Genomic DNA, 189387 nt, shown 5'->3' with positions numbered 1-189387 from the left:
CCCTCTATCCACCTGGCGGAAAGCCGGCATGAGGAGGAGTCTGTCTAAAATCGGCCTAAAATCGGCGGATCGGCCGGTCATGCCGTTCGATGCCATGCCAAGCCGTCGAAAACTGCTTTCCCGGCTTTCAAAAAAGCCCCATTAACTCACCAACCAGGATTTCGCTTCCCCGTGCAAAGGTCTCCTTGTGGGAGAAGGTGGATTGGCGCGCAGCGCCAAGACGGATGAGGGGTGTTGGACGGAGTGCGGAGGGAGCCAAGCTGGAACACCCCTCATCCGACCTCGCTTCGCGAGGCCACCTTCTCCCACAAGGGGAGAAGGCAGAGCAGCGCCAATCCCCTAGATGAACTGCACCTGGACGATCTCGTAGCCCCTGGCGCCGCCTGGCGCATTGACCTCAATGGCGTCGCCGACTTCCTTGCCGATCAGGGCGCGCGCGATCGGCGAGGAGATCGAGATGCGGCCGGACTTCACGTCGGCTTCCTGGTCACCGACGATCTGGTAGGTCTTTTTCTCCTCGGTATCCTCGTCGACCAGCACCACGGTGGCGCCGAACTTGACCTTGTCGCCGCTGAGCTTGGTGACGTCGATCACCTCGGCCCGCGCGATCAGGTCCTCGAGTTCGTTGACCCGGCCCTCATTGAGGCTCTGTGCCTCTTTTGCCGCGTGATATTCGGCATTTTCGGATAGGTCGCCATGCGAGCGCGCTTCGGAAATCGCCTCGATGATACGCGGCCGCTCCTGTTGCTGGCGCCAGCGCAGTTCTTCCTTCAATGACGCGAACCCCTCGCCTGTCATCGGGACCTTGTTCATAATGCCTGACCTTTCCTGCCGCCGCCCCCGCAATCGGGAGCGACCTTGTCGATGGTACAAAAAGAAAACGGTCCGGCAGCCTCGGGCTAACGGAACCGTCTCACCACAATTTCGCAAGATATAGCAATCTTCGCGGGTTTTTCACGTCCAAAAAGTCGGTTTTTGAAAAATCATCCACCGATTGCACGGCTGACCCCACGTCAAGCGGGGGTTTCCAAGATCGTATCGTGTACCGTGATGCCAAATCTCGGTTGTGGCCAACATGTGCAGCACAGCAAAAAACCGGCTGCGATCGCTCACAGCCGGTTATGAGGAGCGTTCCGGAGGATCAGCTCCTCATGAAATGATCGATCTGCTCCGACAGCATGCCGTATTCGCGAGACCCCTTGCCCGTGCGCTTCTCGATCTCGCGAAGCTGTTCCTGGGCGCCCGCAAGATCGCCGATCTGCAAGTGCGCCTCGCCGAGATATTCGCGCACCAGCGTGTAGTTCGGGTCGATGCGCAGCGCTTCCTCGTAATAGCCGAGGCCGACGGTGACGCGGCCGGAATGGCGGTGCGAATAGCCGAGATAGTTGAGGATGCGCGGATCCTGCTTGTTGGCGGCGAGGCTGAGCACGGCGATCGCCTCGTCGTAGCGTCCATCCATCGCCAGCGCGCGACCGGCATCGTAGATGCTGTCGTCGTCCAGCATGCCTTGCTTCGGGGAGACGCATTTCTTCTGTTTCTTGTCCCACGCCTCCCCCTTCTTGCACTGGGACTGGCCGCCGCCATTGCCGCCGCCACCGCCACCGCCACCTCCCCCGCCTTCACCAGCCGAAAACGCCGGAGCCGCAATCAGCGGCAGGGCGGCGATGGCCATGGCGTAAATCAGCAATCGTCTGCGCATCGAATTCTCCTTTGAACCTGACAATGCAACACTAACGCCGGCCCAACGCCGTTTCGTCCCGGAAAATGTCATCCTATCTCAAAACCGCGATCTCTCCCAGCAAGGCCATCTTATCCGGGAAGAGAGGGCATCGGAAATCATGCTTCACGATCAACGCCGCCGCGCAAGATAATGTGACGAGCGCTGCAAATCCGCTATCATCGGGCCGACCGAGCACGAAGCAGGGAGACGGCCGGTGCAGCAACGCGTTGAACGAGACTGGGAGCTTTCGATCGGTCCCGACACCGTGCGCCTGTTCATCCTGAAGGCGAAGGCGCTCAGCGCCGCCGTCAACGAAGACTATGCCGACGGCGCCGAGCACGAGGTAGAGCTCGACGGCAACGCGCACGACAACCACCATCATGACGGCCTTGCCGAGGAAAGCTCCGAAGATCTCACCGAAGAAGAACTGCGCGAGCTGATCGACGATCTCAATGTCGACGAAGCGGCCGAACTGATTGCGTTGGCCTGGGTCGGCCGCGGCGACTATGACGCGACGGAATGGACGGACGCGCTGTCCGCCGCCCGCGAGCGCGCCAACAAGCGCACGGCAAAATATCTGCTCGGCATGCCGCTGCTGGCGGACTGGCTCGAGGAAGGCTTGGAAGCGATCGGCGCGTGACGGCGCGGTTACCGATTGTGATCGGCCGCCCCCCTCGCTCAAGGCAACTTCCCTGCATTCTGGCCGTTGCGACGTAATGGCGGCGTTTGGCTTTTTCAGATTGGGCAGATTGCTGCTGGCCGTTGCGGCTACGCCGCTGGCGGGACCCGTTTTAGCCAAGGCACCCGACCTACCGCAAACTGCACCAGTTCCGCAGCTCAACCAGCAAGTCACTCCGCCGCCACCAACCGAGATCCCGGTCCCCGAACCGCGCCCGGAGGATGCTCCGGAGCCGCCGGCGATTGCACCGCAGCCGCCCGAAAAGCCGGCACGGGCTGAGCCGCCGGCAACCCCACCAGGCGCGCCACCAAACCCGGCCGAGGCAGACGAGAAGGCGGAGCAAAAAATCCTTCCTGATCCTCGATCGGCCGCCATTGCCGGGAGAGAAATGCCGGCCGAGGAATTGGCCTGCCGCAGGCGGCTGAAGTCGATGGGCGTCGATTTCGAGGAGCGCAAGCCCGAGCATGATACGGCAGTCGGTTGCTCGATCCCCTACCCGATCGCGCTGAAGACGCTCGGCAAATCCATCGCCATCGGCCCGGAGCCCGAGCTGAATTGCCAGATGGCGGAAGCGGCCGCCCGCTTTGCTGCGTCCGTCATCCAGCCTGCCGCAAAGGCCGAGTTCGGCGCGGATATTAAATCGATCGGCCAGGCCTCCGCCTTTGTCTGCCGGTCGCGCAATGGCGGCGGCAAATTGTCGGAGCACGCCTTCGGCAACGCGCTCGACATCGCCAGCTTCAAGCTTTCGGACGGGAAGGAGATCGATGTCGGCCCGGCGCCGCCGGAAAAGGACGCGAAATTCCTGAACGCAGTGCGCAAGGCAGCCTGCGGACCGTTCAAGACCGTGCTTGGCCCCGGCAGCGACGCCGATCATTCGCAGCATCTCCACTTCGACCTCGAACCGCGCCGCAACGGTGGTACGTTTTGCCAGTGACCTTAGCCTATGGGGGCGCCGCAATTTGGCCGCAGGCGTGAACGGCGCCGCTGATTTTTCCTTTACCCTTGGCGATTAAACTCTGTGCCATCTGGGGACAGGATACCTGCCGATGGCCGGAACATTTCGCGCTGCGCTTGCCGCCGCGCGGCAAACAAGGCGCGCGCGTATGGCCGGCAGGCTTGCCGCCATGCTTGCCGTTGCGGGGGTCTCCGCCTGCAATACCGGCAGCGTGCTGTCGCTGCAGCCGGCCGTCGATGTCGGCAGCCAGACCGCTGCCGTCCCGCCCAATTCCGGCGCGCCCAATTCCGACCCACAAAGTTCCGGCCCGGAATATTCCGGCATGCAGCGCCTCGTCCCGTCCAACCCCTATATGACCGCCGCCTATCCGCGCATGGACAATCCGATGTCGCCGGCCGAACAGATGCCGGCCACCGAGATCGATTGCCGAAAGGAGCTGAAACGCCTCGGTGTCGTCTACACCGACGTGGCGCCGATCCATGAAGGCCAGTGCGGCATCGACTATCCTGTCAAGGTCTCGGCCATCGGCAGCGTCGAGATGAAGCCGGCCGCGACGCTGACCTGCGACATGGCCGCCACCTTTGCCGGCTGGACCAGGAACGAACTCGTCCCGTCGGCCCGTTGGCGCTATTTCTCGGGCGTCAAGACCATCCACCAGGGCTCGAGCTATTCCTGCCGCAGGATCGCCGGCGAAGGTGTTTTGTCCGAACACGGCAAGGGCAATGCGCTCGACGTGATGAGCATCGAGCTCAACAATGGCGACGACATCGACGTCCGCAAGCCCGGCCTGTTCGCCTTCCGCACCCGCGGCTTCCTCAACAATGTGCGCGCCGACGGCTGCCAGTATTTCACCACCGTGCTCGGCCCCGGCTACAATTACGATCACCGCAATCATTTCCATTTCGACATCAAGAACCGCAAGAACGGCTATCGCGCCTGCCGCTGATTGCGGCCCCTGCCCAAGACTTGCTGCGCCGGTTAAGATGTTGCGCAGACGCTTGGGTGGTGCCTCTTGAGCCAACGGAGCCTTCGACGACGTGCAACGACCTGGTTGGTGGCATGCTGTGCCGCTTATCTTTCGCTCGCCTATTTCGCCGCGCCTGAGTTCTGGACGTTGCGGGACCGCAATTTTCGCAATCAGCAATTCGAGATGGTGACGCACACGCCGCAAGGCATTCCGGGCGATCCGATCAATGTCGGCCTTGTCGGCACCAAGAAGGAGCTTGTCCATGCTTTTGCCGTCGCCGGCTGGGATACGGCAGACGCCATCACGCTGAAGACTGCCATCGAGATCGGCGAAAGCGTGCTGTTTAACCGCCCCTATCCCGACGCGCCGGTCAGCCGGCTTTTGTTCGAAGGCCGCGTCCAGGACCTCGCCTTCGAAAAACCGGTCGGCGACAGTGCCGACCGGCGCCATCACGTCCGCTTCTGGCAGACCAATGCGACCGGAGACGACGGCCGGCCGCTTTGGCTTGGCTCGGCAAGCTTTGACCGCGGCGTCGGCCTCAGCCATGACACCGGCGCGATCACTCATCACATCGGCCCCGACATCGACGCCGAGCGCGATGGGCTGATGCGCGACCTCTCCGCCGCCGGCATGCTGATCTCGACCAGCGAGATACCAGGCGTCGGCGCCACGAAGACCGGGCGCAACGGCGAAGGCGATCCCTATTTCACCGACGGCAAGGCCATCATCGGCGTCCTGCTGCAACTGCCGTAGGCGCGCGATCAGCCTTCCCGTCTGACCCATTTCCGACCGGCTCAGGGCACGGTGATCACGATCTTGCCGAACGGTCCCGTCTCCAGACGCTCAAATGCCTGCGGCACCTCGTCGAAGCCAAACACCTTGTCGATTACCGGCTTGATGGCAAGCGTCTCGATCGCCTGGTTCATCCGTTCGAAAGCACGACGGTGACCGATCGATATGCCCTGGACGACGATCCGGTTGCGCATGAACGGCAAGATCGGAAAATTGAGCTCCATGCTGCCCAGCAAGCCGATAACCGACAGCCGGCCGTCGGCGCCCAGCGCATTGAGCGAGCGCCGCGCATTGTCGCCGCCGACCATTTCCAGCACATGGCTGACGCCGGCGCCGTTTGTCAGGTCGCGCGCGGCCTCGTCCCACGCCGGCCGGCTGCGATAGTTTATCCCTTGCCAGGCGCCGAGCGCCTTCGCCCGTTCGAGCTTCTCGTCGCTGCTCGAGGTGACGATGGCGCGCAGGCCGAAGGCGGCGGCGAACTGCAGCGCAAACAGCGACACACCGCCAGTGCCCTGGATGAGAACGGTCTCGCCCGGGATTGGCTTTGCCGCCTCGACCAGCGCGAACCACGCCGTGAGTGCCGCAATCGGCAGCGTCGATGCCTCGACATCGCTGAGCGATAGCGGCGCGGCCACGGCGGCATCCTCGTGAAAAAGCACATGCTCGGACAAAGTGCCGGGCAGCGACGATCCCAACGTGTGCTTGTGCAGCACCGGCGGGGCGTCGCCGTCCGGCCAGTCGGCGATCACCTGGCCGAGCACACGCTGCCCGATGCCGAAGCGGCTGACTTCGCTGCCGGTGGCGACTACTTCGCCTACCGCGTCCGATGTCGGCACGAACGGAAAGCTGAGGTCCGGTATCAGCACGCCATCGACGATCATCCTGTCCTTGTAATTCAGCGATACCGCTGTGACGCGTACCAGAAGATCATGCGGCCCGGGTTGGGGCAGCTTTCCATCAGCCGGCTTCAACCTGGACAGGCCGAAACCGTTCATCTGCCAGGATCTGTTTTCGGTGCTCATTTGGTTCGCGCTCCGTGGTTGATGATTGCGCGAGACATTTACGCCGTTTCACTATGGAGAAAAGTGCTTCCATGTGGCATGTTCTGCAACAGATTAAGGAGCAAAACTCTACAATAGGAGCGCTTCATTGGAATCGGCCAATTTGCAAGGCATCGTCGCATTCGTTCACGCGGTGGAGGCCGGCAGCTTCACCGGCGCTGGCGCACGGCTGCATGTCACCAAATCGGCGGTCGGCAAGTCGATCGCGCAGCTGGAACAGCGATTGGGCGTCCGCCTGCTCAACCGCACCACCCGCAGCCTCAGCCCGACCAGCGAGGGCCTGAGCTATTACGAAGCCTGCGTCAGGGCACTGGCCGAGATCGAAGCCGCCCGGTCGCTGTTGGCATCGCGCAAGCAGGTGCCTTCCGGGCGGCTGCGCGTCGACCTGCCTTTGGCCTTCGGCCGGCGGTGCGTCGCCCCGCTGCTGTTCGACATTTCCAAAAAATTCCCGGACCTGACGATGGAAATCTCGTTCAACGACCGGCGCGTCGACCTGATCGAGGAAGGCATCGACCTGGCGGTGCGTATGGGCGACCTCGACGACAGCTTGTCGATCGCCGCGCGCCGCATCTATGCCCAACGTTCGGCCATCTGCGCCGCCCCCGCCTATCTCGACGCCCATGGCAGGCCGCTATCGATCGAGGACCTGGCCAGGCACAGCCTCATCGGCTACGGCCGCGACGGCACGGTCCATCCCTGGACAGTCAGGCATGTCGACGGCCGTCTCGAAAAATTCGCGCCCAAGGCGCGGCTGGTGCTCGGCCACGGCGAACCGATGCTCGATGCGGTACTGGCCGGCTGCGGCATCGTCTATCTGCCGACATGGCTGACGGCCGACAGCATCAGGCGCGGCGAGCTCGAAATGGTTCTGTCGGACTGTCTTGTCGAAAACACCGTGGTGCATGCCATCTGGCCGGTAACACGCAATCTCGCGCCAAAGGTGCGCGTCGTCGTCGACGCCCTGATCGAGCATTTTTCCGCGCCGCCCTGGGATGCGGCATGGGTGCCGCCTGATTGCCCGGCTCGCTAAATTTAAAAAGCGCGACCGTCCTATTTTCGAAAACCGCGCGGCAATGCTATGGACCCGGCATGCTTTATGCTGAAATTGCCATCGTGGTCGTCCTCATCTGCGTGAACGGCCTTCTGTCGATGTCCGAACTCGCCATCGTCTCGTCGCGGCCGGCGCGCCTCAAGACGATGATCGACCGCAACGTCAAGGGCGCCGGCCGGGCCCTGGCGCTCGGCGCCAATCCGGGAAAATTCCTGTCCTCGGTGCAGATCGGCATCACTTTGGTCGGCGTCTTGTCCGGTGCCTTTTCCGGCGCCACGCTCGGCGAGCGGCTGGCCACCTCCCTGGCGTCGGCCGGCATCCGCGAAAGCCTCGCCGATCCGCTCGGCGTCGGCATCGTCGTCGCCCTCATCACCTATGGCTCGCTGATCATCGGCGAACTGGTGCCCAAGCAGATCGCATTGCGCGACCCCGAACGGGTAGCCGTCAGGGTCGCCCCGGCAATGACCATCCTCGCCAGCGTCTCGGCGCCGCTGGTCTTCCTGCTCGATTTTTCCGGCCGCGCCCTCCTGTGGCTGCTTGGCCAGCGCGGTCAGAGCGAGGATAAGGTCACCGACGAGGAGATCAAGATGCTGGTCGCCGAAGCCGAGCACCACGGCACCATCGAATCCGACGAACGGCGGATGATCGCCGGCGTCATGCGGCTCGGCGACCGTGCCGTGCGCGCGGTGATGACGCCGCGCACCGAGGTCGACTGGATCAATCTGCAATCCGACGAGGCGGCCATCAGGAAGCTGCTGATGGACACCCAGCATTCGCGCCTGCCGGCCGGCGACGGCGGCGTCGACGCCATGATCGGCGTCGTCCAGACCCGCGACGTGCTGGCCGCAATGCTCGGCGGCCGCGCTCTCGACCCGCGCCGGCACGTGCGGGCCGCGCCGATCGTGCATGACCAGGCCGACGCGCTGGACGTGCTTGCGACGCTGAAGGAATCCGACGTGCCGATGGCGCTGGTGCATGACGAATACGGCCATTTCGAAGGCATCGTCACCCCGGCCGACATTCTGGAAGCGATCACCGGCGTCTTCCGTTCGGATCTCGACGCCGGCGAAGAGGAAAACGCCGTCAAGCGCGAGGACGGCTCATGGCTGCTCGCCGGCTACATGCAGGCCGACGAGATGGCAGAGGTCCTCGGCATCGACCTGCCTGAGAGCCGCGATTACGAAACCGTCGCCGGCTATGTGCTGTCGCATTTGCACCATCTGCCGGCGACCGGCGAATGTGTCGACGCGCAAGGCTGGCGCTTCGAGGTCGTCGACCTCGACGGCCGCCGCATCGACAAGCTCATCGCCACCCGCCTGCCCGGCCGCCACCGCGAGGTCGTGCGGTAACGATCGACGCGACTTATGGGCTATATGCTCGCGGCGACGCCGCTCGCACAGTCAAAGTTGATTGGGAATACCGCCTATGGTCGACCCCCTTTTCGCCGACCCATATCTCGCTGCCGTCTACGACGCCTGGCACCCGAGATCTGCGCGCGACGACTATGATTTCTACCTGCCCCGCATTCTAACAGCAGACGCGGTGCTTGATGTCGGATGTGGAACGGGCACCCTCCTTCACGAGGCACGCCTGGCCGGACATTCAGGGCGGCTCTGCGGCATCGACCCAGCACCCGGCGTGTTGAATCGCGCACGAACGCGCGCGGATATCGAATGGGTTCTCGGCGATCTCCAATCGGCCGGCTGGACAGCCGAGTTTGATCTCATTGTGATGACGGGGCACGCATTCCAGGCCCTTGTCAGCGACGAAGACCTGAGGGATTTCATGGCGGCTGTCCGACACGCCCTTGTGCCAGGCGGATGCTTCGCGTTCGAAACGCGGAACCCTTCGGTGCGGGCGTGGGAGCACTGGACACCCGAAAATGCGGTCGTCGTTGAGCTGCCTGACGGGTCGCTGGTGCAGATCACAACAGAGGTGATCATGCGGTTCGATGGACAGACGGTGACATTCACCCACAGGTTCGGCGGAAAGCATCCGAGCTTTCCGCAAGTTAGTCGCAGCACCTTGCGATTCCTCGAGACGGACGCCTTATCGAGCCTGCTGGGGAACGCGGGGCTACGGATCGAACAGCAATTCGGCGGCTTTGACGGCAGCCCACTTGGCCCTTCGAGCCCAGAGATCATCACGTTCGCGACGAGATGAAAAGGAGCATCCGCTCTCCAGCCCTGCAAGCAACGACAACTCGCGGACCCATTGCGGACGTGGAGCCGTATTTCGCGGGGACTGCCGCCGACCGTAGGTCAGAGCCAAGCTTGGCAATCGCAGAACTCAGCGATCAATCGATTGCCTCGATACCTTGTGCCTTCAGCCGTTCGAGATGGTCCTTCATCTCTTTCAGCCGCTCGGGGGAGTGGCCCTGCCACTCGGTGACCTCGCCCGTGATCCTGAGCGGCTCGCGGCAGCGATAGGACTGCGTCGGATTGCCGGGAAATTTCTTGTCCGTAAGATTGGGGTCGTCCATGACCGGGCCGGTTGGTTCCACGATGTAGATCCTTTCGCGTCCGTCACCGGCGGCCAGTTCTGCACCCCAGATAGCCGCATCCAGAGTGCCGGTTAGATAGACCCAGGCTGCCTGCTTTCGCGCCCCGTAATTGGAGCTGTAACCGGCTTCGATCAGGTCTCCCGGCTTAAGATCGGCCCGGGTGCCGTGGTAGAATTGGCGCGGCTTGTCGGAGGCTGTCATCGGCTCATCCTCGCTGTCTCAGGCGTCATGGTGTCGTGGCGCGCACTATTTCATGCACGTCATCGAATCAACCGTCTGGCCGTTCGGTTATCGGACGTCCGCCCATTCCGGTCATCCCGCCCAAAGCACGCTTTCGGTCGGCTGCCGGTGCGGGTATTATTGGCGCTCTGCATCTTACCGAGGTGGAAAAATGGATCTGCAAGCCTTCAGGGATTCGATTGCGAAACCACAGCCGCCAGCCGGCTTGAGCCCTGCCCTGCAGGCGCTGTGGTGGGATGCAAAGGGCGATTGGGCTAAGGCGCACGAGTGCGCGCAGCAGCGCGACGATACGGCGGGCATGCACGTGCATGCCTATCTCCACCGCAAGGAAGGCGACCAGTCGAATGCGGAATATTGGTATCGCCGCAGCAAGGCGGCGCCGTCGACCTTAACGCTTGACGAGGAATGGCAAGAGTTGGCACGTACACTTTTGCAGCAAAGCTGACGCTTGCTCAGTCATTGTAAAATAGCCGGTCCTGCATCCACTCTCCGGGGTTTCAGCTGGCGCCCTGTGGCTTGTCCCTGCGGTTCCATTCCGCATTGCGCGCCTGCGCCTCTTCGGCGATCAGCTTGAACTCCCGCATCTTCGCAGCTTCGATGGCGAATGCGCGGCTTGGCAGGACGCCAGGGTCCTCCTGACTGTTCTGAAACTGAAAACGGGCCTCCAGTTCGGCCCATATTCGCTCGGGTGCCGTATCCTTGCTGGCAAGCAGCGCAACGACCAGCGCCAGAGTCTCGCGCTGGGCGTTCAGCCGCCCTTCGATCTCTTCATTCGGCAATTCGGACATGCGGGTCGCTTCCAGTTTCTGGCTCAACGGCAAAATCGCACCCTTGTTCCGGAACTCGGGGCTGGCGCGGTCCGGCTGGGCAGCAGATGCTCGCAATCGCAATCGAGATGATCTCTCCTCCTCGATCCTGTTGACTCGGGCCGATGGCACTTCTCGCGCCGCTTGCGTCCAGCCTCTTCGAATGCAGCATGCGGACAAATCTTGAGAGCCTGAAGCGAATTCTCGAGACCGCAGCAGGTGATGCTTTGTTGCAGACTGACCCGCAGCCGACGCTCGGCGGTCTGCCCCGCAACGATCAAAGCCTGTCATCGAGAACGACCATAGGCTGCTGCGAGCACCGGAACAGCTGAGAAGCCTTGGCGTTGTTGGCATCTGGGATCTCGAGCGGACGCTATGAAACCTTCTGATTTTTAAGCCGTTATCGCCGGATGCCCGAGGCTAAATTTAAGCTGAAATCGGTTGACGGCGCCCAATCGCGCGATGCCGAGAAGTCGCGCCGCGAGAAACAGTCGACTGTCGAAGTCGCGTCCGAGGTCGTCGGCGAGCCCGCGCCGCCGCCGGATGTCACCGAACCCGATCCTGAGCTGACACCTGAAGAGGCCGAGCGGGCGCGCAAGAGATACCTGCTTAAGCGCTTCTGGATCAGCGCGCGCGGTTACTGGAGCGGCAGTGGCGACAGGGTCGCCTGGCCGTTGACGATCGGGCTGTTGGTCCTGATCGTCGCCAATGTCGGCTTCCAGTATGGGATCAATGTCTGGAATCGCGCAATTTTCGACGCCATTGAGCAACGCAATGCCCACACCGTATATTGGCTGAGCGCCGTATTCCTGCCACTCGTGATCGGAAGCGCCAGCCTTGTGGTGGCACAAGTCTTCTTTCGCATGAGGATACAGCGCCGCTGGCGGTCCTGGCTCACCACCGCGGTCATCGCGCGCTGGCTCGCAAGCGGCCGCTACTATCAGCTGAACCTCGTCGGCGGCGATCATAGCAACCCCGAAGCCCGCATCGCCGAGGATTTGCGGATTGCCACCGAATCGCCCGTCGATTTCATCGCCGGTGTCATCGTCGCATTTCTGTCGGCCTCGACCTTCATCGTGGTGCTGTGGACGATCGGCGGCGCCCTGACCCTGACGATTGCAGGTTCGACGGTCACCATTCCCGGCTTCCTGGTCATCACCGCAGTGCTCTATTCCGCGATCACGTCCACTTCGATGGCGGTCATTGGCCGCCATTTCGTCCACCTCTCCGAGGGAAAAAATCAGGCGGAAGCCGAGTTCCGCTACACGCTGACGCGCGTGCGGGAAAACGGCGAGAGCATCGCATTGCTCGGCGGCGAGGAGGAGGAGCGCAGCGGCATGGACAAGACATTTGCCCATGTGCTCAGGCAATGGGCGCTCCTTGCAGGCCAGCACATGCGCACGGCGCTGGTGTCTCAGGGGTCGAGCCTGTTTGCGCCTGTCGTGCCGGTCTTGCTTTGCGCTCCAAAGTTCCTCGAAGGCAGCATGACACTTGGACAGGTCATGCAGGCTGCCTCGGCCTTTGCCATCGTGCAGGGCGCGTTCGGATGGCTGGTCGACAACTATCCCCGTCTCGCCGATTGGAACGCCTGTGCACGGCGCATCGCCTCGCTGATGATGTCGCTCGACGGGCTCGAGCGCGCGGAACAGAGCAACACGCTGGGACGCATAAAGCGCGGCGAGACCGGCGGCGATGCGATGCTCAGCCTGAACAATCTCTCCGTGTCGCTCGACGACGGCACCGCCGTGGTCAAGGAAACCGAGGTCGTGATCGAACCAGGCGAGCGGGTGCTCGTCGCCGGCGAATCCGGCTCGGGCAAGAGTACGTTGGTGCGGGCCGTCGCGGGTCTGTGGCCATGGGGTAGCGGCAGCGTCAACATCCGCGCCGACAGACGGTTGTTCATGTTGCCGCAACGGCCCTACATCCCGACCGGGACGCTTCGCCGCGCTGTCGCCTATCCAGGCGCCGCCGACAACTGGACGCTGGATAAGATCAAGGCTGCCCTCGACAAGGTGGGACTCGACTACCTCAACGACCGGATCGAGGAGGACGCGCCATGGGACCAGACCTTGTCGGGTGGCGAAAAGCAGCGCCTCGCCTTCGCGCGTCTTCTGCTGCACCGCCCCGATATCATCGTGCTGGACGAGGCAACGTCGGCACTCGACGAGAAGAGCCAGGACAAGATGATGGAGATGATTATTCGCGAATTGCCGAAGGTCACCATCATAAGCGTAGCGCACCGCGCCGAGCTGGAGGCCTTCCACAGCCGCAAGATCACATTGGAGCGGCACAAGGGCGGCGCAAAACTTGTCAGCGATATCGAACTCGTCCCGCGCAAGGACAGACGGAACTTGCTCATGCGCCTTCTGAGGCAACGGCGCGCCAACGGAAAGCCAGCGCGACCTTGAGCAAAGCGGCGCTGCCCTACGCAAAGAGTGAGGCCGCCGGTCGGAGCAGGCGGACCATCGCCGATTCGAGTCACTGCCCGCATCTGGTCCTGAAAGCACCAGCCGTGGTACCTTGATTCCGGGCAGCTGCTGCTGCCGGAACGTCGATGGCACGAGCGCATTTCCATGTCCGGTGCAACGCCGAGGCCAGCTGTGAAAAACCCGGGTTGATTTCAAAAGCCCCGATTGATTTCGAAAGCAAAGGGACCAGCAATGACAATCGCCAAGAACACGATCTGCCTTTGGTACGACAAGGACGCCGAGGCTGCGGCCCGCTTCTATTCCGAGATTTTTCCCGACAGTTCGGTGAAATCCGTCCACCGCGCTCCCAGCGACTACCCGTCCGGCAAGGCAGGCGACGTGCTGACGGTCGAGTTCACGGTCGCCGGCATCCCCTGTCTCGGCCTCAATGGCGGGCCCGCGTTTAAACACAACGAAGCCTTCTCCTTCCAGATCGCCACCGACGATCAGCAGGAGACCGACCGCTATTGGAACGCCATCGTCGGCAATGGCGGCCAGGAAAGTGCCTGCGGCTGGTGCAAGGACAAATGGGGCATCTCCTGGCAAATCACGCCGCGCGTGCTGACCGAAGCGATGGCCGCCGGCGGCGATGAAGCAAAGCGCGCATTCGAGGCGATGATGGAGATGAAGAAAATCGACGTTGCAGCGATCGAGGCGGCGCGGCGCGGCTGACAGTTCGGGGGTGGCCCGACGCGAAAAGATCAGGGCAGAGCGGCCGGAAATGCTGCCGGCCCATCATCTCCAGGCAGGCGTGCGATGGTGCTGAACTGCGCTGCGTTTTACGACGCCGAACTGCGACGGCACAACGAGGTCTTCAGGGCTGCGGTCAAGGTGGGAACGCGCGATCGCGTGCTCGATATCGGATGCGGTTCGGGACAATCCTCTCGTGATGCTGCCCGTGTCGCGGTGGAAGGCAGCGTGCTCGGCGTGGACGTATCGGCCGAGATGCTCGAGATCGCCCGGAAGTGTAGCGCGAAAGAGGGATTGCGAAACGTCGCCTTTGAGCGCGGCGATGCGCAATTGCTGGTATTTCCGCCTGCCGGCTTCGATCTGTGCATTAGTCGATTTGGAGTGATGTTCTTTGCCGATCCGGCGGCGGCGTTCGCCAATATCGCCCGGGCGATGCGACCAGGGGCACGTCTTGTGTGGATGGTATGGCGATGCCAGGACCGTAACGAGTGGGCAACTGCCATTCAGCGGGCAATTGCGCCGGGGACCGCCATATCGGGGGGCGCCGCCACCCCGTTTTCGCTTGGCGACCCCGCCATCACCGCGGAGATCTTGCGTGCATCCGGTTTTGTTTCGGTCGACTTTGCCGAAGTGCATGAGCCGGTCTTCTACGGCCAGGACGTCGATGTGGCCTATGACGCTTTGCTTGGCCTGCAACTGGTCAAGGATCCGCTCGCCCGCGCAGATGTGGATGTCGACGCGCCGCTGCGGCGGTTGCGCGATCTGCTCGACGCGCATTTGACCGCGGACGGTGTGCTTTTCGACTCGCGTGCCTGGATCGTCACCGCGTTTCGGGCGAGCCGATGGTGACTGCGCGATGTAGACGATCCTGTTCTCTCGGCCTTCCCGTCAGTCCATTTGCGGCGCGACTTCTGAGAGCAGCCAATCCCGAAAAGCCTTGACTTTGCGCTGACGGATCGCCTCTGGCGGGTAGACGAAATAGAAGCTGGAGGGGGATTTCAGGGCGTGGCCGAAGGGGCGGACGAGCCGCCCGGCGGCAAGGTCGGCCGCAACGAGCATGGTCCGGCCGAGCACCACCCCCTCGCCTTGTGCGGCCGACTCCATGGCAAAGGTGGCAGAGTCAAAGGTAATCCCGCTCTGCGGGTCAACGCCCTCGACCCCGGCGCTTGCTAGCCAGGTCGCCCAGTCGATCGGAAAGCTGTCACGGATCAGCGTGTGGTGTTTGAGGTCCTGAGGCGTGCGGAGCGGATGTGCACCCTCAAGAAGCTTTGGGCTGCACACTGGAAACACCTCCTCGCCGGTGAGGAACTCCGACGTTAGCCCCGGATAGTTTCCGTTGCCATAACGGACGGCAACATCGATGCCGTCGCCGAGGAAGTTGGTCAGCTTCCCGCTCGTCGAAACCCGCACATCGAGGTCGCCATGCGCACGGTGAAAGCGATAGAGGCGCGGCACCAGCCATCTCCCCGCAAAGCCATCGGAGGTGCTGACGTTCAATGTCGAGCTCGAATAGCGGGCTGTTGCTGCAGCGGTGGCGGTGGCCAACTGGGCGAGCGCCTCGCGCACCGCCCGCGCATAGGGTTCGCCGACGGCTGTCAGGCTCACCGAACGCGTACCGCGCTCGAACAGCTGCACACCGAGCTGATCCTCAAGATTCTTGATCGCCCGGCTGATCGCACCGTGGGTGACATGAAGTTCCTCTGCCGCCTTGGAGAAACTCAACAGGCGCGCCGCGGCCTCGAAACTTGGCAAGGTGGTGAGGGGAGGCAGCTTCCGGGGCATGGATCGATACCTGTACGTGTGAGTGATGCTCACACATTGTCGCCGATAAGTCGTTTGTCGTCCAGGCCAGAAGCCGGCATGTTTGCTCGCGTAATCAGTCATTCACCGCCGCTGCAAAAGGCGAGTTTGATGTGACTGATACTCTCGCTGACGAAAGTCGCGGGGCAACTGCTGAAACCAAAACTGCCGCCACTCTGGGAGAGCACCATGAACGCCAAACGAGTTGAACCCATCGTCGACGTCCTGACCGGCATGGCCGGCCGCATCCTCGCCTCGAGCAGCCGGCGCCGGACCGGGCGGCAGATTGCACGCTTCTCGACCCGCCGGCTCGAAGACCTCGGATTTGCCCGCGGCTGGGACGGCTCGGTCCATCGGCCGTCGGACTACCGCTAGCCTAAACGAAAGCAACAGCGGACAGGCTCTTCGCCAAAGATCGCTGTCGCAAGGAATTAACGGAGAACGGACATGGCCACCATCCACCCATTCCTCTGGTTCAACACCGATGCGGAGCAAGCCCGCGATTTCTATCTCTCGGTCTTCAAGAACAGCAAAGCGCTCCAGACCATCGAATACACCGACTGGGTGTCCGGAACCAACAAGACGGTCCCGCATGCCACCTTCGATTTCGAGCTCGAAGGACTGCACCTTACTGCGCTCAATGCCGGGCCGCAGCCGCCCTTCAACGAGCGGCTCTCGCTCTACATCGAGACCAAGGACCAGGCCGAGACCGACTACTACTATGAGGCGCTCACCGCCGGCGGCGGCAGGGCACAACCCTGCGGCTGGCTCACCGACAGATACGGCGTCTACTGGCAGGTCATCCCGGAAATCCTGCCGCGGCTCAGTGCCGATCCGGACCGCGAAAAGGCCAACCGCGTCCGGCAGGCGATGTATGGGATGCGCAAGATCATCATCGCCGAGCTCGAAGCCGCCTACGCCGGCAAGGCCTGACTCTCCCACCGCAATCGCAACGAACGGAGAACCCTCATGACATCGCTCGTGGACAGGAAAGTCATCGTCGTCGGCGGTAGTTCCGGCATCGGTCTCGGCGTCGCGGAAGCTGCTCTCAACGGCGGAGCGAAGGTCGTGATCGTCGGACGCTCGCCCGAGAAACTGCTGGCTGCCGAACGGACGCTCAATGCGGGCCGCGTGACAAGCGTGGTCGCCGACATGACCGACGAAGCGGACGTCGCTCGCCTGTTCGACGAGGTCGGTCCCTTCGATCACCTCGTATCGACCGCCGGAACACTGCCGCCCGGCGATCCCATCGGCAGTACCGACATGGAGGCTGTGCGAGGCTTCGTCGATAACAAGCTGATTGGCGCCGTCTTGCTCTCCAAGCACGCTGTGCGCACCCTGAAAGCCGGCGGCTCGATGACCTTCACCTCGGGAATAAATAAGGATCGGCCGCCGGTGCCAGGAGGCTCGGTCGTCTCCGCGATTGCCGGTTCATTCAGCTACTTCGCCCGCGCCCTGGCGCTCGAACTGGCCCCGACGCGCGTCAATGTCGTGTCGCCCGGATGGGTCGACACACCGATGTGGGACATTGTTGGAGCAGCCAAATCCAGCTTCTTTGCCGACATGGCTGCCCGGTTGCCATCGAGAAAAATTCCGACCGCTGCGGACGTCGCCGCCGCCTACCTCTACCTCATGGAAAGCGACTTCACCACCGGCGAGACGATCCGCATCGATGGCGGCCATAACCTGATCTAGCCGCCATTTGCACGCCGCCTGAATGGGTTGAGCCGGCATGACCGCTAGTCCGGTGCACTGCTGCCGAAGGCGACGAACGCCGGCGGGTCATGCCGGCGTCGCTCAATCGGGGTTTACATCGGCAGCCAGGTCCCTAGTTTTAGCGTTTCGCGCCGCGCACCTAAGTGTGTGGATGATCGAGGACGGGACCGTGAGCTCTGGCCGGCCCCTCGAAACTTTCAAAGGATGGCTATCATGACACAGGCCAAGAATGGCGACACCGTGCGCATCAATTACAATGGCCGCCTGGCTGACGGCACTCAGTTCGATTCTTCCGGCAACGAACCGCTGCAATTCACGTTGGGTGAGGGACAAGTGATCGCCGGTCTCGAAACCCATGTCGAAGGTATGGAGGTGGGCGCGAAAAGCACCGTCACCATTCCCGCCGAGGCCGCCTATGGCCCCCACCGCCCCGAAGCGGTCATGACCGTCGAACGCGCCCGCGTACCAGACAACATCAATGTCGATATCGGCGCTCGATTGCAGGTCAGAACCCCGGAAGGGCGCCCGATGCCGGTAACAGTCGTCGGCGTGGACGACACCAGCGTCAAGCTCGACGGCAATCATCCGTTGGCCGGACGCGATCTCGTGTTCGACGTTGAACTGGTCGAGATCGTTCAGGCGGCGTAGGGCACGGCAAAGCGCGTAACGGCCATGATTTTCGGGTGACGCATTTCGACCGGCGGTTCCGGCGGTGCGTCACCTGTCGGAGGCAAAGACCGCGACGGCGGAAATCGTGTAGCGTGCAGCAACCCATAGAGACATTCGGCATCTGGAATGTCCAATTCAGCGTCGCGGTCTCGAGGACCTGTGGAAGACCTCGCTTGACAGCCGACTTCTCGTGACAGCAAAGTCTCGTGATGCGGGCGATTGGTTGGAATAGAATTGCGCGTGCCGGTGCAATCGTGCTGATGATCGGCACAAATGTTCCTGGGCCGGCGCGTTCCGACTCGCTCCTTCTCACAAGCCCGTCCCAGCCAGCCAATGTCGGCGATGCGATGCTGGCGGCTGCCAATTATCATGATTCCGGCGACTATGACCGCGACTTGGCCACTGTGGCGAAGCAGGCAGGCGACTGGGTCATCAAGCGCGCAATGGAGGTGCCTCGCCCCGCACTGGTGCTCGATATCGACGAGACGGCTTTGGCCAACTGGGAAGTGATCACACGTGACAATTTCGGCCGCCCGATTGGCGGCGCCTGCGACATCGCAATCGATGGTCCCTGTGGCTGGGCCGCCTGGGATCAGCTTGCGAAGGATCCGGCCATCGACGCCGTGCTGGAGGTCTTCCGGCAGGCACGAGCGGCGAAAGTCGCGGTGTTCTTCATCACCGGACGTCCGGAGGACCAGCGTCAGGCAACCGAACAGAACCTGCAGTCGGCCGGCTATGCCGGCTACGAGCACCTTTACATGGTCCAACCTGGGGCCAAATACGGCTCCGCCGCAGATTTCAAGTCACCCATAAGGGCCGAAATCGAAAAGGCCGGCTACACGATAATTGCCAATGTCGGTGACCAGCCATCCGACCTGTTCGGCGGGCATGCCGAGAAGCTGTTCCTGCTGCCAAATCCGTTCTACCGGGTTCGCTGACGGCCGGAACGGCACAACCCCGGATCCTCGGCTCCTTGCCGAGCACCTACTAAGGTATCAGGACAACTTTGCCGGTCGCGCCGCGCTCCTCCAGCAGGCGATGTGCGTGGCTGGCCTGGTCGAGCGGGAAGCGGCCACCTTTGGTCACCACAAGCTGACCACCAGCGGCCAGATCGAAAAGCTCCAAAAGGCCGTCACGGAGCCCGTCCCTAGACAGCAACGGCAGCAGGGCAAAACCCTTCAGCGACTGGTTGCGGCCGATCATCGCCTCCATCTCCGGGGCGCCGAGCGCGTATCTGCCGAGTGCTGCAAACACCAACTCTCCGCGAGGTGCCAGAGCCTCCAGCGCAACCGCCGTCAGCCGGCCGCCGACAATGTCGTAGATGATGTCGACGCCGGCGCCGTCTGTGGCTGCCCGGACGTGCACCGGCCAATCCGTGTTGCTGTAGTCGACGGCAGCATCGGCTCCCAGCGACAAAGTAAGGTCAAGCTTGGCCTTGCTGCCGGCTGCCGCGATGACACGGCTTGCGCCGGCGCGCTTGGCAAGCTGGACGAGCAACGAACCGACGCCGCCCGCGGCAGCGGCGACCAGCACCGATCTGCCGGCCGGCGGGCTTTGCCGCGATAGATACAATGCCGTCAGTCCTTGCACCATCAATGCCGTCGCGTTTTCGAACGAGAGCGAATCCGGCAAGGGCACGGCCAGGCTTGCGTCGATCGTCACATACTCGGCATAGCCGCCAAACGGGCGGCTCGAGGCGAACAACGGCGCGGCGACGCGCGTGCCGAGCAAGGAAGCGTCCACCCCCTGCCCAAGCGCCTCCACGATCCCGGCGGCCTCGACGCCAGGGATCATCGGCAGTTGCGGCGTCACCGCATAGCGATCCGCGCGCATCAGCACTTCGAAGAAATTCACCCCGGCCGCATGAACGCGGACCAAGACCTCGCCGGCTTGCGGCTCAGGCTTCGGCACCGCGACTATGTCGAGAACGTCGGGCCCGCCGAAGCGGCTCAGTTGAATGGCTCTCATCGCATGCACCGATCGCTGTTGGCATCGGCCGCTGTTTGCCACTATCTGCCTGGCTTCGACTACACACCGATTTGTCCGCTGCTGACCGGGAGGTGACCATGGCCAAGCTGATCAAGAGACTGCCGACGCTGCCGGCGGAGCGCGCGCTGAAAGTGATTTCGGGCCGCTGGAAGGCGGTCATCCTGTACCATCTCTTCGACGGGCCGCGGCGGCTGTCGGCGCTGCAGGTGCTGATGCCCGGCATCACCCAGAAAGTGCTGATCCAGCAGCTTCGCGAAATGGAAGAGCACGGCCTCGTCCGCCGCGAGATCTTTGCCGAGATCCCCTCGCGCGTCGAATATTCGGCGACGCGGCTCGGCCTCAGCCTCGAGCCGATCCTGCTGGCACTTTGCCAGTGGGGCCAGCATCATGCCGACGAGCTGAATGAGATGGACCGCCTTGCCGATTGCATCATCAGACCACGGCAAGCGCAGGACGCCCATGCCGTGTGAACAAAAAGGGCGGCGCATGCGCCGCCCCAATGCTTGGGAGAATTAATCCTTGGGAGGACTGCTCGAACCTGTGCTCAGGCCGCCTTGACTTCCTCGGCGACGGCATCGGCCTGACGCGCCGTCTTCAGCACCCTGGCCCACCATGCAATGTCGTTGACCAGCGCGGTTGCCGCCTGGTTGAGGTGCTCGAACTCATCGAGCTTCTTGTCGCCTTGCTTGACGGCAAGGAAATCGGCCCAGGCGATGTGTACGGCGGACTTCACCGGCGCCATCTGCAACTCGACCGCATGCAGCCTCAGCTGCTCGACCGCGCGCGCGCCACCGACGCTGCCATAGCCGACGAAGCCGGCCGGCTTCTTGTTCCACTCGTTGGCGGCGTAGTCGATGGCGTTCTTCAGCACGGCCGTCGGGCCATGATTGTATTCCGCGGCGGTGAAGATGAAGCCGTCGAATCCGGCGACCTTCTTTTGCCAGCGCTGCGCCACTTCGTTCTGCGACGGCACCCAGGCGGAGGATGCGACCTCATCGAAGAACGGCAGCGGGAAATCGCGCAGGTCGACGACTTCAACGTCGATGTCGGCGTGCGACTTGGCTATCTTGGCAATCCATTGGGTCGGGACGTCGGCAAAGCGGGCTGCGCGGGTTGAACCAATGATGATGGCGATTTTGGGTTTTGACATAGAGGGGGCTCTCCTTACGGGAATACTGGTATCGTTTAGATACCTGAGCTATATGAGTAACTGGCCGCTCAATGTGCAAGGAGGCACTTTTTTGTTACCAAGGCACCCGCACCGCACCGAGGACTGCCGCGCCATCTCGGAAATCCTGCAGCGCGTCGGCGACAAATGGACGGTGCTCGTGGTCGGCAAGCTTGGCAACGGGCCGCTGCGTTTCAACGAGTTGCGCAGCGCGGTCGGCGGCATTTCGCAAAAGATGCTGACCACGACCTTGCGCGGGCTCGAGCGCGACGGCTTCGTTACGCGCACCGTGTTCCCGACCATCCCGCCGCGGGTCGACTACGAATTGACCGATCTTGGCTACGAACTGCTGGTGCCGGTCGATGCGCTCGGCGAATGGGCACGCAAGAACACCGAGCGCGTCAAGGCGGCGCGCGAGAAGTTCGACGCCATGCACAGCTGAACCCTTGTGCTGCAAGGGTTTGAACCTGTCGCGATCCTCCGGACGAGCCCTACTGCTGTAACTGCATCTTGCTCTTCGGCAGCTTCTCGATCCGATTCCATTTCGGGTTGGGACTGACCACCTTGCCGCCAATCGTGCAGGTCGTGGTCGTCTCCTTGCGGCAATTGCTCACCGTCGTGCCGCTGGTGTCGCATTTCGTCGCCGAGCAGATCTCGCACTTGGCCGCTTGCCCGTTGATGGTGCGGTTTTCCGACGTGCAGGTGGCGCCTGGATCGCCTTTTTTGACCTCGGCCAAAGCGCTTGCGGACGACAGGCAGAGCAAGGCTGCAAAGGCACCCGCCAGGGCAGCGTTCAGCATGTGTTGACGCATTGTCTTTCCTCCCAAGATCCCGTCGGTCGCGCTGCAGGCGCGCATGCGGGAACCCGTTAGCCAAAGACCACGCGGGATCGCTGTCCGCATCCCCCGCGCGGGAGAGACGGCTGTTTAAATCCGTCTTCTGGAATCAGGCCGGGTCAGCCTTCGGCCGGAACCGCCTTCGGCTTGCCTTCGCCGTCCAGCGCCACCATGACGAAGTCGGCATGGGTGACCTTCTCCATCAGGTCGGAGAGATAGCGCTGCGCCCAGGCCTCGACCTTGAGCGTCATCGAGGTGCGGCCGACGCGTTCGACATGCGTATAGATGCACAGCGTGTCGCCGATCTTCATCGGCTTGGCGAAGGACATTTCCTTCACCGCCGCCGTCACCACGCGGCCCTTGGCGCGCTCGGCGGCGCGGATGCCGCAGGCGAGATCCATCTGCGCCATCACCCAGCCGCCAAAAATGTCGCCTGCCGCATTGGCGTCGGAAGGCATGGCCAGCGTCCTGAGCGTCAGATCGCCGATCGGCCGCCCGTCTGCGTAATGCACCATTTGGCCAATCCTCTCGAAGCCGATTGTCCCGATCCCGTATCGTCATGGCACGGACAGGTCAACGCGCCACTGAACAGGTCGCGGCCTGAGGTTCGGCTATCGGTCGACAGTGTTGAAAAGATGCTGTGCGGAGCTAGACGAGCGCACCAGCAGGATTGCATTCCATGGTCGAGGTAAGAAAGCTTACCAATAGGCGTGCTTCACAAAGCGGGCCAGGGCGTCGGGACGTAGCCATAGGCGTTGCCCTCGCGAATAACATGACCGATGCCTGGAAAGGGCAGGTGCATGCCTGCGACGAGCAGGCCATCCGCCGACACCATGTCGAGCACCTTCTTGCGTGTGGCGATTGCGGCCTCCTGGTCCACGTCGAAGGCGATTGCCCATTCCGGATGCGCAAATTGCAGCGCGGAGGCGTGGATTACGTCAGTGAAGAGCAGCAGGTTGGCGTCACCAGAGCCAATTCGAAGCGCGAGATGCCCAGGCGTGTGTCCAGGCGCAGGCAACGCCCTGATCCCGGGCGCGATCTCGACTTCGCCTTCGATCTTCCGGACCTTGCCATGGTAAGGCACCAGCGATTTGCGCGCTATTTCGAAGTACGGTTTCATCTGGTCGGGCGCCTTGGACCGGATCCCGTCATCGTGCCAGAAAGCGAATTCCGGCGCGGCAACCACGACCTCCGCTGCCGGGAAGGCGGCCTTGCCTCCAATACCGACAAGGCCGTTGGCATGGTCGGGATGGAGATGGGTGATGATTACCGTGTCGATTTCTTCCGGCCTGACGCCAGCGGCGGCGAGCGCCTCAGGTATATGTCCCAGTATAGGCCCCATCGCCGATGCCGTGCCGGTATCGATCAGCACCCGTCTGTCACCTTTGGTGACAAGGTAAGCATTGACCGAGGTCGGGAGTGGTTTTGGCAGGAATGCCTTTGCCAGCAGCGCTTCGGCGGCAGCCGTATCTGCGGAAGGGAAGAGTTCGAGGCCGAGATTGAGGTAGCCGTCGCTCAGTGCTGTGATCTCGAGGTCGCCGAGCATGAACCTGTGGGCGCTCGCAAGCGAAGCCGGAGACCGGGCGGCGATAGCCGCAGCGTTGCTCCCAAAGAGGCTGATCGGGGAAAGTAGCAGGGCGCCGGCACTAAAGGTGCCGATGCCGAACGTTCGACGGTCGATATTCATGGTCTTGTCCTTCGAATTGCAGATGAAGCTAGTCCGAGGCTACGTGGTCGCTGCCAGGCGGATGCCCATTTGGACTACTCCACGGAAAGTGGAGGACCTTCGGGCGGGGTCGGTGCGGTTCATGGCGAACTCCTTGCGACATCAATAATGCGCCTCATAAACAGCGGGAATAGCGATGGGATGCAGTTTACTGCTGCAGATTATGCAGTAATCAATTTAAGCGGATAAGGCCGCTGGTTTGGCCGTCCGCTGAACGGCCTCGAAGAACTCACTTGATGCCGAGCCCTGGCGTTGCCTACTCGACAGGCTTCCGAGGCTCGAGCGCTCGACGCAACGTCGGCGCCTCTTGCTGGATATAGTCCCACAGACGGTTCGAGATCGGCCCGTGCGGCCGGTCGCGGCGGCGCGCCACCACCAACTCCTCAATGCGGCCTGGCAGATGACGGCCGGCAATGGATTGCAGGCGTCCGTCGCGCAGTTCCTCCTCGATCAGGAAGCGGGGCATGTGGCCCCATCCGAGGCCTTGCAGGATGATTTCCTTCTTCATGCCCTGATCGGCCACCATGCATTGAGGCGCACCCTCGATCATGAAGTAGTCTTGTTGCGGTGAATGGCGGGCCGTGTCGCGTATGACACATTGGGTGAACGCGTGCATCTGATCCGGCGTGATGGGGTGCTTGATGCGCTCCGGTAGAAAGCCCGACGCCACTACGGGAACGAATGGCACCTTGCACAGATCGATCCATTCCACCCGCGGATCGCTCTTGTCGATCCAGTGCAGGATCAAATCGGCTTCGTCATCGAAGAGGCGCTCCCACGGGCCGCCCACCGCCTCGAAGTGCAGATGCAGGCGTGTGCCCGGACACTGGGCGAAGAACCGTCCGAGCATGCCCAATGCCTGCGGGCGCGGGCAAAGGTCGCCGATCACCACATGGATCTCGCTTTCTTCGCCCATTGACAGCTGAGCAGCATGAAGCCGCAAGCCCTCGAGCTCGCGCAGCAGCGATTGTGCCCTGCGATGGAACGACAGCCCTGCCTCGGTGGGGCGCACGCGATAGCCGCTGCGATCCAAGAGAACGAGGTCGAGTTGCCGCTCCAGCTTTGCAACGGCTGCGAACACCGCCGGGTGCGAGCGATGCAGCATGGCCGCCGCAGGCTGAAAGCCGCCGCAGCGGACCACGGCATCGAAGCATTGCAGGTCGTGCAGGGTGAATTCGGTCATGTCAGCTTCTATTACAGAGATAGTCCTATCTTTGTAATATCGTCAAAAGCGCGCCGCTACTAGGCTTTGCCACATTCAACGCTCCAAGAAGGAAGGTGTATTCACCATGAATGAGCTGGATTTCGTGACCGTCGGCGATGGCACACGCATCGCCTACCGCATCGACGGCGACGCCGGGAAGCCCGTGCTGATGCTGTCGAATTCCATCGCCACCACGCTGCGGATGTGGGACATGCAGGTCGGCGAGTTGTCGAAGCATTTCCGTGTTCTGCGCTATGATTTTCGCGGCCACGGAGGGTCGAGCGTTCCGGCCGGCGCTTATTCGCTCGACCGGCTTGGCCGCGACGTGATCGAGTTGCTCGACGCCCTGGGCATTGAACGCGTACACTTCCTCGGTCTGTCGTTGGGCGGCTTCGTCGGGCAGTGGCTCGGCATCCACGCACCCGAGCGGATCGAGCGCTTGATCCTGAGCAACACCTCATCCTACCTCGGACCGGCAAAGCAGTTCGACGAGCGGATTGCCGCCGTGCTGCAGGCGACGGATATGTCCGAAACCGCCGAGATGTTCCTAGGCAACTGGTTTCCTGCGCGTATGCTGGCGGCAAACGAGCCCGTCATCGAAGAATTTCGCGCCATGCTGCTGGCTATCGACCGGCAAGGCTTGGCTGGCTTGTTCGCGGCGGTTCGCGATGCGGACCTTCGCCGAACCGTAGCGCTGATTTCCAGGCCAACGCTGGTGATTGCCGGCCGGCACGACACTGTGACAGCCGCCAGCCATAGCGAGCTAATCGCGGCGACGGTGCCCGGCGCGGAACTGGTTGTCCTGCCCGCGGTCCACTTGTCGAACGTCGAGTACCCCGCCGAATTCATGGAGGCCGTGCTTGGTTTTCTGCGCTGAGATGGAGCACTGAGTGAAACCCCGTTTTCGAACATCCCCCGCATGGACCGCAACCTATGATGCACTAACGCGTAGCTCAGGCTAGACTGGGCAAGGTAGGTAGCGGATGACGGCTGACATGGAACTTGGCTTTCGCCCATTAACGCCCGATCTGTGGCCGGCGCTCGAGGACCTGTTCGGTGACAGCGCCGTCTGCAGTCGCTGTTGGTGTATGTACGGACGGATCGGTCGTTCTTACCGAAAGAGACCCGGCGAGGAAAACAAGGCAGCGTTCCGGCAAGCCGTCCAGCATGGTCCGCCTCCGGGTTTGCTTGCTTTCGACGGCGATGTGGCTGTCGGCTGGTGTCAGGTGACACCGCGAGATGCCCTGCCCTGGCTCGATCGGCTATGGCAGCTCAAGCGCGTGGACGACAGGCCGGTCTGGTCCCTGTCCTGCCTCTACGTGCGAAAACGATACCGCAGGCGGGGCGTAACATTCCAGCTGATTGCGGAAGCACTGGAAGTCGCAAGGCGCGCAAATGCTCCGGCACTCGAAGCCTATCCTTTCGAGGCCGACGTATCGCCGAGTGCTTCCGGCAGCGGATATGCCTCCACCTTCGCGCGCGCCGGGTTCAGGGTCGTCGCTCGCAGAACGCCGGCCCGCCCGATCATGCGCTATGATTTCAAGCAGATTGCCGATCATCGCCTGTGATCGCAGCTTGAAGTTTCGGCTATGGGTGGAAAGTTGTCATCCAGCCGCTATTGCGCCCGCTTCTCTTCTCGCTTTTGCGAGGATGGTCGTCTCCGGCGCAACGGCAAATTGCTCACAAAATGCATCGATGTGATGCTGGCCCCGACCCGCGTCTCCAACGGCGACAAGGGCCAAGCCCCAGGCGAGGTCTGTTTGCACATAGTTTTCCAACGAAAAACGTCGAAATTTCATCTTGGATCGTCGTTCGAAACTAGCAGCAACGTCCTTTAGTGCGGTGATTCTGGACCAGTCCTGCTGGGCAGCATTGAGCGCCGCCAAAGCTGCGCGTTCAACCTGATAGGAGCTATCGCTACTATAGAATGAGCACCAGTTGGGAATCCGGCCCGATGAATCTATCGGGTCAATGCAAAGGTCAAAATTCGCTGACTTCGCCGTCCTTTTCCACCGGAGGCTTCCGCCTCTGAAAAGTGGCACAAAGTCGATCGAGACGCCCCAACAGGCGGAGAAGGTCATGCCTTTCAACATCTGAAATTTCAGCAGATAGCGTATGTGATCTGTTGGACGGCCAACCCAGAACAAATCCCCTACTCGTTGAAAATCGGATGCCAAGCCGCCTTCCAATGCTCCAGCGGCAATGTCGCCCAACGCTTTACCACGCTGAGGCGCACGACCGAGGTCTGGCTGCCGACGAAATCTTTCGATCAAGCGGGAGAACATCTAACCTCTTCAACGGCAATCGTAAATGTTGAGCGTCACCGGCGAACATTACTGATCGTGCGGATCAATTCAATGACCGAGCGCGAACGGCAGCCTTCGGTCATCCCTGCTCGAACACATCGGCATTGATTGCTAAAAACACGTATAATTGTTGCAGTAGCAAAACTAACTACGGCAACAAGCGGCCATTCAAACCGAATATCACCAGTCGCTTTTTTCACATCGGATGCCGGAAGACCCGGCGACGCCGCGTCGCGCCCAAGCCTAGGTTAGAGCCGAATTCCGGAGCCAGCCGCAGCCACCATGCAGACCTATGATTTCATCATCGTTGGCTCCGGTTCGGCCGGCTCGGTCCTGGCCGAAAGATTGTCGGCTTCCGGCCGCTTCTCGGTGCTGGTGCTGGAAGCCGGCGGCAGCGACCGCCGCTTCTACGTGCAGATGCCGCTCGGCTACGGCAAGACCTTCTTCGACCCGGCGGTCAACTGGAACTACAAGGTCGAGCCGGACCCCGGTCTCGCCGGCAATGTCGACCACTGGCCGCGCGGCAAGCTGCTCGGCGGCTCGAGTTCGATCAACGCCATGGTCTGGATCAGGGGCGCGCGCGAGGATTTCGATGCCTGGCGGGATGCCGGCAATCCCGGCTGGGGCTTCGACGACCTGCTGCCTGCGTTCAAGGCGCTGGAGGACAACCAGGCCGGCGCCGACCAATGGCGCGGCGTCGGCGGGCCGCTGCATATCACCGACTGCTCGACCTCCGTCCATCCGCTCACCAAGCGCTATCTCGCCGCCGCCAATCAAGCCGGCCTGCCGCTCAACCCGGATTTCAACGGCGCCTTCCAGGAAGGCGTCGGCGTCTACCAGATCACTACCAGGAACGGCCGCCGCATGTCGGCGGCGCGCGCCTTCCTGCACCCGGCGATGAAGCGCAAAAACGTCCGCGTCGAGATCAACGCGCTGGCAACAAAAATCCTGTTCGAGGGCAAGCGCGCCGTCGGCATCGAATATCTCCAGAATGGCGAGACAAAGACCGCCCGCGCCGGCCGCGAGGTCATTCTCTCCGGCGGTTCGGTGAATTCGCCCCAATTGCTACAGCTTTCAGGCATCGGCCCGTCGGCGCTTCTTGCTGGTCTGGGCATTCCTGTCGTTCACGCCAACGAAAATGTCGGGGCAAACCTGCAGGACCATGTCGGCATCAACTACACTTTCAAGGGCAGGCTGCCGACGCTCAACCAGATCCTGCGCCCGTGGTGGGGCAAGCTGCTGGTCGGCATGCAATATGTCCTCCTGCGATCGGGTCCGCTGTCGCTGTCGATGAACAATGCCGGCGGCTTCTTCCGCACCGATCCGGCCGCGGCACGGCCCAACATGCAGCTCTATTTCCAGGCGTTTTCGACCGTCATTCCGAAGAGCGGCGAACGCCCGATCCTGACGCCCGATCCATGGCCGGGCTTTTCCATCGGGCTGTCCAATTGCCGTCCGTCGAGCCGCGGCGAAATCATGATCCGCTCCGCCAATCCGCGCGATTATCCCAAAATCGTCGCCAATGCCTTTTCGACCGAGGCGGACGTCGCTGAAATGCTGGCGGCGGTGAAATTCGTCCGGAAGATCGCCTCGATGCCGGCAATGGCCGAGATCATCGAGGAAGAGGTTTTGCCTGGTCCCTCGATCACCTCCGACGCCGATCTCATTCAGGATTTCAGGAAGCGCTCGGGCACCGTCTATCACCCGGTCTCGACCTGCCGCATGGGGCCGGACGCGGCGCACGCCGTCGTCGATCCGCGCCTCAAGGTGCACGGCATCCAGACCTTGCGCGTCATCGATGCCTCGATCTTTCCCGACAACATAACCGGCAACACCAACGCCGCCGCGATCATGACCGGATGGAAGGGCGCCGAACTGGTATTGGAGGATCAAAAATGAAAATCACCGACGTCAAGACCTGGGTTGTCGGCAATCCGCCACCCGGCATCGGCGGCAAGTATTTCATTTTCGTCAAGCTCACCACCGATGGCGGCGTCGTCGGCTATGGCGAGGCCTACAACGCCACCTTCTCGGCTCATGTCACGGCGAAAATGGTTGAGGACATGGCCGAACGCTATCTGATCGGCCGCGATCCGCACGATATTGAGACCTTCTTCCGCCGCGCCTATTCGTCCGGCTTCACCCAGCGCCCCGACGTGTCCGGGATGGGATGCTTTTCGGCGCTCGAAATCGCCTGCTGGGACATTATCGGCAAGGAGGCCGGCAAGCCGGTCTACAAGCTGCTTGGCGGCCAGGTACACGAAACGCTGCGTTCCTATACCTACCTTTACCCGCACAGCGGCAGCGTCCACTCCGAGGACGCCCGCGGCAAGAACGTCTATAACGACCCCGATCTGGCCGCCGCCTGCGCGCTCGAATATGTCGAGCAGGGTTTTAACGCGGTCAAGCTCGACCCAGCCGGCCCCTACACCGCCTTCGACGGCCACCAGCCGCGCCTCGTCGACATCGATCTCTCCGCCCGCATGGTCAAGGCGATCCGCGAGGCGGTCGGCACAAGAGCCGACATCCTGTTCGGTACGCACGGCCAGTTCACCGCATCGGGCGCGCTGCGCCTCGCCCGCGCCATCGAGCCCTATGATCCGCTGTGGTTCGAGGAGCCGGTGCCGCCCGACATGCCCGAGGTCATGGCTCAAGTGGCAAGGGGCACGTCGATCCCCATCGCGACAGGGGAAAGACTGACCACAAAATTCGAATTTGCCCGCGTCATCGAAAACCGTGCGGCGACCATTCTTCAGCCCGACCTTGGCCGCTCCGGCGGCATTCTCGAAACCAAGAAGATCGCCGCCATGGCCGAAGCCTACCACATCCAGGTCGCGCCGCACTGCTACTGCGGTCCGATCGTCGGCGCCGCCAACATCCAGCTCGCGGTAACGCTGCCCAACTTCCTCATTCTGGAATCGCTGAAACAGTGGGACGGTTTTCACGCGAAGCTGCTCAAGAAGAAGATCGAATGGCAGGACGGCAACGTCATCCCGTCGAAGGAGCCAGGCCTCGGCGTCGAACTCGACGAAGCCGTCTGCGAGGCGCATCCCTGGACCGGCAAGGACCTGCATTTGCAGATGATGCAGACACCGCTGATGCCGTGACCTGTCGAGCGGGCGACAATGTCACGCGATTTCAACGCGTTGGACGCAGGATCGGAATCACCGCCGAAAGAACTTGAATCAATCCCTCAATGCCTTGATTCAATATCTCAGCGTCAATGCGCCGGGCAGGATTTCGAAGGTCGCCGGTATGCGACCCGGCGATTCGCCGTCTATGTCGATCAGCGCGGCGTTCTTTTGCACATCGCCGAGCGGCTCGACAACCACTTTCTTGCCGCGCAGGATGGTGATCGCCGGATGGTTGCGGTGCCGCCCGCCATAGAGCAGGCGGATGTCCCAGATCAGCTTCAGCTTGCCGGCGGCGCGCAGGATGACGATGTCGAACTCGCCGTCGTTAAGCTCGGCGTCGGGCGCGATCATCATGCCGCCACCGAAGAATTTTCCGTTGGCCACCGCCACCAGCGCCGTGCGCGCCTGAACCGGGGCACCGTCGTCGACGGTGATCGCAACCTCCTGGAACCGATAGCGGAGGAATTCCCAGACCGTGCGCCAGTAGAACAGTGCCTTGGCCGAAACCTTGCCCTTGCGCTTGTCGGCGTTGACCGCGCGGTCGGTAGCGCCGGAAAGCCCCAGGCTGGCGATGTTGATGAAATGGCGGCTGGCCAGTGCGCCATGGTCGTCGACATAGCTGATGCAGCCGGCATCGATCTTGCGCGGCTTGGCCTCGGCAATCCGCTTCAGCGTCAGATCGACATTGTTCGACAGGCCGAGCCCGCGGGCGAAGTCGATGCCGGTGCCGCAAGGCAGCAGCCCAAGTTCGGCCGTCCGGCCGCTTTCCCGGATAGCCTTCAGCAGCCCGTCGGCGACTTCGCTGGCGGTGCCGTCGCCGCCGGCCGCGATCACCAGCTCGAAGCCGATGGCGGCAAGGTCGAGCGCCAGCCGTTCGGCATCCCCCTCGGCCTGCGTTTCACGCAGCTCGAAATCACCGAAATGTCTTTTCAGCGAAGCCGCAACCTCGGGCCAATGCCGCTTGAGGCTGCCGCCGCCGGCGATCGGATTGAGAACCACCGCGACCTTCAAGCCTGCCTCCCCAAGGCCATCGAACACGCCTTCCAATCATTTGCCGGCATTGAAGCCCGCGCCGGGCCGCGGGGCAAGGGTCGATTACCCGACAATGCGGCTTCGGCATCGAGGCGGCAAATCCCGACCGGCGGCGGCAGAGATCGGAAGGTCGCTATTTTGGCAGGGTCAGTCCCCGATAATCCCGCTATCCACAGGCATGCGGCAGTTCCGCCAAACGCTTATCCGACGTACGTTAAAACCCATCTCAGGCGGCTACCGATCGCCACGCCGAAAGGCAAAGCGGAACGGCGGATTTCCTGAGGCCCGTACGGCCCTGAACGAGAACAGGCTTGCTTGTTGGAGGGATGGACGCCGAGACCTACGGGGCCGCGGAAAGCGTGCGAACGCCGACGGCGGACCGATGCTGCCATGAAGGACGGCAAAAACCTTCGATGGCGCGCTGGGCAAAGCTCGCAAGAGTGGAGACCGGCGTGGTCCGGAACGGACGCTGCCTTCGGGCGGCGACTGGCAGGACCGTCAAAATCAAGGCCGGCATGGCGCGACATCTTTCGGGAGTTGCTGCCGCGACCGTGTCCTGATCTGACAGGGAGGCGCTGGGAGAAATCCCGGCGCCGACTGTCTTTGTGGCCCCGCCTGACGATTTTGCCGGCGACGCTTCACGCTGCGCCAAAATCAGCTACTATCCATTTGCCGTCGGGGGCCGTTTAAAAGGGCTGACGGCAGGGGGACATTTCATGACGCTCATCCAGAAGCTTGCTGTTGCCTATGCCTTCCTGTTCTTCGGCGTTGTTGCCATCGGCTATGTGCCGGCTTTCAACGACGCCGGCGGCAATCTGTTCGGCCTGTTTTCGCTGCAGTGGTATGACGATTTGCTGCACGCCTTCTCCGGCGTCTGGGCGCTGGCGGCCGCCTTCATCTCGCACCGCCAGGCGGTGTTCTATTTCAAGCTGTTCGGCTCGGTCTATCTGTTCGACGGCGTGCTCGGCCTGGTCACCGGTTCCGGCTGCCTCGATGGCGGCATTTTCATCAACGGCTTCCGCTCCCTCAACGACATCGAATTCCCGGCCCGCTTCTTCGCCAACCTGCCGCACATCGTCATCGGCGGCTTCGCCGTCTACGTCGGGTTCTGGCTGTCGAAACGTGTGTACGACCATTTCGCCACGGCCTGACCGGCCATGTTCCTGTTTCGCTGGCTGAAGCGCATCATCAAGGCGATCCTCTGGCTCGTCGTCATTGTCGTGTTGATCCCGATCGCCGGGCTGGCCTACGGCTTTCTCACGACGCCGTCGCTGGACACAACACCATTGCCGGGCATCGCCGAGGGTGCCCCGCCGAAGGCGCTGGCCGACAAGGTCCGTGCCGAGATTCCCGGCTACCAGCGGCCGGAGGAATCGACCTTTCTCACCTATCCGGAATGGGCCATCGTCTACGCCGCGCGCGAATATGCCGGCTTCGTCGACAAGAACCAGCCGAGCGGTTTTCCCTATCTCTCCTATATCGGCCGCTTCTGGCAGGACTATGCGATGGTCATCCGCGCCAGCTCCACCTACAAGTTCAACCTCGACAACCACCAGATGCTGGTGATCATCGGCACCAGCCACACGATCGAGCACGCCATCCAGTGGGCCTATGAAAATACGGTCGGCCGCATTACCGAAGCGACAGCCGGCAAGCGCACCGCCGTCGACATCTACCAGGCCAAGGTCGCGGCCGACTACGCCGGTTTTCTCGACCAGGTGCCGTGGTACCAGTTTCCCTATGCCGAAAAACGTGCCGGCCTGTTTGCCGTCCAGCCGGCAGCGGACGACAGCGCCTTCCGCACTAGCGAACGCAAGCTCGCCTTCGGCCTCGCCGACACCATCAAGCAGGGCTACGCCGATCTGATCAAGTCGGCGCTCGCCGCCACCACCGACCCGGCCTTGCTCGACATTCACGTCTGGGCCAAGGGTCCGGTCAGCGAGGTGACGCGCAACGAGCCCGACACCTTGCTGGAGCGCGATCTCGGCGCCGACGGCACGGTCTTCGTCACCAGGCGCTATCAGGTGTTCACCGACATGATCCCGCGCCTGATCGACAAGGGCGTCTCCTTCGTCGAGATCGGCGGCAATGACGAGATCATGGTCACCATGCTTTCCAATGACGAGATCAATGTTCCCGAAGGTGCACGCACCTTGTTCAGCTACCCGCTTCCGGCTGAACCCTCCACGCGCCGCACTGGCCTGACTGTCGCCGTGCGCAAGCTGCACATTGTGCTGCCGGCGCTGATGACGGCAGGCGCCAGGCTCGAGCACGTCTACGATTACTGAGGCCTTTCAGTCACAGCCGGCCTCGGCAAGACGTAGCGTGATGCTCCGCCACGCTCATTCCACAATCGCGGCCAAATCCCGCCTTGTTCCGCAACGATTGATGATGCCGTAGACACGTTGTCTTGCGCACATGTGCCAGGCAACTCGGAGGGACAAGACCGTGATCAAGACCGCCCTTGTCGCCATGACCATCGTCGGCTGCGATTGCGACGCCAGGCTTTGCGAATATATCGGCGAGACGCCCGCCAAATGGTCGACCATCGCCGAATGCGAAGCGGCGATGAAAAGCCAGATGCTGCACGAGCGCAATTTCGACTATCCGCTGGTCTCCGGCATCTGCCGGACACAGAACTCGTCTTCGTCATCGCAGCTCGCTGCGACCGCTTCCGAGCCTGAATTGACGACGGCCAGCACCGCAGCGACAGACCCGCTGCCACCGGAACTGAGCCATCGGCCCAGTGCTGCGGTCGGAACGCAGGCCACGGCGACGGAAACGGAAGCCGTCCGGCCGGTCGCCTATGAAGCGGCGGTCGATGGCGGCAGCGCCCTGCTCTACCGCACGAAGGCCGGCTACGCCGTGGTCAAGACCGATCTCGGCCGCGCCGCATCGGCAACGATCGGCATCGCCAGGCGTTCGGCGAACTGGCTGGCGGCGAAGCTGCCTGACGGTCTGTAGCCGCCGCTTCAGGCCGTGCCGATCAGTGCCTTGACGGCGCGATAAAAAATCGACGAAAACAGCTCGCCCGGATCGTATTGCAGCTTCTTCGCCAGGAAGGACGGGAGTTCCGGATAGGAGGCAAGTAGTTCCTTGCCTGTGTAGTGGAGCTGGTAGGGCAGGAAAAAACGCCCGCCATGCTTGATCGTCACGTCGATCAGCGCCCTTGTCAGCGCCCGCATCCTGGCATTGCCGTCGGCGTCTGTCGGCTGATTGATGTAGAGCACCAGCGAATAGGCCGGCTCCGGCGCATAATTCAGCGCCACATCCTCCTTGTGGACGATGCGTACCGACGCGTTGAGCACCGGCAGGGTCTGGTTGCGCAGGATCTCGCGCGCTTCCGCGATGAACGGGTTATAGGCCGCCCGCGGGATGAAATACTCGTGCAGGATGTCGGTCTCATCGAGCAGATCGTTGAACAGATAGGGCACTGAATCGTGCATCGGATTGTTGCGCGTGACGAGGCAGGCCTCGCCCTCCGCCATTGCCGTCGTCCGCGCCACCGTGCAGCTCTCGAATTGCGGCTCCAGCGTCTTTTCGGTGAACCATTTCAGCTCCTGGAACAGGCTGCCCCATTTCGCCAGGTTGATGATCACCCGCTTGAGCCCGACCGAACCCGGTTCACCGATTGCCGGCTGGTCGGCCGGCGGCTGGTCGGCCACCTTGTCATAGCGGTAGACGATCATATCCTCGAGGAAATTGCCCGGCGCAGTCGACAGATGCCCATAAAACAGACCGATCGCCCTGTTTGGCTCCAGAACCTCGGCGAAGAACGTCGGGAAATCGTCCGATTTGATGATCTCGCGTGAGGTCCGGTAGACGGCGTTGTCGACGATGTCGAGTGTCGCCTCCAGCACCACGCCGAACAGGCCGTAGCCGCCGACGACGTGGCGGAACAACTCGGTATTTTCGGCCGGTGAGCAGGTCGTCACCGAGCCGTCGGCCAGCATCACCCGCATCGATCGGATCGAGCCGGCGACCGAGCCGGCCTGGTGGTCCATGCCATGGGCGTTGACCGACAGCGAGCCGCCGACCGAAAAGATGTCGGTCGACTGCATCGCCTTCACCGCGAAGCGCGGGTGCAAAAGGTTCTGGATGTCGTGCCAGCGCGCGCCCGGCTGCAAGGTCATCGTCTTGGCCGCCGGGTCGACACTGACCTTGTTGAATTTGCGCATGTCGAGGACCAGCGCGTTATCGTCGAAGGCGTGACCGCCCATCGAATGGCGCACCGCCGCGACCGAGACCTTCAGGCTATTGGCGCGGGCAAAGGCCAGCGCGCTCGCGATGTGGTCTTCCTCGCTGACTTCGACGACGCCGTAGACCGGCGTCATCGACAGGCCGCTGGCATCGTTGATGTCGCCGCCCTTGGTCAGCCATGGCAGCGACGGATCGTAGGCTGGCGGGCCCTCCAGCGGCTTCTGCGCCAGGTCAATTCCATCAATGTCGGCGATGCGTCCGGAATTCTTCTGCCCCGACGGACCGCGCGCCAGGCGCGCCACGGTCGTGCCGCCCCAGAGCATCGCGCCGCCGACCACCGCCGCACCCAGCAGCAGCCGCCGCGACAGGCGAAACCCCTTGCGTTCTTCGAACATAGCCCCACCCCACTGTCCCAGGAATAGTGCCTGATGGAGACAAAAACCAGTTGCCAATCAGACGTTCGGCGAACGATGATCCGGTTTTGTCTGGCGAAAATGTCGAAAGCAGTCGCATCATGAAGCTTGCAGCCCGTATCGCGCTTGCCCTGTTGCTTGCGTTTGCTCCGGCATCAGCCGACGCGCAAACTCCTGGTCGGGGCGACGACAAGGTCGTCAGCGTAGCTGGCGACGATCCGGAGATGGCGGCCGGTATCGAGCAGGCGCGTGCCAGTCTCGACGACTTCCTGGTATTGGCCGACGCACCGCCATCCGGAACGGCCGACTTCCAATTGAAAGTCGTGGTCAGGGACGGGGACGCCACTGAACATTTCTGGGTCTTTCCCTTCCACCGGACGGCGGCCGGATTTGCAGGAACCTTGGACAACGAGCCGCAGACCGTGCACAACGTCCTGGCAGGCCAGGAGATCGAATTCAGCCGGGACGATATTTCCGACTGGGGCTACATGAAGAACGGCCGCCGGGTGGGAAGTTTCACGGTCTGCGTTCTCTTCAAGAAAATGTCGAAGGAAGACGCCGACTATTATCGCCAGAACTATGGCTTCGATTGCTGACGGCTGAATTCTAGTTCAACCGGCTTCTACATCCTTCACGCCGATCTTGCGCACCAGCGCCGCGGTCGCCAGGATCGTGGCCATGTCGGCGATGATCGGCGCAACATGCGTGGCATAGTCGAGCGGCACAGAGATGTCCGGCAGCTCGAAGAAGTTCTTCGTCTGCGGAAGCAGCAGAAAGCCGTCGCTGCCGTTGAGCGCGACGCGTGCCGGTTCCTTCGGCCATGTTTCGCCAAGCCATTCGAGCGCCTGCGCCAGCCGGCCGGTCACCAGCGGCCGCGCCGCCTCGATATTGTCGGTGCGGAACTCGTAGGCGGCATCGAGCTCCGGCACGCCGCTGGACAGTTCCTGCATCTTGCTGCCGAAGATGCCGCGGAAGAAGCCGACGACCTTGTTGGTCCGGCGCGCGGCCACCAATGTGCCGGGGAACGGCACGATCGTCTCGAAGGCGACGATGACGCCCTTGAACACTGCCGTCGTGCTCTTGCCCGTCCCTTCCCGGAGATCTGCTTCGTAAACCTCGAACGGAAACCCCTCATAACGGCCGGAAAAAACATCATCGAAAGATTGCCGGTTGAACGGACCAACCGTCTCGCGCGGCAACCGGTCGAACGAATTCGGCTTGACGTTGTGCCGGTACCGCATGTCGTCGATGAAGCCGAAGATGATCGGCAACAGCGTGCTGCGAAACGACTGCTGCAATTTGCTCGCCGGCTTGATCGCCTGGAAATAGAGCAGGATCGCGGCCAGGAATCCGCCGATATAGAGGAACACATGCGGGGTCGAGAACCACTGCTCGTTGGGGTCGGCAACGCCGTTGAAGAGCCAGGCCACAAGCGCCACGAACACCAGCACCAGCCCGATGAAAAGTGGCACCCGCCAGCGCGTCCGGCGATGGGCCGAAGCTCGTTGCGCCTCATAGGCCTCGATGTTCTTCCTGAGGCCGGCGATCACCGCTTCGCTCGGCATGAAATCCGCAGTTTCCATCACCCACCCGCCGCCACAAGCCTGCCCGCGCTGGGCATGATAGCCGGTTTGGTGGACTGCGTCAGCGCACGGCACCGAAGACCGCATCGAGGCGGGCTAGAACCCTTTGCCTGGATTTTCCCGCCAGCGTTTCAACCGGGACCAGCCGCTCGTGATCGCCGGCGCGCAGCCGCATGAAGGCATGCAGCCGGTAGGCGGCGATGGCCCCGCGCGTGCCGGGATCGTCGCTGATGTCGACGACGAGAATGGCGCCGATGCGGCCGGGCCATGGCTGCCGCGCGAAGGCGGTGCCGATGAAATCGCCGAGCCCATAGGCAACGAGCGTCTTGCCGATCCGCTCGATCGGCTGCACGACATGAGCATGATGTCCGGCGATCAGGCCGACGCCATGTTCGGCCAGAAGTCGCGCCATTGCCCGCGTCTTCGCACGTGGAAAATGCCGGAATTCCCAATCCCAATGCGGCACCGCGCAGAGGAGGTCGACACCCGAAGCGGCAGCGTGCGGCCATTGCCTCGGATCGGCTTGTATCGAGACTCGGCCCGCGAACTGAGCCTCGTCGGTATTGCGCCACAAGGTAAAGGCGGCAAGGCCTATGGTCAGCGAACCAACCGCAAACCGCTCGACCGGAGCCGCAGTGCCGATCGTGCGGATGCCTAATTGCTCCAGCGCGGCGACGGTCTCGTCGAAGCCGGCAATACCCTGGTCGAGCACATGGTTGTTGGCCAGCGACAGCACCAGTTTTTCACGCGAAATGCCGGCGGCGGCCAGCGCCTCGGCAAGGAACCGCTCGCTCATCGCGTGGTGCGTGCCAAGCCTGGTGCCCAAAACAGCGCTCGGCCGCTCCACCACCGGGCTTTCGCAATTGCCGACCACCAGATCGGCCGAGGCAAGCAGTGCCGCAATCGCCGGATCGCAGTCCGGCACGCGGCGATTGGCCACCGCCGAGATATCGCCGACGAAAGCCAGCCGCACCATCCGCGCCGGCAGTGGTTCGAGCAGGGCTGCGGCCGCCGGAGCAAAGCCGCGCGCGTCGCCGTCGAGCGAAGGCCGGAGGAAGCGCGGCAGCCACGACAGTTTGTAGGAAAGCGGATAGTTCGACACGCGACGCCCAATCGTTTGCCTTGTGTAGACCGTCCGCCGGATTGATTGAAGCGTCGACTGTTGTGGGTGAACCACAGGGCCACAGGCGCAGCGAACCAAATGCGTGTATGATCCACTGCGGAGCGACAAAAGGGGCGATCACGATGAAGCGTTTTTCCAGGCTGGTGGCGTGCGCCATTATTCTTCTCCTGCCGCTGGCTTTACCCAGCGCCGCGGCTCCCGAAGCGGCGGCCCTGTTCGAGGCAAAAATCGTAGCCGAACGCGACAGCGCTCTTGCCGCTCTGGAAGCCGCCGCGCCAGGCGATCCGGCTGCCGCCTATGCCGCCGGCGCCGGCGAATTCTTCACCGCGCTGGAGATCCTCGCCGGCGGCCTGCACCGCCACGGTTTCGACAGCCCGCAATCGTTCATGCTGCCGCTGATGCGGCTGCCGGTGCCGGACAATGCCAATCCCGAGCCGCTGACCTACGAACAATTCCGTGCCATTCTCGTCGCCTTCCGCGACCGGTTGGAGAAATCCGCAGCCACGCTCGCTTCGGTACCCGCCGACGGCGATATCGGCATGGTCATCGACCTGACCCGTCTCGGCATCGATCTCAACGAGGACGGCCAGATCGCGCCGGACGAAAGCGCCGCCGCGGTCATGGCGTCTCTGTCACGCGGCGGCGGTGCGCCAGACGCGGCCGCACCGGCCCTCACCTTCCGCTTCGACCGCGCCGACGGCTACTGGCTGCAGGGCTATGCCGAATTCTTGATGGCGCAGGCCGACTTCTGGCTGGCGCATGACTTCAGCAACACCTTCGACGGTTCGTTCCATATGCTGTTCCCGCGCGCCAAACTGCCGCTGCAGGACACGCTCGTTCCGCCGGACGACGGCATGAGCGGCGGCATGTTGTCGTCCGAATGGCGCATCGCCGATTTCATCTCGCTGGTCCATCTCATCAACTGGCAAGTGGTCGAGCCGGAGCGCCGGCAAGCGGCACGCCGCCATCTCATGGAAATGATCCGGCTGTCGCGCGAGGACTGGAAAGCCATCCGCGCCGAAACCGACAATGACCGCGAATGGCTGCCTGGGCCGCAGCAGAAAGGCGCCAGCCCGCTGACCGGTCTCGAAGTTGGTGAGCAGCAGATACAGGCCTGGCTCGCCGCCCTGGCCATGGCCGAGGATCTGCTGGAGGGACGCACCTTGCTGCCGCATTTCCGCATCGCCGACAAAGGCATCAACATGAAGCGCTTCTTTGATGAGCCAAAAACCTTCGACCTGGTGCTGTCGATCACCGGCCCGGCCATCGCGCCCTATCTCGAGCGCGGGAAGATTCTCACCAGCGAGGAGTTCAACCAGATCCAGCGCCAGTTCGGCGGCGCCGGGTTTCTGACGTTCGCGCTTTGGTTTAATTGATCAGAAGCGCTAGAAGATCGCCCCCTGATACAGAACCGTCTCCGCCTCTTTCGGAGCGAAGCGACGCGCGAGCGTGCGGAATGCACTGTGGACGCCGTCGCGATCGATGTTGCAGCTTCGCAAATGCCGTATCGCCAGCGTCGGATCGAATGCGCTGCGCCCGTGCATCACGCGCTGATTGTCGAAGACCAGCACCTCGCCAGGCTGTAGCTGATGCTGGAACTGGTTCTGCGGGTCGCAGATCAGCCGCGTCAGCTCGGCTAGCGCCTCAATCAGCTCGTCGATGTCGTCTCTCGATGCCGGCTGCGGCGCAAGACAGCGGTCGTTGTAGCGGATCCCGGTGACCTGGCCGGCGGCATCGAGGCTGATAACATGCGCTTCGGCGCTGAAGAACACCTCGCCCGCATGCTCGCGATGGAAGGTCACGCCGTACCGCGTCAGCAGCTCGAACAGGCGCGGCGTCCCGGTTCGCATCAGTTCGACAATATGGAACCCGTCGACCATCAACGACGTGCCGCCTGTGCCGGCGCCGGTCTTGATCGCATGGAAGAAGATGAAGCCCGGCGGCGAATAACGGAACGGCTCATCGGTATGCGGAATCTGTGCCCGCGCGGTTTCGCCAGCCACGCGCGCGTCGGGCTTCGACAGCAGATCGAACACCTTGCCATAACTGGTCTCGCGGATTGGCCCATAGCGTCCGGCAATGCGCATCGTAGCCTCTGCCTCGGCAGGAACGCCCGTTAGCATGGCGATGCCATGGTCGCGCAGTGCGCGCAGCGAGCCGAACAGCATCTCATCGTCCTCGACTACAGCGTCGAAGCCGAAGCGGCCGAGCCGAGCCCCGAGATCGCTGCTCCACAGCTCCGGCTGAAAACGCGCTGCCCGCCAGCCGCCTCCGGTATGATTTGCAAGAAAGCCTGAATCGTAGCGCGAGACATGGCCGTCATCCCATATGACCGCGACCTCGTTCGGGGCCGAGACGTCAATCGACACGACGCGGACACCGGCGGGAACATCGGCCGGCGTCAACCATCGCTTGCCGGAGGCGGTGTCGCCGCAGATCTCGCATTCGCAGGCCAACCGCAGCCAGCGCGTGGAAAGCCGGGCGACCTTGCCGCCATCGAGGTCGAGCGCAATACGATTGCCCTCGTCGCGTATGGCGCGGATTGGTGGCTCATTCGAATGCCTTGTGGTCGTAAGCATTGAAGTGTCCAGCATGATCGCCTCGTCGTTTGGCCTGAGTTCTCCTCAATGAGGCTATTGGCAAAAAATCCATGTATCAAACGAGTTCCCTTCGTCATGTTTTGAGGTAATCTCAATCCATGGCGACGTTGAGGGATTTGCCGCTATCGGCCCTGCGGGCGCTTGTGGCCGCCGCAAGAACCGGCAGCCTGACGCGCGCCGCGGAGGAGCTGGGCGTGACGCCCGGCGCTGTCGGCCACCAGATAAAGCAGCTCGAGGACGGGTTGGGCATCAAGCTGGTGCGGCGTGCCGGCAATGGCATTGTCCTGACCCGTGCTGCCGAAAGTGCCCTGCCCGACATCGACCGCGGCTTTGACGCACTGGCCTCGGGCTTGCGGCGGCTGCGTTTCGAAAGGCAGGCCGAGACATTCACCATCTGCGCCGACCCATCCTTCGCCTCGCTGTGGCTCGCACCGCGTCTCAACAGGATGCGTCCGGCATTTGCCGGCTTCGATGTCCGAATCGTCACGTCGATCGCCCTCGACGCGATGCTGGAAGAAGGCGTCGATCTTGCCATCAGCTATCGCAAGGGCGCCGCGCTGGATCTCGGGTCGGTCGACCTGTTCACGGAACGGGTGATACCGGCCTGTGCGCCGAGCCTGATCCAGGGCCATGCCAGGCCGGACGCAGCCAGTGTGCTCGACGGGCTGCCTCTGCTTCACATCGATCCGACGATGGGCGACGACGTCTATCCGGCGTGGCGGGACTGGTTCGCTGCCGCCGGACGGCGCCGGAAAGACATCGACCAGGGCCCCCGTTTCGGCCTGACGATCGTCGCGGCGCAGGCGGCGATCGCAGGCATGGGCGCGCTGCTGGCCAGCGAGTTGGTCCTGCACCGCCATCTGCAGCCCGGCCATCTCATCGAGATCGCCCGGGATGTGCCGGCTTTGACCATCAAGCGCCGCCTCGTCTGGCCTCTGCATGGCCCGAAGGCGCGCCGCGCGGCAGCCGTTGCCAGCCAGCTTGCGGCGCTTGCGGATCTGGCGATCGAGGGCGCACTTCCGCAGTGAGAGATGAGCGGCGGCGGGTCTGCCATAGCGCGTGGTTCAATGCGCATGGTTCCATGCGGCGAACCGACGCTACTCCTGACAGCCTGCTGTCAGGAGCCAAATTGCGCCTCGCGCCACCCGCCACTCCGCTCTTTCCATTTTGGCCGATACCTCCCATATTCGGGCCATGGCCAGACTGTCCGACAAGAAAACGCCTCCGCCGGCGAATGACGAGCGCGCTTCACCGCCCAAGCGGCGCAGTCCGCTGACCGATTTCCTCGATGCTTCGGAGCCCCTGTACAAGGGCGGCTTTGCCGAGGCGCCGCAGACCGAGTTCACCGGCGCCCCGCTGACCGGCTCGATCGCCGACTGGGCCGAACAGATAGAGCAGGAAGCCGAGAAGGAAGGGCGCGTTTCCGGCAAAGACGGCGGCAAATCGCCGAAGCCGGCGAAGAAAATCCCTGAGCGCTCCTCTTCCCCCGGCCGTACGGCACGCGGCACCTCGATGGGCGGCGCGGCTTCGGCGCGGGAGCGCACCGCGGCCGGTCTCAACCCTGTCGCCGGCCTCGATGTCTCCCTGGAAGAGGCCGAGACAATGGCTTCGGGCGGCGTCACCGCCACCGTCGCGGCGCTGTCGGCGCTGATCGAATCCGGCAATCCGCTGCACAAGGACGGCGTGCTGTGGACGCCGCACCGTCCCGCCCGGCCGGAAAAATCCGAAGGCGGCATCGCCATCAAGATGGTCTCGGATTTCGAGCCCGCCGGCGACCAGCCGACGGCGATCAAGGATCTCGTCGAGGGCGTCAACAGCAACGACCGCACCCAGGTGCTGCTCGGCGTCACCGGCTCGGGCAAGACCTTTACCATGGCCAAGGTGATCGAAGAGGCGCAGCGCCCCGCTCTGATCCTGGCGCCCAACAAGACGCTTGCCGCGCAGCTCTATTCCGAGTTCAAGAAATTCTTCCCGGAAAACGCCGTCGAGTATTTCGTCAGCTACTACGACTATTACCAGCCTGAGGCCTATGTGCCCCGGACCGACACCTACATCGAGAAGGAATCCTCGATCAACGAGCAGATCGACCGCATGCGCCATTCGGCGACGCGCTCGCTGCTCGAGCGCGACGACGTCATCATCGTCGCCTCGGTGTCCTGCATCTACGGTATCGGCTCGGTCGAGACCTATACGGCGATGACCTTCCAGATGCAGATCGGCGACCGGCTCGACCAGCGCGCGCTGCTCGCCGACCTCGTCGCCCAGCAATACAAGCGCCAAGACATCAATTTCGTCCGCGGCTCGTTCCGGGTGCGAGGCGACACGATCGAGATCTTCCCGGCTCACCTCGAGGACCGCGCCTGGCGCATCTCGCTGTTCGGCGACGAGATCGAGGCGATCACCGAATTCGACCCGCTGACCGGCCAGAAGACCGGCGAGTTGAAGAGCGTCAAGATCTACGCCAATTCGCACTATGTGACGCCGCGTCCGACCCTCAATCAGGCCATCAAGTCGATCAAGGAAGAACTCAAGCACCGGCTGGTCGAACTGGAACGGGCGGGTCGGTTGCTCGAGGCGCAGCGGCTTGAGCAGCGCACCCGCTTCGACCTGGAGATGCTGGAAGCGACGGGCTCCTGCGCCGGCATCGAGAATTACTCGCGCTATCTGACCGGCCGCCAGCCGGGCGATCCGCCGCCGACCTTGTTCGAATACATCCCCGACAATGCGTTGGTCTTTGTCGACGAAAGTCACGTCACCATACCGCAGATCGGCGGCATGTATCGCGGCGACTTTCGCCGCAAGGCGACGCTGGCCGAGTATGGGTTCCGCCTGCCGTCCTGCATGGACAACCGGCCGCTGCGCTTCGAGGAGTGGGACGCCATGCGCCCGCTTTCCGTTGCGGTTTCGGCAACGCCCGGCGGTTGGGAGATGGAGCAGTCCGGCGGTGTCTTCGCCGAACAGGTCATCCGCCCGACCGGCCTGATCGATCCGCCGGTCGAGGTGCGCCCGGCCAAGACGCAGGTCGACGATGTCGTGGGCGAAATCCGCGAGACCACCAGGGCCGGCTACCGCACGCTGGTCACCGTGCTGACCAAACGCATGGCCGAGGACCTGACCGAGTATCTGCACGAGCAGGGCATTCGCGTGCGCTACATGCACTCCGACATCGACACGCTGGAGCGTATCGAGATCCTGCGCGACCTGCGCCTCGGCGCCTTCGACGTGCTGGTCGGCATCAACCTGCTGCGCGAAGGCCTCGACATTCCCGAATGCGGCTTCGTCGCCATTCTCGATGCCGACAAGGAAGGCTTCTTGCGCTCCGAGACATCGCTGATCCAGACCATCGGCCGCGCCGCCAGAAACGTCGACGGCAAGGTCATCCTCTACGCCGACCAGATCACCGGCTCGATGGAGCGGGCGATGGCCGAAACCAACCGCCGCCGCGAAAAGCAGATGGAGTGGAACGCGGCCAACGGCATCACCCCGGAATCGGTCAAGTCGCGCATTTCGGACATCCTGGACTCGGTCTACGAAAAAGATCATGTCCGCGCCGATATCTCGCAGTTCACCGACAGCGCCGGCGCGATGATGGGCAACAATCTGAAGGCGCATCTCGACGCCCTGGACAAGCAGATGCGCGACGCCGCCGCCAACCTCGATTTCGAGAAGGCCGCGCGCATTCGCGACGAGATCAAACGGCTGCGCGAGATGGAGCTGTCCATCTCCGACGACCCGTTGGCCAAGTATGCCGACATGGAAAGCCCGGTCTCGGGCCGCGAGAAGGGCAAGCACAACAAAGGCGTGGCCAAACATCGCACATCAGAGGAACAGGAGCGTTTCCGCAAGCTCGACGAGGCACGTGCCGCCGAAGAGGCGGCCCGGCCCAATCTCTTCCGCAAGCCGGCGCTCGACGAAATGGGTGCCGATGGCGCCGTGCCGGTGAAGAAGCCGCTGTTTTCGAAGCCCTCGCTCGACGCCATGGGGCCGGGCACGGATATGCCGACCCCGGCCGGCGCAGTGTCGCGTTCGCTGTTCAAGAAGCAGTCGGCCGAAGAGGCGCACGGCTCCGATTTCGGCATCCCGGGCGAACCGACCAAGCCGCTGTTCAAGAAGAACTCGCTCGACGAGATGACCGTGCGGCGCACCGAGAAGCCGGTCGAAGGAAAAGTTCCGGCGAAGCAGCAGCCGATCTCCCCCCAAGTGGGGGAGATGCCCGGCAGGGCAGAGGGGGGCGCGAAGGAACGCAACGATTCCGCCAAACCCATTGACCGCCAGCGCGCCGGCATCGGCTCCTACGAAGACCCCGCCGACGCCCGCCGTGAAAAGCGCCGGCCCGGCAAGACGGGTCGGCCGGGACGGTAGCGAGCTTCCCTTCTCCCCTTGTGGGAGAAGGTGGATCGGCGCGCAGCGCCGAGACGGTTGAGGGGTGCTGGACGGATCGCCGTCGGTGCCAAGCTGGAGCACCCCTCATCCGACCGCTTCGCGGCCACCTTCTCCCACAAGTGGAGAAGGGGGAGCCTAGCCACTTGCCATCGGCCCTACCCTTGGTGTAGCCAGTTTCTACAACTCGAACGTCTTGAAAGGAGGGCTGCGTGTTATTTTCTCACCACCGTCAGCGCGGCCCTGTCCCTGCCCTGCGAGCTTGCTTGCAGGGCTGACCAGAGACGGTCCGGGTTTTTCTTCCCGCTTCGATTTTTTTTGGTCCGCCCTTCGTGGTGCTGCAACGCTGAGCCTGATGGCCAGCCTGCGCACCGTCAAAGTGCATTGAACCGGAATTCGCTCCGGACAGACCAGAGAAATCGACATGGCCCTGATCAGCCTCAAGTCTCTCGGCGTCACCATGAGTGCGCCGCTCTTCTCCAACCTCGACCTCACCATCGGCACCGGCGACCGGCTCGGCATCGTCGCCGCCAATGGTCGGGGCAAATCCACTTTGCTGAAGTGCCTGACCGGCGAGATGGAGCCGACATCAGGCGACATCACCCGCACGCGCGGCCTGCGCGTCGGCTATGTCGAGCAAGTCGTCCCCGCAGCCTTGGCCGGGCGTAGCTTTCATGAGGTGGTGGCCGACGCCTTGCCGGCCGAGCAGGCCGAAAGCGAGCAATGGCGCGTTGACGTGGTTCTCGACTCGCTCGACGTGCCGCAGCCGATGCGAGCGCGGCCGATGCGGGCCTTGAGCGGCGGCTGGCAAAGGCTGGCGCTGATCGCCCGCGTCTGGGTCACCGACCCCGACGTCCTGCTTCTCGACGAGCCGACCAATCACCTCGATCTCGGCAAGATCAGCCAGCTCGAGACCTGGCTGAACGCGCTGCCACGTGAGGTGCCGCTGGTGATTGCCAGCCACGACCGCGCTTTTCTCGATGCTACGACCAACCGGACGCTGTTCCTGCGCCCCGAACAGTCGCCGGTATTCTCGCTGCCCTATTCACGAGCCAGGGACGCATTGAGCGAAGTCGATGCCTCGACCGAGCGCAAATTCCAGCGCGACATGAAAGTGGCGCAGCAGCTGCGCCGGCAGGCCGCCAAGCTCAACAATATCGGCATCAATTCCGGCAGCGACCTTTTGACGGTCAAGACCAAGCAGCTCAACCAGCGGGCAGAGCGTCTGGAAGAAGCGGCAGCGCCGGCACACCGCGAAAGATCGGCGGGCGCGATCAAGCTCGCCAATCGCGGCAGCCATGCCAAGGTGCTGATCACGCTCGACGATTTGGTGGTCGGAACACCTGACGGCACGGTTCTGTTCAGCACCGGCAAGCGCCACATCTGCCAAGGCGACCGCATCGTCCTGCTCGGCCGTAACGGCGTCGGCAAGTCACGGCTGATCGGCCTGATCCGGAACGCCATCGTCGAGCCGGAAACGGCGGCGCAAAGCCTGAAGGTGACGCCGTCGACGGTGCTCGGCTATAGCGACCAGGCATTGTCGGGCATCGGCGGCGACGACACGCCGCTGGCGATGCTCTCGCGCAGATTCGATGTCGGCGAGCAGCGCGCCCGCTCGCTGCTGGCGGGCGCCGGCGTCAGCATCGACATGCAGGAGCGCAGGATCGGCGTGCTGTCGGGCGGACAGAAGGCGCGGCTGATGATGCTGGCGCTGAGGCTCGCCAATCCCAATTTCTATTTACTCGACGAGCCGACCAATCATCTCGATATCGATGGTCAGGAAGCACTGGAAGCGGAATTGCTGGAACATCAGGCGAGTTGCCTGCTTGCCTCGCACGACCGCTCCTTCATCCGCGCGGTTGGCAACCGCTTCTGGCTGATCGAGAAACGGCGATTGACCGAGATCGACAGCCCGGAGGAGTTCTTCCGGGAGGTTGCCGAAGCCGGCGGCTGAAGGCTTGCGGAAAAAAATTCCGGCGCTCTGTCGGATGATGATCGCATGCCACGTCCTTGGGTTGCCGACACGGTGATGCCGGCGCCAATCGAGGAGAAAGCATCATGTCTATTCTGTCATCCATAGGTCACGCCGTGACGCGTTACTCGGCGGCTCGCGCCCGTTATCGCAGCGAACGCGCCATCCTTTCATTGCCGATCGAGCTGCGCAAAGATATTGGCTGGCCGGAAATCGTCGTCGACGCGCAAAACAGCCCGCGGATTCGCATCGAAGGTTGAAAGGTGGCAGTTGGCCGTCGCGACAGGCGCCATTTCGAATCCAAAAAACCATCGGCCGTGTAGGATCGTCGCCGTTCCGTTCGTCCTGTGGTTCGCAAAGGCAAACCAGACGCAAAGAGGAGCATGACATGAATGACCAGCCGCAGACCCAGCCCGCCGCCAAAGTGCTTGGCGGATTGACGCCCTACCTTCAGCTGGACGGCGCTTTCAAAGCCGCCGAATTTTACCAAAAGGCCTTCGGTGCCGAGCAGGTCTTTGCCTATCCGCCGGACGAACAGGGCCGTACCATGCATATCCATCTCCACATCAACGGTTCGACCCTGATGCTTTCCGACTTCTATCCCGAGCATGGAATGGCCGTTGTGAAGCCGCAGGGCTACACCATGCAGCTCCATCTCGGCAGCGACGATATCGACGCCTGGTGGCAGCGGGCCATCGAGGCTGGCTGCGAGGAAGTCGTGCCGTTGCAGGTGATGTTCTGGGGTGACCGCTGGGGCAATATGCGTGATCCGTTCGGCGTCGAATGGGCAATGAACGCACCGGTGAAGAAGGCGTAGCACGTTCTTTCCTTTGCCCTTTGCCGGAGAAGGAAACCTACCCAGGAGGAAATCAGATGTCCTATGTCGACGGTTTCGTACTTGCCGTGCCGAAGGCAAAGCTCGATGCTTACAAGAAGCTGGCGGAAACCGGCGGCGCCGTCTGGAAGGAGCACGGTGCTCTTGCCTACGTCGAATGCGTCGGCGACGACGTCCCTTATGGCGAGCTCACCTCGTTCCCGCGCGCCGTACAGGCCAAGGACGACGAGGTCGTCATCTTCTCATGGGTGGTCTACGAATCGCGCCAGAGTCGCGACGCGGTGATGGCCAAGGTGATGGCCGACCCGCGCCTCAAGTCGGACTGGGAGACCATGCCGTTCGACGGCAAGCGCATGATCTTTGGCGGTTTTCAGCCCTTCATCGAGCTGTAGGCGCCCCTCGATCAAGTTTGTCGTGCAGCGGCTTCAGCCGGTCGCCATAGCGCTTCCACAGGTCGACCGAGCCCTGATACATCGGCTGGCGCACTTGCGCAGCCGACGCCGTTCGCACCGGCCGGTCGGTCTGGTGGAACGACAGCACGGCGTCGGCCCACGGCAGGCCGAGATGGGCGATCAGCGCCCGCGACTGGCCTTCCTGGTCGGCGACGAAATCCTCGTAGCGAACGTCGTGCACGACATCAGGCAGCACCGCGTGCCAGTGCGCCATGATGTCGGTGTACAGATTGTGGAAATCGGCGAGCTCGTCGAGATCGTAGCCGTAGCGATGGCTGTCGCCTCGGAAGTGCACCTTGTAGATCGACAGGCAGGTCGCCGCCGCATCGCGCGCGCAATGGATGATCTTGGCCTTCGGCAGCATCAAATGGATGAAGCCCACCAAGAGGAAATTGCCGGGCATCTTGTCGGTGACGTGCCGAGAACCCGGATAGCGGGCGTGCAGCATGTCGAGATAGGCCTGGCCGGCCTCGGCATAGGCCTTGTCGGGCATGTCGGCGATGCCCCAGGGAAAGCCGCCCTTCATGCTGAGCGGAAACTGCTTGCCGACCGCCGTCTTCAATATGCTGAGCTCGCCGGCGCCATAGACCTGCGGATGGCTGGCGATGATCTGCTCGACCAGCGTGGTGCCGGAACGCGGCATGCCGACGACGAAGATCGGCGTGTCGTCGGCTATCCCGCTCGGCCTGTGCCTTTCAAAAAAGGCCTTGTCGAACACCGCCTTCATCGCCTCGAACTCGCCGCGCGTCTTGCCGGCGTCGTAGTCGATGCCCTGGCGGCGGATCGCGTTGCCTTCGGCGAAATAGTCGAAAGCGCGGCCATAATCCCTGAGGTCGTCATTGGCCTTGCCGAGGCCGAAGGAAAGCTGCATGCGCGCCAGGCTGCCTTGCGGCGCCTTGGCGTGCTCCGCCTCCATGCGGGCAAGCTCGGCGTCGCGCTCCTTCTGGCGCTTGACCTGGGTAAGCATCAGCCAGGCCCTCGCCATGCCGGGGTCCACAGCCAGCGCCTGCCTGAAAAGATCCGCAGCCTCGTCGAGATTTCCCTTTTCCATCAGCCCGACACCCAGGCCGTGCAAAAGATCGGCATCCTTCGGCCGGATCGTCAGCGCCTCACGAAAGACAGCCAGTGCCTCATCCAGCCGGCCCGCTTCCTGCAGCGTTTCGGCAAGCCCGACGCGGGCGCGGACATGGAACGGGTTACGGCCGATCGTGCCGCGATAAATATCCTCGGCGCCTTCGAATTGGCCGAGCTGCTTCAGCGACGAGCCGAGATTGTCACGCGCCGCCAGCTGGTCCGGCCGAATCGCCACCACCTTGCGGAAGAGATCGGCGGCGGCCGCGACCCGGCCGAGGTCGCGCAGCACGGTGCCGAGATTGTTGAGGAAATCCGGATTGTTCGGTTGCAGACGCACCGATTGTTCGATCAGCGCCAGCCCCTCGGCGCTGCGCCCGGTCTGGTGCAGCAGAAGCCCGAGGAAATGCGCAGCAGCCGGGTGGTTGGCCTTTTGCGCCAGCACCTGTCGGTAAAGCGCCTCGGCTTCCTGCCGGCGCCCGGCCTGGTGCAGCTGCAGCGCCTGCTGCACGTGCTGGTCGAGCCCCAGCGGCGGCTGTCCGCCTGAGCCGTAACGTGCGCCTGCCGGTTGTCTCGGATCTCTATTGATGGGAAACCTGCCGTGTTGTCCGCCTGCCGCGATCTAGGCCATCGCTGCGGCGCGTGCAAGAGCAGACGGCGGTCGCTACGAAGCAAAACTTCGAACCCGGGGGAGCCTACCGAAAGTCGGCCGGCGTCAGCACATACATGTTCCTGCGGCCGTGCGAGTAGGCTTGGCGCGCAATCTCGTGGATCGACGAACGCTTGGCGTCGAAGGCGCTGAGAAATTCGGCCTCGGCTCCGCTTGCTGCCGGGTTTGCCGCCGAAAGTGCCGCGACCTCGACAAAGAACGGGACTTCGAGCATGCCGTCATGGCCGACGAAACGAATGCGCTTGGCCGCCGCGTCATAGGAGCGGCTGGGATTGGGAAAATTGAGCGTCATGGCTTGCGCGTCAAATCAGGCGGTTGCTTTCGGCAAGCTGGCGCGCCCGCCGCGCCGTGCCGTCGGTGTCGGCAATCCTTCGCCTTGCCGCCTCGTCGCTTCTTATCGTGAGACGCGGCGACAAGACCTTTATCGGCTTTGCGACAGGACTGACTGCAACTGTCGGGACATCCGGTGTTCTTGCGGAGTTCATGACTCTCTTCCTTCCATTGCTAGATAAATACAAATGCCGGAGGAATTTTTTCGGAAGTTCTTCAAACAATTTTTGAGGTGCACCGGGACCGTATCATCGTTCTGCGGATAACTATAGAAAAGTAATTTGACGTTGGTAGGGGTAAGAGGCCGAAAACTTCTTGAATAAGCCGTATTTTCAGACTATTGGTATGAAACCGTTTTGGGCCATGCTTGGCCCCGCGGTGTCAGGGATTCTCGGCCCGCCAAACTTATCCAAATCGCCGACACCTGGTACCGCAATGCAGGCTCCGCTTCCGGGGCAGGCCGGAAAGAAACTTCAAGGCACGAGAACTTCAAGGCACAAGCGAGAACTTCGAGGCACAAGAATGTCTGCTCGCACCACCCATTCCATAGCGCATTTCGCGGCACCTTTCGTGCTTGGCGGGCTGGATGGCGTGCAGCCGGCCGGCGACTATGACATCGACCACGACGAAGAACTGATCGACGGCATGTCCTGGCCTGCCTGGCGCCGCGTCGCCACTTTCATCCATCTGCCGGCAAGGACAGTGAAAAGCGCGACCAGCCAGCTTGTCGCCATTGACCATGCCGAGCTCGACGCAGCGCTTCGGCACGACCAGGAGAATGTCACATGATCCGCTTCCAGCAGAATGCGCGGCGCACGGACACGCCGGCGCATATCTTCACCGTCGGCCAGACCGTCCGCATGAAGAGCCGCACCGGCCTTGCCCAAAAGACCGCGGAGCTGTTCCAGATCAAGAGCCGGCTGCCGGTCAAGGACGGCTCGCCGCAATATCGCATCCGCAGCGATCAGGAGACCTATGAGCGGGTCACCACGGAAGACAATCTCGAACCGGTCGACAACCCGGCCAACTGAGCCGACGCGCCACAACGCTGCTTCACATGCTGATGATGCCGCAGATCCGCGTCGCCTGCGCATCTCCAACGGGAACGGCGCTGAGCTCTACGCCGGCCCCCAGATGGTGCTTATCCGGCCAGGCTGTAGGTCGGTGCGCTAGCAGGGCCCGTCATCGACGACGCGATAATCCGCCGCGCGGGCTTCGCATTCGTTGGGGAATGTGCGCAGTTCGCCATGGCGACGGGCACAGACTGGGCGGTATTCGCGGGTGCAGAATGTCTGCTCCTCACCGCCACCACCACCGCCGCGGCACTCGCCCTCGCGAATGATGCGGTATCCGGCCCGTTCGGCAAGGCAGGCATTGGCGAAGGTCTGGCGGTCGCCGCCGCGCCGGGCACAGACCGGGTCATATTGCCTAGTGCAGAATTGCGGCCCCGGCCGTGGCGGGCGCGGCCCCGGCCCCTCATCATCCACCACGACGGTGCAGGCTGCGAGAATTACCGACAGGAACAGGATGGAAAAAACCTGCCGCGGAAAGATTGCCGCAAGAAACCGCATGAATGTTCCCTCCCTCGAAACTCCTGCCTGCACAAATGGTGCCTGGGTCAGGCCGATCCTCGTCATTCCGCTGCCAGATGCAACCCCTGTTTGCAACTGGCGAGCCAGGGCGGTATGGCGGCGCAAGCCAAGACAGCACCTGCCCCGCTGGCTGGACCATGCCTGGGTGAAGTCTGGCCGATGACCGCGCAGAGAACCGGGACTATCGGTGCGATGCGTCGGGATGCGCCTGTTGGGGCCGCCCGCGGCTGTGTCTTGCAAGCATCACGTTTCCGTGCGATAAATTTTGTGTTCGGGCATTTGCGACCCGGAGAGCGGAACGTTTTGGACGACCTTTCCCCGATACTGTGAATCTCTGACAGCCCCGTTTTCGGCGGGGGGTTTTACCCATGCGCCAATGCATGACTGCCGAAGCAACCACCGGGACTTGCCCACGGCGCCAGGCGGCGGGCGGAACCACCAAGACTGACACGGGTGAAGGAGTTTCCCCAATGGCCCAGACCGGCACCGTTAAATTCTTCAACGCTACCAAAGGCTTCGGCTTCATCACGCCCGATGGCGGCGCCAAGGATGTGTTCGTCCACATCTCGGCGATCGAGGCTTCCGGGCTGCGCACGCTCGTCGACGGTCAGAAGGTCACCTTCGATGTCGAGCCCGACCGTATGGGCAAGGGTCCGAAAGCGGTCAATCTCCGCGCTGCCTGAAACCACAGCGTGCCGCGCGTCCTTTCGGGGTGTGAGGATCTGCAAGGCTTTTGGAGTGAACTTGAATTCTGTAAAGGCGCGGCGGTTTTCGTCGCGCCTTTTGTGTTCCGGGATGCTTGCCCGCAGCCGCAAAACTTTCTCTTGCCGATGGCACTAAAATAAAGGACAAATTTCCGTCCGGGCATTTGCCGGCCCGAGACTGGACTTGTGGGATCAAAGGAGCTTCCCATGCCGCAGACCGGCACCGTCAAATTCTTCAATCACGCCAAGGGCTTCGGCTTCATCACGCCGGACGACGGGGCAAAGGATGTCTTCGTCCATATTTCGGCCGTGCAGGCGTCGGGTCTTCCCGGTCTTGAGGATGGGCAGAAAGTGACATTCGACACCGAGCCGGACAAGCGCGGCAAGGGTCCGAAAGCCGTCAACCTGTCGATCGGCTGAACCACCCCCGGACAGAATGGACGTGGGCCGGTCTGGCCTGCGGTGTTTGCCGCACGCTTGAACCGCCCAGTTAGATGAACCGCCTGGTCAAATTTCGTTCAGCCCCCGTTCAGCCACGGTCGCATATTAATCTTCGTTAAAGCCGGACCGCATCCCCCGAAAACGACCCGGGCCGGCACGAAGGAGACCGACATGAACCGAATTTTCAAGACTGCCATCCTGTCCGCCGCGGTCGTTGCGACCACGCTGGCGACCTTGCCCGCGGCCAATGCCGACGAATGGCGCCATCACCGCCGCCACCACGGCCACGGCGACGCCGTTGCGGCCGGCGTGCTCGGCCTTGCGGCCGGTGCCCTGATCGGCGGCGCGCTCGCCAGCCCGCAGCCCCGCTATTACGACCCGGCCTATGATGATGAATACTACAGGCCTGGCCCGGTGCGCCGTTATTACGTGCAGCCGCGAGTGGCCTATGCCGAAAGCTATGCGGAGCCGTGGACCCGCGGCTGGTACGAATACTGCTCGGACCGCTACCGGAGCTTCAACACCCGTACCGGCACGTTCACCGGCTATGACGGCGACCAGCATTTCTGCACCGCCAATTAGCGGAGGCAGTTTCCCGTCGGAAAAAAGCGCGGTCGCACAGGCCGCGCTTTTTGTTTCCGGCAAGCGGTTTCAGACCAGAAAAGGATTGCTCCGCCGCTCCTCACCAAAACGGCTGCCGGGACCATGGCCGCAGATAAAGCCGATGTCGTCGCCCAACGGCAAAAGCTTCTCCTTGATCGAGGCGATCAGCGCGGCGTGGTTGCCGCCCGGCAGATCGGTGCGGCCGACCGAACCGCGGAACAGCACGTCGCCGACATGGGCGAACTTCGCAGCCCGGCTATAGTAGACGACGTGGCCGGGTGCATGGCCCGGACAATGGAGCACCTCGAACTCGTGTGAGCCGAACGAAACGGTCTCGCCTTCGGCAAGGAACCGGTCGGGGACACAGTTGCGCACGGGATCGGTGATGCCGTAGCGCTTTGCCTGGTTCTCGAGATTGGCGAGCAGCGGCCGGTCGGCGGCATGCGGACCGATGATCTCGATACCGAGCGCCTCCTTCAGTTCCATGGCCCCGCCGGCATGGTCGATATGGCCATGCGTAATCCAGATCGCGCCGGCAGTGATCGCATTGTCCTCGAGCGCCGCCAGCACCTTGTCGATGTCACCGCCCGGATCGACGACAACGCCTTGTCTGTCGTCCATGTCGAAGAGGATGGTGCAGTTCTGCTGGAACGGCGTGACCGGCACGATGCCGGCGTTGAGCTGACCCATATTCGTCCTTTCACGCTGTCGGAGTGCTGCGCGTCCCCTCGAACGCGTCAGGAGAGCTCCAACCTTGAACCATGCCCTGATGTAGAGACACACGCGAACGGCGTCCACCGCTCCCACAAACGGCAAACGAAATGGGCGGCCGAAGCCGCCCATTTGAAAACCTGAAACGTCGAAGCTTATTTCTTCATCGCGTTCATGACCGCACCGATGATGCCGGTCAGGATGGCGCCGCCGCCGGCACCGCCAACGATATTTGAAATGTTCAACGCGCTGCCGGCCCCTGCCGCCGTGGCGGCTGCTGCCGGATCGACCGCGCCACCCAGCAGACTGTTGAGGATGGCCGCACCGCCGACGCCGCCGACAGCGCCTCCCAGGATTTTGGTAAGCTGCCCCATCGCCGCACTCTTGATAGCCGCACCCACCGCCTGGCCACCGATGATGCCCGTAATCACCTGAATAATGATCGGAAGAAGCGTGTTCATATCCATATTTCCAGTCCCTCCATAGCTGCCAGCCTCCCAGGCCGACGCCATCATGAGACGCCGAATTGAATGAAAGTCAAATGCGCAAACGCTTAAATAAAAGGGGCGGCCCGAAAACCGCCCCTACTTGATAAAAAACCTGTGACTTTCGTTATTCTGCAGCAATCGCGTGGTTGGGTTGAACCGCCGCAGAATAGTCGTTCATCAATGTCTTGGCGATATCGCCGACCTCGAATCGGTACGGACCGATCTCCGAAACCGGTGTCACCTCGGCCGCCGTCCCGGTGAGGAAGCACTGGTGGAAGCCTTCAAGCTCCTCCGGCATGATGGCGCGCTCGATCACCTCCACACCGCGGTCCTTGGCAAGGTCGATGACCGTGCGGCGGGTGATGCCGTCGAGGAAGCAATCAGGCTTGGGCGTATGGATCTTGCCGTCCTTGACGAAGAAGATGTTGGCGCCTGTCGCTTCCGCCACCTGGCCACGCCAGTCGAGCATCATGGCGTCGGCATAGCCCTTGGCCTCGGCGGCATGCTTGGACATGGTGCAGATCATGTAGAGGCCGGCCGCCTTCGATTTCGACGGTGCGGTGCGCGGGTCGGGGCGGCGCCATTCGGCCATGTCGAGCCGGATGCCCTTGAGCTTCTGCGCCGGGTCGAAATAGCTTGGCCACTGCCAGATGGCGATGGCGCAGTTGATCCGGCTGTTCTGTGCGGAAACGCCCATCTGTTCACTGCCGCGCCACGCGATCGGCCGGACATAGGCGTCCTGGAAACCTTGCTTCTTCAACAGCGAGCGGCAGGCGTCGTCGATCTCGGCGACCGAGTAGGGTATCTTGAAGCCGAGCAGGCGCGCCGATTCATGCAGGCGTTCGGTGTGGTCGGTCAGCTTGAAAATTTCGCCGCCATAAGCGCGCTCGCCCTCGAATACCGCGCTGGCGTAGTGCAGCCCGTGGGTCAAGACGTGGATCTTGGCGTCGGCCCATTTGACGAATTCGCCGTTCATCCAGATAAAGCCGTCCAGTTGGTCGAAGGGAACGGATGCCATGGTAACCTCCCGCGGGCGGCGGCCCGCACATCATTGTGTCGTTGCGTGTTTCGTTTCGGCCGCTGTGGGCGGCCATTGTCTCAAAGCGTAGGCGGATATTTAAGGTCTGGCAAACTCAGGAAGTTCCGGAAAAAACGGCTTCGCTTGCCTTTTCGTTCGCAATCCGCCGAAAAGCTTGCCAAAAATTAGCATCGCGCGGAAAATACGTCAATAGTGCTGACATAATTTCCTGCTTCACACGGAGAAAAGATGACGAGCCACGCAGCCGCAGAACCGATCAGGACGGCGATCACCGACGAGGACGGCATCGATTTCGCCATCATCGAGTTGTTTTTCTTCGCCTATCGCGACTTTACCTCCGATCCGGACCAGATCCTGGCCGATTACGGTTTTGGCCGTGCCCATCACCGGGTTCTGCATTTCGTCAATCGCCGGCCCGGGCTGACGGTCGCCGAGCTCCTCGACGTGCTCAAGATCACCAAGCAGAGCCTGGCGCGCGTGCTCAAGCAACTGATCGACACCGACCATATCGTGCAGTTGCAGGGCCCTCGCGACCGCCGCCAGCGCGAACTCTACCCGACAGCCAAGGGCCGTGCCCTGGCGCTGGCGCTGGCGCGGCCACAGTCGCGCCGCATCCATGCTGCATTGGAAGATTCCGGAGCCACCGAACGCGCCGTTATCGAACGGTTCCTTGAAGCGATGGTCAATCCGGAACTAAGGGCGCAGATCGACATTGTGCCCGCAAAGATGTCAGGGAAAAACCATGGAGACCATTGAGAGGGTTGATCATCCGACAGCACCGGAAGACGACGCGCCGCATCTGCTGGTGGTCGACGACGACACCCGTATCCGCAATCTTCTGAAACAGTATCTGACCGAAAACGGCTTTCGCGTCACCGTCGCCGGAAATTCCGGCGAGGCGCGGCGCAAGCTCGCCGGCCTCGACTTCGATCTGATCGTGCTCGACGTCATGATGCCGGGTGAAAGTGGCGTCGACCTCACCAAGGCGCTGCGGGCGGAGAAAAACGTGCCGATCCTGATGCTCACCGCACTGTCCGAAACCGACAGCCGGATCACCGGGCTCGAGGCCGGCGCCGACGACTATCTGCCTAAACCGTTCGACCCGCGCGAGCTGATCCTGCGTATCAACAATATCCTGCGCCGCGGCGGCCCCGCGACAACGCCCAAGGTCGAACAGCTGGTCTTTGGCCCCTATACGTTCCAGATCGCCAGGCGTGAGCTGAAGCGCGGCGGCGAGGCGCTCAAGCTGACCGACCGCGAGCAGGAAATCCTGGCGATCTTCGCTGCCCGTGCCGGCGAGACGATACCGCGGCATGAGCTTGTCGGCGATGAATCCGAGGTCGGCGAGCGCACGATCGACGTCCAGATCAATCGGCTCCGCCGCAAGATCGAACGCGATCCGTCCAATCCGGTCTGGCTGCAGACAGTGCGCGGTATTGGGTATCGGCTCAGCGTGGAATAGAATGCCGCCGACAGCGGTCCTTTGCCGGGCCGCCGGTGAGCGAAAAGACGAATGGCGACCACGCAACTCGAACGGCCGGGAGATGGCGGCTTGAGCGCTCGCGCGACGCGGGCGCTCAAGGCCGTGCCGCGCGCCTGGAACCGTTTCTGGCGCCTGGTGTCGCTTTACATGCCGAAGCGGCTCTATGCCCGTTCGCTGATCATCGTCATCGCGCCGATGATCATGCTGCAGTCGGTCGTCGCCTTTGTCTTCATGGAGCGCCACTGGCAGACCGTGACGCAGCGCCTGTCGCAGGCCACGGTGCGCGACATCGCCGCCATCATCGACCTGATAGAGACCTATCCTCACGACGCCGACTACGCCAACGTCATCCGCATCGCCCAGGATCGCATGCAGCTGAAGGTCGACCTCCTGCCGCCCGACCCGCTGCCGCCTCCCGGGCCAAAGCCGTTCTTCTCGATCCTCGACGAGATCCTTTCGTCCGAGATCACCCGCCAGATCAACCGTCCGTTCTGGATCGATACGGTCGGCAATTCCAATATCGTCGAGGTCCGCGTCCAGCTCGAGAACAAGGTGCTGCGCGTCTTCGTGCGCCGCAGCCAGGCCTATGCATCGAACACCCATATTTTCCTGATCTGGATGGTCGGCACCTCGCTGGTGCTGCTGATGATCGCCATTCCCTTCCTGCGCAACCAGATCCGGCCGATTCTGACGCTGGCCGAGGCGGCCGAGAGCTTCGGCAAGGGCCGGCCGATGCCGCGCGATTTTCGCCCGCGCGGAGCCGAGGAGGTCCGCCGCGCCGGCTTTGCCTTCATCCAGATGCGCGAACGCATCGAACGCCAGCTCGAGCAGCGCACCGCCATGCTGAGTGGCGTCAGCCACGATCTGAGGACCATCCTCACCCGCTTCAAGCTGCAATTGGCGCTTGCCGGGACCAAGGCAGCCGATACCCAGGCACTCGACCAGGACATCGACGACATGCAGTCGATGCTGGAAGGCTACCTTGCCTTTGCACGCGGCGAAGCTTCGGAAGACGCCGGCCAGTTCGATCTCGAAGCCTTCTTCGATAAGCTTCGCGAGGAGGCCGCGCTGCGCAAGCGCAAGCTGTCGACCGTGCTCGTCGGCGATCCGCATGTGCACGTGCGCCCCAATGCCTTTGCCCGGCTGCTGTCCAACGTCGTCGGCAATGCATTCCGCTATGCCAAGTCGGTGGAGATCAATGCCAATCATGGGTGCGGTTCGCTGCTCGTCACCATCGACGATGACGGCCCGGGAATTCCGCCCGAAAAGCGAGAGGATGTATTCAAGCCGTTCGTGCGGCTGGACGAGGCCCGCAACCTCGACGCCAGCGGCACCGGCCTTGGCCTCTCCATCGCACGTGACATTGCCCGCAGCCATGGCGGCGACATCGTCCTCGAACGCAGCCCGCTCGGCGGCCTTCGGGCGGTGATCAAGGTCCCCGCTTGACGGCAGCGACACCCGGCCTTCATCGGCCCGTCATGAAACCATGGTGAAGAGCGCCAATGAAGCGCGCGATCCTGATTGATTCGGCCCTGCGGCCTCATTTCGACCCCGCGCCTGTCCGGGTGCGCCGGTGCGAGGCCAGAGTGGCGGCGTGGTCGCCGTTCAGGCATCGCGGCAAGCCAATCAAGCTTGCCGCCAAGGGACCGCCATGCGCATCCTGATGGTCACCGACGCCTGGCGCCCGCAAGTCAACGGCGTCGTCCACACGCTGGAGCGCCTCTCGGAGACCCTGAAATCCTTCGATATCGAGACGGACTTCCTGACGCCGAATATCTTTCGCACCCTGCCGCTGCCGACCTATCCCGATATCAGGCTGGCGCTGACGACGCCGCACCGCGTGGCGCAGCTGATCGAGGCGCGCAAGGTGGACCACATCCATATCGTCACCGAAGGACCGCTCGGCATTATGGCCCGGCGCTACTGCCGCAACGCCGGCCGCCCGTTCACGACCAGCTATCACACACGTTTTCCGGAATATCTGAGCGCGCGCCTGCCGGTGCCTGAAGCATGGGCCTATCGCTGGCTGCGTGATTTCCACAATTCAGGACAGGGCACGCTGGTTGCCACCCAGTCGCTTGCCGACGATCTTGCGGCGCGCGGCTTCACCAAGCTCCGGCCGTGGACGCGCGGCGTCGACACCGATCATTTTCGGCCGGACAAAAGAAAGGACCTGGGATTTCCCGGACCGATCTTCCTCTGCGTCGGCCGCGTCGCGATCGAAAAGAACCTGCCGGCCTTCCTAGACCTCGACCTGCCCGGCAGCAAGTTGGTCGTAGGCGAAGGGCCGGAATTGGCGAAGCTGAAGGCCAGATATCCCGATGCCCATTTCCTTGGCCATCGTCCGAACGACGAACTGACCGAGATCTACGCCTCGGCCGATGTTTTCGTCTTCCCCAGCCGTACCGACACGTTCGGCAACGTCATCATCGAGGCGCTGGCCAGCGGCACGCCGGTCGCAGCCTATCCCGTCACCGGACCGATCGATATTGTGGGTGACGGCATCGGCGGCGCGGTGTCGGACGACCTGCGGCAAGCAGCGCTCGCCGCCCTTCACGTCGACCGCGCCGAGGCGCGGCAACGCGCGATGCGCTACAGCTGGAAGGCCTGCGCGGAAATGTTCATGGAAACGGTCGAAGAAGCGCTGGGTACCACGCGTAAACTGGCTGCGTGAACAACAACGCAGCTAGAACAACCTGCCGCCGTCCGGCACCTTGCGCTCGATCGCGCCAAGGACAACGGCGCCCTCCTCGTCAGGAAAGCCGAGCGTCAGCACTTCCGACATGAATGGCCCGATCTGACGCGGCGGGAAATTGACCACTGCGAACACCTGCCGGCCGATCAGGGCTTCGGACGTATAGTATTTCGTGATCTGGGCCGAGGATTTCTTCACCCCGATCACGGGACCGAAATCGATTTTCAACTTGATCGCCGGCTTGCGCGCCTCGGGAAAAGGCTCGGCCTCGACGATCGTGCCGGCGCGGATGTCGACGCGGTCGAAATCGGCAAAGCTGATCTCGGGTTTTCGCGCGTTGCTCGAACTCATCGACGGTCAGGCGTTTCCGTAGGTTTCGAACAGCACGCCGGCCAACGCATCCTTGGCCGAAGTTCCCGACCAGACGACGAACTGGAACGCCTGGAAATAGCATTCGCAGGCTTCCAGCGCCGACGACAGCAGCACCTCGACCTGCTGGCTCGACGGCTCGACCCCACCGGCCAGCAGCAGCGACTGGCGGAACATGATGGCGCCTTCCTGCTCCCAGAGGTCGAAATGGCCAAATAGCATCTGCTCGTTGATCAGCGAAAGCAGCCGCATCACCTCGAGCGCGCGCGCCTCCGGGACCTTGATGTCGAAGGCGCAGGCCAGGTGCAGCGCCTCGTAGTCCTCCATCCAGGAGAATGAAACGTGGTAGTCGGTCCAGCTTCCGGCAACCGAGATCGAGATCTCGTCGTCGCCGGCCCGCTCGAAGGACCAATCGTTGTTGTGCGCCACCTGCTCGATAACATCCACCGGATGGATTTCGCGGGAGAATTCGAGTTCGAGAAGTTCCATGAAATGCTTCCTGTCGTTCTGGGAGCGCCACCACACGCTCCGCGGGAGAGGCACACTCGAACAATTCTGCCTAGAACTCGGACGGCCAGGACTTCGTGAACGCAAAGACCCCGGACCGGACCCCACCGCCCGGCGCATGACCCTGCTCCGAATCATGCAACAAATTCAGTCTATTGATCGGGAGTCGCGTGACCAGCCAAATTTTTCGCACTGCGTCATTCGCATGTGGAAAGGCGCTGTCACAAAGATTCACGCAGTACCGGTAAGCGATTCACGACAAAGCGCTTTTTGCGATCCGGCTTTGTGGAAAAGTTTAACGATTTATTTCTTGTTATTTTTTTGCACGCGGCTTTGCCGCAGCCGCAGGCGCTGCTTGACCGGTCAATTCGGCAAGCCTGGCCTCGAGCGCCTCGATGCGAGCGGCGAGGCGGGTGTTTTCTTCCCTGGCCTTCGCCGCCATGTCGCGAGCGGCCTCGAATTCCTCGCGCTGCACCACGTCCATGGAGTTGAGTATGCGCTCGGCCTGGCCCCTGAAGGCGGTCTCCACCTCGCGCCGCACGCCTTGCGCGGCACCGGCTGCATCGGTCATCAGCTTGGCGAATTCATCGAGAATGCGGTTCGGTCCGGTCGCCATGGCAAATCCTCGCTTGGTCGAATTGACGTAGTGGCGCGCGATTCGGAATGCAAGCATATGCTTGCCTTGACCCCGCCAAAAGCCTGCCGCATGGTCCGCGCCCGAACCTGATTGGGAACCCGGAGACCCTGTTGAGCGAATATTTGCTGCCGCTGGCCGTCCTGCCCTTTCCCAACATCGACCCGGTCATCGTCCGGATCGGACCGCTGGCGGTGCATTGGTACGGCGTCGGCTACATCGTCGGCATTCTGTTCGCGTGGTGGTACGCCAAGCGCCTCGTCACCAACCCAAAACTCTGGCCCGACGGCACCCTGCCGATGAAGCCCGTCGACCTCGATGACTTCATCGTCTGGGCAGCCATCGGTGTGGTGCTCGGCGGACGCACCGGCTACGTGCTGTTCTACGACCTGCCGCGCTACATTGCCAATCCGCTCGATATCGTCGCCGTCTGGCAGGGCGGGATGTCGTTTCATGGCGGCCTGCTCGGCGTCATTCTCGCAATGACGCTGTTTTCCCGGTCTCGTGGCATCCGCACATGGTCGCTGTTCGACGTGGTTGCCGCCGGCGTGCCGGTGGGGCTTGGCCTCGTTCGCCTGGCAAACTTCATCAATTCCGAACTATGGGGCCGGCCGACCGACGTTCCATGGGCATTCGAATTCCCCAATGGCGGCCCATTTGCACGCCATCCGAGCCAGATCTACGAGGCGCTCCTCGAAGGGCTGGTGTTGTTCCTTGTCCTGCGCTTCCTCACCCATTCGCGGCTCAAGCTGAAGGCGCCGCGCTTCGTCGGCGGCGCCTTCATCGCCGGCTATGGCGCCTCGCGCATCTTCGTCGAATTCTTTCGCGAGCCCGACCAGCAGCTTGGCTACCTCCTCGGCACGAGCTGGCTGACCATGGGAATGGTGCTGTCACTGCCGATGGTGCTGGCCGGCATCTGGGCGATGGCTACAGCCAAGCCGGTGACAAAACCGCAGCCGGCATGACGCGGCTGAAGACCCGCATCGCCGAGCTGATCGGTGCCGTGGGACCGATCCCCATCAGCGAATACATGGCGCTCTGCCTGTTCGATCCGCAGGACGGCTATTATACGACACGTGAGCCGTTCGGCGCCGCCGGCGACTTCGTCACCGCGCCGGAGGTCAGCCAGATGTTTGGCGAGCTGGTCGCCATCTGGCTCTATCAGGCGTGGCTGGCGATCGACCGGCCGACGCCGGTCGCCATCGCCGAAATAGGCCCCGGCCGCGGCACGCTGATGAGAGATATGCTGCGCACGCTTTCGCGGCTCGATCGGACGCTTACCGCCAGCGCATCGTTCGCCTTGATCGAGACCAGTCTGCGGTTGACCGAGGTCCAGAAACGAACGCTTGCCGGGACGTCGGCCACCATCGCCTGGCATGAGGCCGTCGACACACTGCCGCAGGGGCCGCTTCTGATTGTTGGTAACGAGCTGTTTGACGCCGTGCCCATCCGCCAGTTCGTCCGCGCTGGGGCCGGCTGGCGCGAGCGGATGATCGGTCTCGACGATGCGAACCGGCTGCGCTTTTTCGTCGGCGCCGGCTCGCTTGACCCGATGCTGCTGCCGGAGGGTGCCGAGAATGCGCCGCAAGGTGCCATCGTCGAGGTGGCGCCAGCCCGCGCCGCCCTGATGGCGGCCATCGCCGGGCGACTTGCCGGATTTGGCGGCGCCGGCCTGTTTCTCGACTACGGTCACCTCCAGCCCGGGATCGGCGACACCTTGCAGGCCTTGCGCAAGCACGGTCATGAGGACGTGCTGGCCAATCCGGGGCAGGCCGATCTCACAGCCCATGTCGATTTCGCTGCCCTCGCGGCAACCGTTCGGGCACACAGCCTCGATGCCCACCTCTCAACGCAAGGTGAATTCCTGCTCAAGATGGGGCTTCTCGAACGAGCTGGCCGGCTCGGCGCCAATGCCGATGAGGCAGCTCGCGAAAAGATCGCGGCCGACGTCGAGCGCCTCGCCGGCCCGCTGGCCATGGGCGAACTCTTCAAGGTGCTTGCCGTCCTCCCCGCCGGCATTGCCGTTCCGCCGTTTCCAAGCACGGATTGACTTTTCGCTGCCGCCTCTCTCACTCTCCCGTCTCCGACTAGCGCCCGACATCAACTGCGCCAGCCTTCAACTGACCAGCCTTCAACTGCGCCCCTTCAACTCGCTTGACGAAATCGCCCATACGGACAACAAAGCCGCCATGCTGAATCAGACCAAACCGGATCCCGTTCGGTCGCCCTTGCTGGAAACGGCGCAAGGCATCCGCCACGGCTACTTCACGCGAGTCGGCGGCATTTCCAGCGGCATCTACCGGGGCCTCAACATCGGCACCGGCTCGAACGACGACCAGACGCTGGTGCGCGAGAATCGCCGCCGGGTCGCCGAATGGATGGGCGTGCCTGCAAACCATCTGCTGACCGCTCACCAGGTTCATTCGCCGGACGTCGTCATTGCCAGGGAGCCTTTTGCCGGCGAGCGGCCCAAGGCCGACGCCATTGTCACCGACCGGCCGGGCATTGCCGTCGGTGCCTCGACCGCCGACTGCGGACCGGTCCTCTTCGCCGACGCCGAGGCGCGCATTATCGGCGCCGCCCATGCCGGCTGGAAAGGCGCTTTCACCGGAGTGCTGGAAAACACCATCGCGGCAATGGAAAGCCTCGGCGCCCGGCGCGACCGCATCGTCGCAGTGCTCGGTCCTTCGATCGGCCCACGGAATTACGAAGTCGGACCGGAATTCGTCGCCCGTTTCGTCGACGCCGATGCCGGCAATGCTCGCTATTTCGCGCCCTCCGCAACTGCCGGACACGCGATGTTCGATCTCAACCGCTACACGGTCGACCGGCTGACCAAGGCTGGCGTCAACGCCGAAGGACTTGGCCGCTGCACCTATGCCGAGGAAGAGCTTTTCTACTCCTATCGGCGCAGCACGCATCGCAACGAGCCCGACTACGGGCGACAGGTTTCGGCAATCGTTTTGGAGGCTGACTGATGGCGCTGCATTTCGAACGCTCGGAATTCGACGCGCGGCGCGATCGACTGATGATCGAGATCGCCGAAAAGAAGCTCGACGCCGTCCTGCTGTTTGCCCAGGAAAGCATGTATTGGCTAACCGGCTACGACACCTTCGGCTTCTGCTTTTTCCAGTGCCTGGTGGTCAAGGCCGACGGCTCGATGGTGCTGCTGACGCGTTCGGCCGACTTGCGCCAGGCGCGCCACACCTCGATCATCGACAACATCGTTTTGTGGACGGACCGCAACGGCGCCAATCCGGCGGTAGATCTGCGCAATCTGCTCAACGAGCTTGACCTGCTCGGCGCCCGGATCGGCGTCGAATACGACACCCACGGCCTGACCGCCTATAATGGCCGGCGCCTCGACGAGCAGTTGCAGACCTTCGGGCAGATCGCGGATGCCTCCGGCATTGTCAGCCGGCTACGGCTGTTCAAGAGCCCGGCAGAAATCGCCAAGGCGGAAAAAGCCGCAAATCTGGCCGACGACGCGCTGGACGCAGCACTGCCGCTGATCAAGCAGGGCGGCGATGAGGCGCTGATCCTCGCCGCCATGCAAGGTGCGATCTTTGCCGGCGGCGGCGATTATCCGGCCAACGAGTTCATCATCGGCTCCGGAGTCGACGCCCTGCTTTGCCGCTACAAGGCCGGTCGCCGCAAGCTCACCAAGAACGACCAGCTGACGCTCGAATGGGCCGGTGTCTTCCACCACTACCATGCGGCAATGATGCGCACGGTGTTGACCGGCAAGGTATCGAAACGCCAACAGGAATTGTTCGATGCCGCCCGCGCCGCGCTACTTGCAGTCGAGAAGGCGATGACGCCCGGTAATACGTTCGGCGACGTGTTCGACGCCCATGCCCGCACCCTCGAAGCACACAATTTGACCAAGCACCGGCTCAATGCCTGCGGCTATTCGCTCGGCGCCCGCTTCACCCCGTCCTGGATGGATATGCCGATGTTCTATCAGGGTAATCCCGAACCGATTGCGCCGAACATGACGCTGTTCGCCCATATGATCATCATGGACTCCGAAACCGAAACCGCGATGACGCTTGGCCGCACCTATCTGACCACCGAATCCCAGCCGAAGCCGCTGTCCCGCCATGATCTCGACTTGATCGTGCAGTGAATCCATAATGGAAAGAATGTGAGGGGCGTTCGTCGCCAAGGAGTTTTCAGGCTAATGAGACGATCGCATGTGACGACCGTGTCATTGCTCGTGGCGCTGGCACTGGCGGCCTGCACCAATGCGAAGGACGTTCTCGAACCCTCGGCCATTGCCCCGCAATCGACGCAATCGCTCTCCGGAGCCGGAGGTGCCGCAACGCCCCCCGCAACTCCGGCTCAGCCTGCCGGCACCGCGCAAACTGCAGATACAGCGCAGCCTTCCGCTGCAGCAGCCGTGCCGCCCGCCAAAAGCGCGGCTGCCATTGCGCGGACCCGGCTGCAGGTGGCGCCGATCGTCGGCGCCTCGGTAGAAGCCGCGACTCCGCTGACCGCCGAGCTTCAGACACGCGCCAGGCAGCGCGGCATCACCTTGGCCGGCAGCACCGACCAGACCCCTACGCATGTGCTCAAGGGCTATTTCTCGACCATGACGGAAGGCAAGGACACTACCGTCATCTATGTCTGGGACATTTATGACCCGGCCGGCAACCGGCTGCATCGCATCAACGGCCAGCAGAAGGCGCCCTCTGTTGGCGGCGGCGAAGGCTGGACGGCGGTCGCGCCGGCGACCATGCAGGCAATTGCCGACCAGACAATCGACCAGTTCGCCACCTGGCTTGGCGGCGGCGCCGGCTGACCTGGAGCGTGATTCCGAAAAGTGGAATCCGGTTTTCGAAAAAGAGCATGCTCAGACTGAAAGTTAGAAGCTATCCCGATTCCGTCGGCATGGAACTGGCTCTATCGCCGCATGCTCAAGCCGTAAGCGTTTATTGAGATTAGCCGGCGGATTCCCATTCACGACGCTTGCAATACCGGCGCGGGCCGCTAAAAGCCCGACTAAGAGGCTGGAGTGCTATCGGAGTCTCTCAATCCTTCGCCAGGAACGGTGCATGAAGCTCTTCGCGGGCAATTCCAACAGGGTGCTGGCCGAATCAGTCGCCCGTTACCTCAACATTCCGCTGGGCAAGGCCAGCGTCAGGCGCTTCGCCGACCAGGAAATCTTCGTCGAGATCCAGGAGAACGTGCGCGGCGAGGACGTCTTCATCCTGCAGTCCACCTCGTTCCCGACTAACGATCATTTGATGGAACTGCTCATCATGATCGACGCCTTCATGCGCTCCTCGGCCAAGCGCATCACTGCAGTTATTCCTTATTTCGGCTATGCCAGGCAGGATCGCCGCGCCTCGGGCCGCACACCGATCTCGGCCAAGCTGGTCGCCAACATGATCACGAGGGCGGGCGTCAACCGGGTGCTGACCCTGGATCTCCATGCCGGCCAGATTCAAGGTTTCTTCGACATCCCGACCGACAATCTGTTTTCCGTGCCGGTCATGGCCCGCGACGTAAAGGCGAAATACAAGCAGCTTGCCAATGTCATGGTGGTGTCGCCGGATGTCGGCGGCGTGGTCCGCGCCCGCGCGCTCGCCAAGCGCATCGACGCCCAGCTTGCCATCGTCGACAAGCGCCGCGAGCGCCCCGGCGAATCGGAAGTGATGAACGTCATCGGTGACGTGCGCGGCAAGGATTGCCTGTTGATCGACGACATCATCGATTCGGGCGGCACGCTGTGCAATGCGGCCGATGCGCTGCTTGCCGACGGCGCCACCAGTGTCACCGCCTATACTACCCATGGCGTTTTGTCCGGCGGCGCCATCGCCCGCATCGGCGCCTCGAAACTGCAGGAACTGGTCATCACCGATTCCATCCAGCCGACCCAGGCAGTGCTGGACGCCGCCAATATCCGCGTCATCTCCATCGCCGAATTGATGGGCGAGGCGATCTCGCGCACGGCGACCGAGGAATCGGTTTCGAGCCTGTTCGATTAATGCGTGTCGCGCAAAGTGCAGCGGTTTTGCGATAACGACATGCATAAAAGCAAGAACCCAAAGCGCGTCGCATGAGGCCGGTCGAACGCGACGCCCTTCAGGGCTGCGACTCAGGCCGAGCCGGACCGCTTATTCGTCGCACACCTTCGCCAGCGTCACGGGCGCCCCGCATGTAACCGCGTGGCGATGCTCCCAGCATGCGCTTGAACATGGTGATGAACGCCGGCACGCTGTCATAGCCGAGATCGAGCGCCACTCTCGTGATCGGCTCGCCGTCGGCCAGCCGTGGCAGCGCCGCGAACAGACAGGCCTGCTGACGCCAGGTCGACAGCGACAATCCGGTCTGGCGGTGGAACGCGCGGGTGAAAGAGCGGCGGCTCATGCCGACGATAGCGGCCCACTCGTCGATCGTCGCATGCGGTGACGGTGCCGAGACGAAGCGCCGGCACAGCGTCGCCAGCCTTGCATCGGACGGGAACGGAAGGCCGAGCGGCCGTTCCGGCAGGTTCGGGATTTCGTGCAGCAGGAGCTTCATGATCAGTCCGCCCCGCCCCTCCAGCTCGGCGCCTTGCGGCAGCTTTTCCGATTCCACGATCAGGCTGTGCATCAGGTCGGTGATGCCGACGACACGCAACCCGTCCGGCAGGCCGGGAATGGCCTCCGGCATCACATAGACGGACCGCATGCTGACGTCGCCCAGCATCTCGACGGAATGTTCGGTGCCGGCGGGGATCCACATCGCGTGGTCCGGAGGCACCATCCAGCGCCCATGCCGCGTCGTCACCAGCACGACACCGACCAGCGCGTGCAGCAACTGGCTGCGGCTATGATGGTGCCGTGGCACATGGTAGCCGTCCGGATATTCGGTCGGCAGCGCCACAGCCGGCCCTACGGCCTGCTCCAGCCATTGCCAGCGACGCTCATGCAACAGCCCGAGATCGGTGTCGCCCGCTCTGAACATTTCCCTGCCATGCGGCATCAGCTATGGCCCACTTGCGAAACTATTGGACCAAACCACGAAAGAAGTCGAGTGACAAGCAACGTATAAGGCTGCGGCCTATAAGACCGCCTGCGGGAGCGCCCGCCAAAAAGACCACGGAGCCTGCCTTGACCGATACCACAGCAACCGCCGACGCCAAGCCGGCAGCGGCCAGCCACATTTCAGCTCAGGCGACGGCCTTCACCGTCATCCTGGCGGTGAGCTTCTGCCATTGCATCAACGACATCATGCAGTCGCTGCTGTCGGCGATCTATCCGCTGCTGAAGGACAATTACGGTCTCGATTTCTGGCAGATCGGCCTTTTGACTTTCACCTTCCAGGTGACGGCATCCTTGCTGCAGCCGGTGATCGGCATGATTACCGACAAGCGGCCGATGCCCTATTCGCTGCCCTACGGCATGGCTTCTTCGCTGATCGGGCTGGTCGTGCTGGCCTATGCCGGACATTACTCGCTGCTCCTCATCGGCGCCTCGCTGATCGGCATCGGCTCGGCGATCTTCCACCCGGAATCCTCGCGCATCGCCCGCTTCGCCTCCGGTGGCCGGTTCGGTCTTGCGCAGTCGCTGTTCCAGGTCGGCGGCAATTTCGGCCAGGCGATGGGGCCGCTGCTGGCAGCCTTCATCGTCGTGCCCTTCGGCCAGACCAGCATCGCCTGGTTTGCCGGCGGCTCGCTGATCGGCATCATCGTGCTGTGGCAGGTTGGCGGCTGGTACAGCCGCCTGCGTGCCGCACAGGGCACCCGCAAGGCGGCAGGTTTCGTCTCGCCCTTCCCGCGCCGCAAGGTGATGGGAGCGCTGCTGGTGCTGACGCTGTTGGTATTGACCAAGAACGCCTATATTTCCAGCCTTGCCAGCTATTACACCTTCTATTCCATCCATAAATTCGGCGTTTCAGTCCAGATGTCGCAAGTCATGCTGTTTCTGTTCCTCGGCGCCTCGGCCCTTGGCATCCTGCTCGGCGGCCCGTTCGGCGACCGCTACGGGCAGAAGGCGATGATCTGGTTCTCGATCGTCGGCGTGCTGCCCTTCACCCTGGCCTTGCCCTACGCCAATTTCGAGTGGACGATGGTTCTCACCGTGCTGATCGGCCTGATCCTGTCCTCGGCTTTCTCGAACATCGTCGTCTTCGCCCAGGAACTGGTGCCCGGCCGCGTCGGCATGATCGCCGGCATCTTCTTCGGCTTCGCCTTCGGCATGGGCGGCATCGCCGCCGCCGTGCTTGGCGTCGTCGCCGACATGAAAGGCATCGATTTCGTCTTCCAGGTCTGCTCGTATTTGCCGCTGCTCGGGCTACTGACGGTCCTCCTGCCTAACATGAAGGAAGCGAGGAAGGTGGAGGCTGCGGCCAGCTAAAAATCAGTTCATCTTCGGAATTGATACGAGGGCGCGACAGTTGCCGCGCCCTCGATGATTCTTTCACCATACGCCGGGTGAAAAGCCTGTTAGAGAGGGTCACCTCTGAAGGCAAAATTTTGGTCAGCAACGCCTTCAAGTTGAACATACCGGGCTCAGCCCTGATGCTGCGCAGCGCTCCGCGCCAGGAAAGGCAATTCGCTTATGTCCAGACTAAAAGGCAAGGCCGCATTGATTACCGGCGGCACCAGCGGCATCGGCCTGGTGACGGCACGACGTTTCATCGAGGAAGGTGCGCGCGTCGCTATCACCGGAACAAATGCGAGCCGTCTCGAGGAGGCGCGCACCATCCTCGGCAGTGATGTGCTTGTCATTGCCGCCGACGCCGGAGATGCTGCTGCCCAGAACGACATAGCGCGGCGGATCGAGGAAACCTTCGGCAAGCTCGACGCTCTCTTCCTCAATGCCGGTATCGCCGACCTGCGCCCGCTTGGCGACTGGACCGAGGCCGCGTTTGACAGGAGCATCGACGTCGACCTCAAGGGGCCGTACTTCCTGGTCAAGGCGCTCGTTCCGCTGTTTTCGAACCCGTCGTCGATCATCCTCAGCGGCTCGGTCAACGCGCATATGGGAATGGCTGGAACGCACGTCTATGCGCTGGCCAAGGCCGGCATGATTTCGCTCGCCCGGACGCTCTCGGGCGAACTGATAGAACGCGGTATTCGCGCCAATGTGATCAGCCCGGGTCCGATCGACACTCCGCTCAACGACAAACTTGGGCTGGACCCCGAAGCGGCGAAGGCGCGTGCGAAAGCTGTGGTCGGCCTGGTGCCTGCCCGTCGTTTCGGAACCGCCGAGGAAATTGCCAACGCGGTGGTTTTTCTTGCTTCGGACGAATGCCCGTTCATGGTCGGTGCGGAAATGCTGATCGATGGCGGCTTGAGCATCGCCTGACATCGGCACGACCTGACACGAGATCACCCGCAGATGGCGGGTTTTTTGTTGCGTTCTGAAAGGCCTTACGCCCTGAAGAAGGCCAGCATGTCGGTGTTTATAACATCGGCATGGGTGGTCGCCATACTATGGGGGAAACCCTTGTAGTCCTGTCGCCTGCCATGACTTGCACCCTTTCCCGCCTTCGGCTATAGAGCCGCCACCCGCGTAGACACCCTTGGAGGCAACGCGGCGGAAGGCTGCCTTCCCTTGTGATCCCGAACAAAGGTCCGCTTGCTTATGCGGCTGCCGGCTTTCGGATATGCAGGCCCGGCGGCTTTCGACGTTTACGGCCCCGGCACGTTGCCGGCCGTGAGCGCTCCAGAACAACGCGAAAGGAAATGCCATGAGCCACGATACTTACGAGCTCAAGGCCGAAGCGCGCGAACAGGTCGGTAAGGGGTCCGCCCGTGCAGTTCGCCGCAACGGTAAAGTGCCTGCAGTGATTTACGGCGACAAGCAGCCTCCCCTGGCGATTGCGCTGACCTACAAGGACATCTACTACAAGATCCATGGCGGCGGGTTTCTGACCACGGTCGCCACGATCGATGTCGACGGCAACAAGATCCAGGTTCTGCCCAAGGATTTTCAGCTCGACCCGGTCAAGGATTTCCCTGTCCATGTCGATTTCCTGCGCATCGGCAAGGATACCGAAGTCAACGTCGATGTGCCCGTGCACTTCATCAATGAAGATAAGTCGCCCGGCATCAAGCGCGGCGGCGTGCTCAACATCGTGCGCCACGAGGTCGAGTTCCACTGCCCGGCCAATGCGATCCCGGATTTCATCATCGTGGATCTCACCGGTACCGATATCGGCGATTCGATCCACATTTCGGCCGTCACCTTGCCGGCCGGCGTCAAGCCGGTGATCTCCGACCGCGACTTCACCATCGCGACCATTGCCGGCTCCTCGGCGATGAAGCCGGAGGCTGCGGAAGAGACGACTGAAGCGGCTGCGCCCGAAGCGGCTCCTGCCGCTGAAGAGAAGTAACCCCTTCCCGCCCGGAGGCGACGATGCTTGTCTTTGCAGGCCTCGGCAATCCGGGCGCGAAATACGCCAACAACCGGCACAATGTCGGCTTCATGGCGGCGGACGCGATCGCCCGCCGCCATTCCTTTTCGCCCTGGTCGAAGAAATTCCAGGGTCTGATCGCCGAAGGCACGCTTGCCGGCGAAAAGGTGATCCTGATCAAGCCGCAGACCTTCATGAACCTGTCCGGCCAGTCGGTCGGCGAAGCCTTGCGCTTCTACAAGCTCGGCCCTTCGGCGCTGACTGTCTTTTATGACGAGATCGACCTTGCCGCCGGCAAGGTGCGGGTCAAGGTCGGTGGCGGTTCCGGCGGCCACAACGGCATCCGCTCGCTCGACCAGCACGTCGGCAAGGATTTTCGCCGTGTGCGCATCGGCGTCGGCCATCCCGGCGTCAAGGAAATGGTGCACGGCCATGTGCTTGGCGATTTCGCCAAGGGCGACCGCGAATGGCTGGACGTGCTGCTCGACGCAATCGCCGATGGTGCCGGATTGCTTGCCAAGCGCGACGACAATTCGTTCATGAACCGCGTGACGCTGGCGCTGCGCGACAAGCTCACGCCGACGGACGACGACGATCGCCCGCCGCCCAAGGCGCCAAAGGCGCAAAGCCACGTCCGCCAGGCGCGGCCTCAGCAGCCGGCGGCCAAGCTGCCCGAAACCGGCCCGATGGCGGCCATGCTGAAGAAGCTTTTTGGCGGCAAGGACTGAGCCATGGATCTGGATGACATTCAGGAATTGGTCCGTCTCATCAGACAGAAGTATGTTGATTATTTCGTCGCCGCTGCCGGCGAAGTTGCTCGCAACAGCCAAGGATCGCATGCGACCGAAATCAAGTTTTCGAACGTCGATTCCTTCTATCGAAATTTCATCGCGGTTGATTTCGTCAGTAATGACGGACAGCCAAATCCGCAATTCATCAACAGCGATTCCTATGTGAAATTCTCTCCGGATATTCACGCCGGGATGGGTGGAATGGATGTCCTCATCTCACCTTTCAGGTGGGATGAGGTTCATTTTAAATTCCCTATAAATGAGCTCGACGGCGATCTCTTCGACGAATGGTTTCGCGGCTGGTTCGATATCGATGGCGAGCGTGAAACATCGGAGACCGTCGGAAACGTCATTCACAGTGCGCAATTGCTCGACGGGCAACTGACCATCGATTTCGGAACCGCTGAGGTCGACGCGTTCTGGCATCTTCTGCAAATACTGAGCAGGTCCGGCGTTCGTTCGTTGGCGATAGGCACCGATGACATCGCGCAGCGTCTGAATTGAATTGCGCCTTGACGATCATCGGCGCTTTCGCCCATAGCCCTGATCAAATTTCGATTTCCCGATAGGACCAGACAAAAATGGGTTTCAAATGCGGCATCGTTGGCTTGCCCAATGTCGGCAAGTCGACGCTCTTCAATGCGTTGACCAGGACGGCGGCGGCGCAGGCCGCCAATTATCCGTTCTGCACCATCGAACCGAATACCGGCGAGGTGGCGGTGCCCGACCCGCGCCTGCAGAAGATCGCCGCGATCGGCAAGTCGAAGGAGATCATCCCGACCCGCATCTCGTTCGTCGACATTGCCGGCCTGGTGCGTGGCGCCTCCAAAGGCGAAGGGCTTGGCAACCAGTTCCTCGCCAACATCCGTGAGGTCGACGCCATCGTCCATGTGCTGCGCTGCTTCGAGGATGACGACGTCACCCATGTCGAGGGCCGCATCGATCCTGTCGCTGATGCCGAGACCGTCGAAACCGAATTGATGCTTGCCGACCTCGACAGCCTTGAGCGCCGCATCGTGCAGATCCGCAAGCGTGCCGCCGGCAAGGACAAGGAAGCAGCGACCGTACTTCCGATGATGGAAGCGGCGCTTGAACTGCTGCAGGCCGGCAAGCCCGCCCGCATCCTGCTCAACGGCATCTCGGCTGAGGATCTGCGCATCCTGCAGGGGCTGAATCTCTTGACCTCACACCCGGTGCTTTACGTCTGCAACGTCGCGGAAGCCGATGCCGCCACCGGCAACGCGCATACTAGGGCGGTCGAGAAGATGGCCGCCGCGCAAGGTGCCCGCACCGTTGTGATTTCCGCGGCGATCGAGGCCGAGGTCGCCCAGCTCTCGGACGAAGAGGAAATGGAATTTCTGGCAACGCTCGGCCTGGACGAACCCGGCCTGAACAAGGTGATCCGCGCCGGCTACGAGCTGCTCAAGCTCATCACCTACTTTACCGTCGGGCCGAAGGAGACACGCGCCTGGACCGTGCACAAGGGCGCCAAGGCGCCGCAGGCGGCAGGCGTCATCCACACCGATTTCGAGCGCGGCTTCATCCGCGCCCAGACCATCGCCTATGACGACTTCGTCAGGCTGGGCGGCGAAGTGGCGGCCAAGGAGGCCGGCAAGGCGCGCGACGAAGGCAAGGAGTATGTCGTCCAGGACGGCGACATCATGCTGTTTAAGTTCAACACCTGACCTGACGCCACTTGATATGAAAAAATTCCTACGGTAGACTTATTGGGGTATTTACAATCTTCAGGCAGTCTTAAATGGACGAAGAGAAGAGCGGAAATGGCCGAGACATCAATCGAATGGACTGACGCGACGTGGAATCCCGTTGCAGGGTGCACGATCCTCACGGGAGGTTGCACCAACTGCTACGCCATGCGCATGGCAGCCCGCCTCGAGGCGATGGGCGTCGAGAAGTACGTCGGACTGACACGGAAAAGCGGTGGACGGGCGAAGTGGACGGGCAAGATAAGGGTTGATCGCGCTTCTCTCGACATCCCCGCTTCGTGGAAGAAGCCTCGCCGTGTTTTCGTCAATTCGATGTCCGACCTTTTCCATGCCGATGTGCCGGCGGACTTCATCCATGAGGTTTGGCGCGTTATGGGCGCGACCTCACGCCACACCTACCAAATCCTCACCAAGCGGCCAGACAGGATGGCGGAAATCCTGTCAAAGGATGGCTTTAAAGTATTGCCGAATGTGTGGCTTGGAACAAGCGTGGAGGATAGTCGCGTACTTCACAGATTGGATGAACTTCGAGCCGTTCCAGCGACCATAAGGTTTGTCTCCTATGAGCCACTGATAGGCTCTGTGGCGGGTGCAAGCCTGGAAGGCATTCATTGGGCGATAGTCGGCGGAGAGAGCGGTCCCAATGCACGTCCGATGGATCCGAAGTGGATCGATGAGATATTCGACCAATGCACTGATGCTGATGCAGCGTTCTTTTTCAAACAATGGGGCGGGAAGAACAAGAAAGCGATGGGTCGAACCTATCGTGAGCGCTTGTGGGATGGCCTGCCAGAATTGAGAATGTGAGATGCCATGTCTGTCGCCAGTTTCACGGCTGCCGAGCTGGTGTTCGATACCGCAAAGAAGAGGGACGCCAGCGGCGCACCATTCTTGTGGTGCAGACGGACTGGGTTGAGGACAGCGCCCTTAAAGACTGTTTCGAGGCGCTCTTTCACATAGGCCTCGATTGCATTTACATCGGCCCTGCGCACAGCCTGTCCTTGCGTTTCGAAAATGTCTTCCCGCGTAACCTCGTGATTGTACCAACGGGAACGCCAGTCGGTCGCACCTAAGACGCGATCTAGACTTGCTTGCTTGCCAAGATCGAGTTTCTTCGGATCGTGAGGGGCATTCCTGTATAGGCCCGACAGCGGAAAGAAGTACCAGCAATCCAGCGCCTGGGTCTTCGCAATTGCCTCCACCGTCGCCCAAGACACCTCCATACCGTAGGGGTCCAGAAAGATGACCCCCCGTATTCCGCGTCCAATAGTTTTAGTGCCTCGCCAGGGGGTATTCGCACATAAGCGTTGGACGAGTTTATTGGCATCACCATTTCGCGGGATAATCTTGCGATCTGGGTACTCACCAACCAATGTCTGGAGTTCAGAGAATCGAGAGGCGTCTTGCTCGATCAGAACAACCGAGTGCATTGGTGGATCGATCTCGATCGCGATCCGCGCCGATCCTGGTGTCGTGACTTCCTCCGGTTCGGCAAAATCTGGTCCAAACAAGGGCAAACCAGGGCGCACCTCAGTGCGGGTGCCAGATCCAGCAAACGCATCAATGTAGATGCAGGCGAACTGCTGATTTCGGAGTGCAATAGAAAATGACTGTAAATACTCCTGCAAACATCGAAGTTTTTTCGATGTATCGGGCCCGCCAAAGACATGTTTTGCCAATTTTCGATATCCCCAATCCCAGCGTATATCCAAGCTGAGAATTAAACGGGTGTCTAGATCGTTTACTGCGGGTAAAAGATGAATAAGGCCAAGCGTCGCTCGGCCTCATAACGGTTGCCTGCGCCATTGCAGCCCCGGCCCGATCACAGCTTCGTGCAGGCAGGACTTGCGCCTTTCCGCTCGGCTTGACTGCCCTTGGTGCCAGGTCTAAGGGGCGTCTGCACCGGGCTCGTGCATTCGTCGAAAGCACCCGTCCAGTGCAATCCGAAACGACGCGCCCACTCGAAGCCATCCTTTTGGCAACAGCAAGGGAGACCCGGCGATGATCAAGGCCTTCGTCGTCGACAATGATCGCCTGCGCCTGGTCGACGATCTCCTGCAAAACAGCGACACTGTCGTCTGGGTCGACCTCTTCAACCCGACAAAGGAAGAAGAGACTTCAATCGAGACCTGGCTCGGCGTCGCCGTTCCGACCCGCGAAGAGATGGAAGAGATCGAGATCTCGAGCCGTCTCTACGTCGAGGACGGCGCCTACTTCATGACCGCCATTCTGCCTGCGCAGACAGAGGTGAACGATCCGTTGATGTCGCCGGTTACCTTCGTGCTCGCCGGCAGCAGGCTGATCACCGTGCGGTACCACGAACCGAAGGCGTTCAAGACCTTTCCGCTGCGCGCCGAAAAGGTGGCGACCGGTTGCACCAGCGGTGACACCATCCTGATCGGACTGCTGGAGGCGATCGTCGACCGCCTCGCCGACATTCTGGAGCGCGCCGGCCGCGACGTCGAGGCGATCTCGCGCGACATCTTCGAGGCACGCTCGACCAAGGTTTCCAAGCGCAACCGCGACTTCCAGGAGCTGTTGAAAGGCATTGGCCGCAAGGAGGACCTCGCCTCCTCGATCCGCGACAGCCTGATCTCGCTGCAGCGCCTTGCCGGCTTTCTCGCCCATGCCTCCACGCAAAGCAGGATGAGCAAGGACAGCCGCGCTCGCATCAAGACCTTGTCGCGCGACGTCCTGTCGCTCGCCGACCACGCCACCTTCCTGTCGCAGAAGATCAGCTTCCTGCTCGACGCGACGCTCGGCATGATCTCGATCGAGCAGAACGCCATCATCAAGATCTTCTCGGTCGCCGCTGTCATCTTCCTGCCGCCGACGCTTGTCGCTTCAATCTACGGCATGAATTTCGACATCATCCCCGAGCTCAAATGGCACTTTGGCTATCCCTTCGCCATCGGCATGATGGTGCTTTCGGCAATCCTGCCCTTCTGGTATTTCCGCCGCCGCGGCTGGCTATAGGGTCGTCAATACCGCGCTGCGGCTTGGGCGCAGCGGGCTGGCGCAATAGAAATTGCTTGACCAAATGCCACGCTGCCTGCATCCGGGACCCGGACCCGTAGCGATCGTACAATCCTGAACAGGATTTTCCAGACCATGACCGCAAAGACCTGGGCTTATGAGGATTTTATCGAGGGCGCTTCGCTCGACCTCGGCACCAAGCTGGTAAGTGCCGCCGAAATCATAGAATTCGCCGGTGAATTCGATGCCCAGCCGATGCATCTCGACGAGGCCGCGGGCCAGGCCAGCATTCTCGGCGGGCTGGCGGCTTCGGGCTGGCACACCTGCGCCATGTTCATGCGCATGCTGTGCGATGCCTTCCTGCTCGACTCGACCTCGCAGGGCGCGCCGGGCGTCGACCAGGTCAAATGGAAACGGCCAGTCCTGGCCGGCGACCTGTTGACCGGCAGCACCACCGTCCTTGCCAAGCGACTGTCCAGATCGAAGCCCCGGCTTGGCCTGGTGACCATGCGCAGCGAGTTGTTCAACCAGCGCGGCGAAGGTGTTTTCGAGCTCGAAAACACCGTCATGTTCCTCACCCGCGAGGGCCGTGCGTGAGCCTCGACGAATTCTTCTGCATCGGTATCACCGTCACGCTCGGTTCACATCGATTCGAACCGGAGGCGATCAAGGCGTTCGCCCGCAAATACGACCCGCAGATATTCCATATCGACGAAGAGGCGGCGAGGAACAGCATATTCGGCGGGCTCTGCGCCTCGGGCTGGCACACCGCCGCCACCTGGATGAAATTGAACCTCGAGGCTGGCATAGAGGCAGAGGTCGCCCGCTGGCTCGGTCCCGGGCCGGTGCCGGAATTCGGTCCCTCACCCGGCTTCAAGAACCTCAAATGGCCCAAACCTGTCTATGCCGGGGAAACCGTGACTTTCACCCGCACCGCGCTGGCCCATCGCCCCATCGCCTCGCGACCGGGCTGGCGGCTGCTGACGCTCCGCTCGGAGGCCTTCGATTCGACCGGCGACAAGGTCATCGAATTCGAAAGTGCCGTGCTGGTGAAGGTGGAATGAGCGGAGTTCTTTCCCTCTCCCACAGGGGAGAAGGAAGAAACGCTCAATGCCCCTCAAACCCGATCAGCGTCCTCACCGGTACGCCGAGCGCCTCTAACCTCTCTCGGCCGCCAAGGTCCGGCAGGTCGATGATGAAGCAGGCGGCGAGGATATCGGCGCCGATCTGCCGCAATAGCATGACGGCCGCCTCGGCCGTGCCGCCGGTGGCGATCAAATCGTCGACGAGGATTACCTTCTCGCCTGGAGAAACACCGTCCTTGTGCATCTCCATCTCGTCCAGCCCGTATTCCAGGCTGTAGGCGACGCGCACCGTCTCGTAAGGCAACTTGCCCTTCTTGCGGATCGGCACGAAGCCGGCCGAGAGCTGGTGGGCGATGGCGCCGCCGAGGATGAAGCCGCGCGCCTCGATGCCGGCGATCTTGTCGATCTTGAGGCCGGCATAGGGATGCACCAGCTCGTCGATGGCGCGGCGGAAGGCCCGCGCATTGCCGAGCAGCGTGGTGATGTCGCGAAACAGGATGCCCGGCTTGGGATAATCCGGAATGGTGCGGATCGCGGCAAGCAGCGTCTCTTCGAGCGAGGATTTCATCAAGCGGCTCTCCGGGCCTTTCAGATTCGGCTGAAGACGTGAAGGGAATTGGCCAATCGTAACCCGCTGCAGCTAAGTCCGGCTACCGCCATGTGACGCCTGACGGAAAATTGTCCGGCAAAGGGCGTGCTCAGCGACGGCTGCAATGAATCGAAATGCCTGCAATGAAAAGGGCGCCTTTCGACGCCCTCGCATTCTCGTATATCGCAGGGCTCAGTGCGCCACGCCGGCCCACACCTTGCGCTTGGTCAGGTAGACCAGTGCGCCGAACAGCAGCAGGAAGACCAGTACGCGAAAGCCGGTCTTCTTGCGGTCCTCGAGATGCGGTTCGGCCGCCCACATCAGGAAGGCCGACACGTCGCGAGAATACTGGTCGACCGTCTGCGGCGCGCCGTCATCATAGGTAACCTGGCCGTCGGAGAGCGGCTTCGGCATCTTCAGCGACACACCGGACAGGAAGTACGGATTGTAGTGCGTGCCTTCCGGTATGACCATGCCCGCCGGCGGCTGCTGGTCGTAGCCGGTCAGCAGCGAGTGGATGTAGTCGGGACCGCCCTGGGCATATTGCGTGAAGATGTCGAAGACGAAGCGCGGGAAGCCGCGCTCAACGCCGCGCGCCTTGGCCAGCAGCGACATGTCGGGCGGTGCTGCGCCGCCATTGGCCGCCGCCGCCGCTTCCGCATTGGGGAACGGCGCCGGGAAATGGTCGGACGGCTTGCCGGGGCGATCGAACATGTCGCCGGCATCGTTCGGGCCGTCGTGGATCGTGTATTCGGCCGCCAGCGTCTTGATCTGCGCATCCGAATAGCCAAGGCCTTCCACCGTGCGGAACGCCACCAAATTCATCGAATGACAGGCTGAGCAGACTTCCTTGTAGACCTTCAGCCCGCGCTGCAGTTGGGCCTTGTCGTAGGTGCCGAACGGCCCGGCGAAGCTCCAGTCCATTTCCTTTGGTTCGTGTATCGGGAAATGCGTCGGCGCCGCCTCGTTGTGCGCCTCTTCCTGGGCGCGCGCTCCAGTGCCTGTGGCCCCAATGCCCGCGGCCACAAGGCCAAGCAGCGCCAGTGAGGTGAGAATCTTCTTCATGCAAATCCCCTTGAGATTCTCTGACGCGCTGTCATCGTCTCGAGCATGATCTTGTCCGAAAACCGGTTTCCACTTTTCGGGATCATGCTCAGCCTTTGGTTTCCGGCGCGGCCGTGGCGCCGGCAGGATGTCCACCGCCACCCTTATTCTTCCCGAGCACTGCCTCGGTGATCGAATTCGGCAGCCGCCGCGGCGTCTCGATCAGCCCAAGTACCGGCAGCGCTACCAGGAAGAAGGCGAAGTAGAACAGCGTCGCCATCTGCGCCATGAACACATAGCTGCCCTCGGCCGGCTGCGAGCCCAGCCAGCCGAGCAGGATGGCGTCGGCCACGAACAGCCAGAAGAACAGCTTGTACCAGGGCCGGTAGACTGCCGAGCGCACCTTCGAGGTGTCGAGCCACGGCACCAGGAACAGCATGACAATCGCGCCGAACATGCAGAGCACGCCGCCGAGTTTGGAATTGATGGGCCCGATATTGAAGGTGATAGCGCGCAGGATCGCGTAGAACGGCAGGAAGTACCATTCCGGCACAATGTGGGCCGGCGTCTTCAGGGGGTTGGCAACGGTGTAATTGTCCGGATGGCCGAGATAGTTCGGCAGATAAAAGACGAAATAGGCGAAGACGAACAGGAACACGATCATGCCGAACCCATCCTTGATGGTCGCGTAAGGCGTGAAGGCGAGCGTGTCGGTCTTCGATTTGACCTCGATGCCGGTCGGATTGTTCTGGCCGACGACGTGAAGCGCCCAGATGTGCAGCACGACAACGCCGGCGATCATGAACGGCAGCAGGTAATGCAGCGCAAAGAAGCGGTTCAGCGTCGGATTGTCGACCGCGAAGCCGCCGAGCAAAAGCTGCTGGATCCAGTCGCCGACCAGCGGGATCGCCGTGAAGAAGCCGGTGATGACGGTGGCGCCCCAGAAGCTCATCTGGCCCCAGGGCAGCACATAGCCCATGAACCCGGTCGCCATCATCAAGAGGTAGATGATGCAGCCGAGGATCCACAGCAGCTCGCGCGGCGCCTTGTAGGAGCCGTAGTAGAGCCCGCGGAAGATATGGATGTAGACGGCGATGAAGAAGAACGACGCGCCGTTCGAATGCAGGTAGCGCAGCAGCCAGCCGGAATTGACGTCGCGCATGATCTTCTCGACCGAATCGAAGGCGAGAGTGCTGTCGGCCGCGTAGTGCATGGCCAGCACGATGCCGGTCAGGATCTGCGCCGCCAGCATGAGCGCGAGGATGCCGCCGAAGGTCCAGGCGTAATTCAAATTGCGCGGCACCGGATAGGCGATGAAGCTGTCATAGACCAGCCGCGGCAGCGGCATGCGCGAATCGAACCAGCGTCCGATCCCGGTCTTGGGCGTATAGGTCGAGTGTCCCTCGCTCATGGAAAATATCCCTTGCCTCAGCCGATACGGATCTTGGTGTCGGAAATGAACTGGAACACCGGCACCGCCATGTTCTCGGGCGCCGGCCCCTTCCGGATGCGGCCGGCGGTATCGTATACGGAACCGTGGCACGGGCAGAACCAGCCGCCGAAATCGCCTTCCTGGCCGAGCGGAATGCAGCCGAGATGGGTGCAGACCTGGACCATCACCATCCAGGCTTCCTTGCCCGGCGTGGTGCGGTTGGCGTCGGTTGCCGGGGCGTCGGCCGGCAAATTGGCGTTGCGGGCGATTGGATCCTTGAGCTCGGCGAGATTGACCGCCTCGCCGTCCTTCATCTCTTGCTCGGTGCGGTTGCGCACGACCACCGGCTTGCCCCGCCACTTCACAACGAGCGACATTCCTGGCGTCAGCGAAGATACGTCGACCTCGACCGAGGCGAGCGCCAGCGTCGAGGCATCCGGGCGCATCTGATCGATGAACGGCCAAGCGACAGCGCCCGCGCCGACCACCGCCGCCATGCCAGTGGCGACGTAGAGAAAATCACGACGGTTGGGATCCTGGGTGTCGGTTGCGCTCACGGGTGCCTGATCCTTTCGCCTCTTCCGTGCCGGCGGCCGAGCCTTGTTCCCCGCTCAATCGCGCCGGCCCGACTGCGCATGGCGAACAGGCTAGCGAATTCCTCCGGCATTTGGGACTTGGGTTTATGCGTGAAGCCTGTTTTTGTCCAGACGGGTGAAGGCACAAGGGCAGATTGTCGCGGGGACGTCATTTGCCCGATGGAATGATTGGAAAATCGCAGCAAAACCAAACGGCTGCGTTCGCCTCGACAGCTGGCGCTGGCCCGGTTTATCCTCGGCCTATGGCGCATGTCATAGACCGCGACAAGTGGGCCGAAGCGCCCGACCACTGGCCCGACCACTGGCAGGGCGAGTTGCAATGCGGCGCCTACGGCTCCAACAGCTGCCTGATCTTCAACTACCTGCCCGAGATCGGCGGCGGCCCCAGGCTGCACAGCCACCCCTATTGCGAGATTTTTATCATCCGGACCGGGACCGGCCTGTTCACCGTCGGCGACCGGCAGATCGAGGCCACAGCCGGCCAGATCCTGATCGTGCCGCCGAACACGCCGCACAAATTCACCAATCTCGGGCCAGGCCCGCTGGAAACCACCGACATACACGAGAACGGCAGCTTCATCACCGAGTGGCTGGAATAACGCTTCCCAAACCAGTTCCGGTTCGGATCATGCGCTAGCGCCGAGCCTGGCCAGCACGGCCTTGGGAATGTTGTATTCCCGGATCACCGCGTCGTGCTTGCGCAGGCCGCAGAGTTCGCGCTGGATGAAATACCCGTGCACCGCTTCGGCTGCATCCCTGAGCAGCCGGGCACGGTCGACACTGTCGCAATTCTCGCGCAGCCTCGTCAATGTTTCCTCGACGCGCCGGCCGGCGCGGCCGAGCGCTGCCGCCTTTTCACCGAGGATTTCATGGCCAAGCAGGTCCAACGCGCTCTCCTGCGCGCCGGACCGTCCGAAATTCGATGGCATTCTCACCGCCATGATTTCACTCCGCTTTATAGAAAACTACTCCGCCGGCCGGGTCTCGGCCAACGCGCTCTCTTCGTTGAACAGGAAGCCGCCGGACTGCCGCTTCCACAGCCTGGCATAGAGCCCGTCGAGCCCGACCAGCTCGTCATGCGTGCCTTGCTCGACGATGCGGCCCTCGTCGAGCACCACCAGCCGGTCGAGTGCCGCAATGGTCGACAGCCGATGCGCGATGGCGATGACCGTCTTGCCTTCCATCAGCCTTGCCAGATTTTCCTGGATCGCCGCCTCGATGTCGGAATCGAGCGCCGAGGTCGCCTCATCGAGCACCAGGATCGGTGCATCCTTGAGGAAGACGCGGGCGATCGCCACGCGCTGGCGCTGGCCGCCGGAGAGCTTGACGCCGCGCTCGCCGACATAGGCCTCGTAGCCGATACGATCGCGATTGTCGCGCAGACCGAGGATGAACTCGTGCGCCTCGGCCTTCTTCGCTGCCGCGACCACCTCGGCGTCGGTCGCTTCCGGCATGCCGAGCTTGATGTTGTCGCGCAGCGAGCGGTGGAAAAGTGCCGTATCCTGGCTGACGACGCCGATATTGGCGCGCAGCGAATTCTGCGTGACCCTGGAGACGTCCTGCCCGTCAATGGTGATCTTGCCGCTCTCGAGGTCGTAGAGGCGCAGGATCAGATTGACCAAGGTCGTCTTGCCGGCGCCGGACGGGCCGACCAGGCCGACCTTTTCGCCCGGCCGCACGACGAGGTCGATGCCGTCGAGCACGCCGGACCCCTTGCCGTAGTGGAACTCGACATTGCTGACGTCGATGCGCCCGCCGACGACGACAATCTCTTTCGCGTCCGGCGCATCGGTCAGGCCGAGCGGCTGTGAGATCAGCGCCTTGGAGTTTTCCAGCACGCCGAGGTTCCGCAAGATGCCGTTGAGCTGCATCATCAGCCGGCCGAGCAGCATGTTCAGCCGCAGCACCAAAGACAGCGTGAAAGCCACGGCGCCGACTGTGATCGAGCCCTCGACCCAGAGATAAACGGCAAAGCAGGCGATCGCCGTGATCATAATGCCCGACAGCATCGTCAGTGCCATGCGCACGCCGGTCAGCCGGCGGGTGAACGGGCGCAGCGCGTCGAGATAGATGTCGAAGCCGTTCCTGATGTAGCGGTCGTCGCCATCGGCCGAGAACAGTTTCAGCGTCTGCACGTTCGAATAGGAATCGACAAGGCGGCCGGTGATCATCGAGCCGGCTTCGGCGGTGGCTTCGGCATGCTTGCGGATCGCCGGCAAATAGCGCCTGGCCAGCAAGCCGAAGGCGGTAATCCAGATCACCACCAGCACCGCCAGCCGGAGATCGAGCCCGGCGACCAGCGCCAGCGTCGTCACCGTATAGACGACCATGAACCAGACGACCTCGATGAAGCTTTCCATCAGATCGCCGGTCGCCTGTCCCGCCTGCCAGACCTTGGTCGCGATACGTCCGGCAAAGTCGTTCTGGAAGAAGGCGTAGGATTGGCGCGAGACATGGCGATGCGCCTGCCAGCGCACCAGATTATAGAAACCCGGCGTGATCGTCTGCTCGTCGACCAGCGCCGACAGGCCGACGACGATGGTGCGGATGACCAGCACCACCGCGATCATGAAGACAAGTTCCGGGCCGGCGGCAGTCCACAACGCGTGCCAGCTGCGTTCGCCGGGAAGCTGGTCGAGGATGTCGACCAGCCGCCCGACGAAATAGAACAGTCCGGCTTCGACTAACGGCGCGATGCCGCCGATCAGCAGCATGGCGAAGAAGGCGATCTTCGCCTGCCCGACATAATGCCAGAGGAAACCCCTGACGCCGGCTGGTGGCCGAAGGTCCGCAGGCTCCCGGAATGGATAGACCCAGTTCTCGAACCAGCGGTAGATGGCAGTCATTCGGCGGCTTCACCCTTGACGAGTGCATCGTTGGCGGCTGCATCATTGGCAGAGGGGACGTCGTCGAGCAGGAAGCCGCCCGACTGGCGCTGCCAGAGCTGGGCGTAGAGCCCGCCGCTGGCAACCAGTTCCTCATGCGAACCTTCCTCGATGACGCGGCCCTTGTCCATGACGACGAGCCGGTCCATGGCGGCGATCGTCGACAGCCGGTGCGCAATGGCGATGACGGTCTTGCCTTGCATCAGTCTGTAGAGGTTCTCCTGGATGGCCGCCTCGGCCTCGGAATCTAGGGCGGAGGTCGCTTCGTCGAGGATAAGGATTGGTGCGTCCTTCAGCATAACACGGGCTATGGCGATGCGTTGCCGCTGGCCGCCGGACAATTTGACGCCGCGATCACCGACATGCGCGTCGAAACCCTTTCGACCGTTAGAATCCGACAATCCGGCGATGAAATCCAGCGCCTCGGCGCGCCGCGCCGCCTCGATCAGCATCTGGTCACTGGCGTCCGGCCGGCCATAGAGGATATTCTCGCGCACCGAGCGATGCAGCAGCGAGGTGTCCTGCGTGACCATGCCGATCTGGGCGCGCAGCGAGTCCTGCGTCACCGCCGCAATGTCCTGGCCGTCGATCAGGACCTTGCCGCTTTCGAGGTCATAGAAGCGCAACAGAAGATTGACCAGCGTCGACTTGCCGGCACCCGAACGGCCGACGATGCCGACCTTCTCGCCCGGCTTCACCGTCAGCGACAGGCTTTCGATCACGCCCTTCTGCTTGCCATAATGGAAGCGGATGTCCTCAAAACGGATCTCGCCCTTGGTCACGGCAATATCCTTGGCGCCAGGCCGGTCTTCGACGAGGCGCGGCAGCGAGATCGAGGCGATGCCGTCCTGCACCGTGCCGATATTCTCGAACAGCGTGGACATCTCCCACATGATCCATTGCGACATGCCCCAGAGCCGAAGCACGAGGCCGATGACCAGGGCGACGGCGCCGATCGTCACGGCTTGGCCGAGCCACAGCCATAGCGAGATTGCGGTGACCGAAAACAACAGCAGCGAATTCAGGACGTAGAGCAGGCCGTAGAGTTGTGTCACCAGCCGCATCGACCGGTAGACTGTATCGAGAAAGCCGGCCATACCGTCCTTGGCGAAGGATGCCTCGCGCCGCGCATGCGAGAACAGCTTGACCGTCTGGATGTTGGAGTAGCTGTCGACGACACGGCCGGTCATGGTTGAGCGCGCATTGGCCTGCTCCTCGCCGACCTTGCCCAGCCGCGGGATGAAATAGCGCAACAGCAGGACATATCCGGCAAGCCAGACGGCAAGCGGCGCAGCCAGCCGCCAGTCTGCCGAGCCGACAATGAACAGCATGCCGAGAAAATAGACGACGATATAGTTGAGCACATCGATGAGCTTGATGACGCACTCGCGCACCGCGAGCGCGGTCTGCATCAGCTTGGTCGCGATGCGCCCGGCAAACTCGTCCTGATAGAAGCTCATCGACTGCTTGAGCAGGTAACGATGCACCTGCCAGCGGATACGCATCGGATAATTACCCATCAGCGTCTGCTGGTTGAGCAGCGAATGGAACCAGACCGTCGCCGGCAGCGCGAAAACCACGATGAATGCCATGCCGACCAGCTTCAAGCCTTCGGTCTGCAGGAACGTCTCGCGATTCTGTCCGGACAGCCAGTCGACGATCCGGCCCATGAAGCCGAACATCCACACCTCGGCAAGGGCGATGGCCGTCACCAGTACCGCATCGAGAGCGATGTAGGGCCACGCGCCGCGCGTATAATGCACGCAGAAGGCGATCAGTGTCTGCGGCGGCTCGACCGGCTCCTTGGCAGGGAACGGATCGAGCCTTTTTTCAAACCAGCTAAACATAGAGATGCTCACAATACTGTTTCCGCTCACGCAGCACGCGAACGGACGAGGTGCCCAGACCGCATGGCGTCAAGGACCGGCGATACGGAATCGTCCGCCTCGCCGGTCCTGCTTCGCGCTATATAGGTTGTCGCGGGCCTTTCGCCGACAGTCTCGTTTGAGGATGCTGACGACGTTTTGACGATCCGGATTTTCGCGCCGGTTTTTGCACCGGGCCGGATCAGCCTGATGATCCGGCGCACCAGCGACGGCCGGCTATAGTCCGGAACGGCGCGCGAGAAATCGACGTCCGGCAGCATGCCGCGATGCGGACGCCGGCGGGTCTCGGCGTGAACCGCCGACGAGTAGGTCTCGCCGATCAAAAGCGCCCAGGTCGCAGTCTTGCGCTCGTGCAGGCTTCTTGAGCCGGGTATTCTACAGGGATCGAACATCGGTCCGTCCTCCAGTTGAAGATGCAGGTAGAAGGGTGAACCAACCCAGGCCGCGGGCACGCGCGGCGCGGCAAAGGTGGCATCTGTCGAAGCGTGTTCAGGTGGGGCGTTCAGCCCCTTCCACAGCTTGAAAAACATCGCAGGATTCCTTCAAAGGCCGAAAAAGGTTTCGGCGGGAATCGGTGCGATTGAAGTCTAGAAGGTCAGGAGAATCGTCGTACCGAAACCGCCGTCGGGCTGGTAAGCCCACGAGAGGGGTGGTGGATGTGCATGGCCATCATGAATTACCCCTCCATCGGTTCGGGTTGACAATGCTGGGCGTATAACCGACTTCGCAGAAAATGACCACCCGCCAGTCCAGGAATTTCCAAAACCGCGAGAGCTCTGTGGCTGATCTGCCACTTATTAGAAAGACGCGGAAATGAACGACCGTCTCCGCATCGCGCTCTACCAGCCTGATATCGCCGGCAACACCGGGACAATCCTGCGCTTCGCCGCTTGCCTCGGTCTCGGCGTCGACATCATCGAACCGACGGGCTTCCCGCTCTCCGACCGTACGCTGAAACGCGCCGGCATGGACTACCTCGAAATGGCGGCGCTGACCCGCCATGTCGACTGGCACGCCTTTGAGGACTGGCGCAGACTCGGCAACCGACGGCTGGTGCTGCTTTCGACCAAAGCCACGACCGCCTACACGGATTTCGCCTTTGCCGGCGACGACATTCTCTTGTTCGGCCGTGAATCCGCAGGCGTGCCGGACGCCGTTCACGAGGCGGCGGATGCGCGACTGATCATCCCGATGCAGCCCGGCGCGCGCAGCATCAACGTCGCGCTTTCCGTTGCGATGGTGGCGGGCGAGGCGATCCGGCAGCTCGGCTAGGATGTGTACGCGATCGCCGGCCGCAGCGACCAAGGCGTCGTCCTCACGCAACACTGCGTCCTCTCCGGTCATTCTCATCCAGACGCCCATCGCCTTCTCCTGCCGTTTGCATCTTCGAGGCTTCTTCGCTACAAGCTCAACTTAACTTGAGGTCAAGCGGAAAATCGGAGATGGCTGCGGCAACGGAATTAACAGTCGGCCAGGTGGCGATGCGCAGCGGCGTGGCGGTGTCGGCGCTGCATTTCTACGAAGCACGCGGGCTGATCCGCAGCCACCGCACATCAGGCAACCAGCGGCGTTACGGCCGCGACGTGCTGCGACGGGTGGCGATCATCAAGGTAGCGCAGGAGGTCGGCATTTCGCTGGCCGAGATCGGCACAGCCCTTCGATCATTGCCTGAAGGCCGGACGCCGACGCGCGAGGATTGGAACCTGCTTTCGACGGCTTGGCGCGACGACCTCGACCAGAAAATTAGTCAGCTCAAGAAGCTGCGCGACGGGCTGAGCGACTGCATCGGCTGCGGCTGCATGTCGATCGACAAATGTCCGCTGCGGAATAAGAACGACAGGCTGGCAAGGGACGGCGCGGGCGCCCGCAGGCTGGTCGTGCGTTGAAGTCATGACGGTCTGGACGGGTTCAGCGAACTTATCCTGTCCGTTAGTCACTATACAGTCTTGTGAAGTTCATGTGCCCGTGCTTGATACGCCCCTGCAACTAACCTTGGGGGGCAGAATTGAAATTTGCATACAAGACTTACGCCGCGTTGCTTGGCGCCATTGTGTTGGCTGGATGCATGCCGAGCGAAGGTGAATGGAATACGGCAAGGACTTTGGTTCAGGGCAGTCCTGCCATGTATAAGAAAGTGCTTACGGAATGCATCAGGCATTCGGAGCAATCGCCTCTCAGTTCGAAGCAGGAAGCTGGCAAGATCATGAATGTCAGCGCAGCCGCGGCGCCACGTGTCTGGTGCGGAAGAACCGTGCGGGCCTTCGCGAATGGGCGCCTGACGTATACCGAGATGAAAAGAGCGCATCTTGGAACGGGCGACAGAAGCGTGTTTATCAAGATCGTTCAGGGCAGATGAACTAGCCCTGATACGTTCAGCCTCGAGACCGGAGCGTTAATCCGCCGCCGGCAGCCGCCTGATGGTGAATTCGATGACGTCGCCCGGCCGCTCGAACCAGCTTTCGATCTCGGTCCAATAGGCCTGCTTAGGAAAGCGCTCGAACCATTCCTTCGCCTTGAGACGAGCGTCGGAGCGCGGCAGCACGAAGGTCTCGCGCAGGAAGCCGTCGCGCGGCATGCGCGCGTTCTCGGCGCGCGAACGGTCGAGCCTCTTCTTCAGGCCATCCAGCGGCGGTCTTGCCGGGGTGCGCACGAAAGAACTCCATTCACACTTGACCCTTGCACCCAAGAGATTAGGGATCGCGGCCGGAAAAGACGAGTCATTTGTCGGGCGCGCCCGCAACCGGAGACAGGATTTGCAACGACCCGAGATACCGGCGGGGCTGCCAGCCGACATCGAACAGAAGAAGACGAAGGCACGGCTGTGGTTCGAGACGTTGCGCGAGCGCATCTGTGCCAGCTTCGAGCAGATCGAGCAGGACCTGCAGGGGCCGCAGGCCAGCTGGTCGCCCGGCCGCTTCGAAAAGACGCCGTGGCAACGCGATGCCGGCAAGGGCGGTGGCGGTATCATGTCGATGATGCACGGCCGCGTCTTCGAGAAGGTCGGCGTCCACACCTCGACCGTCCACGGCGAGTTCTCGCCCGAATTCAGGAAGCAGATGCCGGGCGCCGAAGAGGACCCCTCCTTCTGGGCAAGCGGCATTTCGCTGATCGCCCATCCGTGGAACCCCAACGTGCCGGCCGTGCATATGAACACGCGCATGGTCGTCACCTCGCGCCAGTGGTTCGGCGGCGGCGCCGACCTGACACCGGTGCTCGACCGCCGCCGCAGCCAGGACGACCCCGACACGATCGCCTTCCACAGAGCGATGCAATTTGCCTGCGAGAAGAACGCGGCGATCGCCGACTACGTGAAATTCAAAGCCTGGTGCGACGAGTACTTCTACCTGCCGCACCGCGACGAGCCACGCGGTACCGGCGGTATCTTCTTCGACTGGCTGCATTCGGATGAGGACAATGGCGGCTGGGACGCCGATTTCAACTTCGTCCAGGACGTCGGGCGATCTTTTCTCGTCGTCTACGGACATCTGGTGCGCGCCAACTTCAATGACAACTGGACCGATGGCGACCGTGACGAGCAGCTCATCCGCCGCGGCCGTTATGTCGAATTCAACTTGCTTCACGATCGCGGCACCATCTTCGGGCTGAAGACCGGCGGCAATGTCGCCTCGATCCTGTCCAGCCTGCCGCCAGAAGCGAAATGGCCGTAAAATCTCGGTGAGCACGACGTGAGCCGCAATCGGGTCCAAATCCCCAGAATTTGACGGCGAATGTGGCGCAAGGCGCGCCAGAAAATATCTTTTTCGTCTAATATACCATTGTAAAGATTGGGCTATTTGTCGCGTCGGGCCGGGAAACGCCGGCGGTTCTTTACTCCCGAGAGCCGCGACCCGACGTGACCGGACGGCCCATGATTGAATGGGGCACCTTTCCCAAGCGGTGCCCGCATTTTCCAGGAGAGCATGCCATGCGCAAGCTTATTATGACCGCAGCCGCCGCTGCCGTTCTCGCCTCTGGTACTGCCGCATTCGCTGCGGTCAAGCACACCACCGGCACGATCAAAAGCTTTGATGGAACGGCGATGAGCCTAGTTCTGGATAACGGAGCCACCTTTACGTTGCCCCAGACCTTCAAGGATCCTGGCCTGAAGGTCGGCGAAAAGGTCCGCGTCACGTGGGATATGAGCGGCAAGGATAAAATTGCCGAGGCAGTCAAGATCGTGAAGTGATGTCCTGCCCGCTGGAGCAAGACGAGGTCTTACTCCTGGGTAGCGTAAGAGGGCGGAGCAGCGATGCTCCGCCTTTTCGCAACCCGATCACTAGAGGGCCGCGTGTCGGCTTGGACGCACGGCACTCTAAGGCAACCAAAACCGTTCGATCGTGTTATGCTAAGCTGGCCAGCGTGTAGCCCGGATACCGGACGCGGTTTCCGGATCGCGCAGTCAAAGGTCTGGAGCTTCCGTGTCATTGCGCGGCGCGGCGCTCCAAGGAGGAAATGAGGAGAAGCCGATGAAGGAATTCCATTGCGGGTCGCTCGTACCCGGCTGCGAGTGGCACACACGCGCCGAGGAGGAGGCTGAGGTCATGCGCCGTGCCGTCGAGCATCTGCGCGAGACGCACGGCGAGACGGTGATCCGCGAGACGATGATCGAGGCGATCCGCTCGCGCATCGAAAAGGTCCGCGACGCAGCGTGACGGTCAGGATTCGAGTGCCTCCGCGGCGCGCTTGAGCAGCGCGCCGCGATCAAGCGCAAAACCGGACTCGACCCATTCCTTTTCGAGATTCTTCAACGTTGCACCAAGCTTCGGCCCCGGTGATGCGCCAAGCGTCGTCAGATCGGCGCCCTTGACCGGAAAAACAGGGTTTTGCCATTTTGCAGCGAAGGCAAGCAGGCGCGAGAAGCCGCCGGCTTCGAGCAGTGCGTCATTGTCTTCGACCGCGCGGGCTCGAGCGGAAGCGAGCAACAGCCGCAACCGATCGACAAAGCCTTGGCGGTCGCCAAAATAAAGCCTTTTCGCCAACTCTCCTTCGGTCGTTTTCGGATCGACGGCAGCCGTGATCGCCCAATTCCGCAGCCGGCTTGCTTCGCTCACGGAAAGCCTCAATCTCTCGGCAAGCGTTTTCATGCGCGCGGCATCCGGCGGCACGATGGCTTCCAGCCTGAGCAGCGGGTCCGGCGCCCAGGCCAGATCCTTCTCGGTCTTGGTCAGCCCGTGGATGGCATCGATGCCCCATTTCTCGCTTTCCGGCAAAACGGCGGTCAGAACGCCGGCCTGGCGCATCCACAGCAGCGCCCGCGACGGATCTGGCGCTGACAGCAATTTCTTCAATTCCCACCAGACGCGCTCGACCGAGAGCTGGTCGAGCCCCTGCTTCAGCCGGGCACAAGCCTTCAACCCTTCGGCATCCGGCCTGCCGTCGCCATACCATGCGAAGAAACGGAAGAAACGCAGGATGCGCAGATAATCCTCGCGGATACGCGCTTCCGGATCGCCGATGAATCGCAGCCTCCGCGCTTCGATATCGGCGATACCGCCGACCAGATCGACGACCGTTCCATCGGCTTCGGCATAGAGTGCATTGATGGTGAAATCACGCCGCTCAGCGTCGGCTTTCCAGTCGCGGCCGAACGACACTTTGGCGCGCCGGCCGTCGGTTTCGATATCGGCACGCAGCGTGGTGACCTCATAGGCCTTGCCGTGGCCGACCGCGGTGACTGTGCCATGCTCGATGCCGGTCGGTACCGTCTTGAAGCCTGCCGCCTCGGCGCGCCGGATGGTTTCCTCGGGCACCGTGGTGGTGGCGATGTCGATGTCGGCGACCGGCTGGCCGATGAGCGCGTTGCGCACCGCACCGCCGGCGACACGCGCCTCCTCGCGGCCATCAGTCAGCGCGGCGAGCAGGCGCTGCAGGTGGCGTTCGCCGAGCCACCCGGCCTTGCCCGCGATCGACACTGGATCGCTCACGAATAGAGCCTTTCATAAAGCGTACGGATGATGCCCGCGGTGACGCCCCAGATGTGCTGGCCGCCATAGGGCATCTCGTAATAGAACCATTCGAGGTCGTTCCACATGCGACTGTCTCTGGTGTGGTTGGCGGGGTCCATCAGAAAGCCCAGCGGCACCTCGAAGACGGCATCGACTTCGTCGGAATTCAGCGTCAGGCTGAAACCGGGCCGCACAATCCCGAGCACCGGGGCGATGCGATAGCCGCTGCCGGAAACGTAGTCCGGCAGACGGCCGATGATCTCGATGTAATCACTATCGAGACCGATCTCCTCGGATGTCTCGCGCAACGCCGCCGCTTCCGGGCTCGCATCGGTTGGATCGATGGTACCACCGGGGAAAGCCACCTGCCCCGAATGGTTGCGCAGCTTTTCCGCCCGCCTGGTCAAAAGGACCGTGGCTTCATGGCCATGATCGACCACCGGGATCAGCACGGCGGCATCGCGCAGCGCCTTGGCCAGCTTCAGCCTGGGATGGCCCGGATTGAAGCGGTGGTCGCCAAAATCGTCGCCGGCATGCGCCAGCGGCTGCGCCGCGACGCGCTGGCGAAACCCGGCAGCGGAAAACGGCAACGGCATCACCTGATCCATCATAGGCGGTCCATCATGCGCTCAGCCGTTTCAGTTTCTCAGCCGGCATGATTGGATAGATCTCGCCTTTGGAACGGACGGCAAACATCGTCTTGCCACCGATGTCGATCTCTTCGCCGTGCTCGACCAGCTCGTACATCACCGGCCGTGCCACCAGCGCCTCCAGCCGCCCGCGCACCAGCACATAAGGCTTCAGGCCACCTGTCTCGTCCTCATCGACGAAGCGCAGCGGGTGTCCCGCCCCAGCCTCTACCACGTCGCCGACATTGGTGCGAAAGGTGACGATTTGTCCGTCGCCGGCGCCCGACACGTCCATCTCGACGGCAATGAAGGGCGCGTCGGCGACGCGGATGCCGACCTTTTCCACCGGCGTCACCAGGTAGGTTCTACCGTCCGCGTCCTTGCGCAGCACTGAGGAAAAAAGCTGCACCAGCGGCATCCGGCCGATCGGCGTTCCCAGATAGAACCAGGTGCCGTCCTGCTTGATTTCCATGTCGAGATCGCCGCAAAATGCCGGATTCCAGCGTTCCACCGGCGCCGGCCCCTTGCCAGCGCGCGTCGCGCGCGAGACCAGCGCCTCCAGCCCGCGCGCCTCGGTCGCGGCCGTCAGCCTCTCTTCACGATAGTCGGCGGCTTCCGTCATGGTCACGAAATAGTCACTGTTGTTCCGCTTGTCAGCCTAAGTCTGTGATTTAAGTTCATTGCAGGCGCCATGCGAGGCCGAATCGCGGCATTCTCTGCGGCACCAAGGTGCCAAGCGGAATTTCCAACCAGAAGGATCGATGCTGCATGAGCGTTATGATCAAGGAAAGCCCGATCAGCGAAAAGGACATGGTGGCGCAGGCCGAGAAAGCGCTGGCCGACATTTCGAGGGTCCGTGACGGCGTCGGCCGGGTCATTTTCGGCCAGGAAAGCGTCGTCGAGCGCACGCTCGTCGCATTGCTGGCCGGCGGCCATGCACTGCTGGTCGGCGTGCCCGGCCTCGCCAAGACCAAGCTGGTCGAAACGCTGGGCATCGTGCTCGGCCTCGATTCGCGCCGCATCCAGTTCACGCCCGACTTGATGCCATCGGACATTCTCGGCTCCGAGGTGATGGAGCAGGATGAATTCGGCAAGCGCTCCTTCCGCTTCATTTCCGGGCCGATCTTTGCGCAACTGCTGATGGCCGACGAGATCAACCGCGCCTCGCCACGCACCCAGTCGGCGCTGCTGCAGTCGATGCAGGAATACCACGTCACCATTGCTGGCGTGCGCCATGATCTGCCGTCACCGTTCCACGTCCTGGCGACGCAGAACCCGCTGGAGCAGGAAGGCACCTATCCGCTGCCGGAAGCGCAGCTCGACCGCTTCCTGATACAGGTCGATATCCTCTACCCCGAGATCGAGGCGGAGCGCCGCATCCTGCTGGAAACCACCGGTATCGAGGATGCCAAGGCTGAAAACGTGCTGCAGCCGGCGCGGCTGAAGGACATCCAGACGCTCATCCGCCGTATGCCGGTGCCGGAAAGCGTCGTCGAGGCGATCCTCAAGCTGGTGCGCTCAGCGCGCCCCGGCCAGGGCAACGCCGATACCGACAAGCACGTCGCCTGGGGCCCAGGCCCGCGCGCCAGCCAGGCGCTGACGCTGTGCACCCGCGCCCGCGCCCTCTATGATGGCCGGCTGGCGCCGTCGGTCGACGACGTTCGCGCGCTCGCCGAGCCGGTGCTGCAGCACCGCATGGCGCTGACCTTCGCCGCCCGCGCCGAGGGTACCACGGTTCGCGATGTTGTGGCGAAGCTCGCGAAAGGGATTTGATGGCGCGCATCGGTGAAGCGCAGGCACCGGCAGCGACGCGCGATGCGCTCGCCAGAGGCCGGTTGCGGGCTTCGTTGGTGCCGGACCTGCTGGTCGAGGCGCGCCGCATCGTCAACACGGTAATTGCCGGCTGGCATGGCCGCCGCAAGCGCGGTATCGGCGAGAATTTCTGGCAGTTCCGGCCCTATGTCGAAGGCGATTCCTCGCGCATTGACTGGCGCCGTTCCGCCCGCGACGATCACACCTATGTCCGCGACCGTGAATGGGAGGCCGCCCACACGGTGTGGCTGTGGGCCGATCCCTCGCCTTCCATGCTCTACAAATCGACCGGAGCCAGCGTTCCCAAGGAATCGCGCGCCCTGGTGCTGGCGCTGGCCATGGCCGAGCTTTTGTCGCGCAGCGGCGAGCGCATTGCCTGGCCGGGCCTGACCGACCCGTTCACCGCCCGCAATGGCGCCGAGCGCATCGCGGCGCAACTGATGCACGCCGCCGACCTGCCGGCAAAGCCCGACCTATCCGGCATTCGCCGGTTCTGCGACATCGTCCTCGTCAGCGATTTCCTCGACCCGGTCGAGGACACCATGGCGTGGCTGGACGTGCTCGCCCGCCACGGCGTGCGCGCCCATCTGGTCGAGGTCGCCGATCCGGCCGAGGAAAGCTTCCCCTATGCCGGGCGCACCGAATTCACCGATCCTGAGACCGGCGACAAGCTGACCGCCGGCCGCGCCGAAATGCTGGGCGAGGAATATCGCCTGCTTTATGCCGCCCGCCGCCAGGAACTGGCCGCCTGGTGCAAACGGCTTGGCTGGAGCTTTACCGTCAATCATACCGATCGCCTTGCCTCCGAGGCGCTGGTGCGCATCCACATGGCGATGACCGGCGAAGGCGCCTTTGCCGGGAGGGCCCGCGCATGAGTTGGCTGCCGCTCTCCTTCGGGGCGCCGATGGTGCTGTGGGGCCTGCTGGCGCTGCCGGTGATCTGGTGGCTTCTGCGGCTGACCCCGCCCAGGCCGCAAACCGAGGTGTTTCCGCCGCTCAGGATTCTCGCCCGCGTGCTGAGGCGCGAAGAAACGCCGCAGCAGAGCCCTTGGTGGCTGACGCTGCTCAGGCTGCTGATGGCCGCGCTTGTCGTGGCAGCACTTGCCGAACCGGTCTTCAATCCGCGCGAAAAGCTGCCGGCCGAGGGCGCTGCCCTGGCGCTGGTGATCGACAATGACTGGGCAAGTGCCGCCGACTGGGGCAAGCGGGTCGCCACCGCCGAGCGGCTGATCGCCGATGCCAATTCGAACGGCGTGCCGGTGCTCATCGCTTTCACCGCCGAGAAGCCGAATGCCGAGATCGGTCCCTTCGATGCCGCTGCCGCGCTCGACCGGCTGCGCGCGGCAAAGCCGCGGCCGATCCCGACCGACCGCCCCGCCGTCTATGCCCGCGTCGCTTCAGCCTTGGAGTCGCTGCCTGGCGCCAGCGTCGCGGTGCTCGCCGATGGCTTGGCGGCGCAAGGCGACGAAGCCGCCTTCAACACGTTGTTGTCGAAGAACGCGGCACGTGTTGTCTGGGCCGTCTCCGACCGGCTGTCGCTGACCGGCCTGACCGGCGCCGACAACCAGGTCGACGGCTTCGCCCTGACCGCCATCCGCGCACCGGGCGATCCGGCACCTGCACAGGTGACGGCCGGCGCGTTCGACGACAAGGGGCGCCGCATTGCCGACGCGACGCTGACCTTTGCCCCGGGCGGAACCACCGCCACCGGCACGGTGGCGGTGCCGTTCGAACTGCGTAACGACTTCGCCTACATCGCGCTCGATGGCGAGCGCCAGGCCGGTGCCGTCCGCGTGCTCGATGAGAGCTCAAAACGCCGCCGCGTCGGGCTGTTGTCGCAGGCCGAGGCCGACCAGGCGCAACCGCTGCTGTCGCCGCTCTACTACATCCGCCGCGCCCTGCAGCCGTTCGCCGATCTGGTCGAGCCGTCGAGCGTCGATCTCGCCGACGCCATCCCGCAACTGCTCGATCAGAAGCCGGCGATGATCCTCATGGCCGATGTCGGCACCATTCCGGAACAAGCGCGGCAAAGGCTGGTTGACTGGGTCGACAAGGGCGGCACGCTGGTGCGTTTTGCCGGTTCGCGGCTGGCCGCTGCCGGCAATGACGACGACCTGCTGCCAGTTCGGCTGCGCACGGGCGAACGATCGCTTGGCGGCGCGCTGTCATGGACGGCGCCGCAGCCGGTCACCGAATTCCCGAAAACCGGTCCCTTCGCCGACCTCGCGCCGCCCACCGAGGTCACCGTCACCAGGCAGGTGCTGGCCGAACCGACGCCCGACATCGTCGAGCGCACCTGGGCCACGCTTGCCGACGGTACGCCGCTGGTGACCGGGATGAAGAAGGACAAGGGCACCCTCGTACTGTTCCACGTCACCCCCGAGGCGACGTGGTCCAACCTGCCGATCTCCGGCAGCTTCGTCGAGATGCTGCGGCGCATCGTGCAATTGTCGCGCAACCAGGGCGCGGCTGTCGCCAATGCCGAGGCCGCCGCCACGTCGCTGGCACCCTATCGTATGATCGCCGCCGACGGCACGCTGGTGCCGCCGACGCCGGATGCCAGGCCGCTGGTGCCCGGCGCCGGCCCGCTGCCGGTGACGCTGGAAAATCCGCCCGGCCTCTACGGCTCCGAGACAGGGGTGTTCGCTCACAATCTGCTCGGCGGCGACAGCGCATTCAGGCCGCTGGCCCGGCCTGAAATCACGGTGCCGGTCACCACCATCCAGTATGCCTTCGACGAGCAGCACAACCTCAAAGGTCCGCTTGTCACGGCCGCCCTGGTGCTGATGGTGCTCGACACGCTTGCCGTATTCTGGATGGGCGGCCTGTTGTCGCGCCGGCCGCGCCGTGCCGGCGCTGCGGCGACGGCAGCCGTCCTGCTGATTGCGCTCGGCGCCTTGATTGGCCACGCGGACGTCGCGCGTGCCGACGACGCCAAACCGGGAGATACGGAGGCGATCGGGGACATTTCAAAGACCCGGATCGCCTACGTGCTGACCGGCGAGCCGGGTGTCGATTCGATCAGCCGCGCCGGGCTCGAAGGCCTGACCCGCTTTCTTATCGAAAAAACCGCGCTCGAACCCGGAGCACCGGCCGGCGTCGACATCTCGAAGGACGAACTTTCCTTCTATCCGCTGATCTACTGGCCGATCGATCCCTCGGCCCCGCTGCCCAGCGAGGCCGCCATCGCCCGCATCGACGCCTACATGCAGCAGGGCGGAACGGTCTTGTTCGACACCCGCGACCAGTTCGCCAATGGCATTGGTGCGGATTCGACCAGCCCGGCGACGGAGCGGCTGCGCGACATCCTCGGCAACCTCAACGTGCCACCGCTGGAGCCGGTGCCGTCGGACCACGTGCTGACCAAATCCTTCTACATCCTTCCGGAGTTTCCTGGCCGTTTTGCCGGCAGCCCGCTTTGGGTCGAGGCATCGCTCGAAGCCAGCAACACCGAGAACCGCCCGGTGCGCACCGGCGACGGCGTTTCGCCGATCATGATCACCGCCAATGATTTCGCCGGCGCTTGGGCCGTCGACGAGAATGGCGACCCGCTATTGCCGACGGTGCCTTCGGATCCGATGCAGCGCATCTATGCGCTGCGCGCCGGCGTCAACATCATGATGTATATGCTGACCGGCAACTACAAATCCGACCAGGTGCACGTCCCGGTGCTGCTCGAACGGCTGGGGCAATAGACCATGAACTGGTCGCTCGCCTTCGAACCGCTCATCACTTGGCCGCTGCTCGCCGTGGTTCTGGTGCCGCTGCTGCTGCTGTCCCTCGCCGGCCTTTGGTTTCGCCAGCGCGGCGCGGTCTTCCGCCTGGGAGCCCTGATTGCGCTGGCTGCGGCGCTGCTCAATCCGGTGTTCCTCGACGAAGAGCGCGAGCCGCTGAAAAGCATCGTCGCCGTCGTCGTCGATCGCAGCCAGAGCCAGGATATAGGCGACCGCACCAAGCAGACAGACGCGGCATTGGCCGGGCTTCAGCAGCGTCTCGGCCGCTTCAAGCAGTTCGACGTCCGTGTCGTCGAGGCCGGCAAGTCCGAAGCCGCCGACGAGCGCACCGAGACGCGGTTGTTTTCCTCGCTCGAAAATGCTTTCCGCGACGTGCCGCCATCGCGCATCGCCGGCGCCATCATGATCACCGATGGCGAGGTGCATGACGCGCCGCTTGGCGCACCTGACTTCAATGCCCCGCTGCATGCGCTGATTACCGGCAACGAGCATGAGAAGGACCGCCGCATCCGCTTCGAGAATGCGCCGCGATTCGGGCTGGTCGGCAAGCCGCTCGAAATGACCTATCGCGTCATCGCCACCAACAACGAAACCGGCCCGGTCGATGTTCGCGTATCGGTCAACGGCGAGCAGGTATCGGTCGAGCACGCCAACATCGGCCAGGCGATGCCGCTGCAGGTGACCATTCCCAGCGCCGGGCGAAACATCGTCGAACTCGCCATCAACCACGAGCCGGGCGAACTCACCGACACCAACAACCGCGCCATCGCGCTGATCGACGGCATCCGCGAAAATCTGCGCGTGCTGCTTGTTTCCGGCGAACCGCATGCCGGCGAGCGCACCTGGCGCAATTTGCTGAAATCCGACGCTTCGGTCGACCTCGTGCACTTCACCATCCTGCGCCCGCCGGAAAAGCAGGACGGCACGCCGATCAACGAATTGTCGCTGATCGCCTTCCCGACGCGCGAGCTGTTCGTCGAGAAGATCAAGGATTTCGACCTGATCATCTTCGACCGCTATCAGCACCGCGACGTGCTGCCGATCCTCTATTACGACTACATCTCCGAGTATGTCGAAAAGGGCGGCGCGCTACTGATCGCGGCAGGCCCCGAATATGCCGGCGAAAGCTCGATCGCCCGCACGCCGCTGATGTCGGCGCTGCCGGCAATGCCGACCGGCGAGGTCATCGACAAGGCCTTCTATCCGCGCCTCACCGATACCGGCCAGCGTCATCCGGTAACGCGCGGGCTCGATGGCTCCGCGACCGAGCCGCCGCACTGGAGCCGCTGGTTCCGCACCATCGGCGTTGAGAACCCCGAGGGCGAGGTGGTGATGAAGGGCGCCGACAACCGGCCGCTGCTGCTGCTCGATCGCAAGGGCGAAGGCCGCGTCGGCATGCTTCTGTCCGACCAGGGCTGGCTGTGGGCGCGCGGTTTCGAGGGCGGTGGCCCCCACGTCCAGCTCTACCGGCGCATCGCCCACTGGCTGATGAAGGAGCCCGAACTCGAGGAAGAGCGGCTGACCGCCGACGGCCGCGGCATGGTGCTGGAAATCCGCCGCCAGACGATGAGCGACGACCCCGGCCCGGCGCAAGTCATCACGCCGTCCGGCAAGGCGCTGATCGTCAGGCTCGAGAAATCCGAACCAGGCGTCTTCCTCGGCAGCGTCGAGACCAGCGAAATCGGTCTCTATCAGGTCGGCAATGGCGACCTGACGGCATTGGCCCATGTCGGGCCGGTCAACGCCCCGGAATTCACCGACGTCGTCTCCACCGAGAACCGGCTGAAACCACCGGCTGAGGCAACCGGCGGCAGCGTTCGCCGGCTGGCGCCGGCATCGGCCATTGGCAACCTGACCAGCACGGTCACGCTGCCATCCGTAGTCCCGGTCCGTTCCTCGGGCGCGGCTTCCGGCGATGACTGGATCGGCCTGCGCACCACCGACGACAGCGTGCTCAAGGCCGTCTCGCGCGTGCCGCTGTTCGGCGGCTTCTTGGGGCTCGGCCTGCTGCTTCTGGCGATGGGCTCGATGTGGTACCGCGAAGGGCGGTAACGCGGTTTATCCTTCTCCCCTTGTTGGAGAAGGTGGATTGGCGCGCAGCGCCAAGACGGTTGAGGGGTGCTGGACGGAGTGCCGTCCTTGCCAAGCTGGAACACCCCTCATCCGACCGAGCTTCGCTCGGCCACCTTCTCCCACAAGGGGAGAAGGAAGAAAGCGAGCCGCCCTACTCCTCCGGCTCCGTCGTGAACATCAGCGGGTAGCCCTTGGCCTTGCCGGCATCGGTTGCCCGCGCCGCCTTGGTCTCGGCGACATCCCTGGTGAAGACGGCGACAACGCAGACGCCGCGCCGGTGAGCGGTGATCATTATCCTATGCGCCTGGTCTTCGCTGAGCTTGAACTCGGCCTTCAGCACCGTCACGACAAACTCGCGCGGAGTGAAATCGTCATTGACCAGGATGACCTTGTAGAGCTTCGGCCGTTCGACCTTCGGCTTCGTGCTGGTACGGGGTTTTGTCGTGATTTCAGGCATTGGACCGGCAATTGCGTACGACAGCTTTGCGGTCATTTTGACATGGGCAAAAGCGGTCGTCCATTCAACCGCGCGCGATCGGCTTCCCGGCAGGCGCAGTTCAAAAGTCCGTGCCTATGTGGGAACTGCCGTCTGGCGTTCAACGGGGGGTGTGGGCCGGGACCTGGCCCTACTGTCTGCACGCAACAAAAAAGACGACCGCTCCAGGCAAATCGCAACTGGAGCGGTCTTCTCATAGGGTAGAAAGATGTCGCTTGATCAGGCCTTCGGAGTTGCCTTGACCGCGTGCTTCTTGTGCTTCTTGACGGTCTTCTTGGCAGCGACCTTCTTCACGGCCTTGGCCGGCGCAGCGGTCGTCGTTGTCGTCGCAGCCGGGGTGGTGGTCGCGGCATTGGCGCTGCTGGCGCCGAGAACCGGCATCGAGACGGCCAGCGCGATGGCGAGACCGAGGGCGGAGAGGAGGGACTTTTTCATGGCTTCACTTCCTTTTTGTGCAGATCGGATTGTGTCACTGAACGGGATCGATCGGTGTCACTCCAAGCAGCTTCAAAGCATTCGCGAGCATCCGGATTCCCTGTGCCTGTTTCTTGTTGGCGCAGAACCGGTTTCCCTTTCTTTGAAGTGCTTTCGCAGCGGTGACCTGCGTTGCCGCGGCATGGGTTTCGAGGGCTTCGTCAAACTGGCGGTTCAGATCGATGCAACGCTCGCTGCGGGTGGTCGCCACCTTTGCATCGGCCGCCTTTGCATTGGCCACCTTCGCATCGGCCAGTTTTGCATCGGCATGTTCGACCGCGGCCGTGACGAGCGAAATGGAAAGCAACGCACCCATCAGACTGATCGAGAACCTTTGCATTGGTCTGTCCGTAATCCCGTAACGCGTGTCGCAGCCGATGACCTGACCGCCACGGCACCACTTATGCCTTTGATTTTTTTCGGCAGTTTTTCCGGATTGTAGAATTTTGTTTCTGGATTGTTTCTGGGCAGCCCGGATCGAGCCGCCGATCTTCACTGGCCAACTTATGGCCTGAATTCTATCGTCTGGCTGACGGCCGAAGCAGCGCTTGGGCGATCCACAAATGACAGGTTCCCGGTGAAATCCGACCCCCACATACTGATCGTCGACGACGACAAGGGCATTCGCGACCTCCTTCAGGAATTTTTCCAGAAGCGAGGGCTGCATACATCGATCGCCGCCGACGGCACCGAGATGGAGACCATCCTGCGCCGCGCCCAGGTCGACCTGATCGTCCTGGACGTCATGCTGCCCGGCAAGAGCGGGCTGGAGCTCTGCCGCGAGTTGCGCGCCAATTATTCGACGCCGATCATCATGCTGACCGCGGTTACCGAAACTACCGACCGCGTGGTTGGGCTGGAGATGGGCGCCGACGACTACGTGCCGAAACCCTTCGATCCGCGCGAGCTGCTCGCACGCATTCGTGCCGTCTTGAGACGCAATGGCGCCGCCGAACCGCGACGCGCCGCCTCGCGGCAGATCTACCATTTCGCCGGCTGGACGATGGACTGTTCGCGCCGCCGGCTGATGGCGCCCGGCGACGTCAGGATCGAGCTGACGATGGCCGAATTCAATCTCCTGCAGACCTTCGTCAAGAGCGCGCAGCGCGTACTGAGCCGCGAGCAGCTGATCGAGCTGTCCGGCGGCGACAGCGGCTACAGCTTCGACCGCAGCGTCGACATTCTGGTCAGTCGGCTGCGGCGCAAGATGGAGGACGACCCGAAAACGCCGAAGCTGATCTTGACCGTGCGCAGCGGCGGCTACCAGTTCCTGCCTGAGACGACCTCCGAATGAGACGCATCCTGCCGCAAACGCTGCCGGTCTGGGTGCTGCTCATCGTCATCGCCGGCCTGCTGATCAGCCAGATCGCGACCCTTTACATCGTTTCGCGCGACCGTGCCGCCGCCAATGACGTCGTCGATCTCTACCGGCTGAACGACCGCGCCTTCTCGCTGGTGCAGCTGATGCATGATGCCACCCCCGAACAGCGCAAGGCGACGGCCTCCGGCCTGTTCAACGCCACTTATGCGCTCACCGTTTCCAACACGCCCGCCGTTACTTCCTCGATAGCCGGCGACGACGAACTGGCCGAATTGGAAGACATATTGGTCGGTCGGCTATCGAAGTTCGGCATCACCGACGCGCGGGTCCGCCGCGACCCGGCAACGCACGAAGCCGACGCTCCCGGTGGGACGGTCGCCGGTCCCGATATCGGCCAGGTCGAGCGCGACCTGCTGGTGCTGGCGGCCGATTTCGCCCAGAGCGACAAGCTGACCGCTTCGCTTCGCTTTGCCGACGGCCAATGGCTGAACTTCACCGAGCCGAACACACCGGCCGGACCGATACTGAGCTTCGATAGCCTGCCGCTCTATGCCTTGATCGCCGGGCTGGTGGTGGCTTCCTCGATCTGGTCGCTGCGCCGGCTGACGGCGCCCTACCGGATGATGGAGACCGCGGTGAAGCGGATCGGCGAGGACCTGAAAAGCCCGCCGATCGCCGAGAGCGGCAGCCGCGAGGTGCGTACCGCGGCAAAGGCGGTCAATGCCATGCAGGCGAGGCTGCGCGCCTACGTCGAGGACCGCGAGCATCTTGCGGCCGCACTGGCGCACGACCTGCGCACACCGCTGACCAGGATGCGGCTGCGCCTCGAACTGCTGAGGAATTCGTCCGTGCGCGCCGCACTGGCGCACGACCTCGCCGACATCGAAGGCATTGCCAGCTCGGTCATCGACTTCGCCACTTTCGAGGTGACCGAGGAGAAGAGCGAGAGGATCGATTTCTGGTCGCTGGTAGAATCGATCGCCGACGGCTTCGACGAGGTCTCCTTCGACAATGAGGACGCGCGCTCGCGCGGCCTGATCTGCGTCGCGCGGCCGGTCGCGCTACGGCGCTGTGTCACCAACCTCGTCCAGAACGCGGTGACCTATGGCAAGAGGGCGCATCTCAGCCTGCGTCAATCAGGCAAGACAATCACGCTGGCGATCCATGACGAGGGTCCGGGCATACCGCAAGCCGAGCTCGACGCCGTGTTCGGCTCGTTCGTGCGCCTGGAACAGTCGCGCAACCGTCAGACCGGCGGCCTCGGCCTCGGCTTGACCATCGCCCGCAACATCGCCCGTAGCGCCGGCGGCGAAGTCAGCCTGTCCAACCATCCCGATGGCGGCCTGATGACGGAGCTGCGCCTGCCGCTGGCGGTTTAGCTTGCGGTATCGGGCTAAGCCGGCGTTCCTTCGCGCCCCCTCTGTTCTGCTGGACACCTCCTCCACAGGTGGGGAGATTGGCCGTCGTCGCCGATTTCGCCAATTACAAACGTTGGAATGTGAGAGCCGTCCGCGAAACCGCCGATCTCCCCCCAAGTGGGAGAGATGTCCGACAGGACAGAGGGGGGCGCGACAGAACTCGGCGTTTGGTCTTGGTTCTCTCCCCAAGGAGAAAAACTATCTTCGCAGCACCGCGCTCAGCACATCCCTGACGCCGATGGCGCCGACGAAGCGCGACTGGTCGTCGAACAGCGCCACCGGTGCGGTCTGCGAGCGATGCATGGCCAGCATCACGGTCTTCAGCGAGGTGCCGGGATTGGCCCAGAATACCTGAGCGGTTTCCTCCGGCTGGGCTTCGACATCGGCGCAGGACACCCAGACCGCCGGCTTGCCGTCGCGCTCGGCCGCCGCCACCAGCCCATGCTCGTCGATCTTGAATCGCGTCGTCCTGCGCCGGTCGAGCCACACCCAGCCGTTCTCGCCATGTTCGAGGTCGCGGCGGTCGCGCATGACGTTCCACGCGGTCAGCACCGAGAGCGGGTTCACATTGGCGATGAAGTCGCGGACATAGCCGTTGGCGGGCCGCAGCACGATGTCTTCCGGCGCGCCGGTTTGCACGATGCGCCCGCCTTCCATGATGGTGATATGGGTGCCGATCTTCAGCGCCTCCTCGAGGTCGTGGCTGACGAAGATGATGGTCTTCTTCAGCTCGGCCTGGAGCTGCAGCAACTCGTCCTGCAGCTTGGTCCGGATCAGCGGATCGAGCGCCGAGAACGGCTCGTCCATGAGCAGGATCGGCGCCTCGGTGGCAAAGGCGCGCGCCAGGCCGACGCGCTGCTGCATGCCGCCGGAAAGCTCATGCGCATATTTCTTCGACCACTGGTCGAGATGAACCAGCTTCAGCTGTTTGGTCACCCGCTCCTTGCGCTCGGCTTCGGGTACGCCGGCGAGCTCGAGGCCAAGGCCGACATTCTCCTCCACCGTGCGCCACGGCAGCAGGCCGAACTGCTGGAACACCATCGCCACCTGCTTCTGCCGCAGCCGCCGAAGCGTCGCCTCGTCGCAGGTGACGACGTCGACCGTACCGTCGCCGTCCTTGACCAGCACCTGGCCGCGCGAGACGACGTTCAGCCGGTTGACGGCTCTGAGCAGCGTCGATTTGCCGGAGCCGGAAAGCCCCATCAGCACCGAGATCTCGCCCTCGTTCACGGTGAGGCTGGCGCCGGCGCAGCCCAGTACGTTGCCGGTTTTTTCGAGGATCTCGGCTCGGGTGGCACCACTGTCGATCAGCGCCAGCGAGCCTACCTGGTCGGCGCCGAAGACGATGTCGACATTCCTGAAATCGACGGCGACGGTCATTTCTTGCCTCCCACGCCGATGCGCGTCATCCGGTCGAGCACGATGGCGAGCACGACGATCGCCAGCCCTGCCTCAAGCCCGAGGTCGATCCTGCGCGAACCGAGCGCCCGGTTGATTTCCGTACCGAGGCCGCCGGCGCCGATCAGGGCGGCGAACACCACCATCGACAGCGACAGCATGATCGACTGGGTCAGCCCAGCCATGATGGTCGGCAGCGCCGAAGGCAGCTCGACCTTCCACAGCAGCTGGCGCTTGGTGGCGCCGAACGCCTCGCCCGCCTCGACGATCGATTTCGGCACCGAGGTGACGCCGAGATGGGTGAGCCGAACCGAGGTCGGGATGACGAAGATGATGGTGACGATCAGGCCGGGCGCGTTGCCGAGGCCGAACAGGGTCAGCACCGGGATCAGGTAGACGAAGGTCGGCAATGTCTGCATCAGGTCGAGCACCGGCAGCATGACGCGATACACCTTCGGCTTGTGCGCGGCCCAGATGCCGAGCGGCACGCCGATGGCCATCGACACGGCGGCGGCGGCGACCACCAGCACCAGCGTCTCCACCGTCTGCTTCCACAGGTTCTGGTTGAGGATGAACAGCAATCCGATGAATACCGCCAAAGCCAGGCCTTTCGAGCGCTGCAGGAAATAGGCGAGCAGAGCGATCAGCGCGATCAGCAGAACCGGCGGCAGCAACAGCAGCCCGTCGACGATGCCGTCGAGCAGGAAGTTGAGGCTGTTGGAAAAAGCCCTGAAGATGGTGTCGAAATTGTCGGTGAGAAAGCCGAAAAACGCCTTCCCCCATGCCCCGATGGGAATCTTGTAACTGACCAGGAATTTGGAGATCGGATCCATCTAGCCCCTCTTCTGCCAGCGCCGTCCTTCGCCGGACGGTCATCTTGTCACAGGATATGAAAAAGGGCAGCCATTTCTACCGTGGCTGCCCCTTGTCTCGTCATGCCAGATGGTCGGGTCAGCTTCCGAGCGCCGTTTTCACCGCAGCCGCCGCATCGCCGCCGTCGAAGGTGGTGACGCCGGCGATCCAGGGAGCGACCGCGTCCGGGTGCTTCTTCAGCCAGTCGGTCGCGACCGTATTGGCGTCGCCGCCCTTCAGGATCGCGTCCATCATCTCGCCTTCCATGTCCAGGTTGAACTTCAGATTGGCGATGAACTTGCCGGCGTTCGGGCATTCGCTCATGTAGCCCTTGCGTACATTGGTATGCACGGTGGCAGCACCAAAGCCGCTATCTCCCATCCCCTCGAGATAGGTGATCTTCATGGCGCCCATCACCGGATGCGGCGTCCAGCCGAGGAAGGCGATCCATTCATTGTTCTTCATCGACTGGTCGGCCTGGGTGAGCATGCCGGCCTCGGAAGATTCGACCAGTTCGAAGCCTTCGAGATTGGTCTTCGGATCCTTGATCATGTCGAGGATGATCCGGTTGCCGTCATTGCCGGCTTCAATGCCGTAGATCTTGCCGTCAAACTTGTCCTTGAACTTGCCGAGATCGGTCAGCGTCTTGACACCGGCATCGGCGACATAGGTTGGCACGACAATGCCGTAGCCGGCACCGCTGAGATTTTCGCTGACGGTCTCGACCGAGCCTTCGGCGGCATAGTCTTTGATGTCGTTGGTCATCGACGGCATCCAGTTTCCGAGAAACACGTCGAGGTCTTTGTTCTTCAGCGACGCATAGGTCACTGGCACCGAAAGCTGGATCACCTGCGGCTCGTAGCCGAGCGCGGTGAGCAGCACCGAGGCTATGCCGGTGGTCGCCTGGATGTCGGTCCAGCCGACATCGGACAGACGCACCGTTTTGCAGCTTTCCGGATCGCCGGCGAAGGCCCCAGTCGTGGATAGAAAAACCGCCAGGCCGAGGCCGGCGACAAATGAACTCATACGCGACATGAAAATTCTCCCATTTCAGTTCTCGGTAAAGCGAAGCGACGGTTTTATCTCCGCCTTTGTTCCGTCAGCCAAACATCATTCTGCTGCGGTTTCAAGCACTAAGGCAATCACGAACAACGGCGCAGGCTGGCCGATCAGCGACACGCCCGCCGCTTTCCGGATGGAAGTCGCCTTTTCCCGGTGGAATGTCGGCGCTCCCCCTCCCCGCTTTGTTGCAACTCGGCTTAAAAGGACGGCATGGCCAAGCTGTACTTCCATTATGCGACGATGAATGCCGGCAAGACGACGATGCTGTTGCAGGCCTCTTATAATTACCGCGAGCGCGGCATGACGACGATGCTGTTCATCGCCGGCCACTACCGCAAGGGCGATACCGGGCTGATCTCGTCGCGCATCGGCCTGGAGACGGAAGCCGAGATGTTCCGCGACGGCGACGATCTGTTTGCCCGGGTCGCCGAGCATCACGACCACGCCACGGTCCATTGCGTCTTCGTCGATGAGGCGCAGTTCCTCGAAGAGGAGCAAGTCTGGCAACTCGCCCGCATCGCCGACCGGCTGAACATCCCGGTCATGTGCTACGGCCTGCGCACCGATTTCCAAGGCAAGCTGTTTTCCGGATCGCGCACCCTGCTGGCAATCGCCGACGACCTGCGCGAGGTGCGCACCATCTGCCGTTGCGGCCGCAAGGCGACGATGGTGGTGCGCCTCGGCGCCGACGGCAAGGTGGCGAAACAGGGCGAACAGGTGGCGATCGGCAAGGATGTCTATGTCTCGCTCTGCCGCCGCCATTGGGAAGAAGAAATGGGCCGCGCCGTGCCCGACGATTTCATCGGCTTCACCAAAACCTGACCAGCGCTATTGCTTTCATCCGACCTCCCGGCCGACATTCGTTCGCCAATCGCGCCATCGTGCGGCGCTTGTTTAAGGCCTGCTTCCTATTTCAGAACCTCTCAGCCAGAGCCGTCGGGGAGTTCCCATGCTTCGAGCCATTTCGTCTGCCGCTGCTTTCCTCATCGCCGGCGCTCTTGCCGCGCATGCCGACGGCGATGCCGCTCTCGGCAAGAAAGTCTTCAACAGATGCATGGCCTGTCATGAGGCAACGAGCGACCACGACAAGGTCGGCCCGCATCTGCTGGGTGTCGTCGGCCGCACTGCCGGCACCGCGGACAGTTATCTCAGCCGCTACTCGCAGGGGATGAAGGACGCCGGCGCCGCCGGCCTGGTCTGGGACGAAGCAAACCTCGCCGAATACCTGCGCGCGCCGCGGCAGAAGGTCCCCGGCAACAAAATGGCCTTCTCAGGCCTGACCAGCGACGACGACATCGCCAATGTCATCGCCTACCTCAAGGCCGATCCCAAGCCCTGAGCGTCGCTCCCGACCTAAAGTCCAGCCGCGGTTGAAGCGGTGTCTGACCGGACGGCAGGTACACCGTAATCATTGCCTGACTATCCTGCGGTCGGCCTCCTGAAATTCTTTTGTTTTCCTGTAATCCCATGTCTTCCGTCTTTCATTCGCCAAACCCGGCACATATATTCGCGGCGGTTTGCGAAACGAAACCGATGCCGAAGCGGGAGGCCCCAATGGCGACATTGCAGAATTTCGATGCCGAGATTGCCAAGACCAAGCAGGTCGTAGAGGACATGCGCACCAAGATCGAGCAGTCCGGTACTGTGCTCGACACGCTCGCCACCGCCGACAAGAAGATCGGCGACGCCAATTTCGACATCGAGAATGCCCGCATTGAGGATGTGCTGAAGCAGCAGAAGGTGATGGAAGGCAATATCGCCGACCTGATTATCGGCCTCGAGGACGCCACCAACGTCTTCGGCGCCGAATTCGAGAGCATGAAGAACTACACCGGCTGGGAAAATTTCGTCGGTGTCTTCTCCAGCCAGCGCAAGCAGCGCCTGCGCACCGACCGCGTCCGCAACATGTCGCTGGCCGGCAATCTGCAGGAGCTGCTGGCGAAATCCGACACCATCGTCGGCATCCTCAAGGCGCAGAAGCAGGTTCTCGACACGCGCTACAAGACCTCCGAGGCCAGCCTGTCGCAGGTGATCGAGCGCCGCAAGACCACCATGTCCAATCTCGAGACCGTGCAGAAACGCATCGAAGAACTCAACCCGATGCTGCTCGACATCGAGAACAAGATCGCCGCCTCGACCAGCCAGAAGGAGCGCACGCAGCTGGAAGGCGAACGCTCGAAACTAGCCACGGAATACAACGAGAAGCAGGCCAAGGAGCAGGAATTGCTGGCCGAAAGCCAGACGCTGGAGCGCTACACCTCGATGTTCCAGACCTTCGTCGATTCGCTCAACAACCAGATCGCGGCGCAATCGACGCTGATCAACAAGCTGACCATCGATACCGAGCAGCGCATCGTTCTGTACAAGGCGCTGGAAGATTCGCTGAAGACCGCCGCCCAACAGGATGTCGCCCACAAGATCAACACGCTGGGCAGCCAGGTCGACAACACCGCCGAAGAGACCATGGCCGGCATTGGTGCCGCCTCGCAAAAGCACATCGGCGATCTGCTTGAAATGCACGAGAAGAACATGGTCGCCACCGCCGACATCCAGCGCCGCAAGAAGCTCGCCGACGATGCCTTCGCCCGCCGCTTCGACGATGTGATGAAGAAGCACAATTCGGCAAATTACGTGCAATCGTAATTGCTGCACGTGCACTGCTCCCAAGGGCTGGCAGCATGACCCCCGAAAACGAAGCGGCGGCGCGCTATTTCTCGGCGATCGCGGCGGCACTTGGCGGCCTCGAAGTGTTCATGCGCGACGATCGCTCGCCGCTCTACCGGCACGGCATCGTCGCCAAGGTCGTGGCCGAATATATTGCGCGGCTCGACAAGTCGTTCTCGTGCTGGCGCAACCGGCTGGGCTTCACCGAGACGTTCCGCATCTCGCGCGCCGAAAGCGGTTTTCCGGTCTTCCAGAACCTGCTCGAGTTGGAGAACGACCGGCTCCAGGCCGATGCGCGACTCGCCAACCTTCCGCTGGCCGATGAGTTGCGCGAGGAAATGGCGGACTTCATCCTGCGCCACAAGGAATTTCCCGAAGCGCTGCAGAAGTCGATGGCCGAGCGGCTTTACCTCGAGGACGTCAAGAGCGAGACCACCTTCGGCCCGTTCACGCTGGCCCAGACAGTCAAGGTGTCGGTCAATCCGAAGACGCTGCGGCCCTATTATCTGGTCCACTGGGCCTGCTTCGACGGCAGCGCCAACCTGCCGCTTGTGTATATGGTGACGGTCGAGGATTCCTCGGACGACATGATCCGGCAGCTTGTCGACTCCAGCGGCAAACTTAATGAGAGGATCGACATTCCGCTGCCGGTCGACGGCTTGCTCAATCCCGAGCTTGCGCACCGTTTCGACGATTTCACCGAAAAGAATTCCGCCTACGCGCTGTCGCCGGCGACCATCGCGGTCAACCTCGACAAGGATTTCGAGCCGCTGCATCCCAAGCAACTGCGTCGCGTCGTGCTCGGCCCGTTCTATTCTGCAGGGATTACCGACAACAATTCGACGGTGAGCGAAGTGCTGGCCAAGGTGCGCAAGCCGGAAAACGCCTGGCTGCTGACCTGGACCATCCAGGAGGTCTTTTCCAAGGCCGAAAAGCCAGGCCGCAAGGGGCTGTTTTCGAGCGAAAAGACGACGCAGGAATTCTTCATCAATACCGACGATCTCGAGGCCGCGCGGCAAGGCGTGTCGAGCTATGAGAACCATGCGCTGATTCCGCACGAGGCCTATCAGGCGCTCTATGCCGCCGGCGAGGCGCAGAAGATCTTTTCGGGCTACAAGGTCCACATCCTGTCCAAAGGGCAGGTCATCAGCGACGTCTGACCGTCAAATCGCGGAGCATCCTCCATGGACACCGGCCTGACCACCATCCCGGAAGCGGCAATTGAAAAGCACCGTGCCACTGCGCAAAGTTTCATCACTCGCATCGTCGTGCTGGAGGACCCATCGCGCGAGTCCGGCACCGCGCTTGCCGGCACCAACCGCCGCTTCGTCTCTACCGTCTCGGTCGGCTCGGTGCGCCGCACGCGCGAGGTCGAGCTCGCCAAAACCGTCGCCGCCGTCCATTCCGGCGACCAGTTGCTGACCATCCAGCAGCACACGCTGTTGTTTCGCGCCCGGCGCGGCACAGCGATAGCGCTGGCCATATCGGATGTCTTCGCCGAGGGCTCGGACCTCGAAAGTCTGCAGGCGAAAAACGCCCGCGCGCCGCTCGAAGGCGATGAAGCTGCCACCTTCAAGAAGCTGCTGTCGGCCTCTGCCTACATCTCCGCCTTCAGCCTTGCCTCCTATTTGTTCCAGCTGATCGACAGCGACGGCGAGGCGCCGAACGACACGCCCGAGCCGGACTTTCTGTTCGACACGCCACAGGATGCGGTGAAGTCGATCGTGGCCGGGCTCGACAGGGCGATAGCAGGTTCGAAGGACGATGCCGACCTGATGACCCGCGCCCGCGCCTTTGCCCGCGTCGCCATCGACGGGCTGTTGGCGCGAAAGGGCCGCTTCGACGGCATCGGTCCGTTCGAGAACGCGCATATCCGCATCGACGTCGACGATTTTACCCTTGACGGCTTCGACGTCGCACCGGGTAAGCGGGCAAAGCCGCTGGTGATGACCTTCAAAAAACCGGAAGAGGTCGTCGGCAACCACATCGCCAAATACCAGTCGGTCAAGCTTGCCAAGATGCTGATGGCCTATGACTTCGAGCGCGAGCTGAACCCGTTCGTCGAGCTCGGCGGCTTCCTGTTCACTTTTATCGGCGATGGCGCGCCCGGCACCGGCAAGACAACGTTGATCCAGATGATCGCCGGTCTTCTCAATGGTTATTGCCAGGTCGCCGGCTATCCCTTCGCCTACGAGAATTTCGGCGTCGACCAGATCTCCTCCTACCAGGGCAAGTCGGGCCAGAACTGCCGCCAGTTCATCAACAATGTGCTGAACCCGCGCGTCATCGGCTTCGGCACCATCGACGATATCGACCAGGTGGCGGCACGCCGGTCCGACGACCGCGCCTCGGCCGGCCAGCAGGAAATCACCGGCGTCCTGATGGACGCCTTTGGAGGTGCGGCGACCGTGGTGCGCGGCAACTGCTCGTTCGGCATGTTCTCCAACTATCCCGAAAACGTCGACGACGCGCTACGCCAGCGCGCCGGCGCGCGCTGGCTGGTCGACGGCCCGCAGAGCCGCGACGACTACATCGACATCTTCGTTCTGCTCGCCGGCAAGAACCACAAGATCCCGCTCGGCGACCACAAGCTCTATGTGGCGCAAGAGATCCAGCGCGCGGTGATGGAAGCTTACGAGGAGCATGAGAAGCCACAGGAAGACGGGTTGATGAAGGTCTATGAGCGCTACATGAAGGAGAATGGCGCGCCAAAGACGATGGCCGACATCGGCACTTATCTGCATATGATCAAGGATGCCGAGCCGCGCTTTACCGGTCGCGCCATCAAGAACGTTACCGATGCCATCAAGATGCGCGCCATGGACATCGAATTGCCGGACGAATGGTTCGAAAAGCCGGAAGCCTTCATGCACAAGGGTTACGACGACAAGAAAGCGATGATCGAGGAGCTGCGCGGGCCATTCTCGATGGACATGGTCATGCAGGAGATCAACCGCTATGCGGATTCCGAATTCCGCTATTCCGACAAGTCCGACGATGCGACGGTGACCAAGATGATCCGCGACACCCGTCTGCGGGAGCGTGCCGTGCGCGAGATCGAGGAGATGAAGAAAAAGGGGCTGTGGAATGCGTGAGATGCGCCGACGCCCCCTTCTCCCCTTGTGGGAGAAGGTGTCGCCGAAGGCGACGGATGAGGGGTATTCGTCAAGCTGGAACACCCCTCATCCGACCGAGCTTTGGTCGGCCACCTTCTCCCACAAGGGGAGAAGGAGCGTTCGCGCCCCTCATCCGCCGTTCGGACACCTTCTCCCCGTGAACGGGAAGAAGAAAGCATGAGCCCCGCCAAGAAGCCCGATCTGTTGCGCGACAACGAGCTGATCTACGGCCGGCTGCTGACGATCGACGAGCCGCACCTGATCCAGCGCTATAACAAGGCGATGGTCGCGTTCGGCTTGAAGCCGACCAAGTTGAAAAGCTTCGAGATCGATCGCACCGGCTTCTCGCCGCAGGTCGCCGAGGAATGCGGCGACTACAGCTACCTCGATCCGAACGAGGTCAACCGCCGCTTTATCATCCTGACGCCGTCGCAGATCGACCTGCCGGTGGTGCACACGGCGTTCTCCAACACCTCGCTGCTGATGTACGAATTCATGTCCAAGAACCAGCGTGCCATCGATGCGCTGACCATCAAGGACGTCATCTACGGCGAGATCGAGGATTCGGTCCCCAAGGTCGACGACATCGAGGACCTGCTGTCGATCAATCAGGTCGAGTTCAAGGTGTTGTCGGCGGAGGATGTGCTCGGCAAGGCCGCCGAACTCGGCAAGCTGGTCGACCGGCTGAAGCAGGAGCCGGATGCCTGGCGCGACAACGCCATGCTGGCCCACATGGTCGAGCTGGCGAAGATCTGCGGCGACATCCGCGAGAATGCGCTGGTGCCGGACCAGGTGATCTTCCGCCACAATGCCTATTGGACCAGCCATTTCGGCGGGCTCTATGTGTTTGTCGATCCGGACGTGACGACGGTGATCAGCGACCCGGCAGCGCCGGGCTTCCGCCGCTCGCGGCCATGGCAGGTGAGCTACCTTTCGATCCACGACGCCGACAAGGTGTTCAAGTTCCTCGCCTCGACCGGCCGCCTCGAGTTGCCGCGCGCCTCATGGATCGAAACCTCCGGTTATCTCGAGCATCGCGCCGAAATGGTGGTGCGCGCGCTGATCCGCGACGCCGATCCCGACCGCAATCTGACCGACGTCGACAAGGTCTGGCTGCAGACCTGGATCCACGGCCATACCGATCTGATCACCAGGGACGGCAATTTTCCTTTCCTCAACGCCGCCAAGCGCGAGATCGCCCAGCTCGGCCATCTCAAGATCGAGGACGTGTTCCCGCAGCAGCGCTTCCTGGTCATCCGCGCCAAGCCGGACCATCCCGACGCCTGGCTGACCAACCAGCTGATCTCGGACTTCGTGCCGCAGGACTTCGTTTCGCGTTACGTCTTCAACAAGCCGGGCTTCTACAGGGACTATGAAGGCTTCAGCGACGCCTGGCGATCGCATGTTGTGGACGTTCTGAAAACCACATATCTGAAGGACAAGGTGGCGTTTCGCACACGCCTCTACGGCTTGACTGACTGAGGGGGTGACGCCATGCTTGATCCGATCGTGAATTTCTTCACCCGGATTTTCCAGTGGATTGGCCGCGGCATCGGCCTGCTCATCGGCGCGATCCTGTGGCCGTTCCTGTGGGCGGGGCGCTGGTACACGCAACGCGGCTGGATCCTGAAGGCGGTGCTCGGCCTGGCTGTGCTCGTGCTGATCGGTCTCTATGTCAACTTCTTCTACGCCACCCAGTGGTGGAACAATTTCGACCCGAATTACGTCGACAAATACACGTTCGAAAAACGCAACAGCTCCGCCGGTGAACAGGTTTCCGCCGGCGCCGGCACCGACACGGCCAAGACCTGCGGAAATTCAGCCATTGCCCAGGTCGCTGCCGACCTGACCGACTTCAACGTCAACCAGAATGCCTGGGTGTCGTCGATGATCCTCTACAAGCTCGGCCTGTTCGGCATCGACTGGGACCACACGCCGTTCATGGACAACAAGGCGTCGTTCCAGCGCGGCATCAACCAGGCGGTGCGGCGCACGGCGACCGAGCTTGCCGACAATCTCGGCCGCGTCCGCACCACCTCGCAGATCGACGCCGACCTGCAGGACGCCCGCGGCAATCTGCAGTTCGATGAGGAAACCTGGTATTTCGGCTTGAACCCGTTCGGGCCCAAGACGCCGACGCCGAGCTACTATCGCGACGCGGTGCGCAAGCTGCGTTCCTTCAATGCCCGCCTCGCAGCCTGCCAGGCGACGTTCGATGCCCGCGCCGACAATCTCAAGCAGTATATCGACCGCATTTCGTCCGATATCGGTTCGACCTCGGCGATCCTCAAGGAGCGTGCCGAAAACCACAATAATGGCTGGTTCGACACACGCGCCGACGACCGCTTCTGGTTCGCCTATGGCCAGCTCTATGCCTATTACGGGCTGATGAAGGGCGCACAGGCCGACTTCGAGGACGTCATCAAGGAAAAGCACCTGCAGAACCTGTGGGATACGATGGACGCGCAATTCGTGTCGGCGCTGCGCATCCAGCCCTTCATCATCGCCAATGGCCGCGAGGACGGCTGGCTGTTGCCGACACATCTGACGACGATGGGGTTTTACATACTCAGGGTGCGCTCGAACATGGTCGAGATCAGCAACGTGCTGACGCAGTAGCGGATCGTCCCGCACAGCCGGCGCTGGTGAATTTGCGCCGTTGCTTCTGTCGCTTTTCGCGTATTACGCGGCTGTTTTGAGACGGCGGAACCGCGCCTGCTCTGGCTTCTATACGGCGCGGCAACCGGCGCGAAAAGAACCTGTAGCAGGGCAGCCGGCCGCAGAGGCATTTTCTTCGTAGGAAACATAGTTGCATGAAAGTTGACGCCGCGGCAGCGACAGGGGTAGAACATGCCCGCGCCTGCAATGCCGGGCTATTCTTGCGACCACACTAGTCAAATCCGTCCAATTCAGAGGGAAGTCGTCCATGGCCGAAGTGAAGTCCGACATCGAGATCGCGCGCGGCGCCAGGAAGAAGCAGATCCAGGAGATCGGCCAGAAGATCGGCATTCCGAGCGAACATCTTCTGCCCTACGGCCACGACAAGGCGAAGATCTCGGCCGAGTTCATCAAGTCGGTGAAGGGCAACAAGGATGGCAAGCTGATCCTCGTCACCGCCATCAACCCGACACCGGCCGGCGAAGGCAAGACGACGACGACGGTGGGCTTGGGCGATGGCCTCAACCGCATCGGCAAGAAGGCCATCGTATGCATCCGCGAGGCTTCGCTCGGACCGAATTTCGGCGTCAAGGGCGGTGCCGCCGGCGGCGGCTACGCGCAGGTCGTGCCGATGGAGGACATGAACCTCCACTTCACCGGCGATTTCCATGCCATCACCACCGCGCATAATCTGCTGTCGGCGCTGATCGACAACCACATCTATTGGGGCAACGAGCTCGGCATCGACACCCGCCGTGTCGTCTGGCGCCGCGTCATGGACATGAACGACCGGTCGCTGCGCGAGATCATCTGTTCGCTCGGCGGCGTCGCCAACGGTTTCCCGCGCGAGGCCGGTTTCGACATCACAGTCGCCTCGGAAGTCATGGCCATCCTGTGCCTGTCGACCGACCTGAAGGACCTGGAAAAGCGCCTCGGCGACATCATCGTCGCCTATCGTCGCGACAAGTCGGCCGTCTATGCCCGCGACCTCAAGGCCGACGGTGCGATGGCCGTACTCTTGAAGGACGCCATGCAGCCCAATCTCGTGCAGACGCTGGAGAACAACCCGGCTTTCGTCCATGGCGGCCCCTTCGCCAACATCGCGCATGGCTGCAACTCCGTCGTTGCCACGACGACGGCGCTGAAGCTTGCCGACTACGTCGTCACCGAAGCCGGTTTCGGCGCCGATCTCGGTGCCGAAAAGTTCTTCGACATCAAATGCCGCAAGGCCGGCCTGAGGCCCGCCGCGGCGGTCATCGTCGCCACGGTTCGCGCCATGAAGATGAACGGCGGCGTCAAGAAGGAGGACCTCGGCAAGGAGAACGTCGAGGCGGTCAAGAAGGGATGTGCGAATCTCGGCCGCCACATCGAGAACATCCGCCAGTTCGGTGTGCCGGCAGTGGTCGCCATCAACCATTTCTACTCCGATACCGAGGCCGAGGTCCAGGCGATGAAGGACTACGTCGCCTCCATGGGCGAAGACGCGATCCTGTGCAAGCACTGGGCTCAGGGATCGGCCGGCATCGAGGAACTGGCCAAAAGAGTCGTGGCGTTGGCCGAATCCGGCGCGTCGCAATTCGCCCCGCTCTATCCCGACGCCATGCCGCTGTTCGAAAAGATCAACACCATCGTCCAGCGCATCTATCGCGGTTCCGAAGCGATCGCCGACAAATCGGTGCGCGACCAACTCCACGCCTGGGAGCACGCCGGCTACGGTCATTTGCCGGTCTGCATGGCCAAGACGCAATATTCCTTCTCCACCGATCCGAATCTGCGCGGCGCGCCGACCGGCCATACCGTACCGGTGCGCGAGGTCAGGCTGTCTGCCGGCGCCGGCTTCGTCGTCATCATCTGCGGCGAGGTGATGACCATGCCCGGCCTGCCCAAAGCGCCATCCTCGGAAAAGATTTTCCTGAACGAAATGGGCCAGATCGAAGGCCTGTTTTAGGGATAATCAACGCTTGAACGGCAAAGGGCGCCGCAACGCTGCGGCGCCCTTCTGCCTGTTCGCAACAGTCTCCTACGCCGCGCTTCGCACCAGCGCGCGCTGGTTGGAGGCATAGGGTGTGTCGTGCTGGGGTACCACGCCGGTCTTTAGGCAATCGATCCACTCGGCGGTTTTGAGAACGGCCGCGAAGCGCGACTGCAATACGATCGTCACGACGCGATGGATTTCCTCCCCCGAAGCGTAGCCCGCGCTGTTGGCGTACGGCAACGACCCCGTTGCATCCGACAGGAACTCGACCTCAAAACCCATATGCACGGCGTGGATGACCGTCGACAGATCGCAATTATGCGTCATGTAGCCGATGACTGTGATCGTATCGATAGAGTTGGCGCGCAGCCACTCCTCGAGGTCCGTGCCGGTGAAGGCGCTGGGCAAGTTCTTTTCGATGTAGTGGTCGCGGTTTCGCCTGGCGATTTCCGGGTGCAACTCGGCGCCATGGCTGCCCTTGGCGAAGACCGGTGAGGTTTCCGGCGCCAACTGTTTGATGACCACCACCTTGACGCCTGCCTCGGTGGCCGCATCCATCGCACGCGCCACATTGACGACGCTGTCGCGGAAGGGCGGATGCTGGATGGCGAGGTTGCCGCCGTCATAGTCGTTTTGAACATCGATGACGATGAGGGCGCGGCGTGGAGCTTTGCCTTTGGCTGGTTGCGACATGGGGTTTTCCTTTCCCGTTGGACATTGATGGGTGGACGATAAGCTCGGCACCGGATTGCAAAAAGTGTCCCGATTGACATTATTCGAAAGAATTGGGACAATCGGCCTCACCCGTTGCTGGAGCTCCCATGACCGATCCTGCCGTTGCCGCCATCGCCTTCGATGGCATCAGCCCGTTTCATCTCTCCGTGCCGTGTCTCGTGTTCGGCGCGGATCGCACGGAGCTCGGCCTGCCGCGCTTCGACTTCCGGGTCTGCGCGATTGAGGACGGGCCGATCCGCACCGATGCCGGGCTGACCATCAGCGTCCCGCACGGGCTTTCCGCGCTCGATGACGCCGACATCGTCATCGTGCCAAGCTGGAAAGATCTCGGGAGCTCGCCTCCAGCGGCATTGATCGACGCGTTGCTTGGCGCGCACGAGCGCGGTGCGCTGATCGTCGGACTGTGCTTGGGAACGTTCGCTGTTGCGGCGACCGGACTGCTTTCGGGGCGGCGAGCGGCGACGCACTGGGCCTACGCGGATCAGCTGCAGGAACTCTATCCCGACATTCTCGTCGAACCGGAAGTGCTCTACATCGACAATGGCGATGTCGTGACATCCGCCGGCGTCGCCGCCGGGCTCGACTGCTGCCTGCACGTCGTACGGGCTCGTTACGGCGCGGAGGCGGCACTTCGCCTTGCCCGGCAGATTGTGCTTTCTCCGCACAGGCAGGGAGGGCAGGCGCAATTCATCGAACGTCCCATCGCCAGGACCGGCAATGCGGACCGCTTCACCCAGGCTCTCGAAGCGGTGCGCAAAACCCTGGGTGAGCCGCACAGTCTGGACAGCGTTGCCGGTCACGCCGGCCTCACCCGCCGGACGTTCACGCGCCGTTTCCAGAAAACGATCGGCACCAGTTTCGGCGACTGGCTGACCGACCAGCGCGTCCAGCTGGCGCAACGGCTGCTGGAAGCAACGGAAAAATCGATGGACACGGTTGCCTTCGAGGCCGGCTTCGGCAGCGCTACCTCGCTGCGCCAGCATTTCGCAGCGCGCCTCAGAACCTCGCCGGCGCAATACCGGCGCGAATTCTCGAAGAGTGCTCAGGAGGAGCGCGTGGCGCACATGCCGAGGTGAAATTCGGCTCGCGCTCGATTCCAGGGCAATCGCTTCAGTGCCGACGTTGGACTGCCATCTGGCCCGAGTAGGCTATCTTTTCTCTCGAAGCGATTGCCCTGCTCTCGATCCTGTCGTGCTTGAAAGGCTCTGCGTCATCTGTCATATATTAAAGCGACAGATGACGCGAAGAGGGCTCGCCGTGGCGATGGCATTGGAAAAGGCTGCGCCAGCAGCAAAAAACAATGAACTTCAGAAGGTGGCGAAATTGCTAGGCGGCAGCCGCATTCTGGCAAGGCGCCTCAGCAGCGCTTTGGATGCCCACGAGTTGCTTCTGCACGGCCTGCCGGCTTCAGCGCTGGACCATCTTATCGGGCAACTCGTCTTCATCCAGAAGACCGATTCGCTGGAGAAGGCCGTCGGCATGAGCCTGCGCACCTACCAGCGCCGCAAGGATGCTCCGTCCAAGCCTCTCAGTCAGGACCAGAGCGGACGCACCTGGAAGTTCGCGGAGATCCTGTCGAAAGCGACCGACGTGTTCGGTTCGCAGGCGGAGGCAGAGCAATGGCTGGAGCGCCCGGCGATTGGGCTCGACCAGCGTCGTCCAATCGACCTTCTGGCGACGCCGGCGGGGATCGAGCTTGTAGAAGACTATCTGGAACGGCTTGAATATGGCGTTTATGCATGACGCCGCTGCCGGCGGCGCTTGGTGGCTCCGACCTCATCGGATGGCGCCTCGATCAAGCCGCGTTTGCGCCTACATGGGATAGTGGCGAGGGCGCATACAGGGTGGGCGGACGCTGGAACAGCAAGGGCGTGCGCGCCGTCTACTGCTCGATCGATCCGTCGACTGCGATCCTCGAGGTTGCGGTTCATAAGGGCTTCAGGGCGCTCGACACGATAGCGCATGTCATGACGGCAGCGATCGTCAGCGATGTCGCGGATGTGCATATCGTCGACCCCGCCGCCGTGCCCAACCCCAACTGGTTGCGCCCGGGCATTCCGAGCTCCGGGCAACAGGCGTTTGGCGACGATCTTCTGCAACGGCACCGGTTCGTGGTGATTCCGAGCGCGGTATCGCAGCGTAGCTGGAACCTGATCTTCGACGCGAGCCTCGCCAGAGGGGCATACGCCATGAAGACCCAGGAGGCGTTTGCGCTCGACACACGGTTGCATCCACCTCCGGCCAAGTGACATAGCCGCCCCCATGTCCATCAGAACGAGGACGTGACCGGCAACAGAAGCACGGTGCTCAGTTGTTGCTGATTACCCGTGCCGGATTGCCGACCACCGTGGTGTTCGCCGCCACGTCGCGCGTCACCACAGCACCGGCGCCGACGATGGCGCCATCGCCGATCCTGACTCCGCCGAGGATGACGGCACTGCCGCCGATCCAGGCATTGTCGCCGATCTCGACCGGCCTGGCGATCTCCAGCCCTGCCTGCCGCCCCGCAGCCTCCTTGTGGTGCTCGGCGCAATAGATCTGCACATTCGGGCCGAGCAGCGTTCCCTTGCCGATGCGCACTGGCGCCGTATCGAGAATGGTGCAGCCGGCATTGAGAAAAACGCGGTCGCCGAGAAAGATGTTGAAGCCATAGGCGCAGTGGAACTGCGCCTCGATCCGGGCGCCCTCGCCCGCAGCGCCGAGCAGCGTCCGCAATCCAGGCCCGATGTCGCGACGCTGCCGGGGCGGCAGGCTGTTGTGCTCGAACACCGCGTCTCGCGCCGTGATGCGCAACGCCTCCAGTTCCGGATCGAGGCAGCAATACCACTCGCCCGCCGCCATTTTCGTGCGTTCGCTTTCGGCCATGGCCGCAACTCCAGTCTCAATCTTTGCCAAAGCACAAGTGCTGCAAATACGGAAGCGCCGGCGGCGACACCACCTCTGGTCAAATACCGGACCTATGGTAGCTTGCTCTCTCGGACCTGTCCCAAGCCGGCCATCGAGGGGATCAATCATGCTGTACATTTTTGCACTCCTGATTGGCATCGTTGCCGGGCTTCGCGCCATGACCGCGCCCGCCGCCGTCGCCTGGGGCGCCTGGCTTGGCTGGTTGCCGGTCGCGGACACGTGGGCGAGCTTCATGGGCCACTGGATCGCCGTCGGCATCTTCACCATCCTGGCCATCGCCGAACTGGTCACCGACCAGCTGCCCTCGGCGCCGAGCCGCAAGGTGCCGCAGCAATTCGGCACGCGTATCGTCTTGGGCGCTTTCACCGGCGCGGTGATCGGAGCGACCGGCGGCGCCACCATCGGCGGCCTGATCGCCGGCGCCATCGGCGCGGTGATCGGCACGCTGGGCGGCGCCGAGGCGCGTAAACGCCTGGCCGCCGCCTTCGGCAAGGACCCGCCGGCCGCCTTCATCGAGGACGCGGTGGCGATCGTCGGCGGGCTTCTGATCGCGGCGGCGGCGGCATGACGGCAAAGACATTCGACGCCGTTATCGTCGGTGCCGGGCAGGCCGGCCCACCGCTCGCCGGCAGGCTGAATGCGGCCGGCATGAGCGTGGCGCTGATCGAGCGAAAGCTGGTCGGCGGCACTTGCGTCAACACCGGCTGCACGCCGACCAAAACGATGGTGGCAAGCGCCTATGCCACGCATCTCGCCCGCTCCGCCGCGGATTACGGGGTGACGCTATCCGGTCCCGTTGGCGTAAACTACAAGGCGATCAAGGCGCGCAAGGACAAGGTCTCCAATGACGCCCGCGGCAATCTCGAAGACTGGATTGCCGGCATGGACAAATGCACGCTCTATCGCGGCCATGCGCGCTTCGTAAGCGCCAACACGGTGCGCGTCGGCGACGATCTGCTGAGCGCCGAAAAGATATTCCTCAACACCGGCGGGCGCGCCTCGGTGCCCGACCTGCCCGGCATCGACGGCATTTCTTACCTGACCAATTCCTCGATGATGGATCTCGACGTGCTGCCGCGCCATCTCATCGTTGTCGGCGGCAGCTATGTCTCGCTCGAATTCGCGCAGATGTTCCGCCGCTTCGGTTCCGAAGTCACGGTCATCGAAAAAAGCCCGCGTCTGATCGGTCGCGAGGACGAGGATGTCTCGGACGCCATTTTGTCGATCCTCGAAAACGAAGCCATTGCCGTCCATCTCGGCGCCGACGACATCCGCTTCGCCAGGCGAGGCAACGAAATCGCCGTGACCTTCTCGCCAGGCAAGGCGGCTGCGGTCGGCTCGCATGTGCTGCTGGCGCTCGGCCGCACGCCAAACACCGACGATCTCGGCCTCGACAAAGCCGGCGTCGAGGTCGACAAACGCGGCTTCATCGTCGTCGACGACCAGTTGCGCACCAGCGTGCCCGGCATCTGGGCGATGGGCGACTGCAACGGCAAGGGCGCCTTCACCCACACCTCGTACAACGATTACGAGATCGTCGCCGCCAACCTGCTCGACAACGATCCGCGCAAGGTCAGCGACCGCATCGAGGCCTATGCGCTCTATATCGACCCACCACTCGGCCGCTGCGGCATGACCGAGACAGCGGTAAGGAAATCCGGCCGCCGCGCCCTGGTCGGCCAGCGGCCAATGACCCGCGTCAGCCGTGCCGTCGAAAAAGGTGAGACGCAAGGCTTCATGAAGATCCTGGTCGATGCCGACACCAAGGAGATCCTCGGCTGTTCGGTGCTCGGCCCGGGCGGCGACGAGGCGGTGCACTGCGTGCTCGACCTGATGTATGCCAAGGCGCCGGTCAGCACGCTAGCGCGCGCCGTGCACATCCACCCGAACGTCTCGGAGCTTCTGCCGACCATCGCCCAGGAACTCAAGCCGCTGGTGTGACGGCCGGGTAGAATCGTGCGCCCATGGCGGCGCCGGCTGGACCAATCGACAGCCCAGCGGCAAAAGGGCATGTGTTCCGCCTCTTCTCCCGGAGGCATCCCATGCAGAAGTCCATCGAACGCGTCGCCGGCGACAGCGAAGGTGTTTCCTACGAATTCCCCGTCTTCCGCTTCTCCGGAACGGACAAGACGGCGCCTTCCCTCTATCTGCAGGCGGCACTTCATGCCGGCGAATTGCCGGGCGTCGTCGCCATCGACACGCTGATGCCGATGCTCAGCAAGGCGGAAGCCGAAGGCCGCATCACCGGCAATATGACCATCGTGCCCTGGGCTAATCCGATCGGCCGCGCGCAATATCTTTACGGCGACCATCAGGGCCGCTTTCATCTGGGCACGCGCACCAATTTCAATCGCGGCTTTCCGCGGCTCGCCGCGCCCGACCTCACGCTGCTGCCGGCGCACGGCACGGTCGACCAGCGGCTGAAAACGCGGCTGCTGCAGCTCTCCATCGGCCACGACATCGTGCTCGGCCTGCATTGCGACGATGAGGGCCTCGCCTATCTTTACGTCCACACCAGCCTGTGGCCGGCCATGGCGGATTGTGCAGCGGCCATGGGCGTCGACGCGGTGATGCTGTGGGACGAAGACCCCGACGGCACCTTCGAAGGCGCCTCGATCATGCCGTATCAGAACGTTCCCGCCGGCGTCGCGTGCCTCGACCGGCGCGTCGCCACCACCGTCGAATATCGCGGCATACTCGATGTCGACGGCGCCCTCGCCGGCGCCGATGCCGAAGGGCTCTACCGGCTGCTGGTGGCGCGCGGCGTCATCCAGGACCAGGCGCTGCCCGCGCCTGGCAGCTTCGTTGGGCTCGTCGCGCCGCTCGAAAACATCGAGATGATGCCGGCGCCCCGCTCGGGCGCGATCCTTTACGACGTGAAACCGGGCGACCGCGTCACCAAGGGTGCGCGCCTTGCCACCATCGTCCACGCGCCCGGCGAGCCCGACGGCCGCACGGAAGTGTTGGCGCCGCAGGCGGGCCTCATCCTGACGCGGCGTTCCCGCCGCATCATCCGCGCCGGCGAAGACCTCTTGAAGCTGGTCGGCGACGGGACGAGCGCCGATGCAAGGTCGGGAACGCTGGAGGACTGACGCACCCCGCCAGGCTACCCCGAAATCGCCTGTCGCGCCTTGGCCTCCAGCCATTCGGCCATCTGCCGGTACGGCACCGGACCATGGCTCACGCGGGCGACGCCGAGTTCGGCAAGCCTCTGGCGCGGCGGCACATGCGCCAGGGCAATGATGTTGACCGGCAATGCCGTTGCCTCGCAGAGCGCCTCGATCAGGCCTTCATCGGCAAGCCCCGGCGCAAAGAAGCCATGCGCTCCGGCCCTTTCGTAGGCGTGCGCCCGCTCGATCGCCTGATCGAGAAGAGCCTTGTCGTGCGCATTCGGTTTAGTCTTCAGGAAAATGTCGGTTCGGGTGTTAATGAAGGCCGGAATACCCGACGTCTTCACCGCCGCTGCAGCCGCTTCGATCCGCCTCACCTGTATGGCGATGTCGTGCAGCCCACTGCCGCCGACGATCTGATCCTCGAAATTAAAGCCGACGGCTCCAGCCTGCACGGCGAGCGTCACGCTGCGGGCGACAACCTCCGGAGCGACCCCGTAACCCCCCTCGAGGTCCATGGTTACCGGCACATCCACCGCCGCAACGATGCGTTTGATGTTTTCGAGCGCCAGTTCCAACGGGATTTTCTCGCCATCGGCGAATCCGAAAGCGGCCGCGACCGGCCAGCTTCCGGTGGCGATGGCCTTGGCCCCTGCTTTCTCGATGATCTTGGCGGAGCCTGGGTCCCAGGCATTGTAGAGGACAATCGGGTTTCCCTTGACATGGAGGGAATGGAACGTCCGTGCGCGGTCGAACTGCTGGGTCATTTGATGTTTCCCGTCTTCCTGCTGTTTGATGCAGAGTCTAGGCAGGACTGCCGGTCTTGGCCATGTGCCATGGGTTGCGAAAGCGGCAGCCACCCCACAGACTTTCAAACCTGTTGCGCATACCGCTTTTCGCGGCTATGGATTTCGCCATGAATATGCGTTCGATCAAGACCATTTGGTGGTGGGCTCGCTGACAGCGGCCTGTTCGAACGCGTTCGCGTGACAATAGAGGGTGGCCGCAGCGGAATGTCCGGGCGGCCATTTGTTTTTTCAAGCCATTCCCGGGTCCGTTGCCCCAAAGACGCTGATGGAGACGGCAATGACGACGAAAATTCTGGAGAATGGCGCCGAGCGCTTCGTCACGGCGGGTGGCGTGGCGATTACCCGCCAGCGCCATGACCGGCCTTACGAGGGGGCGATCGACGGCTATGTCGATGGGCTGAATTCGCGCCGCGGCGCCGTGTTTTCCTCGAATTACGAATATCCCGGCCGCTATACGCGCTGGGACACCGCCATCATCGATCCGCCGGTGGTGATCTCGGCACGCGGCCGCGCCATGCGCATCGAGGCGCTGAACCGTCGCGGCGAGGTGCTTTTGCCGGTGATCGGCACGGTGCTTGCCGGCCTTGACGACGTAACGATCGCCGAGACGTCCAACAAACTCATCCGCCTCGAGGTCGCCAAGCCCGATCGTATCTTCACTGAAGAGGAACGCAGCCGCGTTCCCTCCGTCTTCACCGTGCTGCGCGCCATCACGGCTTTGTTCAAGACCGAGGAAGACGCCAATCTCGGCCTCTATGGCGCCTTCGGCTACGACCTCGCCTTCCAGTTCGATCCGGTCGACTACAAGCTCGAGCGCAAGCCAAGCCAGCGCGATCTCGTGCTGTTCCTGCCCGACGAGATCCTCGTCGTCGACCACTATTCGACCAAGGCCTGGACCGACCGTTACGACTATTCCGGCGATGGCTTTTCGACCGAAGGCCTGCCGCGCGACGAAATCGTCGAGCCGTTCAGGACCGCCGACCGCATCCCGCCGCGCGGCGACCACGAGCCCGGCGAATATGCCAAGCTGGTGCGCAAGGCGATGAAGAGCTTCGAGCGCGGCGACCTGTTCGAAGTGGTGCCGGGGCAGATGTTCTACGAACGCTGCGAAACCCAGCCCTCCGAGATTTCCCGCAAGCTGAAGAGCATCAACCCTTCGCCCTATTCCTTCTTCATCAATCTCGGCGAGGGCGAATATCTGATCGGCGCCTCGCCGGAAATGTTCGTGCGCGTCAACGGCCGCCGCGTCGAGACCTGCCCGATCTCCGGTACCATCAAGCGCGGCGACGACGCCATCTCCGACAGCGAGCAGATCCTGAAGCTGCTCAATTCGAAGAAGGACGAATCCGAACTCACCATGTGCTCGGACGTCGACCGCAACGACAAGTCGAGGGTCTGTGAGCCGGGCTCGGTGCGCGTCATCGGCCGCCGCCAGATCGAAATGTACTCCCGCCTGATCCACACCGTCGACCACATCGAGGGGCGGCTGCGCGAAGGCATGGACGCCTTCGACGCCTTTCTGTCGCATGCCTGGGCGGTCACCGTCACCGGCGCGCCGAAATTATGGGCCATGCGCTTCATCGAGCAGAACGAGAAGAGCCCGCGCGCCTGGTATGGCGGGGCGATCGGCATGGTCAATTTCAACGGTGACATGAACACCGGCCTGACGCTTCGCACCATTCGCATCAAGGACGGCATCGCCGAGGTGCGCGCCGGCGCCACGCTGCTCTTCGACAGCATTCCCGAGGAAGAAGAAGCCGAAACCGAACTGAAGGCATCCGCCATGCTCTCCGCCATCCGCGACGCCAAATCAGGCAATGCCGCCAGCACCGAACGCAGCACCGCGCGTGTCGGCGACGGCGTCAACATCCTGCTGGTCGACCACGAGGACTCCTTCGTCCATACGCTCGCCAACTATTTCCGCCAGACCGGCGCCAACGTCTCGACGGTGCGCACGCCGGTGCCGGACGAGATCTTCGACCGGCTGAAGCCAAACCTGGTCGTGCTGTCGCCCGGCCCCGGCACACCGAAGGACTTCGACTGCGCCGCTACCATCAAGCGGGCCCGTGCGCGCGACCTGCCGATCTTCGGCGTCTGCCTCGGGCTGCAGGCGCTGGCCGAGGCCTATGGCGGCGAGCTGCGCCAATTGCACATCCCGATGCACGGCAAGCCGTCGCGCATCCGCGTGTCGAAGCCGGGCATCATCTTCTCCGGCCTGCCCAAGGAGGTGACGGTCGGCCGCTATCATTCGATCTTTGCAGATCCGGTGCGGCTGCCCGATGGTTTTGTCGTCACCGCCGAGACCGAGGACGGCATCATCATGGCCTTCGAGCACCGCAAGGAGCCGATCGCCGCGGTGCAGTTCCACCCGGAGTCGATCATGACGCTCGGCCACAATGCCGGCATGCGCATCATCGAGAACATTGTCGCGCACCTGCCGCGCAAGGCCAAGGAAAAGGCCGCTTAATTCGAGGGCTCAGTGTTGGGATCTTTTCCCCAGTGACCGCGGCAGAAATCAAAGCCGCCGCCAGGCAGAAGGTCGCCAGCCTCGCCTTCTGGTCGATCGTCGTCGCCTGCATCGTGCTCGGCCTGAAGCTGGTGGCCTGGTACGTCACCGGTTCGGTCGCGCTTTATTCGGACGCGCTGGAATCGATCGTCAACGTCATTGCCTCTGCCGCCGCCTATTGGGCGATCCAGGTCAGCTACAAGCCAGCCGACCAGGACCATCCGTTCGGCCACCACAAGGCCGAGTATTTCTCGGCCGTCCTCGAAGGCGTGCTGATCGTGCTTGCCGCCTTGCTGATCCTCAATGAGGTCTGGTGGTCCTGGCAGCATCCCGCCCTGCTGGAACAGCCATGGACCGGCCTTGCCGTCAACGGCGTCGCAACGGTCATCAACGCCGTCTGGGCCTTGACGCTGATCCGCACCGGCCGAAGCGAAAAATCGCCGGCTCTCGTTGCCGACGGCAGGCACATCATGACCGACGTGGCGACCTCGGTCGGTGTGTTCATCGGCCTGGTCGGCGCCGTACTGACCGGCTGGCAGGTTCTCGATCCGGCTCTTGCGGTGATCGTGGCGCTGAACATCCTGTGGCAGGGCTGGCACGTCATCGGCTCGTCGATGAACGGGCTGATGGACCGCGCCGTCGACACCCAGGAACACATCCGCATACGCGACATCATCTCGGCCAATTGCAAGGGCGCGCTCGAGGTCCACGACCTGAAGACGCGCATCGCCGGCCGCGCCACCTTCATCGAGTTCCACCTGGTCGTCGACGCCGACATGTCGGTCGGCGCCAGCCACGTTATCTGCGACCGCATCGAGGACGCGCTGCAGGCAGAGATCCCTTCCGTGCGGGTCATCATCCATGTCGAACCCGACGACGAAGCGAAACTGCCCAAGGGCACGACGGCCGTGCCGTTCGCGTGAGGTGGCGGCGCGGAGAAAAATCGCTCAGTCGTGATCCTTCGCGCCCCCCTCTGTCCTGCCGGACATCTCCCCCTCAAGGGGGGAGATTGGATGTCGCTTTGGCTTTCGCCAATCTTCAAAGAAGAACGCTGTCGGTGAAGCTGCCGATCTCCCCCCTTGAGGGGGAGATGTCCGGCAGGACAGAGGGGGGTGCTGTCTCGCCGGCATCGCGTCTCTGAACTGCTACAGCCCGCAGGCAGCCTGCGGCATCGGCTCCAGCCGGTAGACCTTGTCGTCGGAGCTGGTGTCGCCTTCCGCCGCTTTCGAGCACAGATCGATGATCGGCAGGCCGCTGTTCGGGTTGGCCAGCATCATCGTGCCGTTGGCGCCGCGGCGAAGGAAGACCTCCTGTTGCGCGATATCGCAGGACGCATCACCCGTCTTCGCGCTCGCCGCGCAGCGCCACTGGTCGCCCTCGCCCTGACAGTTATAGACCTGCGTGACCTTGGCCGATTTCTGCCGCGTGGTAACCGAAACGGCGATATCGGCGCCGCTTGGCCAATTGGCCGGATCGCCCTCCTTGGCGAAAGACGCCAGCTCGACCGGTCCGCGGAAAACCCTGATCGACTGGGTCAGCTGATCGGGATGCGAGCCGAGATGCTCGGCGTCGTAGTCGCGTCCGTAGCAGAAGGCCTGGTCCGGCTTCAGCCGCTCGCGCAATGGCGGGCCAAGGGCCGGGTCGATCGGGTCGATGCGCGCGAACTCCGCCTTGCAGGTGGCGGCCGGCATCGGGTCGAGCCTGAAGCCGTTGTCGTCCTTGCCCAGCGCCTGCCTTTCGTACTCCGCCTTGCCGAGCTCGTCTTCCGATCCGGCGTCGAGATAGAGATCGGGCTGCACGTCCGAGACGATCAGCCGGCCTTTGTCGTCGACCTTCAGCGAAGCCATGGTGCGGTCGCAGTCCATGCCGCAACGGATCGGCCCGGTCTTGCCGTCCTCCGACTCATGACTGCACCAGCCGCCGAGCCATTCAGGCGCCTCGGCGCCGCGTACCGTCGTCGCCATGAAGCCATTGTAGGAGGAATCGATGCCGGTGCTTGGCTCCTCGTTTGGTCGGCTGACCGGATCGCGGCCGTAATAGAAGAAGATGCGCGCCACCTTCTGCTGCGGATGCGACTTGAGATGCGCGGCCTGCTGCGGATGCGACTTGAGATGCGCGGCGTCGTAGACGCGGCCGAAGCAAGCGTCCTTGCCGTCGGGGCTGAGCTCGGTGAGTTTGAGCGTGTCGTCGGCGAAAGCAGCACCGGCGACGGCGGCAAGCAAGGCAACCCCAACTCCGGCGCCCATCACGGTCCTTGATATCATGCTGGCTCCCCCTGCCCCGACAAGACGTGGCTTCAATTTATGCTAGGATTGAGGTCGAGGCCACGCAAATTGCGCGGGCCGACCAAATGGGAGATGAAGCCATGCGACGCCGCGATATTTTCCGCGTCGGTCTTGCCGGGGCCGCCGGGCTGTTCGGGCTGCGCCCCATCAAGGCCGCAGCTAGTGAAGTCAAGCCGGCGGCTGCCGAAGAGGAAAGGCAAAAGGTCGCCTATCACCTCAGCGACCTCGACAAGGTCAATTTCGTGCTCGGCAACATCAAGAACCACTTCGAAGGCACCGACGGCAAGGTCGACATCGCGCTTGTCGTGCACGGCCCGGCACTTGCCGCCTTCAAGTCGAAGGGCATATCGGCCGCCATTTCCGGGCGGTTCGCCGGCCTTGTCCAGGATGGGCTCAGCCCGCACGCTTGCGCCAACACCATGCACGGCATGGATATCGGCCTGGCCGACCTGCTCGACGGCTTCCATGCAGCCGACAGGGGCGGCGTCGTCAAGCTCGCCGAATTGCAACGCCAGGGCTATGCCTATCTCAGGCCATAGGGCAATTCCAGGAAAAGTGTGAAACGGTTTTCCGTCCGGAATTGCGTCAAGACAAAGAGGGAGCGGTTCGCCGTTTCCGTGAAACGGTGAACCGCTCTAAACTTTTACGGACTTGAACGCGAGGACTGCGAGGGCCTACGAAGAGCAGGCAGAGTCCCCGGAGGAATAGACGTGCCAGCCACCACCACCCTTGTCAGCCCCTCTCTGGTCATCCCCGACCTTGCCGGAAAGGCGGTGCTGGTCACCGGCGCCTCGACCGGCATCGGCGCGGCGCTCGCACTCGCCTACGCCGCGCAGAAATGCCGCGTCGCGCTGCATTACAATTCGAGCCGCGCGGCTGCCGAAAACCTTGCAGCGACCATTCGCAACGGCGGCGGCGACGTGTTCCTCGCCCAGGGCGATTTCTCGATCCCCGCCGATGTCGAGCGCGTCGTCGAGGACAGTGCGCAACATTTCGGCCGGCTCGACGGCCTCGTCAACAATGCCGGCGGCATGCTCGGCCGCGTGCCCTATGCCGGGCAGACCGAGGCGCATTACGACGCGGTGATGGACCTCAACGCGCGTTCCGTGCTGACAGCTTCGCGCAAGGCAATCCCATGGCTGAAGCGGCAGGGCGGCTTCATCGTCAACACCTCCTCGATCGCCGCGCGCAACGGCGCCGGCGGCGGCGCCGGCCTTTACGGCTCGGCCAAGGCCTTCGTCTCCAACGTCACGCGCGGCATGGCCAAGGAGCTGATCGGTTTCAACATCCGCGTCAACGCGGTGGCGCCCGGCACGATCGCGACACCTTTCCACGAGCGCTACTCGACCGACGACCAGATGAAAGGCATGATCGCCACCATCCCGCAGGGCCGCGCCGGCACCGCCGAGGACTGCGTAGGCGCCTATCTGTTCCTCTCCTCCGATCTGTTGAGCGGCTACATCACCGGCCAGGTGATCGAGGTCAATGGCGGCCAGTTGATGCCGTAGGCGACGAACTGCATACTCCTGGTTGCGTCATCTCAACGGAGCAAAGCGAATGTACGGACTGATCGGCAAGATGCGGGCGATGCGCGGCCAGCGTGACGCAATGATGGATATCCTGCTCGCCAGCACCGGCGCCATGCCCGGCTGCCTGAACTACATCATCGCCACCGACCCGGCCGATGCCGACGCGATCTGGGTGACCGAAGTGTGGACCGACGCCGAAAGCCACAAGGCTTCGCTGCAGCTGCCCGAAGTCCAGGCGGCAATCGCCAAGGCCCGGCCGATCATTGCCGGCTTCGAGTTCCAGGTGGAGACGCATCCTGTTGGCGGGTTCGGGTTGGCGGCGGCGAAGGCGGGATAGAGGAGAGGCCGGCGGGACAGCGCCCCCCTCTGGCCTGCCGGCCATCTCCCCCTCAAGTGGGGAGATTGGCAGCTTCGCCGACAGCGCTCTTTTTTGGAGATTGGCGAAGGCCGACGTGACATCCAATCTCCCCACTTGAGGGGGAGATGTCCGGCAGGACAGAGGGGGGCGCGAAGGATCGCTGCGGATGGTTGGTGCCATTACCACCCAAGCCCTTTTCCGCGCAAAAAGGGTTCGCATTTTTTCGCCACCGGTCTAAGAGCCCATCTATGGATTCTTCCCCGAACCCGCCGGCCATCGAGCACCTGGCGCGGATCCACAAGGCTTGGCAGTGGCCGGTCCTGGTGGTGGTCTCGGTGCTGTTTGCCGGCGCGCTGGAACTCGCCGCCCTGCCCGCCGCGCTCTTGATCGGACCGATGCTGGCGGCCATAGCTGCCGGCACCAACGGCGCCACGGTGCGCGTGCCGCGGGTTCTGTTCGGCTCAGCCCAGTCGGTCGTCGGCTGCCTGGTCGCCAGTTCCATCTCGGCCGATATCTTTCCCGTCTTCTACAGGGAATGGCCGCTGTTCCTTGGCGTCGTGATGGCGACGGTCGCGGCATCCAGCCTGCTCGGCTGGCTGATCAGCCGCTGGCGCATCCTGCCCGGCACCACCGCGGTCTGGGGCTCGTCGCCGGGCGCCGCCACCGCCATGGTGCTGATGGCCGGTGCCTTCGGCGCCGACCAGCGCCTCGTCGCCTTTATGCTATATCTGCGCGTCATCTGCGTCTCGATGACGGCAGCCCTGGTGGCCAAGCTCTGGGTCGACACCTCGGGCATCGAGGTGCCGGCCATCGTCTGGTTCCCACCGGTCGACCCGCAAGGCTTGGCCGCAACATTCGGCGTGGCGCTGGTCGGCGGCCTCGCCGGAAAGCTTTTCCGGCTGCCGTCGCCGTTTTTCCTCGGCACCTTCATTTTCGGCACCGTGATCCATCTCGGGCTCGGCGTGACCATGCAGTTGCCACCCTGGCTGCTTGCCTTGAGCTATACGATGATCGGCTGGAGCATCGGCCTGAATTTCACCAGGGCCATTTTGCGCCACGCGGCCCGCGCGCTGCCGCAGATCGTCGGCTCGATCATTGCCCTGATCGTCTTTTGCGGCGGCCTCGCCTTCCTGATCAGCCGCCTGCTCGGCATCGATCCGCTGACCGCCTACCTGGCAACCAGCCCCGGCGGCATGGACAGCGTCGCCATCATCGCCGCCGCCGCGCAGCATGTCGACATCTCCTTCGTCATGGCGCTGCAATCGGCACGCTTCCTGATCGTGCTTCTGGTCGGCCCAAGCGTGGCGCGGCTGGTGGCGAGAAGCCTCAAACCATAGCAGCTTGCCTCTCCTTGATTCGCAGCCGGTTTTCCTGAAACCGGTCGCACTTTGCTGCCGCCGACCGTATCGGGCCAGCACGCGCACGAGCTCAAAAAATAACTTGACTCAAATACTCAGATTTGAGAGCCCCTTTCGTCAATGTACGGAAGAGTGGAGACGAGTTGATGCGGATACGGACGATGACATGGCTCCTGGGGATATCATTGCCGGGCAGCATGGCCCTGCTCGGCCCGTCCGCGCCGGCTCACGCCCAGGACCAGGGCGGCGTCACCGTTCTCAACAAGATCGAGGTCGATGCCGAGAGCGACGAGATCCTCGTGCAAGACGGCTACGTCGCCAAGAAGGACCGTATCGGCACCAAGACCGACACGCCGATAGTCAAGATTCCGCAAGCGGTTTCGGTTGTGACGCAAAAGCAGATCGAGGACCAGAAGCCACGCACGCTGAACGAATCGCTCGGCTATGTCGCCAGCGCCAATCCGAACAGCTTCGGCTTCGACACCCGCTATGATGCCTTCTTCCTGCGCGGCTTCCAGGCCTTTTACAACGGCATGTTCCGCGACGGGCTGCGCCAGTACAACGGCCCCTCGGCCTGGTTCAAGACCGAGCCCTACGGCATCGAAGGCGTCACCATCCTGAAGGGTCCGGCCTCCTCGCTTTACGGCATCAGCGGTCCGGGCGGCATCGTCAATCTGGTCACCAAGCGCCCCAAGGAAGAACAGTTCCGCGAGGTCGAAATGCTGCTCGGCGAGCACAATCGCTTCCAGGCCGCACTCGACGCTTCCGGCCCGGTGAACGAAGACGGCAGCATTCTCTATCGCTTCACCAGCCTCGGCCGCACCAGCGACACCGACCTGGTCGGTTATCCCGACGACAAGATCTATCTGGCGCCGGCAGTCACCTTCAAGCCGGATGAGGACACCAAGCTGACCATCCTCGGCGAATATTCGAAATCCGTCACCGGCGGCACCGCTGCCTTCTACAATTCGGGCGGCGCTCTGACGGACCTTTATGAGGGCGATCCCGCCTGGAACGACTTCGACCAGACCCAGGGCCGTATCGGTTACGAGTTCGAGCACCGTTTCAACGACGTGCTGACCGTCCGGCAGAACCTTCGCTACAGCGCCGTCGACAGCGACATCGAGTACAGCGGCCATTACCCGGACGGCCCGGATCTGAAACGCTACTGGGGCCACTACACCGAGACCATGAAGAACTTCGTCGTCGACAACATGGCGCAGTTCGAATTCGATACCGGCCAGGTCAGGCACACCGCGGTAGCCGGCATCGACTACGCCTGGTCTAATTATGACGCCGGCAGCGGTATCTCCTATGTCTCCGTCGACGACATCAAGGCTGCTCCGGTTCCTTACTATGACGGGCAGGAGATGAACCAGCTCGGCGCCTATCTGCATGACCAGATGGAGTGGAACGATTTCACCCTGTTCGCCAGCGGTCGCTACGACTGGGCCGACACCACCTCGACCGCCGCCGACTTCACCAAGTCCAAGCAGGACGACAGTGCCCTTTCCGGCCGGCTCGGCCTGTCTTACCAGACCGAATGGGGCATCACGCCCTATATCAACTATTCGACGTCGTTCTCGCCCAATATCGGCTTCGTCTATGACGATGTCAGCAGCCCTGTCGGTCGCGTCGCCCGTCCGACGATTGCGACGCAGAAGGAAATCGGCGTCAAATACGAGTTTGCCGATTACAACGCCGCCGTCAGCGCCGCTCTGTTCGACATCGACCAGAAGGACGGCGTCGTCTTCGACGCCTCGACCGGCATCAACAAGCAGCGCCAGCTCGACCTGAACTCGCGCGGCGTCGAACTGGAAGCCAGCGCCTCGCTCGACAACGGCCTCAGCATACTCGCCTCTTACACCTATCTGCGCGTGAAAATCGAACGCGGCGCCACGGGAACCGCAGGCAAGGAACTGTCGGCAACGCCAAATCACATCCTGTCGCTCTGGAGCCAATACCAGTTCGAGAGCGGGACGCTGCGGGGGCTCGGGCTAGGCAGCGGCGTTCGCGTTGCCGGCTCGAGCTATGGCGACGACACCAACACCTTCAAGAACGACGCGCGCGCCTTCGTCGACGCCTCGCTCTCCTATGATTTCGGCTACCGCAACCCCAAGCTCGAGGGCGTGAAGCTGCAGGTCAACGCCAAGAACCTGTTCGACACTCAAAAATCCATCTGCTCGGCCGGCTATTGCTACCGCGACGAGGGCCGCTCGCTGTTCGCTAGCCTGCGCTACCGCTTCTGATGTCGATCGCCGTTTCCAGCCGGGCATCGACGCCTGTCGCGATCGTCCTGGCGATCGGCGGGCTCTACGTCGCGCAGAGTGTGATCGGCGGCATCACCTGGGCGGGCCTGCCGGCGGTGATGCGCGACCAGGGCCTGCCGCTCGACCGGATCGGCCTGGTTTCGCTGATCGCGCTGCCATGGGCGCTCAAGTTTCTATGGGCGCCGGCCGTCGAGCGCTATCGGCTGCCGCCGGTCGGCAAGAACCGCACCGGCGCGATCGTCGCCGCCGGTGGGCTCGTGTCCATCGCCGGGCTGTGGGCCGTCGGCGCGCTCGGCCCGGAGGCCTGGTGGCCGGTTCTGGCCTGCCTGACCGTCGTCGCCTTCGCCGCCTCGACCGTCGACATTGCCTGCGATGGTTTCGCCGTGCAGAGCCTGGCGCAGGAAAACTACGGCTGGGGCAATGCCGCGCAGGTCGGCGGCGCCTATCTCGGCTCGGCCATCGGCGCCGGCCTGTTTCTGCTTCTGGTCGACGCTTATGGCTGGCGCATCGCCGTTTGGGCGATGGCCTTGCTGCTCCTGCCGCTCGGCCTTCCCTTCCTGCTCGGCGTGGCCAACCGCGCGCGCGAGGAGACGCGCGAGCATGTTGCCAGCCTCCTCGACGCGTTGAAGCGTCCCGAAATTCGGCGCGGCCTGGCAGCGTCGGCCATCTATGTCCTGGCCCAGAAGGCGGCGCTCGCCATGCTCGGACCATTCCTGATCGACGCCGGGCTCGACCTCTCGATGGTCGGGCTTGTCAACGGCGTCGGCAGCATGTTCGTCGGCCTGGCTGCCGCACTCGCCGGCGGCGCTCTCGTCAAATGGTTCGGCCCGCGCAACGTGCTCGTCCTGGCGCTTTTCCTGCAGGCCGGATCGCTGTTCTTCTTTTCGGTCTTCGATTTTCTTGGTGGCTTCTCGACCACCGCTTTGATGGCCGTCGCGGTGCTCAGCTCGTCCGGCTTCATGGCTCTCGGTTTCGTCGCGCTTTACGCGCAGTTCATGCGCTGGTCAGATCCAAGACAGGCGGGCGTCGACTTCACGCTGTTCCAGTGCATGGACGCACTGATGAGCATGGCCGGCGGGATCGCGGCCGGCTACGCGGCGAAGTATTTCGGCTATGGCGCGTTCTTCGCAGGCGCCGGCCTCGTCGCGCTGCTGGCGGTGCCGGCGATTGCCTTCGTATCCGACCGCCGCTGACCGCGGAGCATCGTCGCGCACTATTCTTCGCCGCCGTCCGCCGCTTGCGTCCCGCGGCGCCAGTAGGCGGTGACCAGGTGCCGGTCGCGCGGCACACCCCATTCCTTGCGGACGATCCTGCGGATCTCGCGGAAATCACCGAACTCGCATCCGGCCCAGACATAGAGATTGTCGATAAGGGCGGTGCGGTTCCGCTGCTGCAGCACCCCCGGTAACAGCCTGGCTGTGCCGGCCTCGCGCCCATGCCGATAGAGCCAGGTGACGGCAACGGTCTCGCCCGCGGCCAGCGCGATCCGGTCGTCCGGGCCGTCGACCTCGATGAACGCTTCGGCGCGGGCTGACGGCGAAAGCTGCTCCAGGATCCTGCCGATCGCCGGAAGCGCGGTGTCGTCGCCGAGCAGCAGCAGGTTTTGCGCCTCGGGCACGCCACCTCCGCCCGGTCCGATCATGCCGATGATCTCGCCGGCAACTGCCTTTTCGGCGAAAGCGGCCGCCGGCGTATCCATACCGGGGTGGAGGACGAAATCGACATCCAGCCAGCCGCTTGCGGCGTCCAGTGCCCGGATCGTGTAGACGCGCACGACGAGCGCGTCCTCGCCCGACGGCCAGACCATCAGGCCGTCGGCGCCCATCGACGGCCACACCGGCAGCCTGCCGCGCGGCGGCAGCAGCAGCCGCACATGCAGGCCGCCACGGCCAAAGCGGCCCAGATCGTTGCCGGTGAAGCGGACGCGCTGCATATGCGGAGAAATCCGCGTCGAGGACAGCACCGTGATCTCGCGGAAGAACACCGGCGTACCGGCATCGCTGCCGTCGCCCTGCCAGGCGATGCCCCTGGTCGTGCCGAGATGTTGCGAAAAATGGCCGGCGACCGCCATCTTCATGTAGGACAGGCAGGTTTCATCCTCGGCCGCGACGCTAATCAGCACGCTGTTATCACCGAGCGTCGCTTTCAACGAGCCGTAGTGCGTGTGAAATTCCCAATGATCGGCAAGGCCGGTATCGATCTCGGATTCGCCGTGCTCGGCGCGCAGCCTGTCCATCACCAACCGGATGGCGGCACCGCTGATCCGGGTTTGCGCACTCAATTGCTCCATCGCTCAGCCTTTCGGTGCCATTTGAACCCGAGCTCGCCATACGGCGTCCTCGCCACGCCGGAATGCCACAGCCGGCCCGCTGTTTCCACTAAAAGATGATAAATAAAGTCATGTTTTTGCATCAAGCCAATGAGTCCCGCGCGAGCAACGGCGGCCGTGTCGGCGAGGTGGCCTAAAGGGCCTTGAAAATATCCTTCAGCTGATCACCAGGCTGGAGATGCGATCGCCGTCCAGGGTGAACGCCATGTCGCCCTCGCCGTCGAAGCCGTTGCCTGTGACGGCAATGCGGACGTGATAGGTCTCGCCCGCCGGTTCGATACCAATGATGCTAAGTTTGGACTGCACGCCGATATTGTCCGACTGGTTCCAGCGCGCAATCTGCTCGCGGCCCTTGAACGACCGGCCCCAGTCGCTCAGGAAGGCATCGGGCGTGAACGTCTCGAGGAAAGCTTTGGTGTCGCCGGCATTGGTGGCTTCGACAAAGCGGCGGATGGCATCGGGCCTAGTCATTTCCTTCCTCCAGGTGGCCTAATCCAGCCGGTGCATCAGATCGTCGTCCAGCCAGCGAGCGAAGAAATAGACCAGTTGCTTGTGCCACCACGGCCATTCATGCGCGACATCGCCGCCCCAATAGTCGACCCAGGCCGGAATCGACTTGTCACGCAGGATCTGTTCCAGCGCCTGCGTATCGGCCAGCATCCGTTCCTCCCAGGCACCCTGCCCGCAGCAGAAGATCAGCCGCAGCGCCTTCAGCCTGCCAAGCAGCCCCGGATCGACGATACCCGGCAGGTAGTCGAGCGGCGAGTTGAAGAAAATCTGTCCGTCGAGCGCGCTGCCGAAGAAATCGTGGGTGGAGTAAACCCCCGACAGCGCGATGACGCCGCTGGCCAGTTCCGGAAAGCGGAAGACGAAATTCGACGAATGGTAGCCGCCCATCGAGCAGCCGCAAAACAGCGGCTTCAGCGTACGCCCGCCATTGGCCTCGGCTGCGACAGACAGGAGTTCCGGCAGCGCCTCCTCGCGCACATAGCGGAAATACGCTTCATGCCGGGCGATGCGATGGGCCGGCTCGGCATGGCGGTCGAAGAAGGATTCCGCATCGATGCCGTCCAGCGTGAACAACTGGATGCGACCGGTGTCCACGAACTCGGCGAGAGCCGAGACGGCGCCGGAATCCTCGAACTGGTAGAACCGCCCTTGCGAAGTCGGGAACACAACCACGGGTCGGCCGGCATGGCCGTAGCGCTTGTATTCCATGTCGCGGCCGAGGTTGCGGCCAAAACCCTTGTGGTAGGAAACGTCCATCGCCTCACGCCTTTTCCGCATGGATGTAGTCGACCGCCCGGCGCAGCGCCTTCGGGTCGGTGGAGCGCAGCTGATAGGCGTAGTTTCCCATGGCGCGGCTGAAAACCTCCTCGATGGTGTGATGATGGACGATCATGTCGCCATGGGCGGCCAGCACGTCGGCATGGCTGTGCACATAGTTGAGATGCCGCTTGCGGCTGGCATAGGCGGTGAAATACTTGCCCTTGTAAGGGCCGCCGGCGGCGTCCTTGACCACCATGTCGGCCCAGGCGGCATAGACATCGATATCGAAGGTGTAATTGATGGCATCGGTCATCCAGGCGCCAGGCGGCCGCATGTTGACCTCCAGCGCGATGACCCGGTCGTCCCTGGTTTCGAACAGCTCGATGTGGAAGAAGCGCTCGCGCACGTCGAACGCCTTGAGGATTTTCCTGCCGGCCTCCTCGACCGCCCGGCTGATCTCGGGAAAACAGACATAGCTCATATGGCGGTCGCGGTTGACCACCTCCATGACGCTCTGGTCGTAGCGGTGGCTGGCGGCCAGCACCACCTCGCCGTCGCGGTTGACCAGCCCGTCATAGGTGACCACCAGCCCTTCGATGAATTGCTCCATCACGAAGCTGACGCCTTCCGGCTTGTCCCTGAAGAAACTGTCGAGTTCGCCGGCGTTGGAGATTTTGAAAGTGTTCGAAGCGCCGGAGCCGGAATCCGGCTTCACCACCACGGGATAGCCGACACGTCGGATGAAGGTCATGGCGCCGGCGCGGTCGGAGCATTTGCGTTGCGGGATGGTTTCGACGCCGCTCTTGCGGAAGAACGCCCGCATGCGGCTCTTGCGTTTCAAATTCTTGACGAAGTCGAGCTTGGTGCCGAAGATGTTGAAGTCGGTGCGGATATTGGCTTCCAGCTCCAGCCAATGCTCGTTGAGCGATTCGAACCGGTCGACGCGGCCCCATTTGTGGATGAAATGGCCGATCGCCCGGAACACCGGCTCGTACTCCTCCATGTCGTCGATGCGGTAATATTCCGAAAGGGCTGCCTTCAATTTGCCGTCCAGCGCATCGAACGGCGCGTCGCCAATGCCGAGCACGGTGGCGCCGGCCTTCTTCAGCCGGTCGCAGAAATCGGCGCCATTGGCCGGAAAATGCGGCGAGAAGAACACGAAGTTCATGGACGATCCCTCCCGGCGGCGAGCCATCGTACCCCCGCCGACAATCGACTCTGGCGCATTTGCCGGGCTCGGGGAAGAGCAACTGGATCAGGTGAGCGGCTGGGTCCGCGAAAGGTGACGCCAAAACCGTGAAATAAAAAACCCGCCTCGACGGCGGGTCCTCGGCGCCAATCAGCACCATACCCAAATTAGTAGCATAGCTGCCGGCACAAAGCAAGAACAAAGTTGCTATAATCAGCAAAAATCGCTTTCATGTCGGCGCCGCGCCTTCATTGCAGCTTGGGTTCCTCGCCCCACGAAAATGGGGAGAGGTGGCTCGGCGAAGCCGAGACGGAGAGGGGACTGCGCCCTACGAAGGCCCTCTCTCCGGCCGCGGAGCCTGTCCTCGGGCTTGCCGAAGGCAAGACCCGTGGGCGGCCACCTCTCCCCCGTTTCGCGACGGCGAGGAACCCAGGTCTTGAGGCTGGATCGGCAGCTTCTGCGACAGCGAGGCTCCCACTTGCCTCGCTTTGCCCGCTCCTGTATGAAAACCGCCATGAGCCCGCGCGCCACCTCTTTTGCGTCCCGTCCGACCGGCATTGCCGGCCAGACCGTTCGCGCGCTTGCCTCCACCCTGCTGCTTCTCGGCCTTATCGGCGATCGCCGGGTTCGCTGAAGGAGCGCCCGGCGGTCGAATTCGCCGCTCACGCGCACGCTCCTTGGCCAAATTGGCACGTCACATCAAGCGAACGAAATTCTGGTAAAGGCGCCGCTCGCCACCAATCCGCCTGAAGCTGGATCCGCGAGCCGCCGGGAGAAAAGACGATGAACGCACGAGAAGATATCCGTCTGAATGTAGAGGAAACCGCCAAGCCCGCGAGGGGCATGCCGGACGCCGCCCGGAAATACCAGCCCTATCCGACCGTCGGCCTCGCCGATCGCACCTGGCCTTCGAAAGTGATCGACAAGGCGCCGATCTGGTGCTCGGTCGACCTGCGCGACGGCAACCAGGCGCTGATCGATCCGATGGGCCAGGAACGCAAGGCGCGCATGTTCGCCCTGCTGCTCGACATGGGCTTCAAGGAGATCGAGATCGGCTTCCCGTCGGCCTCGCAGACCGACTTCGATTTCGCCCGCTGGTGCATCGAACAAGGCAACGTGCCCGCCGACGTCTCGCTGCAGGTGCTGGTGCAGTGCCGGCCCGAACTGATCACCCGCACTTTCGAGGCGCTGAAGGGCGCCACCAACCCGATCGTCCATTTCTACAACTCGACCAGCGAATTGCAGCGCCGCGTCGTCTTCGAGAAGGACGTCGCCGGCATCAAGCGCATCGCCACAGATGCGGCCAAGATGATCACCGACATGGCGGCCAAGGCCGGCGGCGGCTACCGTTTCGAATATTCGCCGGAGAGCTTTACCGGCACCGAGCTCGACGTGGCGCTGGAGATCTGCAACGCCGTCACCGAGATCGTCAAGCCGACGGCGGAGAACAAGCTGATCATCAACCTGCCCTCCACGGTCGAGATGTCGACGCCCAACATCTATGCCGACCGCATTGAATGGATGTGCCGCAACCTCGACAATCGCGAGAACCTGTTGATCTCGCTGCATCCGCACAATGACCGCGGCACCGGCATCGCCACCACCGAACTCGGCCTGATGGCGGGCGCCGACCGCGTCGAAGGCACCCTGTTCGGCAACGGCGAGCGCACCGGCAATGTCGACATCGTCACGCTGGCGCTCAACATGTACACGCAAGGCGTCGATCCCGGGCTCGACTGCTCCGACATCAACCGCATGAAGGACGTCTACGAATACTCCAACCAGCTGAAGATCCCCGAACGCCATCCCTATGTCGGCGAGCTCGTCTACACCGCCTTTTCCGGCTCGCACCAGGATGCCATCAACAAGGGCATGAAGGCGCTGCGCAAGGCCAACACGCCGCACTGGGAGGTGCCCTATCTGCCGATCGACCCGGCCGATGTCGGCCGCAGCTATGAAGCCATCATCCGCATCAACTCGCAGTCCGGCAAGGGCGGCATCGCCTATGTGCTGCATGCGGATTACGGCCTCAACCTGCCGCGCAACCTGCAGATCGAGTTCAGCCAGGCTATCCAGGCGATCACCGACGCCGAAGGCAAGGAGGTGCCGGTCAAGCGCATCTACGAGCGCTTTCTCGACACCTATGTCGACCAGCCCGGCGCGCGGCTGAAGTTCCTCGACCACCACACCTACCCCGACACCGAGGTCAAGGGCCGGCGTGTGGTCGAAGCGGTGATCCTCGACAAAGGCAAGGAGGTGACCATATCAGGCACCGGCACCGGCCCGATCGACGGCTTCGTCGATGCGCTGTCGCGCCATGTCGGGGTGCCGATGTCGGTGCTGGATTATTCCGAGCATTCCATGCAGCGCGGCTCGAATGCCTCGGCCATTTCCTATGTCGAGATGGAACATCCGGGCGGCAAGCTGTTCGGCGCCGGCATCAACACCAACATCGTCGCCGCCTCGCTAGAAGCCGTGGTTTCGGCCGCCAACCGCATCGTCGGTCGAAAGCGCGGCTAGCCGAAACGGTCAGGCTCCCGCCATCGGCCCACCGGAATTTATCCGGTGGGTACGCTATCGCACCATAAGCACATGCTTGTAAGGCGCCGCCAGCGCGATATGATTGTACCTCAACCTGTGCCGAATTCGAAGGGATCGACACTTGCAGCATACCACGCCTGCCGCCCCCGCAGTGCGCGAAACGTTGGAGCGATTGCTTGCCAGCGAAACGTTCGGACGATCCGAGCGCGCGCGCAAGCTGCTCCGCTACCTGGTCGAGCGCGAGCAGGCAGGCGAAGCCGACAGGCTCAAGGGCTTCTCCATAGCGATGGACGTCTTCGGCAAGGACGGCGATTTCGATCCGTCGACCGATGCGGTGGTGCGGGTGCAGGCCGGCAGGCTGCGCGAGCTTCTGCAGCAGTATTTCGCCAATGAGGGCGTTGCCGAACCGGTCCGCATCGCCATTCCGCGCGGCGGCTATGTTCCGTCCTACGAACTCAACGCCATTCGCTTGCCGGCAGAGGCTGAGGCAGAGAACAAGCCGCAGCCGGCGACAGAGGAGGCGGCGACCGCCCCGCCCGGATCGCCGGAAGATGCCCGCAACCGGGCACATCCGGCTGCATTGCTGAGCGTTCCAGCCGTCGCCCCTGCTGCTCCTTCGCTGCAGCGGCATTTGCAGTTCTTCTGGCTGGCGATCGCGCTGGTCATTCTCATGCTGGGTGTGCTGATCCTTCGCCAGGGTAGCGTGGTGTTGCTGACCGGCGGCGACACGGCGGTCGAGACCGCGGTGGCTACCGGCAGCATTGCAGCGCCTCCGGTTGAAAACCTCCCCCAGGTCTACATCGCCATCAAGGCCGACAGCGACCTGGCTCGCCGTGTCGCCGCATCGCTGCGCGCCGGCCTCAGCGGCTTCGATACCATCAATTTCATCGGCCGTGATGCCGACAGCCCGCCCGATCCAGTGACCGACGCCGCCAGCTTCGTATTCGATGTCCTGCCCGGGCCGCGTAGCGGCGACATCATGCTCGAGCTGCAAAGCGTGGCGACCGGCCGCGTGCTGCTGTCGCGCAACCTGACCGCCGGCGACAGCGCGAACACCGCCATCGAGGACCAGATCTCCGGCATTTTGAGCTCGGCTCTTCCCGCCTCGGGCACGATCTACAACTACATCGAGCAGAGCGGCATCCAGACCGGGCTGACGGCGTGTCTGGTGCTCAACGGCAAATATTATCTCGACCAGAACGCCCAGACGCACGAAGCCGCTTACCGCTGCCTCGAAGATCTTGCCAACCGGGAGGCGAAGTCGTCGCTCGTCTATTCGGAACTCGCTTCCTTGCATCTCGAAGCGGTCACCGACCACTATCCCTACCCCGCCGACGCGACGATCGACAAAGCCATGACGTTTGCCCATCGCGCCATCCAGATGGGCCCGACCAGCCCCTACGCGCACCGCGCCCTTGGTTATCTCAATTCGCGCATGGGCGATTCCGCGGAATCGATCCGCTGGATGCGCAAGGCCTATGAGCTCAATCCCTACGATCTCGCAATGGCCGCCGCCTATGGCTACGGGCTGGTTTTCGCCGGCAGGTACAGCGAGGGCGCCCCGATCCTTGCTCACGCGGTGGACATCGCGAGCGCCCATCCGACATGGTGGGATTACGGGCTGTTCGCCGGAGAGTTCATGATGGGCGACATGAACAAGGCCACGCTCGCCAGCGACGGCTTGCGAACGACGGAAATGAAATCGCATTATCTGGCGGCGCGGCTGATCGGCGCCAAGGCTGCCGGCCGCGAGAAGCTGGCGAGCAGGCTGCTGCAGGAACTGACCGCCAAATTCCCGAAATTCGCAGCCGATCCGCGCGCAACTTTCGTCGAACGAAGATATCCCGCCAATCTGACCAACCGGCTGGTGGAAGCCCTGCGCGCCGCCGGCCTTGGCGGCGCCAGCTGACGTCTCCCGGCGCGTGCACGACGTCAGGTGATCGCGAAGATTTTACTGGCCATCCGGACGGCCAAAGCGCAATTCAGACACAATTTGAACCGGCCAATCTGATCCCACATAGGTCTGATCCCGCATAAGACTGATCTCCGCATAAGTCTGACCTCCCGCAAGACTGATCCGCATAAGACCGCCCCCGGCATCCTGACTGATCCCGGCACCAAGCCATAAAGTTTGCATGACCCCATCCCTTTACGCTGCCGAACGGGGCACCGGCCCGACAACGATTGCCTTCCTGCATGGTTTCGGTGGCTGCCACGACGACTGGCGCGATGTGGCCGCGTCCCTGGCACTCGGCGCGCGGACGTTGGCCTATGATCTGCCGGGGCATGGGCTGTCGCTCGATTTTCCTGGCGGCGGTCCGGCCAGGATTGCAGCCAGTGCCGTCCTTGCCGATCTTTCCGCTCGCGGCATAAAGCGGGCTCATCTCGTCGGTCATTCGATGGGCGGCGCCGTGGCCGCCCTGATGGCATTGAGCGAGCCGGAAAAGATGGCCTCGCTGACGCTGCTGTCGCCGGGCGGTTTTGGTCCTGAGATCAATGGTCCGCTGCTGCGTCGCTACGCCGCCGCTGCCGGCACGGATGAAATCCGCGCCTGTCTTGCCGCCATGTCGGGACCGCAAAGCCGGCCCTTGCAGCATAGGGTCGATCTCGTCAACGAGATGCGCCGGCGTCCCGGCCAGTCGCGGACACTTGTCGAGTTCGCAGCCGCCATGACCAGGGATGATCGGCAAGGCGTCATTCAGCGCGAACGGCTGGAAACGCTAAACATGCCGGTCATGGTGGTTTGGGGAACCGACGACGCGGTGCTGCCCGTCAGCCAGGCGGACGGCGTGCCGAAGCATTTTCATCTGCACCACGTGCTGGAAGCCGGCCATATGCTGGTCGAGGAAGCGCCCGGCCTGGTCGTCGAGGCCGTCCGTCGCAATATGCGACGCCGCAGCAGGCGGCTTTGTCGGGGATTCGCCGCTGCGGCGAGCTGATCGGTCTTCGCGCAGGCACGGCGGCGGCGCTGGTGCTCATCCAGCGAACCCTTGCCCGCTCATCGATCTCGCAAGTGCAATTTGCCGGCGGCTGTGTTAATTCGGTGTTAACCAAACCCCGCGAGGCAACGCCGATGAAGGACGCAGGCGAGAACATCACCCAGATCGATCAGTCGCGAAAACTGTCCGATGCCATTCGCGACGTCAAGAACGCCTTCGCCGACCGCGACGACGTCGTCGTCGAGATGCGCGAAGCGCATCGCATGCGGCTCGATCTGCTTGCCGCCGAACTCGCGCCGGTCTTCGGCGACGTACCTGCCGATATGGACAGTTTCGACTTCGCCGTCTCGTCCGGCCTGCAGCCACGGCTGTGGATCGACGCGATCAGCCATGTCGCCATGGGACGCGACCGCCGCACCTATCGCTTTCTCAAGGACACGCGCATCGGCCGCGTCGTGCTCGCCGAGTCGACCGAGATGAAGGTCGTTGCCGATCAGGTGACGCGCTATGTCGCCGAGCGCGTCGTCGAACGCCAGAGGATGATGGAAGGCGGCATCGAGCAAGCCGTCGCCGGCCTGAAACGCGCCCTGGTGGCGGAGGCCGAGCCGCCGCTGCATGTCCCTGCACGCAGCAACGGCTGGTCGGCGTTCTTCTCGGGCCTCGGCCTGATCGCCGCCGGCGCCCTGGTCGGCCTAGCGATTTCGCTCGTGTTGTTCTGGGACCGCATCGTTGCAATGAAAATCAGCTTCTAGAGCGGTTCAGCGTTCACGGAAACGCTGAACCGCACTATCTCTTTGTTTTGACGCAATTCCGGACGGAAAACCGTTTCACACTTTTCCTGGAATTGTTCTAGCCACCGAGGCCTCGGCTTCGACGCCAAGCTCCAGCGTCTGCAGGTCGCTGGGCGGCAATGCCGGCCCGGTCAGGCCGCGGCGCGTCAGCCTGATCCGCCAATTGGCCTTTTCACCGTCGATGTCGAGCAGATTGTATTGCGCCGGCGCATGCGAACTGCCGGGCGCCTGCCCGGCGGCGGCGACCCCGACCACCGGGATTTTGGTCTTGCGGGCGCCGATGAAGAAGAGCGACGGCACATGCGAATGGCCGTGCAGCACAAGCTCGGCGCCGTGTCGGTGAAGAACCTTGTGGAAGCGCGAGATGCCGAACAGCCGCTTGTTCTGCGAAACGGCGCCGCGCACCGGCGGGTGGTGGATCATGATCACCCGGAACAGGCCGCGCTTGCCCGTGGCGTCGAGCATGCCGCGCAGCCTTTCCGCCTGGCCTTCCAGAAAGAAGCCGTTGGCCATGAATGGAGCCGTGGCGCGCGCCGTCGTGACGCCAACCAGCGCAACATTGCCGCGTACGCGCAAATAGGGAAAGGTGTTGCGGTCGACCGGCGTATTGACGCCGTCGCCGGTCATCCACGCCGCCCAGGACCGGCAGGTCTTGTCGAAGGCGCCCGGCACATAGGCGTCATGGTTTCCAGGCACCACCGACACGTCGTTGGGCGAGCCCAGCGTCTCCAGCCAGTGCTTGGCCATCTCGAGCTCACCGTCGAGCGCCAGATTGACAAGATCACCGGTGATGGCGAGATGGTCCGGCCCGCTGGCCTTCATGTCGGCGACGATCGTGTCGATGACGGCATCGTGCATGTAGCGGCGGCGGTTGCGCTGCCAATTGACGTAACCGACCACGCGCTTGGAGGCGAGATCGCGATAGGTTACATCGGGAAGCGGCCCCAGATGGACATCGGAAATATGCGCGAGCCTGAACATCTTTTCTTCATAGGCGAGCCGCGCGCGGCTTTCCACTCACGGTTTCGCGGACGATGATGCCGGATCCGGAGCAAGCCCTGCGCCAGACCGGCTGGCCGGGCGTCAGGGCAAGGCTGTTTCACCTGTATTTCGTACTGCGGCGGCCGATGACGCTCGGCGTGCGCGGCTTGATCCACGAACGCCCCTCCAATTCCGTCTTCCTCATCCGCCACACCTATGTCCCGGGCTGGCACCTTCCGGGCGGTGGCGTCGAGTTGGGCGAGACGATGATCGAAGCGCTGACGCGCGAACTGTTCGAGGAAGGCAACATCGCGCTGACCGGACCGCCGGTGTTGAAATCCCTGCATTTCAACCACCGCGCCAGCCGGCGCGACCATGTCGGCCTCTATCTGGTCGAGGAGTTCGACCAGCCAGCACCCAAGCTGCCCGACCGCGAGATCGCCGAAGCCGGCTTCTTCCCGCTCGACCGCTTGCCGGTGGGCACGACACCGGCAACTTTGCGGCGGATTGCCGAGGTTTTTGAGGGGAATTCGGCATCGCCTTACTGGTAGATCATCTCTTCAACAGCTTTGGCTGCGTCGGTATAGACCGGCAGCATCCATTGTTCTCAGAGAGATAAATGCTGAGCGATGAGGAGAAAAAATGCAACACAGCCAAAACGATAGATTTAGAATCGCGCTCTATGTATCACTGTACACGGGAATGTATGTGATAACATTTTCTGTGGCAGCCTTAATTTCTACAATAGTTCTTGCGATAGATCCATATATGTTAGCAAAAATTGGAAGATTTATCCAATTCTCAATACAATTAGTTGCGGCATTCGTGACATATTTCGTTTTTATAAAGCGACATGCTCAGCTTTTTACTCGCACTGAATTCTGGAAAATGGTCGGCTTCTCAACCCTGATAGAAATGATTTTGGGAATGGCTGTGCTTCTGCCGTCGGGATTGTTACGCGCAATCCCGCCCCAGACGTCGGTCCTGGCCGTCATGATCGGCGGCATCGTTGCGTTCCTTGCAACGTCGCTCGGCTACTCCAATCGATTTGGAAATACCATATTGAAAGCTGAACTCGTTAGAAGGGCAAAGATGGACTCCGAAACCTTCCGCTAGGTCGCCGGTCTCACGCAGCCTTCCTGAAGCGCGCGCGGTCGTGCGGCGCGGAATAGTCGAGCTCTGGCCCGACCGGCACGATGCGCGTCGGGTTGATCGTCTCGTGGCTGCCGTAATAATGCGACTTGATGTGGTGCAAATTCACCGTGCCGGCGACGCCCGGCACCTGGTAGAGATCGCGCAGGTAATTCGACAGGTTCGGATAGTCGGCGATGCGGCGCAGATTGCACTTGAAATGGCCGACATAGACCGCGTCGAAGCGGACCAGTGTCGTGAACAGCCGCCAGTCCGCCTCGGTGATGCGGCCGCCGATGAGATAGCGCTGCCTTGACAGACGGTCCTCCAGCATGTCGAGCGCCGAGAACAATTCGCCGAACGCCTCCTCGTAGGCTGCCTGCGTGGTGGCGAAGCCGGCACGGTAGACGCCGTTGTTGACCGCGGGATAGACCAGCGCATTGACCGCATCGATCTCGCCGCGCAACGGTTGCGGATAAAAATCGAGCTTGGCATCGCCCCATTCGTCGAAGGCCGAATTGAGCATGCGGATGATCTCGGAGGATTCGTTGGAAACGATGGTCTGCTCGCGTTTGTCCCACAGCACGGGAACGGTGACCCGGCCCGAATAGCCGGGATCGGCCCTGGTGTAGATCTGGTGCAGGAAATCGAGGCCGTAGAGCGTGTCGCCGGTGGCGCCGTCCTCGGCCAGGAACGTCCAGCCGTCGGCGCCCATGAAATGATGGACGACCGAGACGGAAATCACGTCCTCGAGTTTTTTGAGCACGCGAAAGATCAACGTCCGATGCGCCCACGGGCAGGCGAGCGAGACATAGAGGTGGTAGCGGCCGGGCTCGGCCTTGAAGCCGCGTTTTCGCCCTTCGGCCGACGCGCCGTCGCGGGTCACCCAGTCGCGCCACTGCGACTGCGCGCGCACGAATTTGCCGCCGCTCTCCCCGCTATCGTACCGGCGGTCCTGCCATTGGCCTTCGACTAGCAATCCCATGCAATATCCTTTCGCGTTCCTACCCGATGTAGGGCACCAAGCGGCGCCGCGGAAATCCCCGATGCTGAACAGATCGTCAACGGCTGCGTCGTCGAGTGCGGTCGGCTGCGCCGGCCGATTGCGGCGGCTGAAAATTGGTGCTAGCGGACATCCGCATGTTCGACTTTGCCATGATCCGGTTCGACCGACGACGAAAGAGCGCCCGCGCTTGATGAAGCGCTGACTGGCGAACGCTGCCGCTTGCAGCAAACCTTTCCTCGCATACCGGAACGCAAAGACCATGAGCCTTGCCGACTTGAAATACCTGGCCGACGTGAAATACCTGCCGGAAACTCCGGCGCACGATCCTGAAATCGAAGCCATCAATGACGAGGCCTTCGGGCCGGGCCGTTTCGTGCTTGCCGCCTACAAGATCCGCCAAGGTGGCCCGCATGAGCGGGCTTTGTCCTTCGTGGCTGTCGACGGCGCAATCGTCGTCGCCTCGGTCCGGATGACGCGCATCGCCGCCGGTGCCGGCCGCGCGCTGATGCTCGGGCCGCTCGCTGTGCGGCCGGCCTTCAAAAATCTCGGCATCGGCCGCCGGCTGGTGGCAATCGCGCTGGAAGCCGCCGCCAAGGCCGGCGCGCCGGCCGTGACGCTGGTCGGCGACGAACCCTATTACGGCCCGCTCGGCTTCAAAAGGCTCCCGCGCGGGCAGATCTCGATGCCGCGTCCGGTCGACCCCGACCGGCTTTTGGCGCACGAGATCGTGCCGGGCGCGGTGGCGAGGCTGGCGGGCGAGGTTTGCCACGCCGACCAGGCAAGGATTGCCGCGCACATCGCCGCGATGGCGTGACCATGCCGGTGCTGTCGCACGGTGGCTTGGCGGCATAGTCTGGGCACGGAGGAGGACGTCGAGATGAACCCGAACGGCCAGATTGTGATCGTCACCGGTGGCGGCTCCGGCCTTGGCGAGGCGACGGCGCGCGCTCTTGCCGCCGGCGGCGCCAGGGTTGCCGTCCTCGATCTCGGTATCGAGCGTGCGGCCAAGGTGGCGGCTGACATCGGCGGCATCGCCGTCCGATGCGATGTGAGCGACGCCGAGAGCGGTGCCGCCGCAGTCGCGGAAGCGGCAGAGACGCTCGGCGCACCGCGCATCCTGGTCAATTGCGCCGGCATCGTTATCGGCATGAAGACGATCGGCAAGGACGGACCGCATCCGCTCGATCAATACCGCAAGGTGATCGAGGTCAATCTGGTCGGCACCTTCAACATGATTCGCCTGGTTGCCGACCGGATCGCCAGGCTCGAGCCGCTGCAGGGCGGCGAGCGCGGCGTCATTATCAACACCGCGTCGGTCGCGGCCTATGACGGCCAGATCGGTCAGGCCGCCTATTCCGCCTCCAAGGCCGGTGTCGTCGGTATGACGCTGCCGGTGGCGCGCGATCTCGCCCGCTCCGGCATTCGCGTCTGCACCATCGCCCCCGGCATCTTCAGGACGCCGATGATGGCCGGCATGCCGCAGGAGGTGCAGGATTCGCTCGGCGCCGCTGTGCCCTTCCCTTCCCGTTTGGGCGAGCCTTCGGAATACGCGGCACTTGCCTTGCACATCATCGAGAACCAGATGCTCAACGGCGAGACCATTCGCCTCGACGGCGCCATCCGCATGGCGCCGAAATAAATGCGACGGTGATGCCTTGGACGAACCCAGGAAAGACGTGATCCGCGCGACCGATACCGAGGCGATCAGGCTGGCAAAGACGCTGATCCGCAGCGCCCGTTTCGGCGCGTTGGCAGTGCTCGAACCGGGAACCGGTTCGCCGCTGGCCAGCCGGGTCGGCGTCGCCACAGACATCGACGGCACGCCGTTGATCCTGGTATCGATGCTGTCCGCCCATACCGGCGCCATCCTTGCCGACCCGCGCTGCTCGTTGCTCGTCGGCGAACCCGGCAAGGGCGATCCGCTGGCGCATCCGCGATTGACGCTCGTCTGCCGCGCCCTGCGGCTCGAACGCGGCTCGAACGAGCACGCCCGCGCCGAGCGGCGCTACCTCAACCGCAATCCCAAGGCAAAACTCTATGCCGGGCTCGGCGACTTCTCGATCTTCCGGCTCGAACCGGAGCGCGCCAGCCTGAACGGCGGCTTCGGCAAGGCCTATCTGCTCGACCGCACCGATCTGGTCGCGACGGGAGCGATCGTCGAAGAGCTTGCCGCCGGGGAGCAATCGGCGCTCGACCACATGAACGCCGACCATCTCGATGCGATTGCCCTCTACGCAAGTCATTTCGGCGGGGCCGAGAGTGACGGCTGGATCGTCACCGGGTTCGACGCCGACGGGATGGATCTCGTATCGGGCGACAATGTCTGTCGGGTTTTCTTCCCCGAGCCGCTGAGAGCGGCGCGCGACCTCAGGCCTGTCCTGGTCGACATGGCCAAGGCCGCCCGATCGGCAAAATAATCACAGCCGCACGGTTAATCGGCTTGCATGGAAAGCAAGCCTTGAGATTTGAGCGAAATGTTCTACCTTTGCGAGTGACGCTGAATCGCTGGCGTGCATCTATAGGGAAAGTCTATGGAATCCGACGCTATTGCCCCCATAGCGGCGGATGAGCAAGAAGGCATGGGGGATCTATGGTCTCGAACAAACTAGTCGCCAACGCCGGAACCGCGGCTGCGTTTCTGACGCTGATGGGCAACGAAAAACGTTTGTTGATCATGAGCTATCTAGCCGAGGGCGAGATGTCGGTCGGCGCCATAGCCGAGAAGGTGTCGCTCAGCCAATCCGCCCTGTCACAGCATCTGGCCAAGCTGAGGGCTTCCGACCTTGTCGAGACCCGCCGCGACCGGCAAATGATCTATTATTCCTGCAAGTCCGCGGCGGTGCGCGAATTGCTGCACATGCTGGACGGCATTTTCGGCGAAGGTGAACTGTCGCAGATGGCTCACCGGCTGCGTCGCGCCGGGACCTGAGCGGCCGGGCGGAGAACGCCCCGCCAAATCCGCTTTGCTGCCAAGTCCGCCTTGCTGCCAAGTCTGCCTTGCTGCCAAGTCAGCCTTGCTATTGAACGCGCTCGTCGGCGGCCTGCGCAATCTCATCCTTGAACTCGACTTTCGTGCCCGGCTGCACCATCGAGGCAAGGTCTCCGGCATCCCAATTGGTCAACCGGATGCAGCCATGCGAAAAGGTCGTGCCGATCTTGCCCGGTTCGGGCGCGCCGTGGATGCCGTAGCTTTCGATGGAGAGATCGATCCAGACCGATCCCACGGGATTGTTCGGCCCGGCAGCGATGGTGAAGGGCCGCTTGGTCTTGACCCCCTTGAAAGCGAAGTCCGGATCGTAGTGATAGGTAGGGTTGTGCACCACGCGCCTGACCTCCGCCATGCCGCTTGGCGCCGGCTTCTCGTCGCTCCCAATCGAGGCGGGGTAGACCGCCAGCCATTTGCCGGCACGGTCGAGCACACGCACCAGGCGGGCGCCCTTGTCGACCTCGACGGCGGCAACGCCGGCGGGAGGGTCGCCTCTGCCGACATCAGGCACCACCAACGTCCTGCCTGGTTTCCTGAGGCTGGTGCCCGGATTGAGCATTCGCAGCAATTGTTCGCTGACGTGGAAGCGCTCAGCCAACCTCTCCACCGCATTGCGGTAGCCGAGCCGCCGCAAGCGGGCCATCCTCTCCAAGCGGGCGGGAATACGCCGGGTGAACGGTCCACGCACATCCTTGCGCATCACCTCATAGGTCACCAGCACCGGCTTGGCGGAGGTTGCGATGAGGTTGCTCCAGGTCTGTGGATCGAGCTTGCCATCGGGCGGAAGTCCGTTTGCCGCCTGAAACGCGGCGACGGCTTTGGCGAAGTTCTGGGAAAGGCGGCCGTCGATGAGGCCCGGCGAGAAGCGGGCGCGATCCAGAAGGATCTGCGCCTTCAGCAGCATCGGATCGACGCCCTTCGGTTCGCCGATGGTGAATTGGGCCTGATTGACGGTGGCTGGATCGAGCTTGGCCGCGCGAGCCACGCCGCATGCGAGGGCAAGCGTGGCGGCAAAGACGAGGAGGAGCCTGATCATCGATGTCCTCCCAGGACCGCAGCAGGAGCCCGCCTCTATGACGCGGCATGGCCCTGTGTGGTTCCTTCGCCCATCGAAATTCTGCATTGAAGCGGCTTGGCCGAAGAGCCGCGCCGCGGAAGTCAAATATCGCCGTGCCGCCAGGAGGGCCAGGCAGGGCGTCTCCGCCCGGCGCCTAGTGATTGGATTTGACCGTTAGAACGGCGTGCATCCATTTGGACGCTGAGATACGGTCAGAGCTTCGGATCCGGCATCGTGCCTTCCGAATCCGAATCCCGATTCGCGGCCGACGCCAGGGTCCGCCGAGGAAGCCATGAATCCGATCCGCATAGACGACCCGCAGGATCCTCGCGTCGCCGCCTATCTCGACATCCGGGAACGCGATCTTGCCGGCCGGCAGGGCCGTTTCGTCGCCGAAGGCAAGGTGGTGCTCGACACGCTGCTTGCCGCCCGTCGGTTCGAGGCAGAATCGGTGCTGGTGCTCGAGAACCGGCTGGCCGGCCTCGATGACGTCCTGCGCAAGGCGCCTGCCGGGCTTCCGATCTATGTCGCATCCGGCGAAATCATCGACAGGATTGCCGGATTCCACATGCATCGCGGCATATTGGCGATCGGCCGCAAAGGTGCGGCCATCTCCGCTGAGGTCTTGCTCGGCACACTGCCCGCCCGCGCGCTGATCGTGGTGCTGGTCGGCATCGCCAATCATGACAATATGGGCTCGATCTTCCGCAATGCCGCCGCCTTCGGCGCGGATGCCGTGCTTCTCGATCCGACCTGCTGCGATCCGCTGTACCGCAAGGCAATCCGCGTCTCGGTGGGCGCGGCCTTGAAAGTCCCCTTCGCCTGCTTTGCCGATACCGCCGGCTGCACCGCCATGCTCGACCGGCAAGGCTTCAGCCAATTCGCCTTGTCGCCGCGCGGGCAGATCGACATTCGCGATGCCAAGAGAAACGAGCGGCTGGCGCTCTATCTCGGCACCGAGGGCGAAGGCCTGCCGGAAAGCCTGCTTGCCCGCCTGCAGACGCTGCGGATCGGTATGGCGCAAGGTTTCGACAGCCTGAACGTCGCCGCCGCGTCAGCCATCGCGCTGCATTATTTTTCCGGAATTTGAGAGTTGGGCATTTTGCGGCCAAGTGGCGGCATCTCAGTCGGTCGAAGCGGCCTTCTGCAGCGCCCGCACCCGATCGGCAAGGCTGCGTCCGCCTCTCCCCGGCCGCGGATCCTCAGGCGCTGCAAGCGCCCGGGCGATCGGTGAATCCGGCCCGTCGAGCTTTGCCGTCAAGGCCACGACTTGCGCCGCCAGATCGTTCATCTCTTCGCGCAATGCGGCGCTGGCGCTGCCGGTATCGTCTCCGGTCCGCGATTTCGACGTTTCGACGGCAGCAAGGTCTGTCTTCAGCCGTCTGTTTTCGCGTGCCAGCGATGTCAGCCTGGCCTCCAGCCGCTCGCGGTCGGCATCGAGCTTGGCGGTTGTCTGTTCGATGTCGCAGTTAGCGGCCACATTGACCTGACTGCCTGGCACGCCGGCAAGACCCACCGCAGGCGTTCTTTCAGCGCCTTTCGGCTTTTCGCGAAGGCGCACCAGTTCCTTCTCGCGGCGCTCCAGCCTGTCCTCGCGATCGGCCAGCGAGGCGAGCAGGCGTTCGACCTTCTTTTCCAGGTCGCCGGTTCTTTTCTTCTCGGCCTTCAACGCGTCCCGCAAAACCTTGCTTTCGGCTGCCAATTCCTGGCTGCGCCTGTCCGCCTCCTTGCGCTGGCCGCGCAGCAGCGAAATGTCGCTCGCCAGCTTCTGCAGCTCGGACTCGCGCGCCACCAGTTCGATCTGCCGGCTGCTGGATGAAAAACTGGCGTCGTCATACATGTGCTCCAGTTTCCGCAGTTCGAGCCCGCGCTTTTCGAGGGCGCGCTCGGTCTCCGCAAGCCGTTCCGACAGCTGCTGCAGCTGCTCATCGCGCTTGCGAAGCTCCTCGCCCCTGGCTGTAAGATCGGCGACGACCCGGTTCTTGTCCTGTCGCTCGGCCGCCAATTCCTTCAGGGCTTCGCGGTCGCGGCCGATCTCGACCAGCTGTTCGGCGGCCTTCTCGCGCAATGATTTGGCGGTCATTTCAAGCCGGCGCACCGAAACGGCGAACTCGGCGCGAATGCGATCCTTGTCCGCCTGGATCTCGGCCAGCGTCAACGGCATCGAGCCCTCGACGCGCTTGCGCGTCAGCGCCACCGCCCGCCGCCACACGGCCGGAGCAATCATCAGCGCCAGAAAGCCCGCGCAGAGAAAGCCGAGGACAAAGAACAGGATCGACTGGACCAAGATGACTATCCGTTGTGCATGGCAACCGCCAAAGGTCGACTTTGCCATCTTCGCATGACGGAAATCCGGCGCCACGGCAAGAGTATGCCGCGGCAAAGCTCAGACCGTGGGATCACAGCTCCAATCGCAGTGGCGCCATCATGCAGGTCAGAACGGATTCCAGGTCGCGCGTTGGGTGAGCTTGAGGTAGCCGAGATTGACGCCGAGACGGGCGCCGACGCCGGTACGGATCGGCACGAGCAGCACATTGTTGTTCTTCAGCACGTTGAAACCGACGCCGGCGACGACATAGGCGGAGCCGGCGACGCCGCCAAAACGATTATAGAGGCTGCTCACATCGTCGAGATTGTAGACCAGCATCATGACGCGCGAGCCCTCGCCGCCGAAATCCCAGCCGAGCGACGGGCCTTGCCAGAACACTTTGTGGTCGCCGGCATTCTTGGTGTAGAGCGTGCCTTCGCCATAGGTCAGGCCACCGATCAGCGCCCCGGACCCCTCTTCGCCGAGCAGATAGCCGTTCGGCAGGCCATAGGTGGCGAAAATCTTCTCGACGACGGTGGCGAGCCCGCCCGATGTCGCGCCGAAGAATTTATGACCGGAATCGACGATCTCCTGCGCGGTGTATTCCTGCGCCCGCGCGGCCGATGCCGAAAAGGCGACAAGGCCGATGAGCGCGATCGTCATTGAGATGACACGGAAAAAAGTCCGGTCGTAGAATCGGGAAACCATGCTTCCAATCTCCGTCAGGGAGCACTTTCGCCGACGCCTCGCACCCGTACGGCTCTTTGGCGGCCGTTAAGGATGACTGTTAGGGCAAACTATGCCGTAATCCTTTTTCAACCATTAAACTCCCACATGAAGATGGCGGTTCGAAGGCTGTTTTCACATCGCCCGCGCAGCACCCTGCTGCGTGAACACGCCATTTTCGACAATCATGATTTCGGATTTGTTGCTGCACGCACAAGCGCTGTGTATTCAGAATGCTTGGGAGAGAGCGTGATTCGTGTGGACAGGCGGGATCATGATCGCCCGGTCATTGTGTTGTGAAATTTGCAGGGATTTTTGCCGATGGCCGAGCTTTTCACCCTTTCCGCACCCGATCTGGCAGCGCTGCTGTGCAGCCGGGTCTGCCACGACATCATTTCGCCGGTCGGCGCCATAAACAACGGGCTTGAGCTGCTCGACGAAGGCGGCGCCGACGAAGACGCCATGAAGCTGATCCGCCAAAGCGCCAAAAACGCCTCCGCCCGCCTGCAATTCGCCCGCATCGCCTTCGGCGCCGCCGGTTCCGCCGGCATGCTGATCGACACCGGGGACGCCGAGGCCGTGGCCATCGCCTTCCTGAAGAACGAGAAGCCGGAACTGATCTGGAACGGAACCCGCGCACTGTTGCCCAAGAACAAGGTCAAGCTGCTGCTCAATCTCATCCTCGTCGCTAACGCCGCCATTCCGCGCGGCGGCAGGCTGGTGGTCACGCTGGAGAACCTCGAGACCGAGCCGCGCTTTGCGCTCGCGGCGAGCGGCCCGATGCTCCGCGTGCCGCCCAAATTCCTGGAATTGCATTCCGGCCACAGGCCGGAAGAGCCGATCGACGCGCATTCGGTGCAGCCCTATTACACGCTGCTCCTGGCCCGCGAAGCCAACATGACGATTTCGATCCATGCGACCGCCGACGAGATCGTCCTTTCTGCAGTCTGAAGTTCTGCTAAGAGCCGGAAAAGTATTTTCTCCAAATCATATTTGCGGCGTCGTCTTAACATCTGTGAGACCGGCTTGCAGATTAATTGCGTGAAGCATTGCGAAAGAAGATTTCGCTTAAAACACCTTCAGGAAAATTTTACCTAACGGCTTTTCGGCTTCTTTACCAGATCGGCCTATGTTCCCCGGCAGATGCCACGACGCTGTCGGTTTGCCGCATGGCAAAGAGGGTCCGGGAATGAAACGCTGCATGTTCGTCGACAATTCGAGCGTCATCAGGAAGGTTGCAAGGCGTATCCTGGGCGGTTCCGGCATGATGGTGATCGAAGCCGCCAGCGGCCATGAGGCGATCGAGATGTGCGCGGTCGACATGCCTGATATCATCGTCGTCGACGGCGCCTTGCCGGACATGCAGGCGCAGGACCTCATCCGCCGCGTGCGCGCCATGGAAAGCCCGGTAGTGCCGCAGGTTTTGATTTCGCTGGTCGAGGTCGACGTCGGGGCGATCATGCGGGCAAAGCGCGCCGGCGCCCAGGGCTACCTGCTGAAGCCGTTCAACCGGCCGCAACTGCTCGAGTGCTTCCGCGCCTTGAAGATTGCCGCCTGATCAGAGCCTGTTCAATCTCGATGAAATCGGGATGAGCTCTATCTTATTGTTTTACTGCGTTGTTTTCCGAAAAACGGCGCCCACTTTGGGATCATGCCCTCAGTTCAGGCGCTGACCCGGATATCTTCAGGCTCACGCAGCACATAGCCGCGGCCCCAGACGGTCTCGATGTAATTCTGCCCGCCAGACGCGGCGTCGAGCTTCTTGCGCAGCTTGCAGATGAAGACGTCGATGATCTTCAGCTCCGGCTCATCCATGCCGCCATAGAGATGGTTGAGGAACATTTCCTTGGTCAGCGTGGTGCCCTTGCGCAGCGAGAGCAGTTCCAGCATCTGATATTCCTTGCCGGTCAGATGGACGCGCTGGCCACCGACTTCAACGGTCTTGGCGTCGAGATTGACCACCAGGTCGCCGGTGGTGATGACCGACTGGGCATGGCCCTTGGAACGCCGCACGATGGCATGGATGCGGGCGACCAGTTCGTCCTTGTGGAAGGGCTTGGTCATGTAATCGTCGGCGCCGAAGCCGAGGCCGCGCACCTTGTCCTCGATGCCGGCCATGCCGGAGAGGATGAGGATCGGCGTCTTCACCTTGGAAAGGCGGAGTGTTCTCAACACTTCGTAGCCCGACATGTCGGGGAGATTGAGGTCGAGGAGAATGATGTCGTAATCATAAAGCTTGCCTAGATCGACACCCTCTTCACCAAGGTCGGTCGTATAGACATTGAAACTTTCTGATTTCAGCATCAGCTCGATGCTTTGTGCGGTTGCACTGTCGTCTTCTATCAGCAGAACGCGCATTTCATTCCCCTTTTCTGCTGCCGGACCATTTCACGACCCGTCCAGGACCGGAGCAGTGATTGCCCTGAGCAGAGGCTGCCATCGAATGGTTAATAAAACCTAATTCCCCGTCCGTGACGGTATCAGATTTTTTAACCCCTTTCTACACCTTGTTGAATCCAATAACGAATCACAGACCCAAACCGTTAATGCGGCACATTAATAAGCCAGACTAAGTGACTCTTCGGACTCGTTGGCCAGGTTTCGCGATGAGAAGCAGAATTTTTACCCGCCCTTAAGTCCTGAGCCGTATGATTAACAATGCCCGTAAACGAATGGTTACCGCCGGCAAAAAACTTTAGGAGTTTGTTTCCCATAGTTCGGGGAAAGCCGGTGGAAACGGGTCAGGCCTGGGCCTTGCCGGGTGAATTGGAAGATATGTGCAGGTGTGCGTTTCCGGGAGTACCGAATCATGAAGTCACGTGAAAACCTCGTTCGGCTGAAGCAATTTCAGGTGAGCGAGAAGCGGCGGCAGCTGCTGCAGCTCGACATGATGATCGCCGAGTTCGAGCGCATGGCCGTCGAGCTGGAACTTCAGATCGCCGCCGAAGAGAAGAAGGCCGGCATCACCGACATCAATCATTTTGCTTATCCGACCTTCGCCAAGGCGGCACGCCTGCGCCGCGACAACCTCAGGAATTCGCAAAGCGACCTCGCCCAGCAGCGAAATGTCGCCGAATCATTGCTGAGCGAAGCCGAAGCGGAGCTTTCCAAGGCCGAGATGCTGGAATCGCGCGACACCAAGGCGCGCGACACGGAAGCCGGCGGCCGCAGCGCCATGATCGGCTGAACAAGACTTTAACGCGCGTCGCGCTTGCGCGCTATTGCTGCGCACCGAACTGTGCCCGCCTCAGGCATCCAGATCTTCTTGCTGTTCCGCCACCCGTGCGCGCGCATTTTTGATGTCGGGCACATGCTGCTCCGACCAGGCTCTGATCTGATCGAGCAGTCCTGCCAGGTTCTGGCCGAGTTCCGTCAGCTCGTATTCGACCCGCGGTGGAATGACCGGGAAGATTTCGCGCCGCACAAGGCCGTCGCGTTCGAGGATACGCAGCGTCTGCGTCAGCATTTTCGGCGTGACGCCTTCGAGCTTGCGCGCCAGTTCGCCGTTGCGAAGCCGGCCGCGGCGCAACGCACAGATCACCAGGTGGACCCATTTGCTGGCGAGCGTCTCGAGCACGGCGTGTGACGGGCACGAACGCCGAAAGGCGTCATAGCCGAAAGGGGAAACATCTTCACTATCCATGAGATGCGTATATATCAAAAAGGTACATACTAGACAAGAGAATGTAACTATCCAAGTGATAGTGGCACATCAAAACCAGCAGGAGAGCCTTCCATGCGTGCCATTATCCAGAATTCCTTCGGCGGACCCGACGTCCTCGTCATTGCCGATCGCCCCGCGCCATCACCCGAGGCCGGCGAAGTGCTCGTCCGCATCGAGGCGGCCGGCATCAATCCGGTCGATGGTGCGGCGCGCGGCGGCCACTATCCGCTGCTCGGCGAGCCGCCTTTTGTCCTTGGCTGGGACGTTTCGGGAGTTGTCGAGGCGCTGGGCTCCGGCGTCTCCGGCCTCAAGGTCGGCGATGCCGTGTTCGGCATGACGCGCTTTCCCAAACAGGCGGCAGCCTACGCCGAACTCGCCGCTGTCCCGGCTGATGAGCTTGCGCCGAAACCTGAAGGCATAGATCACGCGCAAGCCGCCGCGCTGCCGCTGGCCGGCCTGACGGCCTGGCAAGGCCTTGTCCGCCATGGCCGGCTCGATTCTGGCAAGCGCGTGCTGATCCACGCCGGAGCCGGCGGCGTCGGCCATCTGGCGGTGCAGATCGCCAAGGCGCACGGCGCTTACGTCGTCGCGACCGCCAGCCCGGAAAAGCTCGATTTCGTCCGCTCGCTCGGCGCTGACGAGGTGATCGACTACACAAGGGATGATTTCACCGGGAAGGCCCGCGACATCGATCTGGTTCTCGACCCGTTCGGCGGCGTGCATGCGGAGCAATCACTGAAAGTGCTCACGGCCGGCGGCGTTCTGGTGTCGCTGCTCGATGTCAGCGATGCCACCAAGGCAAAGGCCAGGACGCGAGGCATCCGCGTCGAGCGCATGTCCGTAGTGCCCGACCGTGCCGCTCTGGTGGGGCTCGGCAAATTGATCGACGCGAAAAAGCTGGCCGTCCACGTGGCAAAGGCGTTTCCGCTCGAACAGGCCGGTGCCGCCCATGCCTTTCTCGCCACCAGGCCGATCGGCAAGGTGGTGCTGACGGTCTGAAATTGCAGATCGTCGCCCCTCGCAAACGTAAGGGCGCTGATCAGCGCCCTTATCGGCCTAATGCCGGTATTGCTGGATGCGCGTGGTGCGCAGGCCGGCAAGGCCGTATTCGTCGATCGACGCTTGCCAGGACAGGAATTCCTCGGTGGTGAGCTTGTAGCGCTGGCATGCCTCTTCGAGGCTCAAAAGCCCGCCACGCACCGCCGCCACCACTTCCGCCTTGCGCCGGATAACCCAGCGACGTGTGTTTGTCGGCGGCAGATCGGCGATGGTAAGTGGGCTGCCGTCTGGCCCGATAACATATTTGACTCGCGGTCTAATTAGATCGGTCATCGTACTCTCTACAAAAAACTCAAAGACCCAATCCCCACCACATTACCGCCACAGCTTTAAAATTTGCCTAAGCAGACCCTAATGGTTAGGTAAGGATCATGAACGCGGCGTTAGCCTTTTCATCGGCATTTGAAACATCTGCCGGCAAGCGCATTGAACCCGGCAGGAAAAATGAGCCGGCCCGGCAAAGCTGGCGCAGCCGAGACGCTTGACCTATATTCCGGCCATTGGCATTGAAGCGCCGCGCAGAACGAAAGAACCATGAACAGCCTCGATCTTCCCGGACGCCCCGAAAACACCCGCGTCGTCGTCGCCATGTCGGGCGGTGTCGATTCGTCGGTCGTTGCCGGCCTCCTGAAGCACGAGGGCTACGACGTCGTCGGCGTCACGCTGCAGCTTTATGACCACGGCGCGGCAACGCACCGGGCCGGCTCATGCTGCGCCGGCCAGGACATCGACGATGCCCGCCGCGTCTCCGAGACGCTCGGCATCCCGCATTACGTCCTCGATTACGAGGAGCGCTTCCGCAAGGCGGTGATCGACCCGTTCGCCGAGAGCTATGTCGCCGGCGAAACGCCGATCCCTTGCGTTTCCTGCAATCAGACGGTGAAATTCGCCGACCTTCTTGCGACCGCCAAGGAACTCGGCGCCGACGCGCTGGCGACCGGCCACTACATCCGTTCCGGCGCCAATGGCGCCCACCGCGCGCTTTACCGGCCGGTCGACGCCGACCGCGACCAGAGCTACTTCCTGTTCGCCACCACCCAGGCGCAGATCGACTATCTGCGTTTTCCGCTCGGCGGCCTGTCGAAGCCTGAGGTTCGCGCCATCGCCGAGGAGATGGGACTGACGGTTGCGGCCAAGCAGGACAGCCAGGACATCTGCTTCGTGCCGCAGGGCAAGTATTCCGACATCATCGCCAAGCTGAAGCCGGCTGCCGCCAATCCGGGCGACATCGTCCATATAGACGGGCGCGTGCTTGGCCGCCACGAGGGCATTTTGCGCTACACCGTCGGTCAGCGCCGCGGCATCGGCATCGCCTCGGGCGAGCCGCTCTACGTCGTTCATCTCGACGCCGACCGGGCCCGCGTCGTCGTCGGCCCGCGCGAGGCGCTGGAGACCCACAAGATCTTCTTGCGCAACATGAACTGGCTGGGCGATGGCCCGCTGACCGCTATCCCGGCGGCCGGGCTTGAGCTTTTCGCCAAGGTGCGCTCGACGCGGCCGCCGCGCCCGGCCGTGCTGCATCACCGCGCCGGTGTCACTTCGGTGGAACTGGTCGACGGCGAATCCGGCATCGCGCCCGGTCAGGCTTGCGTGCTCTATTCCGACGATGGCAACGAGGCGCGCGTGTTCGGCGGCGGCTTCATCGAGCGCTCCGAGCGCGGCGCCGAGGCCGAGGCGATGCTGACGCGGCTTGCCGTCCAGCCGGCGCGGGTTCCCGCCGAATAGACGGCGTTTTCTTTTAGGGCCTTGTATGGGCGGGCCTTGTATGGGCGACGGTGCCGGCGGTCAGGATGCGCAGCACGCGGATGGCCTCCTCGCCGCTGGTGCGCGGTTCGGCCCGCGTCTCGATGCAGTGGATGAAATGCTCCAGCTCGCGCGTCAGCGGCATGCCCTCACCGACCGCGACATAGGACGGCTCGTTGGCGGTGAACGCCCATTGGCCGCTGTCCTGCCACACCGCGTGGCGATAGACGGCAAGCTTGCGCTCCCACGGCTCGACATCGTCGAACACCGCCATCGCCTTGGTGCCGACAACGGTCAGCCGCCGTTCGCGGTAAGGGTTGAGCCGCGAGGCGAACAGATGGCCGCGCAGGCCGTTGGGAAAGCGCATGTGCAGATGCGCAAAGTCGCTGAGATTGTCGAGAAGAGCAGCGCCTTCGCCGCGCACTTCGACCGGTTCGGTGCCAGTGATGGCCAGGATCATCGACAGATCGTGCGGCGCCAGATCCCATAGCGCGTCGTTTTCGGTGTGGAACTTGCCGAGGCCGAGCCGATGCGAATGGATGTAGCGGACTTCGCCGAGTTCGCCATTGTCGATCAGCGCCTTCAGCGTCTCGAAGGCGGGATGAAAGCGCAGCACGTGGCCGACCATGAAGACACGGCCATTATCGGCGGCCGCCTGCACCGAGCGTTCGGCATCGGCCACCGTCAGCGCGATCGGCTTCTCCACCAGCACGTCCTTGCCGCCGAGCACGGCGCGCACCGCCATGTCGGCATGGAACTGCGGCGGCAGCGCCATGACAATGGCGTCGACATCGTCGCGGGCAAACAGCGCCTCCGGCTCTATCGCCAGGCAATCCTGCTCGCTGGCAAAACCCTCCGCACGCGCGGGGTTGACGTCCGAAACCGCATGCAGCGCGCCGAGCGCCTTTAGGGTGCGGATGTGGTTGCTGCCCCAGTATCCGCAACCGAGGACTGCAATGCGCGGTTTCATCAATTCATGACCATGGCTTTCGTGGCCGAGACATAGCGACGTGCCTCGCTGAACTCAACCCCGGCCTGTGCGCCCAAATGTCTGCCCGGCAAAGCTTTAGGCGCCAGCAATATGCCGGCGCGGCAGCCACTTCGATGCTTGACAGGCTTGGCCTCGCAACCTTATATCCGCGCGACCTTGGCGAACGCGCCGATATGCCTGCCGATTTAAGCTGGATTTCGGGCCTTCGCCGCCTTGGCGGGGTAGCTCAGTTGGTTAGAGCACGGGAATCATAATCCTGGGGTCGGGGGTTCAAGTCCCTCTCCCGCTACCATCACTGCAGCGCTAGGCGCTGTTCCTGGTTTACGATTTGGCAGGTTCAGAAGCTCCGGCAGCGCACCGCGGACTTTCAGCTCAACCTTTCCCCTACCCTCCGTCGGAATGATATCAATCCCCGTGACCAGCGAGCGGATGATCCTCGCCGCCTCGTGGCGCTCGCGCTCATCGGATTGCAACGCGTCCTGGAGCTCGGATACTTGCCGACGGTAAACCTTCACCGCAGCCGGATGAAACTCCACAATGCTTTCCGCGGCCGCCATCGCCTGAAGCTCTCGGGCTAGATTCTCCTTTTCGCGCTCGAGGTCCAGCAGCTTCGATTTCAAGCTGGTCGTCGCGACACCGTCAGCGATAGCATCAACGATATTGCCGATCTGTCTGTCGATGCCGGCATGCCGCCTTTCGGCTTCCCTTTGCCGTTCGCGGTTCATGGCGTTCAGTCGCTTATGCTCAGCATGATATTCAGCAAGGAAGCCCGCAATGGCACCTGGCGCCAGCAAGCGCCGCTGGATGCCTTCAAGCACGCGCTTCTCTAACTCGCCAACGCGGATCGTCTTGTTGTTGGTACAAGTGCCTTTCTCACGGTGCGCGGCACAAGCAAGCTGGTCTCTATTCTTCACCGTATAGGAAGCGCCACAGCAGCCGCACCGCACAAGCCCCGAGAACATGTGCTTCGGCCGTCGGCGGTGATGGAGTTTCATGCCCCCATAAAGCTTCTTGCGGGCTTGCACCGCATCCCACAGCTCATCGTCGATGATACGCAGATGCGGCACTTCAACAACCTGCCAGGTTTCCGGCAGATTCGGCCGCGAGATGCGCTTCCCAGTCTCGGGATCCTTGCGCATTTGGATACGATTGAAGACGAGCAGCCCGATATAGGCTTCGTTGTAGAGAAAGCCGCTTCTCCGCTTGAGATTGCCATTGATGGTCGAGGCGCCCCACGCACCCCCAAAGGGTGATGGAATACCTTCCTTGTTGAGGCTTGCAGCTATCGTACGTGCTGATTGACCAGCCGCGAACTCCCGAAAAATCCGACGTACGACCTTGGCTTGATCCTCATCGATCTCGCGTAGACCGCGGATCGGTTCGCCGCGTTCATCGAGCTTCTTGATCACGCGATAGCCGTAGGAGAGACCGCCGGCGTTGTAGCCGTTCAATATGCGGCCGCTTTGGCCCCGCCTGATTTTGGCGGCTAGGTCGCGCAGGAACAACGCGTTCATCGTTCCTTTGAGGCCCACGTGCAGTTCGTCCACGGCACCCTCCGAGAGGGTGACGATCCTGACCTCGGCAAAGCGCAGTCGCTTGAAGAGGCCGGCTACGTCTTCCTGATCGCGAGACAAGCGATCGAGTGCCTCGGCTAGGACGATCTCGAATTGCCCGCTTTGAGCATCTGTCAGAAGGCGCTGGATGTCTGGTCGACGGATGATGCTTGCACCGGATACGGCGGCGTCGGCATAGGTCCCAACGACAGTCCACTTCTCCCTGGCCGCGTGCTCTCGGCAAAGCCGCAACTGATCCTCGATAGAGGCTTCGCGCTGGTTGTCGGATGAGTAACGAGCGTACAGCGCGACACGGGTCATGGACCGCTCCTCAGCCTCTGTTTGCTAATGTCCGCCGCCGCCGTCCACACCCTCCCCTTCTGACGTTGCTTTCTCAGGAGGATGAACTTTGTTGTCGTTGGCCGTCTGCAATTCCTCGAAATGCTCCCGAGCAACCCGCCGACCCAACAAACAGGCGATCGACAGGACGGCTCGTTCAGCCATGCCTCGTGCCGACATGTCAGCTTTGTAATCATGGCTTGCGCTGTCGTTCCCAGGTTTGGCCTCGTCCACCATGGCATGCCCGCTCTTCTGTGTAGATCAAGGGCATTGAGCGGCGTGATGACCAGCAAGACAAGTTCAGTTGCAGCGCGGTCGTACGGTGGCGTGCAAATACTTGCGCGCTGCGATTTGGGGATTCCGAAACCAAGCCAAATTGTCAAAGCTCGAGGCTCCTGCAATATCACAGGCGATATCCAATATGCTTGCATGAGACTGCTTCTCGATACGGCGACCTTGGTGGCGGCGATCCGAAGTGACGCTGGCGCCTGGCGCCAACTGTTGGTGGCGGCTTTGGAACGCCGGTTGACGATCATTGTTTCGGTGACGTTGATGATCGAGTACCAGGCGGTCATGACAAGGCCCAAGCACCTTGAGGCTTCCGCCCTGTCGCTTCCACTTCGGAGTCGGGCAGGCCCAGTTGAAGACAGGCGACTACCCGAAACCAGAATGGGCACTTTCATGTCCGACCGTCGTAACGCCCCGACACGGCGCACCAAGCGATTGCGGTCGCGGCTGTCTCTCTTTCGCTGCCTCTGCCGCTTCAGGCACGGTCCCTTTTTCCAAGGCGGCATCACGGTTGAAGGCGTCCAGCAGATCGGGATCTGCTCGCCGCCGGATGGTGAGATGCCGCAGAAGCGTCCAGTCCTGCCAATTCCCTGGCGGTTGAAGGTGACGGGAAATAGATGCTTCGCTGCAAGTCGAGGGATTCTCCGCTGAAGCGGGACGTTGAGTTGGGTGGATCTTCATACCCCCTCCTCCAGTTTCATCGTTCAGGCACGGAAACAGCAGCCAGCCCCGGGCCTGCGGAGCTTGGGACGCCGCTCGCCGGGAAAGACCTGCTCCGGCGTCATCTGCTCGGCGATGCGCACAAGATCGCTGAGCGCCGAGCGGATTTGCGGCCAGGGAAACTCGGAGCATTCCTCCCAGGCCTCGCCCTCGCGCAATACGGCATCGAGCTTGCCCGCCACCCCGGCGAGAGTCGTGGCGGGGGTGGCTGAGAACGCTTCCAGCAGATCCTCTGCCCTATCGCCAGCCTCGCGCTCGGCCCTGAGCGCGGCGGTGTAACCGGTCTCCTCGGCAGCCGCATTCCAGCGCCGCCAACTCAGCTTCTGCCTTCTGGCGGAGAGCCGTCAAATCCGGTCCTTTGCCGAGCACTTCATTGAGCGCCTCGATCGAGTGGATCGTCACGTCCCCACCCTCGGGCAGGCGGACGGTCACACAAGGAAAGCCGACACTCTCGACAAGCCTCGTCTCCATGCGCTGTTGGCTGCGGCAAAGCCGCTCGGTCAGCGTGTGGGCTGTCTCCCATTCCCGCCAAAGCGTTAGCGCTGGGTCGGGCAGCGTACTTGTTGCAGCTCCGTTGCTGGCAAGCGCGCTTTTCTCAAGCACCAAAGCGGTGGACGTAATCATCCCTCCCGCAAGCACTCGCCTGCGGGTGACGAAAGGCAGAGTCATGCTATTGTCGGAATCAGCCATGATCCGAGCTCCCTTACAGCTTGGGTGCGGTCAGGTCGGGCGGTGTGTGTCATCACTCCGTCCGACCGTCTTGTGTGCAGTTTCAGAATACAGGTCGAGACGTGAGCGGGCAACAAAAATCATTACAGTGTGATGAAATCAGCCCTATCCAGTGCAGGATGGCGCGAGCAGCTCTTGGTTGGGGGGTGCGAGAACTGGCAGAGGTTGCTCAAGTCGCAACGCAGACGATTACTCGCCTGGAGCAAGGCGATCAGCTCAAGCCCAGCACTCGTCAGGCCGTTCGTACCGCCTTTGAAGCAGCAGGAATCGAGTTTATTCCCGAGAACGGAGGGGGACTAGGCGTCCGGCTTTCCCGTCGGCAGGACGGGAAATGACACCAGTCGAAAACTGATGCTTCCTATGACTTTTGTCGCCCACCGCGAATGAAGTGTCCTGACGCAAGCGACGACTACTCCTCAAGATCCGCGTGTTCCGCCTACCGGCGTTTGGGAGCCAGTTCCTCATCGTTCTGGGTGTTCGGCAGGCTAAGCTCCTCTCCCAACGCGGCTATCAGGGCCGAGACACGGTTCCGAACTCGCGGATGAAGGCGCATCAGCCCCTCGACTAGCCGCCGGCCTTCCGCACTAGCGATGAAATCTATGCGTTCATCCACCGGCAAAGGCGAAGCTTCCCCATTAGCTTGCTGATTCCCCGGCAGCCCCTCAAAGAAGCGGCTGACGGGAACACCCAGCGACTTGCCGATTTCGTAGAGCATCGACGCGCTCACGCGGTTCCGCGCGTTCTCATATTTTTGAAGCTGCTGGAAGCTAATGCCGATCGATCGGGCGAGCTGTGCCTGCGAGACATCCGACTGCACGCGAACCGTGGCAACCTGCCTGCCGACATGCTGATCGGCAGGCCGCCGCCGCCAGCCGACTCCCTCTTCGGAGCTTCCGCGATCATGGCCTCGGTGGTGACAAGCAAGCCGGCGACCGAGGCCGCGCCTTGGAGAGCCGCCCTCCGCGAACTGTCAAACTCTATGATCATCCCGACATCCGCTAGTTCCACGCTTGAAAATTGCGCATGGCTTGCGCAACCGGCCTACAGGATGGCATCTTGGCTCGCGATTAACAGCATGGCACTTAAAATCTCGCTCATGACAACTGAGGACTATTTCTGACCGCGAATGCCTCTTCCTCCAAGCTGCTGAGCAATCACCTGGTCTGGACGGTGCTGCGGGATCGCCGGAGTTTCGTGGTTCGTCTCGTCGAGCCCAGCGTTTACGCACCTGCCGCCCACGGCGACATCTTCGAGCAGGTCATCATGGAACTTATCAATCCGACGCCGCGTGCGATGGATGGCTATACCAGGACCAGCTTCCAAGCGGGTGCGCCCTTCGACCTGCTCACTTTCCCCGAAGCGTTCGCGCCGGCAGAGGCCTTGCTGTCGGTGTTGGGGTCGCTCAGCCAAGTTCAGACGCTTGGCTGTATTCATGTCGGCCTTCGGCCGGATGGTGATGATGAGAACCATCTCTTCTCGAACGCCGAGATCACGTCACTCCTTAAGGCGCTGCTCGCTATCCCGGCCATTGTGCCGCAGGATCTGGCGTCCTTTCGTTCATGGTTCGAGAAACAGCCGGCCCACTTCCATTTCAATCTGGGCTGCCTGTTCACGCTAGACGTGGACGCGCGCCCACGTATTTGCATCCATCCCAAGCTGGTGCGTTCGCAGTACGAGAATAGCCCGCTTCCCGAGAAGACGATGGCAGAAGCGAACCTGCTTTCGCTCGTGACGCTGTTGCCTGCAGACAAGCGCTACCTGTCGGTTACGATCCAGCCGTTGATCTGCTCGGACGCTCTCAACCTCCCCACGGACCGCGCCACACCCCCGCCGCTTACTGCTGTGAACTCCGCCGAGACACCGTTCGACAACCCACCTGATCATATCGACGTGGTGTCCATCTCGACTCACACGCCACAAGTCGAATATGGGCCGCAGGCGACCCAGCCGCGTCCGCGGGAATGGCACCTGGAATTTCGCGACACCTTCTGCCGCGCAGCACAAGACGGCGAGTTGCCGCGCCACCATTTCGCGACCTTCATCCTTTCAAACTTCGAGACCCTGAAAGGAGGATCGAAAGGCGGGCTCTCGGGCATCTTCCAGCCGATCGATCCGCGTGAGCAGCAATTGCACCGTGCGGTCGGCCTGAACCGTTATGGGCGCAGCAAAATTGATGGTGGGAACAATGGCTGGCATCAGTCCGCGCCAGGCAAACCGGGAGACTGGCAATGGCGCGGCTATATCGCCGCACTGACGCAGCCCTCCAAAGACGAGGCGGTGCGCGTTCTCGGGTTCAATCTCTCGAGTATGCTACGCGATTCCTCCATGTGGCGGCCGATTGGCGCGCCAAATAGCTGTGAGGTATTGCTTGGTCGCTGGCAGTCGCCGAACCACCTCGCATTCGCCGATTGGGGGGCAGGCCAGACATGACGGATCCTAGCACGCTACGAATGATCAGCTTCGGTAGCAACGCTCCGGCATGGGCTGCACTGAGCCATTTCCTCTCCGCCGGTCTGGTCCGCGAGCTCTGCGCTGCGACCATCGACGCGACAAGCGACGGCACGATCCAACTCGGCGACTTGTGCATCGAGCAGATGTCGGGCGGCCCGCCGCACCTGGCTACCTGGACGATCCGCCTCAAACCCGGCCAGGAAGGCTTGGCGGGCTATCTACAGAATGTGCTGCGTGTCTTGACCTGGCAATCCGATGCGAGCGTCCACTACGACGACAGCCGCATCCCAGAAGCTTTTCGTGAACGCTGCCGGATGATCGCATTTGCCTTTGAACTGGCCACCGTCGACTTCGGCTCGATCAGCTCTTGGCTCGCCAACACCGAGGGTGGATCCGCCTCTCTGAACGTGATCGGAAAGGCGATCGGTCTTGTCGCCGCCATTGGCGACCAAGCGGACCCGGCGACCATTCGAACGGCCGACGAGGCCCTTGCGCCGCTCGACCCTGCACTGCGGATAGTCGCCACAAAGCATCTGGGCGACCTCGCGCTGGACGCGGACCGACCGAGTCTCGCCGGCGCGTTCTACGGGACGACGCAGCGCTTGTGCGACGGTTTTTCCGATCCGAGCTGGTCCGAGTTGGTCGAAGCCGTTGCGGACATGACGCTCCAATCGCTTGCCACCGTCTCCGGCATGACGGGTTCGCTCAAAACCACCCACGCCATGCTCGGTGCGGTCCAGGCGCCCGAAATCCTTGTGACCAGGCCCTTGCTCTCGCTGAATGCAGCGCTGGCGGCAATGCATGCCGCTTATCAAAGCAGAGAAGGGCTGTTTTTTCCGGATGTGCGCGCCTGCGTGCTCGACACGCCCTTGCTCCAAAACTCGCACGATCTGGGCGCCCCTCTCGATCATTGGGCAAACAGGAAGTTCACCGACGCTCATCGACGTTTCTGGGCTGCGCTTCGCCGCCTGAACGCGCTGGGCGGCTCCACGCTTTCGAGCGAGGCCATGGCATTCTACGGGCGGTCGGTTTTCGACGAACTGTACGAGCAGATTGGGCGTCATCGTCGGCCAGAGAGTTTCGATCTCGCGCTTCGGCTGGTGATCACCAGTGGGCGTGAGGGTGCCGTTGGCCCCGAAGCCAGCCGCGAGGATCTTGTTGATGCCTATGTGACACAAGAGGTGATCGGCGTGGCGACGGAAGTCGCCCAGAGGCATACCGGCGTCCGGCGCGAGCGTCTCAATGTGCTGGTGAAGCTCTTCATCGCCTGGCTGGGCACGTTAAGCGCCGAAAAGGAGCATCTCGCGCGTCTGTTAATTGACGCCATCGCAAAGCTTGCTCAGGAACCGCCAGGAGACTCATTCATCGAAGGGCATAGCCTGCCGAAGACAAGCCTTGTCGCAATTAAGGACATTGCACGGAAACGCCCTGAATTTGTGCAGCCCGCTTCGCGGATCATTGCCGACGCGATCCTTGCCGGGTTTGCTACCAAGCAATTTGACCTGACAGTAGCTGGTCTGGAAGCGGCGGTCGATTGTGCGGTAGCGTTTGCCCCCGATGATCTGAACCGTCTGACAGATGTTATTCTCACCATTCTCGAAGACGGGCCGCCTTCAGAAAGCGCCTGGCCGATCGTCTCACCCGCCATCACCTTCATTTCCTGCGACGAGGTGCGGGCGCTTTGGGCAGAAAACTCAGAATTCGGATCCCGGTGCGCACAAACGATCTTGCGACACGGTCTCGGCGCCGCAACTGAAAGCACCCGTCTCCTCGCGTTGCTCGACGATATTGTTCCTTATCTCGATGCGCCGGTTGTGAAGGACGAGCGCATTCAGGAGGTCGTTCGGGCGGTGCGGGATGGCGCCCTGAAGTCGAATCACTCTGGCGTCACGGGAAATATCGGTGTGCTGTTTGCCACGCCTGCGTTGGCCGGCCGAGACGGGATCAACGATGCCGTGCGCGGCCTGATTGTCCTGCTGGGCACGGCAACCACGCAGCGGCACAACATTGCCATCGCGACTGCCTACCAGCCTCTCAGCACCCTGACCTACCAACTGGACACGATCGCCGATACCCTGTCCCTCTCCCCAAGCAACGTGGATGCACTGCTTGATCCGATCGTGAGCGCACTTGAACAGTTCTGGCGAGCGGCTCGGCAAAATGCGTTGCTCTTTGCACCCTTCGCAATCCCATTGCCCACGGCGCCGAACGTCATCACGGTACAGAATTGGGCTTTTGTGACCCTCGGCTTCGCGCGCCGGGCAGGCGCGTTCGACCGCCTCAGCAAGGTCGTCGAAGAGGCTGCGGACAACGATCAGCTTGCTGGCCCCATCGCATTGGCGAAGGCTGTCCGCATGACCGCAGGCGATCCGATCGTGCTCGATCCGGACGCCGTCCGTTTGGAGCGTCGCGAGCCCTTCTATGCAGCCTTGGGCGAGCGCATGACCTACATCGCGGCGATGCCGCCGAGCGAGGATACGACAAGGGCGGTCGCGGCTCTAGTCGAGCGGTGTCTGGTACTTGGCCCCGACGGCCTTGATGCCGGCGTGTTCGTCATCGCGTTGCGCCAAGAGGCGATCGACCTTCCGACTGCCGCCGTCAAAGGCTATCGGCAACGTCTCGAACGCAATCGCGCATTGATGCGGGGCTTGTTCCCGCTGTTTCGATCACTGACAACGCAAAGTCAGTAATGATCGTCTTTCGTTGCAGCGTAGAAGCTGCCGAGCGAACGAACGACCGCATTTGGGACCGGCGACGCAGACAGCGAACGACCATTGTTGGGCGCGAAGCTGCCGTTCGCATTTCGCGAAGTTGTACGTCGACTTCGGGTCGGACGAGGCCTTTCGCTTGAGCCATTGTCGACCCGTTCTGACCGACATTTGCCATATAAGCCGCCACGCTCACAGCCCCAGCCCCCGCTTTCTGCCGAAAGTCCGTTCGATACCGCCGCCGTCACGTGCGATGCCGGCGATGTGCTGGCCGATATATTTTTCGAGTGTTGGTTGCCAAGGCACCAGCTGGAAGCCTGTTGCGTCGTCGATCATAGCAAAACGGCCGGAGGCGAGATTAGCCGCTCCGACCAGCCGGCCGCTGATATATTCGCCAGCCTGAGCCTTCATGAAGCTCAGCCCGCGCTCGGCCGCCATCACACGGCCGACGCGGGCGACTTCGGCCTGCTCGAGCCGCTGCAGCAGATCCTTCGGCGCCCGGATCCGGCCGTCGTCCAGCCGGCTGGCGTAGCCCATGTCAACGAGGCTCTGCCGGCGTCGATCTATTGCCTCGGTGACGTCCCGGCCGAACCCGACCTGTGTGAGCGGCGTCCGGTTTGCCGACGCCAGTTCCCGATCGAGCCAGGTCGCGCCATCGCTTGTCACCTGGTTGTCGAGGTCGAGGAAGGAGAGCGTGCGGACAGTAAAATCCCTGCCCCGGTTGCGGGCGTCGTAGGCCGCACCTTGCTCGGCGATGTCGTGGGGGATTTTCCAGTGGTCGGCATCGATGCGTTCGACAACACCGGCACGCCGCAGCGCTTCAAGGCGGCGCACGTGGGCGCGAATGAAAGCATCGGGATCACCCTTCACGCGCTCGATCCGCGGCCGTGCCGCTTCCAGATGCTCGCTCGGTCGGTAGATACCGCCGTGTTCGGCTGCTATTTCGCGGATGTTGAGATCGGCTACGCGGGGCTCTGCCTTTGTCGGGACCGGCTCGAGGGCGACGATGTGGCCGCGCGTAACCTCGTCGAGCTTGGTGTCGTCGCCGGTCTCAAGATAGTGGGTGCGTCCGTCGACGCCATCGACGACGACATAGAGCCCGCCATCCATGCCGTCGCCGGCAAGCCCTTTGGCCAGCACCCGTCCTATCACCGGCTCGGTGATCTCTCTGCCATGGGTGATGTACTGGCTGGGGCCGCGCTCCTCGGCGATGCCATGGTCGGCGAGCGCTTTGTGCATGGTCTTGATAATGTCGTTGCGCGTGCCGAGATCGCGCAGAACGTGCTCGGCATCATCGGCAATCATCCACCGGCCGGGCTCAGTCTCGGAGGCGAGGCCATACTGCTCCAGACGCTTGGCACGATCGACCAGGAGATGGCGGTTGGCGCGCAACGTGTAGGTCTCGCTTACACCGGGCCTTAGGTCGACGATGCCACGTTCCTCTTGCTCGGCAAGCAGCATCCGGTCGAGGCGGGTCAGCCGCTCGGCCTCCACCTCGGCTCTCAGCTTGTGGGCGATGTCGATCTCGGTCTGCGGTCCGAGCTCAAGCGTCACCAACTCGCCAGCGCGATGGCGGATGCCGTGGGCGATATAATCGCCGGCGATGTTGAGCACCTTGCCCTGATCAGTCACGCCGCGCACCAGGATGTGAGTGTGAGGGTGGCCGGTGTTGTGGTGGTCGACGGCGATCCAGTCGAGCCGGGTTCCGAGATCGCTCTCCATTTGTCGCATGAGATCGCGGGTGAAGGGGCGCAGATCCTCCATCTCGACGGCATCCTCGGGTGCGACGATGAGGCGGAACTGATGCCGGTCGCCACGGCAGCGCTCGATGAACGCTCTGCCCTCCTCTCTGTCGCGACCGTCCTCGAGCGCGGAATAAACCCGGCCATTCTCGCCGTCGCGCGCCACGCCGTCGCGTTCAAGATAGCGCAGATGCGCATCGACTGCCCGGGTTGAGACGCCACGCATCTTCGGGCCGCGCGCGCCACGCTGGGACGTGAACTTGACCACGCGTGCCTTGACCATCACCCGCCGCGTCCGGAAGCGGCCTCCGCCCCCTTCCCGGCCCCAGCCGCTGCCGTCGTGCGACAGGCCGGCGGCGATGCTTGCGCCGCGTCCCCTTGTGTTGAACCGGCCGCCGCCCTTGCTCCCCGCAGAACCACCGATCCTGCCTGGGTTGCCGCTGGCCTTGCGCACGGCGACTTTCACCTGCGCGAGGAACGGTTTTGCACCTGGGGCGACCCGCGTGCCACTGCTTCGCACACGCCCAGGTCTGACACGGAAATCTCTGTCGTCACGGTCCACCATGGCGGCAGAATCAGCGGCGGATTGCGGCTCCGCAAGACGCCGCAAGCGCTGATCGTGCTCCAGCGTGCAAAGACAGGCTGTGGCGCGGAAACGTCGGATCGCACATCACGGCGGCAAATCGGATTTGCAAGCATCACCAGTGCCTTACCGGCAATTCCGCCGCTGCCCATACACCTCAAAGTTCCGGAAGGGCTCTGTTTTCGCAGGCGAAAACAATGTGCAGACAACAACTTACCGAGCAAAGCGAGGTGCGAGCGCAAGCTCGCTTTATCTTGCCTTACTAATCGCCTTACTAATCGGGCCCCAAAGTCAACTACAATAATGACTTTTCCGGCTGCATAACATCTCCAATTCCGATTCACATTCTCTGCAAACTTCGTGCGCACTTCTTGCAACCAAGCTTCCCTCGGCAGGGTCCCTGCGTTACCACGCGCTCGACTCAAATCAGCCGTCGCATGCTCTCCTTCGGGCCGTATCAATGGCCTCATGACGAGACGGTCCTAGCGATCACGGCGCACTCATCCCGGTGGCGGGCGGATGCCGGCAAGATAGCGGACTCAGTCTCATCCAACGCCCTGCCAGGGCGCCGCCCCTGCGCACGGGAACTCTTTGAACTCAGACTCCAGAACCTCCTGCAAACTATCGAGACGCGACCATCGTCAAGCCGTTCTCAGCGCCTTCAGCGTCGCGCGCATCGTCGGCGTGACAACCGCCCCGGTACCCGGATCGAACACACTGCCGTCAACCCACATGCGATGCAGGATGCCGGCAAGCTTGCGGGCGACCGCCGTGATCGCGCACAGCATCGAGCGCTTCTTGGCGATCTTGAGCCCCCACGCCTTGAGCGCCGAGCCGCGGCGCGACCGCAGCAACATGGCCGCCGCCTCGCACAGCGCCTCGCGTGCAGTCATGTCGCCCTGCTTGGTGATGCGCCCTGTGAAGTCGATCGAGCTGCCGGACTGATGGCGTCGCGGCGTCAGGCCAAAATGCGCGCCGACAGTGCGGGAGCGGGTGAGCCGATGCGGATCATCGATCGCTACCTTGTACGTCAAAGCCGCAACCGGGCCGACGCCAGGTACGGTCATGAAGCGCCGGCAGACAGGATCGGCAGCGACCACATTTTAGCAACATCGTGTGCAGTCGTTCGTAGCCTTCAAGGACCACGCTACGGACCGCCAGCAAGCTGTCGATCATCCGTTCGAAGACAAAATCCGCGCCGTCCAGCAGTTCGCGCACGCGGGCCTCGAACTCGCGCCGGCCGACGGGGCCAACCTTCAAACCATGGACGCGCAGCGAGCCGCGAATGTGTTTCTCCAGATCCACCAGCTTGCGCTTGAGAAGCTTGCGGTTGGCCAGCATCGTGCGAAACCGCTGGTTCTCAACGCCCTTGACATGAACGGCGCGAAACCACCCCATGCGCATCATCTGTGCAATGCCGCGCGCATCGTTCTTGTCGGTCTTGTTGCGCATGGCGCTCAGGCTCGTGCGCATGTGGCGGGCCTCGACGACGATCACCGGCAGCTTCCGGAACAGCAGCTCACGCGCCAGCCAGACGCCGATCGATGACGCCTCGATGCCGATGCGCTGAGCGCCCTCCACCTAGCCCTTCAAAGCGCAGTGGAGCGCGTCCGGATCGCTCTCCAGCTTCGTCTCGAATACGATCTTGCCATCGCAATCGACGACGCAGATGCTTGTTTCATCCAACGATGCGTCAAGTCCAACGTAAACCGGGTTGTTCATCAATCTCTCCTGACTGCAGTGAACAATTACGCTGTCAGGCTCTCAGATTTCTTGCGCCCCCACCACTCTCGGCGGTCGATCTTAACGGCGAGCCCGATTAGGAGAGCCATCCCTTCCCATGCGCTTGCCTTGCCTTGCCTTGCTAATCGGGGTAAGCGTCCGCTCTCTGCACCTCTTTGGGTCGTGCAATTTCGCTGCATGTGGGGTTCCTTCTTGTCGAGGAGGATTTCCGGCGGTGGCTCGACGTTCCTGGGACAAGGCCAAAAACGCGTACTGGTCGTCGCATGTCGCGGCCTGGTATCGAGGCCGCTTTGAGGCGGAGGAATATTGCCGCCGCTGTAAGCTCTCGACGACGACGTTCGAGCTGTGGGCGCGCCATCTTGTGAGCCCGGAAGATCGGCGCAAACGTGGGGAATATCTGCGGAAATTGCACCATGAAAGGCTGAAAAGGCAGAGCCGGAAGGGGCCGCCGAAGCGGCGGAAGCGACCAGCGCGCTATCGCTACGGCGCTCGCACGGACACCGGTCCGATTGCGCTGCAAGCGTTCTGGGGCATGCATGTGGAGGCGATGAACTGGAGCGGGTTGGGGCTTGCCGAATATGCGGCCGCGCTCGGGCTTTGATCGATTGCCAAATCTGCGAGTAGTCAGGGCCGCGCCAGAAGCGACCTGCTGCTTCAGCAGGCGCAGACAATCGGAAACGATCACGAATTCTTCGGGCCGATTGTCGCAAACCAATCAGCGCAAACCTTCGCTATGCCGCATCCGTTGTGGCCAACTTGCATCTCTTCGAATACGGAGTAGAGTTTCATCCTCGGCCTAGTCATGACTTCGCGTCCAATACGGCTGCCCTCGCTCTTCTCGGTCCCGATAACCTGAACTGCTGGCCTACACGGGCCACGATGACCACGAAAGGCCACCGGCTCGAGCGCGCATGTATCAGACATAGAAACGGGACCTGTTGGCGATCACCGTGAGCCACTGTCAACCAGGTGACATCTAAGACAAACGTCTGTAAGTCAAACGAAAACATCGGACGACAACTATCGAGGGGACCAGCATGACATCAGCTAATATCTTCTTGCAGAGTCCGATGCGGAACGCAAGTGTAGTTGGCGCTAACGTTTTTAGTCATAGCGGCGAATTCTCTCCCGCTGTCGTAGATTTTACGCTTCCTGGCCGCGGCGTTTCCTTTCTTCTTGCGCGTAAGTACCGCTCAGCAAACTCACACGCAATCGGTATGTTCGGCCGCGGTTGGACATTTACCCACGCAAAGTCCCTCGCGAGAGTCGAAAACGATCTTCTTTACCATGATGGCCTTGGGCGAAGCCACTTCTTTGAGGGACCGGCATCGAAGGACACTTATAAAACGCCCAATGGTATGTATGCGACACTGGAAGCAGAGAAATACACCTTCTGCCTCAAGCAAAGAGGCGGCAGGGCATTGACCTTTGAAGCGCCTCCGATGGGTGGGCGTTTGCTGTCCGTCGAGGACCGCAACAAGAATGCGATCCGATTTAATTACGTTGAAGGTGCAATACAAATCAGCGACTCTCTCGGACGCCAAGTTGAGCTGCGCCTAGAGCAAAACCTCGTTGTCTCAATGAACTATGCTGGGCGAGTGTGGCGATACGTTTACGACGATAACTCGTGCCTAGTTGAAAAGATCGGGCCCACGACAAGCGAATCCCCGTCTGGGGCACGGACGCAGTATACTTATAATGAAGCATTTCAACTAACCTCGATATCAGATCCAAATGGAGCGACCTTCTTACGAAATTCATACGATGATCGCGGCCGAATTTCGCATCAGAGACACGGAAACGGATCATTCAAGTTCGAATATGAAAGCCTCGGGGAAACAAACTCAAGATTCCCGATCTATCGCACCCATGTTCAACTCAAGAACGGCTCGTTGCTCGCCCTGCAGCACGATGACTTCGGCCACGTTGTCAGAAGAGATTTTCCTGTCGCAATTAAAAATATTTCGACTGACGATAGCGGCGGAGCGATCGACGGAACGCTGGTATTGAGTACCATTTCTACTTTTAATCGGCACGGCGAGAACTTGAGCCAGCTTCGCCCTGCCGGGGATGCAGTTAGTCGGACTTACGACGATCAGAACACAGATCCTCGAGCCCGCGGCAACCTGCTTCAAGTAAGCTGCACTCCCGCAACTGGTGCGGATAACGATCAAAGTGAGCTCGTCACTCAATTCTCATACGAACCGCAGACTCAACAGGTCGTTTCGATCACGGATCCCAGAGGGAGCGTCATTCGTTTTGAATATGATAACCGGGGCAATCTCGTCTCCAGATTACTCCCAACCACGACGATAAGAGGCGGTTTTGACGAAAAGCATAGTTCTGACATCGCGCAACTGGCAGAACACTTTGCTTATAACGACGCCGGACAGTTGACGCGATCGACCGATGTTCGTGGCTTTATTACTGAATACTATTATCATCCGATTTCGGAGCCAAATGGGCGCGGCTGGAACGAAAATCTCGCCGACACTCAGAAGCCCGGAGGCTATTTTGCTCGCTCTGTCCGTGACGCGTCGATTAACAAGCGGGACGACTCGAAGAAACCTGTCCGACTTACCGTTCGCTGCCACTACGATGCGTTTGGAAATCTCACAACGGTTCTGGATGGAAAGGCGAACGCATCGCATTTCGAGTATGATTCCCACAATAGACTTATTCAAGTCGTCTCACGTGCGCCATTCGGCTACAAGATCGGCTTCCGATACGATGCAAATGACAATTTAACGGAGTCGTCCACCTCGTTTGTTCGGTACTATTTTGACCCAATAAAGGACCAGGCCGAAGGCAAGGAAGACACAATCTATAGAAGGTTTGAATACAATAATCTCAACAACGTCGTTCGTCGAACAATAGTGGCCGACGGGCGCGAACTATCCCACTCGATTATCCGCGATGCTGATGAAAGCGTAATTCGCGAAATTCAGCCGATGGGCAACGTTGTGGAGCGTGAATATGACGAGCGCGGCCTGCCGATCAGCCAGCGGTTCAGCCCAGGGACGCCCGCAGAGATCCATACTCGATACACTTATACCCTCAATGGCGACTTGGGCAGCGCCACAGATGGGCGGGCAAACACCGTTCATCATCGTTATGACGGATTTCAACGATACAAAGGGTTCTCCAACAAGAAGGGTACGGTCAAGACACAGTGGTTTGACGAGTGCGGAAACGTTATTCGCGCTCAGGTATACGGTGACTTTCTTGTCGCGAATGAGTTAGGAGACGTTCTTGCCAAACAAGGCGTGCCGCTTCTGGAAACTTGGTTTCAGTATGATGAGCTAAATCGACTGGTTCGATTGGATCGTGCATGGAACGATCCCTTGACCGGCGCTTCTCTTGGCCAAAGCACGCTGTGTGGCAAAGACGGGTTGGTATCGGCGGCGATCGAATACGATGGACATCTGCCATCGAAGGTGCGGCATGAGGCGGGAAAAGTATTGCAGCTGCATTTTGACGGAGCCGATCGTTTCGTCTCTCTAGCCGATGATACGGGCGAGTCGCTATCCGTTCGATACGATGAGAATTGCAATCCTATTCGCCTCGAGAGGCATGGACCGACGCAAGATGGAGGGACGGGACGACTCCTACATATCCTCAATCAACGGTTCGATGAACTTGACCGTGTTGTGACGCGCTCGACTGACAACGAGCCGCCGGAGCAATTCACCTATAATTCTCTTGGGCTCGTGGTGGAGCACAAGAATCAGGTCGACACTTCTACGAAACAGTTGCACGACCAGTTCGGTCGTAGGTCAGGCAGAGTGACCGTCACGGAGACCCCTCCGATTGGTGGCGCGAGGCAATCAAAGCAGATTCTCGCGCAGCGCCTCGACTGGGATGACAACGGCAGGCTCGCAGCATATACAAACGGTACAAATCATTCTACGAGGTACGGATACGATTCCAACAACTTGCTGAGTAGTGTGGTCTTCGCAGATGGCACGGCTAAGAATTTTCAGCGGGACGCGAATGGAAATGTAGTTCGCAAAGTCGACGCGAACACGACCACAGTCACGAATCGCTTCGACGAGCAAGATCGGCTGGTAGAACGCAGTATTACGCGGGGAGACCTTGCGACACCGACGATCGAAAAGTTTTCCTACGACGGACTCAACCGGCTTGTCAGCGCGTCGACCGACAGCGCAATCACCCTGCGACACTACGACTCACTGTCTCGCGTCCTGTCCGAGGCCCAGTCGGGAAAGGTGCTAAGATACGCCTATGATTCAGCAGGAAATTGCGTCAGTTTGCTGTATCCTGGTGGACGCGAGGTTCGCAAATCGTATGACGCACAACAGCGGATTACCGAGATCCGCGATGGACAATTGGTAGCGGCGTATAGTTACGCATCAAGCACGCAGATCAAGGAGCGACGGTCGGGCAATGTTCTCAGATCGACTTATGTCTTTGAGAACGGTAGAGATCGGTTGCGCAGCATCACTCATCAGGCGGGCGACTCTGGAAAGATTATTGGAGAGTCCACGTACACCTACGATGTATCCGGCAATGTCATTAGAGAGGATCAACTGCAACTTGAATCGAGGTATTCGCAGGACCTGATCTATGATGATTCCGGTCGCTTGGTTTCCGTCAGCTATGGGGCTGCGCGTTCGGCCAAGTTCGACATTCGCGGGGAAACAGAAGTCATCTACAAGCTAAGCCGTTCCGGAACATGGCAATCGAAGATAACACGCGATGGACATGGGCAGACGCTAGAACAAGACGTCGGAGTTGCTAACGAGCGAGACGTTTACCTGTCGCTCGGGAAGTACCGCTTCGAATATGATGCGAACGGCAATCGCACGTTGGAAGAAGATCAAACCGGAGAAGGACGTTCGAAGAAGTTCAGCTACGATTACGCTAATAGGCTTATCCGAATTGATACTCTGGCTCGTAGCGGGATGATCGCCGAGACCATTGAGTACGCTTACGATACGAACAATCGTCAAGTTCTGAAACGTCTCACAAAGGACGGCCGTGCCCGCGAATTCGTCCGTGTATGGAACGGCGATCAACTGATCGAAGAGTGGATCGATGGCAAGCTTGCTAAAAGCGTCACCTACGGGGCTCGAAATAACGAGCCGCTGAAACTGAGCCTTACCTCCAACACGGTATCTACTGATTACTGCTATGTACTCGACGGGCGGGGGTCGATTACGGGCCTATTAGACGAGCGCTCCAGAGTGTTTGAGGGATATAGGTACGATGCATTTGGTCAACCGGTCCTGACGATGCGCGACAATCACCATACCGACGAACAGGTTTCCTTCGCTACTGCCAACCCCCTTCTCTCTTATGGCCGGCTTTACGATGGCGATGCGGAACTAAGCATAAGCAACTCTTCCTTGTACGATGCGAAGACAGGCCAGATCATGGCCGACACCGATCCACCGCCGGGGCCGGTTGAGATCGGGCCGCAGGCGTCATTTCCTTGGACGCCGGATCCTAGATCGTATCTTGGGAACCTTTCCACCTGGACTCCGCCATCATCTTTTGATGGCGACGATCAAAATTACCCCGCCAGTGTTGGCGCGAATGGACTGGTTGTTGTTGCTGCGTCGTACGGAATTTACCGACTGACAGCTGGAATTCCGGCACAAGGCTATTTCGGCTATCTAGTCAGGAAGGCTGTGGGTGGGTTGCTGGTAGAAGGGTTGCTCCAATTTCCGGGAGACGCGTCATCGACGCCAAGCGACAGCTCCCAAGGCAGCGGCAATCGGGGCAATAGTTCATCGAATGGTGGATCATCCAGCAGCAACTCGTCGGGCGCTGGGCATCCTTCCGGTCAGCCGGAGTATCGTCCATCCGGCAATGGAATTGATTACGGACATGAGGGCGGTACCGGTGACGGCGAGCCGACGACCGGCGGTGTCGATGCGCCAGCATCAAATAGTCCGAAAGACGCCCCGTCCAATAAACAACCGACGCTCACAAATGATGAAATGGTCGTCAACGGCGAAGCGACTACGGAAGGAACCGACGAGCCTATCAACAATGACCCCCCGAAGCCGTCCACCGAAACGCCCAACCCTATCGATGGTGGTGACGGCGACATTGATAAGGATTGGTGGCGCAACTTGCCAAATCGGGACGCGGCAGCCGCGCTCCAGTCGGGACTCACCGCAGATGAAAATTTGGTAGAGCTTTCCCGCAGCGTTCTCGGCGGGAGCTCGTATCTAAACAGCGTGCTATCTCCTTCGCCCATCAGCGTCGAGGCTGGCGGCGAAGGTGTTGTCCTAAATCTCGCTGGATTGCATTCTCGCGGCTCATATGCCGGTACGGCGACCGCTGACGGTTGGGGAGATAAGCCCCGGAGCCTCGCCGAAGCGGCGGTTGCCCCGCGAATGAGAGATACATCCGTCTCGCGATTCTGATGGTCCCTGCTCTTAGGTGTTCCGTACACAACCGCCTTCAGGGGGTTCAAACAGCCGCGTCTGCGGCGCGACAATGAAGCTGCGAGCGTTGCGTCAATCAAGATGAGAATGCCGCCAGCGCCGCTGCCTTTCGGGGGCGTTTGTCTGGCGATCGCGGTCGACCGGGTATGCCGGTGGTTTTTCCGATTTGGAGGAATCACTTTGTGCCCGGCCGCCACGTAACCGATCACCAGATGAGGCTCTACATGAAGTTCCGTCAGACCAATTCGACAGCCGTCGTGGGGGCAAAGGCGTCGATCAGCACAGCCACGGCCTATCGCATCGAGAAGGATTCGAGGCTGCCCTCGCAGAAGAAGGCGCGGCGGGAACGACGCCGTGCCGATCCGCTTGCCGATATTTTCAGACCGAGGTCGTGCCGATGCTGCAAGCGGCGCCCGGCATTCGCGCGATAGCTATCTTCGAGGAGATGCTGCGCCGCCACCCCGATCTGGGCAACGGCGTTCGCCGCACGCTGGAGCGGCGCGTCCGCTCCTGGCGCGCCGCCCACGGCGCGGAGCAGAAGGTCATCTTCCGACAGGTGCATGAGCCCGGCCGCCTCGGCCTGTCGGATTTCACCGACATGGGCAAAGCCGGCATCACGATCGCCGGCCAGCCGCTCGACCACCGGCTCTATCATTTCCGGCTCGCCTATTCCGGCTTCGAGCACGCTCATGTCGTGTGTCGTGCTCGGCGGCGAGAGCTTCGTCGCCTTGGCGGAAGGCCTGCAGAACGCGCTGTGGTCGCTCGGCGGGGCTCCCCGCGAGCATCGCAGCGACAGTCTCGGCGGCATTCCGCAACCTGGACAAGGACGCCCGGGAGGACCTGACGCGCCGCTACGACGAACTGCGGCCACTACGGCATGACCCCTTCCCGCAACAATCGCGGCATCGCGCATGAGAACGGCTCCATCGAAGGCCCGCATGGCCATCTCAAGCGGGCGATCGACGACGCGGCTCTGATGAGAGGGATCGAGCGATTTCGGCGATCTGGCCTGCTACCGCCGCTTCGTCGACGAGATCGTCAGCCGTGTGAACGCCCGCAATTCCAAGCGCATCGACATCGAGCGCGCCGAGCTCCAGGAACTGCCCGTCCGGCGCACATCCGACTACGAGGAGGTCACCGTGCGCGTCACCTCATCGGGCGGCTTCACGCTGCGCAAGGTGTTCTACATCGTGCCCTCGCGCCTGATCGGCCACCGACTCAGGGTGCGCCTTTTCGACGATCGGCTGGACATCTTCATCGGCGGCACCCTTCTCGTGACGCTGCCGCGCGGACGTGCCTCTCCATCGGGCAAACACGACCAGGTCGTCAATTACCGGCATGTCATCCATTCGCTGCGTCGCAAACCGATGGCGCTGTTGAACCTGGTCTATCGCGACCAGCTCTTTCCGCGCGAGGCGTATCGGCACACCTTCGACATGCTCATGGAGCGGCTGCCGGAGCGGCAGGCCTGCCGCTTCATGGTGGATCTTCTCGCCATGGCTCACGAGCGCGCCTGCGCGAGCGAACTGGCCGACCAACTGGATGCCGCGCTGCAGGCGCGTCGATTGCCCGACATGGCCGCCTTGCGGGAACGCTTCGCCCCCGATCCCTCCCGGCTGCCGAATGTCGTCGTGCGCCTTGCGCCGCTCAATACCTATGAAGCCCTGCTCGGCGCCAGCCTGACGGGAGACGCGGCATGAAGACCAACACCACTGTCGATACCGCCAAGCTCAGCCTGCTCCTCAATGAACTGCGCTTGCCGGCCATCAAGCTCATGTCGCCGCAATTCGCCGAACAGGCCGACAAGGAAGGCTGGCCCGCCGCCCGCTTTCTGGCCGCGATCACCGAGCATGAACTGGCCGAACGCGACCGCCGCCGCATCGAACGCCACCTCGCCGAGGCCCGCCTCCTGCCGGGAAAGACCCTCGACACCTTCGCGTTCGAGGCCGTGCCGATGATCTCCAAGGCCCAGGTGATGGCGATCACCGCCGGCGACAGCTGGCTGGAGAAGGGGGCGAACCTGCTTCTGTTCGGCCCGCCCGGCGGCGGCAAAAGCCATCTCGCTTCAGCCATCGGCCTTGCGCTTATCGAGAATGGCTGGCGGGTACTCTTCACCAGAACAACCGACCTCGTCCAGAAGCTTCAGACGACACGGCGAGACCTGGCGCTCGAGAGCGCTCTGGCCAAGCTCGACAAGTTCCATCTCCTGATCCTCCGCCGCGAGGCCATGGAGCGAAAGCGTGGCCCTGGACGCCCCGCGTCCTATGCCACACCCGCCAACAGCGTCGCTGATTGACGCGCCGCGACAATCAAGCCGACAAACCCTCTTGGGCGCGACAATCAATGCCGCGATCATCACCTCCGCCGCGACACCAGATTCTCATCCAGATTGTCGCGCGCTTCTCATCAGAATTGTCGCGCCACACGCGTCGGCGCGATCACTCGTCAAGCGAGCTCAAGGGCTGCCAGTGGAGCCTGAATTTTCTCCGACACTCCCCGTACACTCCCCCGAGCAGCCTTCGACACGGCGGTGCCGCACATATTCCGCCGCTTTGCGGGTCGGCACCCTAACCCTGGATGGAGTATGCCGTACTGGAAGCGGGGCGGCCAAGGCTCGACGCCTATCACTGCGCAGCCGGCGCTCTAACTTTCGGTACAGGACCGCGGCACACGATTCTGCGGCAGCTTGGTAGCAGCTACACCGCACGTTCGAGACTCGGGACGCAATCGAGGGGGCATCCTTTGTGTCGACGGGTGTTCAGGTGCTCGATGGCTCCGAGACCCACTACCAACGGCAACCTCCATCGCTTTAAAGGAATGCGAAGGGTCCACCCTTTTTTTGGATACGCCCCCGAGGGAGTGACCTCACCACACCGATAACCCATGGGACCGGTGCCATGGCAGTACCTCTTCGATCCAGTTGATCGGGTGCCTTTGGCAAATGTGGGCCACAATCTTGCGCCGCAGGCGCCCCCACATTTCAGGCATTTCAAATTCACGAAACGCAAAAAACCGCCCCGGTCAGACCGGGACGGTTAGCGTACTATGACAAAAGTGGTTGCGGGGACACGACTTAAGGCTGGAAACCGCCCTATAACTTACAAAGCAGTCGAGTTAGCCTGAAAAATTCACGGTGGGTTGGCGGATGTGGTTCAAGCCGTTGAAATGACGTAGAATTTGGTTGCTAAGGCCGATCCGAATCATTTCCGGAGACCACACCCGCCATGAATGATCTTACGCTGCCGCTGAGCGGCTTGTCATCTGTCGGCGGCAAGTCCGTCGTCGCCCGTTTCGACGGCGGCATGCTGTCGTCGGACAGTGGCGTTCTGGCTCTAGCAGAGGTGGAGAAACGACTGCGGGTGGCCGACCGTCTGGCGCGCTGCATCGATGATCCACGCAGCCCGGACCAGGTCATCCACAACTTTGCAGATATGATCGGCTTCCGCATGAAGATGATCGCCGCCGGTTACGAGGATGGCAACGACGCCAACCGGCTGCGTTCCGACCCGGTCTTCAAGATGGCCCAGGATGCGCCCCCTTCGGGTCGGGATCTGGCGTCGCAATCGACGATGTGTCGGCTGGAGAACCTACCCGATGTGCGCTCGCTGCTCGCCATGGGCCGGACGATGGTCGACCTCTACTGCGCCTCCTTCCGGCAGATTCCGAAGCGGATCGTGCTCGACATCGACGACACGTTTGACGCCGTGCACGGCAACCAGCAGCTCCGCCTCTTCAATGCCCATCACGACGAGTACGGCTTCCAGCCGATCGTTGTGTTCGATGGCGACGGCCGGTTCGTGTCTGCTGTCCTGCGACCGGCCAAGCGGCCAAGTGGGGCTGAGATCCGCGCTCACCTGCGCCGCCTCGTGCGGGCGATCCGGAGCAACTGGCCGAACATCCGGATCCTGATCCGGGCCGACGGTCACTATTGCAGCCCGCAGATCATCGACTGGTGCCGCGCCAACGATGTCGACTTCATCCTCGGCGTACCGCCCACCACGACCCTGCGCAAGCATGTCGCGGACCTGGAAGCCCGCACGACGGCGCGCTTTGAAGCGTCACCGAAGACGAACAAGGTCCGCAGGTTCAAGGAGTTCCTGGATGGGGCCGCCAGCTGGAGCCGCGTCGAGCGCATCATAGC

General features: G+C 62.4%; 187 protein-coding genes, 1 tRNA gene and 4 pseudogenes. 119 read left to right on the top strand and 73 right to left on the bottom strand.

Annotated features, from left to right (window positions below):
• Positions 1-339: 339 nt before the first annotated feature.
• Entirely contained in the window at positions 340-813 is a 474-nt protein-coding gene (greA, locus tag NKK47_RS07260; protein ID WP_023719113.1) for a transcription elongation factor GreA, read from the bottom strand.
• A gap of 328 nt (positions 814-1141) precedes the next feature.
• Positions 1142-1699, bottom strand: a complete 558-nt coding sequence (locus NKK47_RS07255; protein WP_023678353.1) for a tetratricopeptide repeat protein — start codon at positions 1697-1699, stop codon at positions 1142-1144.
• Positions 1700-1934: 235 nt separating this feature from the next.
• On the opposite strand from NKK47_RS07255, the gene NKK47_RS07250 reads away from it, so the two are divergent.
• The 4 genes from NKK47_RS07250 (at position 1935) to NKK47_RS07235 (ending at position 5074) form a co-directional block, all read left to right on the top strand.
• Positions 1935-2360 (top strand): DUF3775 domain-containing protein, encoded by a 426-nt coding sequence (locus NKK47_RS07250; protein WP_023678354.1) that lies wholly within the window; start codon positions 1935-1937, stop codon positions 2358-2360.
• Between the two features lie 427 nt (positions 2361-2787).
• On the top strand, positions 2788-3333 hold the full coding sequence (locus NKK47_RS35180; RefSeq protein ID WP_502904979.1) for an extensin-like domain-containing protein: 546 nt from the start codon (positions 2788-2790) through the stop codon (positions 3331-3333).
• A 112-nt stretch (positions 3334-3445) separates the two neighbouring features.
• A complete protein-coding gene (locus NKK47_RS07240) occupies positions 3446-4300 on the top strand; it encodes an extensin-like domain-containing protein (protein WP_352575829.1) in 855 nt (284 codons plus the stop codon).
• 66 nt (positions 4301-4366) lie between these two features.
• A complete protein-coding gene (locus NKK47_RS07235) occupies positions 4367-5074 on the top strand; it encodes an LssY C-terminal domain-containing protein (protein ID WP_352575827.1) in 708 nt (235 codons plus the stop codon).
• Between the two features lie 41 nt (positions 5075-5115).
• Here NKK47_RS07235 and NKK47_RS07230 read toward each other — a convergent pair whose 3' ends face one another.
• Positions 5116-6135 (bottom strand): zinc-dependent alcohol dehydrogenase family protein, encoded by a 1020-nt coding sequence (locus NKK47_RS07230; RefSeq protein ID WP_352575825.1) that lies wholly within the window; start codon positions 6133-6135, stop codon positions 5116-5118.
• 127 nt (positions 6136-6262) lie between these two features.
• Here NKK47_RS07230 and NKK47_RS07225 point away from each other — a divergent pair, with 127 nt between their 5' ends.
• From NKK47_RS07225 to NKK47_RS07215, 3 genes are all read left to right on the top strand, one after another.
• On the top strand, positions 6263-7204 hold the full coding sequence (locus tag NKK47_RS07225) for a LysR family transcriptional regulator (protein ID WP_352456967.1): 942 nt from the start codon (positions 6263-6265) through the stop codon (positions 7202-7204).
• A 59-nt stretch (positions 7205-7263) separates the two neighbouring features.
• Entirely contained in the window at positions 7264-8574 is a 1311-nt protein-coding gene (locus NKK47_RS07220; RefSeq protein ID WP_352456966.1) for a hemolysin family protein, read from the top strand.
• Between the two features lie 76 nt (positions 8575-8650).
• Complete coding sequence (locus NKK47_RS07215; RefSeq protein WP_352575823.1) at positions 8651-9388, top strand: class I SAM-dependent DNA methyltransferase; 738 nt, start codon at positions 8651-8653, stop codon at positions 9386-9388.
• Positions 9389-9521: 133 nt separating this feature from the next.
• On the opposite strand, the gene arr is transcribed toward NKK47_RS07215, so the two are convergent.
• Entirely contained in the window at positions 9522-9929 is a 408-nt protein-coding gene (arr, locus tag NKK47_RS07210) for an NAD(+)--rifampin ADP-ribosyltransferase (RefSeq protein ID WP_352456964.1), read from the bottom strand.
• A 190-nt stretch (positions 9930-10119) separates the two neighbouring features.
• On the opposite strand from arr, the gene NKK47_RS07205 reads away from it, so the two are divergent.
• On the top strand, positions 10120-10413 hold the full coding sequence (locus NKK47_RS07205; protein WP_352456963.1) for a hypothetical protein: 294 nt from the start codon (positions 10120-10122) through the stop codon (positions 10411-10413).
• 52 nt (positions 10414-10465) lie between these two features.
• Here NKK47_RS07205 and NKK47_RS07200 read toward each other — a convergent pair whose 3' ends face one another.
• The gene (locus tag NKK47_RS07200) at positions 10466-10756 is read right to left on the bottom strand and encodes a hypothetical protein (protein ID WP_352456962.1); all 291 of its coding nucleotides are present in this window, start codon (positions 10754-10756) and stop codon (positions 10466-10468) included.
• Positions 10757-11184: 428 nt separating this feature from the next.
• On the opposite strand from NKK47_RS07200, the gene NKK47_RS07195 reads away from it, so the two are divergent.
• From NKK47_RS07195 to NKK47_RS07185, 3 genes are all read left to right on the top strand, one after another.
• Positions 11185-13182 carry an ABC transporter ATP-binding protein/permease gene (locus tag NKK47_RS07195; protein ID WP_352456961.1) on the top strand — a complete coding sequence of 666 codons (1998 nt, stop codon included), beginning with the start codon at positions 11185-11187 and terminating at the stop codon, positions 13180-13182.
• 258 nt (positions 13183-13440) lie between these two features.
• Positions 13441-13914 carry a VOC family protein gene (locus tag NKK47_RS07190; protein ID WP_352450557.1) on the top strand — a complete coding sequence of 158 codons (474 nt, stop codon included), beginning with the start codon at positions 13441-13443 and terminating at the stop codon, positions 13912-13914.
• A gap of 84 nt (positions 13915-13998) precedes the next feature.
• Positions 13999-14781, top strand: coding sequence for a class I SAM-dependent methyltransferase (locus NKK47_RS07185; protein ID WP_352456960.1), 783 nt, complete (start codon positions 13999-14001; stop codon positions 14779-14781).
• A 39-nt stretch (positions 14782-14820) separates the two neighbouring features.
• On the opposite strand, the gene gcvA is transcribed toward NKK47_RS07185, so the two are convergent.
• Positions 14821-15714 carry a transcriptional regulator GcvA gene (gene gcvA / locus NKK47_RS07180; protein WP_352456973.1) on the bottom strand — a complete coding sequence of 298 codons (894 nt, stop codon included), beginning with the start codon at positions 15712-15714 and terminating at the stop codon, positions 14821-14823.
• 207 nt (positions 15715-15921) lie between these two features.
• Here gcvA and NKK47_RS07175 point away from each other — a divergent pair, with 207 nt between their 5' ends.
• The 5 genes from NKK47_RS07175 to NKK47_RS07155 all read left to right on the top strand — a co-directional run bounded on the left by NKK47_RS07175 (position 15922) and on the right by NKK47_RS07155 (position 19055).
• Positions 15922-16107 carry a DUF1127 domain-containing protein gene (locus tag NKK47_RS07175; protein ID WP_352575821.1) on the top strand — a complete coding sequence of 62 codons (186 nt, stop codon included), beginning with the start codon at positions 15922-15924 and terminating at the stop codon, positions 16105-16107.
• Between the two features lie 72 nt (positions 16108-16179).
• Positions 16180-16665: a VOC family protein gene (locus NKK47_RS07170; protein WP_352575819.1), complete on the top strand. Its 486-nt coding sequence runs from the start codon at positions 16180-16182 to the stop codon at positions 16663-16665.
• Positions 16666-16701: 36 nt separating this feature from the next.
• A complete protein-coding gene (locus NKK47_RS07165) occupies positions 16702-17427 on the top strand; it encodes an SDR family oxidoreductase (RefSeq protein ID WP_352575817.1) in 726 nt (241 codons plus the stop codon).
• A 234-nt stretch (positions 17428-17661) separates the two neighbouring features.
• The gene (locus NKK47_RS07160; protein WP_352575815.1) at positions 17662-18096 is read left to right on the top strand and encodes an FKBP-type peptidyl-prolyl cis-trans isomerase; all 435 of its coding nucleotides are present in this window, start codon (positions 17662-17664) and stop codon (positions 18094-18096) included.
• Positions 18097-18464: 368 nt separating this feature from the next.
• On the top strand, positions 18465-19055 hold the full coding sequence (locus NKK47_RS07155) for an HAD family acid phosphatase (protein WP_352575813.1): 591 nt from the start codon (positions 18465-18467) through the stop codon (positions 19053-19055).
• A gap of 49 nt (positions 19056-19104) precedes the next feature.
• Here NKK47_RS07155 and NKK47_RS07150 read toward each other — a convergent pair whose 3' ends face one another.
• Positions 19105-20085 carry a quinone oxidoreductase family protein gene (locus NKK47_RS07150; RefSeq protein ID WP_352575811.1) on the bottom strand — a complete coding sequence of 327 codons (981 nt, stop codon included), beginning with the start codon at positions 20083-20085 and terminating at the stop codon, positions 19105-19107.
• Between the two features lie 98 nt (positions 20086-20183).
• Here NKK47_RS07150 and NKK47_RS07145 point away from each other — a divergent pair, with 98 nt between their 5' ends.
• On the top strand, positions 20184-20576 hold the full coding sequence (locus tag NKK47_RS07145) for a winged helix-turn-helix transcriptional regulator (RefSeq protein ID WP_352575809.1): 393 nt from the start codon (positions 20184-20186) through the stop codon (positions 20574-20576).
• A gap of 74 nt (positions 20577-20650) precedes the next feature.
• Here the strand turns inward: NKK47_RS07145 and NKK47_RS07140 are convergent, their stop codons facing one another.
• Positions 20651-21256 carry an NADPH-dependent FMN reductase gene (locus NKK47_RS07140; RefSeq protein ID WP_023678377.1) on the bottom strand — a complete coding sequence of 202 codons (606 nt, stop codon included), beginning with the start codon at positions 21254-21256 and terminating at the stop codon, positions 20651-20653.
• A 91-nt stretch (positions 21257-21347) separates the two neighbouring features.
• On the opposite strand from NKK47_RS07140, the gene NKK47_RS07135 reads away from it, so the two are divergent.
• Positions 21348-21716: a winged helix-turn-helix transcriptional regulator gene (locus tag NKK47_RS07135; protein ID WP_023678378.1), complete on the top strand. Its 369-nt coding sequence runs from the start codon at positions 21348-21350 to the stop codon at positions 21714-21716.
• A 49-nt stretch (positions 21717-21765) separates the two neighbouring features.
• Here NKK47_RS07135 and NKK47_RS07130 read toward each other — a convergent pair whose 3' ends face one another.
• From NKK47_RS07130 to NKK47_RS07115, 4 genes are all read right to left on the bottom strand, one after another.
• Positions 21766-22086, bottom strand: coding sequence for a hypothetical protein (locus tag NKK47_RS07130; protein WP_352456951.1), 321 nt, complete (start codon positions 22084-22086; stop codon positions 21766-21768).
• A gap of 143 nt (positions 22087-22229) precedes the next feature.
• The gene (locus tag NKK47_RS07125) at positions 22230-22625 is read right to left on the bottom strand and encodes an acyl-CoA thioesterase (protein ID WP_023678380.1); all 396 of its coding nucleotides are present in this window, start codon (positions 22623-22625) and stop codon (positions 22230-22232) included.
• Positions 22626-22825: 200 nt separating this feature from the next.
• Entirely contained in the window at positions 22826-23797 is a 972-nt protein-coding gene (locus NKK47_RS07120; protein WP_352575807.1) for an MBL fold metallo-hydrolase, read from the bottom strand.
• 295 nt (positions 23798-24092) lie between these two features.
• The gene (locus NKK47_RS07115; RefSeq protein ID WP_352575805.1) at positions 24093-25019 is read right to left on the bottom strand and encodes a LysR family transcriptional regulator; all 927 of its coding nucleotides are present in this window, start codon (positions 25017-25019) and stop codon (positions 24093-24095) included.
• A gap of 106 nt (positions 25020-25125) precedes the next feature.
• Between NKK47_RS07115 and NKK47_RS07110 the strand changes: the two genes are divergently transcribed.
• Both NKK47_RS07110 and NKK47_RS07105 read left to right on the top strand, forming a co-directional pair.
• Entirely contained in the window at positions 25126-25917 is a 792-nt protein-coding gene (locus NKK47_RS07110; protein ID WP_352575803.1) for an alpha/beta fold hydrolase, read from the top strand.
• Positions 25918-26023: 106 nt separating this feature from the next.
• Positions 26024-26608, top strand: coding sequence for a GNAT family N-acetyltransferase (locus NKK47_RS07105; protein WP_352456947.1), 585 nt, complete (start codon positions 26024-26026; stop codon positions 26606-26608).
• Between the two features lie 36 nt (positions 26609-26644).
• Here the strand turns inward: NKK47_RS07105 and NKK47_RS07100 are convergent, their stop codons facing one another.
• The gene (locus NKK47_RS07100) at positions 26645-27325 is read right to left on the bottom strand and encodes a hypothetical protein (RefSeq protein ID WP_352456946.1); all 681 of its coding nucleotides are present in this window, start codon (positions 27323-27325) and stop codon (positions 26645-26647) included.
• Between the two features lie 303 nt (positions 27326-27628).
• Between NKK47_RS07100 and NKK47_RS07095 the strand changes: the two genes are divergently transcribed.
• Both NKK47_RS07095 and NKK47_RS07090 read left to right on the top strand, forming a co-directional pair.
• Positions 27629-29245, top strand: coding sequence for a GMC family oxidoreductase (locus NKK47_RS07095; protein ID WP_352575801.1), 1617 nt, complete (start codon positions 27629-27631; stop codon positions 29243-29245).
• A complete protein-coding gene (locus tag NKK47_RS07090) occupies positions 29242-30453 on the top strand; it encodes a mandelate racemase/muconate lactonizing enzyme family protein (RefSeq protein ID WP_352456944.1) in 1212 nt (403 codons plus the stop codon). The genes NKK47_RS07095 and NKK47_RS07090 overlap by 4 nt, the downstream gene beginning before the upstream one ends.
• Positions 30454-30552: 99 nt before the next feature.
• Here NKK47_RS07090 and NKK47_RS07085 read toward each other — a convergent pair whose 3' ends face one another.
• On the bottom strand, positions 30553-31491 hold the full coding sequence (locus NKK47_RS07085; RefSeq protein ID WP_352575800.1) for a diacylglycerol/lipid kinase family protein: 939 nt from the start codon (positions 31489-31491) through the stop codon (positions 30553-30555).
• Between the two features lie 737 nt (positions 31492-32228).
• Here NKK47_RS07085 and NKK47_RS07080 point away from each other — a divergent pair.
• The 3 genes from NKK47_RS07080 (at position 32229) to NKK47_RS07070 (ending at position 34476) form a co-directional block, all read left to right on the top strand.
• Entirely contained in the window at positions 32229-32663 is a 435-nt protein-coding gene (locus tag NKK47_RS07080) for a DUF4383 domain-containing protein (protein WP_023719157.1), read from the top strand.
• 6 nt (positions 32664-32669) lie between these two features.
• Positions 32670-33800 carry a hypothetical protein gene (locus NKK47_RS07075; RefSeq protein WP_352575799.1) on the top strand — a complete coding sequence of 377 codons (1131 nt, stop codon included), beginning with the start codon at positions 32670-32672 and terminating at the stop codon, positions 33798-33800.
• A 160-nt stretch (positions 33801-33960) separates the two neighbouring features.
• On the top strand, positions 33961-34476 hold the full coding sequence (locus tag NKK47_RS07070) for a hypothetical protein (protein WP_352456941.1): 516 nt from the start codon (positions 33961-33963) through the stop codon (positions 34474-34476).
• Positions 34477-34484: 8 nt separating this feature from the next.
• Here NKK47_RS07070 and NKK47_RS07065 read toward each other — a convergent pair whose 3' ends face one another.
• On the bottom strand, positions 34485-36107 hold the full coding sequence (locus NKK47_RS07065; RefSeq protein WP_352575797.1) for an FAD-binding oxidoreductase: 1623 nt from the start codon (positions 36105-36107) through the stop codon (positions 34485-34487).
• Between the two features lie 119 nt (positions 36108-36226).
• On the opposite strand from NKK47_RS07065, the gene NKK47_RS07060 reads away from it, so the two are divergent.
• Positions 36227-36721 carry a YegJ family protein gene (locus tag NKK47_RS07060; RefSeq protein ID WP_352575795.1) on the top strand — a complete coding sequence of 165 codons (495 nt, stop codon included), beginning with the start codon at positions 36227-36229 and terminating at the stop codon, positions 36719-36721.
• Positions 36722-36736: 15 nt separating this feature from the next.
• Here the strand turns inward: NKK47_RS07060 and NKK47_RS07055 are convergent, their stop codons facing one another.
• Both NKK47_RS07055 and NKK47_RS07050 read right to left on the bottom strand, forming a co-directional pair.
• Positions 36737-37708 (bottom strand): hypothetical protein, encoded by a 972-nt coding sequence (locus NKK47_RS07055; RefSeq protein WP_352575793.1) that lies wholly within the window; start codon positions 37706-37708, stop codon positions 36737-36739.
• Between the two features lie 61 nt (positions 37709-37769).
• Positions 37770-38810: a CapA family protein gene (locus NKK47_RS07050; RefSeq protein WP_352575791.1), complete on the bottom strand. Its 1041-nt coding sequence runs from the start codon at positions 38808-38810 to the stop codon at positions 37770-37772.
• 143 nt (positions 38811-38953) lie between these two features.
• Here NKK47_RS07050 and NKK47_RS07045 point away from each other — a divergent pair, with 143 nt between their 5' ends.
• Positions 38954-40207 (top strand): hypothetical protein, encoded by a 1254-nt coding sequence (locus NKK47_RS07045; RefSeq protein WP_352575789.1) that lies wholly within the window; start codon positions 38954-38956, stop codon positions 40205-40207.
• A gap of 9 nt (positions 40208-40216) precedes the next feature.
• Here NKK47_RS07045 and NKK47_RS07040 read toward each other — a convergent pair whose 3' ends face one another.
• Positions 40217-41410: a clavaminate synthase family protein gene (locus NKK47_RS07040; protein WP_352575787.1), complete on the bottom strand. Its 1194-nt coding sequence runs from the start codon at positions 41408-41410 to the stop codon at positions 40217-40219.
• 119 nt (positions 41411-41529) lie between these two features.
• On the opposite strand from NKK47_RS07040, the gene NKK47_RS07035 reads away from it, so the two are divergent.
• From NKK47_RS07035 to NKK47_RS07010, 6 genes are all read left to right on the top strand, one after another.
• Positions 41530-42459, top strand: a complete 930-nt coding sequence (locus NKK47_RS07035) for a LysR substrate-binding domain-containing protein (protein ID WP_352575786.1) — start codon at positions 41530-41532, stop codon at positions 42457-42459.
• 166 nt (positions 42460-42625) lie between these two features.
• On the top strand, positions 42626-45793 hold the full coding sequence (gene uvrB / locus NKK47_RS07030) for an excinuclease ABC subunit UvrB (RefSeq protein WP_352575784.1): 3168 nt from the start codon (positions 42626-42628) through the stop codon (positions 45791-45793).
• 442 nt (positions 45794-46235) lie between these two features.
• Complete coding sequence (locus NKK47_RS07025) at positions 46236-47765, top strand: ABC-F family ATP-binding cassette domain-containing protein (protein WP_352567994.1); 1530 nt, start codon at positions 46236-46238, stop codon at positions 47763-47765.
• Positions 47766-47869: 104 nt separating this feature from the next.
• A complete protein-coding gene (locus NKK47_RS07020) occupies positions 47870-48043 on the top strand; it encodes a hypothetical protein (RefSeq protein WP_023719167.1) in 174 nt (57 codons plus the stop codon).
• Between the two features lie 128 nt (positions 48044-48171).
• Positions 48172-48600 carry a VOC family protein gene (locus NKK47_RS07015; RefSeq protein ID WP_352456933.1) on the top strand — a complete coding sequence of 143 codons (429 nt, stop codon included), beginning with the start codon at positions 48172-48174 and terminating at the stop codon, positions 48598-48600.
• A gap of 56 nt (positions 48601-48656) precedes the next feature.
• Positions 48657-49010: a DUF1428 domain-containing protein gene (locus NKK47_RS07010; RefSeq protein WP_023678403.1), complete on the top strand. Its 354-nt coding sequence runs from the start codon at positions 48657-48659 to the stop codon at positions 49008-49010.
• Here the strand turns inward: NKK47_RS07010 and NKK47_RS07005 are convergent.
• The 3 genes from NKK47_RS07005 to NKK47_RS06995 form a co-directional block, all read right to left on the bottom strand.
• On the bottom strand, positions 48997-50652 hold the full coding sequence (locus tag NKK47_RS07005) for a tetratricopeptide repeat-containing sulfotransferase family protein (RefSeq protein WP_352456931.1): 1656 nt from the start codon (positions 50650-50652) through the stop codon (positions 48997-48999). The two genes, NKK47_RS07010 and NKK47_RS07005, sit on opposite strands and share 14 nt — an antisense overlap.
• A gap of 184 nt (positions 50653-50836) precedes the next feature.
• Positions 50837-51103 carry a DUF1488 family protein gene (locus NKK47_RS07000; RefSeq protein WP_023678405.1) on the bottom strand — a complete coding sequence of 89 codons (267 nt, stop codon included), beginning with the start codon at positions 51101-51103 and terminating at the stop codon, positions 50837-50839.
• A 10-nt stretch (positions 51104-51113) separates the two neighbouring features.
• Positions 51114-51296 (bottom strand): hypothetical protein, encoded by a 183-nt coding sequence (locus tag NKK47_RS06995; protein ID WP_023678406.1) that lies wholly within the window; start codon positions 51294-51296, stop codon positions 51114-51116.
• A gap of 367 nt (positions 51297-51663) precedes the next feature.
• On the opposite strand from NKK47_RS06995, the gene NKK47_RS06990 reads away from it, so the two are divergent.
• Both NKK47_RS06990 and NKK47_RS06985 read left to right on the top strand, forming a co-directional pair.
• Positions 51664-51930, top strand: a complete 267-nt coding sequence (locus NKK47_RS06990; protein WP_023678407.1) for a hypothetical protein — start codon at positions 51664-51666, stop codon at positions 51928-51930.
• Positions 51927-52172 (top strand): hypothetical protein, encoded by a 246-nt coding sequence (locus NKK47_RS06985; RefSeq protein ID WP_023678408.1) that lies wholly within the window; start codon positions 51927-51929, stop codon positions 52170-52172. The genes NKK47_RS06990 and NKK47_RS06985 overlap by 4 nt, the downstream gene beginning before the upstream one ends.
• Positions 52173-52310: 138 nt before the next feature.
• On the opposite strand, the gene NKK47_RS06980 is transcribed toward NKK47_RS06985, so the two are convergent.
• On the bottom strand, positions 52311-52712 hold the full coding sequence (locus NKK47_RS06980) for a Kazal-type serine protease inhibitor family protein (protein ID WP_352456930.1): 402 nt from the start codon (positions 52710-52712) through the stop codon (positions 52311-52313).
• A gap of 491 nt (positions 52713-53203) precedes the next feature.
• Between NKK47_RS06980 and NKK47_RS06975 the strand changes: the two genes are divergently transcribed.
• The 3 genes from NKK47_RS06975 to NKK47_RS06965 all read left to right on the top strand — a co-directional run bounded on the left by NKK47_RS06975 (position 53204) and on the right by NKK47_RS06965 (position 54460).
• Complete coding sequence (locus NKK47_RS06975; RefSeq protein WP_006202520.1) at positions 53204-53416, top strand: cold-shock protein; 213 nt, start codon at positions 53204-53206, stop codon at positions 53414-53416.
• A 228-nt stretch (positions 53417-53644) separates the two neighbouring features.
• Positions 53645-53857, top strand: a complete 213-nt coding sequence (locus NKK47_RS06970) for a cold-shock protein (RefSeq protein ID WP_006202521.1) — start codon at positions 53645-53647, stop codon at positions 53855-53857.
• A gap of 192 nt (positions 53858-54049) precedes the next feature.
• Complete coding sequence (locus NKK47_RS06965; protein WP_352575782.1) at positions 54050-54460, top strand: BA14K family protein; 411 nt, start codon at positions 54050-54052, stop codon at positions 54458-54460.
• A gap of 69 nt (positions 54461-54529) precedes the next feature.
• On the opposite strand, the gene NKK47_RS06960 is transcribed toward NKK47_RS06965, so the two are convergent.
• The 3 genes from NKK47_RS06960 to NKK47_RS06950 all read right to left on the bottom strand — a co-directional run bounded on the left by NKK47_RS06960 (position 54530) and on the right by NKK47_RS06950 (position 56698).
• Positions 54530-55171: an MBL fold metallo-hydrolase gene (locus NKK47_RS06960; protein WP_352456928.1), complete on the bottom strand. Its 642-nt coding sequence runs from the start codon at positions 55169-55171 to the stop codon at positions 54530-54532.
• Between the two features lie 176 nt (positions 55172-55347).
• Entirely contained in the window at positions 55348-55659 is a 312-nt protein-coding gene (locus NKK47_RS06955; protein ID WP_023678412.1) for a hypothetical protein, read from the bottom strand.
• A 145-nt stretch (positions 55660-55804) separates the two neighbouring features.
• Positions 55805-56698 carry a branched-chain amino acid aminotransferase gene (locus NKK47_RS06950; protein ID WP_352456927.1) on the bottom strand — a complete coding sequence of 298 codons (894 nt, stop codon included), beginning with the start codon at positions 56696-56698 and terminating at the stop codon, positions 55805-55807.
• Between the two features lie 249 nt (positions 56699-56947).
• Between NKK47_RS06950 and NKK47_RS06945 the strand changes: the two genes are divergently transcribed.
• The 4 genes from NKK47_RS06945 (at position 56948) to NKK47_RS06930 (ending at position 60876) form a co-directional block, all read left to right on the top strand.
• A complete protein-coding gene (locus tag NKK47_RS06945) occupies positions 56948-57475 on the top strand; it encodes a MarR family winged helix-turn-helix transcriptional regulator (RefSeq protein WP_352456926.1) in 528 nt (175 codons plus the stop codon).
• Positions 57462-58181 (top strand): response regulator, encoded by a 720-nt coding sequence (locus NKK47_RS06940; protein ID WP_023678415.1) that lies wholly within the window; start codon positions 57462-57464, stop codon positions 58179-58181. Before NKK47_RS06945 ends, NKK47_RS06940 begins: the two co-directional genes overlap by 14 nt.
• Positions 58182-58232: 51 nt before the next feature.
• Complete coding sequence (locus tag NKK47_RS06935) at positions 58233-59648, top strand: ATP-binding protein (protein ID WP_352575780.1); 1416 nt, start codon at positions 58233-58235, stop codon at positions 59646-59648.
• A 205-nt stretch (positions 59649-59853) separates the two neighbouring features.
• Positions 59854-60876, top strand: coding sequence for a glycosyltransferase family 4 protein (locus NKK47_RS06930; protein WP_352456924.1), 1023 nt, complete (start codon positions 59854-59856; stop codon positions 60874-60876).
• A gap of 12 nt (positions 60877-60888) precedes the next feature.
• On the opposite strand, the gene NKK47_RS06925 is transcribed toward NKK47_RS06930, so the two are convergent.
• The 3 genes from NKK47_RS06925 to NKK47_RS06915 form a co-directional block, all read right to left on the bottom strand.
• On the bottom strand, positions 60889-61248 hold the full coding sequence (locus NKK47_RS06925; RefSeq protein WP_352456923.1) for a tRNA-binding protein: 360 nt from the start codon (positions 61246-61248) through the stop codon (positions 60889-60891).
• 6 nt (positions 61249-61254) lie between these two features.
• A complete protein-coding gene (locus NKK47_RS06920; protein WP_023678420.1) occupies positions 61255-61755 on the bottom strand; it encodes a type III secretion system chaperone family protein in 501 nt (166 codons plus the stop codon).
• A 331-nt stretch (positions 61756-62086) separates the two neighbouring features.
• The gene (locus NKK47_RS06915; protein WP_023678421.1) at positions 62087-62389 is read right to left on the bottom strand and encodes an accessory factor UbiK family protein; all 303 of its coding nucleotides are present in this window, start codon (positions 62387-62389) and stop codon (positions 62087-62089) included.
• 131 nt (positions 62390-62520) lie between these two features.
• Here NKK47_RS06915 and lgt point away from each other — a divergent pair, with 131 nt between their 5' ends.
• From lgt to NKK47_RS06885, 6 genes are all read left to right on the top strand, one after another.
• Positions 62521-63372 carry a prolipoprotein diacylglyceryl transferase gene (lgt, locus tag NKK47_RS06910; RefSeq protein WP_352456922.1) on the top strand — a complete coding sequence of 284 codons (852 nt, stop codon included), beginning with the start codon at positions 62521-62523 and terminating at the stop codon, positions 63370-63372.
• Positions 63369-64457: a class I SAM-dependent methyltransferase gene (locus NKK47_RS06905; RefSeq protein WP_352456921.1), complete on the top strand. Its 1089-nt coding sequence runs from the start codon at positions 63369-63371 to the stop codon at positions 64455-64457. The genes lgt and NKK47_RS06905 overlap by 4 nt, the downstream gene beginning before the upstream one ends.
• 139 nt (positions 64458-64596) lie before the next feature.
• On the top strand, positions 64597-65385 hold the full coding sequence (gene pgeF, locus NKK47_RS06900; RefSeq protein WP_023678424.1) for a peptidoglycan editing factor PgeF: 789 nt from the start codon (positions 64597-64599) through the stop codon (positions 65383-65385).
• Positions 65385-66536, top strand: a complete 1152-nt coding sequence (locus NKK47_RS06895; RefSeq protein WP_352456920.1) for a M24 family metallopeptidase — start codon at positions 65385-65387, stop codon at positions 66534-66536. Before pgeF ends, NKK47_RS06895 begins: the two co-directional genes overlap by 1 nt.
• 54 nt (positions 66537-66590) lie before the next feature.
• Positions 66591-67211, top strand: a complete 621-nt coding sequence (locus NKK47_RS06890; protein WP_023678426.1) for a hypothetical protein — start codon at positions 66591-66593, stop codon at positions 67209-67211.
• 253 nt (positions 67212-67464) lie between these two features.
• The gene (locus NKK47_RS06885) at positions 67465-68400 is read left to right on the top strand and encodes a ribose-phosphate pyrophosphokinase (protein WP_023678427.1); all 936 of its coding nucleotides are present in this window, start codon (positions 67465-67467) and stop codon (positions 68398-68400) included.
• A 97-nt stretch (positions 68401-68497) separates the two neighbouring features.
• On the opposite strand, the gene NKK47_RS06880 is transcribed toward NKK47_RS06885, so the two are convergent.
• Positions 68498-69379 (bottom strand): AraC family transcriptional regulator, encoded by an 882-nt coding sequence (locus NKK47_RS06880; protein ID WP_023678428.1) that lies wholly within the window; start codon positions 69377-69379, stop codon positions 68498-68500.
• A 128-nt stretch (positions 69380-69507) separates the two neighbouring features.
• On the opposite strand from NKK47_RS06880, the gene NKK47_RS06875 reads away from it, so the two are divergent.
• Complete coding sequence (locus tag NKK47_RS06875) at positions 69508-70752, top strand: MFS transporter (RefSeq protein WP_352575778.1); 1245 nt, start codon at positions 69508-69510, stop codon at positions 70750-70752.
• 204 nt (positions 70753-70956) lie between these two features.
• A complete protein-coding gene (locus NKK47_RS06870; RefSeq protein WP_352456918.1) occupies positions 70957-71706 on the top strand; it encodes an SDR family oxidoreductase in 750 nt (249 codons plus the stop codon).
• Positions 71707-71771: 65 nt separating this feature from the next.
• On the opposite strand, the pseudogene NKK47_RS06865 reads toward NKK47_RS06870, so the two are convergent.
• Positions 71772-71867, bottom strand: a pseudogene (locus NKK47_RS06865) (alpha/beta fold hydrolase); the annotation flags it as partial.
• A gap of 224 nt (positions 71868-72091) precedes the next feature.
• On the opposite strand from NKK47_RS06865, the gene NKK47_RS06860 reads away from it, so the two are divergent.
• The 5 genes from NKK47_RS06860 to NKK47_RS06840 all read left to right on the top strand — a co-directional run bounded on the left by NKK47_RS06860 (position 72092) and on the right by NKK47_RS06840 (position 76082).
• The gene (locus NKK47_RS06860; RefSeq protein WP_352575776.1) at positions 72092-72736 is read left to right on the top strand and encodes a 50S ribosomal protein L25/general stress protein Ctc; all 645 of its coding nucleotides are present in this window, start codon (positions 72092-72094) and stop codon (positions 72734-72736) included.
• Positions 72737-72759: 23 nt separating this feature from the next.
• On the top strand, positions 72760-73485 hold the full coding sequence (pth, locus tag NKK47_RS06855) for an aminoacyl-tRNA hydrolase (RefSeq protein WP_352456916.1): 726 nt from the start codon (positions 72760-72762) through the stop codon (positions 73483-73485).
• A 3-nt stretch (positions 73486-73488) separates the two neighbouring features.
• Positions 73489-74052, top strand: coding sequence for a hypothetical protein (locus tag NKK47_RS06850; protein ID WP_352456915.1), 564 nt, complete (start codon positions 73489-73491; stop codon positions 74050-74052).
• 77 nt (positions 74053-74129) lie between these two features.
• Positions 74130-75233 (top strand): redox-regulated ATPase YchF, encoded by a 1104-nt coding sequence (gene ychF, locus NKK47_RS06845; protein ID WP_352456913.1) that lies wholly within the window; start codon positions 74130-74132, stop codon positions 75231-75233.
• Between the two features lie 96 nt (positions 75234-75329).
• Positions 75330-76082: a DUF5131 family protein gene (locus NKK47_RS06840; RefSeq protein WP_352456912.1), complete on the top strand. Its 753-nt coding sequence runs from the start codon at positions 75330-75332 to the stop codon at positions 76080-76082.
• On the opposite strand, the gene NKK47_RS06835 is transcribed toward NKK47_RS06840, so the two are convergent.
• Positions 76037-76954 (bottom strand): three-Cys-motif partner protein TcmP, encoded by a 918-nt coding sequence (locus tag NKK47_RS06835; RefSeq protein ID WP_352575774.1) that lies wholly within the window; start codon positions 76952-76954, stop codon positions 76037-76039. The genes NKK47_RS06840 and NKK47_RS06835 overlap by 46 nt on opposite strands.
• Positions 76955-77276: 322 nt before the next feature.
• Here NKK47_RS06835 and corA point away from each other — a divergent pair, with 322 nt between their 5' ends.
• The 3 genes from corA to NKK47_RS06820 all read left to right on the top strand — a co-directional run bounded on the left by corA (position 77277) and on the right by NKK47_RS06820 (position 79315).
• Positions 77277-78251 (top strand): magnesium/cobalt transporter CorA, encoded by a 975-nt coding sequence (corA, locus tag NKK47_RS06830; protein ID WP_023678442.1) that lies wholly within the window; start codon positions 77277-77279, stop codon positions 78249-78251.
• Between the two features lie 135 nt (positions 78252-78386).
• Positions 78387-78848, top strand: coding sequence for a MaoC family dehydratase (locus NKK47_RS06825; RefSeq protein ID WP_352575772.1), 462 nt, complete (start codon positions 78387-78389; stop codon positions 78846-78848).
• Positions 78845-79315 (top strand): MaoC family dehydratase, encoded by a 471-nt coding sequence (locus tag NKK47_RS06820; protein ID WP_352456909.1) that lies wholly within the window; start codon positions 78845-78847, stop codon positions 79313-79315. Before NKK47_RS06825 ends, NKK47_RS06820 begins: the two co-directional genes overlap by 4 nt.
• A 43-nt stretch (positions 79316-79358) precedes the next feature.
• Here NKK47_RS06820 and NKK47_RS06815 read toward each other — a convergent pair whose 3' ends face one another.
• The 4 genes from NKK47_RS06815 to petA all read right to left on the bottom strand — a co-directional run bounded on the left by NKK47_RS06815 (position 79359) and on the right by petA (position 82958).
• Positions 79359-79904, bottom strand: coding sequence for an adenine phosphoribosyltransferase (locus NKK47_RS06815; protein WP_352456908.1), 546 nt, complete (start codon positions 79902-79904; stop codon positions 79359-79361).
• 213 nt (positions 79905-80117) lie between these two features.
• Positions 80118-80990, bottom strand: a complete 873-nt coding sequence (locus tag NKK47_RS06810) for a cytochrome c1 (protein ID WP_352456907.1) — start codon at positions 80988-80990, stop codon at positions 80118-80120.
• Between the two features lie 88 nt (positions 80991-81078).
• Complete coding sequence (locus NKK47_RS06805; protein ID WP_352450515.1) at positions 81079-82380, bottom strand: cytochrome b; 1302 nt, start codon at positions 82378-82380, stop codon at positions 81079-81081.
• A 17-nt stretch (positions 82381-82397) separates the two neighbouring features.
• The gene (gene petA / locus NKK47_RS06800) at positions 82398-82958 is read right to left on the bottom strand and encodes a ubiquinol-cytochrome c reductase iron-sulfur subunit (RefSeq protein ID WP_023719206.1); all 561 of its coding nucleotides are present in this window, start codon (positions 82956-82958) and stop codon (positions 82398-82400) included.
• Between the two features lie 281 nt (positions 82959-83239).
• On the opposite strand from petA, the gene NKK47_RS06795 reads away from it, so the two are divergent.
• A complete protein-coding gene (locus tag NKK47_RS06795) occupies positions 83240-83596 on the top strand; it encodes a cupin domain-containing protein (RefSeq protein WP_023679479.1) in 357 nt (118 codons plus the stop codon).
• A gap of 27 nt (positions 83597-83623) precedes the next feature.
• Here NKK47_RS06795 and NKK47_RS06790 read toward each other — a convergent pair whose 3' ends face one another.
• From NKK47_RS06790 to NKK47_RS06775, 4 genes are read right to left on the bottom strand one after another with little or no spacing between them, the layout of a single operon-like run.
• Positions 83624-83938 carry a DUF6665 family protein gene (locus NKK47_RS06790; RefSeq protein ID WP_023679480.1) on the bottom strand — a complete coding sequence of 105 codons (315 nt, stop codon included), beginning with the start codon at positions 83936-83938 and terminating at the stop codon, positions 83624-83626.
• A gap of 24 nt (positions 83939-83962) precedes the next feature.
• Positions 83963-85843 carry an ABC transporter ATP-binding protein gene (locus tag NKK47_RS06785; RefSeq protein WP_023679481.1) on the bottom strand — a complete coding sequence of 627 codons (1881 nt, stop codon included), beginning with the start codon at positions 85841-85843 and terminating at the stop codon, positions 83963-83965.
• On the bottom strand, positions 85840-87729 hold the full coding sequence (locus NKK47_RS06780) for an ABC transporter ATP-binding protein (protein ID WP_352456906.1): 1890 nt from the start codon (positions 87727-87729) through the stop codon (positions 85840-85842). Before NKK47_RS06780 ends, NKK47_RS06785 begins: the two co-directional genes overlap by 4 nt.
• A 26-nt stretch (positions 87730-87755) precedes the next feature.
• Positions 87756-88298, bottom strand: coding sequence for a hypothetical protein (locus NKK47_RS06775; protein WP_352456905.1), 543 nt, complete (start codon positions 88296-88298; stop codon positions 87756-87758).
• 283 nt (positions 88299-88581) lie between these two features.
• Here NKK47_RS06775 and NKK47_RS06770 point away from each other — a divergent pair, with 283 nt between their 5' ends.
• The 3 genes from NKK47_RS06770 (at position 88582) to NKK47_RS06760 (ending at position 90124) form a co-directional block, all read left to right on the top strand.
• A complete protein-coding gene (locus NKK47_RS06770; RefSeq protein ID WP_352456904.1) occupies positions 88582-89040 on the top strand; it encodes a tRNA (cytidine(34)-2'-O)-methyltransferase in 459 nt (152 codons plus the stop codon).
• Between the two features lie 170 nt (positions 89041-89210).
• Positions 89211-89654 (top strand): redox-sensitive transcriptional activator SoxR, encoded by a 444-nt coding sequence (gene soxR, locus NKK47_RS06765; RefSeq protein ID WP_023679485.1) that lies wholly within the window; start codon positions 89211-89213, stop codon positions 89652-89654.
• A 119-nt stretch (positions 89655-89773) separates the two neighbouring features.
• Entirely contained in the window at positions 89774-90124 is a 351-nt protein-coding gene (locus tag NKK47_RS06760; protein ID WP_352575770.1) for a hypothetical protein, read from the top strand.
• A 36-nt stretch (positions 90125-90160) separates the two neighbouring features.
• On the opposite strand, the gene NKK47_RS06755 is transcribed toward NKK47_RS06760, so the two are convergent.
• Positions 90161-90418, bottom strand: a complete 258-nt coding sequence (locus NKK47_RS06755) for a hypothetical protein (protein ID WP_023679487.1) — start codon at positions 90416-90418, stop codon at positions 90161-90163.
• A gap of 103 nt (positions 90419-90521) precedes the next feature.
• Here NKK47_RS06755 and hemF point away from each other — a divergent pair, with 103 nt between their 5' ends.
• From hemF to NKK47_RS06740, 3 genes are all read left to right on the top strand, one after another.
• Positions 90522-91436: an oxygen-dependent coproporphyrinogen oxidase gene (gene hemF / locus NKK47_RS06750; protein ID WP_352456466.1), complete on the top strand. Its 915-nt coding sequence runs from the start codon at positions 90522-90524 to the stop codon at positions 91434-91436.
• Positions 91437-91693: 257 nt separating this feature from the next.
• Positions 91694-91954 carry a DUF1344 domain-containing protein gene (locus tag NKK47_RS06745; protein WP_023679489.1) on the top strand — a complete coding sequence of 87 codons (261 nt, stop codon included), beginning with the start codon at positions 91694-91696 and terminating at the stop codon, positions 91952-91954.
• A gap of 280 nt (positions 91955-92234) precedes the next feature.
• Positions 92235-92420, top strand: coding sequence for a DUF1059 domain-containing protein (locus NKK47_RS06740; protein WP_023679490.1), 186 nt, complete (start codon positions 92235-92237; stop codon positions 92418-92420).
• A 3-nt stretch (positions 92421-92423) separates the two neighbouring features.
• On the opposite strand, the gene NKK47_RS06735 is transcribed toward NKK47_RS06740, so the two are convergent.
• From NKK47_RS06735 to NKK47_RS06725, 3 genes are read right to left on the bottom strand one after another with little or no spacing between them, the layout of a single operon-like run.
• On the bottom strand, positions 92424-93692 hold the full coding sequence (locus tag NKK47_RS06735; RefSeq protein ID WP_352575768.1) for a CCA tRNA nucleotidyltransferase: 1269 nt from the start codon (positions 93690-93692) through the stop codon (positions 92424-92426).
• Complete coding sequence (locus NKK47_RS06730) at positions 93689-94321, bottom strand: CoA pyrophosphatase (protein ID WP_352456456.1); 633 nt, start codon at positions 94319-94321, stop codon at positions 93689-93691. The genes NKK47_RS06735 and NKK47_RS06730 overlap by 4 nt, the downstream gene beginning before the upstream one ends.
• A 13-nt stretch (positions 94322-94334) precedes the next feature.
• Positions 94335-94964, bottom strand: a complete 630-nt coding sequence (locus tag NKK47_RS06725) for a DUF1285 domain-containing protein (RefSeq protein WP_352575841.1) — start codon at positions 94962-94964, stop codon at positions 94335-94337.
• Between the two features lie 146 nt (positions 94965-95110).
• Here NKK47_RS06725 and NKK47_RS06720 point away from each other — a divergent pair, with 146 nt between their 5' ends.
• The 4 genes from NKK47_RS06720 to NKK47_RS06705 are packed head-to-tail and all read left to right on the top strand — an operon-like array spanning position 95111 to position 101939.
• On the top strand, positions 95111-96115 hold the full coding sequence (locus tag NKK47_RS06720; protein ID WP_352456455.1) for an AAA family ATPase: 1005 nt from the start codon (positions 95111-95113) through the stop codon (positions 96113-96115).
• Positions 96115-97029, top strand: coding sequence for a DUF58 domain-containing protein (locus NKK47_RS06715; protein WP_352456454.1), 915 nt, complete (start codon positions 96115-96117; stop codon positions 97027-97029). Before NKK47_RS06720 ends, NKK47_RS06715 begins: the two co-directional genes overlap by 1 nt.
• A complete protein-coding gene (locus NKK47_RS06710) occupies positions 97026-99848 on the top strand; it encodes a DUF4159 domain-containing protein (protein ID WP_023679496.1) in 2823 nt (940 codons plus the stop codon). The genes NKK47_RS06715 and NKK47_RS06710 overlap by 4 nt, the downstream gene beginning before the upstream one ends.
• Before the next feature lie 3 nt (positions 99849-99851).
• Positions 99852-101939: a hypothetical protein gene (locus NKK47_RS06705; protein ID WP_352575766.1), complete on the top strand. Its 2088-nt coding sequence runs from the start codon at positions 99852-99854 to the stop codon at positions 101937-101939.
• 172 nt (positions 101940-102111) lie between these two features.
• Here NKK47_RS06705 and clpS read toward each other — a convergent pair whose 3' ends face one another.
• The 3 genes from clpS to NKK47_RS06690 all read right to left on the bottom strand — a co-directional run bounded on the left by clpS (position 102112) and on the right by NKK47_RS06690 (position 103270).
• Positions 102112-102417 carry an ATP-dependent Clp protease adapter ClpS gene (gene clpS / locus NKK47_RS06700; RefSeq protein ID WP_023679498.1) on the bottom strand — a complete coding sequence of 102 codons (306 nt, stop codon included), beginning with the start codon at positions 102415-102417 and terminating at the stop codon, positions 102112-102114.
• Between the two features lie 258 nt (positions 102418-102675).
• Positions 102676-102891, bottom strand: a complete 216-nt coding sequence (locus NKK47_RS06695) for a hypothetical protein (RefSeq protein ID WP_352456451.1) — start codon at positions 102889-102891, stop codon at positions 102676-102678.
• A 34-nt stretch (positions 102892-102925) separates the two neighbouring features.
• Positions 102926-103270, bottom strand: coding sequence for a hypothetical protein (locus NKK47_RS06690; protein WP_023679500.1), 345 nt, complete (start codon positions 103268-103270; stop codon positions 102926-102928).
• Positions 103271-103507: 237 nt separating this feature from the next.
• On the opposite strand from NKK47_RS06690, the gene NKK47_RS06685 reads away from it, so the two are divergent.
• Positions 103508-104224, top strand: coding sequence for a response regulator (locus NKK47_RS06685; RefSeq protein ID WP_352568020.1), 717 nt, complete (start codon positions 103508-103510; stop codon positions 104222-104224).
• Entirely contained in the window at positions 104221-105630 is a 1410-nt protein-coding gene (locus NKK47_RS06680) for an ATP-binding protein (RefSeq protein ID WP_352575764.1), read from the top strand. Before NKK47_RS06685 ends, NKK47_RS06680 begins: the two co-directional genes overlap by 4 nt.
• A 237-nt stretch (positions 105631-105867) precedes the next feature.
• On the opposite strand, the gene choV is transcribed toward NKK47_RS06680, so the two are convergent.
• The 3 genes from choV to NKK47_RS06665 all read right to left on the bottom strand — a co-directional run bounded on the left by choV (position 105868) and on the right by NKK47_RS06665 (position 108954).
• Positions 105868-107049 carry a choline ABC transporter ATP-binding protein gene (gene choV / locus NKK47_RS06675; RefSeq protein ID WP_352575762.1) on the bottom strand — a complete coding sequence of 394 codons (1182 nt, stop codon included), beginning with the start codon at positions 107047-107049 and terminating at the stop codon, positions 105868-105870.
• The gene (gene choW, locus NKK47_RS06670) at positions 107046-107900 is read right to left on the bottom strand and encodes a choline ABC transporter permease subunit (protein WP_254819158.1); all 855 of its coding nucleotides are present in this window, start codon (positions 107898-107900) and stop codon (positions 107046-107048) included. The genes choV and choW overlap by 4 nt, the downstream gene beginning before the upstream one ends.
• Before the next feature lie 118 nt (positions 107901-108018).
• The gene (locus NKK47_RS06665) at positions 108019-108954 is read right to left on the bottom strand and encodes a choline ABC transporter substrate-binding protein (protein ID WP_352575760.1); all 936 of its coding nucleotides are present in this window, start codon (positions 108952-108954) and stop codon (positions 108019-108021) included.
• A gap of 237 nt (positions 108955-109191) precedes the next feature.
• On the opposite strand from NKK47_RS06665, the gene NKK47_RS06660 reads away from it, so the two are divergent.
• From NKK47_RS06660 to NKK47_RS06625, 8 genes are all read left to right on the top strand, one after another.
• Positions 109192-109803 carry a thymidine kinase gene (locus tag NKK47_RS06660; protein ID WP_023679506.1) on the top strand — a complete coding sequence of 204 codons (612 nt, stop codon included), beginning with the start codon at positions 109192-109194 and terminating at the stop codon, positions 109801-109803.
• Between the two features lie 127 nt (positions 109804-109930).
• Positions 109931-110320 carry a c-type cytochrome gene (locus NKK47_RS06655; RefSeq protein WP_023679507.1) on the top strand — a complete coding sequence of 130 codons (390 nt, stop codon included), beginning with the start codon at positions 109931-109933 and terminating at the stop codon, positions 110318-110320.
• A gap of 215 nt (positions 110321-110535) precedes the next feature.
• Positions 110536-111624 carry a hypothetical protein gene (locus NKK47_RS06650; RefSeq protein ID WP_352450536.1) on the top strand — a complete coding sequence of 363 codons (1089 nt, stop codon included), beginning with the start codon at positions 110536-110538 and terminating at the stop codon, positions 111622-111624.
• Between the two features lie 35 nt (positions 111625-111659).
• On the top strand, positions 111660-112805 hold the full coding sequence (locus NKK47_RS06645; protein WP_352488971.1) for a hypothetical protein: 1146 nt from the start codon (positions 111660-111662) through the stop codon (positions 112803-112805).
• 24 nt (positions 112806-112829) lie between these two features.
• On the top strand, positions 112830-114740 hold the full coding sequence (locus NKK47_RS06640; protein WP_352575758.1) for an AAA family ATPase: 1911 nt from the start codon (positions 112830-112832) through the stop codon (positions 114738-114740).
• Positions 114741-114938: 198 nt separating this feature from the next.
• Positions 114939-116243, top strand: a complete 1305-nt coding sequence (locus tag NKK47_RS06635) for a DUF6638 family protein (protein WP_352575756.1) — start codon at positions 114939-114941, stop codon at positions 116241-116243.
• A gap of 12 nt (positions 116244-116255) precedes the next feature.
• Positions 116256-117380 carry a DUF2333 family protein gene (locus NKK47_RS06630; protein WP_023679513.1) on the top strand — a complete coding sequence of 375 codons (1125 nt, stop codon included), beginning with the start codon at positions 116256-116258 and terminating at the stop codon, positions 117378-117380.
• Positions 117381-117687: 307 nt separating this feature from the next.
• The gene (locus NKK47_RS06625; RefSeq protein WP_352575754.1) at positions 117688-119367 is read left to right on the top strand and encodes a formate--tetrahydrofolate ligase; all 1680 of its coding nucleotides are present in this window, start codon (positions 117688-117690) and stop codon (positions 119365-119367) included.
• A gap of 72 nt (positions 119368-119439) precedes the next feature.
• Here NKK47_RS06625 and NKK47_RS06620 read toward each other — a convergent pair whose 3' ends face one another.
• On the bottom strand, positions 119440-120087 hold the full coding sequence (locus NKK47_RS06620; protein WP_352575752.1) for a cysteine hydrolase family protein: 648 nt from the start codon (positions 120085-120087) through the stop codon (positions 119440-119442).
• 128 nt (positions 120088-120215) lie between these two features.
• On the opposite strand from NKK47_RS06620, the gene NKK47_RS06615 reads away from it, so the two are divergent.
• The 3 genes from NKK47_RS06615 (at position 120216) to NKK47_RS06605 (ending at position 122378) form a co-directional block, all read left to right on the top strand.
• Positions 120216-121205: a helix-turn-helix domain-containing protein gene (locus NKK47_RS06615; protein WP_254819147.1), complete on the top strand. Its 990-nt coding sequence runs from the start codon at positions 120216-120218 to the stop codon at positions 121203-121205.
• 187 nt (positions 121206-121392) lie between these two features.
• Complete coding sequence (gene parS / locus NKK47_RS06610; protein ID WP_352638288.1) at positions 121393-121872, top strand: type II RES/Xre toxin-antitoxin system antitoxin; 480 nt, start codon at positions 121393-121395, stop codon at positions 121870-121872.
• Entirely contained in the window at positions 121869-122378 is a 510-nt protein-coding gene (locus NKK47_RS06605; protein ID WP_023679518.1) for an RES family NAD+ phosphorylase, read from the top strand. Before parS ends, NKK47_RS06605 begins: the two co-directional genes overlap by 4 nt.
• 58 nt (positions 122379-122436) lie before the next feature.
• On the opposite strand, the gene NKK47_RS06600 is transcribed toward NKK47_RS06605, so the two are convergent.
• The gene (locus NKK47_RS06600) at positions 122437-122994 is read right to left on the bottom strand and encodes a sugar O-acetyltransferase (RefSeq protein WP_352575750.1); all 558 of its coding nucleotides are present in this window, start codon (positions 122992-122994) and stop codon (positions 122437-122439) included.
• 148 nt (positions 122995-123142) lie between these two features.
• Between NKK47_RS06600 and NKK47_RS06595 the strand changes: the two genes are divergently transcribed.
• The 3 genes from NKK47_RS06595 to NKK47_RS06585 all read left to right on the top strand — a co-directional run bounded on the left by NKK47_RS06595 (position 123143) and on the right by NKK47_RS06585 (position 126128).
• Positions 123143-123604, top strand: a complete 462-nt coding sequence (locus NKK47_RS06595; RefSeq protein ID WP_352450545.1) for a DUF4126 domain-containing protein — start codon at positions 123143-123145, stop codon at positions 123602-123604.
• On the top strand, positions 123601-124977 hold the full coding sequence (locus NKK47_RS06590) for an FAD-containing oxidoreductase (protein WP_352575748.1): 1377 nt from the start codon (positions 123601-123603) through the stop codon (positions 124975-124977). Before NKK47_RS06595 ends, NKK47_RS06590 begins: the two co-directional genes overlap by 4 nt.
• A 101-nt stretch (positions 124978-125078) precedes the next feature.
• Positions 125079-126128 carry a M14 family metallopeptidase gene (locus NKK47_RS06585; protein ID WP_352575746.1) on the top strand — a complete coding sequence of 350 codons (1050 nt, stop codon included), beginning with the start codon at positions 125079-125081 and terminating at the stop codon, positions 126126-126128.
• 14 nt (positions 126129-126142) lie between these two features.
• Here NKK47_RS06585 and NKK47_RS06580 read toward each other — a convergent pair whose 3' ends face one another.
• A complete protein-coding gene (locus NKK47_RS06580) occupies positions 126143-126913 on the bottom strand; it encodes an isocitrate lyase/PEP mutase family protein (RefSeq protein WP_352456438.1) in 771 nt (256 codons plus the stop codon).
• A gap of 319 nt (positions 126914-127232) precedes the next feature.
• Here NKK47_RS06580 and NKK47_RS06575 point away from each other — a divergent pair, with 319 nt between their 5' ends.
• Together NKK47_RS06575 and NKK47_RS06570 are read left to right on the top strand one after the other, a co-directional pair.
• Positions 127233-129422 carry an anthranilate synthase gene (locus NKK47_RS06575; RefSeq protein WP_352575745.1) on the top strand — a complete coding sequence of 730 codons (2190 nt, stop codon included), beginning with the start codon at positions 127233-127235 and terminating at the stop codon, positions 129420-129422.
• A gap of 32 nt (positions 129423-129454) precedes the next feature.
• Positions 129455-130384 carry a cation diffusion facilitator family transporter gene (locus NKK47_RS06570; RefSeq protein WP_502904978.1) on the top strand — a complete coding sequence of 310 codons (930 nt, stop codon included), beginning with the start codon at positions 129455-129457 and terminating at the stop codon, positions 130382-130384.
• Positions 130385-130606: 222 nt separating this feature from the next.
• Here NKK47_RS06570 and NKK47_RS06565 read toward each other — a convergent pair whose 3' ends face one another.
• Positions 130607-131725 (bottom strand): hypothetical protein, encoded by a 1119-nt coding sequence (locus NKK47_RS06565; RefSeq protein ID WP_352575743.1) that lies wholly within the window; start codon positions 131723-131725, stop codon positions 130607-130609.
• Between the two features lie 101 nt (positions 131726-131826).
• Here NKK47_RS06565 and NKK47_RS06560 point away from each other — a divergent pair, with 101 nt between their 5' ends.
• The 6 genes from NKK47_RS06560 (at position 131827) to NKK47_RS06535 (ending at position 138454) form a co-directional block, all read left to right on the top strand.
• On the top strand, positions 131827-132285 hold the full coding sequence (locus tag NKK47_RS06560; RefSeq protein WP_352456435.1) for a DsrE family protein: 459 nt from the start codon (positions 131827-131829) through the stop codon (positions 132283-132285).
• A gap of 171 nt (positions 132286-132456) precedes the next feature.
• Positions 132457-133254, top strand: a complete 798-nt coding sequence (locus NKK47_RS06555; RefSeq protein WP_352575741.1) for an SDR family NAD(P)-dependent oxidoreductase — start codon at positions 132457-132459, stop codon at positions 133252-133254.
• Between the two features lie 49 nt (positions 133255-133303).
• Positions 133304-133612, top strand: coding sequence for a putative quinol monooxygenase (locus NKK47_RS06550; protein WP_023679530.1), 309 nt, complete (start codon positions 133304-133306; stop codon positions 133610-133612).
• Between the two features lie 269 nt (positions 133613-133881).
• Complete coding sequence (locus NKK47_RS06545; protein WP_352575739.1) at positions 133882-134970, top strand: AbrB family transcriptional regulator; 1089 nt, start codon at positions 133882-133884, stop codon at positions 134968-134970.
• A 182-nt stretch (positions 134971-135152) separates the two neighbouring features.
• Positions 135153-137240: a TonB-dependent siderophore receptor gene (locus tag NKK47_RS06540; RefSeq protein WP_352575737.1), complete on the top strand. Its 2088-nt coding sequence runs from the start codon at positions 135153-135155 to the stop codon at positions 137238-137240.
• Positions 137240-138454 carry an MFS transporter gene (locus NKK47_RS06535; protein WP_352575735.1) on the top strand — a complete coding sequence of 405 codons (1215 nt, stop codon included), beginning with the start codon at positions 137240-137242 and terminating at the stop codon, positions 138452-138454. Before NKK47_RS06540 ends, NKK47_RS06535 begins: the two co-directional genes overlap by 1 nt.
• 20 nt (positions 138455-138474) lie before the next feature.
• Here the strand turns inward: NKK47_RS06535 and NKK47_RS06530 are convergent, their stop codons facing one another.
• The 4 genes from NKK47_RS06530 to NKK47_RS06515 form a co-directional block, all read right to left on the bottom strand.
• Positions 138475-139551 carry a siderophore-interacting protein gene (locus tag NKK47_RS06530; protein WP_352575733.1) on the bottom strand — a complete coding sequence of 359 codons (1077 nt, stop codon included), beginning with the start codon at positions 139549-139551 and terminating at the stop codon, positions 138475-138477.
• A gap of 195 nt (positions 139552-139746) precedes the next feature.
• Positions 139747-140061 carry a nuclear transport factor 2 family protein gene (locus NKK47_RS06525; RefSeq protein WP_352575731.1) on the bottom strand — a complete coding sequence of 105 codons (315 nt, stop codon included), beginning with the start codon at positions 140059-140061 and terminating at the stop codon, positions 139747-139749.
• A gap of 18 nt (positions 140062-140079) precedes the next feature.
• Entirely contained in the window at positions 140080-140856 is a 777-nt protein-coding gene (locus NKK47_RS06520; protein WP_352575729.1) for an esterase family protein, read from the bottom strand.
• A gap of 4 nt (positions 140857-140860) precedes the next feature.
• Entirely contained in the window at positions 140861-142027 is a 1167-nt protein-coding gene (locus tag NKK47_RS06515; RefSeq protein WP_352575727.1) for an ATP-grasp domain-containing protein, read from the bottom strand.
• 804 nt (positions 142028-142831) lie between these two features.
• On the opposite strand from NKK47_RS06515, the gene leuA reads away from it, so the two are divergent.
• The 4 genes from leuA to NKK47_RS06495 all read left to right on the top strand — a co-directional run bounded on the left by leuA (position 142832) and on the right by NKK47_RS06495 (position 148280).
• Positions 142832-144568: a 2-isopropylmalate synthase gene (gene leuA, locus NKK47_RS06510; RefSeq protein WP_352456427.1), complete on the top strand. Its 1737-nt coding sequence runs from the start codon at positions 142832-142834 to the stop codon at positions 144566-144568.
• Positions 144569-144710: 142 nt separating this feature from the next.
• Positions 144711-146498, top strand: coding sequence for a tetratricopeptide repeat protein (locus tag NKK47_RS06505; protein ID WP_352575725.1), 1788 nt, complete (start codon positions 144711-144713; stop codon positions 146496-146498).
• Positions 146499-146724: 226 nt separating this feature from the next.
• On the top strand, positions 146725-147528 hold the full coding sequence (locus NKK47_RS06500; RefSeq protein ID WP_352575723.1) for an alpha/beta fold hydrolase: 804 nt from the start codon (positions 146725-146727) through the stop codon (positions 147526-147528).
• A 134-nt stretch (positions 147529-147662) separates the two neighbouring features.
• The gene (locus tag NKK47_RS06495) at positions 147663-148280 is read left to right on the top strand and encodes a hypothetical protein (RefSeq protein WP_352575722.1); all 618 of its coding nucleotides are present in this window, start codon (positions 147663-147665) and stop codon (positions 148278-148280) included.
• Between the two features lie 75 nt (positions 148281-148355).
• Here the strand turns inward: NKK47_RS06495 and NKK47_RS06490 are convergent, their stop codons facing one another.
• Complete coding sequence (locus tag NKK47_RS06490; RefSeq protein ID WP_352575837.1) at positions 148356-149300, bottom strand: metallophosphoesterase family protein; 945 nt, start codon at positions 149298-149300, stop codon at positions 148356-148358.
• 56 nt (positions 149301-149356) lie between these two features.
• On the opposite strand from NKK47_RS06490, the gene NKK47_RS06485 reads away from it, so the two are divergent.
• Together NKK47_RS06485 and NKK47_RS06480 are read left to right on the top strand one after the other, a co-directional pair.
• Entirely contained in the window at positions 149357-149851 is a 495-nt protein-coding gene (locus NKK47_RS06485) for an NUDIX domain-containing protein (RefSeq protein ID WP_352456460.1), read from the top strand.
• A gap of 91 nt (positions 149852-149942) precedes the next feature.
• The gene (locus NKK47_RS06480; RefSeq protein ID WP_352456423.1) at positions 149943-150416 is read left to right on the top strand and encodes a hypothetical protein; all 474 of its coding nucleotides are present in this window, start codon (positions 149943-149945) and stop codon (positions 150414-150416) included.
• 10 nt (positions 150417-150426) lie between these two features.
• Here NKK47_RS06480 and NKK47_RS06475 read toward each other — a convergent pair whose 3' ends face one another.
• Complete coding sequence (locus tag NKK47_RS06475; RefSeq protein ID WP_352575720.1) at positions 150427-151416, bottom strand: glutathione S-transferase family protein; 990 nt, start codon at positions 151414-151416, stop codon at positions 150427-150429.
• Between the two features lie 280 nt (positions 151417-151696).
• Here NKK47_RS06475 and NKK47_RS06470 point away from each other — a divergent pair, with 280 nt between their 5' ends.
• From NKK47_RS06470 to NKK47_RS06455, 4 genes are all read left to right on the top strand, one after another.
• Complete coding sequence (locus tag NKK47_RS06470; RefSeq protein ID WP_352575718.1) at positions 151697-152251, top strand: GNAT family N-acetyltransferase; 555 nt, start codon at positions 151697-151699, stop codon at positions 152249-152251.
• A 63-nt stretch (positions 152252-152314) separates the two neighbouring features.
• On the top strand, positions 152315-153076 hold the full coding sequence (locus NKK47_RS06465; RefSeq protein WP_352575716.1) for an SDR family NAD(P)-dependent oxidoreductase: 762 nt from the start codon (positions 152315-152317) through the stop codon (positions 153074-153076).
• A gap of 16 nt (positions 153077-153092) precedes the next feature.
• On the top strand, positions 153093-153854 hold the full coding sequence (locus NKK47_RS06460) for a HugZ family pyridoxamine 5'-phosphate oxidase (RefSeq protein WP_352575714.1): 762 nt from the start codon (positions 153093-153095) through the stop codon (positions 153852-153854).
• Between the two features lie 173 nt (positions 153855-154027).
• Positions 154028-154366 carry an ArsR/SmtB family transcription factor gene (locus NKK47_RS06455; protein WP_023679553.1) on the top strand — a complete coding sequence of 113 codons (339 nt, stop codon included), beginning with the start codon at positions 154028-154030 and terminating at the stop codon, positions 154364-154366.
• Between the two features lie 88 nt (positions 154367-154454).
• Here the strand turns inward: NKK47_RS06455 and NKK47_RS06450 are convergent, their stop codons facing one another.
• On the bottom strand, positions 154455-155459 hold the full coding sequence (locus NKK47_RS06450; RefSeq protein WP_352575712.1) for a L,D-transpeptidase: 1005 nt from the start codon (positions 155457-155459) through the stop codon (positions 154455-154457).
• A gap of 313 nt (positions 155460-155772) precedes the next feature.
• Between NKK47_RS06450 and NKK47_RS06445 the strand changes: the two genes are divergently transcribed.
• The gene (locus NKK47_RS06445; protein WP_352575710.1) at positions 155773-156570 is read left to right on the top strand and encodes a TrmH family RNA methyltransferase; all 798 of its coding nucleotides are present in this window, start codon (positions 155773-155775) and stop codon (positions 156568-156570) included.
• A 33-nt stretch (positions 156571-156603) separates the two neighbouring features.
• Here the strand turns inward: NKK47_RS06445 and NKK47_RS06440 are convergent, their stop codons facing one another.
• Both NKK47_RS06440 and NKK47_RS06435 read right to left on the bottom strand, forming a co-directional pair.
• Positions 156604-157767, bottom strand: a complete 1164-nt coding sequence (locus NKK47_RS06440; protein ID WP_352575709.1) for a coiled-coil domain-containing protein — start codon at positions 157765-157767, stop codon at positions 156604-156606.
• Positions 157768-157914: 147 nt separating this feature from the next.
• On the bottom strand, positions 157915-158496 hold the full coding sequence (locus tag NKK47_RS06435) for a DUF1134 domain-containing protein (protein WP_023679557.1): 582 nt from the start codon (positions 158494-158496) through the stop codon (positions 157915-157917).
• 339 nt (positions 158497-158835) lie between these two features.
• On the opposite strand from NKK47_RS06435, the gene chpT reads away from it, so the two are divergent.
• Together chpT and NKK47_RS06425 are read left to right on the top strand one after the other, a co-directional pair.
• A complete protein-coding gene (gene chpT, locus NKK47_RS06430) occupies positions 158836-159465 on the top strand; it encodes a histidine phosphotransferase ChpT (protein WP_023679558.1) in 630 nt (209 codons plus the stop codon).
• Positions 159466-159703: 238 nt separating this feature from the next.
• A complete protein-coding gene (locus NKK47_RS06425) occupies positions 159704-160072 on the top strand; it encodes a response regulator (RefSeq protein WP_023679559.1) in 369 nt (122 codons plus the stop codon).
• A gap of 104 nt (positions 160073-160176) precedes the next feature.
• Here the strand turns inward: NKK47_RS06425 and ctrA are convergent, their stop codons facing one another.
• Positions 160177-160872: a response regulator transcription factor CtrA gene (gene ctrA / locus NKK47_RS06420; protein ID WP_006203583.1), complete on the bottom strand. Its 696-nt coding sequence runs from the start codon at positions 160870-160872 to the stop codon at positions 160177-160179.
• Positions 160873-161323: 451 nt separating this feature from the next.
• Between ctrA and NKK47_RS06415 the strand changes: the two genes are divergently transcribed.
• Positions 161324-161701 carry a flagellar export protein FliJ gene (locus NKK47_RS06415; RefSeq protein WP_023719275.1) on the top strand — a complete coding sequence of 126 codons (378 nt, stop codon included), beginning with the start codon at positions 161324-161326 and terminating at the stop codon, positions 161699-161701.
• 60 nt (positions 161702-161761) lie between these two features.
• Here the strand turns inward: NKK47_RS06415 and NKK47_RS06410 are convergent, their stop codons facing one another.
• Positions 161762-162157: a winged helix-turn-helix transcriptional regulator gene (locus tag NKK47_RS06410; RefSeq protein WP_352575707.1), complete on the bottom strand. Its 396-nt coding sequence runs from the start codon at positions 162155-162157 to the stop codon at positions 161762-161764.
• A gap of 93 nt (positions 162158-162250) precedes the next feature.
• Here NKK47_RS06410 and NKK47_RS06405 point away from each other — a divergent pair, with 93 nt between their 5' ends.
• Positions 162251-163177, top strand: coding sequence for an NADP-dependent oxidoreductase (locus tag NKK47_RS06405; RefSeq protein ID WP_352575705.1), 927 nt, complete (start codon positions 162251-162253; stop codon positions 163175-163177).
• A gap of 57 nt (positions 163178-163234) precedes the next feature.
• Here the strand turns inward: NKK47_RS06405 and sciP are convergent, their stop codons facing one another.
• Positions 163235-163510 (bottom strand): CtrA inhibitor SciP, encoded by a 276-nt coding sequence (gene sciP, locus NKK47_RS06400; RefSeq protein WP_023679563.1) that lies wholly within the window; start codon positions 163508-163510, stop codon positions 163235-163237.
• A gap of 261 nt (positions 163511-163771) precedes the next feature.
• Between sciP and mnmA the strand changes: the two genes are divergently transcribed.
• Positions 163772-164962: a tRNA 2-thiouridine(34) synthase MnmA gene (mnmA, locus tag NKK47_RS06395; protein ID WP_352517002.1), complete on the top strand. Its 1191-nt coding sequence runs from the start codon at positions 163772-163774 to the stop codon at positions 164960-164962.
• Between the two features lie 13 nt (positions 164963-164975).
• Here mnmA and NKK47_RS06390 read toward each other — a convergent pair whose 3' ends face one another.
• Positions 164976-165950: a Gfo/Idh/MocA family protein gene (locus NKK47_RS06390; protein WP_352452922.1), complete on the bottom strand. Its 975-nt coding sequence runs from the start codon at positions 165948-165950 to the stop codon at positions 164976-164978.
• Positions 165951-166186: 236 nt separating this feature from the next.
• Here NKK47_RS06390 and NKK47_RS06385 point away from each other — a divergent pair.
• Positions 166187-166263 (top strand) — tRNA-Met (locus NKK47_RS06385).
• Here the strand turns inward: NKK47_RS06385 and NKK47_RS06380 are convergent.
• On the bottom strand, positions 166220-167845 hold the full coding sequence (locus NKK47_RS06380; RefSeq protein ID WP_352575835.1) for a recombinase family protein: 1626 nt from the start codon (positions 167843-167845) through the stop codon (positions 166220-166222). The two genes, NKK47_RS06385 and NKK47_RS06380, sit on opposite strands and share 44 nt — an antisense overlap.
• A 24-nt stretch (positions 167846-167869) precedes the next feature.
• Positions 167870-168100: a hypothetical protein gene (locus NKK47_RS06375; protein ID WP_352575703.1), complete on the bottom strand. Its 231-nt coding sequence runs from the start codon at positions 168098-168100 to the stop codon at positions 167870-167872.
• A 45-nt stretch (positions 168101-168145) separates the two neighbouring features.
• Between NKK47_RS06375 and NKK47_RS06370 the strand changes: the two genes are divergently transcribed.
• Positions 168146-168802 (top strand): PIN domain-containing protein, encoded by a 657-nt coding sequence (locus NKK47_RS06370; protein WP_352575702.1) that lies wholly within the window; start codon positions 168146-168148, stop codon positions 168800-168802.
• 53 nt (positions 168803-168855) lie between these two features.
• On the opposite strand, the gene NKK47_RS06365 is transcribed toward NKK47_RS06370, so the two are convergent.
• Positions 168856-169053, bottom strand: coding sequence for a hypothetical protein (locus tag NKK47_RS06365; protein WP_352575701.1), 198 nt, complete (start codon positions 169051-169053; stop codon positions 168856-168858).
• Positions 169054-169108: 55 nt separating this feature from the next.
• Complete coding sequence (locus tag NKK47_RS06360) at positions 169109-169561, bottom strand: hypothetical protein (protein WP_352575699.1); 453 nt, start codon at positions 169559-169561, stop codon at positions 169109-169111.
• A 158-nt stretch (positions 169562-169719) separates the two neighbouring features.
• On the opposite strand from NKK47_RS06360, the gene NKK47_RS06355 reads away from it, so the two are divergent.
• Complete coding sequence (locus NKK47_RS06355) at positions 169720-169935, top strand: transcriptional regulator (RefSeq protein ID WP_502904980.1); 216 nt, start codon at positions 169720-169722, stop codon at positions 169933-169935.
• Between the two features lie 101 nt (positions 169936-170036).
• Here the strand turns inward: NKK47_RS06355 and NKK47_RS06350 are convergent, their stop codons facing one another.
• The gene (locus tag NKK47_RS06350) at positions 170037-170417 is read right to left on the bottom strand and encodes a helix-turn-helix domain-containing protein (protein ID WP_502904977.1); all 381 of its coding nucleotides are present in this window, start codon (positions 170415-170417) and stop codon (positions 170037-170039) included.
• A gap of 377 nt (positions 170418-170794) precedes the next feature.
• Here NKK47_RS06350 and NKK47_RS06345 point away from each other — a divergent pair, with 377 nt between their 5' ends.
• Together NKK47_RS06345 and NKK47_RS06340 are read left to right on the top strand one after the other, a co-directional pair.
• Positions 170795-172030, top strand: coding sequence for a hypothetical protein (locus tag NKK47_RS06345; RefSeq protein ID WP_352575697.1), 1236 nt, complete (start codon positions 170795-170797; stop codon positions 172028-172030).
• 20 nt (positions 172031-172050) lie between these two features.
• On the top strand, positions 172051-174741 hold the full coding sequence (locus tag NKK47_RS06340; protein WP_352575696.1) for a hypothetical protein: 2691 nt from the start codon (positions 172051-172053) through the stop codon (positions 174739-174741).
• Positions 174742-174951: 210 nt separating this feature from the next.
• Here the strand turns inward: NKK47_RS06340 and NKK47_RS06335 are convergent, their stop codons facing one another.
• Positions 174952-176955: a DUF3363 domain-containing protein gene (locus NKK47_RS06335; RefSeq protein WP_352575694.1), complete on the bottom strand. Its 2004-nt coding sequence runs from the start codon at positions 176953-176955 to the stop codon at positions 174952-174954.
• 770 nt (positions 176956-177725) lie between these two features.
• Positions 177726-178806: pseudogene (locus NKK47_RS06330) on the bottom strand (IS110 family RNA-guided transposase).
• Between the two features lie 235 nt (positions 178807-179041).
• Here NKK47_RS06330 and tnpA point away from each other — a divergent pair.
• The 5 genes and pseudogenes from tnpA to NKK47_RS06305 all read left to right on the top strand — a co-directional run.
• Positions 179042-179428, top strand: a complete 387-nt coding sequence (tnpA, locus tag NKK47_RS06325) for an IS66 family insertion sequence element accessory protein TnpA (RefSeq protein WP_352575692.1) — start codon at positions 179042-179044, stop codon at positions 179426-179428.
• Between the two features lie 436 nt (positions 179429-179864).
• A complete protein-coding gene (locus NKK47_RS06320; protein ID WP_352575690.1) occupies positions 179865-185225 on the top strand; it encodes a DUF6531 domain-containing protein in 5361 nt (1786 codons plus the stop codon).
• A gap of 203 nt (positions 185226-185428) precedes the next feature.
• Positions 185429-186946: pseudogene (gene istA, locus NKK47_RS06315) on the top strand (IS21 family transposase).
• A pseudogene (locus tag NKK47_RS06310) lies at positions 186943-187461 on the top strand (ATP-binding protein); the annotation flags it as partial. The pseudogenes istA and NKK47_RS06310, both read left to right, overlap by 4 nt.
• 1009 nt (positions 187462-188470) lie before the next feature.
• Positions 188471-189387 (top strand): IS1380 family transposase (locus NKK47_RS06305; protein WP_352575687.1); only part of this gene is annotated, 917 nt, incomplete at its 3' end.

It is taken from the genome of Mesorhizobium sp. M0019 (assembly GCF_040323975.1).
In the GTDB taxonomy this organism is placed as follows: Bacteria; Pseudomonadota; Alphaproteobacteria; order Rhizobiales; family Rhizobiaceae; genus Mesorhizobium.
This window is presented reverse-complemented; position numbering and strand designations above follow the sequence as displayed.

Excerpts from the sequence above, each read along its gene's own strand:
- greA (WP_023719113.1), bottom strand. The coding sequence starts at position 813 with ATGAACAAGGTCCCGATGACAGGCGAGGGGTTCGCGTCATTGAAGGAA.
- NKK47_RS07255 (WP_023678353.1), bottom strand. The coding sequence starts at position 1,699 with ATGCGCAGACGATTGCTGATTTACGCCATGGCCATCGCCGCCCTGCCG.
- NKK47_RS35180 (WP_502904979.1), top strand. The coding sequence starts at position 2,788 with ATGCCGGCCGAGGAATTGGCCTGCCGCAGGCGGCTGAAGTCGATGGGC.
- NKK47_RS07240 (WP_352575829.1), top strand. The coding sequence starts at position 3,446 with ATGGCCGGAACATTTCGCGCTGCGCTTGCCGCCGCGCGGCAAACAAGG.
- NKK47_RS07230 (WP_352575825.1), bottom strand. The coding sequence starts at position 6,135 with ATGAGCACCGAAAACAGATCCTGGCAGATGAACGGTTTCGGCCTGTCC.
- NKK47_RS07220 (WP_352456966.1), top strand. The coding sequence starts at position 7,264 with ATGCTTTATGCTGAAATTGCCATCGTGGTCGTCCTCATCTGCGTGAAC.
- NKK47_RS07215 (WP_352575823.1), top strand. The coding sequence starts at position 8,651 with ATGGTCGACCCCCTTTTCGCCGACCCATATCTCGCTGCCGTCTACGAC.
- arr (WP_352456964.1), bottom strand. The coding sequence starts at position 9,929 with ATGACAGCCTCCGACAAGCCGCGCCAATTCTACCACGGCACCCGGGCC.
- NKK47_RS07205 (WP_352456963.1), top strand. The coding sequence starts at position 10,120 with ATGGATCTGCAAGCCTTCAGGGATTCGATTGCGAAACCACAGCCGCCA.
- NKK47_RS07200 (WP_352456962.1), bottom strand. The coding sequence starts at position 10,756 with ATGTCCGAATTGCCGAATGAAGAGATCGAAGGGCGGCTGAACGCCCAG.
- NKK47_RS07195 (WP_352456961.1), top strand. The coding sequence starts at position 11,185 with ATGCCCGAGGCTAAATTTAAGCTGAAATCGGTTGACGGCGCCCAATCG.
- NKK47_RS07185 (WP_352456960.1), top strand. The coding sequence starts at position 13,999 with ATGGTGCTGAACTGCGCTGCGTTTTACGACGCCGAACTGCGACGGCAC.
- gcvA (WP_352456973.1), bottom strand. The coding sequence starts at position 15,714 with ATGCCCCGGAAGCTGCCTCCCCTCACCACCTTGCCAAGTTTCGAGGCC.
- NKK47_RS07175 (WP_352575821.1), top strand. The coding sequence starts at position 15,922 with ATGAACGCCAAACGAGTTGAACCCATCGTCGACGTCCTGACCGGCATG.
- NKK47_RS07170 (WP_352575819.1), top strand. The coding sequence starts at position 16,180 with ATGGCCACCATCCACCCATTCCTCTGGTTCAACACCGATGCGGAGCAA.
- NKK47_RS07165 (WP_352575817.1), top strand. The coding sequence starts at position 16,702 with ATGACATCGCTCGTGGACAGGAAAGTCATCGTCGTCGGCGGTAGTTCC.
- NKK47_RS07160 (WP_352575815.1), top strand. The coding sequence starts at position 17,662 with ATGACACAGGCCAAGAATGGCGACACCGTGCGCATCAATTACAATGGC.
- NKK47_RS07155 (WP_352575813.1), top strand. The coding sequence starts at position 18,465 with ATGCTGGCGGCTGCCAATTATCATGATTCCGGCGACTATGACCGCGAC.
- NKK47_RS07150 (WP_352575811.1), bottom strand. The coding sequence starts at position 20,085 with ATGAGAGCCATTCAACTGAGCCGCTTCGGCGGGCCCGACGTTCTCGAC.
- NKK47_RS07145 (WP_352575809.1), top strand. The coding sequence starts at position 20,184 with ATGGCCAAGCTGATCAAGAGACTGCCGACGCTGCCGGCGGAGCGCGCG.
- NKK47_RS07140 (WP_023678377.1), bottom strand. The coding sequence starts at position 21,256 with ATGTCAAAACCCAAAATCGCCATCATCATTGGTTCAACCCGCGCAGCC.
- NKK47_RS07130 (WP_352456951.1), bottom strand. The coding sequence starts at position 22,086 with ATGCGTCAACACATGCTGAACGCTGCCCTGGCGGGTGCCTTTGCAGCC.
- NKK47_RS07125 (WP_023678380.1), bottom strand. The coding sequence starts at position 22,625 with ATGGTGCATTACGCAGACGGGCGGCCGATCGGCGATCTGACGCTCAGG.
- NKK47_RS07120 (WP_352575807.1), bottom strand. The coding sequence starts at position 23,797 with ATGAATATCGACCGTCGAACGTTCGGCATCGGCACCTTTAGTGCCGGC.
- NKK47_RS07115 (WP_352575805.1), bottom strand. The coding sequence starts at position 25,019 with ATGACCGAATTCACCCTGCACGACCTGCAATGCTTCGATGCCGTGGTC.
- NKK47_RS07110 (WP_352575803.1), top strand. The coding sequence starts at position 25,126 with ATGAATGAGCTGGATTTCGTGACCGTCGGCGATGGCACACGCATCGCC.
- NKK47_RS07105 (WP_352456947.1), top strand. The coding sequence starts at position 26,024 with ATGACGGCTGACATGGAACTTGGCTTTCGCCCATTAACGCCCGATCTG.
- NKK47_RS07100 (WP_352456946.1), bottom strand. The coding sequence starts at position 27,325 with ATGTTCTCCCGCTTGATCGAAAGATTTCGTCGGCAGCCAGACCTCGGT.
- NKK47_RS07095 (WP_352575801.1), top strand. The coding sequence starts at position 27,629 with ATGCAGACCTATGATTTCATCATCGTTGGCTCCGGTTCGGCCGGCTCG.
- NKK47_RS07090 (WP_352456944.1), top strand. The coding sequence starts at position 29,242 with ATGAAAATCACCGACGTCAAGACCTGGGTTGTCGGCAATCCGCCACCC.
- NKK47_RS07080 (WP_023719157.1), top strand. The coding sequence starts at position 32,229 with ATGACGCTCATCCAGAAGCTTGCTGTTGCCTATGCCTTCCTGTTCTTC.
- NKK47_RS07075 (WP_352575799.1), top strand. The coding sequence starts at position 32,670 with ATGTTCCTGTTTCGCTGGCTGAAGCGCATCATCAAGGCGATCCTCTGG.
- NKK47_RS07065 (WP_352575797.1), bottom strand. The coding sequence starts at position 36,107 with ATGTTCGAAGAACGCAAGGGGTTTCGCCTGTCGCGGCGGCTGCTGCTG.
- NKK47_RS07060 (WP_352575795.1), top strand. The coding sequence starts at position 36,227 with ATGAAGCTTGCAGCCCGTATCGCGCTTGCCCTGTTGCTTGCGTTTGCT.
- NKK47_RS07055 (WP_352575793.1), bottom strand. The coding sequence starts at position 37,708 with ATGGAAACTGCGGATTTCATGCCGAGCGAAGCGGTGATCGCCGGCCTC.
- NKK47_RS07045 (WP_352575789.1), top strand. The coding sequence starts at position 38,954 with ATGAAGCGTTTTTCCAGGCTGGTGGCGTGCGCCATTATTCTTCTCCTG.
- NKK47_RS07040 (WP_352575787.1), bottom strand. The coding sequence starts at position 41,410 with ATGCTTACGACCACAAGGCATTCGAATGAGCCACCAATCCGCGCCATA.
- NKK47_RS07035 (WP_352575786.1), top strand. The coding sequence starts at position 41,530 with ATGGCGACGTTGAGGGATTTGCCGCTATCGGCCCTGCGGGCGCTTGTG.
- uvrB (WP_352575784.1), top strand. The coding sequence starts at position 42,626 with ATGGCCAGACTGTCCGACAAGAAAACGCCTCCGCCGGCGAATGACGAG.
- NKK47_RS07025 (WP_352567994.1), top strand. The coding sequence starts at position 46,236 with ATGGCCCTGATCAGCCTCAAGTCTCTCGGCGTCACCATGAGTGCGCCG.
- NKK47_RS07020 (WP_023719167.1), top strand. The coding sequence starts at position 47,870 with ATGTCTATTCTGTCATCCATAGGTCACGCCGTGACGCGTTACTCGGCG.
- NKK47_RS07015 (WP_352456933.1), top strand. The coding sequence starts at position 48,172 with ATGAATGACCAGCCGCAGACCCAGCCCGCCGCCAAAGTGCTTGGCGGA.
- NKK47_RS07010 (WP_023678403.1), top strand. The coding sequence starts at position 48,657 with ATGTCCTATGTCGACGGTTTCGTACTTGCCGTGCCGAAGGCAAAGCTC.
- NKK47_RS07000 (WP_023678405.1), bottom strand. The coding sequence starts at position 51,103 with ATGACGCTCAATTTTCCCAATCCCAGCCGCTCCTATGACGCGGCGGCC.
- NKK47_RS06995 (WP_023678406.1), bottom strand. The coding sequence starts at position 51,296 with ATGAACTCCGCAAGAACACCGGATGTCCCGACAGTTGCAGTCAGTCCT.
- NKK47_RS06990 (WP_023678407.1), top strand. The coding sequence starts at position 51,664 with ATGTCTGCTCGCACCACCCATTCCATAGCGCATTTCGCGGCACCTTTC.
- NKK47_RS06985 (WP_023678408.1), top strand. The coding sequence starts at position 51,927 with ATGATCCGCTTCCAGCAGAATGCGCGGCGCACGGACACGCCGGCGCAT.
- NKK47_RS06980 (WP_352456930.1), bottom strand. The coding sequence starts at position 52,712 with ATGCGGTTTCTTGCGGCAATCTTTCCGCGGCAGGTTTTTTCCATCCTG.
- NKK47_RS06975 (WP_006202520.1), top strand. The coding sequence starts at position 53,204 with ATGGCCCAGACCGGCACCGTTAAATTCTTCAACGCTACCAAAGGCTTC.
- NKK47_RS06970 (WP_006202521.1), top strand. The coding sequence starts at position 53,645 with ATGCCGCAGACCGGCACCGTCAAATTCTTCAATCACGCCAAGGGCTTC.
- NKK47_RS06965 (WP_352575782.1), top strand. The coding sequence starts at position 54,050 with ATGAACCGAATTTTCAAGACTGCCATCCTGTCCGCCGCGGTCGTTGCG.
- NKK47_RS06960 (WP_352456928.1), bottom strand. The coding sequence starts at position 55,171 with ATGGGTCAGCTCAACGCCGGCATCGTGCCGGTCACGCCGTTCCAGCAG.
- NKK47_RS06955 (WP_023678412.1), bottom strand. The coding sequence starts at position 55,659 with ATGGATATGAACACGCTTCTTCCGATCATTATTCAGGTGATTACGGGC.
- NKK47_RS06950 (WP_352456927.1), bottom strand. The coding sequence starts at position 56,698 with ATGGCATCCGTTCCCTTCGACCAACTGGACGGCTTTATCTGGATGAAC.
- NKK47_RS06945 (WP_352456926.1), top strand. The coding sequence starts at position 56,948 with ATGACGAGCCACGCAGCCGCAGAACCGATCAGGACGGCGATCACCGAC.
- NKK47_RS06940 (WP_023678415.1), top strand. The coding sequence starts at position 57,462 with ATGGAGACCATTGAGAGGGTTGATCATCCGACAGCACCGGAAGACGAC.
- NKK47_RS06935 (WP_352575780.1), top strand. The coding sequence starts at position 58,233 with ATGGCGACCACGCAACTCGAACGGCCGGGAGATGGCGGCTTGAGCGCT.
- NKK47_RS06930 (WP_352456924.1), top strand. The coding sequence starts at position 59,854 with ATGCGCATCCTGATGGTCACCGACGCCTGGCGCCCGCAAGTCAACGGC.
- NKK47_RS06925 (WP_352456923.1), bottom strand. The coding sequence starts at position 61,248 with ATGAGTTCGAGCAACGCGCGAAAACCCGAGATCAGCTTTGCCGATTTC.
- NKK47_RS06920 (WP_023678420.1), bottom strand. The coding sequence starts at position 61,755 with ATGGAACTTCTCGAACTCGAATTCTCCCGCGAAATCCATCCGGTGGAT.
- NKK47_RS06915 (WP_023678421.1), bottom strand. The coding sequence starts at position 62,389 with ATGGCGACCGGACCGAACCGCATTCTCGATGAATTCGCCAAGCTGATG.
- NKK47_RS06905 (WP_352456921.1), top strand. The coding sequence starts at position 63,369 with ATGACGCGGCTGAAGACCCGCATCGCCGAGCTGATCGGTGCCGTGGGA.
- pgeF (WP_023678424.1), top strand. The coding sequence starts at position 64,597 with ATGCTGAATCAGACCAAACCGGATCCCGTTCGGTCGCCCTTGCTGGAA.
- NKK47_RS06895 (WP_352456920.1), top strand. The coding sequence starts at position 65,385 with ATGGCGCTGCATTTCGAACGCTCGGAATTCGACGCGCGGCGCGATCGA.
- NKK47_RS06890 (WP_023678426.1), top strand. The coding sequence starts at position 66,591 with ATGAGACGATCGCATGTGACGACCGTGTCATTGCTCGTGGCGCTGGCA.
- NKK47_RS06885 (WP_023678427.1), top strand. The coding sequence starts at position 67,465 with ATGAAGCTCTTCGCGGGCAATTCCAACAGGGTGCTGGCCGAATCAGTC.
- NKK47_RS06880 (WP_023678428.1), bottom strand. The coding sequence starts at position 69,379 with ATGCCGCATGGCAGGGAAATGTTCAGAGCGGGCGACACCGATCTCGGG.
- NKK47_RS06870 (WP_352456918.1), top strand. The coding sequence starts at position 70,957 with ATGTCCAGACTAAAAGGCAAGGCCGCATTGATTACCGGCGGCACCAGC.
- NKK47_RS06860 (WP_352575776.1), top strand. The coding sequence starts at position 72,092 with ATGAGCCACGATACTTACGAGCTCAAGGCCGAAGCGCGCGAACAGGTC.
- pth (WP_352456916.1), top strand. The coding sequence starts at position 72,760 with ATGCTTGTCTTTGCAGGCCTCGGCAATCCGGGCGCGAAATACGCCAAC.
- NKK47_RS06850 (WP_352456915.1), top strand. The coding sequence starts at position 73,489 with ATGGATCTGGATGACATTCAGGAATTGGTCCGTCTCATCAGACAGAAG.
- ychF (WP_352456913.1), top strand. The coding sequence starts at position 74,130 with ATGGGTTTCAAATGCGGCATCGTTGGCTTGCCCAATGTCGGCAAGTCG.
- NKK47_RS06840 (WP_352456912.1), top strand. The coding sequence starts at position 75,330 with ATGGCCGAGACATCAATCGAATGGACTGACGCGACGTGGAATCCCGTT.
- corA (WP_023678442.1), top strand. The coding sequence starts at position 77,277 with ATGATCAAGGCCTTCGTCGTCGACAATGATCGCCTGCGCCTGGTCGAC.
- NKK47_RS06825 (WP_352575772.1), top strand. The coding sequence starts at position 78,387 with ATGACCGCAAAGACCTGGGCTTATGAGGATTTTATCGAGGGCGCTTCG.
- NKK47_RS06815 (WP_352456908.1), bottom strand. The coding sequence starts at position 79,904 with ATGAAATCCTCGCTCGAAGAGACGCTGCTTGCCGCGATCCGCACCATT.
- NKK47_RS06810 (WP_352456907.1), bottom strand. The coding sequence starts at position 80,990 with ATGAAGAAGATTCTCACCTCACTGGCGCTGCTTGGCCTTGTGGCCGCG.
- NKK47_RS06805 (WP_352450515.1), bottom strand. The coding sequence starts at position 82,380 with ATGAGCGAGGGACACTCGACCTATACGCCCAAGACCGGGATCGGACGC.
- NKK47_RS06795 (WP_023679479.1), top strand. The coding sequence starts at position 83,240 with ATGGCGCATGTCATAGACCGCGACAAGTGGGCCGAAGCGCCCGACCAC.
- NKK47_RS06790 (WP_023679480.1), bottom strand. The coding sequence starts at position 83,938 with ATGGCGGTGAGAATGCCATCGAATTTCGGACGGTCCGGCGCGCAGGAG.
- NKK47_RS06785 (WP_023679481.1), bottom strand. The coding sequence starts at position 85,843 with ATGACTGCCATCTACCGCTGGTTCGAGAACTGGGTCTATCCATTCCGG.
- NKK47_RS06780 (WP_352456906.1), bottom strand. The coding sequence starts at position 87,729 with ATGTTTAGCTGGTTTGAAAAAAGGCTCGATCCGTTCCCTGCCAAGGAG.
- NKK47_RS06775 (WP_352456905.1), bottom strand. The coding sequence starts at position 88,298 with ATGTTTTTCAAGCTGTGGAAGGGGCTGAACGCCCCACCTGAACACGCT.
- NKK47_RS06770 (WP_352456904.1), top strand. The coding sequence starts at position 88,582 with ATGAACGACCGTCTCCGCATCGCGCTCTACCAGCCTGATATCGCCGGC.
- soxR (WP_023679485.1), top strand. The coding sequence starts at position 89,211 with ATGGCTGCGGCAACGGAATTAACAGTCGGCCAGGTGGCGATGCGCAGC.
- NKK47_RS06745 (WP_023679489.1), top strand. The coding sequence starts at position 91,694 with ATGCGCAAGCTTATTATGACCGCAGCCGCCGCTGCCGTTCTCGCCTCT.
- NKK47_RS06740 (WP_023679490.1), top strand. The coding sequence starts at position 92,235 with ATGAAGGAATTCCATTGCGGGTCGCTCGTACCCGGCTGCGAGTGGCAC.
- NKK47_RS06730 (WP_352456456.1), bottom strand. The coding sequence starts at position 94,321 with ATGGATCAGGTGATGCCGTTGCCGTTTTCCGCTGCCGGGTTTCGCCAG.
- NKK47_RS06725 (WP_352575841.1), bottom strand. The coding sequence starts at position 94,964 with ATGACGGAAGCCGCCGACTATCGTGAAGAGAGGCTGACGGCCGCGACC.
- NKK47_RS06720 (WP_352456455.1), top strand. The coding sequence starts at position 95,111 with ATGAGCGTTATGATCAAGGAAAGCCCGATCAGCGAAAAGGACATGGTG.
- NKK47_RS06715 (WP_352456454.1), top strand. The coding sequence starts at position 96,115 with ATGGCGCGCATCGGTGAAGCGCAGGCACCGGCAGCGACGCGCGATGCG.
- NKK47_RS06710 (WP_023679496.1), top strand. The coding sequence starts at position 97,026 with ATGAGTTGGCTGCCGCTCTCCTTCGGGGCGCCGATGGTGCTGTGGGGC.
- NKK47_RS06705 (WP_352575766.1), top strand. The coding sequence starts at position 99,852 with ATGAACTGGTCGCTCGCCTTCGAACCGCTCATCACTTGGCCGCTGCTC.
- clpS (WP_023679498.1), bottom strand. The coding sequence starts at position 102,417 with ATGCCTGAAATCACGACAAAACCCCGTACCAGCACGAAGCCGAAGGTC.
- NKK47_RS06695 (WP_352456451.1), bottom strand. The coding sequence starts at position 102,891 with ATGAAAAAGTCCCTCCTCTCCGCCCTCGGTCTCGCCATCGCGCTGGCC.
- NKK47_RS06690 (WP_023679500.1), bottom strand. The coding sequence starts at position 103,270 with ATGCAAAGGTTCTCGATCAGTCTGATGGGTGCGTTGCTTTCCATTTCG.
- NKK47_RS06680 (WP_352575764.1), top strand. The coding sequence starts at position 104,221 with ATGAGACGCATCCTGCCGCAAACGCTGCCGGTCTGGGTGCTGCTCATC.
- choV (WP_352575762.1), bottom strand. The coding sequence starts at position 107,049 with ATGACCGTCGCCGTCGATTTCAGGAATGTCGACATCGTCTTCGGCGCC.
- choW (WP_254819158.1), bottom strand. The coding sequence starts at position 107,900 with ATGGATCCGATCTCCAAATTCCTGGTCAGTTACAAGATTCCCATCGGG.
- NKK47_RS06665 (WP_352575760.1), bottom strand. The coding sequence starts at position 108,954 with ATGTCGCGTATGAGTTCATTTGTCGCCGGCCTCGGCCTGGCGGTTTTT.
- NKK47_RS06660 (WP_023679506.1), top strand. The coding sequence starts at position 109,192 with ATGGCCAAGCTGTACTTCCATTATGCGACGATGAATGCCGGCAAGACG.
- NKK47_RS06655 (WP_023679507.1), top strand. The coding sequence starts at position 109,931 with ATGCTTCGAGCCATTTCGTCTGCCGCTGCTTTCCTCATCGCCGGCGCT.
- NKK47_RS06650 (WP_352450536.1), top strand. The coding sequence starts at position 110,536 with ATGGCGACATTGCAGAATTTCGATGCCGAGATTGCCAAGACCAAGCAG.
- NKK47_RS06645 (WP_352488971.1), top strand. The coding sequence starts at position 111,660 with ATGACCCCCGAAAACGAAGCGGCGGCGCGCTATTTCTCGGCGATCGCG.
- NKK47_RS06640 (WP_352575758.1), top strand. The coding sequence starts at position 112,830 with ATGGACACCGGCCTGACCACCATCCCGGAAGCGGCAATTGAAAAGCAC.
- NKK47_RS06635 (WP_352575756.1), top strand. The coding sequence starts at position 114,939 with ATGAGCCCCGCCAAGAAGCCCGATCTGTTGCGCGACAACGAGCTGATC.
- NKK47_RS06630 (WP_023679513.1), top strand. The coding sequence starts at position 116,256 with ATGCTTGATCCGATCGTGAATTTCTTCACCCGGATTTTCCAGTGGATT.
- NKK47_RS06625 (WP_352575754.1), top strand. The coding sequence starts at position 117,688 with ATGGCCGAAGTGAAGTCCGACATCGAGATCGCGCGCGGCGCCAGGAAG.
- NKK47_RS06620 (WP_352575752.1), bottom strand. The coding sequence starts at position 120,087 with ATGTCGCAACCAGCCAAAGGCAAAGCTCCACGCCGCGCCCTCATCGTC.
- NKK47_RS06615 (WP_254819147.1), top strand. The coding sequence starts at position 120,216 with ATGACCGATCCTGCCGTTGCCGCCATCGCCTTCGATGGCATCAGCCCG.
- parS (WP_352638288.1), top strand. The coding sequence starts at position 121,393 with ATGGCATTGGAAAAGGCTGCGCCAGCAGCAAAAAACAATGAACTTCAG.
- NKK47_RS06605 (WP_023679518.1), top strand. The coding sequence starts at position 121,869 with ATGACGCCGCTGCCGGCGGCGCTTGGTGGCTCCGACCTCATCGGATGG.
- NKK47_RS06600 (WP_352575750.1), bottom strand. The coding sequence starts at position 122,994 with ATGGCCGAAAGCGAACGCACGAAAATGGCGGCGGGCGAGTGGTATTGC.
- NKK47_RS06595 (WP_352450545.1), top strand. The coding sequence starts at position 123,143 with ATGCTGTACATTTTTGCACTCCTGATTGGCATCGTTGCCGGGCTTCGC.
- NKK47_RS06590 (WP_352575748.1), top strand. The coding sequence starts at position 123,601 with ATGACGGCAAAGACATTCGACGCCGTTATCGTCGGTGCCGGGCAGGCC.
- NKK47_RS06585 (WP_352575746.1), top strand. The coding sequence starts at position 125,079 with ATGCAGAAGTCCATCGAACGCGTCGCCGGCGACAGCGAAGGTGTTTCC.
- NKK47_RS06580 (WP_352456438.1), bottom strand. The coding sequence starts at position 126,913 with ATGACCCAGCAGTTCGACCGCGCACGGACGTTCCATTCCCTCCATGTC.
- NKK47_RS06575 (WP_352575745.1), top strand. The coding sequence starts at position 127,233 with ATGACGACGAAAATTCTGGAGAATGGCGCCGAGCGCTTCGTCACGGCG.
- NKK47_RS06565 (WP_352575743.1), bottom strand. The coding sequence starts at position 131,725 with ATGATATCAAGGACCGTGATGGGCGCCGGAGTTGGGGTTGCCTTGCTT.
- NKK47_RS06560 (WP_352456435.1), top strand. The coding sequence starts at position 131,827 with ATGCGACGCCGCGATATTTTCCGCGTCGGTCTTGCCGGGGCCGCCGGG.
- NKK47_RS06550 (WP_023679530.1), top strand. The coding sequence starts at position 133,304 with ATGTACGGACTGATCGGCAAGATGCGGGCGATGCGCGGCCAGCGTGAC.
- NKK47_RS06545 (WP_352575739.1), top strand. The coding sequence starts at position 133,882 with ATGGATTCTTCCCCGAACCCGCCGGCCATCGAGCACCTGGCGCGGATC.
- NKK47_RS06540 (WP_352575737.1), top strand. The coding sequence starts at position 135,153 with ATGACATGGCTCCTGGGGATATCATTGCCGGGCAGCATGGCCCTGCTC.
- NKK47_RS06535 (WP_352575735.1), top strand. The coding sequence starts at position 137,240 with ATGTCGATCGCCGTTTCCAGCCGGGCATCGACGCCTGTCGCGATCGTC.
- NKK47_RS06530 (WP_352575733.1), bottom strand. The coding sequence starts at position 139,551 with ATGGAGCAATTGAGTGCGCAAACCCGGATCAGCGGTGCCGCCATCCGG.
- NKK47_RS06525 (WP_352575731.1), bottom strand. The coding sequence starts at position 140,061 with ATGACTAGGCCCGATGCCATCCGCCGCTTTGTCGAAGCCACCAATGCC.
- NKK47_RS06520 (WP_352575729.1), bottom strand. The coding sequence starts at position 140,856 with ATGGACGTTTCCTACCACAAGGGTTTTGGCCGCAACCTCGGCCGCGAC.
- NKK47_RS06515 (WP_352575727.1), bottom strand. The coding sequence starts at position 142,027 with ATGAACTTCGTGTTCTTCTCGCCGCATTTTCCGGCCAATGGCGCCGAT.
- leuA (WP_352456427.1), top strand. The coding sequence starts at position 142,832 with ATGAACGCACGAGAAGATATCCGTCTGAATGTAGAGGAAACCGCCAAG.
- NKK47_RS06500 (WP_352575723.1), top strand. The coding sequence starts at position 146,725 with ATGACCCCATCCCTTTACGCTGCCGAACGGGGCACCGGCCCGACAACG.
- NKK47_RS06495 (WP_352575722.1), top strand. The coding sequence starts at position 147,663 with ATGAAGGACGCAGGCGAGAACATCACCCAGATCGATCAGTCGCGAAAA.
- NKK47_RS06490 (WP_352575837.1), bottom strand. The coding sequence starts at position 149,300 with ATGTTCAGGCTCGCGCATATTTCCGATGTCCATCTGGGGCCGCTTCCC.
- NKK47_RS06485 (WP_352456460.1), top strand. The coding sequence starts at position 149,357 with ATGCCGGATCCGGAGCAAGCCCTGCGCCAGACCGGCTGGCCGGGCGTC.
- NKK47_RS06480 (WP_352456423.1), top strand. The coding sequence starts at position 149,943 with ATGCAACACAGCCAAAACGATAGATTTAGAATCGCGCTCTATGTATCA.
- NKK47_RS06475 (WP_352575720.1), bottom strand. The coding sequence starts at position 151,416 with ATGGGATTGCTAGTCGAAGGCCAATGGCAGGACCGCCGGTACGATAGC.
- NKK47_RS06470 (WP_352575718.1), top strand. The coding sequence starts at position 151,697 with ATGAGCCTTGCCGACTTGAAATACCTGGCCGACGTGAAATACCTGCCG.
- NKK47_RS06465 (WP_352575716.1), top strand. The coding sequence starts at position 152,315 with ATGAACCCGAACGGCCAGATTGTGATCGTCACCGGTGGCGGCTCCGGC.
- NKK47_RS06455 (WP_023679553.1), top strand. The coding sequence starts at position 154,028 with ATGGTCTCGAACAAACTAGTCGCCAACGCCGGAACCGCGGCTGCGTTT.
- NKK47_RS06450 (WP_352575712.1), bottom strand. The coding sequence starts at position 155,459 with ATGATCAGGCTCCTCCTCGTCTTTGCCGCCACGCTTGCCCTCGCATGC.
- NKK47_RS06445 (WP_352575710.1), top strand. The coding sequence starts at position 155,773 with ATGAATCCGATCCGCATAGACGACCCGCAGGATCCTCGCGTCGCCGCC.
- NKK47_RS06435 (WP_023679557.1), bottom strand. The coding sequence starts at position 158,496 with ATGGTTTCCCGATTCTACGACCGGACTTTTTTCCGTGTCATCTCAATG.
- chpT (WP_023679558.1), top strand. The coding sequence starts at position 158,836 with ATGGCCGAGCTTTTCACCCTTTCCGCACCCGATCTGGCAGCGCTGCTG.
- NKK47_RS06425 (WP_023679559.1), top strand. The coding sequence starts at position 159,704 with ATGAAACGCTGCATGTTCGTCGACAATTCGAGCGTCATCAGGAAGGTT.
- ctrA (WP_006203583.1), bottom strand. The coding sequence starts at position 160,872 with ATGCGCGTTCTGCTGATAGAAGACGACAGTGCAACCGCACAAAGCATC.
- NKK47_RS06415 (WP_023719275.1), top strand. The coding sequence starts at position 161,324 with ATGAAGTCACGTGAAAACCTCGTTCGGCTGAAGCAATTTCAGGTGAGC.
- NKK47_RS06410 (WP_352575707.1), bottom strand. The coding sequence starts at position 162,157 with ATGGATAGTGAAGATGTTTCCCCTTTCGGCTATGACGCCTTTCGGCGT.
- NKK47_RS06405 (WP_352575705.1), top strand. The coding sequence starts at position 162,251 with ATGCGTGCCATTATCCAGAATTCCTTCGGCGGACCCGACGTCCTCGTC.
- sciP (WP_023679563.1), bottom strand. The coding sequence starts at position 163,510 with ATGACCGATCTAATTAGACCGCGAGTCAAATATGTTATCGGGCCAGAC.
- mnmA (WP_352517002.1), top strand. The coding sequence starts at position 163,772 with ATGAACAGCCTCGATCTTCCCGGACGCCCCGAAAACACCCGCGTCGTC.
- NKK47_RS06390 (WP_352452922.1), bottom strand. The coding sequence starts at position 165,950 with ATGAAACCGCGCATTGCAGTCCTCGGTTGCGGATACTGGGGCAGCAAC.
- NKK47_RS06380 (WP_352575835.1), bottom strand. The coding sequence starts at position 167,845 with ATGACCCGTGTCGCGCTGTACGCTCGTTACTCATCCGACAACCAGCGC.
- NKK47_RS06375 (WP_352575703.1), bottom strand. The coding sequence starts at position 168,100 with ATGGTGGACGAGGCCAAACCTGGGAACGACAGCGCAAGCCATGATTAC.
- NKK47_RS06370 (WP_352575702.1), top strand. The coding sequence starts at position 168,146 with ATGACCAGCAAGACAAGTTCAGTTGCAGCGCGGTCGTACGGTGGCGTG.
- NKK47_RS06360 (WP_352575699.1), bottom strand. The coding sequence starts at position 169,561 with ATGGCTGATTCCGACAATAGCATGACTCTGCCTTTCGTCACCCGCAGG.
- NKK47_RS06355 (WP_502904980.1), top strand. The coding sequence starts at position 169,720 with ATGGCGCGAGCAGCTCTTGGTTGGGGGGTGCGAGAACTGGCAGAGGTT.
- NKK47_RS06340 (WP_352575696.1), top strand. The coding sequence starts at position 172,051 with ATGATCAGCTTCGGTAGCAACGCTCCGGCATGGGCTGCACTGAGCCAT.
- NKK47_RS06320 (WP_352575690.1), top strand. The coding sequence starts at position 179,865 with ATGACATCAGCTAATATCTTCTTGCAGAGTCCGATGCGGAACGCAAGT.